Source organism: Vibrio gelatinilyticus (assembly GCF_022836845.1).
In the GTDB taxonomy this organism is placed as follows: Bacteria; Pseudomonadota; Gammaproteobacteria; order Enterobacterales; family Vibrionaceae; genus Vibrio; species Vibrio gelatinilyticus.
Genome location: NZ_JAJNNZ010000004.1, coordinates 1 through 230,686, shown reverse-complemented (window position 1 = coordinate 230,686; position 230,686 = coordinate 1). Strand labels below are relative to the sequence as shown.

The window sequence follows — 230,686 nt, the reverse complement described above, 5'->3', positions numbered from 1 at the left end:
TTCTTTGTCGTATTTCGCTCAATCCGGTCTATTAGCTTATTAATTTAACCATAATCGTTATTTACCATAAAATACCTAATAATCATATTTACTTAATCTGAGATTAAGAAATCCATTATTAGGCTCAAAGTGTGCAATAAGCTAAGTTATAGTTAACAACTACCGTCATTAAATTCGAGATGCCACCTTATGCTCAACAGAGCCAACCAACTTGTCGTGTTTCACTCACTGTGTACTCATGGAAGTTTCAGTGTAGCGGCCAAAAAACTTGGCTGTTCTACATCCCATGTGAGTAAACAACTCAATAAATTGGAAGATGAGCTTGGCCCTCAGCTAGTTCTACGAACCAGTAGACAAATCAAAGTGACTGATGATGGACACACACTTCTTAAACATGCCACTACTATTGTTGAAGCGTTGGAACAAGCCGAGCATGATTTTGAAATGTTATCACAGGAAGTATCTGGAACTGTCCGCATCGCCATTTCTCAATCCTTTGGGACAATGCACATTATCCCTTTGCTTGATAAGCTAAAACTGCAGTTTCCTCTTCTCAATATAGAGGTGTTACTTACCGATTACAAAGTCGATATGGTTAAAGAGAATGTCGATTTATGGATCACTCATTTTGAGCATTTACCCGAAGGTTACATAGCGCAGCGATTAGTCGAGACCAAATTTGTACTTGCTGCCTCACCCTCCTATTTAGCAAATAGTCGCCCCCCTATTAAGCCTGAAGATTTACTCAGTCACAATTGCATTACGTATCGAAATAGGCACAAAGAATACAATTTGTGGTTGTTTAAACAAGGTAAAGAGGAAGTGTCTATACCTGCAAATGGTAATTACAAGGTAGGTCTGGCCGAAGCAGTAAGAGATGCCGTAGTGGCTGATTGGGGTATTGGCTATCTCGCCACCTACCTGATAAGAGATGAGTTTTCTTCTGGCAAACTTATACAATTGTTGCCTGATTGGACGCTGAGTCAACCTATGCCCTTGTTTGTCGTATACCCAAGACGGGAACATCTCCCAAATAAAGTACGAGTCATCGTTGAGCACTTGAGAGACACTTTTTCAGGAATTCCTGTTTGGAATACCAAACTTCGGCGCGCCAACATTAAGCTCTAGGAGCCAATATAATAACCAAATTACAGTTTATGCGAATAGCATGTTTTCCATTTGGAAAACATACCGTGCTAACTTGCTGTTTTAAAAGTATGGGCTTTGTAATCGTCAGTTTTTCTTAACAAAACCACTACACGCATCACTTGTAAGCGAAAGCGACTTGAATACAATACGCGCCTCCTTTAACTAACAACATTCTGTCGACTATGATTTCTCTTTTAGGCATGTGCGTTATTCTTGGCGCCGCATACGCACTTTCAACTAATAGAAAACAAATTCCGTTTAGAACGGTTTCATTAGCTTTACTGCTTCAGGTTTTATTTGCTGTCCTGGTGCTTTACATTCCAGCAGGCAAAGATGCCCTATTTTCCTTTTCATCGCTTATTAGTGGTGTCATTGAATACGGTCAGCAAGGGATACAGTTCCTATTTGGTGATATCGCGACAGGTAGTGTTGGCTTTGTATTTGCTATCAATGTACTCGGTATCATCATTTTCTTTTCCGCACTGATTTCAGCGCTTTATTATCTTGGCGTGATGCCTAAAGTGATCCAGGTGATCGGTGGAACTCTTCAACGATTGCTGGGCACAAAAAAAGCAGAGTCACTGTCAGCAACTGCGAATATTTTTGTTGGTCTAGTTGAGGCCCCTTTGGTTGTTAAGCCATATCTAACAAAAATGGGAGATTCTCAATTCTTTGCTGTTATGACATGTGGTTTGGCTTCCGTAGCCGGTGGAACCCTCGTTGGTTATGCTTCTGTTGGTGTTGATATTAACTACTTAGTCGCAGCCGCCTTTATGTCTGCCCCTGCGGGTTTGCTGATGTCTAAGATCCTCGTTCCACCGTGTGTTGAGGAGTCTGCATCTACTGATCATGAAGATGATATTGTTATCCCAAAAGCCAATAATGTTGTTGAAGCGATTGCTGATGGAGCGTTGTCTGGCGCTCAAATCGCGATTTCAGTGGGTGTTACGCTTCTTGCGTTCGTTGGAATCATTGCGCTTCTAAATGGTCTACTCGGTAATGTCGGCAACGTTATTGGTGTCGAGTTGAGCTTTGAATTGATCCTAGGATACGTTTTTGCGCCTGTTGCCTGGATGATTGGTGTGCCTTGGAATGAGGCTATGACGGCAGGTTCCCTGATTGGAAACAAGATCGTTGTAAACGAGTTCGTAGCGTTTATTCAAATGATGGATGCGCAAGATCAGCTATCGCCCCACTCTCTTGCTATTGTGACTTTTGCGCTTTGTGGTTTCGCAAACATTTCGAGCATGGCCATGCTGATAGGCGGACTTGGAAGCCTTGTACCAGAACGAAAAAAATTCATTTCGACTTACGGTTTTAGAGCGATTGCTGCCGGCGTCCTCGCTAACTTGATGAGTGCATCTATTGTCGGTTTGATACTTTCTCTAGGCTAAATATAAGGCTCTTATTTAGCTTACATGGAAGATAGTGAGTACATGGATGTACGCCCCAAAATGCGATATAGAAGTACTCTTTACTTAAGTACATTCAATCGCACTATTACTCATACACTCCTTTCGCTAACATACCCTAGTTAAGAATAGTTATACTTTAAAACACCATTAATATTCAAAATGAACTGACTAATTCAATCGGTGTAGCTAACTAATTTTTGTTGGTTATCAATATCAGATATAAAAACCACGTTTACCGGTAGAGCGTTAAACTCTATGGTCCATTTTTGGTTATTATTTATTAACACATTGTTAGTAGATGACGGTTGTAATCTGATCCCTTTCACTTTTGGAATGCTAAACGACTTTCCATCGAATTCAGCTCTCACATCAATTTTGTTATCCGATATTGATATGATGCATTGCTCATTAACCTGGCATTCTACTTTTGGTTCCACATTGTGGTTAAAAGTCCGCCAGGTAAACGCTATCACTAATAGCGTTAGCATGGCTAAAATTTGTGCTAAACGCGCTTTTGTTAACCTCTCGGCTGCCATTCTACGTATTCTCCGTGTAACAAACTTCAAAGTTTTGAAATAAATGGTTAAAAACCCAATCACCTGTAAGGTTACTACTCTGTTTTTGATTTGTTAATTGCAGTATCATTGCTTCTTGAAAATGCACCTTTTTTGTTAAAACCTGCAAGAGAAATAACGTATTGATTTAGTCGTTAACTCTAATGTGAGTTTGGGTAGCATTACGACATGTGTCGTGTTGGAAGTAAAGTGTAGTTAATTAGAAATTGGAAGCATGTTAATGAGCCAAGAAAAGCAGCTTGAACAAAACTACAACTATACAGTCGTTCGTCAGTTTACCCTTGTGACCATTCTATGGGGTATTGTTGGCATGGCTGTTGGTGTTTTGATTGCCGCTCAATTAGTTTGGCCACAGCTAAACTTTGATACGCCGTGGTTGACGTACAGTAGATTACGTCCATTGCATACTAATGCGGTAATTTTTGCGTTTGGTACGAGTGCTCTGTTTGCAACATCTTATTATGTTGTACAGCGTACTTGTCAAACCAGACTATTTGGGGGCCCTCTCGTCGCGTTCACGTTCTGGGGATGGCAGGCAATTATTTTAGCAGCAGCAATCACCTTACCTTTGGGTTTCACTTCAGGTAAAGAGTATGCTGAATTAGAATGGCCGATCGATATTGCGATCGCTGTTGTATGGGTGAGTTACGCCGTTGTGTTCTTTGGAACACTAATTAAACGTAACACTTCGCATATTTACGTTGCCAACTGGTTCTTCGGTGCATTTATTATCACCGTTGCCGTTCTTCACATTGTCAATAGTATGGCAATCCCTGTCTCTGCGGGTAAATCGTACTCCGTCTACTCAGGTGCTGTCGATGCGATGGTACAGTGGTGGTATGGACACAACGCTGTAGGTTTCCTACTCACAGCTGGTTTCCTTGGTATGATGTATTACTTTGTACCAAAACAAGCAGAACGCCCGGTATATTCCTATCGTTTGTCAATCGTACACTTTTGGGCACTAGTTTCACTGTATATTTGGGCTGGTCCACACCACCTACATTACACAGCTCTACCTGACTGGACTCAGTCTCTGGGTATGGTAATGTCATTGGTGTTATTCGCTCCTTCTTGGGGTGGTATGATCAACGGTATCATGACCCTGTCTGGTGCGTGGCACAAACTTCGCTATGACCCGATTCTTCGTTTCTTGATTGTATCTCTATCTTTCTATGGTATGTCTACCTTCGAAGGCCCGATGATGTCAATTAAGACGGTTAACGCATTGTCTCACTACACAGACTGGACTATTGGTCACGTTCACTCTGGTGCGTTAGGTTGGGTTGCTATGGTTTCTATTGGTTCGGTTTACCACTTGATCCCTCGCCTATTTAATCAAGAACGTATGTACTCTGTTAGCCTGATCAACGCTCACTTCTGGTTGGCGACAATTGGTACTGTTCTTTATATCGTCGCGATGTGGATTTCTGGTGTGATGCAAGGTCTGATGTGGCGCGCTGTTAATTCAGACGGTACATTGACATACAGCTTTGTTGAGTCAGTACAAGCATCTTACCCGTACTATACCGTTCGTTTCATTGGTGGTTTCATCTTCCTAGCTGGTATGTTCTTAATGGCATACAACGCTTATAAGACAATCACAGCGCCAAAGAATAGCCTCAAAGCTATTTCTCAACCGGCATAAGGGGATTTAAGAATGAGCTCAAATTCGAACAATCGCCACGAAATCGTTGAACGTAATGTTGGCTTACTGGCTATTTTGATTGTTTTCGCAATCAGCTTAGGTGCGTTGGTAGAAATCACGCCACTGATTTTCCAAAAGCAAACGACAGAACCTGTAGAAAACTTACGTGCCTACAGCGCTCTTGAAATGGAAGGTCGTGATATCTACATCCGTGAAGGTTGTAATGTCTGCCACAGTCAGATGATTCGTCCTTTCCGTTCAGAGACTGAGCGTTACGGTCACTACTCTGTTGCTGGTGAACACGTTTGGGAGCACCCATTCTTGTGGGGTTCAAAACGTACAGGTCCTGATCTAGCGCGTGTTGGTGGACGTTATTCTGATGAATGGCATCGTGTACACCTTATCGACCCTCGTGAATTGGTTCCTGAATCAAACATGCCTGGCTTCCCTTGGCTTGAGGAAAATATTCTCGATGGAAAGCTAACGCAGAAAAAACTAGAGATTTTCCGTAATCAATTCGGTGTTCCATACACTGACGAGCAAATCGCGAATGCGTCTAAAGATGTAGAAGGTAAAACAGAGATGGATGCCATCATTGCTTACCTTCAGTCTTTGGGCCACGCGATGAAGTAAGGAGGAATTATGGATATCGGTACGATTCACAGTATTTGGACCATAGTGTTATTCGTTAGCTTCATCGGCGTTGTTTGGTGGGCGTACGGAAAAAACCGTAAAGCTCGCTTCGACGAAGATGCAAATCTAGTATTTGCTGACGAACAAGCACCAACCTCCAAGGAAAAAGGAGTGACTAAGTAATGACTACATTCTGGAGTCTTTGGATTATTGTCATCACTGTCGGTACGCTGGTCGGTTGTGCAGCCATTTTATATTGGTGCATTAGCGACAAAGTGGGCGTAGAAGAAGGTGAGGATATGGGACACGAATACGATGGTATTCGTGAACTCAACAACCCGTTACCAAAATGGTGGAGCTATCTGTTTATCGGCACGTTTATTTTTGCCGCTATTTATTTAACGCTTTACCCTGGCCTAGGTAACTTCAAAGGTGTTCTTGGTTGGCAAAGTTCGGATCAAACCGTTCGTTCTATCGCAGAATCAAAAGCATCGATTGAAGCGTCTCAGCAAAACAAACAACTCGTGCAATATGCAAAAGAGTTAGATGATGCTGATACATACTTCGGCGAAGCTTTCAGAAAGCTTGCTTACAATGATGATGGAAATGGCTTCCGCCCTATTCCTGAAATTGCAGCAGACAATGAAGCACTTAAAGTTGGTCAACGTTTGTATCTACAAAACTGTTCTCAATGTCACGGCTCTGATGCTCGTGGTCAGAAAGGTTTCCCTAACCTAACTGACGATGCATGGCTGTACGGCGGCGAGCCTGAAGCCATCGTCACAACATTGCTGCACGGTCGCGTTGGTCAAATGCCAGCATGGAAAGATGCTTTGGGTGAAGATGGCGTGCGTGAAGTTGTTAGCTACACGCTTAGCCTTTCTGGTCGTAAAGTGAATGCACGTGAGGCGGAAGCGGGTAAATCTCGCTTTGTTGTGTGTGCAGCTTGTCACGGTACAGACGGCAAAGGTAACCCAGCAGTTGGTGCACCAGATCTGACAGACCAAGTTTGGTTGTTCGGCGATTCTCGTGCTGACGTTACTGAAACGGTTATGAATGGCCGTTCTGGTGTCATGCCGGCATGGAAAGACATTTTAGGTGAAGACAAAGTTCAACTTGTTGCCGCTTATGTCTGGAGCCTAAGCAATTCTGAAAAATAAGTAACATTTCAATAACAGCCCCTTGCAAGGGGCTGTCTTTCCTCGATAAATTACATATTCTTAGTCAGTTGTAGAGAACTTTTTTATGGTAAAGCCTTGGTATAAACAATTTTGGCCGTGGTTCCTCATTGCCCTTCCTCTTTCTGTTGTTGTGGGTACGTTGTACACGGTCGCGATTTTTTCGCAAAACTCGGTTAATTTGGTTGCTGAGGATTACTATAAAAAAGGCAAAGGGATTAACATTGATTTGTCGAAAATCACCGTTGCACGTGATCTTGGACTCAATGCCGCTGTCTCATCTCAAGACAATGAAATTGTGATTCGCTTTGTTAAAGGCAGTTTGGTTCATTTCCCTGCGATAACCGCAACGTTTACACATAGAACATTACCGGATAGGGATTTTCAACAGCTTGTGACAGCGGATGCGTCTGGTAACTATCGACTAAACTTAGGTCATGAAGTGCAAGGTCCATGGTTTGTAGAGCTTCAGCCTCATGACGAAGCCTGGCTTGTGCAAGGACGCGTGACTTTCCCATCCACTACAGAAACAATTTTATTAGATTAATACTATGTGTGAATCGTGTTATCACTGCGGTGAAGATGTACCAGTAAACACGGACTTCAACGTTGAAATTCTCGGTGAAATTCGTCAAATGTGCTGCCCTGGTTGTGAAAGTGTGGCACAAACTATCGTAGAGTCGGGTCTTGTCTCTTATTACCAATATCGTACTGCACCTGCAGAAAAAGCAGAACTTGTTCCTGAACAGCTACGTTCACTTATCCATTATGACAACGAAGACGTACAGGCAGAATTTGTTAGAAGCAGCGCTGATTCCAAAGAAGTGACATTGTCACTTGATGGTATTTCTTGTGCGGCATGTGCGTGGCTTATTGAACGAAAGATGTCGAATAAAGACGGGCTGATTTCGATGCGCGTCAATACTACAACAAACCGCGCCTTGATGCGTTGGGATGATAGTAAGGTCAAATTAAGTGATCTACTTTCATCGATCCACGCTCTTGGCTATAAAGCCGCACCCTTTGAAGCAGATAAGCAAGAAGCCAGTTATCACCAGACTATGAAGCAATACCTGTATCGACTTGGTATCGCAGGTCTTGCCACGATGCAAGTGATGATGCTTGCTGTTGCTCTCTACTTGGAAGTCTTTGGAAATCTTGAACCTGAATTTAAAAGCTACTTTCGTTGGGTTAGCTTGATTTTTGCGACACCAGTATTGCTTTACTCAGCACTACCATTTTATATCAATGCATGGAGAAGTCTAAGAGGCAGAACTCTAGGTATGGATGTTCCAGTTTCAATTGCCTTAATTTTTGCTTACATCGCTAGCTTAGTTGCAACAGTTACTGAACAAGGTGAAGTGTTCTTTGAGTCGATTTCCATGTTCACCTTCTTCTTGCTGCTTGGACGGTTCTTGGAAATGAGAGCTCGCCGCAAGGCTGCAGCGGCAAGTGGTAACCTATTAAAGCTAATACCAGCAATTGCAACGAAAGTAGACGGTACTCAGGTCCCTGTTAAAACCCTTAAGCTTGGAGACCGAATCAAGGTATTGCCGGGCGAGCACATACCGGCCGATGGTATGTTACTTTCTGGACGTGTTTATATTGACGAGTCAATGTTAACCGGTGAATCGCTCCCAGTCGTTAAAAAATTATCGGACACCGTATTTGCTGGCACTTTAAATGGTGAAGAGGCGTTTGAACTTGAAGTGGTTTCTAGTAAAGCTGACTCTATGATTTCTAAGATCGTTCGGCTCCAGGACGAAGCTCAGCTAAGTAAACCAAAAATTGCTGAAATTGCTGATATCGTCGCTCGTTACTTTGTTGCTATCATTCTGATTATTGCCGCGGCAACATGGGCTTATTGGCACCAAAGTAAACCCGATGATGCTTTCTGGATCATGCTTTCCGTTCTTGTTGCCACCTGCCCTTGCGCTCTTTCTTTAGCAACACCTACAGCCATAACCTGCTCCAGTTCTCGTATGGGAGGCTTTGGTATACTCTCTCGTCGCGGTCATGTCTTTGAAACTTTGTGCAAAATTAATCACCTAGTAATTGATAAAACGGGTACTTTGACGCACGGTGATATAGAGATAGCCAGTACAGAAACTTACACCAACTATAACGAAACTCAATGCCTTAAAATGGCCGCAGGCCTTGAAGCAAATGCTAACCATCCTATAGCCAAGGCCTTTAGGTCTTATTTTGATCCATCTATGCAAGTATCAGAGGTTCGGAATATTATTGGCTCTGGACTCGAAGGGGTTATTGAAGGAAAGCAAGTCAAAATTGGTAATGCTCGATACGTTTTAGGTAAGTCTGCTCGCCAAAGTAATTGTGTTTATATGGCTATCGACGGAGTGCATGCAGCCAGTTTCTATTATCGTGATCCTATACGAAAAGAAACCGCAGATTTTATTGCGCAAATTAGAGCAGCCAATATCAAAGTGACCCTGCTTACCGGTGACAGTGACATAAATGCCAGCCTTGTCGCCAATGAAGTTGGTATTCAAGACGTTGTTTCGAATGCCTCTCCTGAAGATAAGCTCAATTTCCTTAAAAGCTTAAGTGACAGTGACATAACAATGATGGTCGGTGATGGTATCAATGATGCACCTACCCTAGCCGGGGCACATTTGTCTGTTGCTATGGGGGGTGGCACTGATGTCGCTAAAGCGTCCGCTGATCTCGTATTACTTGGTGACCGTTTAGATAAGTTACTTAAAGCGAGGGAACTTGCAATTAAAACGCGGAAGATCATTCGGGAGAACCTAGCGTGGTCCTTGGGTTACAATGTCTTAATTTTGCCATTGGCTGTTGCAGGACTTGTTGCTCCCTATATTGCAGTTGTTGGTATGTCTGCAAGCTCAATTATTGTAGTATCGAACTCTCTACGTTTGCTCAAAGAGGAAAAGTAATCATATGGAAAGCCTTTATCTCTTAATCCCTATCGCCATTGTGCTTGTCTGTATTGCCGTGGGTATTTTCCTTTGGGCCGTAAAAAACGAGCAATTCGAAGATTTAGAGAGGCAAGGACACAACATCTTGTTCGACGAGGATGTCAACACATCAACCTCTCCTAAAAATGAAAAGGCCGATACACAGTGACCATTGACCTAGTCGGTGCATTTACTATCGGGCTATTAGGCGCAGGTCATTGTATGGGAATGTGTGGTGGTATCGCATCACTATTGACTCTCCCTTCGGCTAAAGCCCAAGCAACGCCACCGGCACTGTTAGTCTCGTTAAATTACAACCTTGGTAGATTAGTTAGCTATAGCCTCATTGGCGCATTGGTCGGTGGCGCTATTGCTTCCATTGTTGCGCTCTCCGAGTTTAACCATGTGTTGGTTGTACTAAGGTTGATTGCGGCACTATTTATGATCCTCCTCGCTTGTTACGTTGGTAAATGGTGGAACGGCCTGCTTATGGTCGAAAAACTGGGAAAAAATGTTTGGCGAGTAGTCTCACCTCTTGGTCAAAAGTGTCTACCTCTAAAAACGCCCGCTCATGCCATTCCTTTTGGTTTCATTTGGGGCTGGCTCCCTTGTGGGTTAGTCTACTCGATACTCACTTGGGCCGCTGTTTCTGGAAGTGCATTAGGTGGCGCATTAACTATGTTATTTTTTGGTTTAGGTACTCTCCCTGCAATGCTTCTAGTTGGAAGTCAGGCTAACAAGTTAAAACAGTTACAAAATTCCCTGATCTTTCGTAACATTGCTGCACTTTCAATACTACTTTTTGGGCTATATACAGGTTATGGTTCGGTAATAATTCTATCATCAAACTAATAGCTGATTGTTTTATCATTGATTTTTTAACTACCCTTTAGAGGTAATGGGTGGTAAAATATTGATGTATATCAAATAGTGAAAGGTTGTTATGATTTCTGAAAAACCTACTACAAAGAGAATCCAATCAGGCGGATGTGCTATCCATTGCCAAGATTGTAGTATTAGTCAGCTTTGTATTCCGTTTACTCTTAATGAGTCGGAACTTGATCAATTAGATCAGATTATCGAACGTAAAAAACCGATCCAAAAAGGACAAGAATTGTTCAAAGCTGGAGACGATCTTAAGTCTCTGTACGCTATTCGATCTGGGACGATCAAGAGCTATACCATTACCGAACAAGGTGACGAACAGATCACAGCTTTTCACCTAGCGGGTGATCTTGTTGGCTTTGACGCAATTACTGATGATAGCCACCCGAGTTTTGCTCAAGCGCTCGAAACCTCTATGGTATGCGAAATACCTTATGAGATTCTCGATGACCTTTCAGGAAAGATGCCTAAACTTCGTCAACAAATCATGCGTTTGATGTCAAATGAGATTAAAGGTGACCAGGAAATGATTCTTTTGCTATCTAAAAAGAACGCAGAGGAAAGACTGGCGGCATTTTTATATAACCTTTCCACACGGTTCTCACAACGTGGCTTTAGTCCGAGAGAATTTCGCCTGACAATGACCCGTGGCGATATCGGTAACTACCTGGGCTTGACCGTTGAAACAATCAGTCGTTTGCTAGGCCGTTTCCAAAAATCTGAGATCTTAGGTGTTAAAGGCAAGTACATAACAATCATCGATCACGATGCTCTTATGGATTTAGCTGGTGTGTCTCGCGATTAACCTGTCACCATAAAGTGGCTCGTTTAATGAGCCACTTCAAACTCCTCCCCTCGAACTTCCCATTTTTCTAATCATATTCATAAAACTGCGCTAAAGTAGAAATAAGGTAACAGCCCGTTAGGTAGGGAGTTTTTATGAGTATTTACAGCAAGATCCTCGTCGTTGCCAACTTGAACAGCGATGAACAGCCAGCACTTGCACGAGCTGTTCAACTTGCGAAAAAAAGTGTATCGAAAAGTCATATTACGTTTTTCTTATCTATTTATGATTTCTCTTACGATATGACCTCTATGCTATCGCATGATGAACGTGATGCGATGCGCAAAGGCGTTATTTCACAGCGCGAAGAGTGGATGCGCAGTATCGCACAGCCCTTTATTGACGATAGCTTTGAATTTGATGTGAAAGTCGTGTGGCACAATCGACCCTATGCTGCGATCGTCGAAGAAGTATTCGGTGGCAGCCACGATATTGTTATCAAGGGAACCAGAAAGCATGACATTCTAGAGTCGGTCATATTTACTCCAACCGATTGGCACCTTCTTCGAAAGTGTCCGGTTCCTGTTTTGTTGGTTAAAAACTCAGATTGGCCAAAAAATGCCAATATTGTGGCATCTGTACATGTTGGATCTGAAAACCCTACCCATATAGATCTTAATGATTGTATGGTAAGACAACTAGATAGTCTGACCGACCGTTTAGGAGCAACGGGTTACCTAGTCAACGCTTATCCAGTGACGCCCGCCAATATCACAATTGAATTGCCTGAGTTTGATCCTGCCACCTATACTGATGCGGTTAGGGGCCATCATCTAACCGCAATGAAAGCGCTCAGACAGAAGCATGGTTATGATGAAGAGCATACTATTGTTGAGCAAGGTCTACCCGAAGACATTATCCCTGAGATCGCCAGTAAACTTGATGTGGCAATGGTTATCTTGGGCACAACCGGACGTACGGGACTCTCTGCTGTGTTCATAGGTAATACTGCTGAAAATGTCATCGATAAAATTAATTGTGATGTTCTCGCTCTTAAACCTCAGGGTTACATTAGCCCATTAGATCCAGAAAATAACTAAGCCAACCGACTCTACCCAATAGCTCCGCATTTCGCGGAGCTAACTTATTGAAAACATCACACGACTTAATTTTATCTAGCATCTTGGCGATTTATACGTATCATACGCAATTCATTTTGATTCGATGCACGAGATAGAGCTAAGCTACGATGACTGAGCAAACTCAAGAGCGCACTAAGGCGCAACAATATAACTTCAACAAGCTACAAAAACGTATCCGTCGTAATACCGGACAAGCGATTGCTGACTTCAATATGATTGAAGACGGCGATAAAATCATGGTTTGTTTATCCGGTGGTAAAGACAGCTTTACGATGTTGGACATATTGATGAGTCTGCAAAAAAGTGCTCCTGTCTCATTTCAACTTGTAGCGGTTAACCTAGACCAAAAACAACCTGGTTTTCCCGAACATATTCTACCAGAGTACCTTAAAAGCCTTGGCGTTGAGTACACCATCATCGAAGAAGATACTTACTCTATTGTTCAGGACAAGATACCAGAAGGCAAAACAACCTGTTCCCTTTGTTCTCGACTTCGTCGCGGTATTCTATATCGTCATGCTAAAGAAATTGGTGCCACTAAGATTGCATTGGGCCACCACCGTGATGACATCATTGAAACTTTGTTCTTAAACATGTTCCACGGTGGTAAGCTCAAAGCAATGCCACCAAAACTGGTTTCAGATAACGGGGAGCATGTTGTAATTCGTCCGTTGGCCTATTGTCGAGAAAAAGACATCATTAAATATGCCGATATGAAAGAGTATCCAATTATTCCTTGTAACCTTTGCGGTTCTCAGCCTAACCTACAAAGACAAAACATTAAGCAAATGCTCAACACTTGGGATAAGCAATTTCCAGGTCGTATCGAATCAATGTTTCGTGCAATGCAGAATGTGGTACCGAGTCACCTTGCTGACTACGAATTGTTTGATTTCAAATCAATCGATAAAGACTCCGGTGTTATTAATGGCGGAGATATCGGCTTTGATAAAGAAGAGTTTGACTCTCAGCCATCGGCAGAGACTGTGATGGAGTTTGACCCAAGCTTGAAACTCGACGTTGCGAATGTCGAATAAACAGCAATTTTTAGAAAAGGGGCTTTAAGCCCCTTTTTTTATTCTGCCGGTATGTACGGTAGTACTCTAGAAGTCTTCCTAGGAAGCGTCATTGAGCCCCCCTCACCGATTTCGCTAAGCAGTACCTGTGCTTTACCGCCATAAATATCAATTACTTTTCCATTTGATAAATTGATCGAACCTTCTTTTAGCCCATCGAACTCCAATGTAAGTCCTTCAACCGTTGGAGTAAACCAAGAGGCAAACATGCCCCCTAGATCCTCAAGCATAACCTGCATTTGAGGAAGTAAGCGTTCAACATCTTCAAAATTAACTTCACCTTGTAGCGGTTTTTTCGTCATAACAACCATAGAGAAATCACATTGCCTATCTTTAGGTGTATGCACAAACACCAATGGATTCGCGCTTTTGAGATTTTTATCCAAAGGGATCAAAAGTTCGTTATATTGTGATGACTTGAGCTTTTCATAGTGCTCTTCTTTCTCCATCCAAGCTTTCTCAATTGGACACAACTGTTGAGAAAGAGCATCAACAAAGAAGAAGCCGACCTTGACTTCTTCATGTCCTTCCTTAGCGTTGTTTTTCATTTGAGAATAGAGTTTTGAATAGGTGAAGCGATATTCCTGGGCATTGACTGCGATACTCGTTGCGGCCAATGATAAACCTAATAAGGCGACTTTAACTGCTTTCATAATTCGAATTGTTGTTTTAATTGTTGTGTGTCCAGAACGCTTGATTATGACGAATCATAGCCTGTAAGTCTTTGACGTATGCCTCACCCCTCTCAGAATACCGTATCAACCCACTAGTCAATAAAGTTGCAGCTTGGGGAGATGTGGCATCAATTTGTTGTTCTGAAAAGGTGTCCCGTATTTGTCTAAGTTCGGCGTACGCTCGATTCCTATTCACATTCATAAAGTAACCATGAATAGAACCTTGAGCAGAAGGAAACGTAGCAACCTCATGAGTCATACCAGGTGTGCGTTTTAGTGGTACGAGTCCACACCCTTCTTTATAACACCATTGGCCAAAATAATTATTTGCTTCAATAGCGAATCTTGATGTTCCCCATGCTGACTCATTCGCGGCTTGCGTTAACACCAATGCCTCTGGTAAAACATTAACGCGACTTAACATAGTATCAAGCCACTCCTGTGTTACCTTGTCACTTAATGGAGCACTGTACAATTTCCCAAGGCGTTTAGCGGTCTGCTGCTGTTCTGCGCTTAGTGAATGCCCTTCTTTGACGACTTCTTTCATTGAAAGAAGTCGTTCACGCTCATTGGTAATTCGTTGATTTTCTAATTCAACACCTGAACGCAACGTATCAAAAAACGCGCGTTTCTTTTCGTTGACATCAACATGAGCGGGCTTTACTTCAACCTTCACAGATGTCGTTGTCTTTTCTACTACTAATTGCTCATCTTTATCATTGGATTTATTAATGAAAAAAAAAGCAGAACCACCAACAGCTGCGACGACCGCTGAGATAGCCATATATCGTTTAAGCATCAAATACCTCAGGGTTCTTATTCTTACCACTTCGATGTTGATCATCATTTGATTGGTCATCTGAATCATCGCTAGAATCGTTATCTGAATCATCACTAGAATCGTCGTGCCCTTCGTGACTACTTTGGTTTGCGACAATTTTCAAACGAATACCAAACATTTCACGGTACACAATACCTTTAACATGAAAGAAGAAAGGCAGAACGAAAATAAGACCAATACCATAAAATAGTGCTGCAATAACAAACATAACCATAACCGCGAGGTAAATACCTGCGAGAACAAATATTTTCTTATTCACTGCACGAAGTGAGAGCAGTAAAGACTTCAAAGGTGGGACCTGCTTTTCGCAGATCAACAGGATCGATTGGCTAAAGGCCAGAGATAGGTATAAGGATAACAACGGTAAGATGGTACCCGCGATACCTTGAAAGACCAAACTAAACAGTGTGGCTATGATGACTGGTATCGTAAATTGCAGACCTTTAGCAATATGTCGCGTTTTGGTTATTAACCCAACTGAATGGCTCATCGCCATTAGACTAATACCCGCAAAAATTGGCGCACTCACCACTTCGTAACTGAAATTTGCAACAAAGATGGCCTGGAAAATTCTAGAATCTAGCAGTTCAGGATTTTGTACAGCTTGGAGGATAACGGAGGGATCACCGAGCTGAAGCTGCAGCGCAATATAAAAAATACCAACCTGAACCGCTATTAGAGCGATGATCGCAGGTGAAAATGAGAGAAAGTGTCTAGTTGTGTGCTTCCATGCTTCTTGAAATACTGCCGAGGCTTTTAATTCGTATTGCCCAGACAAGGCGGTTTCGATGTTTCCGCCTATATTTATGTCTTTTTCGAAATCATTTTTCATAGTATTACCAGTTGGCATCAATGGTATGAATGCCTAATAAACGTAAATTAATGGCTGTTCTAAGTATAACGGCTAAGATTAAACTATATCGAGGCACTTGGCTTGCTTTATTGTCTAATTGGCTGATAATTAACCAATTGATATGTCGCAATTTTCATCAAAGTCGCTCTTCTAACAAGTATGGTAAACAAAGTTTAGTTTCACCTACATTTTTTTCTGTTAGCAGATAAGAAAGTGCTTTGAATTCACTCAATTGGTGATTATGATGCGCGGCTAAATTATGTATCGCAATCGGCCAGTATGTTATTTCTGGTCAAGGTGGAGATAAACAGACGTTGAACGCTAAACAATCAGTAGGAGCGCCAGTCATTCAGCTTTCTGGTGTCAGTAAGAGTTTCGATGGTAAAGAGATCATTGCAAACCTAAATTTAAACGTTAACCATGGTGAATTCCTCACTATTCTTGGCCCTTCAGGTTGTGGTAAAACGACCGTATTGAGGATGATAGCCGGTTTCGAGTCCGTAGATGTAGGTAGAATTACCCTAGATAACCAAGACGTTACTGACGTCCCTGCTGAACAGCGCCATGTAAATACTGTCTTTCAGAGCTATGCGCTATTCCCTCACATGACAGTATTCGAAAATGTCGCATTTGGTCTTCGCATGCAAAAAGTAGATCCGCAACAAATCGAGCCACGTGTTCATGAGGCACTTAAAATGGTTCGGTTAGACAGTATGGCGCAGAGAAAACCACATCAGCTCTCAGGTGGGCAACAACAACGAATTGCGATCGCACGCGCGGTGGTCAACAAGCCAAAAGTTTTGTTACTTGATGAGTCTCTATCCGCTCTGGACTATAAACTTCGTAAGCAGATGCAAATCGAACTTAAACAACTGCAACGTCAACTTGGGATCACGTTTATCTTCGTTACTCATGATCAAGAAGAGGCTTTGTCAATGTCTGATCGCATCATCGTGATGCGTGATGGGGTCGTAGAGCAAGATGGTACTCCCCGAGAAATATACGAAGAACCAAAGAACTTATTTGTTGCTCGCTTTATTGGTGAAATCAACGTGTTCGATGCGATAGCGATCAAGCGCCTCGACGACAAAACCATTCGTGCACACATCGAAGGCAAAGATTCTGTTGTCTATTACGACCAACAATTTGAACCTGGTGAAAGGCTACAAGTGTTACTTCGGCCTGAAGATCTGCGCTTAGAAGAAATCAAGGAAACCGAAAATAGAGGCATCGTTGGCCATATTGTTGAAAGAACCTATAAGGGCATGACTCTTGATTCCGTCGTTGAGTTAGAATCTGGAATGCGCGTCATGGTCAGTGAGTTTTTCAACGAAGACGATCCAGACGTAGATCATTCATTAGGTCAGAAAGTCGCGATAACTTGGGTAGAAAGTTGGGAGGTGGTGTTAAAAGATGAAAACGAAGTTTAACCTCCAAAACGCCATCGTCACACTTATCGTTAGTTGGTTGGTCCTATTTGTATTGATCCCCAACGTGATGATTATAGGCACAAGCTTTCTCACCAGAGACGAAGCAAATCTAATCGAGATGACATTCACTCTCGATAATTATGCTCGCCTTATGGACCCGCTTTATGCAAAGGTCCTATTTCACTCTTTCTATATGGCGATAATTGCGACGGTTATATGCTTAATCATCGGTTATCCATTCGCATACATTGTCGCAAAGATGCCACATAGATGGCGTCCAATCATGTTGTTCTTAGTTATTGTCCCCTTTTGGACCAACTCTTTGATCCGTACTTATGGCTTGAAAATCGTGTTAGGAACGCAAGGCATACTGAACAAGAGTTTAATAGCGCTTGATATTATCGATAAACCGATACGAATTATGTACACCGAGAACGCGGTAATGATTGGTCTGGTGTATATCCTGTTGCCGTTTATGATTTTGCCACTGTATTCAGCCATCGAGAAGCTGGATCATACCTACATAGAAGCGGCACGCGATCTTGGCGCCAACAAGTTGCAAACATTGACTAAGGTAATTTTACCATTAACCATGCCTGGTATTATAGGTGGTTGCTTATTGGTGCTTCTACCAGCATTAGGAATGTTCTACATCGCCGATCTATTAGGTGGTGCAAAAAACCTACTGATCGGCAATGTAATCAAAAGCCAAGTCCTTAATGCCCGCGATTGGCCCTTTGGCGCCGCGACGAGCATAGCGTTGACCCTAGCAATGGCCATTATGCTGTACGCGTATTACCGAGCCGGGAAATTGCTTAACCGTAAAGTGGAGTTGGAATAATGGGACGCGCTTTCAAATTTAGTTTTATTTCGTTGGTGTATGCGTTTTTGTACTTACCCATAATAGTGCTTATTGCTAACTCATTTAATGCGAATAAGTTTGGGATGAAATGGGGTGGTATCACGACCAAGTGGTATGACGCTCTGCTCAATAACGACAGTTTAATGCAAGCAGCATGGCACTCGCTTAATGTAGCGGTATTTTCAGCTACTGCCGCAACCATAATTGGTAGCCTTACAGCTGTGGCGCTTTTTCGCTATCAGTTTAAAGGCAAAGGTGCGGTTAGCGGAATGTTGTTTATTGTGATGATGTCACCAGACATTGTTATGGCCATCTCATTACTAGCGATTTTCTTGGTTATGGGGGCTCAGCTTGGTTTCCTTACCCTTCTTATTGCGCACATTACATTTTGTCTACCCTTTGTGGTTATTACGGTATACAGCCGGTTAAAGGGCTTTGATGTAAAAATGCTTGAAGCTGCTAAAGATTTGGGTGCTGGCGAATGGACTATTCTTAGTAAGATAATTTTCCCTTTGGCAAAGCCAGCGATTGCGGCAGGATGGCTATTGAGTTTCACCCTATCACTAGATGATGTCATTGTAAGCTCATTTGTTACTGGGCCTACCTACGAGATCTTGCCATTAAAAATTTATTCAATGGTAAAGGTCGGTATCTCGCCGGAAGTGAATGCATTGGCTACAATAATGTTAATCATCTCGCTTGCTTTGGTAATTACTTCGCAAATCCTTGCACGCGAAAAGATCAAGTAACAACGCTTTTGTCTAAGAACAGGGCGGCGTTGACCGCCCTGTTCTGGTATCTAACCGCCTAATAGGTGAATTTGGTTTGGAGCTAATGTAATGAAAAAATGGGCTACTTTACTAACTGGTAGTGCATGTGCTTTGTCACTTCTATCAGGAACGACAACGGCAAGTGAGAACAAAACCTTAGTATTTATGAACTGGGGGCCATACATCAACAGTAGCGTTCTCGAGCAATTTACCAACGAAACTGGCATTAAGGTTATCTATTCTACCTACGAGTCGAATGAAACTCTCTATGCGAAGTTAAAGACCCATAATCAAGGCTATGATCTCGTTGTCCCTTCAACCTATTTCGTTGCGAAAATGCGCGATGAAGGAATGTTGCAAAAAATTGACAAGTCAAAACTTAGCAACTTTGACAAGTTAGACACCAATTATCTGGATAAACCATTCGACCCGGGTAATGGCTATTCAATCCCACATGTAGTCGCTATCACTGGATTAGCCGTGAACACTGATATGTACAATGCAGAGGATTTCACTAGTTGGGCCGATCTATGGAAACCTGAACTTGAAGGTCAAATTATGCTAATGGATGACACTCGAGAGGTCTTTCATATAGCTCTGCGTAAATTGGGTTATTCCGGTAATACAACGGATGAAACACAGATTGCACAGGCCTATGCCGAGTTGAAAAAGCTGATGCCTAATGTGCTGGTCTTTAATTCCGATAATCCCGGCGCACCCTATATGTCAGGTGAAGTTGGTGTCGGTATGTTATGGAATGGTTCAGCTGCTGCGACGCAATCAGAAGGCGTCCCACTGAAGCTGGTCTTTCCAAAGGAAGGCGGTATCGGTTGGGTAGATAATTTCGCCATTAGCTCTGGGGCGAAGAACGTAGAAGCCGCTCATAAGATGATAGATTTTCTTTTAAGGCCAGATATAGCAGAGCAGATTTCACGTGATACTGGCTATTTAACTGCTGTTGCCGAATCAAATGAAAAATTTAAAGATATTCCGGCGTTATTTCCATCACAGCAGGATCTTGACCGAGTAGAGTGGCAAGATTCAGTTGGGGATAAAACCGTTATTTATGAAGAGCATTTCATGAAATTGAAAGCTGCCCAGTAAGTTATGATTAAAGGGGGGAGCTAATTGTCCCCCCTATTTTATTGGAATTTAAGCAAAATAAGTAAGCTCTAAAATAGAGAATTAATGAAACAACTGATATAATCGTGTGACGAGCATCAAATAAAGATGTCGTTCAAAGTAATCTTTTTACTGATGCCAAAATATGGATGTGTATCTAGTTTAGATTGTCATGCCTTTGGGCTCTTTGTCATAAATACAAAAACGGAAAAGTAATGAAAAGCAAACTGTATGCCGGTGCTTTGTGCGCTGCAACTCTATTCACTACCTCCGCAACTGCGGCCAACCAAGAACTCTACTTTTACAACTGGTCTGAATATATACCTAACGAAGTTCTGCAGGATTTCACTAAAGAAACCGGTATCAAAGTATTCTATTCAACCTATGAATCTAATGAAAGCATGTATGCGAAGTTAAAAACTCAAGGCTCAGGTTATGACCTTGTTGTTCCTTCGACGTACTTTGTGTCTAAAATGCGCAAAGAAGGTATGCTGCAAGAGATTGATAAAAGTAAATTGGCCCACTTTAGTGACCTAGACCCTAATTATCTCGATAAACCTTTTGACCCTAAGAACAGTTTTTCGATCCCTTATATCTGGGGTGCTACTGGTATTGGTATTAATACCGACATGCTGGATAAATCAGCAGTCACAAAATGGGCTGACTTATGGGATCCGCAATGGGCTGGTCAACTTATGATGATGGATGACTCTCGCGAAGTATTTCACATTGCGCTCACCAAACTTAGATATTCGCCAAATACAACTGACCCAAAAGAGATCGAGGCTGCCTACCTGGAACTCAAAAAGTTAGTTCCTAATGTACTGGTCTTCAATTCTGATTTTCCAGCTAACCCTTACCTTGCTGGTGAAGTGTCTCTTGGTATGCTTTGGAATGGTTCTGCTTATATGGCACGCCAAGAAGGCGCATCTATCGATATCGTATGGCCAGAAAAAGGAGCGGTATTCTGGATGGACAGCCTAGCGATCCCGTCGGGCGCTAAGAACGTTGAAGCTGCGCATAAAATGATCGACTTCTTGTTGCGTCCTGAGAATGCGGCGAAAATTGCTGTAGAAATCGGTTATCCAACGCCAGTAAAAACCGCTTACCCGCTTTTACCAAAAGAATTTGCAGAAGATCCAAATGTATTCCCTCCGCAATCCGTTATGGACTCAGGGGTCTGGCAAGACGAAGTTGGTGAGGCTTCGGCATTATACGATGAGTATTTCCAAAGACTTAAAGTAGACAACTGAGTGTCTCGTACACAGTAATACAAAAGACGGCCACTAATTAGTGGTCGTCTTTTATTTGGATTACGCTAACCGTTCTGCGTCATCTTCCCTGAGAATTTCGTCAACGAGCTTGGGAACTTCTACGCTCGCTTTACCATAGCGTTTTTCTTCAAACTCACTCTCTACAGCACTTGGTTCTAAGTTGATTTCAATGGTGTGGGCGCCATGCATCTTTGCATCGTGAACAAACCCGGCAGCGGGATAAACAACACCAGATGTTCCTATTGATACAAAAAGATCGGCCTCCTCTAATGCTGAATATATATCGCCCATTCTAAGCGGCATTTCACCAAACCATACAATATGAGGACGCATTTGAGAGGGGATCTGGCAACAGTGGCATAAGTCGCCCGTCAATATATCGTTTTTGCTTTCGATTACCTGCCCTGATTCAGAGCAACGTGATTTAAGCAGTTCGCCATGCATATGAATGACGCTTTCACTGCCCCCGCGTTCATGGAGATTGTCAATATTTTGGGTAATCACAGTAACTCGGCCTTTTAGCTCTTTCTCTAATCGACCAAGAGCCGTATGGGCGGCATTTGGGTGAATGGTATCGGACTGAAGCTTTTTACGTCTTTGATTATAAAAGTGTTGAACAAGATCAGGATTACGTTCGAATCCTTCGGGTGTTGCGACGTCCTCGATGCGGTGATTTTCCCAAAGCCCATCTTGAGCTCTAAACGTCTGAATACCCGATTCTGCTGATATCCCTGCTCCTGTAAGAATCACAACATTTCGATACGGAAACTTCATATATTCCCCTTCTACCTTCCATAGCTGTTAATAGTTTTAGCTTAACATGGATGTAAAAACAACAGTAGTTTTGAGGGTTAGACCATAGTCTAATTTTAGTATATTCAGTTAGTTAAAAGGGGCCTATTGGCCCCTGTCTATTTGTTTATGTCGTCTGTCTTTAATCAATCATCACTAACAGCTGAGATTTTATGTATTGCTAAATCAGCACCATTGAACTCATCTTCATCTGACAAGCGTAGTCCCATTGCCTTATGTAAGATACCATAAACAATTCCTGCGCCAGCCAAAGCGACAGCAATACCAGCCACCGTGCCTATCAGTTGAGACGCAAAACTTACACCACCAAGACCACCTAGTGCTTGTTGTCCAAAAATCCCCGCAGCGACACCTCCCCAAGCTCCGCACAAACCGTGCAAAGGCCAGACACCCAGTACATCATCAATTTTGGTTTTGTTTTGTAAAAAAGTAAACGCCCATACAAACATAACTCCAGCTACCGCACCGGTAATAAGTGAGCCAATTGGATGCATTAAATCTGAACCAGCACAGACAGCAACAAGGCCAGCCAAAGGACCATTGTGAATGAAACCAGGGTCATTTTTTCCCGCAACAAGAGAGGCTAAAATCCCACCGACCATCGCCATAAGCGAGTTCATGGCTACCAAACCACTTATGCCATTTATTGCTTGCGCTGACATTACGTTAAAACCAAACCAACCAACACTAAGTATCCACGCTCCTAATGCAAGAAATGGGATGTTAGAAGGCGCGAAGTTAGTATGCTTACCCGCACGGATACGACCACGGCGCATTCCAAGGAAGACAACAGCAACCAATGCTATCCAGCCACCAACACCATGCACGACCACCGAGCCTGCAAAATCATGAAAGCCGTAGCCAAATGTAGATTCTAGCCATGACTGAAAGCCAAAATTGCCATTCCAAATCATACCTTCAAATAGTGGATATACAGCGCCTACGGTGAAAAAAGTGGCAATCAAAATTGGGTAAAAGCGAGCACGTTCAGCAATCCCCCCCGAAACAATTGCTGGGATTGCAGCTGCAAATGTCATTAAAAAGAAAAACTTAACTAATTCATAACCGTTTCCTTGTGACAAAGTCTCGGCATCCGCAAAGAATGTGCCACCATATGCAACCCAGTAACCAATAAAGAAATAGGCGATTGCAGAGACGCCAAAGTCAGCGAGAATTTTCACCAGTGCATTAACTTGGTTTTTTTGCCTAACTGTCCCTACTTCTAGAAAAGCAAAGCCTGCGTGCATGAGGAACACCATAATGGCACCCAAAAGTAAAAAAAGCGTATCAGAGCTTTGTGTTAGTGTTTGTACGGCGCCATGTACTTGCTCTACCGAAGTGGCCATGAATCGATTACTCCTTTAATACAATTGAATTCAATTTAATGGTTTTGCCTTTGCACAAATCCTGTGCTGACTTGGCATGCGCACACCAATATGGGGAGTGCATTAATTCCGAGGTTGCGCTGCAATATATAAGCCAAAAACAAAGAAACCCTCTTCACTAATATAACTATCTGTTTAATATATGAATAATTAACCATCTGTAAGATGTAGCCCTTATTAATGCTATAGAATTGCACCATAATGGGTAGGAAGCACCAGAACCGAGCGCACTATCATGTAGCACGGACACATTGTGCATCGAGCCGGCAAAATACACTTATTGTCCTGTTCTGAAAGTAGCGCGACAGCGTCTTTTAGTCATAGAAAAGGCTCCATATAGGAGCCTTCTAGTTGGTTAGCGCTGTTTTCCGCTTGTTAGGGAAGCGTACTAATTGGTTGAGGTTCGCTGCCGAAGGTCATTGGAATGTTCTGTTTTAGTTTATTCATACCTAAGAACATACGAATAATCCAAACCACAATGGCTACGGCGGCAAACAGCATGCCTATGTACGGAATGATATTGGCAACTTGATCAATCCAACTTGCTTGATACCAGTAGTTTGTCACACCCTTGAGTAAGCCATTCGATGTTGCGACAGTAACAATCAATACAACGAAAAACGTCAGATTAAGAAAGAACGTTCGTATCAAACCATAGTAATGAGAGTTTACGACATCACTGTCTTCACCCTTATCTAACCGATAGCCTGCGTACACAATTGCAACTACGCCCGAAATAAGCAAAGTAAAAGGCGTAAATAGGCTCAATAGATACGTTATCCAGATCCCTTTGTGATGTTGTTGCATAATCTTCATCACTCCTTATTAAGTCAATTTCTGTGACGACTGATCAGGTGAATCACTGGCCTTACTCGTCACGGTGGCTTGATCATTGTCGGGGGTGTTCTTAACTTCTTCGTACCAGAGATCATGATGCTCCTTAGCCCAAGTCTCATCGACATCACCGGTTACCATTCCTTCCAGTGCGCCTTCCATCCCAAACAAGCCAATATAGATATGGAATACAAAACCACAAATAAGTATCAACGCTGAGAACATATGTATAAGGTTTGAAATCTCCATGTCCCTACGCGTTTGTCCAAATATTGGGAAGTCTAATACTAAGCCACTAACCGCTGCGATTGCACCAAAGACGATCAATAACCAGTAAATCATCTTCTCACCACCATTTGAGAAGCCAGCCGATGGGTGGGAACCTTTATGTTTCCCCATCATGCCACCCATTTTCTTAAACCAGGTAACATCGGTTTTATTAAAAATGGATTTTCGCCACCACTTAAGCAGTACAAAGACAAGAAGTATGAAAAACAGCGGCCCCACATAATTATGATACTGCTTAGCGAGTGAAATGGTAAATCCCCATAACTCTAATGGGACATAAGGTTTCATAAAATACTTGCCGTAGACCAACATCAAGCCACTAAAGGCCAACGTCAAAAACGTAAAAGCCATAGACCAATGCAAAGCTCTATCCATTCGAGACCAGCGACGAATTTTTTTACCCGTTCTTGGCGCACTCAAAACGAGTGGGCCTACCAAGATGTACATTAGAACGACAAGCGTTATGCTTCCAAAAATAGCGACAGCTCCTGCGGGAGACATCCATTTTTCTTTCAAGACAAACCACGTCTCACCGGGAGTACTGATCAACACACCATGTTCTGGCGATGCTGACGTTGTTGTGCCTGAAACACCTTCCCTCACCTGTCTCCAGTAGTCGGCGCCTGCCAACTGTGTCATTTCACCTCTTACTACCTGCCCACTCTTACTCTCTTCGGCTCTAACACCGAAAGAAAGCATAAGTAACACTGCTGCCAACACGGACAGCAGTGTAAGAGCTTGAGTTCTAAGCATACCTTGTTGATTAAGCATACATAGCATAAGGCTCTCCGTTAGCTTTTCGTTGCATCGTAAGAAAGGTCATTACCATCTGTCCAACCCGCATTTTTTGCCCCTCGGCTCACTACACGTTGACGGAATATGTCAGAAACTTTTTCTGCATCCCCTGCCAAAAGTGCTTTAGTAGAACAAAGAGAAGCACACATCGGTAACTTACCTTCAGCTATACGGTTAGCGCCGTATTTTGCTCGTTCTTCTTCTGAACCAGCTTCCGTTTCAGGACCTCCAGCGCAGAAAGTACATTTATCCATTTTGCCACGCTCTCCAAAAGCAGACTGCTTAGGAAATTGCGGAGCCCCAAATGGACAAGCGAACAAGCAATAGCCACAACCAATACATAAGTCTTTATTGTGGAGGACAATGCCATCTTCAGTGTGCTCGAAACAATCTGTAGGGCACACCGCCATACAAGGCGCATCTGTACAATGCATACAGGCTACCGAGATGGAGTTTTCTCCAGGTTCACCATCGTTTAGGGTAACAACGCGTCGACGTTGTATGCCCCATTCTAAGGCGTCATCGTTTTCGTTTTTACACGCCGTGACACAACCATTACATTCAATACAACGTTTGGTGTCACAAAGAAATTTCATTCTAGCCATGATATGACTCCTTACGCTTTAGAAATATTACAAAGGGTGACTTTCGTTTCCTGCATCTGGGTCACAGGATCATAGCCATAGGTGGTGGCAGTGTTTGCCGCTTCACCAATGACATATGGGTCACTCCCTTCTGGGTATTTCGAGCGCAAGTCTTCACCTTGGAATTTCCCACCAAAGTGGAAAGGAATAAACGCAAGACCAGGTTTAACCCGCCTAGTCACCATCGCCTTAACCTTAATCCTTCCTTTTTCAGCACCTTCAACCCACACCATATCGCCATCCTTAAAACCGATGTCATTGGCGTCTTTAGGGTTAACCTCCACAAACATCTCTCTTTGTAGTTCAGCAAGCCAAGGGTTTGAACGAGTTTCTTCACCACCACCTTCGTATTCAACCAAACGACCAGACGTCAGTACGATTGGGTATTCACCTGACTTATCTTGATCTTGTATTGACTTATACATTGTGGGAAGACGATAAATAGATTCACTGTCATCCCATGTCGGATAATCGGCAACCAAATCGCGACGAGGTGTGTACAAAGGTTCTCGGTGAAGAGGGACTCGGTCTGGGAAGGTCCATACAACTGCACGCGCTTTAGCATTACCAAATGGCATACAACCATGTTTAACCGCGACTCTTTGAATACCGCCAGATAAATCTGTTTTCCAGTTTTTGCCCTCTGCAGCGGCTTTCTCTTCTGCGGTGAGTTCATCCCACCAACCTAACTGCTTCATAAGTTTATCGGTGAATTCAGGGAAGCCGTCTTCCAAATCACACCCTACTGGGTAGCTGTCTTCCGCTAACAAGTTGGTGCCTTCAAATTCTACGCCAAAACGAGCACGGAAATTACCGCCACCTTGTGCCACAGGTTTAGAAGTGTCGTAGAGAATATGGGTACCCGGGTGTTTCATCTCTGGAGTCCCCCAACAGGGCCATGGTAATCCGTAGGTTTCTCCATTTGCTACGCCACCCTCACCAACCAAAGTGGTTTTATGGAAGATATGCCAGTTTTGTTGGTGGGATTTCAGACGCTCAGGGCTTTGCCCTGTGTAACCAATCGTCCACATCCCCCGATTAAATTCTCGAGTGATGTCTTCGATAGAGGGTTCATTATTTTCAACTTTGATGTTTTTAAATAGTTGCTCTGAAAAACCCAATTTTTTGCTGAGCAGATACATGATTTCATGGTCTGGCTTAGACTCGAATAACGGGTCTATAACCTTATCTCGCCATTGGAGCGAACGGTTTGAAGCGGTTACCGAACCATAAGTTTCAAATTGAGTGGTTGCAGGAAGCAAATAGACACCGTCGGTACGATCATTCATAACCGCAGCGTGAGTCGGATACGGATCAACAATGACCATCATATCGAGCTTTTTCATTGCTTTACGCATTTCTACGCCACGAGTTTGAGAGTTTACCGCATGGCCCCAATAGAACATCGCACGAATGTTGTCGTTTTGCTCGATGTTATCTTTATTTTCCAGTACACCATCTATCCAACGAGATACGGGAATGCCCATGTTATTCATTGGTTTCTTACCACGGTATTCATTGGCATCGAAGCGTTCTTTAATCCACTCAAAATCCAGGTCCCAGACTTTTGCCCAATGTTTCCATGAACCTTCAGCAAGACCGTAGTATCCCGGTAAAGTATGAGACAAGACACCAAGGTCGGTCGCACCTTGAACGTTATCATGACCACGGAATATATTAGCGCCGCCGCCAGAGCGTCCAATATTCCCTAGAGCTAACTCAAGGACACAGTAAGCGCGAGTATTATTGTTGCCTGTTGTATGCTGTGTTCCGCCCATACACCAAACGACACACCCTGGACGGTTCTCAGAGAGCAGCTTTGCTGTATGATACACGTCCTGCTCATTAACACCGGTAACGCGCTCCACTTCTTGTGGATTCCACTTTTTAACTTCTTCTCGAATTTCGTCCATACCAAAGACGCGCTGACGAATAAACTCTTTATCTTCCCATTTATTGGCGAATACGTGCCATAACAGTCCCCAAATAAACGCGACATCGGTACCTGGACGCAGTGACACATAGTGGTCTGATTTTGCTGCAGTACGAGTACGTCGTGGATCGGCTACGACAATCTTGCAATTATTTTTTTCTTTGGCGATCAATATATGTTGCATCGCTACAGGGTGTGCTTCGGCTGGGTTCGAGCCGATAAAGAGTATTGACTTACAATTATGCATATCATTAAACGAATTCGTCATAGCCCCATAGCCCCAGGTGTTGGCAACACCCGCAACTGTTGTTGAATGACAGATCCTCGCTTGGTGATCGACGTTATTTGTTCCCCATAAGCTCGCCATTTTGCGGAACATATAGGCTTGCTCGTTACTATGTTTTGCACTACCTAGCCAATAGACTGAATCTGGTCCCGACTCTTTGCGTATATCGAGTGCTTTATTGCCTATTTCTTCAATAGCTTCATCCCATGACAGCTTTTTCCATTTACCATCTTCTAGCTTCATTGGGTATTTCAAACGACGCTCACCATGGCCATGTTCACGAAGTGCAGCGCCTTTTGCGCAATGGCCACCAGCATTAAATGGGTGATCAAAAGCAGGCTCTTGTCCTGTCCATACACCATTTTGTACTTCGGCGTAGATACCACAACCCACAGAACAGTGAGAACAAATCGTGCGTTTAATTTCGACATCAGCGTCAGCAGCTACTGTTTCAGCTTGAGCTTTTTTTATCATGCTAGGTGCAAATACACAGGCTCCTGCAGCGATACCACCAGCAGCCAATGTTGAATTGCGCATAAAAGCACGTCGACTTACACCCAGTTGGTTTGATTCTTGTTTCACGCTATCGGAGCGTTTGGTCAATTTCATTGTATGTACTCCTACAGTGTGTCGTAATAATCGCGAATATGTTGCGTTTCGCGATATCCTGTTGTTTTCTTATCTTCCGGCTTAATATCTACGACATCTGTTGACGTTGCTTGTGCGGCACCTGACACGACTGCACTCGCTACTGCGGCAGTTGTAATTCCTTTAAGCAATTTACGACGATCTTCATTGATCGATGTATCTTTGCTGCTTGCTATTTGTTTACTCATACATGGCTCCCTGAGTGGATGCTTTTGTACCTTTAACTCATTGATGCTTACTTCGATATACCGCTAGTAAGATTCTTTACATCAATCTTCAGTTTGGTTTGTGTGGAATAAGGATTTTCTGCGTACTTAACCTGTTCCACATCGAAAAATCTTTTCATAAGTGTAGAAACGGGTTTATAAAATTGCGCACTCGACGCATTATTTAGTTGTTCATAAAATCGCTGGTACCAAGGGCTTAAATGCTTATTGAAGAAGCTTTTTGCTTTTAACTCATCACCTTGAGCAATCAGCATCGCAATAACTTCACAAATGGCAGAAACATGATCTTCGGGCTCTTTAACACTGTCTGAACGCTCAAAACCGAGAGTGTTTAGATCTTGACGAATCTCAGCGAGAGGTTTTTCCATCAACGAACCAGTCAAATGCCAGGATGCAAACGGAACCACTTGCCCTTTGCCTATCCCAATAAACAAGTCTTGATACTCTTGCTCTAAAGATTCGACGTTATTAAGGTTTTGTCGCGCCATGGTAGATAACTCTCCCCATGCAATCGCCATATCACTATTACCGGCTTCAGCCTCAAGATTGGCTAGAAACTCCAGAATGCTGGCATCAGGCGCTTGACGACACAGAGCCGCTAACAATAGATAAATGTCACTTCTTAATTGATTTTGTTCTTCAATCACCTAAATCACCTTTTAGTATTTAAGCTGTTGTTGTGGGTCTTCAGCCATGGACTCAAAGACATCAATGACTCGGCAGTCTTCACACATCGCGATACGGTTTATCGCAGCCTCATCATTAAATTGAGAATGCCCTCGGAGTTTGCCTTGTAGCATGTCGATCAATGACTGCGGAGCAAATGCTTTTCCACAGCGAGTACACTCTGCCGCTTTGTCTTCATGAATAACCAAAGAAGCTTGTCTGGTAGACTGATCCCAATTTAGCCGAGGAGTAAGCGAAAGGGCTTTTTCCGGGCAAGCTTTCTCGCACATCCCACATTGGACGCAATCTTGCTCAATAAACTCCAAAGCGGGTTTATGACCATCGTTATAAAGCGCTTTTGTAGGACACACTGCTACACACCCCATGCAAAGGGTACATTTATCCGTTTCGCAATGAACTTGTCCAAAAGGCGCGGTAGATGGCATTTTTTGAATTGATTCTGTCACGTTACATACATTGTTAAGTTCATCTAACGCGCTAAAAAGTCTTTGACGTTTATTACCTGGTAAATCACCTTTTCGCAGTTCAAACGATTGTGTGGTTAGTTCTGGCATCCCTTCTCGAAGCGTTTCCAAATACAAAATGTCAATAGATTCACGTGGCATACCTAGGTTCTCTAAAATAAGCTGCGCCATTGCAACCTCAGAGCTCAGCACGTTGATAATGGTCTTAGGCATGTGCTGACTTGCTGCAAACAAGACTTGATGGGCGCCGTTTACCAGAGCAGCAAACCAGGTATCCATACCTACAGAGGGCAATTCTTCGACCACAATGGGAATGACACTGTCTGGTAAAGCTCGCAATGCCATCACGTTATAGGTTTCATGACGCGAACTGCAAATAAGAATAGTTGCCTGCTCACCACCTGCTTTTAGGTAATTTTCGAGAGTTCTTTCAATGAACTTTTGAGTATCTTGCGGTGATGGCAACGCATAATGAATGGCTTCTGTTGGGCAGGCTGTTGCGCAGGTTCCGACACCTTGGCATAGATAAGGGTTGATCTGGATCTTATGGCCAATCTTATCGTTACCTTCACTCGATAATGCACCTGCAGGGCAAGCATCAACGCAGCGTTCACAACCTTTGATTCCCCTAGAACTATGAGCACATAAATCAGTATTCAATCGAAAGTATTTTGGCTTATCGAACGTTCCCATCAAGGTCGGGATCTCTTCTAAAGCCTCAGTTAAGCTTGGGTAACCCCTACCAACCGGATAATAACCAGGGACAGGAACCTCTTCTGACATACACCCATTAAGGGAATGATCAAGGACGATGTCAAAGCAATCTCGGCTAATGGCAATCTCAGATAGATTTAATGTTTGCATATTGCTTTTCAGCTCGACAGTAAACGTGCCTAGAAAACCTGACACCTCAATACTGTCTGCAAAATATAGATTTGCTTGCGGGGAAGATTCACCATCAGTGGAAAGCAGCGTGATTGACTTCATCGAAGCCAGTTGCTCAGCAATACTAGTAATGATGGATGTTGGACCAATAACTAAGGTATCACCCTGGCTCTCATAACTTACTGTTGGCGGGATCAGGTTAGAAAGTTCGACAGTGTTTTCTATCGCGTAAAGTCGTGCTTTTCCGTTGCTAGAATCAGACTCTTGTAATAATTGCTTTATCATTGCATGTCCTAGTATGAGAATAATAACTTATTCAATCGCCACATCTATGGCTAATGTGTAGGAATAGCAATAATTGTTCCAATTAGAGTATCGAGCTAAACAATTGGAAAATGAGATAAAAAACGTCAACGATGGTTGAAACTAGCCGTGGAAGAAACGGCTATTGAGAATATGCGACAATTTGTCCCACTGCTCGTTATGAGGCTTAGGGACAAAATGTACCTACTTTTTATATGGTATATTTTGTCCCACTGTTGCAGAGCAACCTTTGGTTATTCAGGCCAACCGATTTGAGCTCTCACTATCATCTTCTGTAGATAATGTATCACTAGAGCTTTCTTGTAGGTCGTCTTTTTCATCGACTAACTCGGTTGGTTCATTAACTGCTGCAACACTTGACTCTTCTACCTCGCGACTTTGAACGGTCTCGATCTCATCGCTAGGTTCTGGCTCATCTGTAACATCTTTGACCCAATTACGTAGTGTCGCTGCTACATCACTAGAAAGGCTTTTCACCGACGCATAGTCGTGATCATAATCATTTAGCCCATCCACTACATTGAATTCCGGAGACATGAACAGCTTTCTCAACGCTGCTTTTTTTACACTCTTGTCGGCTTCAGAGACAAGCAATTGTGCGACAGAAAGCTCCTCTTTTTCTTGTTCGTTATTCTGGCAAGTTTCGTTGTCAGTTCCTGTACTAGCTACATTAGTCAAAGCTTCTTCACCTGTATCAGGCGTGCTTGAAGAACTGGCCGCTGTCAATTCCGATAACGTTGATGCTTGTTGGTTTTTCTCAACAATTGAACTGTCTACCGCCGAATCTGCATCAGAGTCTAACTTTCGCTTTGACCAACGATGAATAAAGTTATTTGCCACTCGCTCGCCCCGCTCCTTTACGCTTCTTACGTCGCTGTTCAAGCAATTCACCATTGCGCCCGATAAAAGCTTCCATCCAAGCTTGTACTGGTAAAGGCATAGGCTTAGACAACACGACATAGTCACCATCTAAGTATTGTGCAGCGACACTTTGTGACGCCGTCACTACCAATGGTTGTAAATCGACTTGCTCATTATTCTCAAATACAGCGAATAATTTAGGATCGTGAGAGCTCAGATTAAAGCGATAATCGGTGCGCTCATCACGATGCAATTCCAATATGGCATGAGGCTTGCTGGTATCATCTACTGATAATCGAATGCCTTGTAGCTCTCTTTGTAATAGGCTCCAACGGCCATTCGATTTTTCGACAAGTTTCACATCAAGTTGAATTGGCCATAACGTTTCACTCTTGTGTAGACCGTTCAATTCTTGGTAAACACAGTTAGACTTTGTCATAGATGAAATTATCTCCGTGTGATTAGGTCTCTTTTAATTATTTGCAAAATATGAGTGTTCTGCAAAGTAACTTTGTTGCGGCTTTACTCTCTTTAAGTAACACTTAACAAAGCAAAATTTAAGCCAATAAAGATTTAGCAAAAGGATAGATGCGTGGCAAAACCAACGATCATAAAAACAACTGAGAATCCCTTCCAAACCATCGAGGTCGATGTTTTCGATGAATATGGAGAACGATTGACTAAGCAAATCGCTTGTGAGCGCCCTCTCACTGTCATGCTAAATTGGAAAGAAATCGTTACGCTCATGACATTAGGCTCACGTCCCGACGCTTTAGTACTTGGCTATCTCAAAAACCAAGGTTTTTTGAGTGACCCTGAAGCTGTAGAGTCTTTGATTATAGACTGGGAAACTAACTCTGCAGCGGTGGTCACAAATGAAAACACGGATCATTTAGATGAAGCGCTGAAGAAGAAGACCGTCACGTCTGGCTGCGGCCAGGGCACCATGTATGGCAATGTCATGAAGCAGCTTGAAAACTATCAAGTACCCCAAATCGAGTTAAAGCAATCTCAAGTATACTCTTCCTTGGAAGCCCTTACGCATTTTAACGATACTTATAAGAAAGCCGGAGCCGTGCATGGTTGTGCTATATGCCGCAATAATGAAGTGCTTTCGTTTGTAGAAGACGTTGGTCGCCACAATGCCGTGGACACACTGGCGGGTGAAATGTGGCTCAACGGTGATAGCGGAGCAGACAAAATCTTTTACACCACAGGGCGATTGACCTCGGAAATGGTCATTAAAGTCGCGCAGATGGGGATCCCTGTATTGTTATCGCGCTCTGGTGTGACACAAATGGGGCTCGATCTAGCAAAGCAGTTTGGTATTACCACAGTAGCCCGCGCAAAAGGTTTACGCTTTCAGGTGTTTACTGGCGCTGACAAAATCAACTTTGACGTAAAGGGCTGATAAACCTATCGACCATGTTTGCACTACTAATCTCTTAGTTTACGTAGCCATGGTCTGATTATCTTCAAGCAAACTCTTGTAATGCCGCCATTGCATCCTGAGCTCTATTCACCTGAACAAAGACATGATCATGATAGTAAGCGGCAATGACATTAGCACTAATGCCTTTTAACGCAAGTTTTGACGAGACAGCCGATGTCAGCCCCACAGCATCTAGACTAGAATGGACCGTCAACGTTATCTGGCTAAACTCGCCTTCGTACACAAGACCAGCTCGCTGAGCTTTTTCTTTACTGAGTACTAAGGTTAAGCCTTCTGCCTCCATAAAGGTGGCCACAGGCTCTAATGAGACATATTCCTCTAATGTCCCAGTTACAGTACAAAATACAAAAACATCTTCCATGAGCTTTGGGCTCATGGAGCGAAGTAGCTCATCAAGATCTGAAATACCGGACATTAAACGACCCCTTTAGTTTCAGCATATCGCTGACTCCAACGACTAAGAACCAATTGGCTCATAGCTCACCAGACAATCTTTTCACTTTCTCGTGCTGACTTGGCACCTCAAACCACGACCAAAACATTTCTAACATTTCAGGGGTCATCTCATACGAGTGTCCTTTTAAATTCTTATTACGTTCTAAAGCTCGCTGCTTACATTCATCATAATCAACATCTAGATAATGAAACTCACAATCGAGTTCGTTAGCGTTTGCCCATGACGCGAACGCTTCGCGATCGGCTTTAGTCCAAAAACCAAAATCAAAAATAACCGAAACTCCAATTTTTGCGAGTTGTATTGCGCTGTCTTTGAAGAGTTCTTGTAAGGTCGCAAGCCTTGCATTAAAGACTTCTCGTTCCATATGCTCACCGTACAATGGGATCATCCACTCGTCGATGGAAAAACGAAAAGCCCGTTGTGATTTAGCTAGTTGTGTGGAATATGTTGTTTTACCGGAACCGATAAAACCGCAAATAAAGTAGATTTTGCTCATACCAAGTATTCTATGACCCAAGTTACGTGTTAGTTTGAAGTATTCAACGTAGTGATGTAATTATTGTCTTGTTTTTCTTCCCTAAAATGCCAACTGCATTCACTTTTCAGCATAGTTCATTGGCTAACGACACTTAGTGAGTAAGATTACGGAAACGAAAAACGGGAGCCAATCAGCTCCCGTTTACTAAATCGTTTTTTGAACAATCAATTAGTCGGTATTAACCTTCAATACCACGCGTTTTAAGAAACTCAGCATAGGTACCGCGGAAATCGTGGATCTTATTGTCCTTGATTTCAAGAATGCGTGTAGCTAACGAGTCTACAAATTGTCTGTCGTGAGACACGAAAAACAGTGTCCCTTTGTAGTTCTCTAATGCTAGGTTTAATGACTCTATCGATTCCATGTCCATGTGGTTAGTTGGTTCATCCATAAGTAGCATGTTTGGCTTATGCATCATCAGTTTACCAAGTAACATACGACCCTGCTCACCACCCGACAGTACCTTCACAGACTTTTTGATGTCATCTTGTGAGAACAGCATTCGACCAAGGAAACTACGAACAACTTGCTCGTCTTCACCCTCGTTTCGCCATTGACTCATCCAATCCATTAGGTTCATATCTTCTGCAAATTCATACGCATGATCTTGCGCGTAGTAACCAATATTTGAATTTTCAGACCATTTGAATTCACCTTTTGTTGGCTCTAATGCGCCAGCAAGAACGTTTAACAAAGTGGTTTTACCCGCACCGTTTTCACCGATAATGGCCACACGTTCGCCAACTTCAAAAATTGCATTAAAGTCTGACCAAAGAGTCGCTTCAAAGCCTTTCTCTAAGTTCTCAACGACAAGAGCATTACGGAACAGTTCTTTTTCTTGCTCAAAACGAATAAACGGGTTTTGACGGCTCGACGCTTTTACTTCTTCTAATTGGATTTTATCCATTTGCTTAGCACGAGAAGTCGCTTGCTTAGCTTTAGATGCGTTAGCCGAGAATCGAGAAACAAACGTTTGAAGCTCAGCTATTTGCGCTTTCTTCTTCGCATTATCCGCGAGTAGACGTTCGCGAACTTGAGTCGCCGCAAACATGTATTCATCATAGTTGCCTGGATAAACACGCAGCTCGCCATAATCCAAATCAGCCATGTGAGTACAAACACTATTTAAGAAGTGACGGTCGTGAGAAATGATGATCATTGTGCAGTTACGCTGATTCAGTGTTTCTTCAAGCCAACGAATAGTGTCCATATCCAAGTTGTTCGTAGGTTCATCAAGCAACATAATATGCGGGTCAGCAAATAGAACTTGCGCTAGTAGAACACGAAGTTTCCAACCCGGTGCCACTTCACTCATCAAGCCAAAATGCTGTTCAACAGGGATACCAACCGCAAGCAATAATTCGCCTGCTTTAGATTCGGCCATGTACCCATCCATCTCAGCAAACTGTACTTCAAGGTCCGCTACTTTCATGCCATCGTCTTCGCTCATTTCTGGTAATGAATATATGCGATCGCGCTCTTTTTTAACTTCCCATAGCTCTTTATGCCCCATAATAACGGTGTCTACTACAGTAAATTCTTCGTAAGCAAACTGATCCTGACTAAGCTTAGCGACGCGCTCATTAGGGTCATAAGATACCGTTCCACTTGTTTGCTCAAGTTCGCCACCTAGAATTTTCATAAAAGTTGACTTACCACAACCGTTCGCTCCAATTAAACCATAGCGATTGCCTTCGCCAAATTTAATAGAGATATTTTCGAATAACGGTTTAGCACCAAATTGTTGAGTAATGTTTGCTGTAGAGAGCACTTAGAGCACCTTTATATGGATGATGAAAACGGCGTCACCCTACAGTCTACAAGCCTCAGTTGCAAGCTTTAAAGCCAATCATATGCACATTAATTATCCACTTCTTTGCGGCAAAATTGTGCGCTTAGTAGTTTTGAGAACTTGAAGCTAAAGGGTTTCCTAGCTATCACCATGAAAAATATAAATAAATCTTGCCCTCACGGATACCGACTTCGTTAGCTGACGGTCAATTTATCTGTTATTACGCACTTTATGGAACACACGGCTACACTTACCTCAAGTTATCAATAAGTTAGTTGACTCATATGAGATATTTCTTGTGCTTTCTTGTCGTACTATTTGGGATTTACCCATCATTCGCTGTTGCTGATTGGCAGTATGAGGAAGATTCAGGCCCAAAAGTTGGTGATACGGCAATAAAAATTAGTGATGCGATTGAATCGCTACCCTCTCGACTATTTTTTACAGAGACCGATAGTCGCAAGGTAGAACAACTGCTCAATGCGACTTTGGCTGCTCAAAATCGGGAAATAGACAATTATGGTTTGGCTCTTGAGCGCTACAGAAAGGAGATGACGGATGAACAATGGCACCTTGTGCGTATTGAGTATCTAACGCTAACTAGCCTAAGTCAAAGTAAGCAACGCTTGCTTGAACTGGCGCCTTCGCGCTTTAGGGATGAGCTAACTGGTTTTGGTCCTCGCGGTGTTCAGCAATTTACACAAGAGTGGCGCATTAGCCGTCTGAATGTTGAATATTTTATTTACCTTCAGGTTCGTAGCCTAAAGGCACTCATTACCGATCTGTTTATCTCGCCTATACCTGTCATATGGGCGGGACTAAAGGTATTCGCTATTTATTTGGCTTTGATGTGGTGGTTAGCTAATCACTCACGCCTTTATGATCAATATCGAGAGCTTGTTAAGAATCGCACAACCGCGCCACCACTTTGGATGAAGGTGATATGGTATATCGGCCGTGCCGGTCGTGCCATCGCGTGGTTAATCGCCCTCACCCTGTCTTTGCGAATTTTGGCCGAACTTGATGCCTTGTCGCAACTCATCTTTTTGGAGATCATTACCTGGTGGGTGTTAGGTGGTGCTATTGCTATCAGCTTCATTTTGGAGTTTATTCACCGAAATAGCCGCAGTGTGACCAAACAAATTGTGCAGTTACGCCTATCTACAGTTCGCCGTTATGTATGGAGCTTTATGGTTGCTGGTTTAGTACTACAAATCTCGGCGCAAACGCTCGGTAAAGGCACTATTTATTTTTGGATTTCCAGTTTTGTGACCTTTTGGTTTGCATTGATAACCCTTTCGATACTGCTACTTTGGAAATCTACCGTTTTTGCTTCACTAAGTCGTATTACCGACAAGCCCGTTTATGTCACTTGGGCGGAAGGTAACAAAGACAGTTGGTTACTCGGCATTGTTGCGAGCGCCATCGCTATGCTATGGCTAGTCATCCATCACACCCAACATAGACTTATTGGTTTTCTTTCCGCCATTCCCGCTTTCAATCAAGCACTTACTTACTTATTTAAAATTGAAGTTGCAAAGCAATCGAGCTCTCAAGACGAACAAAAGAACCTTGTCCGGATCAAAGGAAACGAAGCTTTTGATTACATTCTGCCTGGTAATGATTTCAGTCCAATCGTTGATTACGCTAAGGATGAACTAAATCAGTTATGCCACTATTTATTAACCGACAGTCCGGCAATTTGTGTCGTTAGTGGCGAACGCGGTGTTGGTACTACACGTTTACTTAAACAGATCCTCCACAAAGCCAAAAATGCTGAGCCCGTTTACCTCAATTGCCCCTACTCCGGTTACAACGCTCTTCTCGTTCATCTTGCTGTGAGTATAGGTCTTGAAGAAGACACTAGTGATATCAAAATACTAAATCATCTAAGGAAAAGTGAAACGACTTATTTGATTGCTCTGGATAATTGCCAAAGGTTAGTCAAACCCAAAGTGGGAGGGCTGGCAGATTTGATCAAACTAACCAACTTACTGCGCCGCTCCAAGAAAAATCACCGCGCCATACTATCCATAGAAAAATCAAGTTGGCGCTTTGTTGATCGCTCGCGTGGAGAACGACTGCTGTTCGATTGGGTGACTTTCATGCCTCGTTGGAATGAACAACAGATCCGGCAATTATTCGATTCAAGAATAAATCAAAACGTTAAATACCCTGTCAGCTTCGACGGTCTCGTCGTCCCCAAGCAATGGGATAATGATAGCGAAACGGAGGAAGAGCGTGCCAAGCAAGGTTTTTATCGAATCTTATGGCACTACTCAGATGGTAACCCTACTGTCGCGTTACGCTTTTTTAGGCTTTCGATTAGAAAGCACAAAGAAAATGGCAAAGTAGTCGTGCGCCTGTTCAACGCTCCGGTATCTGAAGAGCTGGAAAAAATGCCAAAGCCAATGCTTGCTGTTCTTAGGTCAATCGTGCAATTAGAAATCGCTTCTCCTGAGGATTTGTCAGAATGTACTCAGCTGAGTATTGCCGAGGTCATCGGTGTATTGCGTTACTTTCAAAGCCGGGGGTTTATTGAGTGGGCAGAGGAGAAAGCGCGGATTTCCGACCATTGGTTTAGGCATATTACCAACGTACTCGACCGTCAACATTTACTGGTGAAATAACATGATGATGAAATACACTCTTTACCTATTGGTTGTACTGTTAATACCTCTAAACGTTCACGCAGAAGAAGGATCTTCGACCGTAGAGAATATCACGCAATTTACCAATTTGATTCGTTGGTCAGGCGTATTCTTCAGTGTCTTTATTATGGCCGGAACCTGGTTATTAATAAAATTTATCAGCTCGATGGTTGAAAGTTTTGGTAGCCAATTCGCTCAGTATCGAATGCTAATGCAAAAAATGCAGTCATTCCTTCAGTTTTTCATCTACATGACAGCCGGTCTCATTGTGTTCATGCTGAGCTTTCGAATCAACGACCACATCCTGGCCCTCATTGGGGGCACCCTGGCCGTTTCAGTAGGCTTTGCTCTTAAAGATTTAGCCGCTTCCTTTATCGCTGGTATGACGGTCATGATAGATCGCCCCTTTCAGGTAGGTGACCGCGTCACGTTTGAGGGTAATTACGGCGATATTATTACAATTGGGCTAAGGTCGGTTAGAATGAGGACGCTCTCAGATGACATCATTACTATCCCCAACAATAAGTTTCTCAATGAAGTGACTGTGAGTGGCAATTACGGGGCTCTTGATATGCAGGTCGTGATACCTTTTTACATTGGATTGAATGAGGATATCGTACTGGCTCGAAATCTAATTCAAGAGGCTGCTTCATCAAGTCGTTATATTCACCTGCCTAAACCCGTCGTTGTATTGGTTAAGCAGGTAATCACCGATAATTACCTCGCCATCCAACTTACCTGCAAAGCGTATGTTGTGGATACAGGCTACGAGAAGCTATTTGAAACCGACATTACACTGCGCGTTATGGAGCAGTTCAAAACCAACGGGATCAAACCGCCTCAGATCGCCATATCAAACTCGTAGTGCTATGCCCAAGGCTCGCTAATGGCACATCACTAATGTCTGGTGCTCTGCTTTGTGGGGCAAACGTATGGTGAACTGGCTTCCTTTACCAAGTTCAGATGAAACCGTAATTTCTCCGCCTGTTTGGCTCAGAATACTTTGAGAAACCGAGAGACCTAATCCTGTTCCCTCTCTTCTGGTCGTAAAAAATGGGTCAAAAATACGCTTTAAGTTCTCTGGAGAAATCCCACAACCTTCATCGATAACGTGGATCAGTACCCCGATAGATTCACCCTCTTCTATCCAATCTTCACTCAATACCGTTAGTCGACCTTCACCTTGCATCGCGTGTATTGCGTTCATTTGTAAGTTAACCAGAATTTGCAGTAACTGATTTCGGTTGATTTCTACGGGTGTCGTAGCATGTAGATCAATGACATAGTCTATTTTCTTTTTCTTTGAACCTGTTCTGACAAGTGTGACGCTCTCATCAACGATAGGGTTAACATGTTGCCATGTAACCTGATCTTGAACACCACCATGCCGACTGTATTGCAATAGGCTTCGAGTGATATTTCTGATCCGATCGATTTGTTCCAAAATCGTATCTATTTCTTCTTGAACGCAATCAAGATCGTTATTGAGTTCAAACTTAATCAACTCAACATTACCCAATATTACCGCTGTTGGGTTATTAATTTCATGGGCAATACCTGCGGTTAGCTCACCCAAGGCAGCGAGTTTTTCATGGACGACAAGCTTATCCCTTGTTTGGTTAAGAAGCTTAATGTGGTGTTCTAACTGCGCAGTTTTGTCTTTTAGACTGGCAGTACGCGAACTTACTTTCTCTTCAAGCTCATTTGCAGCTTGTTGGATCTGGTGGTTCCTATACTGTAATTTATTCAGCATATTATCAAACTGCAGCGCCAATTGGCTGAGCTCATGCTTATCATCGAGGCCCAAGTCGCCAATACGCTCGTCGTCTTTTCCAAGTTGAACCATTTTAACCACACGATGGATTCTCTCTATGGGTCTAAATAGATCGCGAGCGCCTCGATAAGCTAATACGCCGGAGATAAACAGCACACCGATAATAATGATGCTTACCTCAACAATGTTAGTTAAGTAGGTTTTTATTAGTGGCCACACCAAATACCCAGTATAAAAAATACCAATGACATTATGATTGAGATCGACAATAGGTTTGTAACCGGCAATGTACCAACTATCGTAAACATAGGCTTTATCGACCCATGTATTTCCTTGTGTTAATACATCGTGTTTGACTTCATCAGAGACCGTCGTACCGAGCGCACGTAACTCAGAATTATTGTTATTAATGGGTACATTCGTCGCAATGCGTAGATCATCTAAGAATATAGTGACAGTACCCTTTAGATGGTTTCCCTGTCCATTTGATGGGTAGATGGTGTCTCGAATGTCATCCACCAGTGTCATGTTATTATTAAGCAAGACACCGCCATCTAAATAACCGACCAAGTGACTATTTTCATCGTAAATGGCAACAACCGAACGACTGATAAAGGCTCGCAGCTCTTTTCGATGAGTTTGTTGGACTGTGACTTCTGCTTGATCCGCTAATACTCTGTCTATGTCACTGACGTCCTTTGGCGATAACACATCAAAAAATGAATGAGTTACTGCCATGTTGCTATAAGTTTCTCTAATCCTTTTAGAACTTGCAGGAATCCACCTTAAATAATCGAGATTATATCGATGACGCTGCGAGGTGACCCAGTCATCGAACTCCTGATCAGATTGAATATACTGGAAGCGAGTCCTAAATTCGTAAGAATCTGAAAATGCTTGAACTTGTCGAAACTGGCTCAACTGGAGTGTATCAATTTTATCGGCAACGATATTAAGGCGGTCGTTCAGATTAACCAATGCACTTTGCCAGGTATAGTGGACAGACCAATACGCTGTGATGCCAAACAGCGCAATGAGCGTCATTAGTATCGGGGCTGAGGTCAGTAACAATAATCGGTAACGCACCATCGATTTTGCTCGATAGTGCCATTTTTGTCGAAATTGGCTATTCATCCAAGATGGTTTCCTCTTGCCACTCTTTGTATTTTCGTTCGAGTGTTTTTCGAGCGACACCTAACTCTCTCGAAGCCGCCGATTTATTCCCATCGTAATAACTCACAACCTGTTGAATGTGATTTTTCTCAACGTCCTTCAATGACCAGGAGTTTGGGTAACCAAACTTTGCTTCTTGAGATGACTCTACCGCTGGCATCGAAGCAATATCATTAACACTTAAGTTTATCGTAGTGTTTCGATGACTACCTGACAACTCGTTGAAATGTCGAGCAAGTGTCGAACCAAGAAGCAAGCAACGTTCAATCATGTTCTTTAGTTCGCGGATGTTTCCTGGCCAGTCATAGTCTTGTACAGCTTGAATATCTTCGTGTGCCCACTTTGGTTCTTCAATCGCCAGGTCTTTGGATAAAATTCGCGTGAAATACGGCAGTAAATCATTAATATCAGCCTTACGTTCTCTAAGTGGAGTAACATCAATCTTTAGTACATTGAGGCGATAGAATAAATCTTGGCGAAAGCACCCTACGTTAACCTCCTCTTGCAGATTTCGGTTTGTTGCAGCGACGACTCTAACGTCGACACTAACCTCCTTCTCGCTACCTACAGGGCGTACAGTACGCTGCTCTAATACGCGTAGTAGAGATGATTGCATAGACATAGGCATTTCGCCGATTTCGTCGAGAAACAAGGTTCCACCACTAGCGACACGAAACAGCCCTTCACGACTTTTCTTTGCGCCAGTAAATGAACCAGCGGCGTGCCCAAATAACTCGCTTTCCAATAACTCTGGAGATAAAGCGGCACAATTGATCGCGACAAAAGGTCCCTCACGTTCGCTGAGCTTATGAATCCCCCTTGCGACTAACTCTTTACCAGTGCCTGATTCACCTTCGATCAAAACAGAGGCTCTTGAGGGGGCAAACTGAGCCATCAGCTGTTTCAATTGCTTCGTCTTTTCTGATGTCCCGATCATCTCTTTATTAATATGTCTGCTAATGTCGTGATTAAGCGCCGTATTTACCCGCTCTGCCACCCGTTTGTCCATACAACGTTTTACTGCGCGGAGCATTTGTTCGAGGTTAAAGGGCTTTAGAATAAAATCGGACGCTCCTAATTTAAGGGCGCTGATCGCAACCTCAAGATCGGCGTAACCGGTCATAAATATGACGTCAACTTTACGCTCTATATCATTAAAGGCTTCTTCCCACTCAATACCAGAACGGCCTGGAAGGTTGATGTCTAAAATAATCAAGTCAAAATGGGTACTTTGTCTCAGCAGCTCAGCTTGCTCGACACTTCCAGCTGTCTCGACATGACCAAAGCTCTTACTCAGCGCTTTTTTTAAAATGGTTTGCATGCCGACTTCGTCATCAACGATCAAAACAGAAAATGCAAGGTAAGCCGAACTCGCCGGGAGTGCTGAAGTGCCGCTTTTAGGATCCATAAACGTCATTCCTTTCTAAGCTTTTGTAATATGGGACAGAGTGTACCAATCTTAATTAAAATATCCTTATTTATAGTGCGACATTTTGTCTCACTTCAACTATTTATACTTTGTTATAGTTAAATAATTGAAGAATTGCTGCTAATTAGGACGTTTTTTAACTAAAAATGTGGCATTGTCTTTGCTTATCTAGTTCCAAGTGTATCGTTACACTGTATAAATAATTAGAAAATACGGATACTTAAGATGAAACTTCCCCAGCTATTACTGTTAACCGCCAGCATTATTACTGCACCTGTCGTGGCTAATGAGCACACCGTAGAACGAGTGCGACTTGCGACTACAACCAGTACTTATCATTCTGGGTTGCTAGATTACCTGTTACCAAGCTTCACTATAGACACTGGCTATCAAATAGACGTTATTGCTGCGGGTACTGGAAAGTCATTAAAAATGGGACAAAATGGCGATGTGGATATCGTTATGACCCATGCTCCAGAAGCTGAAGCTCGCTTTGTGGAAGCGGGTTATGGTATTCAACCACGAAAAGTCATGTACAACGACTTTGTCATCGTCGGCCCCAAAAATGACCCTGCAAACGTAAGTCAGTCGTCATCGATAAAAGATGTGTTTTCTAGAATTGCCAATAAAAACGCGCTTTTTGTATCTCGAGGGGACGACTCTGGAACAAATATTAAAGAATTACAAATCTGGGATCAGACCCAGATAGCGCCTGAATTTCCGGGTTATCGCTCCGTAGGCCAAGGTATGGGCCCAACTCTAAACATGGCCTCTGAAATACAGGGCTATACTATGACAGACCGAGGCACATGGCTCGCCTATCAGGCAAAGTTAGATCTCGCGATTTTATTCGAAGGCGATGAACATCTTTTTAATCCTTATCAAGTAATTTTGGTTAGCCCTAAGCGTTATTCAGATATTAATGTTGAGGGTGCTCAGGCGCTCAGTAATTGGTTGGTCTCAAAAAAGGGGCAGAAGATGATAAATAGCTATCGCAAAATGGATCAGCAACTCTTTGTCGCCAATGCTGAGTGAGCAGGTAAATAAATGAGCATCACTGAGACAACCATAGAGGCATTGAGCCTGCTATTTAGTTTTGACCCCGACCTTTGGAGAATAGTCGCGGTTTCATTTAGTGTTTCTGTTTCTTCGATTTCTATCGTCACGATCCCCGCGGTCATAGCTTCTTTTTTTCTGGCATACACAGACTTCTGGGGCAAGTGGGCGCTACTGTCTTTAGTGAACACTCTACAAGCCATCCCTACCGTTGTTATTGGGCTTTTGCTTTACATGATGCTTTCAAGATCCGGTCCTCTTGGGGATTGGCAGATGCTTTTTACCCAAAAGGCAATGATCATCGGTCAAATGCTGATTTGTTTTCCAGTATTGGTATCGATGATGCACGGGGCATTACAAAGTTCCGATAAAAGAGCACTTGAAACAGCGGTCACTCTTGGCGTCTCGAAAACTCGGGTTTTTTGCACCTTGGTCTGGGAATCGCGATTTCCACTTACAGCAGCAGTGATTGCGGGGTTTTCAAGGATCATTACCGAAGTTGGTTGCTCGATGATGGTTGGCGGAAACATTATGGGGCTAACCCGAAATATCCCGACCGCCATCGCAATGGAAAGCCATAAAGGAGCGTTTTCACAAGGCGTAGCTCTTGGGATTGTTTTATTGGTCCTCGCACTATTTTTAAACTTCACACTGTCTTCGATCCGAGGGAAAGGCGTTTTAAGAAGTTAATGGCTGTTAAGTGACAATAATTCGGTTCCCCAGATAAACATTGCAAACCTGCAAGTCGAGATTTCTCAGATATAATCATTAATTAGAGTTGTGCGTAAGGAAGACCTTCCATCTATGACAATACAACTGCAAGCCAATCAGATTTCAATGCGCTTTCGAGAGAAAGTGCTCTTTCATATCCCTAACCTTTGCATTGGTCCCAATGAAGCTGTGTATCTTAAAGGTGATAACGGTGTTGGTAAAACCACATTACTCAAAATACTCGCCGGCCTTATAATACCCACGTCAGGGGACGTTTCACCTAAACTGCCCAAGCAACGCCTTGGTTGGCTAAAAAACAGCGGTAGAAAAGATGTGATTTATCTGCATCAATCCCCTTACCTATTTGACGCAACCGTATACCAAAACGTGGTCTACGGGATCCGTTTTAATAAGCTTTGTGAACAGAAAAGACGTGCTTCGGTCATAAATTCGCTACGGATGGTTGGCTTAGAAACGTTAGCTCATGAGCACGTATCTGTGTTGTCTGGAGGTGAAAAGCAACGAGTCGCTATGGCAAGAGCATGGATTATGAAACCATCCATTCTTCTGATGGATGAACCTAGTGCATCACTCGATCAAGAATCTATCGATAGATTGGTCGTTTTGGCTCAAAACCTATTGAGTTTGGGATCCAGTATTGTCGTTACAAGTCACCAATCTAATGCCCTGACACAACTTTGCCACAAACAGTGGTGGATCAAAGATTGTACCTTGGTAGAATCAACCCTATTGCAAGTCATTAATAAAAATGAAATAAACCAAGAGAGTACATATGTTGCTTCCTACTCAGACTAGTTGGGTCATTTTAGCTGGAGGGCAAGCCTCCCGCATGGGTGGCAGTGATAAAGGACTAATAGAGCTTAATTCAAAGCCGCTTATTGAGCATGTATTGTCCATAATGAAACCACAGACAGATCGTATTTCTATTAATGCCAATAGAAACTTTGAGCAATATTCCCAGTATGCGCCTGTGATTAAAGATACCTACCCAGATTATGTTGGTCCATTAGGTGGTATGCACGCGGGCCTAATCCACTCACAGACTGATTGGGTTGGGTTTGTCCCTTGCGATTGTCCAAATATAGATCCAGATCTAGTGAGACGCTTTTGCGCACAAATACAAAGTGACAGCGATATTTTGGTTGCACATGATGGTGATTTTCATCAACCAGTATTTACGATGATGCACAAACGGGTATTGCCAAAGCTAGAAGCCTTTCTCGACCGGGGTGATCGGAAAATCATTCTCCTATACAACGAATGCAACACTAAATACGTCGATTTCTCAGATTTTCCACAGTGTTTTCTTAACTTGAATACTCCGGAAGAGCTTCAGTCGTATCAACAAAATCACTCTAACTAGAACTACAAAGAAGACCGTTTATGGCCATCACTAAAGTAAAAAACATTCCTGTCCTGGGGTTTGCTGCGTACAGTGGTACAGGTAAAACTACATTGTTAGAAGCCTTGCTCCCCTTGTTAACCGACACTGGACTGCGAATTGGTGTTCTCAAACATGCTCACCATAATTTCGATGTCGATAAGCCGGGCAAAGACAGCTACCGTTTGCGTAAAGCAGGTGCGAGTCAAATGCTTATCTCCTCTCGATACCGCCATGCTCTAATGACAGAAACACCAGACGAAGAAGCAAACTTTGAATATTTGATTAATCGGTTTGATCATCAACTTCTCGATTTGATTCTCGTCGAAGGATGTAAAAACATCGCCTTTCCAAAAATTGAACTCAATCGCCAACAAGTCGGTAAACCATGGCTGTATCCTAGTGATGACAACATCATTGCAGTCGCTTCTGACAGTGAGCTTGAACTTCAGATTCCTACACTTGAAATTAACGACTTAGACGCTATTTGCCAATTTATTCAACAATATGTTGTCCAGCAACAATCTACGATTGTTAACTCATCTCCTGCGGTCTGTTGCGATACTCTATCGCCCGCTTTTCTTTCCGTAGAGCAAGGGCAACAAAAGATATTGCGAAGTGTTGATGCTCTAACGAGCAGTGAAGAAATCACTCTTGATAACGCTTATGGTCGGGTATTGGCTAAATCAATCCATTCTCCTATCAACGTACCAGCGTACACCAACTCTGCAATGGACGGTTACGCACTGCGTAGCGATGATCTTGACCACGATGATTTCAAACTGGTTGGCTCAGTCATGGCAGGTTACAGTTACCAAGGAGAACTTGGTGCTGGTGAAACAGTGCAGATAATGACTGGCGCGCCAATTCCTTTAGGTGCTGATACGGTTATTATGCGCGAGCAATCTACAGTTAAAGGTGACACTGTCTCTTTTTCGGCCAAAGCGAGCAAAGGACAAAATGTTCGTCAAGCAGGCGAAGATCTTGAAGTTGGGCAAACAGTCTTTGAACAGGGGTGTCTTGTTGAAGCACCTGAGCTAGGAATGATAGCCTCACTCGGCTTTGGCTCTGTTAATGTCAGACGCAAACTCAAAGTCGCTGTATTTTCTACCGGAGACGAAGTACAAGCCCCTGGTAGCGAACTTAAAGCCAATTCAATATTCGATTCTAACCGTTTTACCATTAAAGCCATTTTACAAAAACTCGATTGTGAGATCATCGACTTAGGTATACTGGAAGACGACGAAATGGTTATGGAAAAAGCTATCGAACAGGCTAGCCATGCGGCTGATTTGATTATCACCTCTGGCGGTGTGTCTGTTGGCGATGCTGATTTTATCAAGAATGTGTTAGAGCGCTCTGGGAATGTCAATTTTTGGCGAATCAATATGAGACCGGGTCGACCTCTCGCCTTCGGCAGTATCAACAATAAACCGTTTTTTGGCCTCCCTGGCAATCCTGTCGCCGTGATGGTTTCATTTATCAACTTCGTTGAACCTGCTATTCGAAAAATGCAAGGCGTCACTGACTTTATGCCTTTTAAGGCAACGGCGATAGCAAGTGAAAACCTTCGCTCAAGACAAGGGCGAACTGAATTTAGCCGTGGTGTCTATTCGATGAATAACAACACAGGGCAACTTGAAGTCAGGCTAACGGGCAAACAAGGTTCTGGAATATTACGCTCAATGAGTGAAGCAAATTGCCTTATCGAAATCTCACCCAATATTGATACGGTGAAACAGGGAGAATACGTGACAATCATCCCACTTCAAGGCAGAATCTAGACAAAATTTAAAATAGGTAGATTTAACATGGCTCGCACTATCATTTACACATACAAAGAAGAAGAAAAGACGCTAACTTTTTCCTACCAGCAGCACAGAAATATTCATGAAGCTGTTGCTGAGGCAGAGGGTATCGACTTAACCGAATTCCTTCGTATGGAACAACAGATCGAAGCCATTTCCGATACAAAAGCGGTTAGAAATTATCGCGATAATCACTTTAGAAAGTTAGGGTTTGGAAAAATCACTCTGGCTCAAAAAGAAAATCGAGGCGTCGGCCAAAAAGATCAATGATCACAGAGCAGATACCAAAAGAGCGACGTCTTACGTCGCTCTTTTTTTATATTTAAACTCGACTTAGAACAGCGCTAACGCTTGAGTTCCCAACGCTCTGCAAGTGATACAGGCAAAACAAGCAAACAAAAAATTGCAACCACAGAAACGGCTATGGATCCCAGACCACTAAAAGAAAGCCAAGATTTAATGGCAATATAAAGCGCAGCGACTAGAGCTACAACAACCAACGAGAATACCCTCGCTTTTCCTTGGTTATTAGGTGAATGATTACGCCAAACCACACTATTGACGAGCATTGCTGCGCTTGCAACTAGCCAATACAAGAACGTCGGGAACGGCCAAACGATGAGTAACACTAACGTCACCAAAATAACGCCAAGCCAAACCCTTTTGCGTGAAAAAAGATCTTCGCCACCAACCAGAGGGCTAACATCTAAACGAATAAAGTGCCAAGATACTAATGCCCCTAAAATGGCACCAACAATCAAATCAGTAATAAAAGCTGAGCCGGTAACAAACATAAAAAAGGATAGCAATAAGGCAGCTGTACTACTAATAACAGCAAACCTTATTGAGTGCCTTGGTGATACTGTACGTATAAAAATGCATGAAAAACAGATCCAATTTGCCATGTACAAGTCTGGAAAACTAAATCCTTGTCCATTTGAGAAACTCAACATGGGCATATAAGCATGAGGGACTGGCATCGAAAATCCTTGTTGTGCAACCACAACAAACAAGGACGTAGCATTAACCGCAAAGAACAATTTTAAGGTTACGGCCTTACCAAAGCTCCAATAAATCAAAGAAATACACATTATCAAAAAGATTGGATGACAAATCACCTCAATGACCTTGCCTGTCATCACTAATATGTCATTCAGCCAATTAGGAGAGTTTAATACAACACCTTGTATACTCTGAATCCAATTGAGTTCCAGTTGGCGCAATGGCGGTGCTTGCTCAATAAGCTGATCAACATAGCGCACCGGTTGATCAGTTGCTTGTTCAAACAACTCTTGAATGACTTGCCACTGTGCTGGATAGCGGTAGCTTTCCTTGGAAATATAGTACGGATTGACCAGTGTAGCGCCTCTTACTTCAACACCATAATGAGGAGCAAACCAAATCGGTAAGTCATTACCACGACCATTAGCACTGTTGTTATAGGCAATAATCTCAGAGTCAGAAAAACAGTGATAAATAATGGCACTGTCTGTTCGTCCCAGTTCCTTCCCTACCGAGACGACTAAACCAGCCTCTTCCCAAGTTTCTCTTTGCGCTGCAAGCTGTGGAAATTCTCCAGTAGAAATGGTTCCACCTGGGAGGGATAACTTATTTGTGATAATTTCATCGACAAGCAATAATCGTTGATCAGCTTTTATTAAACATAACGCACCACGCAGAACCTTCTCATCTGGCGACTTAGCCTCAATAACGCTTTCTTGGGCGAAGGAAAGAGATGAAAGAAGAGTTAGCAACCCTAACAATAAAGTGCGCAAATACCTTTGCAAAATATTCTACCTAATTATTTGATGTATTTTTTCGTAAACAATGAATATGAGGCTGAAACCCCATTTTCTTATACAAGCCCCTGGCAGCATGGTTAAAGTCCCAAACTTCGACCATGACCTGTGCAACGCCGTATTCAGTTAATCGTTTTTCCATCTCTTGAAGTAATGCCGTTGCAACTGAACAATGTTGAAACTGTTCGACTACAAATAGCTCATCGATATTTCCCATCAACACGGATTTACTTATCGGTGATACTAATTCGCAAAACTGCCCGGTCACAAAGCCAATGACTTGTCCCTTTAACTCGGCGACAAGAACAAGACAATCTGGTGACTCTAGGTACAGAGCAATACTCTTTTCAACTTGCACTTCTTCCGGTGTTTTGAAGTCTTCTGGAACATGTTGGTAATGAAACTGATGTAAGCAATACATAAAATGATTGAGAGTTTCTAAATCTGCATCAGTAGCTGAACGGATAGTAAAGTTCATCATAAATAATGGCACTATATTATTGATTACAACGACAGTTGGAGTCAGGCATGCTTGGATACACAGTGTGATGGTTTTGTCAGAGAACTGCAAATAAAAGTCCCTGTATACTCACCTAGCAAGCCAAATGTGCCATACAATTTATTCTTAGAGCTATACTTTTTCATATTACTATTAAACATGCGGACTTTTTCACCGACCAAGGACAACGCAAGAGTATGATTTGGCGAATTATCATCATAAGTGTTTTAGCTAGTTACTCAATAGTCGTAAGCGCGACCCCCATGAAGTGCTCACTTTCAGGAAGTGCAGACCACTTCTGGTTCTATCAAGAACAACTTGTTTACGAGAGTAATCAATTTGTTATCTTCCAGAACTTTAAAGGCCGTGTAGTTACTCAGGTTGATCTAATAACCAATCAATTAATTCGTACTACGTATATTGGCGAGCCGTACGACCCCAAATATCAAATTTTGCTTGGGTCTTGTGAGGAAGCCGCTCACGTGCTGGAGTTTTGGACAATGAGCAAAACGCCGTACGACCACTAACATCTAAGATGCTTGCCAGTATGCTCTATCGTTCACCATTTCCGGTCAAGTATCACCATTATCAATACGTCCTATTTTCCTAGCTCCCTTCTTTAACGATATTATAAGCGTGTCCACATAAGGGTTAAGAAATGCTCAACGAAATACAGATACTCGAACAGTGCATTATGGACAAACAGCACTTGATATTGGCGTACTTGATAGGTGGAGTCCTGATAGCGCTAACTTTTGAAATAAGAAGGCTGCGCAAAAATGATGAACGATCTCCTGATAGAAATCGTTAAAATTGAATCGATTGTTTGGTTGTTAGCTTTGCTGCCAATGTGTGCATTGGCTGTTGAAGAAATGATTAACAACTAGTCATTATCCTATGGAAGCAAAAACCAGCAAAGCACCGACTATAGGCTTTGCTGGTTGATTATTATGTTTAATTAGAACCAAGTGCTTTTTCAATTTCCGATAGACTGGTTGGGTCATCTATTGTTGACGGTACCGTATAAGTTTCTCCATCGGCTATTTGACGAATAACGCGACGTAAAATCTTGCCTGAACGCGTTTTTGGTAACCTTTCCACCACCATTGCATGTTTAAAACACGCAACCGCTCCTATTTCATCTCTAACTTTGCCTACGAGCTCGTTTTCGAGATCCAATGAATCAATTTTCACACCATCTTTGAGTACAACAAGTCCAAGTGGTAGCTGACCTTTTAAATCGTCATGCACGCCAACTACCGCACATTCCGCTATGGCTGGATGACCACCGACAATTTCTTCCATTTCACCTGTTGATAGGCGGTGACCAGCAACGTTAATGACATCATCAACCCTACCCATGATAAATAAGTAGCCATCTTCGTCTAAGTATCCACCATCGCCCGAGACGTAATAGCCTTCAAACTGGCTCAAATACCCTGATTCAAACCTATCATGATTACGCCAAACTGTGGGTAGACAGCTTGGTGGCAGGGGGCGTTTCAAAGAAACAAAACCTTGTTGGTTAGCGCCAACAGGCTCCCCAATCTCATTAAGGATCTCCACCTTGAAACCGGGACAAGGCATAGTCGCAGACCCCGCTTTAACCGTCATAGGTTCTATCCCTACAGGGTTACTTGCAATCGCCCATCCTGTTTCTGTTTGCCACCAGTGGTCAATAACAGGCTTTTTCGCATGCTCGGTTACCCAGGTTAAAGTTGGCGGGTCAAGACGCTCACCAGCCATAAAAATCGAAGTCAGGCTTGTTAAGTCATATTTTTGCAATTCGAGACCATTGGGGTCTTCTTTTTTAATCGCACGAAATGCTGTGGGCGCTGAAAACAACACATCAACATGATACTCTTCACATACACGCCAAAATGAACCGGGATCTGGCGTCCTTACAGGCTTACCTTCAAACAATACCGAAGTGCAACCGTGAATGAGAGGCGCATAAACAATATACGAATGCCCCACAACCCAACCTACGTCAGATGCTGCCCAGAAAACCCCATCTTGCGGCATATTGTAAACAGCCTGCATCGAGTATTTCATGGCAACAGCGTGACCACCGTTATCCCGTACTACGCCTTTTGGTTTTCCCGTGGTGCCTGATGTGTAAAGAATATATAGTGGGTCTGTGGCCATGACGGGAACGCAAGGGTGCGGTTTGGCCACTTCACAAGCTGTTCGCCAATCAATATCTCGAGTTTGGTTCAGTGCTGCTTCACATTCGGGCCTTTGATAGAGGAACACTTTTTCAGGTTTCCAACGGCTGTCCATAATCGCTTTGTCGATGAGGGGTTTATAAGGTAGTACTTTGTTCACCTCAATCCCACAAGACGCGGTCATTACAACCTTAGGCTCTGCATCTTCGATACGTACCGCCAACTCATTTGGTGCAAACCCTCCAAACACAACTGAATGGATAGCCCCTATTCGAGCACACGCCAACATTGCCATCGCAGCTTCAGGGATCATCGGCATATAAATGACCACACGATCGCCTTTTCGGACGCCCTCTTGGGCTAACATACCAGCGAGCTTCGCCACTTTATCGCGCAGTTCATTGTACGTATACTGGCGCTTGACTTGGGTCACCGGTGAGTCGTAAATCAGCGCTGTTTTCTCACCTCGACCATGTTCACAATGATAATCAAGCGCAAGCCAACAAGTATTAAGAACTCCATCAGGAAACCAGCGTTCTATTCCGTTTTCATCTTTTGCCAGTATAGTTTTCGGCTCCTCAAACCAATCGAGTTTTTTAGCTTGGGTTTTCCAAAAGTGTTCCGGCTCTTTTTCTGCCAATTGGTATTCGTGTTGATATGCAGACATAACGTATCCTCCAATATACCTGTCATGCTTGAAGCTACAGCTCGGCTTCAACGGCGCGATACTCCATAACGCCATTTCCTCAACTTCAAAAACTCGGTATGCAAGTCATTTTATTTGATAGTATCGAACGGTACGCTGACCGCTCCTTCCATTAAAATCCGTGCACTACGGCTCATCGTAGCTTGCTCAACCGTCCAGCCCTGTTTAGTATTTCTGGCTTTCGCCCCCACTTTGAGTGTTCCCGATGGGTGCCCAAAGGTAATGACATTTCTTTGTCCGCCACCCGCTGCGAGGTTAACCAATGTACCTGGAACGGCCGCAGCTGAGGCAATGGCTACAGCGGCTGTTCCCATCATTGCATGATGCAATTTCCCCATAGACATAGCCCGCACGAGTAAATCCACATTTTCTGCCTCGACAGGCTTACCACTTGATGACAAATAGTGTTTGGGTTTGGAAACAAACGCCACTTTAGGCGTATGCTGGCGAGATTTAGCTTCCGATATATCGTTAATCAGACCCATTTTAAGCGCGCCATAAGCCCTAATTAACTCGAGGCGATGCAAGGCTTCTTCGCTGTTATTAATGTCATCTTGCAGTTCAGCTCCCGAATAACCAAGTGCTTGAGCCTCGATAAAGATGGTGGGTATACCTGCATTGATTAAGGTTGCATTAAAGGAACCCAATTCTGGTACCCATAAATCGTCTATTAAATTACCCGTGGGAAACATCGAGCCATCACCCTCGGCGGGAGCGATAAAATCGACTTCGATTTCGGCGGCGGGAAAAGAGACACCATCAAGTTCAAAGTCCCCAGTTTCCAGTACCTCACCATTGCATATTGGTACGCGAACGACTAAGGTTTTCTTAATATTGGCTTGCCAAATACGCACTGTTACGATATCTGTATTTTCCAGCTTCTGCTGAGAAATATACCCACTATGAATCGCAAAGGCACCGACCGCTGCTGTCAAATTGCCGCAGTTACCACTCCAGTCAACAAACGGTTTATCAATTGCAACCTGCCCAAATAGATAGTCAACGTCATGATCATCACGACTACTTTTAGACACGATGACCGTCTTACTGGTACTTGACGTCGCCCCTCCCATACCGTCAATTTGTTTGCCATAAGGATCCGGGCTGCCTATCACCCTAAGTAGCAACGCGTCTCTTGCTTGGCCTGCTTGTTTGGCGTTCTCTGGTAAATCTTCAAGCCGAAAAAATACACCTTTGCTGGTTCCACCTCGCATATAAGTCGCTGCGACTTTGAGTTGTTTCTGCACATGGCCCTTCATAAGCAGACCTCGCGAATCACCATATTGTTGTTCATTGGTTAATCCTTTAATTAGCAAGGAAATCTTGAGCAAAGCGTTGTAATACACCACCCGCTTTATACACGTGCACTTCATCTGCGGTGTCCAGGCGACAAGTCACTGGAACATCGATTTTTTCACCATTACGACGAGTAATGACCAAAGCCAAATCTACACCAGGCGCGATATCACCCATAACGTCATACAACTCTGAACCATCGAGCTTGAGTGTTTTTCGACTAACACCTTGTTTTAGTTGTAATGGCAGCACGCCCATCCCAACTAAGTTGGTACGGTGTATGCGCTCGAAACCCTCGGCAACGATTGCTTCAACACCAGCAAGCCGGACGCCTTTGGCGGCCCAATCACGAGAAGAACCCTGACCATAATCCGCACCTGCCACAATGATAAGTGGCTGTTTGCGATCCATATACGTTTCAATCGCTTCCCACATACGGACGACTTTACCTTCGGGCTCAAGGCGCGTTAGCGATCCTTGTCGAACTTCTCCGTTTTCGGTCACCATTTCATTGAGTAATTTAGGATTCGCAAATGTGGCTCTTTGAGCAGTCAAATGATCCCCTCTATGAGTTGCGTAAGAATTAAAATCTTCTTCAGGCAAACCCATTTTTGCTAAGTACTCACCTGCTGCACTGCTAGCAAGGATTGCATTCGATGGTGATAAGTGGTCGGTGGTAATGTTGTCACCAAGTACCGCTAACGGTCTCATTCCTGAAAGGCTTCTTTTGCCTGCTAATGCGCCTTCCCAATATGGTGGACGGCGAATATACGTACTCATTTCGCGCCAGTCATACAAAGGAGTTGAGCTTGCTGATTGGTCATGCAACTTAAACATCTCGATGTAGACTTGGTTAAACTGAGACGGTTTAACGTGATGGTTAACGACATCATCTATTTCACTATCGCTTGGCCAGAGGTCATTGAGGTAAATAGGATTTCCACTTGCATCTATACCAAGGGGATCTTTTTCAATATCAAAACGTATGGTTCCGGCCAGCGCATAAGCTACAACTAAAGGAGGTGAAGCCAAAAATGCCTGTTTTGCATAAGGATGGATACGCCCGTCAAAGTTTCGGTTGCCCGACAACACGGCCGTCGAATAAAGGTCACGCTCAATAATTTCTTGTTGAATTGCCGGATCTAACGCGCCGCTCATGCCGTTACAAGTGGTGCATGCATAACCAACGATTCCAAACCCTAGCGATTCAAGCTCGGACAGGAGCCCAGCTTCATCAAGATACAGTTTCGCTACCTTCGACCCTGGTGCGAAAGATGTTTTAACCCAAGGTTTGCGCACCAAGCCTAATTGATTCGCCTTTTTAGCAAGCAGCCCCGCAGCAACAACATTCCGCGGATTACTGGTATTAGTACACGAGGTTATCGCTGCAATGATCACCGCGCCATCGGGTAATTCACCTTCTTTCTGTTCCCATGTGCTCGCAACCCCACGTTGAGCAAGTTCAGCGGTAGGTAATCGACGATGAGGATTAGAAGGGCCTGCAAGGTTCCGCTCTACTGTTGATAAATCAAACTCAAGGACTCGCTCATATTGCGCTGTCTCTAACGCATCTGCCCACAATCCGGTTTGCTTGGCGTACTCTTCAACTAACGCGATCTGCTGCTCATCTCTGCCTGTCAGTCGAAGATAGTTAATGGTTTGTTCATCGATATAGAACAGACCTGCCGTGGCGCCGTATTCTGGTGTCATATTCGAAATGGTTGCACGATCACCAATGGTAAGCGCTTTGACACCTTCTCCAAAAAACTCAAGATAAGAAGAGACCACCCCTTGGTTTCGTAAGAACTCTGTTATCGACAATACAATGTCCGTGGCAGTGATGCCTTCACAACGATTGCCAAGCAATCGCACACCTACAATATCTGGCAAACGCATCATCGAAGGGCGACCAAGCATAACCGTTTCAGCTTCTAAACCACCGACTCCAATTGCAATAACGCCAAGTGCATCAACATGTGGTGTGTGACTGTCCGTCCCGACGCAAGTGTCAGGAAAGGCAACACCATCTTTTAATTGCACCACAGGAGACATTTTCTCCAGGTTGATTTGGTGCATAATACCGTTACCGGCTGGTATCACGTTGACATTTTTGAACGCTGTTTTACACCACTCAATGAAATGAAAACGGTCTTTATTTCTGCGCTCTTCAATAGCGCGATTTTTCTCAAATGCATCTTTATCAAATCCCGGATGCTCTACCGCCAAAGAGTGATCAACAATGAGTTGAGTCTCGACAACAGGATTCACTTTTGCTGGATCGCCACCTTGCTTTGCAATCGCATCTCGTAGTCCAGCCAAATCAACCAAGGCCGTCTGACCCAAAATATCATGGCACACCACTCTGGCTGGATACCATGGAAAATCAAGGTCACGTTTTCTATCAACAATCTGTTTCAAGCAGTTATTAAGCTCATGGGGGGGGCAGCGTCTAACCAGATTTTCTGCGAGAATACGGGAGGTATAAGGTAACGTCCTATAGGCGTCATCGGCGATGTTATTCACAGCAGTTTCTGTGTCATAGTACACAGCCCTGTTACCCGGTAACACCTTGCGGTATTTAGAATTATATTGCTGGTCGCTCATAATCACTATCCAAAAGTCGAGGGGGGAGCCGTGTCAAAGGCACTTTCACACGGCTAACTCATTGAAATAAAGAATAACTAGCCACGCTGCTCAATGGGTAGCCACTGTTGCGCTTCGGGTCCATCATAATCGGCACTCGGTCTAATAATGCGATTGTTGGCTCGTTGTTCAAACACATGCGCAGCCCAACCAGTCAAGCGACTCATAACAAAGATGGGCGTGAAAAGTTTGGTTGGTATGTCCATAAAGTGGTACGCTGATGCATGAAAAAAGTCTGCGTTACAGAAAAGCCCCTTTTCACGCTTCATCACTGATTCAACTCTTTCAGAAACTGCATACAGTTGGGTATCTCCCACATCGGCGGCGAGCTCTTTTGACCAGCGCTTGATTAATGCATTTCTCGGATCAGACTCTCTGTACACCGCATGGCCAAACCCCATGATCTTTTCTTTATTGGCTAACATCGAAAGTATGTGCGACTCGGCTTCGTCAGGTGTCGCCCAATTTTCAATCATCGCCATAGCAGCTTCATTGGCCCCACCGTGCAGTGGCCCACGCAACGTTCCTATAGCGGCAGTGATAGCCGAGTGGAGATCAGATAAGGTCGACGCACAAACTCTCGCAGCAAACGTCGAAGCGTTAAATTCATGTTCGGCATACAGAATGAGTGAACAGTGCATGACTTTCTTATGCAATTCATTAGGCGCTTTGTCAGTCAGCATTTTTAAGAAGTAACCACCAATACACGATTCAGACTGATCTTCGGTATCGATTCGAATACCGTCATGACTAAAGCGATACCAGTAGCAAATAATGGCTGGAAACAATGCTAGCATTCGTTCTGTTGCTTGTTGCTGTTGAGAAAAATCCTCTTCTTGCTCTAGATTTCCTAATACAGAACAACCTGTGCGCATGACATCCATCGGGTGAGCATCTGCCGGAATCAATTCAAGTGCCGCTTTTAAAGCTTTTGGCAAACCTCTTAAGCTTACCAATTTAGTTTTGTACTGATCCAATTCTTGTTGGGTGGGTAAATGGCCAACTAATAACAGGTGTGCGACTTCTTCAAATTCAGCATAATTCGCCAAGTCGGTAATATCGTAGCCACGATATGTTAGACCTGTACCAGTCTGACCTACTGTACATAAAGATGTGGTTCCGGCACTTTGTCCTCGCAGACCCGCACCACCTATTGCTGTGTTTGGCATGTTGAACTCCTTCTCTTCCTTTTTCATTGTCTTTTCGATCTAATTGAAAAAGCGGTTTCACGTTATTGGATTAGCTTTCTTGAGCTTCGATTTTGGTAAAATATAGTATCTCTAAAAAATGGCAGACTAGTCGTCAGACTTCGTTGCAAATAACTGGTCTAGCTTGTCTTCATAGCTGTGGTAATTCAGATGTTGGTATAACTCGGCACGAGTTTGCATCTCAGCAATAAGTGCCTCTTGATTGCCCTGAACTAACAAATGCTGATAAACATTCTCTGCTGCTTTGTTCATCGCTCTAAAGGCGCTCAATGGATACAAAACCATATCCACGCCAGACTGAGCAAGTTCGTTACAGCCAAACAGCGGCGTTTGTCCAAACTCCGTAATGTTCGCCAAAATGGGGACATGCTTTCCCGTTGCTTCTTTTAGGCCACCTGAGAATGCAATGTACTGCTCCAGTGTCGACATAGCTTCTGGAAAAACCATATCTGCTCCAGCATCGATGCAGGCGATAGAACGCTCTAACGCTCTATCGAAACCTTCTACAGCCAAAGCATCTGTTCTTGCCATAATGACAAAATTCGCGTCATTTCGAGCATCGACAGCAGCTTTAATTCTATCTACCATCTCAACTTGACTAACAATGGCTTTGTTGGGTCTGTGACCACATCTTTTTTGCGCGACCTGATCTTCCATGTGTACCGCCGCAGCGCCCGCTTTTTCCATAGAGCGAATCGTTCTAGCAATATTAAATGCACCACCAAAGCCGGTATCGATGTCCACCAACAATGGTAAGTTACACGCGTTGGTAATTCGCTCTACATCTACCAACACATCATTAAGTGTTGTAATGCCAAGGTCGGGAAGCCCATAAGAGGCATTGGCTATGCCACCACCAGATAAGTAAATTGCTTGATGACCGACATTTTTGGCCATCATTGCGCAATAAGGGTTAACCGTGCCGACAATTTGTAGCGGGTCATTATTGGTGACAGCGTCACGAAATAGACTTCCTGGTGACTTAGACATGGTAATCGCTCCTTTTGATTATTCGTCGTCGATTTGTTGCTCTATTAGTATTCGGCTTCGAGAAATATGTCTTCTCATTAGCATTTCAGCCAATTCTTCGTCTCTATTCTTAATGGCTTCAAGGATAAACATATGTTCTTTTAACGCCGCGACAGGCCGTGAGTGTGAACGTGGCGATTGGTACCGATACATCCTCAACTGGTGGTACAATTCATGACAGAGCAGATTGATTAACTTGTTATTTCTACTTGCTTTAATGATTCTATAATGAAAATCAAAATCCCCTTGTTGATGAAAATAGGAAGCACCCTCTACTTTGTTTATATGTTCTGAGTGTTGTGAAAGTAACTGCTCTAAAGCTTCGATCTCATTGTCAGATATTGAACGTGCCGCAAGGCGGGCTGCCATTCCTTCTAAAGATTCACGTACGGCATACAGATCCACTAAACCTTGTTGGGTTAAAGTAATCACTCGAGCCCCAACATGAGGAATTCGCTCTATAAGCCCTAGTCCTTCCAAACGCATTATCGCTTCACGCAACGGCCCTCGACTCACACTGTATTGCTTAGCAAGCTCCGGTTCAGAGATCTTGGAACCCGCCGTAATTTTACCTTCTACGATGGCCTCAACCAGCAGTTCGGTTAGGTTTTCCGATTTAGTTGACTCGCGTGGTAACGCCTCTTCAGAAAGTAATTCGACTTGACTCATCACACCCTCCATTTCTCGTTAACCAAACCCACTATTGTCTACAACTTCTAGTTTATGATGGTAATTTAAACACCATAAAGTCTAAATATCAAACAAATTGTCGACAATATAGACTAATGTCTAAGGAGTTTTCTCGCTCGTGAACTTTATGAACAAAATTACCAATACGCTCTTTATTCTCAATATCGCCACTTTATTGATAATCATGTAACAAGTCATTAACTTTATCTTACCCGTAGAGGTACGAAGTTTTACAAAAACGATACAACATAAGGAACGTGAACATGTTTAAGGCATTCAAACCGACTATTGCAGCATCAATTGTCGCAGCATCACTTTCATTTAGTGCTTATGCCGCTGATTTAGAAAAAATCCATTTCCTCATCCCTGGTGGTGCGGGTGGTGGCTGGGATATGACAGCACGTGGCACTGGTGATGTTTTGGTTAAAGCAGACATTGTCGACAATGTCTCGTTCCAAAACCTCTCTGGTGGTGGAGGCGGGAAAGCAATCGCGCACCTTATCGAAACCGCTAAACGTCAAGAAGATACCCTGATGGTGAACTCCACACCTATTGTTGTTCGTTCACTCACTGGCGTATTCCCTCAATCCTTCCGAGACCTTACTCCCGTCGCAGCCACAATTGCAGATTACGGCGCTATAGTAGCCCCTGCTGATTCGAAATATAACACTTGGGATGATGTCGTTGCGGACTTCAAAGAAAATCCTAAAAAAGTGAAGATCGCTGGTGGTTCAGCAAGAGGTAGTATGGATCATCTTGTGGTCGCAGCGGCGTTTAAAGGTGAAGGATTTGACGCTAAAAAAGTTCGTTACATCGCTTATGATGCCGGTGGTAAAGCAATGGCGGCACTACTTTCAGGGGAAACACAACTGCTTTCAACTGGCCTAGGTGAAGTCCTAGAGATGTCCAAATCTGGCCAAGTTAAAGTGATTGCCGTAACGGCTCCAAAACGCCTTGAGGCTGCACCAAACATTCCAACTCTTGTCGAGTACGGTAACCAAACAGTTTTTGCTAACTGGCGTGGCTTCTTTGCAGCTCCAGGAGTGAGCAAAGAAAAAGTCAAGGAATGGAATGCTGCACTCTCTAAAATGTACACCACAGAAGAATGGGCAACAGTTAGAGACAGAAATGGATGGATTGATAACTATAAGCCTGACCAAGACTTCTACACATTCCTAGAAGATCAGGAGAAACAGATGGGTACATTAATGACCGAACTAGGTTTTTTGAAAAAGTAATTTTAGTTAACAATCAATAAACAGATGAAGGAGGGGCAACCCTCCTCTTAATCTCCACCGCATTCAGTGACTGTCACCTTCTTATTGGTAATAGTATTTGCAACACTCCTTTGTTATTGGGTTGTCTGTGTCCTGAGATTTCCCATTGGTTACTCGCTCGGTAACTGGCTGTTTGCGGATTTTTCTTTTTAGCCTTTCATGGAGCTAGCTATGTCGGATTTCACCTCAAAAATGTTCAGCAAAGAATATTTACTTTGCCGCGATCGCGTAGGTGCAATGATCTTTCTTATTGTGTGTCTCTGTTACGGATACCAAACATCCCTTATTCCTTTGTTTCCAGGGGATGAATACGAACCTTTTACAGCCAGAACATTACCCACTCTTTTAACCTTTATTGGTATCGGCCTTTCCCTGCTCTTGCTAGTCGCGGGGCAGCCAGACAAAAAAAGCGGTGCTGTCATCGATTTCAATTGGAAATTATTGATTGGTTTTGTAGTTCTAATGACAGGCTATGGCATTGGTCTAACGTATATTGGTTTCGTACTGGCCACTGGGTTTTTCCTAATGTTTGGTTTTTATCTATTAGGAGAGAGACGTAAATCAATCCTCTTTGGCGCTTCATTTCCTTTCGTGATCGCTTTTTACCTGATGTTGACTCAAGGGCTGGAAATATATCTTGAGCCTGGTTTAATTTTTACGATTTGGTAGGACACTCATTATGTTAGATGGAATTTTACAAGGGTTATCTACGGCAGTGATGCCAATGAACCTAATGATGGTGATCGTGGGTTGTTTTGTCGGTACCTTTATCGGCATGTTGCCAGGCCTAGGCCCTATATCGGCCATTGCTTTAATGATCCCAATTACCTACGGACTAGAACCCTCTTCAGGTCTTATTCTTATGGCAGGTGTTTATTATGGTGCCGTCTTTGGCGGATCCACTTCCTCCATTTTAATTAACGCCCCAGGTTGTTCATCGACGGTTGTTACAGCCTTCGATGGTTACCCATTAGCGCAAAAAGGCCAGGCCGGTAAAGCGCTTGCGTTAGCAGCCTATTCATCATTTACTGGCGGTACTTTGTCGGCAATTATGTTACTCGTCGCAGCGCCTGCTCTAGCCAGCGTGTCACTGAGTTTCCAGTCGTCTGACTATTTTGCTCTTATGTTGCTAGGATTGTCTGCCGTTGCAGGTTTTGCTGGAAAAGGTCAGGTTATCAAAGCATGGATGATGACAATACTAGGTCTGATGTTATCAACGGTTGGTATCGATAAAGGTGTTGGTGTCGAGCGATTTACATTCGGTCTGACTGATCTAATGGATGGCTTTAGTTTCTTATTGCTCGCTATGGCAACCTTTGCGCTAGGCGAAACCTTGATGGGTATTTTAAAACCAGAAAAAGATACCCGAGGTGAAGAGCAAAGGAAAATGAGTGATATCGGTAGCATGAAAGTAACCAAAGAAGAATTTAAAGAGGTTGCACCCGTGTCAATCCGCTCTTCGATTCTTGGTTTCTTTACAGGCGTCTTACCGGGTGCAGGTGCCACTATTGCAGCATTTCTTTCTTATGGAATGGAGAGAAATCTGGCTCCTAAAGAGAAAAGAGAAGAGTTTGGCAAAGGAAGCATCCGTGGTCTAGTCGCACCGGAATCAGCCAACAATGCTGCTTCTAGTGGGTCATTTGTACCGCTACTTACTTTAGGTATTCCTGGTTCCGGTACTACCGCTATCATGCTCGGCGCGTTGATCGCTTATGGTATTCAACCTGGCCCTAGGCTTTTCGTTGAGCACCCTGATGTTTTCTGGTCCGTAATCATTTCGATGTATTTTGGTAATATTGTACTGGTCATTTTAAACCTACCGTTAATTCCCTATATTGCACGACTACTGGCCGTTCCTCGTACAGTGCTACTACCCATGATCATTTTCTTCTCAATTACCGGAGTCTATTTAGTCTCGTTCAATACTATGGATGTGTTTATCATGATCATGATATCCATGGCAGCTATTGCACTGCGACTCGCCAATTTCCCGCTCGCCCCGCTACTGCTTGGCTTTATCTTAGGCGGGTTAATGGAAGAGAACCTACGACGAGCTTTAATGATCAGTGATGGTGAACTTAGCTTTCTTTGGGAACGTCCAATTACATTAACCTTTACGTCGATTGCTGTACTGGTGCTGGTTGGACCCGCAATATTGTCTATCGTTCGACGTTGGTTTTATAACCCTAAAAAAGCTGAATCTTAATCGAATTTCTCAATAAAAAAGGGGCCTACATGGCCCCTTTGTTTGGTTTATCGATACAAGTAGCTTAACGGTCGACTCGCTTGTAACACCGCTCTGGACGTCCAACACTGCCATAATTCACATCAGCTTGCAGCTCGCCAACACTAATTAAATACTCTAAATATCGCCTTGCTGTCGTGCGACTCGCTCCAATCTGAAGTCCAGCTTCATCAGCAGTGAGCCCTTGAGAGGAGTCCGTAAATAATATTCGTATTTTTTCAAGAGTCACTCCATCAATACCTTTTGGTAAGTGCCCTTCTGTGCTTGTCGATGATCGAGTCGTTTGTAACATATCGTCGACCATACGCTGATCTAACCCACTGGCTTTATCGAGTTGAACCCGGCGGTCACGATATTTTTGCAATGCACTTTCAAGTCGAGGAAACATAACGGGTTTTAACAAGTAGTCAATCACACCACCACGCATCGCCTGCTGCAACGTGTCGACATCTCTTGCTGCCGTAATCAAAATCACATCGCACTGATGGTTTTGGCCCCGTAGAGTATTTAAGATTTCAATCCCCGTACCATCAGGCAAGTAAACATCTAATAACACCAACTCAGGCTTTAAGATGTCGATCTGAACCTGTGCGTCAGCACAACTGGTCGCGATTCCAACAACTTCAAAATCGTTCATTTTTTCAAGGTATCGTCTGTGAAGTTCCGCTATTTTGACATCGTCCTCTACAATCATGACTTGAGTTAGGTTAGTCATAACATCCCATCCTTTGGAATATAGACTGTAACGCGTGTACCAAAATCTGAATTCTCCATCATTTCCAACTGTCCTTGATAACGTTGAGTGAGTTGTTTGACAAGAAACATACCGACTCCCCGGTTATTGGGCGCCTTACTTGATACGCCACGCTCTGTTAACTGTTCAATATCAATGTTTTTGGGCAGACCACACCCCATGTCACTCACTTCTAGTATGATTTCGTTACCAAAATCACTGATAGAAACGTCAATGGTGCGCCTATTTATCGGCAGACCTTTCGTTAATTTCGTCACAGATAAAGTCGCTTCAAACGCATTATCGATTAAGTTACCCAATATCGTTACAATATCGTCTGCGTTGATTGCACTGGGCAAGGGTTGTAACCGTGAATCTTGCTCCACCGACAGTATCAATCCAATTTCTCTGGCTCTTTCCGTTTTCCCGAGTAGCAATCCCGCTACCAGCGGATCTCTAATTGTTTCCCTTAAAAACTCGATAAGCGACTGATAATGTTCTGTTTCCTGACCTATGAGTTTTTGCACTGCGTCCAATTCGCCCATCTGGACCAATCCACTAATCGTATTGAGCTTATTTCTATGCTCGTGTGTTTGTGAACGCAAAAGCTCAGCGTACTCTTTGGTTTGTGAAAGCTGCTTTGTTAATTCACTAATTTCATCTCTGCGTCTAAAACTTGAAACCGCTCCGATAACTTGACCTTCAACTTCAATAGGACTCCGGTTAGCAATCAATCTCTGGTTATTGAGATACAGTTCAATGTCATTGTCTGGCTCCCCTGTTGACAACAATGATGCTAAATCACTATTAGGCAACACTTTGGTGAGCGGTTTGTTCACCACATGGTTCTTATCCAGTGCCAATATCTGGCAAGCACTGGTATTGATTGACCGAAGTATACCTTGGGAGTCGATACTAATGACTCCCTCTTTTATAGTACTCATGGTCACATCAAGTTCACCGTATAATCTGCCCATTTCTTCGGGCTCAAAGCCTAATATCGCGCGTTGAAAACGCCTTGATGCATAGTTTGAAACAACGGCATTGGCTGCAACCACCAAGATAGCCATACCAATAAGAAACATCAAAAAAGGTTCTATTCTGTCCTGAAGTCGTTCGAGTAGATAGCCGACAGAAACGACACCGATGATTTCCCCACGTTCATTAAATACCGCGGCCTTTCCCCGGACTGAACGGCCTAGTGAGCCCGTTGCAAAAGAGACATAAGACTCGCCGTGAACTAACGCTCGGTCATTATCACCACCTTTCATTGGCAACCCGATGCGCTCTTTTACCGGGTGAACGAGGCGGATCCCGTCTTTGTCACCAACCACAATGAACGCAGCACCTATCAGTTCCGTCAAACCTTGATATCGATTTTGCATGTTGGAGGCCGTATCATGTTCGATCATTTCAACCACAGCGCTAGACTGAGCCAGAAAAGATGCAACACCTTGCGCTTTTAAACCCATTTCTTGTTCTTGTTCGTGCTTAATGTAGATGAAGCCAGCGAGCGCTAGCACTAACAATTCGATTAACCCAGATAGGGTCATGATGATCAGCATTCGGTGCCGAAAACTAATTTGAGTCCACTTCATCTCTTTCTCCTCACAATATCAACTGTAACACTGACTTAACATAACAACATCTGACAGTTGCAAGAACTGTGAAGCTATCTGATAACTTCAAAAAATGACCCACATTTGACGCGAATCCAACAAAAGCTGTAACTCATCAACATCATTTGCCAATGAAAATGTAACGAGACATTTATCTGAAAGAACGATATTTGTCACACGACTTTTATATTATTTTTATAACTTTATATGTGCGTGGGCGTATATTTAATAACGCCCCAACCAAGCAGTCGTATTGCTTGAGTGAATTCCTTCTGGAAAGAAAAGAGAACGACCGCAAAATGAACGAATAAACACAATAGAAACAAAAGTAACGGGCCCACCTAAAAACGCTTCTCGTGTAATTTTTAAGGATCGCACCATGGAAAGAGACTGCTTTGGAATTTGCCTCGATAAGGCGCTGCTGCACCAACACAAAAGTACAACCTTTACGCATGTTCGGGCTTACGAAAAGTCCGCAGTACTGAGCGAAGAACGTTTTATTGTATCTTATGCCCACCCCCAGATGACAGGGCAGGATGTTCTCGAGGTTATGACAAACACAGGTAACCTCATATGGCGTGCGGGTTACTATTGCACTTCTTTCGATCCATCACGATGATCTAGTCATCCGATCAGGCCCCTATCACTATATAGAGGGCTTTGCACTAGTTACATTGACTTAACCTTTATCATTTCCTTTTCACGTGACAGACCCAGTCATTTGCCCCATTACTCTAAAATAATTGAAAAAACAAATAACCTGTTTCCCATGACTTAACTAGGCTTAACAGAACGTTATTATATTGCACACCATTTTATTAGAGTTTATACTCTAATAAATTCAAGCTCACTACATGAGAGATGATATGAAACATAAGTCCCTGCATTTAGCACTGGGAGCTTTACTGGGGACAGTCAGTTTCAGTGCCCTAAGCGCTGCTGTGTCGTTTGATGAAGCTTGGCTGTTGTTACAAGAAAACAATAACTCCTTAGCCGCTCAAAGAGCCAACGTTGAGCGATACGGTCATCTACAAAGTGCCACCGGCAATCTCAACCTACCTTCTGTGACACTTGGCGCTAATTACACAAGGTTAGATCAAGACGTGACTCTAAGTGGCGCGCAATTTACTGAAAGCTTAAGCGGAATTCCCCCTGAGCTGGGTGCAATAATTGGCTCTAGCCCAGAGTTAGGTGCAATTGCTAACAGTTTGGGTGGTATTACGTCAACCATCGAGAATAAAGACATTTTCAGCTCGTCTATACGGGCAATTTGGCCTCTTTTTACCGGTGGCCGAATTACTGCAGCTCAGAGTGCTGCAGAAGGAAAAAAAGAAGAAGCCCAGAGCCAGTTGGCTATGGAAATACAAGCTCGATATGAAGATCTCAGCAAGTACTACTTCACCGTCATCTTAGCTAAAGAGGTTGTAAACACGCGTCTTGCCGTTGAAAAGGGGTTAACAAAGCATCGTGACTTTTCCATTAAGTTGGAACAACAAGGACAAATTGCACGTGTCGAACGATTGCAATCTGAAGCATCTCTCGATAAAGCAATGGTAGAAAGGAAAAAAGCCGAACACAATTTAAATATTGCGCAAGCGGCACTAACGCAAGTCCTCGGTCAAGCTGAAACAGTCGAACCAAGAGATCCGCTTTTTATTAACCAAAATCTGCCGCCACTTGATGCTTTCATTGATCAGACTCTTGATACCTATCCTGGATTAGCCATATTAGATGCAAAACAAAAGCAAGCAAGCAGTCTATTGGATTCTGAGAAAGGTAAATATTACCCTGAAGTTTACGCATACGGTGACTACAGTCTTTACCATGGAGAATCGTTAACGAGTCAACTCAAACCGAATTGGCTTGTTGGTATTGGCGTTAGTGTTCCCCTTTTAGAAAACAGTGGTCGCAGTGAGCAAATGAAGGCTGCTAACAGTGCTGTATCACAAGTTCACTTCCTAAAGCGACAAGCTAAACAGGATCTTAGCGTTCTTGTAGAGAAAACTTATTTGGAAGCGCAACAAGCGCTCGACGAAGTACAAGGTCTAAATTCAAGTATTAGCCTTGCGGAAGAGAACTTGAAGCTTAGACAAAAAGCATTCTCACAAGGCCTTGGCCGTTCACTAGATGTGGTTGACGCAGAGTTGTACCTAGCCAATGTAAAAACGCAGCAAGCGGCTGCTACTTTTCACTATCTTGTATCACTCAATAAGCTTCTCGCATTAGCAAGTGAAATGAATAGTTTCCCGCAATATCGCAATAACTCCGTATTACCCAGTGACCTAAGAACTAAGGAAGCATCATGAAGAAAGTCAAACCAACATTGCTAACCGTTGGAGCAGTCGCAGTTATTAGTTGGGTAGGCTTTAAGTTTTTCCAAGCATACCAAACACCTGCTTTTCATATTCAAGGCCAAATTGAATCACAACAGTACAGTATCTCGTCGAAAGTGGCAGGTCGAATTGATCAGGTAATGGTGCGTAAAGGCGATACGGTTAAAGATGGTGAGCTCATTTTCACAATACACAGCCCAGAAATCGAGGCTAAGCTAGAACAAGCTGTAGCCGGGCAAAGAGCGGCTGGCGCAATCGCTAAAGAAGCTGAAATTGGTGCCCGTCAGCAACAAATTCAAGCGGCTGAAGACCAGTGGCGTAAAGCAAAATCGGCTTCTCAGCTTATGGAAAAGACCTACCTGAGAGTCAATAACCTGTACAAAGATGGTGTTGTTGCTGAGCAAAAGCGCGACGAAGCTCTAACTCAATGGCAAGCAGCAAAATATACCGAAAGTGCAGCTTATCAAATGTTTCAAATGGCAAAAGAAGGGGCTCGTACAGAGACTAAAATAGCAGCGGCCGAAAAAGCGCGTATGGCTGAAGGTGCAGTAGCTGAAGTTGAAGCCTACGCTGCAGACACAAAAATTCATTCCTGGTTTAACGGCGAAGTGGCCCAAGTGCTTCTGCACAGTGGTGAGCTCGCGCCGCAAGGATTTCCTGTGGTAACGGTCGTTGACACGCAAGATTCATGGGCCGTATTTAATGTTCGTGAAGACTATTTAAACCAATTTGAAAAAGGTAAAACCTTCTCAGCTTTTGTCCCGGCACTTGGCGAAGATCTTCAATTTAGAGTCACTCACATTTCGGTAATGGGCAATTTTGCTACATGGCGCTCGACCGATGCTTCTCAAGGCTTCGATTTACGTACTTTTGAAGTAGAGGCTCGTCCGGTTCAACAAAACAGCAAGCTTCGCATGGGCATGAGCCTGTCAGTCGCAATGTAGGATACCTTTAATGACCCAGGACTCCTATGCATACACCCGCAAGGTGACGCTCAAGCGTCGCCTTCACAATCAATGGCAGATACTAAGGCACGATAAGTGGCTACTATCTTGCCTTACATGGGTTCCACTGCTTATTTGGATAACTATCTATGCCATTTTTTCTCAAGGCATTGCGAGCAATCTTCCAATCGGTGTAGTTGACTTAAACAAAAGCTATCTATCGCAGAAGCTCATCAATAATTACGATGCAACTTCTATGCTGAGTGTAAGCCATCAATACGATTCGGTAGCACAAGCTAAAGATGCAATGGTGAGCGGCGATATCTATGCCATGCTTGTGATCCCTTACGATTTTGACAAATCTGTTATCAAGTCGTTCCCACCACAGGTGACGCTATTCTATAACAGTCAGTACATTTTGATCGGCCGCTTGATTAACTCTGCAGCACTACAAGCTCAAGGAACTTTTAACGCACAAGCCGATGTCATTAAGAATCTGGCTAAAGGCAGCACAACTACATTGGCAGCAGCAGGAAAAGCGGTTGCTGTTCGTACGCAAATTACGCCTTTATTCAATAAAAACACCAACTACGCTCAGTTTTTAGTGACTGCGATAATTCCTGCCATTTGGCAGATCGGTGTCGTCTCGTTCACTGTGCTTATTTTAAGTGCAAACTATCGAGTCAGTGGGTTGAAAGGCTGGTTTCGCGATCAAGCAATCCTCCCCCACCTTTTTAAGACGCTATTGCCCTATGGGCTGCTATTCCTTGCTCAGGGCTTTATGTTTTTAATTTGGTTCTATGATCTGATCGGCTGGCCAATGGAAGGTAGCTGGACAGTACTCTCGATTGCACTGCTTATAACAACCGTTGCTTGTATGGTTATGGGATGCTTCTTCTTCTTTCTAACTTGTGATGCGGCAAGAGCAATGAGCTTTGCGGGTGCATTTACCGCGCCAAGCTTCGCTTTTATGGGAATCACTTTCCCTGCGACTAATATGAGTGAAGTAGCGTTATTTTGGCGTGAACTACTACCAATAAGCCACTATATAGAAGTTCAGGTTAGTCAGGCAAGCTATGGCGTTAACGCGCTTAGCTCTCTTTTACACCTATTGCCAATGTTTGTGTACGTCATTCCAATGGCACTTACCCTAATGCTAATACAAAAACATATGAGTAAGGAGTTAGACTCGTGACCCTATTTCAGCACGTTAAGCTCGAGTTAAAGGCAATACTGACCAACCCAGTCGTCACTCTGACGGTGTTTGGAGGCGTAGTATTCTATTCATTTTTGTACCCACTTCCTTATACCCAACAAACTCCTACTGAACAACATATCGCGATAGTAAACCTCGACCAAAGTCAAACCAGTTACCAACTCGAGCGTATGGTTGATGCAACCCCCAACGTAAAAGTGATCAAGAGAGAATACAGTATCGAAGCGGCTAAGGAGTCATTCTTAAATGGTCAAATTACCGGCTTTCTTGTTATTCCTGAGCATTTCTACAAAGATCTTATGTTGGGTACCAGTCCGGTGTTGTCCTACGCCGGAGACGCTGCGCTTTTTCTAGTGTATGGAACCGTCGTTGAAGGTTTGGCACAAGCAGGAGGTACATTGGCTGCAAAAACGAAAGTAGCCAAGCTCCTCATCGATGGTGTGCCACTTGAGTTAGCCTCACAGCAGTACACATCTTCGAATTTCAACAGCAAACCCACATTTAACCCAAGAATGGGTTATGTCGATTATGTTGTGCCTGCGGTATTTGTATTGATACTTCAGCAAACTCTGGCAATGGCTGCTGGGCTGATAGGTGGCACTCAAAAGCACGGAAAAGGCTATTGGACGAAGCGATCACCTTTGTCGGTTATCGCCGTACGCACCTTTGTACTGCTCATTATCTATTATGTGTTAAGTATGTTTTACTTTGGCGCTAGTTTTGATATGTACGGTATAACAAAGTTAGCGAACCCATTTTCGTTGCTGACTTTCTTGTTACCGTTCTTCTTAACAACTTGCTTTATCGGCATCTGGTTAGGTGCGATAACGCCAAGGCGCGAGCTCGTTACCGTTATAGTATTGCTTAGTTCGATGCCACTGATTTTCTCGGCAGGTTTTATTTGGCCACTAGAAATGATTCCAACCCCAATTAACTGGGTTGCTGCGACTTTGCCCACTCAGGCTGCGATCAATGGAACTTTAAAGCTCAACCAAATGGGAGCCAGTTGGCAGCAGATAGCTCCGCAGTGGTCTCAGTTATGGATTCAGGCACTGTGTTGGGGAGTCATCGCCTACTTCTCGTTTAAAAAAAGAAGGTGGTCTCCCATCGTATAACCCTAAAAAACAAAAAAGCCAATGACTCAACATCATTGGCTTTTTTATATCAGTGGAATTATGCGCGAGCCAATTCTACCTTTTCTTCTTTTTCACCAGCCGCTGGGTCATTGAATTTTTCGACGTCCAATGCGCCTTCAGACTTAGCGACAATACACGTTACCGCGCTGTCACCTGTAATGTTTACTGCAGTACGAATCATATCAAGTAGGCGGTCAACACCCATGATAAGAGCAATACCTTCTAATGGCAGACCCACTTGGTTTAGAACCATCGCTAGCATGATTAAGCCAACACCCGGTACACCGGCGGTACCAATTGAAGCAATTGTTGCAGTAACGATAACCATTAGGTAGTCACCCATGGTCAGGTCGATATTAAAGGCTTGAGCAATGAACGCTGTCGCGACACCTTGCATAATCGCGGTGCCGTCCATATTGATGGTTGCCCCCAAAGGAATCGTAAATGAAGAGACTTTGTTATCAACACCTAGACGATTTTTCGCTGTTTCCATGGTTACTGGAATTGTTGCGTTAGAAGATGCTGTCGAAAACGCGAACATAATTGCGTCTTCCATCTTCTTAAGGAATGTAATTGGGTTAAGACCTGTAAAGGACTTAAGCATTACACTGTAGGTAACTAAACCGTGGAGCAACAACGCAGCGGACAACACTAGGAAGTACTCTGCCAAATTGACAATAGCGCCTAAGCCCAGCCCAGTAAACAACTTCGCCATTAGGAAGAAAACACCATATGGCGCGATGTTCATTAGCAACGCAACCAGTTTCATTATCACGTCATTTAGATCACGGAAGATGGCAGCAATTCGCTCACCAGGCTTACCGGAAGCACTAATGGCAATACCAAACAGAACGGCAAATACGATTACTTGAAGCGTTTTACCTTCTGCCATTGCACTAATAGGGTTTGTCGGGAACATGTTAATAATAACTTGTCCTAAAGAAGGTGCTTCAGCCGAGGCAAATGAACTCGCTGCAGTTAAATCTGCACCTGCGCCTGGCTGGAATACTGTACCCATTGTTAGTGCGAGCGTAATTGCAATAGCGGTCGTAGCAATGTAGAAAAGAACGGTCTTACCACCTAAACGGCCTAGAGTGGTTACATCCTTAAGAGAACTTGTTCCGCACACTAGTGAAACGAAAACAAGAGGAACAACTAGCATTTTCAAGCTGGCTATAAAGATTTGACCGCCAACCTCAAAAAGGCCATTTACAATGTACGCATCTACAAATCCATTTTCGGCAAAGAGACCTCGAATCGCGAAGCCTGTCAGAATACCTGCAACCATACCGATTAGCACTCTTGCTGTGAGTGACAACGGTTTCTTGGTGTTAGTCATGTTTACTCCTTATTTTTATAATCACTTTCCTGATGTTCTCATCGGAAGCGCGGAGCAGGTTAGCAGTAGGTAGGTCAAAAACAGAAACGAATTTATCTCTTCAAACAGAAAGATGTGACATAGATCACGCAAAATCTAAGAGCTTCTTACAGAAAATATACACAAAAACCAAAAATTAAACATTTATTAGCATAAAATTCAACAATAGTAAGGAATTGCGACATTAGAAACTCTTAATCTTGATATTAGTAAAATTAATAACCAACTCACCACGCATAATTAACAGCTATAATTTCCCACAAATGCGGGCCATTAGACTAACATAAGATGTTTCTACAAAATAAAACACCAACTTCAAGCGCTGGTGTTTGTTGATATTTAGGATTATCAACTAGGGTATTAGAGACTCTTTTATTTTGCACCGATCAAGTGGAGATCAAATATGATGGCAGTTTCTGGTGGTATCGCGCCCGCTTCGTCATCACCCATTGCCAGGTGCGCCGGTACATATAAACGCCAAACTGCACCCGCTGTCATTTGTTTGACCGCGACCAGCCATGACAATGGCATTTGAGAGAGAGTCAAAGACAAAGGTTCTGGCAAATGAGTCGAAGTGTCTATGAGCTTGCCATTAAGTAGCCATGTTTTATGCCTGAGTAAATATTCCGAACCTTGCGGCATCACGCCCTGTTCATCAGCCTGGCTTAATGTCTCGTATTGAATACCAGAACTATGGACGGTTACCTCTTCACGTTGAGCATTTCTTTCAAAGAAAGCTTGCTCGAACTGAAGCTTTTGCTGAGCGACATCAGCTTTGTCTGCTTCGCGCTTAGTTTCCATTTCTTTTTTTAGTGCTTCTGCATCACTAGGATCAAATGGCCACTCTTTTTGCGTAAAGGTATCCATTATGGCTTCTTGAATGATTTTAATATTCATTTTTGGGAACGATTTTTTAGCGAGCTCACTACCTATCTCTCTACCAAAGATGTAGCTTACTTTTTGCTCTAGTGTTTCAAATTCCATCGTAATCTCCGAACCATACAATTTCCTTTAATAATAGTGGCTTCTAGAAGATATATAAGTATGTTACCGATACGTAAGCATTGATACCTAACATTTTTCGACCTTTAAGTATAAGGAAGGGATCGTTTGTTGATTCCATCGGAACCAACAAACCGATCATCACTTGCTATTCTGTTTGTTCCTTATCGCGAGTTTTAGCTGTTTCTTGATCCTCATTAATAGGAAGTGTTTGCAAAACATACTGACCAGGCGCGGGGCCCAAGGTTTGGTAGTCTTGATTCCCCGTAGGGAAAGGCTCTTGTAATTCATCATCACGGAACTGCTCAAGCCACTCATTCCAATGTAACCACCAAGAGCCATTATTGTGCTCTGACGTAGCAAGCCACTCTTCGGCAGACTCTTCAAGTGATGAATTAGTCCAATAACCATATTTTTCTTTGTCTGGATGATTGACGATACCTGCTATATGCCCTGATTCGCCTAGTACAAAGGTTTTGTTTCCTCCCGTTTGCATTGCCCCTCTATAAGTACCTTGCCAAAGTGCAATGTGGTCCTCTTTAGTAGAGATAAAGTAACTCGGTATACGGATTTTATTTAGATCAATCCAAACCCCACCAATCTTCACACCTTTGTCTTTTATCAATTTATTTTCAAGATAAAGTTCGCGAAGCAAAAAATTGTGGGTGGCTGCTGCCACATTGGTACTGTCGCTATTCCAGTACAACAAATCGAAATCAACAGGCGCCTTCCCTTTGAGATAGTTGTCTATATAGTAATTCCAATAAAGACTATTTTCTCGAAGCAAACTAAACGTTACGCTCAAAGAGCGACCATCCATGTACCCTAACGCATTGTTTTGAGTCTCAATCGCCCTGATTATAGTATCGTTGATATAAGCCCCCACCTCACCCGGTTGACTAAAATCAAGCAACGTTGTAAAGAAGCTAGCCGACTTAATACGCTTTTTCATCCTCTTAGCTGCATAGTAAGCGACTGTCGAAGCTAAAACCGTACCTCCTATGCAATAGCCGGCAGCGTTGATTTGGTCTTTTCCTGTAATGGATTCGATCGCGGTAACTGCTTTCACGACACCGCTTGTCACATAGTCACCGAATTCAACATGACTTTGCATCGCACTAGGATTGCGCCACGACATCATAAATACTGTGTGACCTTGCTCCACTAACCACCTTACTAGAGAGTTTTTATCTCGTAGATCAAGAATGTAGTATTTGTTGATAAAAGGAGGAACGATAAGTAAAGGCGTCGATTTCACTTTATCGGTTAGTGGCCGATATTGAATAAGCTCAAACAGTTCATTTTTATACACCACATCGCCAGGTGTATTAGCGATATGGTCTCCTATCTGGAATGCCTCGGTATTGGTCATTCGGATCTTGAGCACATCGGAACTGGCTTCAATATCTTGCTGGAATTGAGTAAGACCTGCGAGTAGGTTTTCACCATTTTGTTCTAGGGTAAGTTTAAGTAGTTCAGGGTTGGTCGCGATGAAATTGCTTGGTGATAATGCATTTAACTTCTGACGCGAAAAAAAACTCAGTCTCTCTTTCGCTTTTGCATCAAGTCCTTCAACATTTTCTATTGTATCTAGGTAAGTCTTACTAAACAGCAAATAAGATTGTTTTATAAAACTATAAAAAGCTTCGTCTTGCCAAGCTTGGTCTTCAAATCGACGATCACCACTCTCTTTGGGAACTACCTGTTCGCGATTATTATGCAAAGCAACACGTTGCCAAATTTCTAACTGCTGCGCCCACCATTTCATTTGTACATCTAGCATGGCTGCGGGTTGTTTTGACGCACTTTCAATTAACTGTGTCGCATCTTCTATTGTTAACTCTTGCATCGCCTCTGACAATGGCGTGCTGATGGTCGCTTTACCCTGTTCAAGATCTTTCCACCATTGCTGGTTGGTTTCTTGTAACTTAATTAAGTAATCGGAAAAGAAATTCTGAAACATTGGAAGCCCTCTTCTTGGAAAAAGGAAAAGGGCCTTGCACCAATATCGGTCCGAAAGCCCTCCGTATGGTAACGTAAAGTCATTAAACTGGTGTCGTCGACTTCAAGTTTTCTGTCGTCAAGGCTTCGATATCGTCTTTGAATTCTTTAGTAATGTTTTGCAACTTGGTACTGTCGTCCATCATTTGTTGAGACAAGCGAGTCAAAGTTTGCAATTGTTGGCTGCTATAAGAAGCTAAAGATGTGACATCTTTGACTTCACTCACGGCTTTCATCTGTGCTAATCCTAACTCACTATAAGAGCGTACTGCATTGAGTTGGAGCTCAGTCAAAACCTCAACGTTTTTCGTCATTAGCTTGTTAAACTTTGCATAGGGTTCAAATGTCTTTTCTGATTGTTCGGTAAATACTTTGAATATATCGGTATACATAGTTACTCTCCAAATTTTATGATTTTCAGTTATCTATTTTGTTTAAGTTGCGCTCTCTATTTCCCTAAGTTTTATTGATACCTCGCAAGACAATAGCTGTTCCCATTCCTCCACCGACGCACAATGAAGCTACACCGTACTTACACTTTTGTTTTTGCATCTCATGAATCAATGTCACTACAATTCGGTTGCCGGAAGCACCGAGGGGGTGTCCCAGAGCGATTGCCCCGCCATTGAGATTCGACTTTTCTTTAATCGAATCAAGCGATACTGAGTGCTTGTCAGCTAAACCTTGCATCACCCCTAATGCTTGTGCAGCAAACGCTTCATTGAGTTCAAAAAGATCAATATCCTGAATTGAAAGTCGAATCTTTTCGAGTGCTTGCGTAACTGACTCTACCGGACCAAGCCCCATAATTTCGGGGGCAAGTCCAGTTTGCGCTGATGACACTAATTCACACATAGGTTCTAAGTTGAGCTGTCTTAAAGCCGTTTCAGAGACAACAACCAGTGCACTGGCACCATCATTAATTCCAGACGCATTCCCGGCTGTAACGGTGCCTTCCTTGTCAAATGCTGGTCGTAACTTAGCTAGCCCATCAAGTGTGGTTGATGCCTTAGGGTATTCGTCATCTGATACGCGTCGAATATTGCGCCTTTCCTGAACATCCACCGGAACAATCTCATTTTCAAACCGCCCTTGTTCAATGGCAGCAACGGCCTTTGTCTGGCTTTCAAAGGCGAAAAGATCTTGTGCTTGACGGGTGATGTTGAATCGCTTGGCAACATTTTCTGCTGTCATTCCCATATGGTATTTGTGGAAAGCATCAGTGAGCCCATCAGAGACCAGCAAGTCTTTAGCGTTAATGTCTCCCATTTTTTGACCTAGCCGATTTTTTCCAGCTATCGCAAATGGAATGGCAGACATAACTTCGACACCAGCCGCAATGACGATGCTCGCCTCTCCTGCTTTTATTCGTGAAGCAGCATCGGTTAGGGACTTCATACCACTTCCACAAACCATATTGACAGAATAAGCAGGCACTGTTTCCGGTATTCCAGCATAAAGAGCTGCTTGCCTGCCGACACCCATACCTTGATCGGCACTAACTACGTTACCTACGATGACCTCATCAACTAATTGACTGTCTAACTGGGCACTTTCTATGGCACCTTTTATCGCTATCCCTGCCAGTTCACCTGCCGATATATTTGAAAAACTTCCGCAAAATGAGCCTATGGGAGTTCTCTTAGCTGCAACTATAAATACTCTTTCCATGATGGTCTCCTTAAGACATGTATAAGCCACCGTTAATTGACAGTGTTTCGCCGGTAATATATGCGGCGTCATCACTGGCAAGATATTTAACTGCTTTCCCTATTTCTTCGGGTGTTGCCAGTCTTTTTAAAGGAATACCACTTCTAATATTATCGAGTATTTCTTCTCTTATTTCGGCCACCATTGGTGTTAAGGTATATCCAGGTGCAATCACGTTGGCGGTAACACCATATTTCGCGCCTTCGAGCGCCAAAGATTTAGTAAATCCAATCATTCCTGCTTTTGCTGCTGCGTAATTGGTTTGACCAAATTGCCCTTTTTGGCCATTTACTGAGGATATATTGATTATTCTACAATTTCCTTTTTCACACATTGCTGAAAACAAAGGCTGAGTAACGTTATAAACACTGTTTAAATTTGTATTTATTACTTCAAACCAGTTTTCGGCAGCCATTTTTTTGAACTGCCCATCTCGTGTTATGCCCGCATTGTTAACTATTAGGTCAATTGTTCCTTCTTCTTCTAGCAGCTTCTCAAGCTTCTCGTTACACTCATGTGTATTAGTAACATCGAGTTCGAACAAACGAACCTGGTCACTTGAAAATCCTTTTTCATCGAACCATTCTTTCGCGCATTCATACTTCCCTGTGTAATATGTTGCAATTAATCTATAGCCTTCTTCGACTAAACATGAAGAAATTGCTGAGCCAATCCCTCCTTTAGAACCTGTTATTAATGCGAGCTTTTTCATTATTAATCCCTTATCCAACACTGACTATTATTAGTAATACGCTTATTTATTAATATTTATTTCTTACAGCTTAACTGTACTCAACATTTATGACATTTTTTCGAACGTAATATAAAGCTAATAATTTTTACGCATTTAGCAAAAGCCATTGGTCATTTAATTTCTCTTTAGTTGAGTTTGAGCACGATTTTAGTGAAACTGTTACATTTAAATATTCCACTTACTAAAACCAATCATTATCAATATAACGTACTGTTTTAAATGAACTTTGCGTTTTAGCTGACAGCCTTTCCATTAGATATCACTAAAGTAGAGCGATTAATGTACGTAAATCGATCATAGTTTTATTAACATAACAAATACATTTATTACATTCAGTTATTACAGTAACCCACCTGTATGAAAAGCGAACAACTTGATTTTAAATATGACCATTAACGTAATGTTAATTATTTGTTACTTTTTAAGGTTCCACATATCAAATGAAAAGCACCAAAAAGAGCCAAAAGAATTTATGTGAGCAAGATCGTATTATGACGTGTCGTTTTTTAGAGCGGGGCTGCCATTATTTGTTACTTTTACAATTCACTATTGACCAGCCCTTATTCACTTGAGCGTCGCCACAGTTGCTTTGCTTGTCTTTGATTTGCTTAAATACCATCATTTATGCGCAGCACACGAGACCTAGTTGAATCACAATATGCTGCGCCCAGCATTATCTAAGCGCCTATTTCACCACCATCGGTTCGCGTTATCATAATGACTGATGATCTTGGAATACTATTACCACCATCTGGGAAATGAGAAGGCGCCAGATCTTCTCCTGGATGCTGCACACCGATGAACATCGTTTTGTGATCTGGTGAGAATGTCAGCCCTGTAATTTCACAAGCAATTGGGCCTGTTAAAAAGCGATGGATCTCACCCGTGCGCGGATCACCACAAAGCATCTGATTATTGCCCATGCCCGCAAACTTTCCTTTATTCGTGTATTTGCCGTCGGTCTGAATCCATAACCTGCCACCTTTATCGAAACCGATACCATCGGGGCTATTGAACATATTGTCTTTGTTTATATTTTCACTGCCGGCCATTAAACCTGATTGATGAACTTCCGGATTGCCCGCCAGAACGTAGATATCCCACTCAAAGGTATCCGCTGTATGGTCATCATTTAGAGGGTTCCAGCGTAAAATGTGTCCATAAGGGTTTTTCTCACGGGGGCTCACAGCATTGACGGGTTGTGTCTCTTTAACGCCACGGTATTTATTGTTAGTAAGCGTGCAATACACCGACTTATTATCTGGATGTATGGCCACCCATTCAGGACGGTCCATTGTTGTTGCTCCTACCTGAGTTGCCGCCATTCTAGCGAAAATCACGACTGAAGCAGGGTCAGGGAAACCATTCTCCGGTGTCAGTCCATTTCTTCCCCATGTCAACTCCAACCAATGACCTTGACCTTTTAGCTCACCTTCAGCGCCATTAAACTTGGCAACGAATAAGGTTCCCTCTTCCAGTAGATCACGATTGGAATCTGCCCCTACTACATATTTATTTTTAGAGACAAATTTGTATAGGTGCTCGCCACGTTCATCATCACCAAGGTAGACGACAACATGGCCATCACTGTTTACCGTTAGAGCGGCATTTTCATGTTTAAAGCGTCCCAGCGCGCTGCGCTTTTTAGGCGTCGAATTCGGATTCATTGGATCAATTTCCACCACCCAACCATGACGGTGTGGTTCATTTGGCTCTGCTGCCATGTCGAAACGCTTGTCATATTTAAACCAGTCATAGCCTCGGTCTTTCGCTCCTAGACCATAGCGTTCATAACTCTCTCCCAATCCTTTATCAGACGAGTTGGCAAAGTAACCATTAAAATTTTCTTCACATGTCAAATAGGTGCCCCATGGAGTGAGTCCATTTGCACAATTATTAAAGGTCCCTAGAATTTGTTTACCCGAAGGATCTGCTGTGGTTTTTAATAACTCGTGGCCTGATGCAACTCCCGTCATCTCCATTTTGGAATATGCGGTAATACGACGATTTAATCGCCCGTCTAAGTTGACTTGCCAATTGCCAGAGATCTTTACTAATTCCACGATAGAGACACCGTGAGCAGCCTGTGACTTTCGAACATCATCGGCATTGATACGCTTGCCCTGATGCACATACAAATACTCATTGTTGGTATATTCATTATTGACAGCAAGAACAGCTCTGGAATCAGATAACTGGAAGAAGGTCATTCCATCATTATTATCACCGAATTGCAGTTCTTGTGCCTTTGAATCGTTTCTTTGATCAAATTTTGGCGCACCTTTAAACAAAGGATCCCCCCAAGAGATAAGTACCTCTGCCTGATATCCTGGTGGTGCCTTAATGGAATCTGTTGTCGACGCTGAGATTGGCTCGAAACCCATTAACGTAGAGTCAGCTGATATCGTTTTGGCTATTGCATCACCAATTGGATTCGCCGCAAAAAAGCCAACTGTACCCGCTGCACTGGTCGTTTTGAGAAAACGTCTACGCGAAATTGCCATATCAATGAGTTGGTTAAACTCTGGCTCTCGTTCAAGCTGTCTTTGATCGCTGTTTTTAGTAAATAGCTTCACAGTAAAATCCTCATATTCGAATTAAGTCTAATTAAATAAGGCAAGCATTTTTGCCAACAGCGACATAATGCGAAATACACATGACAGCATGGTTACAAATAGTTAACACAATTATGAATTGACACCCAACATCACCATAAGGATATTTCTTCGGTTACTGTTTGAAAAATCGTGTTTTTTGTCCGAATATTTACAGATACCCAGACGACTATGAGATAAGTATGAGCACAATGTTTACAGCTGCTACTCTGGCAATAAGAAAAGTGGCACTACCTTCGCTTTTAATCAATGTTCTCTCTCTGGCCGTCCCGCTCACCGTTTTACAGATATACGATCGGATAATTCCCAATCAAAGTTACGGCACCGCCACTTTGCTTCTCTTTGGAGCGACAGTTGCCGTCTTATTAGATTCTTTTTTACGTTATGTTCGCAGTTGGCTACTCGCAGCTAGTTCAAGCCAAATAGAGCAGCAGCGTTATGAACAAATCATTACAACACTAAGTAGTGCACCTTCTCGCCAAATAACTAAGTTACGCGTAGGGGGTGTTCAGTCTGGATTGGACGCGGTGGCTAAGGTGAAAGATATCTATTCCGGCAGTTTAATGTCAGGCCTTATAGATTTCCCTTTTGCACTATTATTTCTTTTTCTTATTTACTACGTAGGTGGTGAGCTGGTCTTTGTGCCGATTGCAGTATGGGTGGTCACAGCGCTAGTTGTCTGGTTTAGTTCGGCCAAAGCGACAGAAAGAACCGAGCAAAGTGCAAAACTTGAAAGCAATAGGATCGGTTTCCTTTTAGGTATGACACGACACCTACTGGGTATTAAGAGGCAAGCCGGTGAATACAAGACATACACTGCGTTTAAAAAGCTAAATCAACAACATCGGCTCAATCTGGCCGACGAGGAGGCAAAGCAGAGTTTTGCACAGGAATGTATTTACCTCGCATCGTTAGGTACTTCTGTCGCTATCGTTATTATTGGTTCTCTGTATGTACTGGACGGCGATTTAACCACAGGTGGATTAGCCGCGTGTTCTATTTTGGCTGGCCGCGCGGTAGCACCACTTAGCGCAATAGTGTCGCTGCGATTAAGATACGGATCTATGCAATCTTCGCTGCATGCAGTTAATCAGTTGCTGGAATTAACACCTGAAAAGCAACCCGATATAAACCAACTGACCCCGCTGACTAGCTTTGAGCTCATCGATGTAGAATTTGAACGATTCGGTAACACTTACCAGGTTAATGGAAGTCTAGCTACACAGTCGCTTAACCTGATAACTGCTGTCCCTAACGAGTCCGCGTGTCATTTCTTAACGATTTTATCGGGACTCGCGCCAACAACCTCAGGAGACATTAAGGTCAATGGCATCACTGTGGATCATAATCAACTTAGAGCTCTTGGCTCCTATACCGCATCTAAAGCGACGATATTGCAAGGCTCTATTCTCGACAACCTATGTGGTTTTCAGCCTTCCATTGCTCAGAATGCTCTAACGTTTGCAAAAAAGTTAGGTCTTTATCAGGTACTGACGCAACTCCCTGATGGCCTCGAGACTAAAATAGGCGATATGCAAGCCATTCCTTTGAGCCAGAGTAGCGTAAGGATGATTACATTGTGTCACGCACTTGCACTAGATAATGACCTATTAGTCATAGATAAGCCTGAGTTAGATTTGGATATAGATTCATGGCCGAAACTTGCTGAGGTACTGATCAATCAAACATGCAATGGAAAAACAGTGGTTATCGTCTCGCATAATCCCGTTTTTGTCGATCTCTGTACCCATCAATTGACGATCGAAAAGGCTGAAGAACATAAGGAACATGCTCATGACTAAGTTAGCGGTCTCAGCACTCGACTCTTTAAGAGCACTAGACGTTAACAGCAATGTTGATATCTTTGCGCATCAATGGGTTAAACAGCATGGTATTGCTGACCTCGATGATTATTTTACCTTGCTCGATAGGCTCAACATTCCTTACCACCTCGAAACCTTACCAGACCAGGTAATCAAAAGCGAACACAGGGTCATTGTCGTTGCTAGCCCCCAAACCATCGCAATTTATCGGCACAATGGACACTATTTTGAGAAATACGAATCAGGTTCTGGATTTGTTCAAAGCGATGAACCCTTCTACATAGATGCCAAATCTGTCGCAATTGTATTAGAAAATGTTCCGGCTGAAAGGCCTGACCCTGACTGGGTTGGTTCTCGATTATTTGCGTTCAAAGCCGTCATCCCAAAACTACTGCTCGCCTCTTTCTTTGCCAATCTATTTGCTCTTTCCATACCGTTCATCACTATGTCGATCTATGATCATGTTATCGGTGGCGACGCCGGTCACGAATTGAACGGCATTGCGATCGGTGCGATATTGCTTTTTACCATGCTTTGGATTTTAAGGGTTGTACGCAATCAAACGCTCACCAGTGTTTCAAGTCGAATCAGCCGCGAAATTTCGAATGCTCTTGTTAAAAAACTACTGACAAACAGTTACCACGTCACTAAAAATACCCCCCGCTCTTTACAGATTAATCAACTCTCTTTTGGCGATCGCATCAGTGGGGTTTTGACTGGGACACTTGGCAATACGCTTTTCGACCTTCCTTTCGTATTGTTGTTTCTTATCGCCATAGGCTTTCTTGGTGGCTGGCTTGTAATAGTGCCGATTATTTCGTTAACACTGTATTATCTAATTGCTAGCCGAAGTATCAAAAAATCGGTCATCCGAGCAAACCAGTCGACAATCGCGGGCACCAACCGCCAAACTATGATTGCAGAATTGTCATCAAATTTGGGCTACTTAAGGACGAGCAAAGCCTATTCAGGTTGGCAAGAACGCTTTAACAAAGCCAATCAACTCGCTACAAAAAATGGGTTCCTTCAAGCGTCACATCAAGCTAAATTCACTTCGGTCTATTATTTGATTGGCGTACTTTCTACCCTAGCTGTCATTGGCTTAGGTATTGAGTTAATTTTCCAAAATGTTATGACCCCTGGTGGCTTAATCGCCACAATGATGCTCATATCCAGAGTCACAGGGCCTGCACAAACGCTCTCAAACAGTGCATTGAGACTACAACAATTAAATCAGACACAATCGCAAATCAACCGAACATTGACTATCAATAGCGAAGAAACGTTCCGCTTTCAGCATCACGATCTGGCTGAGCATGCACCAACCATTGAACTTGACCAAATTACGTTACGTTACCCAAATCAAAGCAAACCGGCCCTAAGTGCCATTAATGCTGTCATCGAGGCTGGAGATATCATAGCGATTACTGGCCCTTCAAATAGCGGTAAGACTAGCCTAATACAAACACTTGCGTGCTTGCAGCCTGTTCAAAATGGTACGGTAAATATCAATGGTATCAACCTTAGCCAGTATGCTCCTGTGCTATTCCGAAATTGGCTGTTTTATCAAGCTGCACACCCAGAAGTATTGCTATTTGATATTCGTAGTTGGTTCTCAGATAACAGTTCCATTTCTGATGCAGAAATTGTCAAAGCTATTGATAAAGTCGGAGGACGTGCATGGTTTGACTCTCTAGAAAATGGGCTGGACTGCAAGCTCAGCGAATTATGGCCTCAAAACAGCTATGATTTATTGTCCAACTATGAGGCGAAAATGCTTATTTCAGCTAAGGCAGTGGCGTGCCAGTACCCTCTCTACCTGTTTGACTGCCCTGTGCACGATTCATCACCAGAATCCATTCAATGGTTTTCTGATTTTTTGCTGTCACGTAAAGGAGCATCGACCATTATATACACCTCTCAAGATCCTAATATTATCAAGCTTGCAAACAAAGTAATGGTGTTAGACCAGGGCAGTGTCGCTTACTTTGGTCCATTCGGTGATGAGCCGCAAGCTGCAAGCAAAGAGTTTCAACAGCAGGAGGTACCTTCTAATGAGTAACACTGTTTATGGGGAAGTCATCGAATCTCAACGTACAAGGCGCCTGTTAAACATAACCACCTGGGTTATTGCGCTCTGTGTTGTCTCTTTTCTTGTTTGGTCTGTTGTAACTAATGTAGACGAAATCGCAAAAACTCAGGGGACTGTGATCCCTGAGGGAGAACGACAAATCATTCAAAGTGATATTGGCGGAAAAATAAAGAGTATTTCAGTTGAAGAAGGTGAACTTGTCGAAGCTGGACAAACTTTGGTTGAGTTTGATGCGACTTTTCAAACCACTGCACTAGATGAGCTCAACGCACAACGCGCATCTCTTGAGCTGAGTATTGAAAGACTCTCATCACTCATCGATGAAAGAGAACCTGACTTTACACAGTATGAGAATGACTACCCCGAACTGGTTTCTCAGCAACGAGCGCAGCGTAGTGCCCAAGTCGCCCTTTACTATCAAAAGCGTATTGTTTTAGAAAAAGAAGCAGAACAGCTTAAAGAGCAACTACGAAGTTTAGACAACTCAATACCCGCTTCCGAAAGACAACTAGCGGCTTCTCGTCAGGAACTGTCTATCCTCCAAAAAGGCCAAAAGACGGGCAATATCTCAAGAATTCGAGTATTAGAGATGCAACAAAAAGTCGCCTCGATTGAACAACAAATCGAAGAGTCCCGTGGTAAACGCGCATTGATTTTGAAACAAGAAGACTCTAACAATGAAAAGATCTCCCAATTGTTGGCTGAATCTAAAGTAGAAGTTGCCGACCAGCGCTCAAAGGCAGCATCAGAATTGTCGGCATTAAAAGCTCGCGTTCGCTCAGGTGAAGCCAAACTATCCAATACAGTTATCACCTCTCCGGTTAAAGGCCTGATCCAGAGCATTCCCAGTACGGTCGCAGGTGCTGTTATTCAACCAGGTGGCACCATTGTTGAGATCGTCCCCATTGGTGGTAAAGCCGATTTTAAAGCAAAACTGTCACCACGTGACATTGGCTTTGTTAACGAAGGTCAATCAGCTCGGGTAAAAATTGATGCGTATGATTACAGTCGTTTCGGCGCTCTAACTGGCAAAGTTGAATCGATTTCTCCAACCACGACCAAGGATGAGAAAGGCAACATATTTTATGAGGTTACGATTTCAGTTGAAAAGCCATACTTTCGTGACAATCCAGAAAAGTTTGCCATTTTGCCCGGTATGACTGGAGAGGCAGATATCACCACAGGTGAGAAAACAGTTTTCCAATACCTTTGGAAACCGATTTTCACCAATATCAGTGTGGCCTTCGGCGAGCGTTAGCGTCATGTTTGTATTGTTTTAGATTCGAATTCAATCAACACAATAAAACGGCCAGTTATCTTCAACTGGCCGTTTTCTCACTATCAATAGTATCTAGGTCTGGGTATCATCTGGTAGCGTTGGATCATCGTTGTGATGATGGCTATCTTCTTTGTCAGTATTGAGTTCATCCTGTTCACTTCCCGTCAGTAAACCATCCCCTTGACTGATGTCACCTCCTGAAGCCAATGCGCTTGCTTCTTCATCACTTTGATTAAACACAACATCGATGTCATCTGGCAGTGCCTCGTTGCTAGAATGAACACCAGATTCTGTTTCGAGTCCGAGTTTATCTAAATAACTGCTAGCGCCTTGATTTTCATGGGACTGAGCATCCACCTGTTGTGAATCTTCTGCAGCAGAAATACCCAGTTCAGCCAAAATAGTTAAAGAATGCTCACCTATATCATGTACGTCGTCATTTAATACGTCATCAGCTTGCGTGACTGGAGGGGGTGGCGGTGGTGATGCAGGATGAGAGGCAATGGGTGTGACGGTCATATCCAACACTTCAGAGCCTAGAGTCAACTTACCACTGTGCCCTGGTCCGTGGCTAAGAATACTGACTCTGACATGCAATAACACATCATCTTGATGTGAACCTTGTAGGGCAATTTCAAAGTGGTCTTCATGCACACCGACATTTTGCGCAGAGCCGTGTGGTCCTGTATGTGTGTCAGCATGCTCTTGATAACTTAGGTGCCCAGTTTGAGGATCTATGGTCAACGTGCCCCATTGACTGGTGTACGAGGTCTGGTAATGACCATTGACATGGATCTTCCAGCCTTGTTGTGCAGCTGGAACTGGTGTTTGCGAAGGCATCATTGTCGGAATACCAAGCGATGCGCTGATGTGATGACTTCCTGAAGGTGCTGTGACAACAATAGGCTCCGGCTTCGCTCCTGCTGCCATGTTCAGGTTAGAATTTACATTGCCGTGTTCATCGGTCATGACCGCTCTGACAATAGTATTGGGGGCAACTTCAAGCTCAATTCCGTGACTAAGCGAGTTAGCATCAAGCACATGATCAACACCATTTATATTTATGTGCTCGCCTACCGTTGCGTCGGCTGCAGCATGAACTGTGGCGGTAATGGTACCGGGAGCACCTCTGGCAATTTCCGCTTTACTGTAAGCATGGTCACTGCCAGCATCTTCAAATGTAATGGTGGGCCTACCTACATGAGTATCAACGCCATAGTGATGAGCGGCAAAGGCTGTCGCTGTGTTGCCCGCGGCATCTGAACTGTGTAATGTAGCCGTTATCGATGAAAAAGACTGTAATTGGCTACCTGGGACATCGATCGAAAAATGCCCATGACTGTCTACTTTACCGCTGTGCTGGCGACCTCCTACTGAAACAGTCACCTCATCACCAACGTGGAAATCTCCCGTTACCGCTCCGGTTACCGCTAGCATGCTTTGTGATTCATGAGCATTAATAACATCGTCTGCTGTAACACTATCAATTGACACGCTGGCAACTGGAGCCTGAGTATCTACAGTAACGGGCAATAGCGCTGACACAACAGGCGCCACATCGGACGGCGCTAATGCCATGGCGGTCAAATTGTGTACGCCGTCAGCAAGTGAACTAACATCAATATGAAATGCTCCTGACGCATCGGAAAAGCCACTACCTATTTTTTGTTTTCCTTCATAAATATCGACTTGGGAGAAGGGAACGACAGTATGTCCGGTGATCGTCGGTGTCTGATCTCTGGTAACGTCATCAGTTTGAGACAACCCAGTATCGCTCGAACTTTGCAAATCGATGGTCACACTGTTTTGTGGTCCACTTGACTGTAATTGAGTAGGTAAAGACGAAGAAACATGAGGCGTTGTATTTACAGTCGTTGCCGCTAAAGGGCTTCCACCATGAGTACTAGGCACTGAGACCTGTCCATCGACTGAGAAAGTAATAAACAGATTCGACTTTGCGCCATGTGCGTCTGTTACCGACACTTCAAATATATCTTTACCTGAATATGAACCGGAACTTGCGTCATACTTCATGCCCTGGATGGAGCCATTCAGAATGTATCGATATGCGCCTGAATCGGGGTCAACCATCAATTGACCAAATTGTCCTCCTGAGATAGTCGCCTGATAGCTATGAGTATCTCCCAAATCTACATCCGTTTCCGACAGTGTCCCTGTGGTGGGTGTAATAGGTGTAACATGGATCTGCGGTGCATCATTAATCGATGTAATGGTCAACTGTGCATGTTGTTCCGCCGAATCACTGTGTCCATCATTGGCAGTATAAGCGAAAGTCGCAGAGCCATTGTAGTTCGCTAGAGGCCTAAAGATAAGGTTACTAATTTCTGTTTTACCTATGACTTGGCCGTCAACAACAACATGACCGTTAAGTATCAGATGGCCATGCTGCGCTTCAGGAGTATGCGTAATGGTAATAGAGTTTAATGGATCCGAATCGGTATCCTGATAGCCGAAGTCAGTTTGGGAAATTACGAGATCTGTATCCTCATCGAAAGTGGCACTTAGTGTATTAACCTGAGGACGGTGGTTGGCATCGACAGTAATCGTCAGCCATTGCTGGGCACTGTGTGCGCGACTGTCAGTGGTATCAATTACACGATAGAGCATCGCTGGAGCTTGACCGGTAAAGCCCGGTACAGGATCAAAACTATAGTCACCATTGGCGCTAATCGATAGCGTACCGACATTTGCGATAGTATGAGATTGACCCGCATTTAGCGTGTGATAACCGCCGCCTTGCTGATATTGAATATCACTGAGAACAAGATGCGCGTTGTCATCGGGATCGCTCGCTCCAACCAACAAATTGCCTGTGACAGGCCCACCGTATTGAACTCCTCTGGGGCTAAAGCTATTTACGCTAGGTTTGTCACTGGTTCCAATAATCTCAATCAATGCATGTTGATTTGAAGTGTGAATATTCGCCCCGCTCCCTTCCTGGAGCTGATATTTCACGTAAATACTTTGCTTCACACCATTGGCTAAATGATTGTAGTTGGGATTGGAAGCATCAACTTGCATGGTATGACCATCGGAAGCTAAAACAAAGCCTGCTGGTAATGTTTGGCTGTAATGAACACCGTCTAATGAATACTGCAAATCATTAATTGCGCTTCCTTGGATACCTGCAAACAGATCAAGATCCTGCTGTCTATCTCCTTCATGAACCGTTAACGTCGCAAGGTCATCGTGACCGTGAACTCTCACCTCAATTGTTTTGGTAGCGGTGCCGTCAGGAGATTGAATCGTAAAACGCTCTGTTACGATTTGCCCTGCTTGCAATGCATTGGTTGAAGCAAGTTGATTGTCCAGTGAATAGGTCCAGTCACCATTCGCATCAAGAGACAAATTCCCATAAGTACCAGACAAAGAACTAAGCGACGTGAAGAGGCTCTCCCCGCTATCAGCATCGCTTAATTGCAAATGACCTGACAACGTCGATTGTACTGCGTCTTCAGTAAGCGTACCTACAATTGAGGACGTTTTTTGTCCATCAATAATTGCGCCGTCATTACTACCGTGAACATCAATAATTACTGTTTGAGACACTGGAGTACCAGAACTGTCTAGCGCTGAAATAACGAAGGTATCTTTTACAACAGCCCCTTGGACAAGGCGGTCAACAACTGGATCGCCATCATTAAGTTGATAAACCCAATGACCGTTTTGATCGACTGTCAAATGCCCATAAGCACCCGTTTGCGAACCAACACGCCAGGTTATGCTGTCACCAACATCAGGATCAATTGTGGCTAAGTCACCTTGTACACTGGCTTGGCCCACGGCGCTTCCATGTGTGTCGATCCCCTGTTCTATCACGTTGCCAGTACTGTCACCATGAATGGTTGGGAGATCGTTGACCGCTTGAAGTGAGACGGAGGCATGTGCTGAAGTGCTCCCGCCATGACGATCAATAACGTCATAGCTAAACTGAACAACGCCGTTGTAATCTTGATTCGGTGTAAAGGTGAACGATCCATCTTGATTGGTGGTCACCGTGCCATGATCGGCGCTCAGGTTCGCAACGCGCAGCCAACCACGGTCGTTGTTGTCAACATGCGTCGCGTTCGCTAACAAGTCAGCTGGTGTTAAACGAATCGGCGTGTCTTCCGTTCCTGCAGTTAATGTGACATCTGCGGTCACTGTAGGGTTGTCATTGTGACCATGCACTACCACCGCCACTCTTTTCGTTACCTGGCTTCCATCGCTGGACACGGCCTCAACATTAAAATATTCCCACTTCTCGTCGCCCGCTCCTAGCTCAGTCGCTTTGCTTTGATCAACGTCATAATGCCATTGCCCAGCCGTATCGACATGGAACGTACCATAACTGCCCGAGACTCCAGATGTCGGTGTTGCGGTCCAATGCACCTGATCGTGAATGTCGGTATCATGAGCATTTAACTGACCACTAACAGTGGCGCTCGTCTTAGCATTTTCAGTCACATGCCCTAGTTCGCTTGTTGAATCAATCACCACGCCATCTTCGGTGCCTTTAACCTCAACATGAATAGGAAATTCTGTGCCATCATTTGCTATCAGCTTAATGGTTTCTTGTAAGGACTCGCCTGCTTTGAGCCCCTGAACATCACTATTTTTGTTATCGCCTATGTAACTCCAAGAATGTTCGCCTTGATGCGGCCCACTGGTAATGGTGTGGAACTGAAATTTGCCATACGGTGTCGTAACATCAAGATCGCTCCCTAAGTTCCAAGTGTACTGATGACCAGAAAATTCAACTGTTAATTGGTTATTAGAACTATCAACATCGGTTATTTGCAGAGCTTGCCAATCAACAGCATCCATTATGTTTACATGCGTAGACATATGTGTGCCGACATCTTCAGTCGCGACACCATGGTTAACACCTGAAATTATCGTGTGATCATCAGTGCCATCAACCCATACTTCCACTCGCTGAGTTGACGTTGAGCCATCGGTCGAGGTCGCCGTGATGTTAAACCCTTCAACGAAACGTTGACCCTGACCAAGTACATTTGCTTTGGCAGGATCAAGGTCATAGTGCCAGTGGCCATCTGCATCGACATGTAAAGACCCGTATTTACCAGCACTGTCTCCAGCAGCAAAGGTGACCGAGTCTTTACTGTCAGCATCATGAGCTAACAACATTCCTGACACCGAATTTTTGACATCTTCGGTTACGCTGCCTAGTGGTGCAGTTTGGGCATTCGGAGTATCGATAATAACCCGGTCATCGGTACCTTGAATGTTTGCGGTCAACGGAAGCTTGGTCCCATCAGCGGTAACTAATATGATGGTATCAGTTAAAGATTCCCCATGACTTAAGCCTTGAATTTCAGACTGTGAATTGTCAGCGGTATAGGCCCATTTAACGTGACCATCGGTACTTTGGGTAAGATGGAACGTACCGTGGCTACTGATTAGGTCCATAGCAAAGTCTGAAGGAACAGTATGAGTGACACCGTTCACCTGAGTTTGTATAACTTTTGCTTCTGCAGCTGAATCGCTATCTTGTATATCTAGGTTGAGCCAGCCCGTCCATAACTCTGAGCTATTGGCAGCTCGAGTATGGTCTTCAGTCACCGAGCCAGTGCTAGGAGAAGTAAGTGTTGCCGCATCGTTAACCGCTGCTAGTGTTGTTGTTGCCCCAGTATGCGTAACACCACCATGTGCATCTTGTACATCATAAGTGAAGTAAACCTGACCGTTGTAATCCGCATCTGGTGTAAAGATGTAGGTGCCGTCATGGTTATCTAGAACAGACCCATGATCGGCATAAAGATTCGTAATCGTCAGTTTGCCTATGTCATTGGTATCTACATCTATTGTGTTTGCCAATAGCTCAGTTGCAGTGATGGTTTGAGCAAGATCTTCTTTACCGCTGTTGAGTTGCACCTCACCAGAACAATACGGGCGGTCGTTATCGCCATGAATGGTGACAACAATATCGTGTGTGGTGCCATCTAGCGATTTAACGGTGACAGTATCGGTCAATGATTCCCCTTTACCTAGGTGATCAATTAGTCTGCCGGTAGGGTCTTGTCCAATGGAAGCAAAGTAACTCCAGTCTCCGTTACTTTGAAGTATGACACGACCATGAGTGCCGTAATAAACGCCGGTTTGGGCATGGCTTTCACCAGTATCAGCATCAACTATCGATAGGTGGCCATCGGTATGGATTTCATCGTTCCACAATTTCCCAATGTTGCCGTGCATATGGTCAGGTGAACGATCATCAACACTGCCAACAGACATACTGCCGTCTGGTGCGGTATAGCCATGTCCTTCATGTACATCGCCAGTATCAACACCTGTTATAACTGCCGCATCTCCAACTGCATCAAAATGAAGTGTATTGATAGCCTCTTGAGAGTCTGTATGTCCATCATTCACAGTAAACTTAAATTGAACATCGCCATTAAAGTCTGGTGCTGGGACAAACTGAAGCTTACTAATGTCTGAGGCTAGAATGCGCTGCCCCGCTGCAATATCGTGTCCATCGAAGACAAACTTCCCTTGTGTTGCTGGTGGTAGGCCTGTGATGGCTATTGAATGCAGTGTGTCGCCAGTGTCGATATCATGGAACCCAAATAGACTGGCTTGCATTTGGTAAAGGGTATCCTCAGTACCGTTGCTCAGTGCTACTTGGGTCACTGTAGGTGTGTCATTGGTACCGATAACGTCAATGTGTAACTCGTGTGCCGTTCCATCATAGCTATGCACACGGTAGACAACGGTTTCAGTTTGCCCCTCGGCAAGGTGTTGCAAATTGGCGTTATTAACGCTGTATCCCCAATTGCCCATGCTATCAATTCGTAGCATACCACCAAACGGGTCGTGAACAGCCGTTTCACCAAACTGGCTGTATTGGAATTTGTCCTCACCACTATCAGGATCCACAACTTGTAGTCTTCCATTTGCGAGTTCAGTTATAACGCCTGCATTGTGTCTACTATGTGACCCATCTTCAGTGACGTGGTCAGTTGTCACTTCTGAAATAATGGCGCCGTCTGGGGTAGCAGTGAGAGTGATAGAAGCTCCGGTATGTGTGCTCCCGCCATGCGCATCTGTGACGTCGTAGTTAAAATGAACTTGCCCGTTGTAGTCTTTTTCTGGTGTAAAAGAAAAGGTGCCATCCGGGTTAATATGGACTGCCCCATGATCTACCGATAAATTTGCAACGCTCAATTGTCCGCTATCGTTGGTATCCACATCCGTTGCATTTGCCAGCAACTGTGCGGTCGTAATCGTCATTCGCGTGTCTTCAACGCCAGGAGCAAGTAACACAGCCTGACTGATCAATGGCGCGTCATTTGTGCCATGAATCGTAACCTCAATGGTATGCTCTGTACCGTCAGTTGAATGAATCACCACACGGTCAACTAAGGTTTCACCGTCGCCCAGAGCTTGGATATTCGGTTTGGTGGTGTCTATGACGTATTCCCACCCACCGCTTTTATCGATACTTAATTTACCACCTAACTGGCTATGGTAAGGTGCCCACTCAGGGTGAGGCGCAACAGAAATAAAGCTTCTGAAACCAAACTGGCCCTCGCCAGCATCTGGATCGGTAATAGTTAATTTCCCGGTGGTATGAATCATATTGGCTAAATATGACACCGGCGAATAAGTATCACGATCCTCTGTCACATCGCCTTTATCTACCCCCGCGATCACCGCTGCATCAGTTGCACCTTGAATAGTGATATCTATCGCCTGCTCCGTGCCATCTGCGCTGTGTACTAGGATCTTTTCATGTAACTCTGCACCTGGAAGCAGCGCCTGCACTGCAGCTTGTTGATTATCTGCGGTATAAGTCCAGTGCCCCTGATTGTTAATACTCAACAACCCATACTGCCCGTGAATATTTTCAGCGCGAAACTGGCTCTCTCCAGTATCAAGATCGTTCACTGTCAGTTGCCCGTCTGCTCGCAATTGGCCCGAGTATAAGTCTTTATCCTCGGTTAACCTGGCGGTTGCAGTGCCTGAAATGATCGCTTTGTCGTCAGTGCCATTAATTGTGACGGAAATTTTCTGCTCGGTACCATCGATACTATGCACCAACATCGTATCGGTCACTGATTCTCCAGATTTCAATCCCTGGATAGTGGGCTGTGCATTATTGGTAATATATGACCAATGGCCATGATCATTAATGGTTAGAACACCATACTGACCTTGAAGTGATTCCGCGTTGAACCGTGCCTGACCACTGTCGGAATCGGAAATACTAAGGGAACCATCAACGCGTAAGTCACCATGTTGTACTTGTGATGGGCTTGGTTGAGCGCTAAAAAACATAAATCGGCTGTGCACGTTATTGTCTTCGGTAAGGCTGGCAGTCGATACACCCGAAATTACAGCCTGATCATCAGTACCATGTATGTCGACTGTGATTGTTTTCTCTGTACCGTCAACACTGTGTACCAACAGAGTTTCAGTCACGGTTTCACCCGATTTTAGCGATTGGATTGCAGCTTGTGAGTTATCTGCGACATAAGTCCAATGGCCTAGATTATTTATCGTTAAGGTGCCAAATTGACCTTGCAGAGATTGTGCATTGAACTGAGACTGCCCACTATCTGCATCGCTAATCGTTAACGCACCATCAACCCGCATCTGTCCTGAGTGAATATTTTTATCTTCCACCAGGCTCGCGGTAGAAGTGCCACCGAATGTTGGCACATCGTTGGTCCCTACTATAGTAATTTGGATTTGATGGGTACTGCCATCGGCCGATTGAACCATGAGTGTTTCATTTGCCGTCGACTTATCCCCAAGAGCCTGCACGGTAGAATTTGCATTATCAAGTTCATAAGCCCAGCGACCATCCTGTTCAATATGCAGCGTGCCAAAAGCCCCAATAATATCGCCACTGAGAAAGTGAGCTTGATTTAAGTCAGCGTCGACTACCGTCAATTGACCTGATGCGACTTTCGAAGCGGGCACATTTTCTATCACTTGGCCTGAATCCACACCAGAAATCATGGCGTTGTCATTATCGCCATTAATAGCAATCACTATCTGTTGTGGCGTATGATCGGCGGTGTGAATGGTAAACGTTTCTGTTAATGACTCCCCAGACAGTAACTGCTGAACAGAAGGGAGCGCGTTATTAACATTAAATTGCCAATGGCCCTGTTCATCTATCGTTAACTGACCAAACTGGCCCTGTAGTGTCTCCGAAATGATGTGAGATTCGCCACTGTCAATGTCAGAAACCTTTACCAGCCCGACAACAGTAAGTAACCCCGAGCTTGCTACGTTTTTGTCTTCCGTCACACTACCAATGACACCCCCTGATACGTTTGGAATATCATTAGTACCTGTAATATCAATACTAAGTTGGCTGTTGATTTGATTGCCTAGCTCATCAGTAACCACAATTGGAATGATGAGCTTTTCGTGTTGCCCTTCTTGTAAATGCTGATAATGCGGGTTTGAAGCGTCAAAGGAATAGTGTCCATCATCATGGAGAATAAAACCTTCAACATTTTTACTAGCTGTATAGTGCAGAGTTTCGTTTACGTTGCGATCTGTCGCATGTAACTGTCCATTTAAAACGCCATCATCCTCAACCGCAGAAATGGTTCTGGCAGCCATTTGAGGTGCGTAATCGACGGGTTGTTTTATTAAAGAATTGGAAATGTCTGCTTTATGTTGAATATCACGAATAGACGCTGATAACTCTTTTGTTGCCACTGAAAATTGAGTGTTATGTTGCTCAGTTTGATCGACCAAATGTGGATTAATATGCGTCGATAACGGGTAATGGTGCAATTCCAATCGATGACTCGGTAGAGCATGATGATGTGGTTCTTGCTGAGCTTTGGATGAGCCTTGTTCATTATTGGCATTCGTCGCACTGACAACTTGTTGAGCTAAAGCCTCTTGCGTCGATTTATCTACGGCATTCACATCATCGTTAACGTTTTTACTTTGACTAATATCCCCCTCATAGGAAGATGTAGCATGGCTTGGCGTAGACAAGCTTGGCAATATCAACATCAGCGAGGCTGGTATACCCACCTCGTACTTGAGGCTTGAATATAGGCGACGGGATTTTCTTTTGTTCTTTTGTTCCTGCTTCTTGCTCGTTGGTTTCGCTGTTTCTTTTACGGCAAACTTTTTGATCTTACCAACTGGCGATTTTTTATCCGTCATCCCATCTACCTTGCTAACCAATTACACTGGTATAAGTTAAGGATATAAATAGGAATTTAGCGAATTTTTAAGGGTAATTTAACCCCAAAATTTTGCACGAATAGGTGGTATTACTTTGTATGTTTTGAGCGCTCTCAAAATACTTATTTCTTTCCCGTCCTCTCTGGGTGAGATAATGGAGGAAAAATGACAACTTGCTCATTTATCGGTAATTAAATCACTATATTGTATCGGTCTATCATCTAGTAATAGTCTGAATAAAGCCTCAGTGGATCGGGTTGCAGCCTAGCCCTTTGCCAATTCGCATCAAAGTTGTACTTTAGAAATACACTAAGAACACTTGGTTTGTACTCGCTTGAAAATTGTTGAGATAGATAACCCACGACAGTCCAGTGTTCATTCAGATTGTATTCTGTGTAAGCTTGTAAACCAGAACTAAAACCTCTGGTTTGTGACGAATTTGCCCCGTTAATCAGATATGGCGCATCAAGTTTTGCGCTTGAAAAGGATAAGGTTCCCCTAACACCAACAGTCCAATCGTAATCCATTCGTTTAAAATACGTTACGGGCGCAGTAATTGAGTAGTAGGACTGTGGGCTATAGTAGTTACCATGGCCAATAACCACTTCGCTCAAATTCTTTTCATATCCCATATAAAACAGCGAACCCCCAACAGAAAAGGATTCATCATTGTTGCTCACAAAATTGTAGTAACTGCCCGTCATAAAGGAGGTTCTTGTATTGTCTTCAACATTAGTACCTTCCAATAGATGATGCTCTAAATACCCCCATACACCGAATGGACGTCCATCGTTCCATGATGCGCTAACTGTACCACCCGTTTTCATCACACCACCAAAGTCTATGCTTTGATCACTCTCAGAATAATGTTCCACCCCGGAATATGACACTAGGCTCGAAGTAAGAGGCCGCTTTGATATATTACCTCGCATGGATATATCACCAAATTCAACGGTTCCCTCTACCCCTCCAACCCAATCAGTATACACAAAGCCTACTGGAGTAGTCCCTAAATCAACTTTCCAATTATAAGCCTCCCAACCTACTGAGAATGCTTGACCAAGTCTGGTCTGAGGTATCTCATCATCAGTTCCATAATACGTTTGATTCCCCCCATCTAAATAAACAGTATCAGCACGAAGTGTTAAATGTCCGTCATAGTCAGGCATTGCTAATTTCAGTTCAACAGGGATGGTAAGGTATTTGGAACCGCCTGGGACATTATTGAACTCCGAACCGACAAGGAAATGCGACTGCTGACGATCTCTTAACGAATCCAACGTTGATACCAAACTATTCGTCATCCAGTGGTCATCGGCATTTCTATAAGCTTGTTGCAGAGACCTCGTCGATGATAAAGCGTTTCGCTCTTTATCATCGAGCAAAAGACTACGCTCTGCGTACTGTTTTACCAATCCAATATCATCGCTCTCTTTTGCCTGATCTTGCAGTAGCCAATAATCAAATGACGTTAAATTTGGTCTCATTAGCAAGTGATTATTATATATATTTATGTACTCTTGCTGTTTAGTATCGATTGCCAATAGCAAAGCACTCACAAATTCCTGGTCACTCGCTTCGTTGATACGAGCTGACATAGTGTCAAGAATTTGAGCCGCATACGCAGGTTCTTTGTCAACCAATTCCAATAGATTGTCATGTGGTACGGTATAGGATCGTGACAACAAGTCTAAATAGATATCTCCGGCAGATCCGATGCGTCCCTCAGCCATATTATTTTCGGCAAGGAAGAGTCGATGCTGACCTTCCATCTCAATGCTTACACTCTGTCTTCTTTGAGCCTCTTCATAAATGCCATGGTGTAAATTAGCTTCATTAAGCTCATAGGCAACAATTGAAAAGGCGCTGAGTTCTGAAGTAGTCAAGAGTCGAGGTTTAACACTTTCGATTAAGGCTTTTGCTTCCTTGGAAAAACCGTATTCTTCCCACAACACTATCGCAACGGCTCTATTTCGGTTTTCTACTTGTGTTATGTATGAGCTAAGCTCGTTTTTCGACATGCTCTTTGAGTCAATGTGCTGCTTGTGATAACCCAACTCCACTCGGCCATAAGTCGCTATTTCTGAACTAGATAGAACGTCATTGCTGTAGGTGTCTGGTAATAACGAATATGCTTCGCTCCATCGTTTCAGTCCTGATAGATATAGAAGATACGCATGCAATGTTTCTCCGGTAGGGTGCTCTTGATAGGATCGAGCCATAATGTCATCGCCTATTAATGGCAAATTGAGACGCTGAAATTGCTCAGCCAGTTCTTTTTTAAGCCAAGGGAAGTCATCATTACTCGCTACAACCACCCTTAAAAGTTGGTTTTTAGAACTATTGTTTTGTAAAGATTGTTCCGACAATCTGCTCTTGCTTGTTAGCGTATCGATCACCACTTGATGACGTAAACGATTTAACTCAACTTTAATTACTTTTTTTTGCTCACTATTGAGTAAGTTCATTGCCGCAAGTAGTGATTGATTACTGACATTTGACGGGTGAGAATCAACCCAAACTAGAATAGCGGAACGATTCAATGGTTCTAATTCTATAGCTTGCTTGGCATAGCGATGAGCAACTGCTTTCAGGCCACGGCTTAATTCATTTTGACCTAAGATGACATAAGAGAGCGCAATCGATGGATCAATGTTTATTGCTGCTTTAGCCGCTGTACTTGCTTGCTTATATTGTTGGTTAGATTGATAAAATCTTGCTTTGTCGAGCAGTTGCCAAAACTCTACTGACCGAATTAACGATGAATAATAAGAATCAAGATCGGGATTATCATCCAATTTCTGAGCTTGATATAGTAGAGCAAGGGATTCGTTGTAATTTTTGTATTGGTACTCATAGCGTGACATTGCCGTTAATATTTCGGGGTCATCTCTCCATTTTTTATTCGCTCGTTTTAGAGTCAAGTAACCCGAATCAGTATATACCCCAGCACGAATACCTTCAAAAACACGTAGTTTTTGGCGATACAAAGGATCTTTTCTAAGAGTCTTCTCTCTCTCCCAATTGCGTTTGGCCGTTTCATATTGCTGCTGAATTCCCAAGTTTTCGGGGTGTTGATCGGCCACGCTTTTAAAAGTAGCGAGCCAATCATCAGACATTGGTGAACTGAAAAGCTCGTTTAGCCACGAAGTACTCGCGTAAACGCCAAAATCTCTATCGTTCGACAGCGATTTGTAAATATCAATAGCTTCCTCGGTATTCCCATATCGACCGAGGTGCTTCGCCAATTCAATTCGTATATATGCGACATTGGGATATTGCCTATCGAGTTGTCGGTACTCATTCAATGTTTCGCTTTGCAACTCACTTATCGCTGATTTGAGTTTCAAATATTCAAGCTGATATTCAATACTAGGTAAAACATTATCAAACAACTTGGAATATAGATTGAGGGCTTTTTGGGATTGCCCTCCCAAGTGCAATAATCGGACCTGATTATATTGCTCAATTTTACTGGTTCGTATGGCTCGATAAAGGGAAAGTTTTTTAGCTTCCCGAGCATTTCCTGAAGCCGTTAACTCTGCAATAATTTCATCGACTTCTTCATTATCGTTATTACGAATAGAAAGGCGCCCAAGCGCTGCTTTTGCATGAGCACTTGTGGGATCGATCGCCAACCATCGCTCGATCGCTGAAAGCACTAATGTTTCGTCTTTTTTCAGCTCGCCAATGACTATTTGAGTGTCAAACCAAGACTCAGCAGACACATAAATGGGTGCATCATCATACGCAATCGATTGAAATGATATTACTAAAATAGAACTCATGACGCTTAGTAATAACGCCCGTTTATTCCACTTTATTACTGGCATTGCTCTTGCTTCCATTTCGGAACAAGTTTTCCATCTGGCGAAAACTTATACCTATCTTCAAACCACCCTTTAGCGAACAACGAAAGAACATTATTATAATAGTGATCTTGTGTGTTGATTCTTAACTCGCTTTGTACATTTTTATACAACGCCTCAGCAAGCTCTCTTTCACCAGAAGCGACAGCTAGTGGAATTAGTGAAGCCGAAAAACCAATAGGACCATTACCTGAATATTCGCCATTACTCGTGTCAACGGTTAATGGTGCAATATTTCTATTGTTTTTAGTTGCCTCAAGCATTGGCTGTAATGATTTAATTAAAATAGAAAAATTGGGGTCTTCTGGGTGAAGCATACCAGCCCAAAGATAGGTACGAATAGCGTTGTAGCTACCTATTGCCGTGACTGTTTTGTCATAGTCTACGGATTCCCCATCGTACTTGACCCAATCTGGACTAAAGCCTTTGTTCTGGGTCATTGATAACAATTCAACAGAACTGTTTTGCAATTCGGTCCAACGAACATCGGTAAATCCGGTGCTGAAACGACGTAAAATGAATAACGGAAGGTAACTCGGATTCAACTTGGACGAACCATCCTCAAACACGAATCCATAAGGTGCAGGGAGTAATTGTCGCTTTCCCTCAGGATAAGAGATCGTTTCTTCTCTCATAATCCGCATCGCAAGAAAATAGCCGACGTTACTGTAATACGTATCGTCCCAAAGACGGCCAGCTTCAATTAATGTATACGCGATCCAAAGATCAGAGTCTGATGCTGAATTATCGTCTAGAACGATTGCTTTCTGATCGTGATTCCCCCACAACCAGGCGGGTAAGTGACCCGTCAGGTCACCTTTTGCCAAATAGCTTTGTGTCCAACCGTAGAGTTCATCAAAACTATTTTTATCATTTGCTATAAGCGCAAAAAACAAAGCATAGGATTGACCTTCTGACGTAGTGATCGATCTTTCATCTGAACCATCAACCACGCGCCCATCATCAATCACATAAGACGATTTAAACTGCTCCCAATCTTCCCACGAGCATGCTTTTTCCTGAGCGTGACTACAAAAAGAAAGCGACGTTAGAAAAAATATCAGAGTTCTCATACTAATTTCCTTGTGAAACGCGTTTCTTCGCATAACGAGATAAGGTTCTCCACGCTATCATCGTCAATACCACCACAATTAGAATCGCGATAGCCACCATTAACATTGGTCGCTCCGCAAAGTGGTACCACACCAATTCATATACGGGTAACTCGCCTAAATAATAGTAATCACCAAATTGATAACTCGTGACTTCTGTTCCAGAAACAATTGCAAGGCTTCCAAAAATAGATTGTGTTCGTTCATTCAATGCATTGAGAAGTAAAGGGACTGAATAGTCATCTCTAGTAGACAAAACGGTCACGGTCCTGTGGCTTGAGACTGGAGATTCAAAGCTAGCAATAAAAGCAAACGGACCTCGGGCGGCGATACTCGTCTCTATACTTGGCCTATTTCCTTTCAACTTTGCGAATCCACTAGTATCCGTTTTAGTAAATGGGTCACCAGCTTCAAGTGTTCTACCATCTTGTGATGAATAGACCGCCCCTAGAGAGGTGTCTTGTTCCCTATATTTATTACCCACTTTATTGCCTAATACGAGGATGTCTTTGTTAGTTAACTCAGTTTCATCCCATGTATCGTGCAAGGTAAATTGATAAGCCGGAAGACCAGTTTTGCGTGAGATAAACCCCACGGTGCTTAAATATAGCTCGATCTCTTTAATCGAAGTGTTTGGATTAACAATTATCGCTGTTTCAGAAAGATCCGCCATTTTGGAAAATGGAAAGCCTGATGTTGCAAATACTTGGTTATTAGGCATTCGTATATAGTGAGGGTAACCCGTAAAATCGATTTGGGAGTTTCCATCGATAACTGCATACTTTTTAATGGGTTGCGTACCACGACACACACCAGTAGACGACTCTGCAACTTGAAATTCAAAACTCAGTTTATTGTCTACCGATGTCTTGAAGCCCGGTATGTCGACCATACCGCTGCGGCCAGATGAGTCTGCCCCCCAAAAAGGAAGTCGCCAGATATCTTGTGTTGAGGCTGCCGTCTCCGAATCAAGGGGAAACGCTCGAATAAACTGGTCATTAATGGATACGTTGAGTCTAGAAGAATTAGTCTCCTCTTCCGGTGGCGAATGGCGGAAATTCAACTTCATAGGAATGCTGTTAGCGTTCCAAGTAAACAAACTTGGTGGTAGTGTAAAATTAACCTCAATCGGTACCAAGCTAACACCCTCAGATTGAAGTTGGTATTGGCCTTCAATCAGTTCCGAAAATCTGACGGCACGATTGGTTGGCAGCCAGTTTGGTGCATCGTACGGTTCTCTTTCGGTAAGACGTTTAACTTGTTTTATGTAGGCAATCTCACCAGACATAAGCTGCGAACCTTCAGCCAACCCAATAGCAGCTTGCTTTAACTGTTCTTCATCCTCGCCCATGATCAACAGCAACTTTTTCGTACTGTCTAGCGGATGACTCACCATTTGCACTGTAGGTTGATCAATATAAGGCAAGTCTTTTAAAAATTGAGGTCTATGCTCATTTGTTGCTAGTACCAGGCTGCTGCTGTTTGGCAATGCATCACGAGATACCTGAAATTCTACCGTTCTCCACTCTGCTCCACTTGAAAAAAATGAGGCGACAGTACCAGCAGCATGCATGCCTTTTAGGGAGAGACCATGCGGAATAACGATAGGTATAGATACATTGCGAAAATCTCGACTATCAAAAAATGGTGAGGGTAATAAGCTCAACTCATTAGCAATTTCCAAAGACTTAACATTCAATATTATTTTGCTAGAAGATCGTAGCTCCCACCAAAGTGCAGGGTCAGAGGCATCGCTGCATTCAGCGTCAATTTTTCCTGCTAACTCAAATCTGAGCTGGTTATAATTTTTAAAAAATCGGCCATCGAGTTTGATATCTTTAGTCTTAACTTCAGAGATTGTATCGCGTTTTAGTGAAACAACGTCCATCAGTTCTTCGTTTAGAAAAACTCGAATATGAGATACGTTATTCACTAGAGATGGTGATGGTAGGTATTCAAGATGCAGAGTACCATCAGTAATCACCTTATCAAGTCTCGAACCAAAACCTATATACGCAGAACTCCCATTACCTTTTATCGCAATGGAACGATCTCCAGACAATTGAGAAAAGTTATATTCGATAATCGATTCTTCTGCCTGTACCGATATTGCCATTGTCACACACGCTAAGCTAACAATGCTAAAAACACAGAGGGATATAAGTTTTCTTACTCGCATAAATATGATTTCCTAACCTATCATCCTTGGACGATACGATACGATTAACCGTAATGAACTCACGAAAGAGTCGAAGAATATTTCGATAGGACGAGGTCCAAATTGGACCAACTTTCGAAATCCTTCAACGCTTACAATAAGCAAATTTTTCAAGCTAGCCAAAGGCTTATCTTCAGCATAACTCTTTTGCCACTTAGACCAAGTATCAGAGCGCGCAAAAGTACATTGTATATACCGTTTTTCTTTTTCTATAGTCATAGGTTCCAACGCCACACCGACCTTCCCATGTGAAGAGAACATCACTGTCGCTTCAAAAGATTCTGCTACACCGTAACGCTCAAGCACGACTCTAATCGTTTCATTATTATTAAGTTCAATATTTGGCGAAATATTCATTCCTAAGCCTGAAAATGAAAAATCTTTTAGTATTGCAGTATAGTGATGCCCATCCCGAGTGGTAAATGAGATGGGGTAATCAACATCAATACGATGCGCAATCCTGACTTGCTTTTCCTCTGCGGCAACAGATAAGGCCACACCCAGTACAATGAGGTTATACATCGTCCAGCCCATATTGACCAATACCGTAGTCGTTTGAGTAAATTCTGTATCAAATAAGCGTTGTATTCCAACCGCGAAGCCTAATAAATTAAGACAAAGTAAAATAATAATAGGCTTACTTATATTCCAATCAAAAAAGTCATTTTGTATGAGCCCACCTTTTTGAGTCACATTAAAATTTCCTTTGTTAGGCGCAAATAATGCGATGGTAGTCGGTACCGCAATATACCAGGCTAAAACCGTCTCATAGATCTCCCCCCAGAAAGAGTGTCGATATTTCCCCTGTATTCTCGAGTTGGCCACATTAGCATGAAAAATATGAGGGAGTACGAACATAAGAATCGCAAGAGCGGGGGCATATATTATGTAGGCATCCAATAGCAAAAAGGCCAAAGGCGCGATCATAAAAATGAGCCTTGGTATACCACTTAGAAAATGCATCATGCCATTCAAATAACAAAGCCTTTGTTGCCATTTTAGCCCCGAACCAAACAGAGGATTATCGACGCGAAATATTTGTGCCATTCCCCTCGCCCAACGAATTCTTTGTCCTATGTGTGCTGACAAACTATCAGTGGCTAGGCCTGCTGAAATAGGCTCCTTTAAGTATGCGCTTCGATATCCTAAGCGATGCATTTTAAGAGCCGTGTGGGCATCTTCGGTGACGGTTTCCACCGCCACCCCGCCTACCTCTTCTAACGGCTGACGACGCAGGATTGCACATGACCCGCAGAAAAAAGTTGCGTCCCACATATCATTACCATCTTGGATCAATCCGTAGAATAGATTTCCTTCATTGGGAAGTTCTCGAAATTTGGACAAATTTCTCTCAAACGGATCTGGCGAGAAAAAATGATGAGGCGTTTGCACCAACGCTAATTTGTCATCTGAAACAAATTCCCCCATAGTGACCTGAAAGAATGCTCTTGTAGGAATATGGTCACAGTCAAATATCGCTACGAACTCACCTGACGTCCTCTCTAATGCGTAATTCAGGTTCCCCGCTTTTGCATGTTCATTAGTAGGGCGTCGAAAATATCCGACTCCTACCTGTTCCGCAAAATGTTTGAAATCGTCACGCTTACCATCGTCGAGAATATAGATATTTAACTTGTCTTGAGGCCAATCAACCGTTTTTGCTGCAAAAACGGTTGCTCTAACAACGTCTAAATCTTCATTATAGGTAGGAATTAGAAGATCAATCTCAGGCCACTTAGAAGTATCTTTAGGCAGCTGTTTTGGTTGTCTATTAAGAGGCCAAATCGTTTGAAAGTAACTGAGTAATAAAACGATCCAAGAATACGTTTCAGCCGTTAGTAATATCAAGCCCAATACGAGGTCGAGATCCTTATCCCAATTGATCGTCGAGCTATAACGCCACCAAATATACCGACAGGACGCTATCAGAGATAAAACGATTAGAAGTAGATTTGGAAGGCGCCCCTTGACGCCATGCAACAACGTCGCAGTAAGAGCAAGCACGGACACAAATACCAATTGTGCAGCGATAGAAAAAGGCACCGTTAAACATAAGATGCATAACGAAAAAAGCACTATGTATAAAACAATGTCAAAGGTGTTTTGAATTAATTTTTCTGAATCGCCTTTTGTTTTGAGGTGATTATCAATTATGTCAGTCGCCAACTGAACAAGTCGACGGCAGCGTAGAAAGACAGACCGAAACAAATCGAACAGCCATCGGCATTGCCGTACCAGGAGCCAGTCACTATATCGAAAAGACTGAACAACAAACATTACCCAAATCAGCTGAATAATAATTTTAAAATTATCAGTAAACCGAAAGTGATTGAAATCAATCTGTGGAAATAGTCTTTCCCAATCTTTTCGTACAAATGGGCGATGAGATAAACACTTTACGCAGAGAAATAGAAAGAAAGGCAAAGCAAAACGCCCAGTAATCGCGAACTCTGGAATTTGAATGCTATTAGAAAAAGAACTAAAAAGCCCTCTTGAAACAATCAAATGAACTATAGCCATTGTTTACCTTTGTCTGCTTCGCTGTTCTATCTGAGATAAGATAACTGCTACCAGTTGAGAGAATTCTCGGTTTACGGCCGACTCAGAGGCTAATAGCAGAGTGTTGCTAAGGTTTGCTTGCGCTTCCTGAACCGCGATATCGAAATACACGTTGCTAGAAAGCAGCCGAGCCTTTAGTACATCTTTCATCACGAGTGAGATATCTCTAGATATGGAAAACTCGGGATGATATTGATTTAGTATTACTCGTGTATTCTCCGGATCAATATTGTCTAATTGTCGAAACAGTAAGGTCATGCAACTTGGCGTTGGCACCGCAACTTTTAGATTTAGATCGGATTTATCGACAATTGAATCGTAGTGACAGTTGGAATCTAGCAAAACGATGATGTGCTCATAACGGTTCATACTCTGGCTAATAATATCGGCAACCGTCTTTTCCACGACTTCAGGTTCAAGAAAGGCTTGTCCAAACGGCAAGAAATGAACTTGTTCAGGGCTTTCAAATAACCCTTCTCTCCAGTCACCAGATTGGCTGAAAGAACTTGCCCACCCTTTAGTATCAGACTCTGATTTACCTAAATAAGAACTTACTAGGTTCTTTGAATCACATTCTATGATTAGGGTGCTTTGTTCTTGTGCAGTGATAGCAACTGCAAGATTGGCAGCAACGGTCGTCGCACCAACTCCAGTGCAAACTCCTTGAACCGTTAGCATGGCCATTGATTAATTGATCTCTTGTAATTCCACTTGGCTTTGAGTGTGAGTTTGATGTGTAACTCTAACAGTTAGCATAGACCAACGTTCATAAGCATCGTTAGTTTCATTTTTCTTTTCTAAATTTTTATACTGCTTTGAAGATATTTTGTAGGACTTATATATAGGATCAATGTCTGATTTGTCTTTTCTCATACTAAATGTGTTTCACATCCTAGTTCAATATAACGTTGTTCGAAATTGTGCGTATAGTATACAATCAAACTTATCAATTATCAACAACACATAGTATTAGGCGTATGATTAGGCAAGTTGTCTTATTATCTGAATGGCGAGTTTTACAAACGGTTCTGGCGAACTCCGTCAAGTTACCTCTATTCGACAAGAGCTTCTCTCGCCTTATGTCAACTGCCCCTAAGGACGACATAGTTAATTTTCTCAATTGCAATTCAGAAACAACTTGCCCAATAAGGTTGAGAATTAACGCGATGTTTTCGGAAATCTATCTGCCGAAGAACAAGCTCGAATTGAGTGAATTTTTAATTGATCTAAAACGGTTGTCAGACAACCCTGACATCCATAATTGTGTAGTCTTAGATATTTCTCTACTACACCATGATTCTCTTGGCCACTTTTTGCAGATTGTCGATCGCTTACGCAGCGATATTTCCTTGGTGTTGATATGCAATGATCATACTGATGAAACTTCCAACTATGTATTAGAGTCGATGACTTCGGTTAGTTATATCGCGTGCCTAACTTTTCTAAATGACGACTTACATTGCCTTCTGCGTTCATATCAAAAAGGTGCGCTTCAGTTACAAAATAAACTATTTAAACTCACACATAATGAACATGCTCAAAAGTATGAAGTACATGTGTTGCCAACCTATATTGATGACGAATCAGCATCACAGGCTTTTGTTGAAGCTCATGCGTACCACCCCATACACAGTCTAAGTAAGCTACTAGATCACTTAGACGCAACGCCCAAAGCTGTTGTGGTATTAACCTGTCATAGCTTTAGTGACATACCGTCCACTTCTAGTGCTGCACTAGATATCAAAAAGCGCTATGGAAAGGATGTAAAAGTGTTGATTAAAGAAAAGGTCCCTTGCATTAGATATAACGACTTTCATATGCTCGTTGCCTGTGGGGTTCAGTGTGTCATCGAAGCAACTCGCACTGAAAGCTACCTAAACGATCAGATAGTGTTGGCTTATAAGACCGAGATACAATCCCCTACGCATACCTTTGAAGCATTACTTGCTCAATATCAAAGTCCTTTACACTTGTGTGGCGAGTTAAACCCAGAGGACTTCAAAAAAAATGTGGTTGAGTGCGTTAAGCATGTTCAGTATTCACAAATCGAATTTGCTCTGGTTGAACTGACACCGTATTCATCTCTCTCGATAATGGAATGCATGAAGTCTTGCCAAGTAAAAAGGACGGGCGATATTGTCTGTCGCGTTGATGGTCGTATACTTATATTTTTCAGTACATTACGAATTTATGAAGTAGAACAAGCATTAAACAACGTTTTCTCTGTTGCTATTGATGAACTGTTTATATCAAAAAAGGTGTTGGTTGAGGGTAGTAATATTTTAAAGTTACTCACCTCCCTTAATTTTCAATTCTCTCTGGAAAAAAGCGTATCTATCAGCAAAGATGAAAAAGTCGCTTTGCCAAAGCCGTTGAGAAAGTATGCAAAACGTATTGAGTGGAGTAAATCGTGAACATTCATGAATTTCTAATAGTAGCAGCGGTTTTTAGTACAGTGGGTGTAGCATGCGCGTTCATTCTTCCTTCTTTTTATCGGATGATTTTAAAGTTGATTCTTCTTCTTAAAAACAGACCTAAATTTTTACACAAGACTCGATTCTAATAATGAAGACAAAAGACACTTCCTCATGGTCTCTAGGGCTCTGGACTATTTATTTTGCACTAAAAGTCATTCTTTTCTGGAATGATACCTTAGGGTTTTCGCCGTTATACAATTTTTCCTTGTTAGCTTTTGTAACTCTACCTATCCGTTGGCGTTTAGCTAACGGGTTGAGGCACTTTTTCGCAGTATTAATCGCCATCTATTTGCTCCATTACGATTCTTACCTTCCCCCTTTGGAGCGCCTCACAAGCCAGTGGGATCTCATAAGCCAGTTTGATACGAGCTATTTAGTCGAGCTGTTGGTCGACTTTGTCTCTCTAGATTTCCTCCTTCTGATTACTACGCTTTGTGTTGGTTACCTTTACCTCAATCAAATATTTAGGCTCTCGACATTCGTTATTTTGGCTATGGTGTTGTCTTCCATCCCTCAAGGCATGCTAAAAAACCTTAGTTCTCCTAATGCGAGTTTCCCTAATGCGATTGCCACGGAAAACATCAATAACAACGCACAAAACGATAGCACTACTGACGATGTAATAGAAACGTCACCTCAAGGCTTGAATCGTTATCTCAATTCCTTTTTCAAAGAACAAGCGACGGTCACCTCTACTCTTAGTACTTTAGATAACATTGAACCTAACTTTGACATACTATTTTTAAACATATGTTCTTTGGCATGGGATGATCTTGAATTCACAGGTCAAACGCAACACCCCCTGTTGGCAGAATTTGACATTCTTTTTCGTCAATTTAATTCTGCGACATCCTACAGCGGACCGGCCGTATTAAGAATACTAAGAGCAAATTGTGGTCAACAGACTCATTCAGAATTGTTTGAGAACTCACTAACGAAAAAATGTTCACTTTTTGATAATTTAGCTGAGTTAGGTTTTGAAAAAGAAGTGCTCATGAATCACGATGGTCGCTTTGATGGCTTCAGTAAACACATTGCCAATAACATTGGACCTTTTACACCAGCTGTCGATATAGAAACCCTTTCTCCCACTCAATATGCTTTTGACGGCACAAAAATTTATCAAGATAGCTCAGTATTGACGACATGGTCTGAACAAACGAAATCAAAACCTACTGTAAGTTTATACAACACCATAAGTATTCATGATGGCAATAGAGTTGTTGGTGAAAAAGGAACTCGACTCGTTACCTATAAGCGCCAGCAGAAAATTTTACTCGATGACCTCAATAGTTTTTTTAAACAATTGAAAAACAGCGAACGAAACATCGTCGTGATTTTCTTACCAGAACATGGGGCTTCGATCCGAGGGGATAGAATGCAAATTTCAGGCATGAGAGAAATCCCGACCAAAGCCATTACTGATATTCCGGTTGGTATTAAGTTCTTCGGTAATGCTCAGGTTTCATCGTCACAGCAGGTACAGATTACCGCACCTTCCAGTTATCTAGCATTGAGCGAACTATTATCAAAAGTACTAGAGAGTGGAATGTACCAAGGGAACAGTGTCGATTTAAACGAACTAGTGAAAGACTTGCCAGAGACCCCGTTTGTTTCACAAAATTCGGGAACAACGATGTTGAGTATAGAGGATCGTCAATTCTACAGCTTTGATGAAAAAAGCTGGACTGAATATAGGCAATGATCTATTCAAAATGGTTTGAGTGAGACTAGCATGTTAACTTCAGTTCTAGCCTCACTCTAAAAGCGCTCAAGATTTTAAATACTGAGCCAAATACAAGAGAATGCACGCTCCTAGCGTCGCGGTAATGATCGAAGCAATAAGGCCGGAAGATGAGAATCCGAGAAGTCCTATCGCAAATCCGCCGATAAAAGACCCAACAACCCCTATCGCCATGTTTCCGAGTAGCCCAAAGCTGGAGCCTTTCATAAATTGTCCAGCCAGCCAACCTGCTAACGCTCCAATAATAAGAAACAGGATCAATGACATCTACCGACTCCCTTTTATACCTCTATGACTAAGTTTACTTTAGTACATAAATTCAAAAACGATACCGACCAATAGCCGGAGTGGCGTTAAATCGACTAAGACGGTTTCTGTTTTCTTTTAAAGGTAATGAACAAGTTCAGAATCACCAGTAGCAAGCAAAGAATAGGGACTCCCCACAATAGTCCGTTCTTGAAACTAAAAGACGGACGATAAAGTACATGCTCTCCATAGCGGTCGACCATATAGTCTTTCACCTGCTGATTAGACTTCCCTTCCCTAATTAACTCAAATACACGCAACCTGAGATCCTTTGCCACTGGAGAATTTGATTCAATCAGGTTTTGGTTTTGACACATTGGGCATCTTAACGTTTTCGCTAACTCAATGGCCTGTTTTTGTTGTTGCAATGATTCAAACTCAAACAACTCAACGGTATCGATTTTCGCCTGTTCAGCGCTGGCAGGTATTGAAAAGGACAATAATGCAAAACTGACTATCGCGGCAGATAGCAGCCTTAATAAGACTTGAACAGGGCAAGCTATCAATCTAATCATGATTTGCCACCTTTTTACTGCCAACAACATGAGAATCCAATGTTCTTCGCTTAGCCTTGTTTCTTATTTCAATGATTCTATGTCGTTGCAATGCTTGCCATAGTAGACCTAATACAGCAAGAACGACCAATGCTGCGCCAGCCCAAATCCACCTGACAAAGGCTTTAAATTGCATCCTCACTGCGTAGTGAGTCGCATCCACTTTCTCACCCAAAGTTATGTACACGTCGCCATTCCAAAATGCGCTCATTGAGGGTTCTGTCATATTCATTACTCGAACTTGGTAATGCCGTTTCTCAGGCAATGCGAGCCTCGACGTTACGCCATTTTCCCCAGCACCAATCAAAATATGGGCTTGCTCAGAAGTGTAATTGTTTGCGATGAGCAATTCGGTTTTCAAATAACTGACCTGATAGCGCCCAAATTCCATCGAAGAATTAGGGCCCAGTTTTCTCGTCAATTCATAAGAATAGTAGCTGTTCATTGAGATACCGAAAGCGGCAACAGCCACACCGACATGAGCGATAGAAACCCACAATTTTCGAAGGTTAAATCGCGCCGTAACTAAGCCGTAGAAGTGGCTCAACAGAACAAAGATAGCAACAAATGTGGTTATTAAAGGCCATAGCTTAAGTTCTGCACCAGCTACATCTTCGAACTTCGAATAAACAAAGATGACAATGCCAGCCAGTATTAGTGAGCATGACAACAACAGCAAAAGTGCTCGTTTGAGATTGGTTGGTTTTAACTGTGTTGTAGATTCCCACTGCAGCAACGGCGCAAAGCCACTCATAAAGAGCGCCAGTACCGCCAAAGGAGCAAACAGCAAATTAAAATAAGGGGCACCAACAGAAATATTACCCAGACCAATCATCTCGTAGACCATGGGGTAGAACGTTCCAAACAGCACGACAACCATAGCCAGTACAAACAAGTTAGCGCAGACAACGACCAGAAAGTTTTTACTCAGCATCCCTTTTACGTTTGTCGAATCAACAGATTCTGCTCTTGCAATCAGCAGCGTAAAAGCACTGACAAAAATCACCGTTAATATTCCCAGTAAGCTAAATCCTTTTCCAGGATCAATGGCAAATGCGTGAACAGAAGTCAGCACACCTGAACGAACAATAAACGTACCCAGAATGCTTAAACAGTAGGTAATAAATGCCAGGGAGTAACACCAGTAACGCATCTGGTTTTGATTCGAGCCCACAACTAAAACGTGTAACAAAGCAGTGGATGTTAACCAGGGCAGTAAAGATGCGTTCTCAACTGGGTCCCAAAACCACCAGCCGCCCCAGCCAAGTTCGTAATAGGCCCACCACGATCCAATGGCGATGCCAACGGTTAAAAAACCCCATGCGACAAGGCAATATACTCTGGCAGCCTTAATCCATTCATCTGTAAGTGTATTAGACAGCAAACAACCTACAGCGAGGGCAAGAACAGAAGCAAAGCCTACATAGCCAAGGTAAAGCATTGGTGGATGAATAATCAATCCGATATCTTGTAACATCGGATTAAGATCGCGCCCCTCTAAAGGCAGAATCTGATTAAACTCAAACGGGTTTGAGGCCAGAAAAGTAAACCATGAAAAAATAGCCACCAAAAGATGCATGATCCACAAAGTGTCGTGTTTAAGCGCTATAGATTGAAAGGATTTTCTGGCGATGACGGCGCCCCAAAGCGCGAGAGTCACAACCCAAAACAGCATGGAACCCTCATGTCCTCCCCACGTCGCCGCTATTTTATAGGGTACATCAAGCAAGCTATTTGAGTTTTGTGAGACATAAGAAAGGGAAAAGTCATCCACTGCAAATGCATACGCTAAAGATGCAATGGAGGCGAAAGAAAATAAAAAAGACACATAGCTTAAGGAGACAGAAGCTTGCAAGAATCTAAACTCGGGTTGTTTGCTAATATGCTGCCCTGTAACAAACTTTAGCCCACCAGAGAGCACCATCAACGAGCTTGAACTAACGACTATCAACAAACACAATAGGCCGAAATATCCGATCATGAAACCTCATTACGTTGGGGCAAATGCCAGACTGTGTTTTCTCATGAAGTGGCTTTTCAGTCTGTGACCCATTTAAAAAAAGAGAAGCACCTCTCTTCGTTTCGAAGAAAAGTGCTTTTTTAACATTACACGATGGTCATTTGTCCCGCATACAACACGAAAGTACGCAGCATTAGAACACCAATCAAACTTAAGCTGGTGACGACAAGTACAAAGCCGTGAGTATGTTTCACCTTAGCAGGGCTAAAGTAATTGAGTGCCAGAGGCACAAGCATCCCCATTAGGATGACACCATACCAGAACCAATCCGACCAAAAACCTCCACCAATTGCATTCCAGGCTGCAACTTCGTTTTGCCCGCCGCTGAAAATCAATCCAGTAAAGAAAGTCACAATGACGAATAATTCAAACATCACGACCGGACGTTCAAAGCTATGCACCCAACTGACGCTTGAACTATGAACATCTTCCTTAAACACTAATATTCCAAAGAGCAAACTTGCTGCAGCGCCCGATGATAAACTAGAGAATAGGAATAAAATCGGAAGCACAGGATTGTTAAGCATTGGATAAGTTTTTAAGGCAGACAATAAGAACCCTGTATAAGCCGCCAATACAATCGCCAAGAATCCAAGGAACAATTCAATACCGTTTTCAAACTTTTCGAATTTAACCAAAATAGTTTCAACGAAATCAAATTTACCCCCTAAGAAGTCCATAATTGGCTTTCTAAAGATAATGCCTATCCAAATAAATAGCACAGCCATATAGACCTGGAACAGTATCACGCCCATAGACATTACCGAAGTAATGTTGAAGTAGATCATAATCTTCCAAAACTCTAATGGTTTAGTAAGGTGGAAGATCAGAATCAACAAGCCAACAATAATGCCAAATGGTGCGAGCCAGGCCATCGCCTTCATTATGCCATTCTTAGCAGGGTCGCCCTCGATAACCTTGCGCTTCAAATACAAGGCAATCATCACAGCACCTGCTGACATACCTGCTAAAAACAGGTAGATAGCAATAATCCAATCCCATACCAGGGAGTCAAAATGAAACGCGGTTTCCCAAGCACTCATGTTACACCTCCCCTTTTTTGAACGGAACTTTGAACAATTTTGGCTTAGTACCTAAATGCGACTTATCGCGGTACACCAGGTTAATTTCAATCGCTTTGTTAATGTCACTTTGAGGATCGTTAAGATCACCGAAGACCAAAGCGCTTGTCGGACAACTTTCGACACAAGCCGGTTGCTTGCCTTCAGCCAGATTGGTATCACGGCAGAAGTTACACTTATCGGCAGAGTTATCTTCGGGGTGGAAGAAGCGCACCTGATACGGACACGCAGCTAAACAATAGCCACACCCAACACACTTCTCTTTATGAACGTCAACAATGCCGGTTTCTTCGTCCTTGTATGCCGCACCCGTTGGGCACACATAGACACACGGTGGATTTTCACAATGCTGGCAAGAATTTCGAGTGAAGTGGTATTCAACATCAGGATACTCGCCAATAGGCCCGGAGCGGTTTATCTCTAAACGCGACACACCTTCTGGTACTTTGTTGACTTCTCGGCACGCCTCAGTACAAGCAGTACAGCCTATACAGGCATTCTCATCGTGTAACATACCGTAGTTTTTTGCAGGGTCTGCTACATCACTGGCATTAGAGTCTCGACTGGTCAAAACTGAGGTGGTCGCAACCCCAGTAGTAAAGATGACTGCCCCTGCTCCAGTTAAGAAATTTCTTCTAGAACAACTCATATCATCTCTCCTGTTCTTCACGCTTATCGTTAAAGTCTTTGTGGCAGTCGACACACATTTTAATTTTTTCTTTGTGATCGAAAGACAACACCTTAGCTTTTTCGGCGTGTACAGAGTGGCAATTTGAACAAGTTAAGTTTTTGGCGTGCACATCGTGGGTCCAACTGTCTTTTCTTAAGTATTGAGGCTGGTGGCATTCAGTACACTGACTGTTCGCCTTCAAAATCGCCTCTTGCGAAAGCAATACTTTGTTGGTTCCAGGTTGAGATTGCGCATCATGGTACTTGATTACCGTTGAGCCTCCGTCACGGTGATCTGGCCCTATGTTGCTATGGCAATTGGTACAGTTAACCTCTTTACCAAGGTTCTCAAATGCATTGTCCCCATGCGAGCCATGCAATGTTTCTTTAGAGTCCTTATGACATTGAACACACTTGTAGTCTTTGTCACGGATAAGTGACACCTTATGCCGTTCAGATTCAACGCTGGTTTCTGACGTTGTTTCATCGGCAAAGGCATTTATTGAAAAACCATAAAGGCATAATAAGAGAAGTGCTTGTAACATCATGCCCATGGTCAATTTTATATTGCCCATTCTTTCCTTTCCTTAAACCAGTACATTAACCTTAGGTTACTCTGGTTGTAATTAATCCTCTCTAATCCAGATACTGGATTAAATAAAATCAATTCTTATTTAGGATGAGCCACAACGCTACACAGAAAATAATATTACCTAAGAGATATCTTTAATAGAATTAATCGCCATTTTAGTGAGCAGTATCACCATAATTCTACTGTGAAAATTTACATAACCAACTGAAATAAAAAACAATAGATGCCATCATCACATCGCACCCCTCTACCCCTTTAGGGTTATAGAGGGGTAATCGTGATACTAATCACGTACATAAATTGATCTAAAACAGTTTCGGTACACCATGTAATAAAATGTGTCTAAATTTGAGCTAATATCAAGTGACTGATTGAATTGATATGGCAAGCACTTAGCATCTCAGTTTAATTAGTAAGAATCTCCAATTTTTGTTTAGGAATACTGCCCCACAACGCAATTCAAAAATTAGAATATGGAGATAACACCGTGAACAAGCACTGGATTATAAGTTCCGTTGCTGCAATGGCGATACTAGGTGCCGCAAGTGCGCCAGCCTTTGCTGCCTCAGAAGACGGATTGATGGACCCTAGAAACCAAGCCTACGAGCAAGATCACCCTGATCAATACAAATCGTGGAAGCAAACCAGCGAAAGCGCAGAGATCGAAGATGCGTTAGAGCATGATCCAAATATGGTCATCATGTGGGCTGGCTATGGTTTTGCCAAAGACTACAATAAAGCTCGTGGTCACTTCTATGCCCTCGATGATGTTCGACAAACACTCCGTACTGGTGGTCCAACTGACGCTAAATCAGGACCTATGCCTATGGCGTGTTGGAGTTGTAAAAGCCCAGATGTCGCGCGTATTATCGACGAACGCGGTGAAGATGGCTATTTTGATGGCAAGTGGGCACGCTTAGGCGCTGAAATTGCCAATCCGATTGGCTGTGCAGACTGTCATGATACTCGTAGTGAAAACTTCAAAAACGGTGAGCCTGCATTAGCGCTTACTCGCCCTTATGTTGAACGCGCTTTCGAAGCCATTGGCAAAAAATTTGAGGACCAGTCACGTTTAGACAAGCAAGCATCTGTCTGTGCACAATGCCACGTTGAATACTACTTCACAGGGCCAACTAAGGCCGTAAAATTCCCATGGGACATGGGCACGCAAGTTGGTGAAATGGAAACCTACTACGATGCTCTTAACTTTAAAGACTGGCAACACGCTGTCTCTAAAGCTCCAATGCTAAAAGCTCAGCACCCTGGTTATGAAACATGGCGCGATGGTATTCACGGCAAAAACGGTGTCGTTTGTGTTGACTGTCACATGCCAAAAGTAACGAAAGAAGACGGTACCGTATACACTGACCACAAGGTTGGCAATCCGCTAGATCGCTTTGAAGATACTTGTGCTAATTGCCACACTCAAAGCAAAGATCAATTACAAGGTATTGTTTCTACGCGTAAAGCTCAGGTACTTAATATGAAGCTTACTGCTGAGAAGCAAATCGTTGCGGCGCACTTTGAAGCAGGAGCTGCATGGGATGCAGGGGCAACAGAAGAAGAAATGAAACCAATCCTTATGGATATTCGTCATGCTCAGTGGCGCTGGGACTACGCAATTGCGTCGCACGGCGTTCATATGCATGCACCTGAAGTTGCATTGGAAGTGCTGGGTACTTCTGTCGACAAAGCGGCAGATGCTCGAACTAAGCTTATTCGTCTCTTGGCTAAAAAAGGCATCACAGAGCCAGTGAAAATTCCAGACATCTCAACCAAAGAGAAAGCACAAGCGGCTCTTGGTATGAACATGGATAAGATGAACGCCGATAAGAAGCACTTCCTTGAAACAGTTGTTCCGGAATGGGAAAAAGAAGCTGACGCGAGGGAAGCTAAGTACTAATCCACTTATGACGCCATCACTTATTCAGACGGCCAATTAATGGTTTTAATAAAGCCCTAGCCTTATGGTTAGGGCTTTTTAATATCAGCTGGTTATGTGATATTTTGTTCGGAACTCCGTACTTGTTGCCCTGTCCTATTCGCTATACTATAAGGAACACAGGTCACCTTTCTGGGTCTTCAAATGAACAAACTCATTATCACTTCCATGCTTATTTCATCAACGGCCTATTGCGGAACTTTCAATACCGTTACCCTGGGTACAACAAGCGAAGGTGGTTTTGGTGTCGCGCTTTATCACGATAGAAATACCCAATATGGTTTTTACTCTAACCTTGCAGGGGGGATGGGGCCCAACAATGACGACTTTGCTTTGAATGTGGGCCTTACAAAGTCATTAAGCAATAACATTGTTGGCTATGCGGGTGCAGGCATTAGCAATAACTCTCGCCTGATACTCTCAGATGGGCCGATTAAAGAGTACGAAACCGAGCTTGGCTTCAACGGAAACCTAGGTCTGCTCTTCAAAACCGACATTACTGGGTTTACCGCGGATGTTGGCTATAACACTGGAATTGAAGCCGCCTACTTTGGTTTAGGATATACCTATTGAACACCTCTCGCCTATCGCCTATCGCCATAAATAACTTTGTCCATAGTTTGAAAGAAATCTTTGTTGAAACGGTCTAATGTTAATAACGTCACTGATACGTTGGCTTAATTAGCATTATTTTAATTCAACAATGAGTACCTTGATGAAACCGTGCTTTGCATCTATCCCTATACAGGCGTCGCTGTCTCAGTCTAACAGCCCTGTAAAATCCTGGCTTGAACTACACAAGCAGTGCCGCTTTACTTTTACAGCCTTGCAGCAAATCGCCTTATCCCGGCTTATTCCCTTACTGATTTGCGGAGAGCAATCTTCGCAGTGGGTCTTTTACAACGAAAAAGAGCGATTTAGACAATCCCCGAGTGCGTCAGAAAACGATATTGTCGATTTGGAGCGCATTGTTTCAGATGAGGTATATCATGAAAAGGCATTACTTTACGTGTTAGAGCAACTCCCCACTCCTGACGATATCAATACCATCCGTCGCCGAAGCCAATTGTTTTTCGCAGGGTTAGGAAAGCAGCTGACGATAGAGCAACATTACGCACAGATTGCATGTCTGGACAGTTGGGTATGTAAACTAATGTTAGCGCTTGAGAAAAGTACTTTGCCTTGCTCCCACCCATTCGTATCACTTTGTCGATGTATCAAGCAAGATGAAGCAAAACATGTTTCAATCGCCAAAAAGCACTCTAAACAATCTGCGCTAACAAAAGAGCAGCGCCTGCGTTTATTTGATCAACTCACTCAAAAGCTTCACAAGCTTTTATCAACAGAGAAAAAGGCTTTTCTAACTATCGGTGTGGATATCGATACTTTGTTTATCACAAGGACGAATTAACAATGAATGCATCCATTTTGGACACTAAGCTAAGCCTTATTTCCGCGGCAAATTGTTATCCGGATCAACACTTAGATAATGATTCTCTATTCACGGCTCTCTCACTATTTAGTGGTCCGAAATATGCCAGAAAAGCCAAGTTTATCGCCAGAAGCCTTGGCGTCCATTCTCGCTTTTTTTCTCGGTCCATCACGTGCAACGCAACCACACCGATCGTCACTAATGCTGAACTCTGTGCCGCTGTGATTGAAGAGTTGCTGAGAACGTCTGACTTGTCCATTGAACAACTGGACTACCTCATTGCTCATACCACTACACCTGATACATTGCTGCCACCAGGTATTGCCTGGGTTGCAGAAAGGCTTAACTATAACGGTCCCTTTATTGAACTCAGGCAAGCTTGTACCGGGTTCGCCAATGCCCTTCAATTCGCGTTACCTCGAATCTCCATGACCAACAAACCCCTAGTGATTTTGGGGAGCGAGACTGGCTCTTTACACTTCAACTTTGACGATATAAAACGCGACAACTCCCAGTTAGTGAACTACATGCAAATGGGAGATGGCGCTGCCGGTGTTCTGTTAGCACCTTGGAATGGAAGTAAGAGAAGAGTCATCAGCGGATGTTATTTCGGCCAGATTGGTACAAACAGCCAACCCGGGCTGACATTGCCCAGCCGGGAGCTCGACGATAGCTTATCTCCCTATTTGTTTCGTCATGACGCTGTGTCTGTCAAACAAAACGGAGCAAAACTAATTCAGGCTTGCGTATCGGCCTTGAACAGTCAAGGGTACGATATTCAAGAGTTTGATTACATCATCCCTCACCAGGCAAGTGGGCTTATCGACCAACAGGTTGCCAAGCTACTGGGAGTGCCGACTTCACGGGTTATTAACGATGCAAAATGGTTAGGTAACCTAGGTTCAGCCGCCATTTGGAGTAGCTTTTCACACCTAATCAATAGTGACAAACTTAAACAAGGGGATACCGTTGCTATTCTCGGCGCTGAAGCAACAAAGTACATGTATGGTGGGTTTGTTTATACTCATTGATTGGCAATACAATTGCCATCGAATGTATTGCCACCAACCTAGAGTCTGGCTTTGGTTTGATTGATTTTATCGATCAAACTCACTCTATCTATGCCTTGTCGATTCGAATCTAACAATTGCATCCATATATCAATGGCTTTTTGGTACTCGGAATTTAAGTGATAGTCAGACGCAAGTAAAAGCAACGCAGTATCATTTAACGGGTCCATAGCAAGTGCACTATCTAAAAGATGACGAACATCTTGCGTTAGATTTTGCTTCTCAAGATAATATTTCGCCGTTGCACGCGCCGCAAACTGTCCAGCGTATGGTGTGTTAGACAAACGAATAGAGTAATCAAAGCAAGTATCTGCTGATGCAAAATCACCAAGCTGCATGTAAAACTGCCCCAGAGTAAACCAATTCTTAGAATCATTGGGATCCTCTTCTAACGCTTGCTGAACTTTGGCCATTAACTCAGAGCCAGAGTGGATATTTTGAGGAGGTTCTGCTTGAGGTAAAGGTTGCTTTGTCGCTTCAAACACTAAAGTCGCAACGGATACAATACAGACACTGATCAATAAAGAAGTTGTAAGGCGAGCTCGGGTATTCAATTTCCGCAAGCTAAATAAAATCACCACAAATACACAACATAAAAAGCTGACGAAAAGAAAAACAGTGGACATATCGATAACAACATTTCACAACATATTGAATTTTGCAGATTATACCCTACTATCTTTGCCGTTAATGTGACCTAACATCACAGGAATGCCCTCTTCTCCAATTCTAATTAAAATAGCCCTCGCAGCACATTATCTATGTGTAATCTCTGGCTTGCACTTAAGTAAGTAAAAGCTTTCATCTAATAACGAGTACAGTGGCATTAATAAGGGAAAATATTTCACTTCTATGACAATGGAGTGCGCCTACCAACAACATGATAAGTGTTACATTTCATAATGTTAAATATTGTAATTTAACAATAAAAGTCTAGTATTAACGTCGATTGGTATTCTCAAGCAATGGAAGGAACCATTAGCATTGACTCGTAAAAATATTTGGATGAAACACATTTGGAGCGCAGTAATTGCTGTCGTGTACTCGTTTTCAATCGAAACAGTACGAGCGCAAGCCGTGCCAGCGTCTTCTCAAACAGCACAATCAAACACCTATTTGGTTTCAGCCAACGAGAGAGATTTTCTCGCTCGTTTTATTTTCTCAACGATTTCTGAACACTCGAATATCAATTTCGAATACGTACACTACCCCGAGTTTGGTGCGAGGCTTAAAGCGGTTCAGACAGGGCAAATCGATTTTGCTGCGAACATAACTTATACCCGAGCTCGTTCGAATCTGTTTATTTTTTCCCAACCCACTAACATCGAGCCAACCTACCTATTTAGCCAAAAAGGCCAATCCTTTGAATCGATGAACACCGTAGGAACAAGCATGTATACGGCGTTCACTGATATCATACAAAAATATTACCCCAACAAACGTGTCATTGATTTCAATAATAATGACGTAGCTTATTACGCCATCAAAAAAGGACACATTGATGGCTATATTGGTACTTTTTTGCAGCTTGAGGAGTTTTTAAACGCCGGTTTCAAGGCCACTCAAATTAACGATCAAGTGTCTATTCCTCCAGTATCTATCATCACTAATAAAGAGGAGAATAGAGCGCTACTTAGACGATTTAATCTCATCATTTCTCAAGAAACGGTGCAAAAACAACTGAGAGAGAAATTAGACGAGTACATCAGCAGTATTGCTGTTAAACACCTACGGCAATTAATGCATGACTCGGATATAGATGGCTCTCTTCCGATCAGAATCCTCCTCACTCAAAGTAAGCCTTATGTTTTTCTAAATGATGCTGGTAACGTTGCTGGTATATCGGTTGATTTTGCTAAGCAAATTTGTGCCCTTAATGCATTAAAATGCCAATTTACTTACCATTCTGTTCAGCCACTCTCAAAACTAACACTGCCAGAAAATGACATTGAGTATGATGTCATTACTCCGGTTTCAAGTTCTTATAAACTGAGCCATTTCAAAAGGGGCTTGCCACCAGTCAATCATAAAACCTACGTAAACTTAGAAGGTGTTATCGCCAAACGGATGGGTTACAAAGATCAAGTCCACAAGCATGTATCAGAGCTGTTCTCTGAAAAGGTTGGTGTTATCGCCAACGGAATTTTCGCTAAGATCGCAGAGCAACTCTTGCCCAATAAAGAATTCATCTATTTTAGTGATTCAGAAAACCTACTAAATGGCCTGCGCAATCGCACTATTGACTATGCGGTGACTGACCGAGTGACACTTAACAAGATTCTTTACGACAAGAAAACCTTCGATATCGTCGAAGATCCTTACTTCAGCGATTTTTATACCCCAGAGCTGCAATTTGGTTTTGCTGATACCCAAAGAGGTCGTGCGTTATCTCAGCTATTTAGCCGTACCCTTGACTTTGTCGACGCAGAATCGATTACCCTGAGCTATCAACCCCCTTCTAATTGGAAAGAAGTGTTCGAACAAAAACAAGAGCAACAACGTTCATTTGTCGTCAATCTATTGTTGGTTCTATTGGCCCTTGTCACCCTTCTCTTTGGATTTGTCACCAATCATCGGGCAAACCATGATGCGTTAACCAAGCTTCGTAATCGGCACTCCCTCAATCGCATCGCAAAACAATCGTTAGGTAAAGGCAACTGCCTAATCTATATCGATCTCAACGAGTTTAAACACGTCAATGATACCTACGGACACAGCGTGGGAGATCAAGTTCTTAAATGCTATGCCAAACTTCTAAATAAAGTCATTGACGGCAATATTTATCGAATTGGTGGCGATGAGTTTGTTGTTATCAGCCCCATCAATGAAGGCAGCTTAAAGTTTATTTTACCGAAGTTAGAGTCTTTTGAATTTGTCGTCCGACAACAGCATGTAACGCTGCAACTCACAGCATCAATGGGCGTTTTCCTGTCTGATGTCAGTGACCTTACTATTAAAGATCTACTGGTATATACAGACCTGGCTATGTATGAAGCAAAAGGTGACGCGGTCACTCGAAGTGTCATTATTGATAAGTACAAACTGGAAACGATTAAGCGAATGCACCACTCAACGTTGCACTCTTTACCGCCTAAACTCGATGCTGTGGTCTAATTTTCTGATACTTCAATAAATTGATAGTTCTATCAGAGCAAGTTTGTTTTAATACCGTCTTTAATCGTATTCAGATCGAGCCGCATTATGGATTGGGCCACACTCACTATTTTTATACCAACTTTCTTTTTCGTGTCGATAACCCCTGGCATGTGCATGACTCTGGCACTCACCATGGGCATGAGCATTGGCTATCGCCGCACATTATGGATGATGATCGGTGAACTCCTAGGTGTTGCCGTCGTGTCACTCGCCGCTTTACTTGGCGTTGCTGCCATCATGCTCAAATACCCTACGATATTCACAGTATTCAAAGCCGCTGGTGCATCTTACCTGTTCTATTTGGGCGTCCAAATGTGGTTATCTCGTGGAAAGCTCGCCATTACTAACGATCTACCTTCAGATTCGCAATCCAACGATTGGGATTTGATCGTACAAGGATTTATTACAGCCATCGCGAACCCCAAAGGTTGGGCGTTTATGATTTCGTTACTCCCTCCTTTCCTCGATCAAGAAAAACCGATGACTTATCAGGTTGCTATGATGCTGGGCATTATATTAATGAGCGAGTTCGTTTGCATGACCATTTATGCTACGGGTGGTAAAGGGCTAAAACGTACATTAGGGCATTCAAAAAACGTTAAGCTAATGAATCGCATTGCAGGTAGCTTAATGTGTGGCGTTGGTGTATGGCTTTTCTTAGGCTAACATCCGTTTTGTAAAGTATGCGGGTAATACTGACCCTGTATTACCCATTTTCTTAAGCCCTACGACGCTCCCATTCAGCTTCCTTCGTTTTGCCTCTTTAAAATCGATTTTCACCCTGACCCACATTCTTAGACAAGAATCGGATCTCATTCTTATATGTAATTTATTTTCACACTTGTAATTTGGTCGGCATCTCTAAAAGACATAGATCGTTACATTTTATTGGTTGAAGCAAGCGTAGCATTCCTAACAAACCATCACTTGACGTATGTACTTGTTTAACAAGTCACCCACACAACCATAAGTACGTTCAATAAGTAACCATTCAATCTACCCCTTTAGGGTAGTTTTATTTCGTAATTGATTTACGTCATGTATTAATTTACCAACAAAAATAACAATGCACGGAGACTTAAAGAAATAACCCTTAGGTATTAATATGAGCCAGATGAAGCTTGTCGTTATCGGAAACGGTATGGTTGGACATCGCTACCTCGAAGACTTAGTCGAGAAAAGTGATGTGACTAACCTAGACATTACCGTTTTCTGTGAAGAACCTCGCGTCGCGTATGACCGTGTTCACCTTTCCTCTTACTTTTCTCATCATACAGCCGATGAACTTTCCTTAGTTAAAGAAGGTTTCTACGAAAAACACGGCATCAATATGTTGATTGGTGAGCGTGCGATTAACGTTAACCGTGAAAAGAAAGTTGTGTATTCAAGTACTGGTCGTGAAATACAGTACGATAAGCTCATTATGGCAACGGGCTCTTACCCCTTTGTTCCACCAATGAAAGGCAACGAAAGCAAAGACTGTTTTGTTTACCGTACTATCGAAGATCTCAAAGCTATCGAAGCAACCGCAAAGAAAAGTAAGCGTGGCGTTGTTGTCGGTGGCGGCCTGTTAGGGTTAGAAGCTGCTGGAGCACTTAAAGCACTAGGCGTAGAAACTCACGTGATTGAGTTTGCTCCAGTGCTCATGGCAGAACAGCTTGATCTACAGGGCGGACTGCAACTACGCAACAAAATCGAGCGTATGGGCGTTCAGGTTCATACCAGCAAGAACACTCTCGAAATCAAACCTGAAGGTAAAGAAGCTCGTAATACTATGGTATTTGCTGATGGCACAGACCTTGAAGTAGATTTCATCGTTTTCTCTGCAGGTATTCGCCCACAAGACAAACTTGCCCGTCAAATGGGTCTTGGTGTTGCGCCTCGTGGTGGTATCGAAATCAACAAATTTGCTCAAACTACCGACCAAGATATTTACGCAATTGGTGAGTGTGCTTCGTGGAATCGTACTTTCTATGGTCTGGTTGCTCCTGGCTATAAGATGGCAACCGTTGCTGTAGATCACCTGGTTGGCAATGACAGCCAGTTTGAAGGCGCAGACATGAGCGCTAAGCTAAAACTGCTTGGTGTTAAAGTAGGCTCAATTGGTGATGCAAATGGCCGTACACCTGGGTGTAAGAGCTACGTCTACCAAAATGAAGAGCAAGAAGTTTACAAGCGTATTATCGTATCAGAAGACGGTAAGAAGTTACTTGGTGCTGTCATGGTTGGCGATACGTCTGACTATGGTGATCTACTTCAGCTTAAACTTAATGACATCGAGCTACCAAAGCACCCTGATACTCTGATTCTTCCAGCACACGCCGGAGCTGAAAAGCCAACACTAGGCGCGGATTCCCTTCCTGAGTCAGCGGTTATCTGTTCTTGTTTTGATGTCACTAAAGGCAAGATTGCTCAAGCTGTTGCTGATGGTCACCACACGATTGGTGATATCAAGGCGGTAACTGGTGCAGGTACGGGTTGTGGTGGTTGTATTCCACTTGTGAGCTCTGTTCTCAACGCAGAACTTGCGAAATCGGGCATCGAAGTAAAAAACGATGTATGTGAACACTTCGCTTACTCTCGCCAGGAGCTATTCCACCTAATTCGCATCGAAGAAATCAAGACATTCGAAGAGCTACTTGAGAAACATGGGAAAGGTTACGGCTGTGAAGTATGTAAACCACTAGCAGGCTCTATCTTAGCCTCTTGTTGGGGCGAGCATATTCTTAAGCCCGAACTTGTGAAACTGCACGACACCAACGACAACTTCCTAGGTAACATTCAAAAAGACGGGACTTACTCTGTCATCCCACGTATGGCGGGTGGCGAAGTAACACCAGAAGCGCTAAAAGTACTGGCTGAAGTTGCTGCAGAATACAACCTGTACACCAAAGTAACAGGCGCACAACGTATCGGTCTATTTGGTGCACAAAAAGATGACCTTCCTGCGATTTGGAAAAAGCTAATTGAAGCAGGTTACGAAACAGGTCAGGCATACGCGAAAGCACTTCGCATGGCAAAGACTTGCGTCGGTTCAACATGGTGTCGCTATGGCGTACAAGATTCTGTTGGCCTAGGTTCACGTATCGAAAACCGTTACAAAGGCATCCGTACTCCTCATAAGATGAAGTTCGGAGTGTCGGGGTGTACTCGTGAGTGTGCAGAAGCTCAAGGTAAAGACTTAGGTATCATCGCCACCGATGCTGGCTGGAACATGTATGTGTGTGGTAACGGCGGTATGAAACCTCGCCACGCAGATCTACTGGCTTCTGACCTGGACGAAGCAACATTAATCCAGTACATCGATCGCTTCATGATGTTCTATATCCGTACTGCTGCGCCACTACAGCGTACTTCGGTTTGGATGGAAAACATGGAAGGTGGTGTGGACTACCTACGTGAAGTCATCGTTGACAATAAACTTGGCATCAACGACCAGCTTGAGGCTGACGTTCAACGCCTGGTTGGTGATTACAGTTGTGAGTGGAAAAACACCATTGAAGATGAATCTCAACTAACGCGTTTCTCTCACTTCATCAACAGTGACCTGCGTGATGACAACGTGGTATTCGTTCAAGAACGAGAGCAGCATCGTCCTGCAACATTCACAGAAAAACACCCTGAAGCGAAAGGCGACATCTTACACGTTGAGCTGGAGAACTAATCATGGCATTTCAAAAAGTATGTGATATCCAAGAGATCACCCCTGGTACCGGGGTATGCGCACTGGTTGATGGTCAGCAGGTTGCTATCTTCCGCCCAACTGCGGCTGAAGACATTATGGCCATCAGCAACATGGATCCGTTCTACCAATCAAACGTACTTTCACGTGGCTTGATTGTTGAGCACCAAGGTGAACTTTGGGTTGCAAGTCCGCTCAAAAAGCAGCGCTTTAGCCTGACAACAGGCGTGTGCATGGAAGATGAGCGCTTTAATGTGAAAGCGTACAAAGCTCGCGTGACTAAAGGTACTGTAGAGATTTCTGCATAAAAGTAATTGCCGTCATCCTCGTGAAAACGAGGATCTCATAAAACAAGTGATTCGCTGTGAGAGATCTCCTTTTTCAAGGAGATGACGAGAATACTTATGAGAATGAATAGCCTATAGGGGTTAGCCACCCTAGCCTCTATCACTATTCAATCTTAACTTTTTAAATACACACTTTTTGGAGAGACACGATGTCTACTGATTTTAAACCGGCTCAATTTGTACAAACCATGGTCGATGTGGGGGAAGCGAAAACGAAAACAAGTACTCGCGATCTACTGCTTCGTGGCACGATGGCTGGTATTATTCTATCTCTTGCTGTTGTCGTTGCTATTACAACGATTGTTCAAACAGGAATGGGCGTGGTAGGTGCACTTGTGTTCCCTGTTGGCTTCGTCATTCTTAGCGTAATGGGCTACGATCTGGTCACTGGTGTATTCGGTCTTGCGCCACTGGCTAAATTTGAAAACCGTCCTGGTATCACCTGGAACCGAATTTTCCGTTGTTGGGGTCTAGTTGGTCTGGGTAACCTTATTGGTTCTTTGCTGGTTGCTTACCTTGTAGCAGTATCGCTAACTGGCAACTTCTCTTTAGAGCTAAACGCGGTTGCTAAGAAGTTCATCGCTGTATCCACTGCTCGTAGCCTTGGTTTCGAAAATATGGGAATGGACGGATGGATCACATGTTTTGTACGCGGTATCTTCTGTAACCTGATGGTATGTTTAGGCGTAATCGGCAATATGACTGCACGCACGGTTGCTGGCCGTGTTGCGATGATGTGGTTCCCTATCTTCATCTTCTTTGCCTTGGTATTTGAGCACACAGTTGTAAACATGTTCCTATTCCCACTAGGTATGATTCTTGGCGCTGATTTTGGTATCGCGACATGGTTGAACTTCAACTTAATTCCTACCATCCTAGGTAACATTGTTGGCGGTCTTGTGATGACCTGCATCCCTCTGTACCTAACTCACGCTAAAACTGCGCCCTCTCTAGATGCAGAAGACGAAGCGGAAGTAGCAGTAAACGCTGAACCTGCATTGAGCAAGTAACACTATCCGGCCTCGCATTAGTTGCGAGGCCACCTTATCCAACCTTTTGGCTATAAACAGTATTAACTTTACCAATAACCGAGTTTTACTCTTTATATCCAAAATTTGACATTGATAGGCATAACTATGACCACTCATCAAACATCTCTAAACACTGGCTTTGTATCCCTAGTCGGTGCAGGGCCGGGAGACCCTGATTTGTTGACAGTGAAAGGATATCGCGTCATTCAATCTGCTGACGTTGTCGTATTTGACCGTTTGGTCTCAAAAGAAATCCTTGCACTTGCCAAACCCGATGCTGAGATGATTTACGTGGGTAAAAAGCTCGATTACCACTGCGTGCCTCAAGAGCAAATCAACCAGATCTTAGTTGAACAAGCACAGCTAGGACGTAAAGTTGTACGGCTAAAAGGCGGTGATTCATTCATCTTTGGCCGTGGCGGAGAAGAATTAGAAACACTTGCAGACAACGGAATCCGTTTTGAGGTTGTTCCGGGGATCACCGCAGCAGCAGGGGCAACCGCATACGCAGGTATTCCTCTAACCCACCGTGACTATGCACAAAGCGTTCAATTTATTACGGGTCACATTCAAAAAGACGGTCGTGAAATAGAATGGGGATCATTAGCCCAAACAAACAACACTCTGGTGTTCTATATGGGTCTGAAGCAAAGTGGTCGTATTACCGATAAGCTCATTAGTCATGGTCTTGATGAAAACACACCCTGCGCCATCATTGAAAATGGAACACGCAGAGAACAACGTGTTTTCCAAGGCGCGTTAAGTGGTCTGCCACAAATGGCCATTGAAGCGAAAAGCCCAGCCCTCATTGTAGTCGGAAGCGTCACGGATCTGCATCAAAAGTTGGATTGGTTTACGCCAAAAAACGTTTAACAATCGATTTCGGTCACGTATTGCGTTAACACTTCTGCACAAATAGTGACCTGAATCTCTCACCCCCAAAAGCTCCTCCTCATATTTTTTAAATGGGGAGGAGCTTTTTATTTCCACACGCTCACATAATAGATTTCGCGGAATGCATAATTAAAAAAAAGGACACTTCTGTGAAACAAGTAGCGAAAACACTCTCCATAGCCTTGGGCTCACTCGCGCTCGCTAGCTGCGCAAGCGAGTCCAACGATGTCGAATCGACTGCTCCAAACTCAGCCTACAGCTGCCAACTATCCAATATAGAAGCCGCTAACGACCTTCGTATATATCAGGTCATGGTGGAAAGTTTTGTTAATGGTAACCCAGACATTGGCCATGGTACGGGGTATGGCACCAGCCATCATATGGGCGATATTCAAGGTATCATCGACTCTCTCGACTACATCGAATCTCTGGGTATGAATGGTATTTGGCTCACTCCTATTTTCTACTCCGCTCCTGTAGATGGGCAATCACACTGGGATGACCGCCTAGATGCAACGGGGTATTTTACTACCGACTATTTCTCGATAGATCCGCGATTTGGAACACTAGAAGATGCCAAACGATTGGTGAATGAAGCCCATAGCCGCGGGCTTTATGTCTTTTTTGATGGCGTATTCGGCCATCACAAAAACAATGTAGTCGCTTCACCAACAGGAAAAATGCCTGTCGGTAGTAGTAACCCTGTCACTTATCCTGAAAGCCTGCCTTTTTATCAAGAGGTCGCTGAGTACTGGATCAAAGAACTCAAAATTGATGGTTGGCGTCTAGATCAGGCTTACCAGGTGCCTACCGAAGCATGGACAGAGATCCGTAAAACGGTTGATAAAGCGTCTCAAAGTGTGACTTATACCGATAAAGATGGCAATCAGGTTAATCCGCTTGGCTATATGGTTGCTGAGATTTGGGCAGGAGAAAATCGAATCATTGAAACCGGTTACGGCTCAAATCAAGCCCCTGCGCTTTGTTCTGCCTTTGACTTCCCAGTTCGCTACCGACTTGTGGAAACATTCGCCGTCAATGAATCTGGCGTGGGCGGTAAAGGCAGCGAATGGCTCGCCGAAGGCATGGATTTGCATCGCCTCTATCCTGACAACGTAAAACCAAATCTCATGTTGGGTAACCACGATCTTGTCCGGTTTGGCGACTTGTTACAGCGCGGTTCTATCGCTGAACCGTCTGACAACGAGTACTGGCAAAGATATCAGGCAGTACTCTCGTTTCAAGCGGCATATAGCGGCCCGATAACCCTTTATTATGGCGATGAAATTGGAGATGAACTCGAAGGATTTGCTGATAAAGTCAGCAGTGACTGCGCAGTAAATGGTTTGTGCGATGACCATGTCGCCCGAACCAGTGCAAAAATTGAAGGTGTTAATACAACTCTTAATGAAAAGCAGAGTTCACTCAAGAATTATGTTTCGCAGCTAATGGAACTTCGCGCAACGAATCCCGCACTCTCTCAAGGAACGAGAACCAATGTGCTGGCCAATCAAGCGGCCTATGCCGATCTGAAACAGACCAACGAACAGTCTATCCTGTACATTGTCAATGTAACGGGCCAACCAGAAAGCATTGCTATATCCGCTGAAACCATCGCATCTTCGCAGACTCTGACAGACCTACTTAGTGGTGAGGTTCTTGCGCTTAAATCCGGCTATTACTCCATTGAGTTAGGGCCTTTTGAAGGTCGATTTTTAAATGTGGACTCTCCGGCTAATAGTGCCCCTATCGCTGCAAGCGCAGGCGCTGCAATGGCGATAGCTCACGGTGTAACGGGTTCTTGTAACGTGCCAACGGTTAATGAGTCAGGGCCAATTAGTGAGACGCTTTACGTTGTGGGTGATTTTAGCGATTCGGGCTGGAAACATGTCTCTGAGCGCGCATTTGAATACAAAGGTGACGGTCTCTACCAAGTAGTAACGTCTGAAAAGCCAGGAAGCTATAGAATGCAATACGCTTCAACAACCTGGTCTCCTCAATATACCGCTGAGGGATTAAGTCTAAAGCCTGGAATGGAAAATGCGTTAACCAAAGGTGGCTATGGTCAAGACACCACTATCACGCTTTTGGAGTCTGGAAAGTATGTTTGGAGCCTTAAATTTGACAGCGATGCCAGCCCGGTCAGTGTAACCGCCAGTGCCTGTAATGATTAAGCCGAGAGATTAGTTTATTTCAGTGAACTACCTAGCGACAGCAGAGCTGAACATTGGGTTTTCTCGCCAACGTTCTATAAAAAACGGCTCCTAATCAGAGCCGTTTTACTATTTGAACTAATCCAAAATATCGGGTTAGAGCGCCGGATACGTTTCGTATTTCACGCCCATCATCTGTTCCATACAATGAACAACCTGGCAGCTATAACCAAATTCATTGTCATACCAAATGTACAAAACACAGCGATTCCCTTCTGCAATTGTTGCCTGACCATCAACCACACCAGGGTGACGAGCACCAACCAGATCAGTTGATACCACTTCTGTTGAATCGGTATAGTCGATCTGAGCAGAAAGCTCTGAGCTCAATGAAACTTCACGCAAATAGGTATTGAGTGACTCTTTGTCCGTTTCCGTTTCCAGGTTTAAATTTGCAACGGCCATAGAGACGTTCGGGGTAGGAACTCGGATGGCATTACCACTGAGTTTCCCTTCGAGCTCAGGCAATGCTTTTGACACGGCTTTCGCTGCCCCGGTCGATGTTAATACCATATTTAATGAAGCAGAACGTCCGCGACGATCGCCAGAGTGGTAATTATCAATGAGGTTTTGATCATTGGTATATGAATGAACCGTTTCAATATGACCAGATATGATGCCATATTTGTCGTTGATCGCTTTAAGCGTTGGTGTAATTGCATTTGTTGTGCAGCTTGCTGCCGATACAATTGAATCTGACTCTTCGATTGTCGAATGATTGACACCAAATACGATATTCTTGATTTCACCTTTACCAGGCGCTGTAAGCAGAACTTTCGACGCCCCATTACAGCCTAAGTGCTGCCCTAGACCTTCAGCATCACGCCACACGCCAGTGTTGTCGACGACCAGAGCGTTTTCGATTCCGTACTGGCTATAGTCCACTTCACTTGGACCATTTGCGTAGATAATCTGGATATAATTACCGTTGACAATCAGTGCTTTAGACTCTTCATCAACAAGGATGCTGCCATTAAACTGGCCATGAACTGAATCACGGCGAAGTAGACTCGCACGTTTTTGTAAGTCGCCCTCGCGACCACCGCGCACGACAATCGCACGTAAGCGCAATGGATAACCGGAACCACTCTTTTCAACCAAGATACGCGTTAGCAAACGTCCGATTCGGCCAAATCCATAAAGAACGACATCTCTAGGTTCTACAGATTGGTTACTTTCAATACTTTGACATAATGCCGTCATCAAAAAATCAGCAAGATTGTCAGTATTCGTATTTGATGCCCAATACTGTGCCGCAAGTTGGCCGACGTCGATACAACAAGGCGAAAGATTTAGGCTAGCAAGGGTTTCGATAATTGGGGCAGTTTGGTTCAAGTGGATTGAAAGGTCAGTGTAGTGGCGAGAGAGTCTGTGAGTTTTGATGATATCAATAATTGATGCGTTCACCAGAGTCTTGCCGAAAAGTAGTACTTCAACCCCTTTGTCTCTGTAAAGTCGACCTAGTATCGGGGAGATAGTTTCAGCGGTCGTTTGATTTTCTTGCCATTGTTTCTGATGTTTTTCAGAATGCGAGATGTCAATTGTGCTCATGATCGGTTAGGGACCTCTAATAAGTTGAGCGCTCGCCATTCCAGCATGTAGGGTACTAGAGATAGGAGCAGTTTCTGGGGATGTAATCTTATTGTTACTTTTTATGATGGCGAGTGTAACAAAGAGAGACTTATTCTCCTAGTAAAAATAAACACACCAAAATAGTCACAAAACCCCCATCCTCCAGCATAAATAACTGTTGAATATTTCGACCAAAGTCGCAAATTTATAAACCATGCAATCTACTTAATTCTTTTCGATAATTAAGTATTCACACTGAAAATAACCATAAAAAAAGAGTGCGTAAGCGCACTCTTCCAGTTTACATCGCCAGTAATCTACTGACAGTAAGGGCTGATTTTTGCGCCTTCTTGCAGTGCAAGGTCCCATGCGAACTCGTTGTTATCACTAACATAGTAGTAAATCACATCGTTTGGCAGCATAACAAACTGTATGCCCCCATAACCTGACATATAAGGGACGTGTTGCTCACAACCACCCGGTAAAGTTTTCAGCTTAGACCAAACACTATTACTGTAGTATTTGCTATCTGATCTAACGTCCAACGGAGGTGATGTCGGATCAGCAAATAGAGCGATTTCCAATTCAGCGGCATCAAGCATCTGTTGGCCGTTTATTTGACCTCGATCGATACTGGTAAACTTGGTGATTTTAATGATGTCATCACGAAGGTAAGTCAATCCGTAGCCACCAAAAGGCATTGCCACAGAGTCATAGGTTCTGCGTGTATCTTGTGTCCCAAGATCAACATTGAGTGGCTTCCAAATATCGTTAACGATAATGTCAGCGAAAACATCTGCAGACTGCCCTCGCTCAGCTTTTACAAAGTTCTGCGCGGCAACCGTAGCGATATAGGTATCGGTTGTATGGTAATTAAAGAAAGTCCCTGGTTGCGCCTTTCTAGGATAACGACTGACTGAGTAGTCAAGTTTACCATTGTGATCAAGTACCAAAAAGAAACCTGTGTCATTGGCTGTCGAATACTCGTCACTTAAATAGCCTGACGATAATCTGTAGTTACCCGTGGCCATATCGATCGCATTATCAGGAGTGACGTCTAACCAGTCTCCCTCAGGATCAGCCGCTGCTTCTGGAATTAAGTCAGTTAAGTCACTTTGCATATAACCTGGATAAAGCAGCTCCAGCCTCATCGAAGCCGTGCCAGCAAGCGCTGTTTTAGCCGTTGAATAAGAAGGCACTCTTAAGCGTTCACAATAAGGGTGAAGCCCTTGCCTGGTTCCGCAGCCACCAACATAATGGACATCGTCTACAAAGACTCCATAGAGTGTCATATGTTCTGGAGAGACTTCAGAAGAATGACCAAAGTTCGCCACATCGATATTTGATGAAGGAAAATCTGATACCAGCTCTTCAATGGGTTTTGTTTGAATTTTACTCGCTTCATAGGCTTGATGCGCTTGCTTGATGTCTAAACTATTTGTGACCGATTGTGGCTGATAAGTCGCAGCTACACTTCCCCACATATCGAACTTGTAGTACAAGCATGTTTCTGAAGCAATTTGATAAGCGACATCACTCATTGACGAGTTATCAAAGGTGAAAGTCATAAGCCCATTATGAACACAGTTAGAGTTTTTCTGCATTAGCGAGAATGGAATTGAGGCTCTTGATTTACCATTATCACTCGTTTCTTTCCAAACTCGGCCAGGTTCCAAAATGTACTCCCAATACTCATGGGAGTTCAACTGAATACCACGTTGTACCGGAATAAGGTGCGTGCCCGTTTGCACGAAGTCATACGAAAATGGAGGGATATGTTTACGCGGGTCATCGGCATTTGATGTATATCTATAAGTATCTTCATGCTCTGTAAACTGCCCGACTCCTGCACTTTCAGGATTATTTAAGGTTATGCGCCCCTCGAATTGATGTTCAGGCTGAGCGGCTTGTTCCGGCAAAGCAAATGCCTGGTTGGACACCAACTGAGTGACATTCCCGCCATTCAACTGCTGATAAGTCAACTCGCTTCTCGATACTACACCACTGCCAGAAAGCGGTTGATAGTTTTCGATGTAACCTTGGCTTTGATCCTGGCTGCCATAGCCTGAAATAGCGACCGTGGCAGTCGGATTCGCCGGGTCGTTAGAGTTTACATCAAGAGAAGTGCTTTGAGTGCCAAGGCTTTGTGGATTGAATGCCAGTTCGATATTACAAGCGCTCGATGCTGCTACGTTGGTATTAGAGCATTGGTCATTAAGAACAGCAAAGTCGCCGCTCAAATTTGAGATAGAAGAGATAAAAAGGGGTTGCTGACCAGCGTTAGCGACAACCAGCGTCTTATTAGCCTGGTTACCAATGGTGATACTACCAAATGACAAAGAGTCCTCCACGTCAATGACTGGCTGCTCTACAACCTGCCCCATGTCGCCTTGAAGCACAACATCATCGATATAACAGTGATCCGCCGTACCTGCGCTGGCTCTGAATCGAATAGTCACGCTATCAGCCGAATCACTGATTGCTTGCACACTAGGATAAAACGTCGCGTTATCCTGCCCATTACCAAGGGAGGCAATAATGCTATACGTCGCCCCACCATTTGTTGAGTATTCGGCATAGCAATAGTCACTATCTTCCAATAGCCTTGATGCCATCGCAAATGAAAGAGACACATTATTAGCACTGGAAATATCAACGGTTCTCGATATCTGTCCAGTTTCCTTTAAATAAGCAGAAAGCCCTGCTTGACTGTAACTAGAATCTGTTTGTACATTTCCAGAGCTATCCCAATTAGATACCCCGGAATCAAAGTTATCTTCAAATATTACGTCTGCATATACAGAGGCAGACATGGCGCTACCAATAATTATTGGCACGAGCGTTGACAGCTTCATTTTATTCTCCATTTAGATATATATGTGTAGATATCCTGAGAACTCAGTTAACCAACAGCTCTTTGGGTTAGCACTTCAGGTGATTCGTTTGATAAGCCTCCTATAAGCCATCAAAAAGGCCCCTAATAAGCTAGAGGCCAAATAAAAGGTATTAATTCATTACTTTGTTAGGCAACCATAAAACAAGCTCTGGAAATACCATACAGATAATTAGTACAGCAAGTTGAACGACAATAAAAGGGGTGACCGAACGATAGATATCCATCATTGTGACGCCTTTTGGCGCTATGCCCTTTAGATAAAACAGTGCAAAGCCGTAGGGAGGTGTTTGTACCGCGATAACAATATTTAATATCATCAAAACACCAAACCAAATTGGATCATAGCCAAGGGTGACCGCAACCGGAGTGAATATAGGTGCACACATCAATACAATAATAAACTCATCAATGATAAAACCAAGGAAAAGCATTATTAATTGAAACATAATAATGATCATTATTGGTGGTAAGTCGATACTGGTGGCAAAATTAGACACCATGTTTTGCACCCCCATTAATAAATGGAAGTTACTAAAAATGGAAGCACCTAAAATAATCCACATCGCCACACTGACTAATAGTGCAGTTTGTACTCCAGCTTTATGCATCATTTGTGGTTTGAATCGCTTAAACAATATTGCCAAAATAATGGCACCAACCACACCAATTGCCCCAGATTCAGTAGGGGTTGCTATCCCCATGATAATGCTACCAAGAACCGCAACAATAAGTACCAGCGAAGATAAACCGTCTCTTATGGTTTTAAACAACTCAAAACCTTTAGGGACTTCAATGTCATTTTCTTCATCTAAAGGAGCGCGTTTGGGATTGAGTTTGCAGCTGATCACGACATATGCAATCAAAAGCGTCACAGTAATTAGTGCCGGTATCATCGCCGCTAGAAACATTCTACCGACAGAGTTTTGTGTTGCAGACGCAAACATAATCATTGGAATACTTGGTGGTATGAGAATGCCTAGCGATCCACCAGCCATAATCACGCCTAATGCGAGCTTTTTATCATAGCCACGATCAAGCATTGGCTTGAGAGCAATGCTACTCGACGTCATGATGCCAGCTCCGATGATACCTACCATCGCACCAATCATAGAACATACGCCAATCACACTAATCGCAAGAGAGCCTCTTACCCGCCCAATCATTAATTGGCTAGCGTTAAACATGGCATCACCGATGCCCGAACGTGTAAGCAATTGGCCCATATAGATATAAAGTGGTATCGCAAGCAGAATAAAACTAAAGAAGGTAGCTTCTACTGTCGTAGGGATAATGTTGAAGAGCGCTTCTCCCCATGTCATGTACCCAACTCCCATCGCGATTCCCGCTAAAGCCAGGCCAACTTGCGCACCCAATGCGAACATGACCAATATGCAGCCAAGTAAAACCAGAGTTAGTACTTCAATTCCCACGTGAACCCCCTACTACTATATTATCTGTGGCAACAGCGTGTTTGGCCGTTAATGCTTCTTCATTGTCGCTCTTATTGGCTTGCTTAGTATCTGCATTGTCTGGTTGATGCTGCGCTGCATGTTCATGCTCTTTGTATGCGCCGGGAATCAACTCTCTTTTTGTGATCAAGGCAAATACATGACCAATAAACTGAACAGAGTATTCAGCGATAAAGATTAAAGACGCTACGGCCATCATCAACCAAAAATGGTCAACTCTAGGAGCCCATTCTGATTGGCGTCTAAAACCGTATTCATAGGTTTCTAGGAATTTTTCAAAACACAATTTGGTCATAACAATTAAAAATCCCACCGCTAATACGATGGTCAATATGCTGAAACAACGACGAATTACGATAGGGACTTTTAGATAAAGAATGTCGACGTTAATGTGGGATTGCTTTTGCTGGGCATAGGCGCCGCCCAAAGCCGATATATAACCAAAAATAAATAATGACGTGTCATACGCCCAAATTGTTGGGGTATTCATTACGTATCGAGCAAATACTTCGAACGCAACCACACTCGCGAGTAACGGCATTAACAAGGAGACAGAGCGTCCAATCCCCCAAACCACATAACGAACGCTGCGGCAATAAACTACTAAGGTTCTTTCCAACATCACTGCCTCCTGGAAAAAAGAAAAAGGTGAACCCTGGGTTCACCTTTTAAAGCGCCTAAGTTATAGGCTTTCTAGTTGTTCGATTAACTGTTTAGAGTATTTGTCTTGATCTGCATATTCTTTCGCAAGAGATTTTCCTGCATTTTTCCATGCTGTGAAGTCAGCTGCCGACGGTTGTGGGCTCCACTGAAGACCTTTCTCTTCCATTTGTGCAACTGCTTGAGACTCCCACAAGATTGATTTAGTCATTTGCTCTTGTGCATGAATCGTCGTTGCTGCTTTCACGATAGCTTGAAGATCGTCAGGTAGCTTGTTGTACTCTTTTGTATTTACAACAATTGGCAACACTTGCGCACCTGCCAATGGCAGTGGGTACATGAACTTAGCAACTTCTACATGGTTACCATCACGATGGTCAATCATATTAGAACCGATTGACGCATCAATCACGCCCGTTGCTAACGAAGTATAGATTTCGCTCCAAGATAGTGTCACTGGTGATGCGCCTAGATTACGCAAGAACTTACCGTAAGCGCCTGGAGCACGGATTTTCATACCTTTGAAGTCTTCAATAGAGGTGATCTCTTTTTTCGAGATGATATAAACCGCAGGCTGAATATAAGGGTCAAGCCAGGTCATCCCTTGAGAGCCGTAAGCCGCTTTTAGTGTCTCAGACCAGCCTTTTTCATGGAACAATGTGCTTAGTTTGCCTACGTCTGCCGTGCCGCCAGGAAGGCCGATCTCTACAACACCTGCCGGTAATTCACCCGCATGCATTGATTGGAATGGAGCCCCCATCGTTACCAGGCCTGATTTAACGGAAGATAAAATGCCACTAGTGCCAACACCTTCGCCAGAATACAGAACTTGAACTTCGATGCGACCGTTAGACATTTTCTCAATATTGTTTGCTAAATTTTCATAGACCTCACCGTAGGCGGTACCACGCCCATAAAGATTAGCGAAACGCCAGTTGTACTCTGCCGCGTAACTTGCTGCTGAAGCCGCTAAAGAGGTCACACCAATCGCTGCTGCAAGCAAACTACTTAATAGTTTCTTTCCTTTATTATTCGACATTTTTCTTCCCCGTTGCATGTACTTGAGTGTATTTACGCCCACTTGAAATGTTGCATAAATGTTTCATCACTCAATATAGGAGGTTGAAAATTTTCGTGTTAGAACCAGATTGCAACTTCGTGTGGTACCAGCATGAAACCGTTGGTACCATAGGAAACTCGCATCTGGCTCTAAAATATTTAACAATCTATTTCTATTATCTTTACATGCAAATGGATACATGGAGCCAATCAATGAAGCATATTGTTAACAAATCGTTAATCTCAATTTGCTGTGAGCCAAGCGATCACGCAATACCTGTTTATAACCCAGCAAATCAAGAACTACTGACTCATATTCCATCTATATCGTCTGACGAACTATTGGATATCATTGAACGTTCCAAACAAGCGCAAAAAGAATGGGCCGCTCAAACGGCCTCAAATCGAAGCAGCATTTTGAAGCGTTGGTATGACCTAATCATCGAAAACAGTGATGACTTGGCGAGAATTATGACTCTTGAACAAGGAAAGCCGCTAGCAGAAGCAAAAGGTGAAGTGATGTATGGGGCTTCATTTGTTCAATGGTTTGCCGAAGAAGCAAAGCGCACCTATGGTGATACCACGCCAACGCCAGCTGCCAATAAACGAATTATGACAATCAAACAGCCTGTCGGTGTGGCTGCTGCGATCACTCCTTGGAACTTTCCCATAGCGATGATCACCAGAAAAGCTGCCCCTGCATTGGCGGCTGGCTGCAGCTTTATTACCAAACCAGCTAACCAAACGCCGTTGTCAGCATACGCAGTTGCCGAACTAGCCCATCAGGCGGGTTTACCTAAAGATCTATTGGTTGTCGTTAATAATCACTCTTCAGTAATGATTGGCGATATTCTTTGTAGCCATAATGACATCAAGAAATTGTCGTTTACTGGGTCAACTGAAGTTGGCCGTCACCTGATCAAACATACCGCTGAAACAGTCAAACGCACCTCTATGGAACTGGGTGGTAACGCGCCATTCATTGTTTTTGACGATGCTGATCTCGATGCAGCGGTTCAGGGAGCGCTCGCGTCTAAATTTAGAAATGCTGGCCAAACTTGTGTGTGTGCGAATCGACTCTATGTTCAGCGGGGGATCCACAAACAGTTTGTCGAAAAATTCACTGATGCTGTTCGCGGGTTAAAAGTAGGAAATGGCCTGGAATCAGGCATAACCATTGGCCCGCTGATTGATCAAAATGCCAAACAAAGTGTGCTTAAAATGATTGAAACCGCAGTCAATCAAGGAGCCAGTTTGGCCTATGGTGGACGTGCTTTAGAAGGTCAGTTTCTAGAGCCAACCATTTTGACTGGGGTTACTGCACAAATGGATATCGTGCAGCAAGAAATTTTTGGTCCCGTAGCCCCAATAATCACTTTCGATAGTGAAGATGATCTCATTGTTCAAGCCAATGACACTATTTACGGACTTGCCAGCTATTTCTATACACAAAACCTGAGTCGGGCGTTCCGAGTAGCCGAAGCTTTAGAGTATGGGATGGTTGGTATTAACGAAGGGATCATATCAACGGAAGTTGCGCCTTTTGGTGGCATAAAACAATCTGGTTTTGGTCGTGAAGGTGCCAAGCAGGGAATCGATGAGTATATGAACGTCAAGTATATTTGCTTGGGCGGTCTATAGGAAAGCAAGGGAATCAACATGACAAATCAACAATGGCAACAAAGAAAAGACGCAGTCATCGCAAAGGGAATGGGAAACCTCGCTCCTATCTACGTTGAGTCTGCTGAAAATGCAACGGTCACAGATATCGAAGGAAACCGTTACATAGACTTTGCGTCTGGAATCGCTGTAACAAACACAGGCCATAGCCACCCAAAAATCAAACAAGCCGTGCAAAAACAGCTCGAGCAGTTTAGTCACACCTGTGCCATGGTTACGCCCTACTCTAGTTTTGTTGAACTAGCGGAAAAAATCACTCAAAAAGCGCCAATATCCTCAGAAACGAAAGCTGTCTTTCTTACAACGGGCGCCGAAGCTGTCGAAAACGCAGTGAAAATCGCCAGAGCTCATACTGGCAGACCAGGGGTAATTGCCTTTCGTGGTGGGTTTCACGGCAGAACCAATCTTTGTATGGGGCTGACAGGTAAAGTTACGCCCTACAAAGCGGGCTTTGGTCCCTTCCCGGCTGACATATTTCATGCACCGTTTCCTAATGGCTATCATGGTATTAGTGAACAGCAAAGCCTACAGGCGCTAAACGACATCTTCTCATGCGACATTGAACCTGAAAGAGTCGCCGCGATTATCTTCGAACCTATTCAAGGCGAAGGTGGCTTTTACGCAGCACCACCAGCATGGGCAAAAGCCATACGCGATATTTGCGACCAGCATGGCATCGTTCTAATTTGTGACGAAATTCAGACTGGCTTTGCCAGAACTGGAAAACTCTTTGCCACAGAGTATCTCGACATTGAACCCGATCTTATGACGATGGCAAAAGGCATTGCTGGCGGCTTCCCGATTTCGGCGGTAGTTGGTAAAGCCGACATCATGGACGCACCGCTTCCCGGAGGTCTAGGAGGCACATACGCGGGCTCTCCTTTAGCCTGCGCGGCAGGTCTTGCTGTACTGGATGTTATCGAAAAAGAACAGCTTTGCGCTCGCGCAGAAGAAGTGGGTAGTTTTTTTAGAAACAGACTTTATGACATTCAAAATCAATGCCCGAAAATTGGTGATATCCGACAAGTTGGAGCAATGATAGCGATAGAGCTCAACGATCCTAAATCTGGACTGCCTTTGCCTGAACTGACTAAGTCTTTAGTACAGCAATGCACCGCTAACGGCGTCATCATTCTCTCTTGTGGGGTGAAAGGGAATGTTATTCGCTTCTTGCCACCGTTAACAATTGAGTTCCCACAAATAGAACAAGGGCTAGCGATACTAAAGGATTGCTTGCTAGCTGATAAATAGTAGCTTTGATGTAACCATACAGCGTTTGGTTACGTCACCTTCCAGAGAGTACCTATCCTATTGTTTTATATGGTATTTGAGAGCAACCTCTCAGCTATTAATCTTAATGTGGACAATAATGCAAATAACATTTACCAAATAAATGGTGCAACAAAAAATGCTAGAGCAATATATTCATCTTGATGCAAGCAACGGCTTAACGCTGCAAGATCAAATCAAAGCGGGCATAACGCAGGCCATTGCGAATGGGTTTATCTCGCAGTCAATACCTGTTACTTCGTCAAGAAAACTTGCTCAAGATCTTAAAGTGTCTAGGAACACGGTGTTGCGCGTTTATGACCAATTAAGTGAAGAAGGCTTCTTTATATCGAAAGAACGCAAAGGCTATTTTGTAAATCCCGATATTAAATTCCATCAAGTCCCACTGAAAAGCGTCGCGACGAAAAACCTAAACTGGAGCAATTACATTCAACCCAAGCCGTCGTGGCATCAAGAACCGCCTAAAGAACTCAAAAATTACCCTTATCTGTTTGTCCATGGAATGGTTGATGACAATCTATTTCCAGTCAATGAGTGGCGAAAATGCAGTATTCAGTCCTTAAATAAAGCCAACAGTAAACAGTGGACTTCAACAGATAATGATTACGAAGATCTCATAGAGCAGATTCGAACGCGAGTATTACCACGTCGTGGCATTTTTGCCCAGTCCAACGAAATCATGATTACGATGGGAAGTCAGCAAAGCCTGAACTTAATTGCACGCTTACTCACCAATAAAGAATCAACAGTGGGCGTCGAAAACCCGGGTTATCCTGAAGCCTGGGCTCAATTCGAGTCTCGCAAAGCAAAACTCAAGGCGCTCAGTATCGATGAGAATGGATTAATCATCAACGAAGACCTGCATGGTTGCAACCTAGTGTATACAACACCGAGTAACCAGTTCCCGACGACAGTGCGCATGCCAAAGGAAAGACGACAAGCACTACTTGAGTGCGCCGAAAAAAACGATTTTTTGATTGTCGAAGATGACTTTGAGCACGAAGTAAACTTTATTGATGAAAATACATTCGCTTTAAAGGGCGAGTTTCGAAATGATCGAATTATCTACTTATCAAGTTTTTCCTCAACCATTGCTCCTGGTCTAAGAATTGGCTTTATCGTTGCGGCTCCTGAATTTATTGAAAAAGCACGGCACCTACAGCGTCTAAGTCACACATCCCCACCCAAAAATAATTGTCAAACTCTCGCATTGTTTATTAGTTTGGGTTATTACGATGCACTAATGCAGCGACTTCTCAAAAAGTTAACCAGTAAATGGCTCACCATGGAAAAAGCGCTCAATTACTATTTCCCTCAATCTGGTGTCGTTCCTTCACTCGCTGGCACATCTTTTTGGATTAACTATGATGTCAACTTCGATGCCAAGGCACTTTATCGGCAGGCAGAAAAAATCGGGATTTTAATAAACCCAGGAGAACAATACTATTTGGGAGGGACAAAAAATAACGGTTTTAGATTGAGCTTTAGCTCGATTGAGGAAGCAAACATCCGAGAAGGGATTAAACGACTATCTGAAGTAGCCCGCAAGATCCTGCCATTAGAGCATATCTCACAGGCTAAAGGGAAAAAGCTGAGTGGCAGCGAAATTCGTACTCTATTTGATCACCATACCGTTATGACAAGCGACTGCTTTAATATACCTTACCGTATAGAGTTTCAACCTGATGGCCGTATGCATGGGCTCTCAGACAGACCTCACGACGAAGACGAAGGATACTGGTGGGTCGAAGGGGACAAAATGTTCTATCAATGGAAGAGCTGGCAATTTGCCGATATCCGAGAAGTGAGTTTGGTGCTCGAAAACAATGTGCTTAAACGATACGATACTCAGGGATACTGTGTAAATCGCGGACGCGTTGTCCCTTCTCACACCAATTGAACGATTCATTTCATCCTAGGATGCTTCCTTTAGCATCTTTGCCAGACCGTGTAGACAACAACGTCTATAAACACCCAACAAGCTTACCTACCACCACAATCTGAACTTTTCAACATATTTACGTTAAAAGTTTGACTCACATCCAGTCTGCTTCTATGTTTTTTGAACGGCCCACAAAACGGACAGGATAATGAAACGCGTAAACAAAAACTACCGAATGCAACTGATAAAAGAAGTGGCATCGCGTAAAGAGAGAGAACGTATCAACGATCCCATGGCTAAGTACATACACACGTTACTAGAAGAAAAGCCAGAGCTCGATAATATTGTTGAATTTAAACAAGAATTTAGTGGTAATTTCTTTGATGAATCTGCAGGAGGTTGGGTTAGTAAGACTTGGCAGAGTAAGTAGTACCACATCTATATTTTATTCGATCTTAACTCGAAGTTATTGGGGAATTTAGAGCAACGTTATTTAATACATGCTAGGCGTCGAATAGGCGCCCCCTTCAATGACAAATTACCTCGATATTTCACCGCAACACAACCGCAAAAAGGTCAGCAATGACTGGGCCACTGCCAACCTTCGTTTTAGTCATTCTTCGGCGATTAAAACTAGCCAATAAACGCCGGTAACATATTGAACATTGACATAACGTGGAACGTCGCAGTAAGAACACCAAAAGCAATTACCAATATCACCATATTGCTACCTCCAGGAGCCATAAATCCTTCGTAGCCAGTTTCAAGAGTACGAGATTTACGTGCTAACAATGCAGGAATAATACACGCCCACACCGTTGCTGCGGCACCGGCATAGCCTATAGCGATAACAAAGCCGAAAGGAAACATCAGTGACAGGATTAACGGCGGAACAAAAGTCACTAGCCAGGTTTTTGCACGCCCTTGCCTGGTGTCTTCAAATTTAAATAGATCCGCTAGGAAATCAAACACACCAAGTCCCACACCTATAAAGGAAGATAAGATCGCCGCCATAGAAAATGTGTTAATGGCATTGGCCACTTTTTCAGACTCAATAACAGAACCTAGCGCGGTAAGCAAAGCGTCTACATTACCGCCCTGCTCGATGACGGGACCAAAGTTGCTTCTTGGTAAATTGCCAAAAATGCTAAATAGCCATAAAAAGTAGAGGCCGAGTGCAATCGCTGTACCGCCTAAAATAGCGTACTTCGCTTTATGCTCATCACCGTAATAAGCTCTCATCGAAGACACAGAGTGGTGATAACCAAAAGAGGTTAAAGCGACAGGAAGCATAGCCATCGCGTAAGGAGCATAACTTGCTTCTTCGCTGATTGTGTCAAATAAAACGCCCATATCAACGTTGATAGCAAGCCCAGAGACCCCAAACACAAAGCTTAAGATCATGAAAGCAATCAACACAACTGATATCCTATCTACCGCACGGGTCGAGTGCCATACAAACGCAGAAAATACCAATACAAAAAGCACGGAAGCTATATTACTACTCACACCAATGACATCCTGAAGAATTAAACCTGATGACGTAATATAGGCATAGAGTAATATGCCACCAACAAAATAGACGGTTATATTGTTAAATACATTTACTTTATCTCCTAACATGTCTTTTGTTACTGTATTAAATGACACCTTTAAGTCGTAATGCTTAAATGCTTCTAATAACATCCAACCAGATATTGTCATTACAATCATTGTGATAGCTATTGCGATGATAGACCAGGTTGTCCATGCACCTGCGCCTGCACTTGGTAGTCCGAGCATTCCAGCACCCACACAGACACTGGCAATAATGCAAGAACCACCGACGAGAGACGGATTCTTTTTCATCATATTATTACTCTTATTTCACGATATTGGACTAAGGATCAGAATATCCTCAGATTATTATTTATTGTATTAATTATTTTATTTGGGAAAAAATAAGGCGCAGATTACTGCGCCTAAATAAATGTTATGCTTCTTCCAAAACTTTATTTGGAGTGTCGAGCTTTACCGGAGATTCTACCTCTTTCAGACGAGCGGTAAAGTGACGCAATACAGCAGGCTCATAGGTAAAATCGAGCCCTTTTACTTTGTGTGCGTTCTGTTTTACTTTTTCAAACGCTTCAATAATGAAATCCATGTGCGTTTGAGTATAAGTAGCACGAGGGATAGTCAGTCTTAGAAGCTCTGCTGGACATGGGTGTTGCTTTCCTGTCGCTGGATCTCTTCCTAATAGTAGTGAACCGATCTCTACCGCGCGAATTCCTGCAACCTTGTACAGCTCACAGGCAAGTGCGTGCGCAGGGAATTGTTCTGCTGGAATATGTGGCAATAGCTTACCAGCGTCCACAAATGCTGCATGGCCACCCGCCTGCTGGCAAACAATGCCAATCGACTCCAATCCATCAACCAGGTATTGCACCTGACCAATACGATAAGCGAGCCAATCTTGACGCATTCCATCGTATAGACCAACGGCAAGACGTTCCATTGCCCCGCCTTCTAAACCACCGTATGTTGGGAAACCTTCTTGTACAACGCACAAGGTTCGACATTCAGTGTAAGCATCCATCATTGACTCGTCTTTGAAGCACAATAAGCCACCCATCAGCACCATGGCATCTTTCTTAGCTGACATTGCCAAACCGTCGGCGTATTTGTAACTCTCACGAGTGATCTCTTCGATCGTCCAATCTTGGTACCCTTCTTCGCGCTGCTGAATAAAATACGCATTCTCAGCATAACGGGCAGAATCCATAATGACTGGAATATCGTATTTTTGAGCAATCTCATACACAGCTTTCAAGTTGGCAATTGAAACGGGTTGCCCCCCAGCTGAGTTACAGGTAATCGTGCTAACAATATAAGGTACGTTCGCTGCCCCTGCCTCTAAAATGGCGGCCTCTAGTTTTGCAAGATCAAAGTTACCTTTAAAATCAGCATTAACGGACGTATCGAAAGCTTCATCAACGTAGACATTTTTGGCTACGCAGCAATTCACTTGAGTATGCCCCTGAGTGGTATCGAAGAAGTAATTAGACAGCGCCACCATTTTGCTGCGATCCAAGCCTTTTTCCTGCTCTCTTTTCTTAATGAGAACCGGAATATATATTTGCTCTGCACCACGCCCCTGGTGGGTCGGTATCGTTAACTCATAACCAAAAATGTCTTTCACGGCGTTGGCCAGCGCATAGTAGCTTCGGCTTCCACTATAAGCTTCATCCCCTCGTAACATGGCCGCTTGCATTTCTTGAGTAATCGCGCCTGTGCCACTATCAGTTAGTAGATCAATAAAGACATCTTCACTGTCTAACAGAAATGGATTCATGCCTGATTTGACGATCGCCTCTTCACGATATTCTCTCGTGGTACGCTTTACAGGCTCAATGACACGAATACGAAATGGTTCTGGTAAATGCTTGAAGTTTTCCATAATTTTCTTCCTATTCATTGAAAATATTCAACTTTGTTATTTGTTAAATATTATTCAATAGAGTTTCCTCTTGAATAATAGAGGGAACAATATTCTTTGATTTATGCACAGCAAAATATAATTTATATAAATATTATATAAATTCAATACTGCAAATATTTTTTGATGGCGCACAGATATATGTGCAAAAAAGGAGGAACTATTTTGAAGGGAAGAAAAAAGCGATTTTATAGTCTTGAGTAAACCAATAACAACTCATATTTAATTTATCCATTTTGCTACCTATTTGAAACTATCTATTCCAAACTCACTGAGCCAATTATCTATAGTATTATCTGCATAGTCACCATTATAGGAGATAAATTGAGAAGCCGATAACAAAAAAACAGATTTTGATACTATTAAAAAGGATTGAATAAAATTAAATATGATACCCGTCACCATCACGTACTAGTCGACTAAAACAAAATGCCATGACGGTCAGTATTTAATCTTATAAATCAGCATCTGTTTTTTGCATAAATTCTAAAACTCGGGTCATTGTTGGTTCAAAGTAAGGATTCCAGCTGAGGCGAGCCATAATGGCGTCCTTCTCAAAAAGCCCCCATGCCGTGTACGACAAAGTAGGCAGTCGTGGACAATCGATAACGTAAATTTCCCCTTCATTACTACCACCACATTGACGCATGATCCCCCTTCGACCGTATAAGTCGTTTTCGGGGCTAAATAGTACAGAAATGTGGGAACCGTTTTGAATGTAAAGATCGGGTATCGTCATTGGGTACTTAACCACGCGTGAATCATCAATCGTGGTATCACCAAACCACATGAGTTCACTTCTTGGATGATGGAATAGCGTGGCAAATGTCTGATAAATATCAAGAGTATCGATTAGCTCGTCTTGCTCTGTGACCAGTAAAAGTGCTGGAATAGGGAGTGTGTTGTCTTGAAGAGCTTGATTAACAGAAACCGTTGTTTTGTAGTAGAGCGCAGCGCCGCTCATGGATAATGAATCGTACCGGGTATAATTTTCTTCTTTCTCTAGTGAAACCCAGTCAACAAAACGACTCGCAAAGGACGAGTATTTCACTAACGGATCTTTCGAAGTAAATGCCGGAGAAAATAGCACCAACCCCGTAATGCCCGATGATTCAGCCGCGTATTTCGTCACTAGATTTGTACCCGTTGAAAAGCCACCCAACCAAAGGTTATCGACCTCCCCCTCTAACAACGAAACTTGGTGGGCAACGCTTTCATACCAATCTTCAACATCAGGGTTTTCTAAATCCGCCGGGCGTGAGCCATGGCCTGGCAACAGCATGACTCGTACTAAATACCCATGATCAGCCAGTACTGGTGCAATATCGATAAACGAATACGGAGAGTCACCCAAACCATGTACCAATAAAATACCATGACCATTAGGATTTGATGGGATGATTTGGTAAGGCGCAACCGCATCAAGCTCTTTCCCCTCACCAGCTCCGTGAAATACTCGGTTTTGATTTAACCAAACGGTCGTTTCAGAGACATATTCCTCGAAAGTTTCTTGAGAGTACGGTGCGATACTTCCAGAATTGCTATACATCTCTGGATTTTCCGCAACGATGGGGTGAGTACAACCCGCTAAGCTCATCAATAAAGCTAAGAACAAAAACTTAAAAAACGACAACGATAGATCTCCTCACTTGCCACCCATTAATTCTGAGGATGGTTTTCCCGATAATAGTCCCATGCATTGACCACGCTACCATCAGGTAATTTGCATTCACTGTTTTCGAGCATGTACTCACCACCGCTCTCAACACAATAGACGGCGGCTGGATTTGCCTGACTGGTTGATTGCGGTTTTGCCTGCTGCGTTGAGCAGCCAAGAAGAAGTACATTTATCGATAAAGCAACTACGTATTTCATAAACACACCTAACATTCAAAGTAACACTTTCAAGCTTAGAGAGTTTACAATACTTTTCAATTTGCCGTACGAAAGTGCTCTCTCCCTGATTTTATGTCTGTCCGGCAATGCCTAGTAAGCCCTCTACACTCTGATAGGCAAAATCAGCATATCCACCATAATGCATTGATTTTAAATGAAATAGTTTCCTCGCCCTCTCTTCGCTAAAGATTTTTCATGTTCTGCGGTAATACCATTATATGCCTCCTTGAACACCACAATTCGAAAACTGCACCCTATATTCGTTCATATTACGGAAAGTAAATTCTCCATAATAAATCAAGGCTCAGTTGAGGCTACTTCAAAAAATAGAGGAATGTAAATTTGAAAACACTACAAAAAACCGCGCTAATCATCTCTGCGATAACGACCGTGCCTGCGATGGCTCAAGGAGTCTATCTTGGTAGCGCTATTGGTACTAGCACTCAGGAAAATGAATTTGTTAGAACAGACACGCATGGCGGATACCTAAAAGTAGGTTATCGCTTGAATGACTTTATTGCCGCTGAATACCGTTTTGGTGTTGTCGATAAAAACACAAGTGATTTGGATCTTAGCTCGTATAACAGTTTATACCTTCGAGGAAGTTATCCACTAGACGAAAACTTTGAACTATACGGAATGGTTGGTCAGACGATCAGCAAAATTGGTGGCGATACTGTCTCAGGTGATGACTCAACATTAAACGTTACCAGCCCTAGTTTTGGCATCGGTGCTCGTTACTCTGCAACAGACAATATCGGTATCAGTGCAGAATACAATGCGATCTCGACTAAACGCGACTACGACCTTTCAGGTGTATTCTTGAGCGTTGATTATCAGTTTTAACGCTAGTCTTCCAGTGCAGGGATTGCACTTTTTCCTCACCCAATAAATGAATTCCTAATGTTCCCCTCTCTCCTCACTATTTAAATCTAGTCAGCTTATTTGTACACCGTTTTTGAAAACACTACGATTAAAATGTTGCAGTGATGGAATGGAGTAACGGGTATAGATTATCAGGTCAGACGCACTACCGACGGGCACACCTACCCAATGGAAAACGACTTTCTGATATCCCGTTCATTGATTAAAATTACTTATTTTCTACAAATTACCCTTCACTTGTTGCAATCTCCGTACAGCATTCTAATATTTAGCTATAAGACAATGAGTTACCTCACTTAGAGGCAACAAACTAAACGCAGAGTCCTAGGATGATTCATGATGGTAGACAGATTTAACACTACCCAAAAGTCTTTTTCTCGCTTGAGATTTTTAATCGTCGACGACTCCAAAACGGCTGCAACATTGATTAAGCATCAATTGATTGCTCTTGGCGCGCCTCATGAACGTGTCGACACTGTTAATTCATTTCAAGATGCCATCAAGAAAGTCGAAGTTTGTTTCTATGATGTGTTACTTATTGACTATCATCTAGAGCAAAGAATTAACGGCAATGAATTGGCTATTTTGTTGATGCGCAGAAAGCTCCTTACATCAAAGTCCAGTGTCATTCTTGTATCAAGTGATTCAAGCCAGCAAACTGTTCTGACCGTTATCTCTGGCGAGGTTCAACACTTCATCAAAAAGCCAATCAAAACCGAAGATCTAGGAAAAAAAATACTTAATGTTCAGAAAGATAACTGGTGTACTCGACAGATCGAAACATTGATAACTAAGCGAGCGCTAGCAACAGAAAGTGAAATGAACCAATTGCTCAGCTTCACTCAGCAAGCGACATCTAAAAATCTGGTTGAGAATACACTCTTTAACATACTTGAGCAGCACAAACTCTGGCCTCAACTGCATTACGCCGTCAACCGTTCACAGACCCCACCCCATATGGGGAAAGTGTGCGCTCAAGCCACTTGCGACTTCGTTCAGGGCAACAAGCAAAAAGCGATAGACACCCTTGAAGAGTACTTAGCCGAACACCCTTTGGCTCCTAAGATAATGGATAGATTAACCAGCTTTTTGGTTAAAGAGTCAAAATTTCACGACGCGCTTATCCTAGCAGTCCGTGTTGCAGATCTTACCCCCAGTATTGGATATCGGGAAATCACCGCGGCTCAACTCGCAGCAAAACTGGGTAAAGTCGCCACACTGACTAAAATCGGTCACTCACTCGCCTCTAACTTGTCTGTTATCGATGTATCCTGGATCACAAATGTTATTCAGTACTGCCACTGCGTTCAGGAGTGTTATAGCAAACTCACCGATGATGAAAATAAAAACAAGCTGGTCTCGAACACCGCGAATTTTTTCCAACTGGTGAGTGATCATATAACACCCGCTCGCCAACCATTTCTCTTAAGCTACCAACATCTATACAGCGCTCAGTTTCTACTTGCTGACAAAAAAGAAAGTGAGGCTAAAAAGCACTTATACGAAGCTGTTGTTCCCTTCCAAGACAAACTAGATACACTCCCTAGCTCCCTTGTTATCGAGATAATTTCTCTTGGGGACTATTTTGGAGAAACCTGGCTATCTAACGACCTAATCAAGATTTTGGCGCTTCGCGATCGATTTGATACAGAAATTAAAAAAGCCGTTGAATCTGTTCAAAGTGACACGACGCGCAAAGAAGTCATATCACGACTGTCCGAGCAACTCTACGAAGCAAAAATCATCAGTGAACAGGATACAACCAAAGCAGAACAGCAATTCAAAGCTATTTTGGAGCACTTCCCAAACTGTACTGAAGCTCAATTAGGCTTATTTCAGGTATTATCAATTCAAGGTAAACAGCACGACGCGCTGTACCAAACGCTAAAAGAAGATTTAAAAACATTAAAACTGCCGAGCAACTGGCAGTCGTGGTTTGAGGTTCAGTCACCAGATTTACAGTATGATACTCTTCCTGATCCCGTCGATACACAGGGGTAAAGTTATCACCAAGGCAGTGTATCTTGATTATAGGCAATGAAGCGACCATTATCGTTTGGCGATAACCGATGCAGCAGCGTACCGATTACCTTAGCCACATATTCAGGTTCAAACAACTTTTCCGGGGCAACTCTCGCTTGAAAAGGCGCTGACAATGACGTGTTTGTTGTGCCCGGATGAAAGGCCACTACGGCCACGTTTGGCATGATTCTCTGCCATTCAATACTCAGATTTTTTACGGCCATATTTAGAGCCGCTTTCGAGCACCGATAGCTGTACCATCCACCAAGACGATTATCTGAAATACTTCCAACCTTCGCTGAAATCGCGACGAAGCGTGGTTCTAGCGATCGGCGTATCAATGGTTGCAAGTATTTTGCTAGCAACAATGTTGCCAATGCATTGACAGACATAATCTTGAGAAAACCTTCACCATTGATATTCATAACATTTTTTTCGGGGCTAAAGCCTTCACCATGTAATACACCAACGCAATTAACTACCCAGTCTAACGTGTTGTTATGTGACGCTATCGACATCGATAGCTCATGAAACTCAGACTCTTTGGTGCAGTCTAGTCGGTACCAAGTCAGTTTTTCATGTTGTAACTTGGGAGGCGCATTGTGATACGTCGCGTAAACCTTATCAACTTTGGGGTCCTCTAACATTCTAATTACCACTTCCCTTCCTATTCCACCAGCGCCACCAACGATGAGTACATTTTTGCTGTGTTGCATCAATTCTCCTTATCCACCACTACAGTGATAACCTCTGTCACCAACAACTAGTACGTAAGGCTAGCGTTAATAGTACAAAGCTCTCATTATGACGATCCGAGCACCCCAGTATTCACCATTGTCAACGTTTTGAACCCGCAACCGATGAGTCCCAAAAACTGAGCTGAATCAAAGCTACACTCACACGTCTTAGTTAATCAACTTATTGTCCTATCAAGCGCACACTTCCATTTCAAGGGATAAACGCCACGAATAATAAACCGAGTGCATATTGATAACTTGGAGACATACCAAAGAGGCTTGTCAGTATTGATGAACGCTTTTTGAAAATAGTAAATGTTTGAAATGACTTTTTACAATCGCTTCCTTACGTGACGAATGAATTAAAAAGAACTTAAATACAATGATTTAACTTATCAAACACCTCATTTATCCAGTAAGGTAATTCGTTCACGAAGGTCCATGTTTTTATTGTATTTGAAGCATAAGTCGACGATCTATAGAATGTCTTTTGCGGTACGGAAAACCCACTGAAACTGTGAAAAATAATGCGGGAGAGCTCAATTGGGTATCTCACCGACTAACGGTTTTTTGTTCAGCTCTCGGGCTTGTTGCAAAGCAAGCTAAGGCTTAAACGAGAAGATAAAAAAAAACTTGGCTAGAGTATTAACCATGTCACAAGAACAAACCTTCTTACTTTTAAAGAACACTCTTGAAGGGAAAGTAAAAAATCTAGATCGGATCCCCTATTGCAGCAAAGAATCAATGCTCGATGCATTGAAAACCGCTTCATCCTGGGAAGATCTAATCGGAATTAACTCCGCGCTAAAACGGCTCATTAGCAAAGGTTAATCCGACTCTACTGCCGCATTCTAAAGCACATGATATCTGCTTTAGAATGCGGCTTTTTTAATGGTGAACATATCGCTCAAAAAGCCTTCCAACATCTACCTGTGCTTTAAGCCTTGCTGCTAACAGGTACATCCCTCCGATTTTACGATGCAGAAATAACGCATCCGCAGGAGGCGTGTGCCAATACCCTTTGTCCATACTGAGTATTGTTCCCGCCTCACTGAGTCGCTGCGATAGATTGCTCTGGCCGAAATCATAGCGCCCTTTATGAAGTAAGGGTTCACATGCCAACGTCACCAAATCAAAGATGGCTTGCTTTTGTTCGGCAATGATCGCCTCACTAAAAAATCCGATTTGTTCAAGCCCCTCATTTAGCTGGCAATTATCTGATTTCAGTACAGCACGAAATGCTTGTCGATAACCTTCACTAATCCTCTTGCTGTATGAGCGTGTGGCTCCAAAATCCAGCAATACTATATTCCCTAGTGACTCATCATAGAGATAGTTGGCGAAGTTTGGATCCGTTTGAACCAGTCTGAATTCAAATATCTCTTTGAAAAGCAGCTCAAGTAGTAATGACATGGCGCGGTTACGAGTATTTTGATCGGCACTGATGAGTGATTCAATTGCAACACCAGACACGTAGGTCATTGCCAAGACACTGTCGGTAGTTATCTCATGTCGCACCTCAGGAATGATAAAACGCGAATCATCTGATAGAAGACGACGATAGCGAGTCAACAAATCGGCTTCATGGATGTAATTAGCTTCATCGTGCAGTTGGCGCTTGGCTTCGTCTAGTAAACCTCGATAATCAACCACTTTGGGAATGAGGCCTATGACGTTCAACAAGGTACCAACATTATCAACGTCGCTATCGATGCTATTCTTGATCCCTGGGTACTGCACCTTTATTGCTAGCTTAGTACCATCATCAGCATGAGCCTGATGCACCTGCCCTATCGACGCACTGGCGATTGGCTTGAAGTTAAATTCGACAAAATTCTGTTTCCAGTCTGAACCTAGCTCTTTAACCAATACTCCCGCTAACTGTTTTGCAGGCATGGGTGACGCGTCTGAACGAAGACGTGCGAGAATGTCAGCGAGCTCAGGGCTGATCATATCACCGGCATCCATAGATAACAGTTGCCCCATTTTCATCGCGGCTCCGCGAAGATGAGCAAGCTGATCGGCTAATCGCTTGGCGTTAGCAGGTGTAAGTAACAGATCTCGCGTACGAGGTCTTTTACCCTTTACGATTTGCTTGGCTCCTTCAGTAACCATTGCCCCTGTGACTCTCGTCGCCAAAGACGCCATTTTTCCAAAACGGCTTAACCTGTGGGTGGGTACTTTCTTTCCATCATTTACCATAAATAGTCTACCTAAGATAACTACTCCTTATACCGACTATACCATTAGGCAGATCAATTATGGCATGAGCTGTAACTACAGAACTAAGCCTCCATCAACAGCAATGACCTTACCGTTATAAAACTCATTCTCGATAATAAATTGTGCTGTTTGCGCGATCTCGTAGTCTTGGCCCAGACGTCTTACTGGCGCCATTTGTTCCAGTCTTTCGAGAGCCTCCGGTTTCATTGACGCCGTCATCGCGCTATAGCAAGCACCCGGAGCGATCGCTGCTGCCCTGATATTGTAGCGAGCCAACTCTTTCGCCCAGACCATAGCAAGAGACGCTACACCGGCTTTAGCAGCACTGTAATTACTTTGCCCCATGTTGCCATCTTTAGCCACAGAAGAAATATTGATGATCACGCCTTTCTGCTTAGACGTAATCATCGCTTTGGCCGCTTCTTTACCACACACGAACGTACCAGATAGATTTACATTGATAACAGCGTTAAATTGTTCCAATGACATCTCATCAAGGATTTCACCATCTTTCGCTTTCACCATTAGACCATCACGCAAAATACCTGCATTATTGACCAGAACATTTACTTTACCAAAATCACCTAGAATACCCTTGAAAACGGTTTTTACAGCCGCTTCATCGGTAATATTCGCATGGTATCCACACACCTTTCCTTCACTTTGCCTGAGTTCATTTACCGCCGTATCGAGTTGGTCCTGATTCGCATCAATCAAGGCAATATCAGCACCTTGTTCGGAAAACCGCTTCGCCATCGCAAATCCAAGCCCACGAGCTCCACCGGTGATAACGACTACACTGCCTTTAATATCCATATCTATAATCCTTACATGATTTCTATGTGAGACAAAACGAAAATCATTTCGTCAAATAATTTCAATTATTTGTATTTAGTGGCTGTACCGTTTTGTTTGAATTGCTCAGCCGCTAAAGCACATTATTGTTGTATTAGAGTGACATTTGCTAAGCCCTATTGCTTAGAGCTAACCGCAAACGTTAATTAAGTGTATGCACAGATACCATTACAAATACAACAACTTAACTTTCACTTTTTCCGTTTCATCATATAAGACGCCTCTTGAGAAGTTGGCGGAACTCACAATTTTAAACTGGTCTTATCAGTTGGCTAAGTAACGTCAATTCGGCTGATGTAGGCTTTAAAATATCGATTTTGACCTTAAGTTTTGTAGGGTTTTTAAGCGGGTTAGATAAGGGACAAGCGCCTGAAAAATGATAGGAGGAGTTGTATATTTCCTATCACATAGTGTTTAAAACAGTGATACACAGTTAATCGTTGATAATGAACTTTTGCTCACTTTGACATACAAAAACGCCTTTCAAATGAAAGGCGTTTTTTTCGTCAAGTTAAGCCTACGCAGCAGAGGTTAAAGTCGACTTTTCACTCGTTTCTGTTAGCGTCGTCTTCATATCGTGACTGAAATGGTCAACTTGAATTGCGCGGTAACGCTGCGCATCAGCGGCTTCAACTTCCGCTACCTCTTCTTTCGTCAACACACCTGCTTCTAACGCTTGTGCAAGTCGCTCAGAGAGAAGACCTTTTCTCGCCACCTTGCCAGCCTTGACACCTTTTTGCAGCTTTTTCTCAAGGTCTTTAATCCCATGCATAGCAATAAAAGCGCGCTCCATAATACCAATGGCATCGTTTTCGTCTTCTCCCACATGACATAGATGCGTTAAACGGTCTCTCGCTTCTCCTGGTACCATTAGCTTATTAGCAATACGCATCGTGACCTTGTCATCAGGCAATTTAAAGTGGTTACCCAGTGGGAACAACAATACCTTCAGTGTTTTTCCAGCAATGCCACTTGGGAAATTACGATATGCTTCATTAAGCGACTTAGCCGCATGGTGGAAACAGTAATCTACCGCATAATGCACATGATCCAGATCGGCTTCTAAACACCCTTCATCCTGATACTTTTTAAGAACAGCTGATGCCATATAAAGATAAGACAACCCGTCACCCAGTCGAGCCGAAATCAACTCTTTGCGCTTTAGCTCACCACCTAGGGTTAGCATGGCAAAGTCTGCACTCACAGCCAAAGCACGACTCAGACGCTTCAAGTTTTTGTAGTGGCGCTTGGTTGGCCCGCTAACTGGAGAGCTGGTAAACGTTGAGCCGGTTAGCGCAGCAAACAGACCACTAATAGAGTTAGCCGTTGCATGACCTATATGTTTAAACAGTAGGTTGTCAAATGCTTTTGCACCTTCTGCCTGATCTGGATTCGCTGCTGCTTCCATTTCCTGGAATACATATGGGTGGCATCGCGTTGCGCCTTGGCCGAAGATCATTAAGTTACGCGTCAAGATATTCGCACCTTCTACCGTAATCGCCACTGGCACACCTAAATACGATGAAGACAAATAGTTCATTGGGCCACATTGAATGGCACGACCGCCATGAACATCAAATGAATCATTGATGAGTGTGCGTGCAATTTCAGTCATGTGATACTTAGCAATCGCAGTCACAATACCTGGCTTCTGACCCTGATCAAGTGCAGTGGTTGTCAGCGTACGTGTCGCTTCAAGCAAATAATTTAGACCTCCGATACGGCCCAATGCTTCTGCCACACCTTCAAACTTACCAATAGACATACCAAATTGCTTGCGCACATAAGCGTAAGCGCCAGTGGTTCTAGCCGTTAAGTGGCCAATCGCGGTGCCCAAAGCGGGGAGTGATATTCCACGGCCAGCCGACAGACATTCAACCAGCATTCTCCAGCCTTTACCCGCATAGTCAGCGCCGCCAATTAGCCAATCCATTGGGATAAACACTTCTTCGCCTTGAATGATGCCGTTCATAAAGGCTAGGTGCAGTGGGTCATGTCGTTCGCCAATGACCACGCCTGGGTGATCCGTTGGGATTAACGCACAAGTGATACCGACGTTCTTCTTATCCCCTAACAAACCATCTGGATCTTGTAACTTGAATGCCAGTCCCATAACGGTCGCGATAGGTGCAAGAGTGATATAGCGCTTGTTCCAACTAACGCGGATACCAAGCACTTCTTTACCTTCATGTTCTCCATAACAAACGACACCAGTGTCCGGAATACCGCCAGCATCAGAACCGGCTTCAGGGCCAGTCAAAGCAAAACACGGCGTATCTGTACCGTTTGCGAGTCTAGGTAACCAGTAATCACGCTGTTCTTGTGTACCATAATGGGAAAGCAGTTCACCCGGGCCCAAGGAGTTTGGAACCATGACCGTTATAGCCGCACTCATACTGCGCGTTGCGATTTTCGCTACGATGGTTGAGTTAGCGTGTGATGAGAATTCTCGTCCACCATACTCTTTAGAAATAATCAGCGAGAAAAAACGCTCTTTTCGTAAGTAGTCCCAGACTTCTGGTGAAAGATCGCGATACTCTTTCACAAATTTATGCTCATCCAACATTGAAAGTAGAGTCTCAAGTTGGTTGTCGATAAACGATTGCTCTTCCTCTGTTAACGTTGGCTTTGGGTATTGATGAAGCTTTTCAAAATCCGGACGACCGGAAAACAATTCGCCATCCCACCACACGCCACCGGCTTCCATCGCTTCTCTTTCGGTAATTGACAATGGCGGCAGTACTTTTTTGAATACTTTAAACGCTGGTTCACTGATTATCTTTCTACTCACGAAACTCATGTCCACGATTCCTTTTGTTTGGTACGTTATTCTATTTTTCGGCCTGAATGGCAGCCTCTAAATAAGGGATTAATTGCTCGACAATTCCCGCCGAGTCGACTTTTTTATTTAAATTATTCAATGACAAGCTAGACAGTGCTTCCTTTGAACTCACGGCAAACACAAATGCGCCTAACGAAAAGTGAAGCTGCCAAAAGAGTGTTTCTTTGTTTACCTTGGGATTTGCCCTAGAGATAGAATCCATAAACAAAGCCAGTGTTTCTTGATAGTGTTTGACGATAAAGCGCTTCAAGTGCCCTTGGACATCTTTGTAGCCACTAGCAATTAACGAAAGAAATCGAAACGTGCCGTTTTCTCTCACGTTTTCTAATTCAAAAAGCGGCTGTTGAACAGCAATCAATACTTCTCTTACGCTAATGGATTCCTGTTTATTTAATACGAGTAATTGTTTGCTAATCAAAGGCATTAATTGAGAAAGGTACTTGTCCAACACTTGTTCTATAAGTGTTTTCTTATCACCAAAATGATAATTCACCGCAGCAAGATTCACATTAGCCTTACTGGTGATTTTTCTTAAGGACGTATTTTTATAACCATTAGAGATAAAAAGAAGCTCAGCTATATCCAGCACTTTTTCTTTCGTATTGGCTTTGCTCATAAAAGTTTCAAACAACCGTATTAAACAATGGTTTCAATATATCCATAGACCATACTTACAACAAGTGATTAACATCAAAGTTTTAATATTAACAATTTATTGATTTCAATGAAATAATTTAACTCTTTGTTTTTAAAGGGTATTAATCCAATCTCACTATTCAGCTAGTAAAACTCAATGTATCGAAAGCATTAATAGATGAGGGGATTTACTTTAAACAATCAAATAGATCGGTGGAATAATAAAAATATCCTTTTAGATTAAGCCTGTGTTTAATAATCGAATTCATACAAAAAGGAGCTTATTTACCATAAACCATCGACAAAAATTATTGCTGACGAAATTTTCAAATAGACCACTAGCCATAGAACATGATAGAGACAGAAAAACTGCAGTTATTGATTTGCTTTAAAAATCGCATTTAATATTCTTCTTTTCCCCTTACTGACAAAAGCTGTTTTTATCTACTTTAAGGGGTGGTAACTTTTTTGATTAGCACTAGAACGAATACCACCGTCATAAAAGGTAGTTTGAAAACAGCAATAAAAAAATCCAGCCAAAGGCTGGATTTTTAAGTCGTGTAATAGCTTACTTGGGGAGGATTCTACTCGGCACTGTAGCGCTCAAATAAGGCCGCAATCCCCTGTCCACCACCAATACACATGGTTACAACCGCATAACGACCACCAGTACGCTGCAGTTCATACAATGCCTTCACTGAAATGAGAGCACCGGTTGCACCGATAGGGTGTCCCAAGCTGATTCCTGAGCCGTTTGGATTGACTTTCTCAGGGTCGAGCTCCAACTCTTTAGTCACTGACAAAGCCTGAGCTGCAAACGCTTCGTTCGCTTCCCAGATATCAATATCTTCTTTGGCAACGCCTGTTTTGTCGAGAAGCTGTCGCACCGCTGGTGCCGGACCAATCCCCATAATAGCAGGGTCAACCGCCGCGACTGCATAACCCAACATTTTAGCCATCGGCTTTAAGCCTTTCGCTAAGGCAGCTTCTTTTTCCATGAGGACTAAAGCTGCAGCACCATCGTTAATACCCGACGCGTTACCAGCCGTTACCGTACCTTCCTTTTTGAATGCTGGCCTTAACTTAGCCATATCTTCACTTGTACAATCAAATCTAACGTGTTCGTCGGTATCAAATACCTTAATACCACGTCGAGTTTTCAATTCTATAGGCAGTATTTGTCCTTCAAAACGATTCTCTTGCAGCGCACACTGGGCTCTGCGATGGCTTTCTGCTGCTAGCTCGTCTTGTTGCTCTCGGGTGATATCGTATTGTTCAGCTAGATTTTCTGCAGTGATCCCCATGTGGGTATCGTTAATTGGGCAAGTCAGAGCGCCAACCATAGGGTCGATCAATTGGCTGTCCCCCATTTTTGCTCCAAACCTTGTGCCTGGTGACCAATATGGAACACGAGTCATCGACTCTGCTCCACCCGCGACCGCCGCGTCACAATCACCAAGTAGAATCATTTGAGCTGCTGAAACTACCGCTTGAAGGCCTGATCCACATAAACGATTTACTGTTAAAGCTGGAGTTTCAATTGGCAGTCCACCTTTCAACGCTGCCACGCGGCTAATATACATATCCTTGCGATCGCTGTGCGTCACGGATCCAATCACGCAGTGACCAATATCTTCAGGTTTTGCTCCGGAGCGCTTTACCGCTTCAGCTACCACTTTTCCAGCCAGTTCTGTTGGTGCCATATCTTTAAGCGCACCGCCAAAATCTGCAATAGCGGTTCGCACACCACTCAATACGACGACTTCACGTTGTTTCATCTAAAACTCCATTTCTCAAACACGTTTGGGATTAAAGAACACTGCTTTGCCTATGGCAGTGAAAGCAAATTTAGTTATATTTATAGCTTCATTTTTTTCTAACAAATTTGCAACGTAAATTTACATTTTGGACTCTCGACCAATTCGAAAAGCGAAGAGTAAGGCGTGACAACATCTTAATTAACAGATAAGTCAGGCTTGCTCGTTTGTATTGTAAATTTCCTTCATCGCGGCAAAGTATAAGTTGATTGCAAATTATACCAAGCTTGATTAAAAAATAGCTTTATTCCTATGGGGTTCCAATAACTAGTAACACAGTTACCCACAGAGCTACAACTTCGTTCACAATTTTAACTCATTGTTTTAGCGCACCACATACTGGATTAAATATGTTAACAAGGTCACGCTGTGTATTTTATGCACAATTTTTGTGGATAGAATTCGCACAGCATTGACACAACTGGACTGAGCGAGTGTCAACGGATTTATTTTACTAAATTTTGCCCGTTGTATTTGACACAATTTAGACGGTAACAAACGTAAATTTTCGCTGACAGAGCGTTTGGGAGATTTTTTATTGGTTGTTTAAACAATCAAAAAATTCGATAGTTCATCGTGGTGAGCGATTGCATTACGCTCCTTATCATGACATTGAAAATGTGTAGGTAATACAACTTATTTAACCCAGAAATTGAATCGCTATGATTGTGCGTCTAATTGATTTTCTGGAGCTGCCGCAATAAAATCTGGGTGTTTAATTAACGAGGAATATAAACGAGTAATAGTCGGAAATGGTGACATTGTCACTCCAAATCGAAGCGCATTGTATACCTGTGGGATAAGACATGCATCAACCAAAGTGACATCATCCCCCACACAACAAGCCCCTGCCGTATTCTTCAACTTCATTTCTAATGCAGTGAACCCTAATGTAATCCAATGGCGAATCCAATCTGTGTTTTGCATTTGATCAGTCCCTATGGTGGACGTTAGATACTGCATCACACGCAAATTGTTTATTGGATGAATATCAATCGCAATATCTTGAGCCAACGATTTCACTTGATAGCGAAGATGCCTATCTGTAGGTGTTAATAATACTTCAGGGGATATCTCGTCTAAGTAGTCAATAATGGCGAGAGATTGGTTGATAGCAATTTCACCATCCACTAGCACAGGAACAAGCTCGCTCGCATTAATGCTAGCAAACTCTAAAGTGTGCTGCTGTCCCCCCTCTTTTACAAGGTGAACAGGTATCGTTTTATACGCGAGCTTTTTTAAGCTAAGTGCGATACGCACACGGTAGGCCGCCGAAGATCGCCAATAACTATAGAGAATGAGCTCTTTCATTGAAGTGGTTACCCTTTCAATACTGAACGATTTTCTGTTCGATAGAGCCAAAAATGCTGTTGCCCCGCCCATCAAGCATGTCCATTTTAATCGTATCGTTAAAACTCATGAATTGAGTATGCGGCTGACCATCACGAATTGTTTCAATCATACGCACTTCAGCGATACAGGAATAGCCTACACCGCCCTCTGAAATAGCCGTTCCGTATTCAGTTCCTTGCTTGTTCGATACAGTACCAGAACCTATGATTGCACCAGCCGATAAGGGTCTGGTTTTGGCCGCATGTGCAATCAACTGGGAGAAATCAAACGTCATATCGACGCCTGCATTAGGGCAGCCAAATGCCCTGCCGTTATACGTTGTAAGTAAAGGCAAATTCACTTTGTTGTTGTGCCATGCATCACCGAGTTCGTCAGGTGTTACCGCAACCGGTGAGAAAGCCGACGAGGGCTTAGATTGAAAAAAACCAAACCCTTTTGCCAGTTCACCAGGGATCAATCCACGTAGAGAAACGTCATTAACGAGCATCAATAGCTTAATACTTTGCGCTGCTTGCGACGCAGAGCACCCCATTGCCACATCACCGGTCACAACCGCCACTTCTCCTTCGAAGTCTATCCCCCAATCTTCACTGGCTAACGGGATGTCATCACACGGCCCAATAAACGAATCCGAACCTCCCTGGTACATCAAAGGTTCGCTCCAAAAACTGTCTGGCATTTCAGCGCCACGAGCCTTACGAACTAATTCAACATGATTTACATACGCAGAACCATCAGCCCATTGATAGGCTCTGGGTAAAGGCGACTCGCACTGAATAGGGTTAAAGGGCACGGCTTGTAATAAGATGCCTTCATTCAAGCCAAGATACACTTCGTCGAGTAGAGGGGAAACGTGCTCCCATTGATCTAACGCTTGTTGCATCGTTGCTGCAATGTCATCCACAGCCACACATTTCGATAAGTCCCGACTAACCACAACCAATAAGCCGTCTCTTGTTGAATTCTTTAATGTCGCTAATTTCATGTTCTATCCCTATCAGCTATTGGTTGAGGCTTGTCGTCATCGCTTTTCAGGATTTGCTTCCAGCTATAAACATACTTCTGGTTTTCAACCTGCTCAGCGTGTCTGCTAAATGTCAGTGCGTGGCGAGTATCTATCATCACGGCTACTTCATCAGTAAATTTCTTCTTATGCTCTCTGCCTGCCAAAAAGGCGTTCGGATGGGGGCCGTGAGTAAAGCCCGCCGGATGAAAAGTCACCATACCGGCTTCGATGTTGTCACGACTAAAGAAGTCACCTGCGTGATAAAACAACACTTCATCATAGTCATCATTATTATGGTAGAAAGGGACTTTTAATGCGCCGGGATCACTTTCAATCGGTCTTGGTACAAATGTACAAACCACAAATCCGCCACCAACAAAAGTGGTATGAGCTGAAGGTGGTAAATGGTAACGATGTGACATCAGTGGCCTTATGTCACGCCAGTTAACCCTCACAACAGCAAGGTCACCGTGCCACCCTATGGCATCAAGGGGATTGAATGGGTAGCTGATCACATTGACTGTATCATGGCGCTTCATATGAACTTGCGTTGCTTGTTCTGAGTATTGTGAAACGAATAACTCATCTATGGTAGGAACATCCAAAACAGCAGGGTCGAATATTGCATGCTGTCCAACAAGTCCTTTTTCTGGCAGTGAGTACGCTGAATCTGTATTTTCAATCATCAGAATAGATAGAGGTTCAACGGGCTCAAGACGCCAATTTGTCGAGCGAGGGATCATGACATAGTCCCCTTCCATGATCTCTAAGTGGCCATAGTCACAAAACAGGTGCGCTTTTCCCTGATGTACAAACAGCAACTCATCGCCATCAGCGTTGCGTACCAGAAAGTCCATTTTGTCATCTACTCGCCACATGCGAATTTTCACATCAGCGTTGTGTAATAATTTGGGGACTGACCATGGCGACTGTTGCTGCGCTGCCTCAACCAAATTAAAGTCAAACGCTCTGGGTCGCAGTTCGCCCTGCCAGTCAGACCAACCTGTAGGAGCATGTTGATGATGAAAGTGTGCTGCAGGGCCGAAGAAGCCCTCGCGCCCCGCTTCTCTTTCGTAGATCGCTTCTTCGGGTAGATCTGCGTGTGCTTGTTTAGAGCATGTGCCTTCCCGGTGGGGAAAGTTCAGCCATTTATTCATCACTCAGCACTCCTCTTCGGATCTGATCTTCTTCGATAGATTCAAACAAAGCTTTGAAATTTCCTTCACCAAAACCCTCGTTGCCCTTTCTTTGAATGATTTCAAAAAACACTGGGCCAATCACTGTTTGTGTGAATATCTGCAATAAAATTCCGTCTTTGAGCGGCGCACCATCTATGAGCACTCTTAACTCTTTAAGCTTAGCAACATCCTCACCATGACCTTTGACACGCTGGTCCACTTTTTCATAATAGGTATCTGGGGTAGGCATAAAGTCCATGCCACGTGATCGCAAGGTTTTCACCGTCTCGTAGATATCATCAGTCGTCAAAGCAATATGTTGAATGCCTTCACCGTTGTATTCTCGGATAAACTCTTCAATTTGCGATTTATCATCAGATGACTCATTGATTGGGATGCGAATCTTTCCACACGGGGCCGTCATTGCTCGGCTCACTAACCCTGTCAATTTGCCTTCGATATCAAAATAACGAATTTCTCTGAAATTGCCGATTCTCTCGTAAAATCCAGACCAAACGTCCATATGCCCCTGCTTTACATTGTGAGTAAGGTGATCAATCTCATAAAGACCCACTTGTTTTTCGGTTAATCGCTGCTCGGCATCTGGGTAGAAATTAAAATCCACATCATAAATACTGGCACTGCCATAACGATCCACGAAATACAGCAAGCTTTCACCAATACCATAGATAGCGGGAATGCTGAGTTCCATAGGGCCTATCTCTGTTTTGTACTCTTGCGCGCCATTTTCGAGTGCGTGCTTCATGGCAATCGCCGCATCATGAACCCGAAAGGCCATTCCGCAAACAGAAGGACCGTGCATTTTCGCAAACTCTTCAGCCTGACTATGAGGTTGCCCATTGATGATAAAGCTTATATCCCCCTGACGGTACAACCACGCTTCCTTGGAACGGTGCTTTGCTACCTCGGCAAATCCCAATGAGCCAAACAAGTTCTTTAGATCGTTAACGCCCTGCTCACTTGCCGCTGTATATTCAACAAATTCGAATCCGTCCGTGCCTAGTGGATTGTACAATGTAGTCATGCGCTGTTCCTTTCATGGTCAATCAGGATGTCTTTCATTGCTTAAATTTGAAAGATCGAATAGGAAAAAGAAACCTGTTGACCAACATTTACCAACCCACGCCAACCCTACAAACATGTAACAATTTAGTTACATTAATTTATTCTCCGCTTCTAATTCCTGAAAAATTGATGTAACCCATTGATAGTGTGCGTAATCGGTTTATAAACCTGTTCGAAGCATCCTTAATGTTGATGTGTACAGGTGTTTTATTAAAGTACTGATATATTTACACTCGCGTGTAAGGGGAGTTGAAAAGGGAAATGCAAAGCTTAAAGAATTGTACAATGTGAATTTATGACATACGGGCGTATCTAATGACCGCTTTTTAAACGTAACTCACACAAGTCATGTGGATACATCTAAGCATCTCAATTCCAGCCCACAATTTGCATTAATTGATAATATAGTCTATAAATTATAAGTTTTTAATAATTCTATTAAACGCGATAATATTATCGTTTAATAATCATCATCACAAGAGCTTAGTAATGGATTACACTGTTAGACTGTTTGTGCTATCAATTAGCCTTTTTTTCAATGCTATATCTTACGCCGCAGAATTAAAGGTGCTTGCTTGGCCTGGGTATTGTAATGATGAAGCAATAAGTACTTTCGAAAACAATTATAATGCTAGCGTCAGCATTACCTATGTAAATAATGACGATCAACTCTATAACCACCTAAATAGTAAGGCCAAATATGATGTAGTGGCCATGAACACGGCTGAACTAAATAAGCTTGTTATAAAAGGTCGACTACAACCGATTGATCTAAAATTAATACCTAACTCAACGAAGTTACAAAAGCGATTCTCCACTCAAGAAAGCGATTCTCCTTTATCTGAGCATTATAATTTTGGTATTCCTTTTGCCTATTCTTCTATGGGGATAATCTACAAACCCCAGCCCTATAATCCTCCGCCAACCAGTTGGTCTGTTTTTTGGGAAAAACAAAACTTAAATAGTACGTTAATCTACGATGGTAGTTCTCATAACATTAGTTTAGCAACACTTTACGCAAATTCAGCACCAACACTTAAGCTCACACACACCAACTACAAAGATGTTATCAAGCATCTTGTCAATCTTCGCATGAACTCTTATTCTGTTTATCAAAGCATTGAAGAAGCGAGTGAGCTTTTTTTAAACAAAGATATAAACTATATGTTTGCCAATTTTGGAACACAACAATTACACGATATCAAAAAACTTGGCGTGAATGTTAGTTATGCTATCCCTAAAGAAGGCGCTCTTGCTTGGCTAGATTCATGGGCAATACCATCAGATGCTTCGCAAGTTGTTTTAGCTCACCAGTGGATAAATACACTTTTAGAGCCCGAGACCGCTGAATATTTGGAAGACACTGAAGGCTTAGGGGTTACAACAATTTTTGCTAAGCACAAATTAAGACAAGACGAAAAACTGCATTGGGTATCCACACCGGATAAACCCGAGCTACGAGCTAAAATCTGGAACTTAGTTTATCAAGGTTATAGCGCCGATACAATCATAGAGTTAATCGAGTTTGAGTAATTGTGAGAATAAAATCAAAGCTCCAACTCATTGTCATTACTGTATCGCTAGCGAGTTGTATCGTCTTTGCAACTATCCTCTATTACTTAACGTTGTCGATGGTAGAACAGACACAGCGAAATGAAATAGAGAGCCTTAATCAACTCATTGTTGAGCGTCTAGAATTTCGACTGAACGAAATTTCGAGAATTAATAACGCCTCTGCAAAGCAAATTGAACACTGGATTAATAGTTCCATTAGTGATGATTACATTGAGGATGCCCTACTTTCCTTAATTAAGTTAGACCATAGTTACCTCAATATTTCATTGATATCACTTGACAATAAACTCTCAGAAATAGCCCGTGTAGAAAGAAAAGGAGATGGTCTTGTCGTTATTGAGCGGTCTCAACTACGTTCCCTTGGGCATATTAAGGCGCTTAAGCAACTCGATTTAAACAGTCCATTCCCACGGTTATCTGAAATAAGCAGCAATTTTATCAGAACGTTAGGTAATGGCATGCCAACCCCCGTTATCTATTCTGTTATTCCCATTTCCAGTCAAAATAAAGATAGAATGGGATTGCTAACTGTGGTTCAAATCGACAAAATAATGAAAACATTACAAGAAAGTTTAGACCCTTCATTGTCTGTAATTGCTGCCAATTCGAAAGGGTTCTACCTGATTCACCCTCTAACGGAATACATGTTTTCATTTACTCGAAACGCGGGTCATAACATAGTCGATGACTTCCCTGGTGTAACGTCGCTTCTCAATTCTGATCTTCATCACTATTCAATACAGTCATCATTACCCTGGAGTAAAGAGAACAACCTGACCTACATATCAAAAGCAATTTTTCATTTTCATGAACAAGAGCACAGCTACTTTATTGCCACCAGTAAACCCTCAGTTCTTCTCAATTCTTTGGCTTCTATATTCACGTACACATTTTCTATTGCCGTGGGTGTGACCTTCATTGCCCTATTATGGTGTTCTGGTTACATATCACAATGGATCATCTCACCGATAATTGAGCTGTCCAAAATTAGCAACAATATTGATAAACATCCCACCATACCCAATAAATACCTTATCAGGAAAGATGAAATTGGTACCCTCGCAAATGCCATTCTATTCGCTTCACACAATATCAAACATAATATTGATAAATTAAAATCATCTCGAGATGACTTTAAGGAAATGGCCATTTTAGACCCTCTGACGAAAGTCCCCAATCGAACTTGCTTCGATATTAAGTTTCCAGAAGTGATTCATAACCACTATAAAGAAAAGCAAAACTTCGCCTTACTGTTTGTCGATGTCGATTGCTTTAAGAGTGTGAATGATACCTATGGTCACGTCGTAGGTGACACTGTTCTTTCAATCATCAGTTCCGCATTACAAGAGGTCATTGGTAATAGAGGAGAAGTATTTAGAGTCGGTGGTGATGAATTTGCAATCATACTCACCAATATATCTAATGAAATGGATAGGGAAAAACTCACCCAAGAGATCCGGGAGCGTAACAAGCTTCGCTTGCAAGAAGAGGAATACGACCTCGAATTTTTAGATATGAGTATAGGCATAGCCATTTTCCCTAAAGACGGTAAAGATAAGGAAGCTTTGATGACTCACGCTGATCACAACATGTATCAAAGGAAACGCATTCAAAAATTCAGCTGATAGCCAATCAACATGAACAATACCAATGACTACACAGATGCGGTTTTGTTAACAACCTTTGTTACTACCGCGCAAGTATATGATGTGATAGACCAAACCAACAAAGACACTTCCACCCACCAGATTGCCTAAAATTACCGGAAACAAATTTCCAGCGAAACCAATAATACTCACACCGCCTGCCGCTTCAACCGTTCCAGAAGCCTCTAGCATCATGGCTAATGGTATAAAGTACATATTGGCAATGCTGTGCTCAAAGCCCGCAGCGACAAACGCTGAAATAGGGAAGATTATCGCTACCGCTTTATCTACAACACTGCGGCCTGCTAACGCCATCCACACCGCCATACACACCAATATATTGCACAGTACACCACGAAAAAACGCGTTCCAAAATGACATCTCACATTTTGCCGCTGCAATCTTAGCGTATGTCTCAGCTATCGCTCCCTGATTCATATCTGCATGGCCAGATAAATAAACAAGTGCAGCTACCCCTATAGCACCAACAAAATTGGCAGCGCATACAACGACCCAATTTCGAACCAGTTCGATTGTGGTGATTTTTCCGTCAGCCCAAGCCATTGCGAGTAGATTATTGCCAGTAAAGAGCTCTGCACCGGCAACAATGACCAGAATCAAACCTAACGAAAAAGTCAAACCTCCAAGCACTTGTTGTGCAGCAAAACCAAGAGAAGCATCTGATTTAACTATGGTGAAATACAAGCCGCCTAAGCCAATAAACGCTCCCGCCAATATTCCGAGCATGATCATAGACAGTAAAGGCAGTCGTGCCTTGGTAACGCCTATCGTATCGACCTTCTCTGCTATTTGCCTTGGCGAGAACGCGTCAAAACCATAAAGATCAGCCACAATGTGTCTCCTGATTTTCAGTTGCCATTTACCCTTAAGCTAGTTCATATCTTATAATTAGCAATGAAGAAGGATGCTATTAAGTGCCTATTCAAAGGAGGCTTCCAAATGGAAGAACACAAACACCTTTGGCACCATAAATCGACCGAAGAAACGTTTAACCTACTCTCAACACAGCCAGAAGGGTTAGCCTCACAAGAAGCCTTTCAGCGACTCTCTGAATATGGTAAAAACAAGCTCCCTACTTCACCTGGGCGCTCGGTAGTTCAGCGCTTGATCAGTCAATTTCATAACGTACTTATTTATGTGTTACTGATAGTCATACTGGTCACTGTGACTCTGGGGCATTGGATGGATGCTGCTGTTGTTGGTGGCGTTGTAATGATCAACGCCATGATCGGCTTCATCCAGGAAGGGCGTGCTGAAAATGCACTTAATGCCATCAAAGCCATGCTAGCTCCCAGCGCTCTTGTCTTGCGTGAAGGGCATCAGGTCAATATCAACGCCGAGCAGTTAGTCATAGGTGATATCGTCATTCTTCAATCCGGAGACAAAGTTCCCGCTGACCTACGCTTGTTTCGAGCCAAAAATTTCCACATAGCTGAAGCCGCACTCACTGGCGAATCTCTGGCGATAGAAAAGAAAATCACAGCAGTATCCGCTGACAGCGAATTAGCGGATCGTTACTGCATGGCGTACTCAGGTACTATGATTACCCAAGGCCAGGGAACGGGCATCGTCGTTGCGACAGGGCTTGACACTGAGCTCGGCAAAATAAGCTCTTTGGTGTCTAAAATAGAGCCCGCCACTACACCATTACTCAAACAGGTAGCTCAATTTAGTCGCTGGTTAACGGCTTCGATCCTCATCATTGCCATTATAACCTTTGTATTCGGCTTATTCGTTCGTGACTATCCAATCACCGATATGTTCCTCGCGGCGGTAAGTTTAGCTGTAGCCGCTATTCCTGAAGGTCTACCCGCTATTATGACGATTACACTCGCCATTGGCGTAGAGCGAATGGCGAAACGCAATACCATCATTCGCAAGCTCCCTGCAGTGGAAACCCTAGGCGCGGTTACCGTGATCTGCACAGATAAGACCGGAACACTCACACGTAACGAAATGACCGTGAGAAACACCGTCACTGCAGACTGCCAATTTGAATTTGGGGGCACGGGTTACGATCCTCATGGAGTGCTAAGTACTGGTCAACATGCCACCTACCCCGAGCAACAGCCTCTACTAAGTCAGACTATTCGCGCTGCCGTATTGTGTAATGATGCTGTACTCAAGCAACAAGATAACCAATGGCAAGTACTGGGCGACCCCATGGAAGGAGCGTTGCTTGTGGCCGGTATAAAAGCTGGTTTTGATGCTGACACAGAAAACAAGCGCTTTCCTCCAACCGACCTCATTCCTTTTGAGTCAGAGCATCGCTTTATGGCAACACTTCATCATAGCCATGAAGGTAAAGCTTTCATCTTTGTAAAAGGTGCGCCAGAGCAACTGCTTAGTATGTGTAACCAACAGCAGAACTCACACGAAGCGACGGATGCAGTCAATCAAGAGTATTGGCAACAACAAGTAGAGTTAATGGCGCAGCGAGGTATGAGAGTATTGGCTATCGCTTATCGCCCTACCGCATATGAACATATAGAACTTGCCTTTGATGATGTTCATGACAACCTGATCATGCTTGGGCTTTTTGGTTTCATCGATCCGCCAAGAATAGAGGCTATCCAGGCGGTCACAGAATGCAATTCTGCCGGTATTCGAGTCAAAATGATGACCGGTGATCACGTATCAACAGCAAAAGCGATTGCTAACCAACTCGGACTCATCAACGACCATGACACGCTCACTGGTCATCAAATTGATACACTAAGTGACGAAGAGCTGTTTACTCTTGCAAAACATATTGATGTTTATGCCCGCGTCAGCCCTGAGCACAAAATGCGATTAGTCGACACATTACAAAAGCACAATCAAATCGTGGCAATGACAGGGGACGGCGTAAATGATGCCCCTGCATTAAAGCGCTCTGACATTGGCACGGCTATGGGTATAAATGGCACGGCCTCGGCAAAAGAGGCTGCCGAAATGGTACTTACCGACGATAACTTTGCTTCTATCACTGCTGCTGTGGAAGAAGGGCGAGCTGTCTACGACAATCTTAAAAAAGCCATTCTTTTTATCTTGCCGACAAACGGAAGAGAAGCATTGATTATCTTAGCGGCTGTCATCTTCGGTTTTAGAGAGCTGCCGCTGACACCTATCCAGATATTATGGGTTAATATGATCACCGCTGTAACGCTGGCATTATCACTGGCTTTTGAACCTAAAGAACCTGATATTATGCAGCGTGCGCCCCGCGCTCCAGGCTCTCCTTTATTAACTCGCCACCTTATCTGGCGTATCCTATTTGTGTCACTGATTCTTATGGGAGGCACACTTGGCATGTTTATTTGGGAGTTAGGACAGCACGACGATATCATCATGGCAAGAACGATTGCGGTTAACACATTGGTGATGTTTGAAATTTTTTACCTATTTAATTCTCGGTATATTGTGAGTTCTGTATTTTGTTGGCAAGGGTTGTTTGGCAATGTCTATGTCATTGTTGCCATCGGCGTACTGATCGTTTTTCAGGCTTGCTTCACCTACCTGCCCATTATGCAAACATTGTTTGGCACGACGGCCCTTGATGCCGATGTATGGTTTCGTATCTTTCTTGTTTCTTCCAGCGTTTTGTTACTGGTCGAAATTGAAAAATTCTTTTTGCGTAGCGTTAATGTTTAGATGAGTATCAACTCGCCCCAAACAACCAAATCCCAAAAGATCAGGCTGTGAACTACTCAGCAACAGCAGAGCTGAACACTGGGTTTTCTCGCCCACATACTATAAAAAGCCCCACTTCACACCGTGGGGCTATAACTATTCATTTTACCGCGCGACATTGGCGCCTGCGCTGCACAGACTAAAAGGCGAAACAGAACCCTAAGTTGTAATCTTCACCATTTTTCGCTGTAAACTCTTTGTCTTCGTTGCTTGCTGTTGGGCGACATTTTTCATCCCCCTTCACCAAACTTACCCAATGACGAAGTCCTGTTGCCTGACCCTCTTGTCCTTGTCCAAATGTAGTGCAAGTTTCCAGTTGAATATCTTCGATCTCAACCAATTCAAGAGCGCCAGTTCCTTTACGGCGGCCCATTGTCACCTCAACGTGCGTACCGCTTTCATCTCTAAACAGGATAGAGTCAGGAGAGCTCTTATCACCAAGGTACGCAATAAAGTGTCTAGCGTGCTTCAGACCACAGTGCTGACCATTTTTAAAGTAGGCTTGTACGTGTCTGTAATCAATCTCGTAACTAACAACATCTTCGTGAGAGCCATTTTCTAGTGGAAATAATGTATCCAGTAGTTGTTTTGCCATTTTCTGTTTTTGCATCTGCTCGTCAGCGTTGACCATTTCCACGGCAAACACAGCTTCGGCGATAAAATTTGATGGATTGTTTTGTTCTGTTTTATCGAATGTTTGCATGTTCATAGTCTTTTCCTCAACGGCTATTTAATAAAAGCTTTAAGCAAATACCCTAAACGGTCATGTTGTTTGGTGTTCCTTATTGCTTGTAAAGTAGAATAGCGCGTTTTTAGTAACAATTTCACAACGAAATTTTCACAGTGTCAATTTTACAAAATAGTTGGGTAAAAATCGGTGTATCTACATTTAATAAAACCAAAAATATTAGATATTTATCATGATGTTACAACCAAAATCCAAACCAAAAACAACAAAGCTCGCTTCAAGCGAGTTTTGTGTAATTTTGTCAAAAGCGAGAAAAACGGCTTTATTTTTTACAAACCTCGCTGCCATTCCTGACGCAAGGGGATCGCTCCTGGCTGCTCAATAGCAAGCTCGACCTGTTGCAATAATTTGTCTTTGTCTCGGCCAAGGATGCCTTTTAATACCAGATAATTCGACGCATGATCAGAGCGGAAAATCGTCTTTTCTAGATCTAGATGCTGAATCAGACACTGAATTTCCTTAAACAACTCTGGCTGAGTTAGTTGACGAAAATCACCGTTAAAGCCTGCTGCCAATCGCTCTTCACCCAGTGGAAACGAGACAACCAGTGTGGAAAGGTAATCAGGTTGAGCCGCATTCATCAGCTTTGCTGAGTTCAACGCATGCTGTTTACTGTAAACAGGCCCCCCGAGACCATTTAAGATCATCACTGAGCTTTTCATTCCGGCGGCTTTTATCTTGTTTAATGCAGTGAGCGATGAATCGAAGGTTTCGCCCTTCTCGACTTTGGCCAACACTTCATCATCACCGCTTTCACAACCGATATACATTAAGCTCAAACCTAACTGTTTTAGCTCTGTTAGTTGCTCTGTGGTTTTATTCGTTAAATTGCGCGGCAAACAGTAACTGGAAATACGCTGTACTTGAGGCAGGTATTTATTGATGAGTTCACATATCTCCTGTAGGCGACGAAAAGGCAATGTCATCGCATCACCATCAGCAAGAAACACACGGTGCACTGGCGCACCTGATTGCGCGATAATTTGAAGTTCACGCTCTATTTCTTCGATTTTTTTAGGTCGGAATTTTTTCTGTGGTTGAGTATACATGTCACAGAAAGTACAACGATTGTGACTGCAGCCGTTGGTCACTTGTAGGATCAGTGATTTCCATTCTGAAGGAGGACGAAAGACGGGTTCGATGTAGTTAAGCATGGTTAGTTCTTATGGTTACTTGCGTTAAACACATCCTATAGCAGTTTTTGAATGCCGAAAACTGTGCATTTCAAGTAATAAGAGATACTGTCACGAAATAAGCTAGGCCTCCTAAGAGTTAAGCATAGTATACGTTTTTACTGTTTGGTCGCTGACCTCTTTGTTCTAGTAAACTTCGGAGTACTTTACTAAAGGTTATAGCATTCTGTTTTGTTTACCCAATTGCCTGTTACAGGTTTTCCATACAGTCACTTAATCGTCACTGCTCACATAGATAAAGTAGTGACTAGCTCATTATCGAACTCTTGTTTTTGGATTTTGGTTAAGATCACATCTATCGGTCGTAGCGTGATCATCATCGTTGATGACAGTCAATTATATTCATTGGTATTAGGGAAGGTTTTGGAGCTATGTTCATTCAGACATAGCGAGATATGAAATCTTTAAATGTAATGGGCTTAGAGTGAAAATAGCCCTGTGAATAATCACAGAAAATGGAAGCTAGCCAATTGAACTGTTCTTCAGATTCAACTCCCTCGGCTACACATCGATAACCTAAACTTTTTGCCATGCTTAATATGGCTAAGCAAATTTTTTTGTCCGACTCATCGGATCCTAGCTTCGAGATAAAACTTTTATCTATTTTAAGTTCATCAATTGGAAGCTCAGAAAGCTGAGAAAGCGAGGAGTAACCAGTGCCAAAATCATCAATCGAAATGGAAACACCTAGTAATTTTAATTGGTTGAGGCGATCAACAATCAATGTATAACTATCAGAGAAAACACTTTCAGTTAACTCAAAAGTTAACTGCTTCGCGATCTTTTTATCTTTATCCAATCGTGCTTTCATTATTTCAAAAAAGTGAGTATTCAATATATCTAACTTTGATATATTGATTGAAATATACACTTTTTTTGGAGAAAACTTATTTAAAGCTTTAATTTTATTAATCGCATCTTCTATCACAAATTCAGTAATGGTGTGGATGAGTTCGCTGCGCTCTGCCACTGGAATAAAATCATTTGGTGGCACTAACCCAATAACTTCATTATTCCATCGCAACAACAATTCTACATTTTGACATGTGGAATCACTACACCTTATCTGAGGCATCAATTCTGTTGAAAACTCATTTTTAGCCATAGCTTTTCTGAGATTTTCTTCTAATTCAAAGTTCTTTTTTATCTGCAGTAGCATTGTCTCTGAAAAGAAACGAAAACGCTTTCTTCCATTTTTTTTTGCCTTGTACAAAGCAGTATCCGCTTTTTTGTAGAGTGAGATAAAATCAATGCCATCTTCTGGAAAACGTGAGATACCGATAGAGGCCGAACTTACCAGTTCCTTCTCGTCTATAATGAATGGGGTAGAAAGTATTTCGATAATTCGATATGCACGGTCACTACTCATTTCAGTTGGTAACTGATGAAATAGAATTAAAAACTCATCACCGCCAACCCTAAATAATTCATCAAACGGTCTGATAGCTTTCTTCAAACGAGACGCTACTTGAACCAACATTTCATCACCAACGTTATGGCCATAAATGTCATTAATGTCTTTAAAGTGGTCTAAATCCACAAAGAACATTGTAAAAGATGGATTGTCAACTTGGCTGATTAGTTTACTAACTCTCAACCTTAGTAACCTTCTATTCCCGCAATTGGTGAGGTGGTCATAATAAGCCAAATTGGAAATTTCTTTTTCTTGCTTAATAGATTCCGTATGGTTTGATATTATACAGCCAGTGCCAACTATAATACCACTTTCTTCAACCGGAAAGAGTTGAATTCTTAACCATAGTGGATGCCTAACATTTTTAACTATAACTTCAATGGTTTTCTCATGTCTTACATTGAGTTTTACTTTGTGCTCTATATAATTATCTATTTCTTTTTTGATGGGTAATGGAAGCGATTCTATTATATTTTCATTATTGGTTTCTACTGTGTATTGACAGAGATTCCTTGAATATTCTTTAACCGCTCCTTTCATGTCAAGCGAAATAATGGAATCTGAAGAGCTATTTAATACACTCAGAAAAATTGCATTTTTTTCTTTAAGCTTCTGTTCTATTGTTGTATCTTTAAAGACAATTAAAAACTTACCCTCATCTTCACAATCATTAAGTTTAGTTAAAACCAAATCATAAAAAATCTGAACATCCTGATTATTCCCTTGCACTTCAAGATATATAGGGTAAGTATTACTTCTTATCGAATTGTATAACAACTGAATGCTATCTCGACTTAAACTTTTCATCAGAGAATTCGTTATTCCAAGAGATATATTTTCACTTCTAAATGTGTTTTTTGCCGCTTGATTGGAATCAACAACATGTAACCGTTCATCAACATATACTGCCGGAAGAGGAAGAAGGTTAAATAGCGTATAGTAGTATTCTCTGAGTATATCGCTTTCTTGCTGGTGTCGCTCAAGTTCTATGTTCTGAAGTGTCAGCTCTTCTTGGTAGACTTGTAACGAATGCACTAATTTCTTAATGCTACGGACACCACCTTCACTAATATTTTCCTCGAGTATTTTTTCGACACGTTTTACTTCAATATCGAGAGCATCCTGGCTAAGCCGATTTTCATCTAGTTTATGTCTCATCTATTGGCGCTCTTTGAAATCAGTAATGTTCGTATGGGATATCACAGCGCTATAGCCATCATGGTCTAATGCTTGTACTTCCATGACGAACCATCTTTTTTCATTCGAACTGTGGCAAGGGTATACCTTTTTAAGCCTAGCACACTTCCCATTTAGTACGCTGTTAATGTCAAGGCTTAGTTCATGATCACAGTAATCAGTATAGCGTTCACCCAGCCAGGAGTTTCGTTGGATTGCGTCATGTTGGTTTGTTCTTACGAATTTCTTCCACGCCTCATTCACCATCTGTATGTCACCTTGTTTATCTAAAACTACGATATGGTGCGGTAAAGCATCAATGATTTTCTGGTTGGTTCTATATCCATATGACTCAATAAGCGAAATCGCTACTCCAAGTTTCTCTGAAGATGGTATACGGTACTTGACTATTCTCATCAAATACCCTTGGCCTACATTGTTAATAACTTCAACCTCTTTAGTTGTTTCTGAAGTCAATGTTTCATTGATGTCTTCAAAAAAAGAGTCGTAGTTAAGCGTATTAACGATTTCATCTAATGGACGACCTAAGTCTTGGTCTCTTACTTTAAATATTAAGCTCGCGTCAGGAGTAAAACGAGTTAGTCGCAGGGCGTCATCAACGAAAATGGTTGCTATACCTGTAGACAAAGACATCGCATCAAGATCAGCGTTTATCCTGTTCAAGATACTCACTTTCTCATGGTACTCGGCATTTACAGCATTGAGGTCTTCATTAACAGACTGAAGCTCTTCGTTGGAACCTTGAAGTTCTTCGTTAGACGCCATAAGCTCTTCGTTTGTAGCTTGTAGCTCTTCGTTTGTTGTTTCAAACTCTTCGATTGTTGATTGTAAACTTTCTCGGGTAGCTGTAAGTTCGAGCTGAAGTTGAGTGATTTTATCTAAAGCCGATTGATTTAATTCAGAATGACTGGTTTCACTCTTTGCGTCAGAAGGCTGCGCTATTTTAACAATTGCGAGCACATAGTGTGACGGCATATCTCCGTGATGAATCATCCAACCCTTTATTTGAATATCGTGTAACTGGGTATTTTCATCTTTCCATTTGACGGTATCAGACGTAATGACACCACCTTTTTTATTCAATCTATACAACAATGCGACAGCAACTGAAGCTATTTTACCTGGCAAGAGATTTGCCAGCTGATAGTTAACGCTGCCTGGCTTCAACTCTAACAAGCTTGTATCTTCACCATATATGTGGATAACTTCTTGAGAATGATCTACGAGCAAGGTAAGAGGAATAAAGCATTTTTTAATTTGGGCGTCAGCTATCAATTCGATTTCGGAGTTTTGCTTGGTAGCTATACTATAATCAGCCGAGGTGGTCACATTGTTTTTATGGTGCTGGATGTAGCCAGAGCTTAACGACGCAGGCGCCCTTTTGGTACATTTGAAGATCTTATGTTTCCTGTCCGTCACTTCAAAGTAATCATCATAAGCAATGAGAGACTCACTTTTACCCAAGACCAAAAAACCATTGGGTTGCACTGAAAAAGCAAGCTTTTTCAGTGCTTCTTTTTGTGCATCATTTTTGAAATAGATGAGCGTATTGCGACAACTAACGAGGTTCATTTTAGTAAAGGGAGCATCTGTTAGTAAATTATGGACCGCGAATACAACACGTTGACGAATATTTTGATTTACTTTCAGCTGACCATCATGCGCTACAAAATACAGTTCAGCAATGTCCTTATGGACTTCTCGCTTAATGCTCTCAGGGTAGATCCCCTTAGACGCGATATCGATGATGGAAGGGTTAACGTCCGTAGCAAATACTTTGAAATTCAATTGCGACTTTCGCTTTCTAAGCGCAGACTCAAGAAGCATGGCATAGGAGTACGCCTCCTCTCCTGTAGCACAACCTGCGACCCAAACCCGAATGTCTCCAGATCCGCAATGTGAATCAATTAGATTTTCGATGACTTGAGATTTTATAGTATTGAAAATCTCTGGGTCACGGAAGAAGTTTGTCACAGGGATTAGGAGTTCTTTTCTTAAAGATAAAGCTTCTGTTGGGTCCTTTTCGATAACCTCGGCATATTTTTTGTAATCCGTTATGTGTTTAACCTGCATACGACGTTCAATTCTTCTTATTACAGTGGCGTCCTTGTAGAGAGCAAAATTAATCCCAAACTCCACATACAGTTTGTCGATGATCCTTGCGTAGTGCTCTTGAGGGTTTCCGACTGCCAGTTCGGGGAAGAAGCTCTCTTTCGAAGAAGAGCGAATGAAATCTGCGCTTAAGTACTTTTTGATTTGCAATGGAATGGCTTCAGCACCTAGAACACTATCGACTACACCAGTACTGATTGCACTCTTTGGCATACCATCAAACCCTGATTGTGCGGGTGATTGAACAATGACGAAGCCCCCAACCGCGTTTAGTGCTACAACTCCTCGAGAACCGTCACACCCAGTACCCGACAATATTACAGCTGTCGATTGCCCTCTTTTGTCATCCGCTAATGATTGTAAAAAGATATCTATAGGTAGAGTAAGCTCACCCTCTATTTTTTTGTCGACATGAAAAGCACCGTTGATAAGTCGAATTACGGTACCCGCTTCTATGAGGTAGATTTGATTTTTAAGCGGAATATCCCCGGTTTTAATAATCTTCACTTTCATATTAGAGTAACGATTGATGAGGTCATCCATCATACTTTTGTAATGCGAAGACAAATGCTGGATGACTACGTAACTCGCGCCCAAATCGTTGGGGCAACTTTGGAAAAATCGCTCTATAGCCTCTAACCCCCCTGCAGAAGCACCGACACAAACAATTGGAGGGGGTAATTGGTGCTGATTTTTAGAGGAGCCCATTGAAATATTTGCCTTTATACTATTTTTATTAAGTATTACCTTTAGGAGTATTTTTATCAACAAAAGTATCGGCTAAGTTTATAGGTAGACTGGATATTTAAAGAGGCGATAAAAACGTAATTCCCAATTTCTAACATTGGCACTACACCAGCATGAAGTACCATTTTATTCATCCTTCTGAACATAGGTTGAGAACGTTTAGCACAAAGTTACGATGAACGATTAGCTGTACTTTGCTTATGAAGCAATCAACCCATCCTGCACGAAGACTATAAATCCACGGCTTGCGCGTCACGAATGAGTACAAGGCAATACTCAACTTCGCCCTCACCTCCTCAGAACTATTAACTAGTAAGCTATAACAACATAAGTACAATAAGCTGATGAAATATAAATAGAACCTTGTCGCTAAGACAATCATTCTCTATTTTACAACATGATTTATTTGATTCTTCTTGATCGTATAGCGAAAATGACCGTAAATTAACCTAGGCGCACCAGTTGATGTACGAGGATCAGGATGAGACACATTATCGAAATGCAAACTGTAAACCTGTCGTCCTGCGAGCTCATTTATTCTTTTTGGTCAGACGGCATCGTTGAAAAAGCCATTACTAGAAATAAGCGTGTTGTCTTTTATGACGCAAGACGACACGCTCTAAAGCAAGATGAAGAAACTGAAGACGCCTGATTTTCGAAACACAACTGAATTCGGTGAGTGACTTTTATTGCAACATTGACGGAGTTAGAAGAATTAGAAAGTGGTACATTACCAAATGACGTGGAGCTTGAAATTCGGAAAACTGGAAAACCCCAGATACAACAAAGCCCGCTAAAAAGCGGGCTTTATCGAAAATTTGGTGGGTCCGGGCGAACTCGAATCGCCGACCCCCGCCATGTCAAGGCGGTACTCTAACCAACTGAGCTACGGACCCAAATTTTTGTTCCAATGAATATTTATTCAAGTGACGATGGTGGGTCCGGGCGAACTCGAATCGCCGACCCCCGCCATGTCAAGGCGGTACTCTAACCAACTGAGCTACGGACCCATCGTCTTGGAACGAGAGGGATATTAACGAGAGTTAGTACACGGTGCAAGTAGAAATTTATGCTTTTGATATCGTTTGCTCTATATCTCGACAATTTGACGTTTTTTTATTCTTAAAGAAGCTATCAATTTGAAGCAACTCACATTTCCATTCCTCGCATAGTTCAATACAAATTTGGCCGTCGGCTAGTTAACGGAAACTTTGACCATTTTTGCGTTCCACTACAAAGATTATCCTGCCTATGTGGATTGATGTATGCACCCAAAAGAATAACAATAAATTGTTTATAAAATAAAGGTGGCTCCTTATTAGCATCGATATCCGCGCATTTGACTGTTCCATGAGAATTAAAACTCGTCTACTCGCTGGGCTAACCATGCCACTAGGGATGATTTCTCTTACGCTTGCGCTCTACAGTATACACATACAACATGCCTACACCTTAGCGACGCTTGAGGTCGCTTACAGTGCTTATTCGTTTTACCTCTACAGACGCGCCTCTCGTTACCAACAAACGAATATACAGACCCTAAGTTATGTGTATTTTTTGATTTTCATTGTTGCCTATAGTACTCGCACCAATCCCATTTATGACGGTATCCTCTTCTGGTCATTCCTATTGCCTATCATTTTTTATCTGTTAGTCGGTACAAAACAAGGATCGATAGCGACCGGCATTACCTTTCTGTTGCAGTTGACGGCTATTTTCTCTGTCGAAGAAAAATATTCTGAATTTCTCGAGCCTCTGACCATCAACTTCATCGCGTGCTTTATAAGTGTGTGGATCGCTTCGCACCTGTATGAGTTCCACCGAGAAAATACTGAGAACTCTCTGCAAATTCTCGCTTCCAAAGACACGCTGACTAACTGCTACAACCGTTTGGCGTTGATTCGCAGCTTTAACCAACACAATTCTACCCCTACTCACTATACCTCGAGCCTTATGCTGTTGGATTTGGACTTTTTTAAGCACATCAACGATGAATTTGGTCATTCGATTGGCGATGCACTGCTTGTTGAAGTCGCCAAGTTGCTTCAGTCTGAGGTTGGTGAAGACAACGTCTTTCGAGTTGGCGGTGAAGAGTTTTGTGTGGTGTTGTTTGGCACGCAATTGTTTCGAGCCGTCGACATTGCAGAAAATATTCGTCTAAAGATCGAAAAGCTCTCTTTCTTAGAAATGGGGGAAGAGGTAAAAATCACTGCCAGTATCGGTGCCTGCAGTTTTCATTGCGACACCTCATTAAACGACATTCTTAAATGCGCGGACGCGCAACTTTATCAAGCTAAAGACAGGGGTAGAAACAACATCAAAAGCACATTGGGTTACCCGAAGGCTATATAGCGCGGTGGCTTTCTTGCTCTTCCTCATCAAATACCACGTTGTAGTTTTCGGTATATTGACATGCAGGTAAACGACTGCAGGTGAAGAAACGTACACCTTTAAACTCACCTTGATTAGCGACTTTAATGATCATGGGGCTTCCGCATTTTTTACAAAAACGCACTTCTTTTGCCGGCTCAATAAGATCAATGTGTGTGGCAAGAAGACGGCGCAACTTACCAACTTGGTAGCTCATTTTTACTGACGCGCCAATAAGAGGAAGTCCGGCTGATTTGCACACTTGCATGATGAGTTTTTGACGCTCTACTTTTCCTTTGTGCAATGGCTTTCCGTCGTCGTACTCAATCACAACGCGAGGCTGAAGCGTACGAGGATCACACACAACAAAGTCGAAATAGCTTTTCGCTATTAGGTTATTGGCGATAAACCGTTGCTTCTTATTGGTGATTTTCTCAGGAGTAATCACGCTCGACATATTCACACGACACAGAATAATGCCCTGATCGGACACCGCTTCCTTTAAAGCATTAAAAAAAGCGGTTTGAGGAGAATTAAGTATCGGGCCTTTGATCTTAAACTCATAATTTCTCGTATTTTCTTGTGTAAACAAGTACCTTTGAGAAACGTAGAACAAACCAATCAACGCGATAACGATAATGAAGATTTCGATCATATTAAGCTGCGAGTATTTATACTAATTATCAAAAGCTTATTCCTTAAATCGTGATGACGCAAGAAGTACAGTCAATGGTTGCCAAGCTTATCTCTCATTAAAGCTACGCTTTAGCGAAAAGAAAGCTTCCCAATAAAAAGGATACACAATGAAGAAGCTCGCCTACCTACTCTGTTTACCACTGATATTGATTGGCTGCACTGGCATACCAGACGGTGTCAAACCAATAAATAATTTTGCCTTAGATCGCTATCTTGGCACCTGGTACGAAATCGCGCGGCTAGACCATAGCTTTGAACGTGGTCTTGTGCAGGTGTCAGCACAATATTCGATGAATGACGATGGAAGCGTCAAAGTGATAAATCGAGGCAGGGATCAAGACACACAACAATGGCAAGAAGCAATAGGCAAAGCCAAATTTGTCGGCGAACCGAGTACAGCGCACTTGAAAGTGTCTTTTTTTGGTCCCTTTTACGGCAGCTACATTGTTTTCTACCTAGAAGATGACTATTCATCGGCATTGGTGAGTGGCCCGAACAAGGAGTACTTTTGGATCTTGTCACGCAGCAAAAGCATCCCCACGCAACAACTAAACGAGTACATTGCCATCGCTAACGATGCGGGTTTCAACACCAGTAAACTGATATTTCCGACACAGTAGCGAAGTCAATGACGCAAAAATATTGAGCGTGTGAGTTTCTTAAGTTTGATTTTAACAACACGCCAGTGAGTCACGGGCCTTCTTGGTGCCGTATTGAGCAAGTGGGTTTTCGCTTCATAAGTGAAGTTCGCCTGCCCTTTGTGAGCGAGCAGCAACGTATCCACATTCAAATCATAAATCCGTTCCACTGATTTCCTGTATTGATTGGGATAAAACACCGGGAAAGGCGCGACAAGGCGCTTTTTTACTTCAACCATTAAGTCCGCCACATACACAATAGATTCTTTGGCGTTGTAAACTGAAATGTCTCTGTCTGTGTGGCCAGGTGTTTCTATTACGCGCCAATCATCAAAATTTGGAATCGTTTGCTCATCCGTCAACATGAGATCTGGCTTGAGAACCTTGCTGTACCAGAGGTTTTTCTTCGCTTTTCCCATACGCATTGCCATCCATAATGCAAGCATCACATCGGCTAGATGCATTAAAAGCCCGTCCAATCCCGAATACCAAGCTGTATCACTGTGAGAAGCCACGACATTGCAGCCTGTGATACTTCTCAGTCGATGGGCAGCCCCCGCATGATCAGGGTGCATGTGCGTCACTACAACCGTTTTGAGGTCAGTAATAGGACGCCCAAGCTCGTTACGGATGAATCGCAGAATCACTCCTACATCGGCGCGGCTTGCGCCATCTAACAAAAGTAATTTGTCGCTATATTCGACAAGATATATTTGTTGTATATATCCTTGTATATTATGAAGTTTCATTTCACTGGTCAGACGTGTATTTGGTACTAACATAGCGACACGTTAACAAAATTGCAACACTGTTATTAACTCATTTAATGGTGAAAAGTTTGATGAATTTACAAATTGTCGGCCACAGAGGCGTCGCGGGCCATTGCCCAGAAAACACCATGAGCAGCTTTCTTAAAGCAAAGGACATTGGTTTGAAATGGGTTGAGTTAGACGTACAACCCACTAAAGATGGTGTCTTGGTCGTTTGCCACGATCACACTGTTGAGCGCTGTAGTAATGGCAAAGGACGAGTCGATCAGCTCACCCTGTCTGAGTTAAAGCTACTTGATTTTGGTCGCTGGAAAGGCATTGAGTTCAAAGGGGAGCGTATTATTACCCTAACGGACTTGCTAGACTTCGCGCTAATCGCTGATCTTTCTCTTAATATTGAGGTCAAGATCGACAAGTACCATAACGCCGATTTTGTCGCCGATTTATTGGCAGACGCACTACGCCAACACCCGATCAACAAACAGAAGATTATCTTATCCAGTTTCAGCCAGGAAATGACGCTAGCATTATCAAAAAAGAGCCTTGATACAAAGCTTGGTGTGCTCACCTCTCGGGTAACAAGAAAAACACTGCGTACAATCGACAAGGTCAACGCATTTAGCTGCCACGCAAACTTTCGCTGGCTAAGCGCAAGAACCATCAAAGCACTACGAGAAAAAGGTGTTCAGATTTGGTGCTTTACCGTTAACAACCCAAAATCATTTAAGTATCTCAAAGACGTTGATGGAATATTTACCGACTACCCAGAGAAATTCACTGCTCGCTAAAGGCCTTCACCATATAGTCGATGAATACTCGCCTGCGCGCAGGCATGTATTTTGTCTGAGGGAATTGCATAACCACCTCACCTTGATAGGCCGCTTTCAGTTGCCACTCTGGCAATACCTCTATCACTTCGGCATTCAACAGAGCGTCTTTTGCGACAAAATCAGGAAATACTCCGATACCCATCCCTTGTTTAACCGCATCGAGGCGCATTTCCGAATGATTGACGCTGTAACGCCCGTCAACCCTAACTTTCACTACGGTATTCGCTTTCATGAAAGTCCACAAATTATCGTCGACATGCTCACCTAGATAAAGACATTGATGTTCAGACAGTTCACTGGGAGAAAAAGGAATACCGTGACTTCGTAAATAGTCTTTACTCGCACACAACACAGATTGAATAGGACCGAGTTTTTTTGCTACCAAGTTGTCGCGAGGTGAATGAGTCAGCTCAAAAAAAACATCAATTTCATCTCTAATTGGATCAACGTAGCTGTCTGTCACCATAACTTTCAGCTTGGTTTTAGGAAATTGCTTGAGAAATGGGACAAACAAAGGCTCGAGGACTTGCTTGCTAAACGCTTTTGGTGCTGCCACGCGGATTTCACCAATTGCCTCAGCTTTTTCTAGATCAGTAATACTGGCAATTTCATGGGCCGATGCCATCATTTTTACGCTTAGTTCGTAAACGGCCTTGCCCACTTCAGTCATGACTTGTCGCCGAGTGGTCCTCTCTAGCAAGTCTACGTTCAAGGCAGCTTCAAGTCTGCTCACTTGTCGACTGACTCCTGAAGGCGTAATCCCCATTGTTTGGGCCGCGACCGTAAAGCTACCCGATTCAACTACCGTTACAAACGCAGCAATATCAGGCAGTAAAGCAACCAGCCTATTTGTGTCCATGAGTCACAATTCCTATGATATTTGGGGTGATTATCACCTTGTTTATATAAGTTAACATACCACTCATCACATATACTCATAAAATTATTAACTATGAAAGATACCTTAAATATATGCTATGGCACGCACAAAAAGATCGCGATCATCTTGCTCGTACTGGTTGCCATCTTATGGGGGAGCAGCTATTCCACAGCCAAATTTGTGCTCTCTGCAATACCGGTTGATATTTTTCTCACCATCCGTTTTGTTCTCGCCACCGTGTTTTTTCTTCTTTTTATGGCGGTTCGTACCGACGCAGCCAATGCGCTTAGAAGTCTATTTTACGCTACGTCAAAAGGTTATCTTACTGGCATAATTTTGACCGTTATTTTCGTATTCGAAACATTAGGAATCTACTACTCTCAGGCAAGTGAAGCCGCAGTACTGATTAGCATGTGTATCGTGTTTACCCCGATCATTGAGTTTTTCGTCTTAAAAACGAAACAATCACCAAGATTCGTTATCTATTTATTATTGTCTTTAACTGGGGTGGTGTTCGTCTGTGAAAGCAAAATACTTCATTTTGAAATGAGTATAGGTGCCTTCTTTATTCTGATTGCGGCACTGGCGCGGGCTTGTATGATGGTGGTTTGTCGCAAAGTATTACTTGATGAATCGGTCAACGTAACATCACTTACCATCGTTCAATTATTTACCGTTGGCCTCGCCTCGGTAATCTGGTGTCTATTCAACTACTCAGTGAACGACATAATGCCAACGGTCTTGCTTCTACAACCGTTTCACTGGCTAAGCATTATCTACCTCGTCGTTTTTTGTACCTTAGTCGCCTTTTTTGCTCAAAACTACGCAGTTCAGTCGATCAGTGCAACGCAGTCAACCGCCATACTAGGTAGCGAACCAATATTTGGGATCTTATTTTCAGTGTGGCTTCTCAATGAAACTCTCACGCCCTGGCAAGTGCTGGGCGCAACTCTTATTTTGATCGCAACCTACAAGATTATGCAGCCCACAGAGCCTATTAGTCAGCAAGCAACAGGCTAATAATCGCCCAAACTACATCAATAGGTGTCGAATTTTTGTCAAATCACCAGCAAAGCCGACACTTTTATTGATTTACCTCAGGTCTAGCACGTGAACGACGAGTGTAGAGTGTCCGCATCCTGTTACACAACGTGAAGCACTCCTATGACACATGTAAATACTGACCGTTTGATCAACCACTTTTTTGACCTTGTAAAAATTGACAGTGAATCTGGCAACGAAAAGGCGATTGCAGAAGCTATCGCAGAACAGCTTGGTGAACTTGGCTTTGCCGTCAGAAAATTGCCTGTCCCTGAACAATACACCAATGGCTTTAACGTCTACGGCCGCCTTGAAGGTTCTTTAGAAGGTAGTATTGTGTTCAGTGCACACATGGATACCGTCACACCAGGGATCGGCATCGAACCGATTATTGAAGATGGCATCATTCGCTCAAAAGGCGACACTATTTTAGGTGGTGACGACAAATCGGGTATTGCGGCTGTAATGGAAGCAGTACGTTGCCTAAAAGATCACAACATGGCTCACAAGAGCATTGAAGTGGCTTTTACAGTGCACGAAGAAGGCGGTTTGTTTGGTTCTGAATATTTTGACATGTCTTTTATTCAATCCGAAAAAGCGATTGTTTTAGACACGGGCGGCCCAATCGGTACTATCGTCACTGGAGCTCCTGGCCAACAAAAAATTGTTGCCAAGATCACCGGAAAACCAGCGCACGCAGGTGTGGCTCCAGAAGAAGGCATCAGTGCAGCAAGTGTTGCAGCCGACGCCATCGCCAACATGAATCTATTACGTATCGACGAAGAAACCACCGCTAACATTGGTATGATGAACGGTGGCCAGGCAACGAATATCGTGATGCCTGAATTGACCGTAGTAGCAGAGGCTCGCTCACTCAATAGTGAAAAACTGACCGCGCAGGTTAACCACATGATCGAAACTTTCGAAGCCTCAGCCACTAAGTTTGGTGCCCGAGTCGAGATTGAATCAACACGTGCCTACGATGCCTTCGTTATTGCCGAAGACGATATTCATGTTGTTGAAGTAAAACAGGCATTCTCCACACTAGGCATCAATGCGACAACCCAACACACTGGTGGTGGTAGTGATGCGAATAACTTCAACAAAAATGGTTTAACGACTGTCAACCTATCGACGGGTATGGCTAAAGTTCATACAACAGAAGAGTTCATTGCTGTTGATGACATGGTCAAAATCACAGAATTCGTAATTACCTACCTTAGCGAATAAGATCTCACTAGCGTATTTTAATTCACATATTACTAATATTAAAAATGCCATTGCACTGCAATGGCATTTTTCTTTTTATATTAGGCGGTTACTTTACTGGATCGCCAACGTTCTATAAACCTTCAAACTCATCAATGGCCTTACGCGCCTCGACCATAGTACAGCCCGACTCTTGAATTAGTTGCGTCAGAGTGATCTCTGGATAGCGCTCTAGAAGCTCCTGAATCGGTGATTTATATCCACTCAACGCTTTATCTACCGCCACTGAGATCCAACCGACATTAGCGCTAAACGCGAAGTGTTCTAACTGCTTTTTAGTGCCACTTAACAACCAATTACGTGATCGCCGAATGCGTTTTAGCTGGCAGCCACTATCGAATGCCATTTGCAGCACCATAGATTTGTCTTCTATTCGATGCACAAAGCTATTTAGACGTATAGAAATTAAAAACCGCGACGTTTCCAAAACTGCCCTTCATCCCTTGCAACGACTTTGAATGTTTTCTCAGCAATCACTTTTCCCTGTAATTCAATGAACATGCGCCAATCCCCCATATTACTGTCTAATCCATTAGTCGGGCAAAGCAGTTGAATCGTATCACCTAAGTAAAAGTCCCAATCATTACTACCAACATGTTCTTCACCTTCAAACGGTGCAAGGGGTTGGCCTTTTTTACTCAACACTCCGGGATGCTCTATACAGTAGCGGATCGTCTCACCTTTTGCCTTTTTAATATTGACGATAAACCCAAACTCAATATCAATGTCGGCAGGGACTTGAGTGGTGAAGTCCTGTATCTTGGGTAAATCTTTTGAGCGAGAGTCCCACGTGGTGTAGATACCATAAGAGCTCATTTCGACGATGGGAGAACGTTTTGCCATATTACTATCTGTCGTTAATCAAACTGTTTTAAGTATACCCTATTCCTGCCACCTCCGGCGCATTCTCGCAATAACTTCTGGGCTAACACCATGAATATTTTGATATTCCCCTTTACACGTTATCACTTTTAGCTCTGCACCAAAGCGCTGGGCAATCCTTTGATAGGCTTTCATTTCCCAACGTCGCACAAAGGTATTGGCGACAACGACATCTTCGCCCAAAGAAAGCCATTGTTCGGTACGCTGCTGGCACCAGCGGTGCGCCTGTTCTAATTGAGAAACATCAAAGATATAGTCACCATTTTCATGGACAAAATACATATCAGCTTCAACGTGGTGAGCTGACAATGTTTTGGCAAGAGTCGACTTTCCCGATCCCGGCAGTCCGCGTATAAGCGTTAACTTCAATTGATTGGTTCCTTCACTTTCTCTGTAAGCGCATTATACCTTAAGCTTCACGGCGTATTCATTCATCTATGCAATAATTACATTTAGCCACTTAATTATCCTCAATACGACTCGATGACTTTTGGCGGTTAAATAAAGAAACAGCGCCGACCAAGTCATTTGACTATCGACAAACGAAGCTGATTCAGTTAAGTTTGGATGTATAGACGTCCAGATGACGAGTTTGAATACGCTTAGGGAGTAAGCCGTGCCAATCAAAATCCCAGATCAATTACCTGCATCCGATGTATTGAGAGAAGAAAACATTTTCGTGATGCCTGAATCTCGTGCGTCCACTCAGGAGATCAGACCGCTCAAGGTTCTTATTCTTAATCTGATGCCTAAAAAAATTGAAACTGAAACGCAGTTTCTCAGGCTCCTGTCCAACAGCCCCCTGCAGATCGACGTAGAACTACTGCGTATTGATGATCGACCGAGTAAAAACACGCCAACAGAGCATTTGGATAATTTTTATCGCCAATTTGATATGGTGAAAAAGCGCAATTTTGATGGGCTCATCATCACAGGCGCTCCGCTTGGCCTAGTTCAATTTGAAGACGTGATTTATTGGGATCACCTACAAACCATTATGAACTGGGCAAGTAAACACGTCACCTCTACTCTGTATGTGTGCTGGGCAGCACAAGCTGGATTGAAATTACTGTTTGATTTGCCTAAGCGTACTCGAAAAGAAAAGCTATCCGGTGTCTATCAACACTCGATTCACCAACCATATCACCCTATTTTACGTGGGTTTGACGACTCTTTTTGGGCGCCTCATTCTCGCTATGCTGATTTTTCACCAGAGTTTTTACAAGAGCACACAGATCTCGATATTCTTGCAACATCGGACATGGCAGGCGTTTATCTGGCAAGCACCAAAGACAAGCGAAATGTTTTTGTCACGGGTCATCCAGAGTACGATGCACTAACGCTTCATAGTGAATACGTAAGAGATCTAGGAGAAGGCATGGAGCCAGCAATCCCGATTAATTACTACCCTAACGACAACCCGGACAATCAACCTGTTGCAAGCTGGAGAAGCCATGGCCACCTCCTTTTCTCAAACTGGCTGAACTACTGTGTTTATCAACAAACGCCGTACGATTTGGAACACTTCAGCGAAGAAAACTTCACTAAAGACGACTAAACGAATTAGAACAATTCGAACTCAAGTGCCCTATTTAATAGGGCGCTTTGCAACTGGAAACCACCCTTCCACTATCAACTTCTCGCCGCTCCAGGAAGCTATCTCGCTAACACGCGATTTTCTGACTGGTTATTTCGCTAAGAAAGCGACTTTTTTCAGAAAGCTGTCTCTTAGGTGCTCTTGGTCATACTCTAAATGGTAAGTATTATGGAACCCCACTTTGAGCTCTACACCATTACCTCTCATGTAGACGTTGTAGCCATCATAATCAGAGAAAGCCTCAACCCCCTCATAGATTTTGCCATGCTCTGTTGGTGTACCGTGCGCCATAATGTTGTCGTATGCCTGCAGTACTTTGCCAGGGTCTAGTTCATTTTTCATAACAGCGACTCCTTTATAATTAGGTAAATAAAAGCCACACATAGAGTGTGGCTTAGAGTTTCCAAAACCGCCAAGTTATGGCTTAAATATCGTGACGCTACGAAGGTTCTTGCTCACGCAAAGCTCGACGCAAAATTTTCCCTACATTGGTTTTAGGCAGCTCATCCCTAAACTCAATGACGGTTGGCACTTTATACCCTGTTAAATGATGACGGCAGTGCTTCTTGACCTCGGCAGAACTTAGCGGCTCTTTTGCAACAACCACCAGCTTAACTCTTTCGCCTGCAACGTCGTCTGGTACACCGATGGCCGCTGCCTCTACAATTTTAGGATGAAGTGTCGCCACTTCTTCGATTTCCGTAGGGAACACGTTAAAGCCCGAAACCAAAATCATGTCTTTCTTGCGGTCTTCGATTTTGAAGACGCCATGCTCATCCATTCGGCCGATATCGCCAGAGTGTAGCCAGCCATCCTGGGTGAGAATCGCACGGCTTTCCGCATCTTGTTTCCAGTAGCCTTTCATTACCTGATCGCCACGAATTTGAATTTCACCGATTTCACCCACACCCAGTGGTTCACCATTTTCATCGACGATTCGAAGCTCTGTACTAGGAAGTGGTACACCAATAGACGACACATAAGATTGCTGCGTATGGATACCACCAGCCACTACTGGCGAGCACTCTGTTAACCCATAGCCTTCAATAATAGGCATGCCGGTAATCTCTTGCCATTGGTCTGCAATGTGCTTTTGTGTGGCCATGCCACCCGCGATGGTAAACTCGGCATGAGAAAAATCGAGCTCTCTAAACTTGGCGTTGTTATTCAGGGCCGCAAACAAGGTATTGAGACCAAACATCATGGTAAATGGGTACTTGCTCAGGTCATTAACAAAGGTATCCAGATCCCTTGGGTTAGTGATCAACAAGTTGGTGCCGCCGGTGTACATGATCAACATCATGCTCACTGAATTGGCAAAAATATGGTACAGCGGTAATGGCGTCACTGCGTATTCTTTGTCTTTCAACATTCGAGGACCGAAATGCCCAAACACTTGAAGAACATTGGCAATAATATTTCGATGAGTCAGCATCGCTCCCTTCGCCAACCCAGTTGTTCCACCAGTGTATTGCAGGTACGCAATGTCTTCGCGCTCAATCACAGGCGGCGACAAGGTCATGCGCTTGCCATCAGTCAACGCTCTGCGCAGCGAAATAGCCCCAGGCAAGTGATACTTAGGCACCATCTTTTTGACGTACTTTACGACAAAGTTAACCAAAGTACGTTTGTGCGCCGCTAACTCATCGCCAATACTGGTTAATATAACGTGCTGCAAGCTTGTTTTGTCGATCACCTGCTGGAGGTTGTTACCAAAGTTAGTCACCGCGACGATGATAGTCGCGCCAGAATCGCGCAATTGATGCTGAAGTTCACGTGGCGTGTAAAGCGGGTTCACGTTCACCACAACTAAGCCCGCTTTAAGCGCACCAAGAATGGTAATGGGATATTGCAGTAAGTTTGGCATCATCAAGGCAATGCGATCGCCCTTTTTAGCCTTCAGCTCGCACTGCAAATAAGCCGCAAACGCGTCGCTTTTCTCTTTTAGCTCGGCAAAAGATAAAGAGTGCCCCATGTTTACGAAAGCCGTTTTGTCAGCGTACTTTTCAAATGTGTCACGAAACATCTCATTGATGTTTTGGTATTGGTCCACATCCACAAATTCCGGTACATCTTCTGGGTAGGTATTTAGCCAGGGTTTAGTTGTATTTTTGATGTTTTCTTGCATGTTCTTCAGCAGTTGTTAACGAATCCTCATCTACTTTATCGCATAGGAGAACAGTTATATAGATTTGAGTCATTGTTCTAATTTAAATGCGTGAACTATAACCAGCAATATTCAACAAAAGGAATCAACCGCTCATTTTTAACGCCATTCCCACACGCCTTTTATGAGCGTTGACTCGCATCACTTAACGCATTGGCTACCATCGTTCCCAGACAAAATTATCATAACGTCATGCACGGATTTTAGGATGAGATACATGAGAATAGTGAAGGCATTGTTTTGGATCGCGTTATTACCCGCCTGTACTAGCGTATATCAACCAGATAAAAGCCTTAGCAAAGACCCAGTCACCATGGCGGAAGCGAGAATCAAGCTTGGGGTTGGTTACTTACAGCAGCAACAGTTTATCAAAGCCCGTCAAAACTTTGAAAAAGCCCTGATACATGCGCCCGATTATTACCGTTCACAACTCTCTATGGCTTATTACTATGAGAAAGTGGGCGACAGCTCAAAAGCCGCTAATCATTACGATAAAGCACTTCGCGACAACCCAAAAAACGGAAATGTCTTGAATAACTACGGCACCTTTCTGTGCAAACAGGGAGACTACGAAAAAGCAGAACAGTTGTTTACCCTAGCCATAAATCAACCTTACTACTACCTTGTGTCTGCCAGTTACGAAAACGCTGGATTCTGCGCACTTAAAAACAAAAACATCGACAAGGCGCAACACTACTTTGAAAAGGCCATAGCGCACCAACCAATGAGGCCAAAATCTACATTGCAGTTAGCTGCTATAGAAATTCAGCAACAACACTACACACAAGCAAGAGTCCGCTTAATGCAATTTCACCAGCGCTACGGCTACACCTATTCGAGCTTGGTGCTAGCCGTTGATATAGAGAAAAAAACAGGAAACCAAACTCTAGAAAAGAAATATCGCGACTTACTTAAGAAAACACCGCGACCTTCTTAGCCAACTCACAACGCGCAAGCTTATCGTGAAAGGACCAAGCAACGAAACGGCTCTTTTTTTGACCTTGCGCCATCTCTTGAATGACGATGTCAACCGCGCCTATTTTTTCAAGTCGCTTTCTTAACGGTCGAATATTCTCTTTTTTAGAAATCAGCGTACTAAACCAAACCACATTGCTTGCCAGCCCCTGACTTTCATTGGCCATGTTTAACACAAAGGCTTCTTCGCCACCAGGACACCACAACTCGGCCTTCTGACCACCAAAATTCAGCCCTTTGGCGCCAATTGCCAGTTTCACACCTCGCTTGGAGCGATTGATGTTTAAGTTTTTCTGTTTTCGCTGTGTACCTTGCTGTGCATCTGCAAGCGATTTGTGAAATGGAGGGTTGCAGGTCGTAACGGTAAAGACCTCATCATCACCGATTATGCCTTTGAAGATTTGATTCGCATTGCCCTGCAAACGCAATTCAATCTTATCTTTTAGGCGTGCGTTGTTATCAGCAATCCACTGAGCAGCCTTAATTGAAATCGGGTCAACATCACTGCCAACGCAGCTCCAATCGTACTCAGTAGCGCCGATAATGGGATAAATGCAGTTCGCCCCCACACCAATATCGAGTGCTCTGACACTCTGATCGACTTTAAGCTCGAGATCGCGACTCACTAGATCGGCAATTCGGTGTATATAGTCAGCACGCCCCGGGATCGGTGGGCATAAAAAGCCCTCCGGGATCTGCCAATTTTCAATGCCATAATGGGCTTTTAGCAGAGCCTGGTTTAGCAAAGTCACCGCCTTGGGGTTGTCGAACGAAATCGTCTTATCGCCACGTGGGTTTTTAGTGACATATTGGGATAATTCTGGCAGCGCTACTACCAACTTATCAAAGTCATACTGGCCTTTGTGCTTGTTGCGCTTATGAAGCCCTTCTGCCGAGCGTTTTACGACCTGACTATTAGACTTTGCCGCAGGCTTCGAGCTGGCACGTTTCTGCGCCGAAGCCTGACGTAATTTCCCGTTGTTGGTGTTTGCTCTATTGGCCATGGTTTAACTCTTTGTAAATCATAAATAATCGAGCATCAAACTCAAGTTGGTGATAGTCAGGCTCCATATGGCAACACAGTTGATAAAAAGCCTTATCGTGCTCTTTTTCTTTAATATGCGCCAATTCGTGTACAACCAGCATTCTTAGCAAAGGTTCTGGAGCGTCTTTAAAGGTGCTTGCAATGCGTATTTCATTCTTAGATTTTAGCTTGCCACCGTGCACTCTAGAAACATAAGTGTGCAAACCCAATGCATTATTGATGAGGTGGATTTTACTGTCCCACAACACTTTAGAAATCGGCGCAGTTTTCTTCATGTAACGGTTTTTGATCGCTATCGTATATTCAAATAACGCCTTCTCGCTCTTGATTTGGTGGCGTTCACTATAGCGCTTGTCAAACCAGGGCTTAAAACGATCTTTTTCAATAAGCTCAGCAACTTGTTGGACAAGATTATTAGGATAGCCATTGATATAGCGAAGCACATCTTGGGGAGAATTCATTGTTGTTAACCGCACTGTGACAAAAACGAAAGGCGCAAAGTCTAGCGGAAATTACCCACTAAGTCTCGAATTTTACCTTGTCTGTTACCAATTGTGCTCGCCAAAAAGGGCTGCTATTTGCTAGTATCTGAGCCCCAGAAAATTGGTCAATAGTTAGGGTTACTCAAAATGAAACGTGTTGTGCTGTATGTAAAAGATAAATGCCCGCACTGTAAGGATGCTCAACGCTTCCTTGAAGAGAAAAAAATCCCATATCGTCTGTGCAACGCGAAAATGCAACGTGGCCGCAAAGAGCTTGATGCACTAGGCGCACGCAGCGTGCCTGTACTGAAAATTGGCGATCGAGTGATGATTGGCTGGAACCCGAAAAATTTCGAGAAAATCTACAAAGCCTAATGTCGTTCTAATTTTCCCTTGCTGAATACTGCTTTACGAAGTCGATAAACGTTTTGTCGGCTTGCGACAGGTACCCATCCTTGCGCCATGCCAAAGCCAAGTCGACGTAGACGGGTGGTTCAAACGGAACTCCGACCAAATCCGATTCATTATCGTTAACCAATTCAAGCAATGCGGTAATTGCAAATTCACGCTTTACAATGCTCAGTATCATGGGCAACAAATTGGTTTCAAAAGAAAATGAAGCTTGGTAACCACCCACCTTGCATACCTCATCGATAAAATCTCGGTGAAAGTAACCTGGCTTAAACATCACCAGTTCTTGCGAAAAGAAATCGTCAAAGCTCAACGCTTTTTTACTGGCATAGTCGTGCTGAGCGCCAACCACCGCGACCATTTGCGAGCGTAAAAGAGGGTCAACTTCGAGCTCCTTCGGCACATCGGTATTGCGAATCACGCCAAGGTCTATCTCGCCCGCCATTATCATAGCGCGGATATCTTGAGTGCCCGCCTCGACAACGGTCATTTTAAGATTGGGAAAACAAGACTTAAACGCCATCACGATTTCCGGAAAATAATACGATCCCATCATGCTGGGTGTTCCTAGCCGCACTTCGCCTTTCATTAAGCCTTTTAACTCATTCATCGCGAGTTTGGCATCATCCACTTGCCTCAGTATTTTCTGAGCATGAGGCAGTAAAGTTTTTCCTTCCTGGGTAAGCATCATTTGCCGATCTATTCGTTGGAACAGCGCTAAACCCAGCTGTTCTTCAAACTTTCGAATTGAAATACTCAGTGCTGGCTGAGCGATATTAAGACGCTTTGCCGCTTGCGTGACACTTTTCTCTTCGACGACGGCAACAAAATGATTAAGCTGGCGAATATTCATATATAAAAATTATATGGGGATGATTGATTTAATATATTTTATTAATTCACGACTTGCTGATAATTTGATCACATCACCAGGAGAAAACGCCATGATTGAATTTAATAGCATTCAGTACCAAAAAGTGACGTGGTCACTGGCCTTGGGGTCTTTTCTGGTCTTTTGCAATCTCTATGTTTTCCAACCCATTCTGCCGCAGATGGCCAATCACTTCTCGGTATCGGAAACCCAAATTAATTGGCTATTCGCTATTTCGACCTTGGCGCTTTCTGTCTTTCTGGTGCCATGGGCAATCACCTCTGAAACATTAGGGCGTCGCACGGTAATACTCATTGGTTTGTGGGCAATGCCGATCATTGGCACCGTGATGTTGGTTAGCGATGAGTTATGGACGCTCATCTTACTAAGGGGTCTAATGGGCATCGCACTAGCGGCGTTTGCAGCGGTTGCTGTCGCTTACATGGTAGAAGAATTAAGCCAAAAAGCATTTATGCAGGCCATTGGCGGGTATATCGCGGCAAATTCTTTGGGTGGCATCACTGGCCGTGTGCTGGGTGGGGTTATCAGCGATTTTTACAGCTGGCAAACCGCCGTTGCCGTCATTGCTGTGCTGACCTTCGCTGGCTGTATTTTTGTCACTTTACTGTTGCCCAAACAACGCCACTTCGTCCCAACATCTGGATTATTTTTCCATCATAATCGCGCGCTCATTCACCATCTCAATAATCCGATAGTGTGGTGTGCGATGTTGATTGGTGGGGTGAATTTCGCGCTGTTTGTTAATCTATACTCGGTGATGGGATTTAGACTGGTTTCACAGCCTCACTATCTGCCGGTATCACTGAGTGCGCTTATCTTTTTGTGCTACCTTGCTGGCACCGTTAGTTCAAAGTTTAGTGGGACTTGGAATAAACACTACTCCCCTATCGCAGGCATGATTACAGGTATTACGATCAGCTTTTTAGGGATGTTGATTTCTGCCATCGAATCCATCCCTGCAATGATATTCGGACTTTTGCTGATCAGTGCTGGTGCGTTCTTCGCTCACACTCTTGCTTATGCCTGGGTCAGTCAAAAAGTGACTCATGCAAAAGCAACGGCGACAGCATTGTATCTGGTTCATTACTACGTTGGCGGAAGCTTAGGCGGATTCTTTTTGCTGTATTGTTGGCAGTTGGGTCGATGGCCTTATGTTGTGTATGGCGCTAGCCTTCTCTATGCACTTCTGTATTTTCTATGTTGGAAACTTAATCGCTACCAGTCGCATCAAAGGTGTGCAGTACAAGCAAAGATGATTTAAAATGGGATAACTATCTCTTTTTTTCCTTTATTAGAAGTTGTTATTGGATGTCATCTCGTCAAGAAACTCAGAAAATCGAACAAACGGTACGCCAGTGGCTTAAAGATGTCGTCATTGGACTGAACCTGTGCCCCTTTGCAGCCAAGCCTGAACGTAATAACCAAATCAAAGTATTTGTCAGCCTAGCGAACAAAGAAGAAGGGCTTTTAGAAGACATTTTGGGCGAGTTGATGCTGCTTGATCAAACAGATGCCGCTGATCTTGAAACCACCTTGGTTGCCGTGCCTAATATGTTGCACGACTTTATGGACTACAACTTTTTTATCGATTGGGTTGAAGCCCTGATCAAGCAAAACAATTGGGATGGGGTCTATCAAGTTGCCACATTCCACCCCAATTACTGTTTTGGTGGAGCAGAGCCAGAAGATGATGAAAATCTAACAAACCGCTCACCCTATCCTGTGTTTCACTTGATCCGTGAAGCTAGCATGGAAAAAGTACTCAAGCACTACCCAAACCCTGAAGACATTCCAGACATTAATATAGAACGCGTTAGTGCCTTATCTGAAGATGAACGAAAGCAGCTATTCCCCTATCTCTTTATTTAAATAAGTCTGGCTTGCTGTTTAAGTGACTCTGGTTATAAGAGGGAAGTTGATTATCGACAGGGCAATGGCTCTCTATCGGGTCACAAGCAGGAAAAAAGGCCACCATTAAAAAATGGTGGCCTTTTTAGACGACGACTCGGGACCCTAATTCCGAAACGTCGTTTTCACAAAGCAGTAAACTGCTCTACGAAACCTTTTGGTCGCGACAATGGCTGTTGCTCAGCCTATCACCGTACAACCTAATCTCTCTTATATCATATGCATTTATTTTAAGCCCTTGAGCAGCTTAACTTTAAGCAATGTGCAACCGATAGCAAACACAGTTTAACGGAATCACATTCTTAATAGCAAGCCCCAATCAGCTTTCAATTCATTTGCTTTTATCTTGCTAAAATGAACATGAGAAACCCAGCTTCTTCTAGCTATACCCTCTTTCGTTTGATAGGATCCTTAACACCAAAAAATTGTGAAAGCTTGATATGAAACTCACTAAACTAGACCAAAATATTTTTGACCATCTGTACCGCGACATTACCGAATTCAGAACGACTTTCGATCTGCCTGTTGCGGCTCCTGAGACACTGGACGATAAAGCAGATACTCTGCACAGTTCTCTGGCTATTGAAGAGCTGACCGAACTGGCAGAAGCCGATTGCAAAGCAGAGCAAGCAGACGCGATCATCGATTCGGTTTATGTCCTGATGGGACGTTTGGTTCACTTAGGACATAGCAAGCTAGAAGACAATATCGCAATCAGCTATTTGATTGATTTGCTATTGCACGTTGCTGAAAACCGTCAAATCGATTTCATTCGTTGCTGGGATGAGATCCACTCTAGCAACATGAGCAAAGTATGCCGTAACGAGCAAGAATACGCAGACACAGAAGCATTCTACGCTAAGCAGGGCATCGAGCTAATGGCGGTACAAAAAGGCGAATACATTATTGCTAAGTGTGCAAAAGACTTCGTTTCTGAGGCAAAAACTATCCGTCAGGGTAAAGTTCTTAAATCTGTATACTATCGACCTGCGGATCTTGCTCCATTGGTTTAAGCCTTTATTAGCAAACATAAGCTTTGCCAACATAAGATGTGCTAACAAATAGAAAGCGCTCACCCTTAGCGCTAGCTCGATAGAAACTGGCTGGGAAGTCAGCCAGTTTTTTGTTATTAATTACCCTATCGAAATGCATGCGTATCGTACTTTTGAGCTGACTCCGTTTTACAGCCCACAATCGCGGGCGCCTTACCAACCAGCGCGTCGTTTTCGATTGCAGAGATCATAAATAACGCAAAATCCGTTCTGCGGGTTAGGTTACTTTCTAATACCTTGTCGCCCACATGATCACTACGCACCGGAAGTCCCTGACTCTCCCCTTCTTCCAAATCGCTACCACGAACCACAGTCCAGCGTCGAGTCGATGCAAATATCGTATTACATGCTCGAACTTGATCGTCTATATCTGCAATCCTTAAAGTTCGCAATACCACGCTAAGCAGCTTCACCATCACTTTAAATCGGCGACTAAACCTATCTTTACCGTCCAACGAAATATGCCAGCCACAAGAGAAAATGAGTCGCGCCTTGTCATCAGCATGATCCAACACCGCCTTTGCCGTATTGGTTGAATAATGCTTCACGCCCCAGGGCGCCAATACAACCAATACTGCCTCACAGCATCGTACGGCGTTTTTTATCACCTCAGTGTCGTCAGTATGCCCTGGGAATATCTGGATTTCTCTTTCAAAGGCGCGCAGCTTATGAACACTCTTGGCTCGGCAAACCGCATTAACCTGATAGCCACGATCAAGGGCATGTTGAACCATATATCGCCCTAGTTTCCCTGATGCTCCTACAATGCATATTTTTTTCATCCCTCATCCCTTATCGATATATAAATTGTGATTACATCTTAACCATGCAATAGTGAACTGTAATCAGTGATAAAGTGACTATTGATATGCGTAAATGCATGGTTAAAGGTGAGAGACTGGCATGAACTTTGATTGGAATAACGCCAAAGCGTTTCTAGCCACTGCGCAGCAAGGATCGTTTTCAGCGGCAGCAAAAACATTAGAGTTAACTCAGCCGACAGTCGGCCGGCAAGTCTCGGCGCTCGAAAAAGAGCTCAATGTCGCTTTGTTTGAACGAATTGGAAAAAAACTGCACCTCACCAAAGCGGGACAAGAGTTGTTAAAGCGCCTTGCGCCGATGAATGAAGCGGCGATTCAAGCCTCGCTAACGGCTCTTGGGCATTCAGAGGTCATTGAGGGCCGAGTAACGATCGCAGCCAGCCAAATTGATGCACTCTATCGCCTTCCTGCGATCATTGCCTTACTAAGACAGCAAGCGCCCAAAATCCAAATCGATGTTGTTGTGTCTAATGAAGTCAGTGACTTACAAAGGGGTGAAGCCGACATCGCCATTCGAAGCTTTCGCCCTACTCAGCCAGAACTCATTGCTAAAAAAATCAGGGATATTCCCGTTTGGCTGTATGGTAGTCGCCGTTATCTATCTGCCAGTAAGCAGTACTCGCTTTCTGCGCCGCCCGACTTCATCGGTTTTGATCGCTCCTCTATGGTCAGTAAACAACTTTCGCCCATTGGTTGGGATTTGCAACCCGAACATTTTCCAATCGCAACCATGTTTCAGCCTTTGCACATAGAATTGGCTAAGCACCACCTTGGCATTATCTTCTTGCCAGAAGACGTCGGCGAGCAACACGCCGATCTCATCAAAGCCTTTGAACTGATGGGAACCCCACTGACGCTTGAAATGTGGTTGGTTTGCCATCAAGAATTGCGCACCAATAAAAGAGTGAAAACGGTGTTTGAATGCCTAGCGCGTCACTTATAAGCCCAAAAGCCCAAGCTCTCAAATGGGAGGCGTCTCACGGGCAACACGCGGGTTTGAGTTAACGATTAAGAACGTCACTGAGCACCAACAGAATGTGATTAAATCAACATGCCATAACCCAAGTTATTGACTAGGGTGTGCCGTTGAACAATAACATTGGCTTGCCTTTAACTTCGGTCAATTCAACCTCGGCATCGTAGATGGTGCTTAGCACACCGGGAAGTAGCACCGCTGTTGGGGTTCCAGATGCGATGGCAACGCCTTTGTTTAATAAGATCACCTGATCAGCTTGATTTAACGTAACATTGAGATTGTGGTTGGCAACAACAACCGTCAACCCTTGTTTTGCTAATTGCGTAATCATTTGCTGAAGATATCGCTCCTGGCCAATATCGAGCGGTGCCGATGGTTCATCCAAAATGAGCAAACGTGAATACGGATTAAGCGCAGGCCAAACTTGCAAACACATGGCGGCGAGCCTTACCCGCTGCCATTCTCCACCCGATAGTTGATGGACCGTGCGATGCAAAAGCGTACTCACATTTAGCAATTGAGTCACCTCGCTTAATGTCGCATCGACTTGTTTGGCGTCTATATCGGGTAGATTTGGCACAGACATCGACAGAAAATGAAAGACCATCATATTGAATGCTGGGCGCTCACTCTGGCTCATATAGGCGCGCACCAGTGCCAGATCTGAGAGTGCCATATTACTCATAAGTTGATCGCCGAATAAGACATCACCTTTCGCAGACAACACCCCAGCCAGGGCTGACAGCAACGTACTTTTCCCGCTGCCATTAGGGCCAATGATATGAACGACTTGCCCTTTATCGCATTGAAAAGACATTGGCAACAGTCGATTTTCAACGCTCAGATCTTTAACGTGTATCATGACTTTTTACCAACATCCAAATAAACACAGGCGCGCCGATTGTTGTGGTCATCACCCCTAACGGAAGCTCCGCAGAATCAATCAAAGTGCGTGCAAATATATCGGCGAACACCAACAGTGTCGCTCCCGAAATCACTGACAGCGGCAACAAATAACGATTTTCACTGCCAAATGCCATCCGTAACAAATGCGGCACCACTAGACCAACAAAGCTAATCACTCCCCCAAGCGCCACAGAGCAACCTACCAACATTGAAATGGACAGAATAAGCTGCCAACGCAGCTTCTCAACATCAACACCCAATTGAAGGGCATGGATCTCGCCAACCATCAGTCGATCAAGTATTTTGCCTTGCAAGCACAGCCACACCAATACTGGCACCATAAACACGACCAACACATGTTGATACCAACTTACCCCACCAATGCTGCCCATTAACCAGTACATTAACTGTCGAATACTAAGATCATCGCTAAAGTAAAAAGCCCATGTCACTGCGGCGCTCGACAAAATACCAAGAGCAACCCCGACCAATAAAAGCCGAGTCGTCGTTAAACGCATTGCTTTGGCCATGCCAACAAGCAGTAAAGTAAACAATAGTGAGCCAGCTATCCCTGCTCCCATAAAGACCATAGGCGTGGCCGCGACAGGAAATAGGAATAAGACCGCAACCATTCCCAAACTGGCCCCGCCAGAAATCCCAAGCACACCGGGTTCGGCCAGCACATTCCCAAGCAATACTTGCAGCGCCGCTCCAGACAATGCGAGCGAGGCTCCAATCGCAATCGCAGCCAACAGGCGTGGCATACGCAGTTCAAAAAGCAGCTGAGACTCAAGGGCGTTCTTTGGTGAAAAAGGGTTGATAGTGATTTCACCGATAGACAGGTGAATCAGTGACAGCGTCAGCAATGCTAACGACATAGTGATAAGTACACGTCGCCAACGACGTGACTTTTGGGTAAGTAATTGATTAAATTCCATGGAAGAAAGGATAACAGTAACGAAATCAATCGCTACTGTTTTTTATGGTCAATCGACGATTTATCGCTTAAGAAGTTGGAGGTCAAGTGCGCCCTCTCGCGCACTTATTGAAATTCCTTGCCCTGATTGTCGATTTTTTTACTGCTACATTGGCGGCAGGTTAAAACGAGATCTTGTTCGTCGAGCTTTTTCAAAGCCATATCGGTGCTGCCACCAACAATCAAGGTTTCCCAAACAAACTTCCTAACACCACCCCAAAATGTATTGGGGTATTTGTCTTTTGCTTCTTGAAAATGTTTAGAATGGTCTGTGATATAACCACATGTATTGCAATGACTTTTCATCAAAACTCAGCCTCTATTGATGTGCGAAAAGCAAGACTATCGCAATCAAAGTGGTGTGAAAACACTCAATAAATATCTTGCACTTCTTGAGGTGAAAACCCAAAAGTTGACAAGTTATCTATCTGCCAGACGGTGCCCCAACGTTTGAATATCGCTGTGTGACATTAGCTTGTTTTCTTGCGAGGGCATAAATACAGACGGCTTTAACGGATAACTATCGCATAAATGGGGTAAACCAGCGTCTAACACCCTGATCCCAACCGTTCGGAAAACGTATGAATGTAGACTGGTTACTGTTGGAGAGAAGGAAATGCGTACCGTTTTAATGTCTACTGTTGTTATTTTTTCGGCAACCTTATTTTCTGGAAACGCTACAGCTTCTGGAGCCCCTAGCCTGCCCTGTTACGTTGATGGTAAACCCATTGGAACGGTTATTGTGACTGATTGCAAAAGGCAAGGTGGAACTGTTTCCAAAGATCGCGCTAAAAGATGATCGCTAACAAGAGTGTCGTCACACTTGAATCCGTTGAGTGACTGATTTCTTGTAGCGAGCTCATATTAGACACTAGTAGTAAAGGGAAATTCGGCTACCATCAATATTACGAACCATAAACGGGATTTCGTAGATCTCACTAAGCACTTCTTCTTGAATAACGTCATCAACATCGCCGCTCTTAATCACTTCACCCCGCTTCATCGCGACAATATTGTCCGAGTAACATGACGCAAAATTGATATCATGAATCACGATCACAACCGCTTTGTTGTGCTTATCCGCCAACTTTTTCAACGTACTCATAATATCGACCGAATGTTTAATATCGAGATTATTCAGTGGCTCATCGAGGAAAATGTAATCCGTATCCTGAGCAACAATCATAGCAATAAAGGCCATCTGGCGCTGCCCACCAGATAGTTGGTCAATGAAGCGATCTTGCAGTTTGGCGATATTTAAATGATACAGCGCCCGGTCAATTATTTGATTATCTTCATCGGTTAAACGGCCCTGTGAATATGGAAACCGACCAAACGCTACTAGCTCACGTACCGTAAAGCGCATATTGATATTGTTTGATTGGCGAAGAACAGATAAACGCTTTGCAAGATCAGCACTCTCCCACTGTTCCAGGGGCCTATCACCAATCACAACCGCACCAGCATCACTGTTGGTTAATCGGCTCGCCATTGACAACAGTGTACTCTTGCCCGCTCCATTCGGGCCAATAATGCTCGTTACCTGACCTAGTGGAAAAAGCGCGTCTGCATTTTTCACCACGTATTTATCGTCATATCGTTTGGTTAAACCACTAATTTTGATCACGCGTACAGACCTTTAATCGATTTTATGTTTCATTAACAGATACAGAAAGTAACCACCACCAAGGAAGTTGATAATCACGCTAATGGTGGTATCAAAATCAAATAGATTCTCAACAATCCACTGGCCACCAGCCAACACCACTACAGCAAGCACAGCACTAGCCATGATTAGAAATCGATGTTGGTACCCAATAAACAGTTGGCGAGTCAAAGCGACGACTATCAAGCCAAAGAAGAGCACGGGGCCAATCAAAGCCGTAGAGATAGAAACCATCAGCGTAATAATAAACATTACCTGCATCGTCAATTTGTGTGTATCGACACCAAGGCTATTGGCATTGTCAGCGCCTAGCCACATCACATCGAGCTTATCGGATAACCTAAAAAGCGCCACGCAACAAAAAAGCATTGGCAATATGCACCAATACACCAGCTCGGAACTAATATTGTTAAAGCTTGCGAACATCGACCCTTGAATCTGGGCAAACTCGTCTGGGTCTAGCACCATAGTAAAGAAGCCAGTCACACTGCTAAATAAGCTACTTAGCACAACACCAATGAGTAAAAGAGTGAAAATATTACGTTGCCTATTTTTAAAGTAAAAGTGGAACAACGTCATAGCACCAATGACCATTATTCCAGTCGCGATAACGAAATTGACTTTGGTATTAATCACAACGGTGCTAAAGCCACCAAACCCCGCAACCAACAAAACCTGAATCATTACATACAAGGAATCAAAACCAAGAATCGATGGCGTTAAGATCCGATTGATCGTAATGGTTTGAAAGATAAGTGACGAAGAACCAATGGCAATGGCGGCCAACACCAATGCCAATACTTTAGGAATACGGCGCGATAAAAAGAACTGATAGTTGTCAACCGTTAGCCCCTTACCAATGAACAGTGCACAAATAGCAAGAGCTATCACACCCAGCGCTGTCAGTAATATGCCATTTTTGCTCAATCGCAGCCTACTTTTCTGACACGAATTAGTAGACCTGTATTTATGAGTTAAACTAGGCATTCAATTTGTCTCGCAAAATTAAATATACAAAAAAAGTACCACCTAAAATGCTGATTATCATAGAGATTGGAATTTCGTAAGGGAAAATAATCAAACGACCTAGAATGTCGCACACGAGAACAAGAATAACCCCAGCGAAGGCAACCCAGGGCAGATTTCGTCGCATATTGTCGCCTATAAATAGCGATACAATATTAGGGACAATCAAGCCTAGGAATGGAATCAAACCAACGATCATCACCACAGATGATGACAATACTGCAACCAGAATCACACCAAACATCACAACACGTTGATAATTAAGGCCGATATTTTTAGCAAAGGTTTCTCCTACACTCGCTGCACTAAACTTGTTTGCATAGGCATAAGCTAAAATACACACCGGGAATGCAATGTACAGAAACTCATAATTTCCGCGTAATACGGAGGCAAAATTAGCAACCGTCCACGAGCCAAGGGCCTGTACCAAATCATACTTATAAGCGATAAACGTTGTCAGCGCAGATACCACGTTGCCATACATGATACCGAACAATGGTACCATCACCGTGCTCTTGAACTTCAGCGTCTGCAAAAATAGAACAAACACAAGCGTGCCAATAACCGAAAAAGCAAAGATAACCACCAAATGAACCCAACTGCTCCTATCAGAAAATAGAATCAATGACATCATGTAGCCGAGCATGGCCCAGTCGATCGTACCTGTCGTCGAAGGTGCTGCGAAGCGGTTCTGAACAATCTGCTGCATAATCAGACCTGCAATACTCAACCCTGCACCCGCTAAGATGATAGCTAACAATCGCGGTATTCGGCTGCCAACGAGAATATTGATTGCATGACTCTCCCCAGAAAGCAGATCAGCAAATGAAAAATTGGCCACACCAACAGAGAGTGAAGCAACGGCTAGCAGTAGCAACACCACCAATGCAATAATATGAGTCAATTTCATAACGTAAAACGAACAAGGTTGTTATAAAGGACTGAGACATCAAAGCTCAAAAGGTAAAGAGCCAGATAACTCGCTAAAAGTAACCTGACCAGTTTTATTTCAAAACGCTTACTGGATTGCACGATTGAGGTTTTCAATCATCATTTTCGTTGAGTAGTAGCCACCCGCAGACAAGTACCACGCCGCAGGATCGAGATAAATCAAATGTTCGTTCTTAGAGGCTGGCGTAGATTCCACTAAGTCATTAGCAAAAAGCTGATTGGCTTTACCACTTGCTTTGCCGATAGCCTGATCACGGTCAAGGATCAAAAGGACATCTGGTTTTGCATCCGCAATGTATTCAAATGAAATCAAATCACCGTGTGTGCGTGATTCGGCAGGAACATTGACCGATTCAGTCGTTGTGAAACCGGCTTCTTGATAGACAAAAGAGAAACGGCTTACTGCACCAAATGAGGTAATATTGCTGCCGCTACTCATTACTGTTAGCGCTTTTCTGGGCTGTTCAATATTCTTAGAATGTAGCGCGTCGATTCGAGATTTAACCTCTGCAACTAGCTCATCGCCTTTCGCTTTCTTACCAAAAATCTCACTTAGGTTGTTCCAATGCTGCTGAGTCGTTTCCCAATAATTGGCGCTATCGATGCGGTACATATAAACAGGCGCGATATCTTTTAGGTCTTGGTAATGTTTAACCATTCGGCCTTCAGCAATGATTAAGTCTGGTTTAAGTGTAAACAATGTTTCGTAGTTAACTTCTTGCAAGCTACCCGTATTGGTGAACTCGTCAGATTTGTATTGCTGAAGATTCTCTGGCAGCAGGCTCTTTGGCATACCGATTGGCGTTACACCCAGTGCATCAAGATAGTCCAAACTACCAAAACCCAGTACAACCACACGCTGCGGCACTTCGCTGATTTCAAGTGAACCTAAACTGTGTTGGTAGGTTTTAGCGAAAACCGGAGCAGAGCTAAAAGCTATTAGCGCTGCGCCAGCGAGAAGATTTTTGATATTTTTGCAAAACATGACTATATCCGTATGAGAATGACTTACTTTAAATAAGAATGATTATTAATTGCATTGAGGTTATCATAAGCGCAATATGCAGCAATAACATTTTTGATATAGTGAGTATTCACCTAATGAATCTAGGTCAAATTGATTTAAACCTTCTGGTCATCCTCAAACACCTTCTAGAAGAGAAACACGTTTCAAACACCGCTTTGGCACTCGATATGAGTCAGCCAAGTGTCAGCCGTTCATTACAAAAGCTCCGCAGCGTATTTAGCGATGAACTATTAGTGAGAAGCGCATACGGTTATGAATTAACGCCCAAAGCAGAATCGATCAAACAAGACTTAAATTCGCTACTCTCGCGCCTAGAGAAACTAGTACACGGTGATACCTTTAACCCAGCAGACAGTGAAAGTACCGTACGATTTTATGGATTGGTGCCACAAATGGCTCAGCTAATGCCAAAAGTGATGGAGGGCATTCGTCGAGAGGCACCGAGCATGGTGGTGGATATAGACTCAATTCCAAAGCGCCCTTTTGAGCCACTGCTGTCGGGTGATGTTCATTTCGTGCTAGCCACCCATGAACCTACGGCATCTGAACAAAATCTCTATCGCATGTTTATCACCAGCAGAGATTACCGCCTGCTAATGCATCAAGAACATCCTCTCGCCAGCAAAGAAATCACTGTTGAGGATATGCTTAATGCAAATTTTGGTCAGATTTCTATTCAGGGTGATAAAAAATTGTCTATTGAGTCCCGCTTCAAAGAACTCGGCTTAATAAACAAAGAACGCAAGTTGAGTGTTCCAGTACAACTGACAAACTTTAACGTTGCACCAGATATTGCAGAAACGACGGATCTCATTTTCCACCTACCTACTCCGTTTGCAAAGAAAGCCTGCCAACACCGTAATCTTGTGTGTAAGCGAGTTCCCGAGCCGCTCCGCCATCCAGAGAAAGATGTTTATCTCTACTGGCATAAACGCTTTCATAATGATCCCATGTGTCGTTGGATCAGAGAGATCTTTAAAAAAGCGTACCCTCAGCCCTAGGTGGCTATCGCATGCTTCACCACACAATGAGTGTGAGAAAAGAATAAGAAATAGATAACGTATTCACAAAGCGGATACCGATAATGTTAAATCAGAATGGAACTCATCTTGAAATACTGGGCGATTAGACATCTAATGCAAACAATTCTCATTACCATGAAAACAAAAATACCACTATGTCAGAGTTCCCATGCTTTACCCGTCAACCACTTACAACAGCAGTCACTCTCATTTGCTCATCAATCGCTGTCAGTGCGCAAGCAGCAGCCACCTCACCGAAAACCGATGAGCAAATGGTCGTGACGGCAACACGAACTGAAACGCCATTAACAACAGCCCCCGCTTCTATGTCAGTGATTACTGCTGAAGATATCGAAAACAACCCAGGCATCACTCTTGGAGATATCGTAGCAGAAGCAACCAGCATTGAAGTGGATTTAGACAGTACGCGTGCTGGCAGGCAAACCATTTCTATTCGTGGCATGGAAGCCAAATACACATTAATCATGGTTAACGGCCGTCGTATGAGTTCGGCAAGTGCGATTATTCGTGGTAACGATTTTGACTTAGCCACCATTCCGACAGATTCAATTGAGCGCGTTGAAATCATCCGCGGTCCGATGTCTGCCCTGTACGGTTCGGATGGTATGGGTGGTACGATCAACATTATCACCAAAACACCAACTAACGAGTGGCGAACTTCAATAAGCACTGACATCTCTACACCCAATGATGGCAATGGTGGTGAGCAGCATTCTGTTGGATTTACAACGTCCGGAGGCTTAATTGAGGATAAGTTATTTGCGCGCGTCTCTGCAAATCAAACAGGCCGAGATGCATGGCAGCCATACACAGGCATCCACCCATCTGGGCATAACCGTGACGATGTAACAGCTTTAGAGGGGCGCGACACTTTAAGTCTATTCGGTACTCTTAGTTGGCACCCTGCCCAAGACCAAATCATTGACCTTGACCTTGGTTACAGCGATGACAAACGTGATACAGCAGGAGAGCATGCGACAGGAGTGAATTACTCGAACTCGAATATTACACGCAACAGTCAGGCACTGACATACAGTGGGTTTTGGGGATGGGGTGACACGCAAGTTCGTTACTCACGCGAAAACGTACTTGATAAACATGCAGCAGATGTAGACAATTCCACTCGCGATGTTGAAGAGCTCACGCAGATATTTGAAGCTTCGGCTACGACTCACTTCGGTAATAACCATACACTCACCTTTGGCGTGGATTTTCAATTCAGTGAACTTACCAACGAACAATACGTTCAAGGTGGCAAAGCCAAAGCGTATCAAGGCGCATTGTTCGTTCAAGATCAATGGGCAATGACAGATCAACTCACCGCTACTTTAGGTGGTCGTTTAGACAAACACGAACAGTACGGTCAAGAGTTTTCTCCGCGTATATACCTTGTCCACCAATCAACTGAAAACCTGGTCATTAAAGGAGGTGTAGGTAAAGCATTTAAAGCCCCGACTCTGACACAAAACCACCCCGGTTACATGGTATCAAGCTGTAAAGGTGGTTGTGACCTATATGGCAATGCAAACCTAAAGCCAGAAACAAGTTGGAACTATGAGTTAGCGGCTATTTACAGCGAGCCAACCTGGCAAATTGAGGGGGCATTGTTTCGCAATGAAATTCAGGACATGATTGACCGTGGTGAAATTATCTGCGAAAACGACGATAAATACGATAGCAGTAAACGTGGATGTGTAGAGTCAGGCACTAGCAATATTTACACGGCATACCGAACTTACAACAACATCTCTGAAGCTATCGTACAGGGTTTAGAGCTTGCCGGTCGCCTGAAAATTTCTGAGCAATGGAGCATCAACAGCAACTACACATACCTAGATACCGAAGACAAATCTACCGGCGAAGAACTACTCGAACGCTACAAGCATTCAGGGTTAGTGAAATTAAATTGGAATCCTGTTTACGACCTTACAACATTCGTCAGTGCTAAGTACCGCGGCAAGCGCACTATCGACAAAGATATCACGCAAAACGCTTACACCACGCTAGACCTAGGAACCGTTTATCACATCAATGACGATGTTCGCTTTCGCGCCGGAATCACCAACTTGACGAATAAATCAATTTCTAAAGAACTAGAATACGAAGGCTATGTGATGGCTCCACGTACCTACTACTTGGGTATGACAGCGGATTTTTAATTCACTCATTTATAGACGCCCACTCAGTAAATCGTAACGTGGGCTTTTAACATCAACTCTAAAACACTTTGACTACACTCATAAAGTGGAAGTCACAAAACAGCCAACAACTTGAGCCCATAACAAAAAAGAAGAACACTATGCAAAAAGATATGCAAAAGAAAAAGAAGAAGCCATCTCCAAAGCTAATGACTGTTATTGCTACAACGCAAGTTACTCCTAACATGCAACGTATTACTCTTCAGGGGGAAGCGCTGGCTAAATTCCCACAAGATTGCGAAGGCAGCTACATCAAACTCATCTTCAACGCTGAAGGTAGTACTGACATAGACTTGGCAACCATGGGGGAAGGCCAACGTCCTTCGATGCGCACCTACACGATCCGTAGCATCTCCCATGAAAAACAGACGATTGACGTCGACTTTGTTCGTCATATTACTCACGACCTCCAATGTGGTTTTGCTGGCCGATGGGCGGCGAACGCTCAAGTTGGTGACAAAATTTATATTGCAGGGCCTGGCGCAATTCAGGATATAAATACCGACGTAGATTGGTTCTTCATGGCTGCTGACATGACCGCCTTACCCGCACTTTCTGCAAAAGCCCGCCTTCTGCCAGACAATGCAAAAGGTTACGCTGTGATTAAGGTACTCGAACAAGTTGACGTCCAAGAACTCAATGTACCTGATAACCTAGAAGTCATTTGGATCACCGACCAATCACTAGAAGAGAAAGTGCGAGAGCTGGCCTGGTTACAGGGTGAAGTATTTGTATGGGTTGCTTGTGAATTCGACTCAATGCGCGCACTACGCACCTACTTCCGCAACGAAAAAGATGTCGATCGCGAGAACATCTACATCAGCAGTTATTGGAAAAATGGTGTCACGGAAGATGGCCATAAAGCGGTCAAACAGCAAGATGCGCAAGATTATCAACAGTAATAAGGCCAACTGTGGTGCTTATCGATTAGCTAAGCACCCTTTTCACCAACAACCGGCATAGTCCTTTAATTTTAAAAACAACGATACGTTGGAAAAGCTTTGCGTTGATTGTTAGCTTAAATTAATTGTAGAAGCGTGGCCTGTTTTACCCGGTTTTATCAAGATCTTGTGTATATAAAGAAATAGCTCGCTCGTATTCTTTAATCGCTTCACTGTTGGTCGTTGATACCAAAAGCTCGAGTAGTAAAGACGTTGCTTCTTTATGACGCCCTAGATTATAGAGACACATCGCATAGAAAGGTTGAACTTCGATCGCGGTTGGGAATTCACTCATCGTTTGCTCAAAATAGCGTAACGCGTCAGAATATTGGCCAAGGCTTCGATACGTACTCGCCAGGCCAAATAGAACATCGAACCTCTCTACTGTAGAAAGTATGCCCGACAAAGAAGACAAATAATGCCCAACGGCTTGTTGCTCTTTTCCTTCATTGTCGTATGACCAAGCTATATGTAAGTGGGCTTTTGCCGCATAATGTTCATCATTTAACAATGTTGCCAACAAGATCCTCGACTCTTGATATTTGGCCTCTTTTCTCAATGCAATTGCTTGTTTGATGACCGCTTCCATTAATCGCTCCGAACGTATTACGCCTAAATCAGCCGCAGCTAACCATAGTAAGCACCTCCACCACCCTACCTAAACCATTGCGCCGTAAACACAAAGCCAACGATGGAAAAAAATACCAAGCGTTGGGTCCGTCTTGAACAGTTGTTATGTTTGTTTCCATATGATTGGATAACCATGGTCTACGCAAGATACGCAAATCCAGTTATTAACTTTCGGCTGTTGCTTAAAGCTCAACGTAGAATCACCCACATAGAATCCAAACTCATCTGAATCTCGATATTTCAATTTGAACGTTTCTGTTGAATTAGATTTAGTTATCGATGCGCTATCTCCACTAACACTCAAAAGGTATTCAACATTGTTAACTTCTGTGCTCAAGGTGATTGAGTCGTACTCTCTATTACAGCCAACCAGCATCGTTAAAGTGACTAAAAGAATTCCAATCTTTTTCATTTTCAATTCCACAAAAAAACATAGCTCCAAGCCAAGTAGCTCCATGCCAAGTAGCACCAAGCCATGGCATATACTTTGCGAAGCAAAAATGCCACGCGTTTAGTGTCGACTTAAGCGCCTTATTATAACCCTGCCAACGATGTACGCAGAACTTCTATATTCTGAACACCAATATTACTACTAACCCACCCAAATCTATCATCATCAAACCTTGGAACAATATGAAGATGATAATGGTCAAGCTCATTACATTTCCCGTTATTCTGGATAAATGAGATTCCATCAGGCTTATATTTAGTGACCAGCCTCGCGTATAAATCCTTTGCTACTTGCTGAATTTCAGCGTGTACAAGCTCTGGTAAATCAATAAGCGATTCATAAGGCAAAATAGGACAAATTAGAAGATGCCCGAAATTTATTGGATCATGGTCTGCGAAAGCAATAACATTCGGCGACTCGTAAATAATTACTGCCTCAATCTCACGCGATACTATTTGTTCGACTATTGTTGCCATTTTTCACCTTTGCTCATAGACATCCCGCCCCCACGAGGTGCTAGCCTCCAATATCGTGAGTTAGCTTAAAGCCAGATCCATAATTAGTGTGTTCAAACAACTAAATTTGGAGGCTAGCATGAACAACGATAGCATAATTTTCATTGGCTTAGATACGCACAAATCCTTTATTCAAGTCGAAGTTTTGCAAGGTTACCAGCGTGAGTAAAGAATGGTTGTTATCGCATGGGATGAAGCATCGGGTGTGGCACAACCATCGACTGCGTTAGGACGGCAATAGAGTGCAGCTTTATTGAACCACGAGTATAAGCTGAAGACAGGTGCCACGACGGAATAAGTAAGGTAGGCGCTGCTCACCACATAGTGAGTCATCCACGAATATCAGCATGAGAACCGACGAACTTACTTGCTTCATCTATGCGTTAACACTATCTCAAAACAAAAGTAAGGCTCTTTAAATGCAGGAGAAGAAACTGCTACGTTTTAATTGACAGTGGGGGTCATATCAACGCCGCGTTAAGTAGCAGCTAACGACCACTACACACAAACAAAGCCACCGTAATCACTAAACCCAACCAAACCAAGATCGCCAAACGTTAGCTGTCTGCTTGAACAATTTGTCAGTTGTCCACCTCAAAGACTAGTGCTAACATTTGTACACACACCAACAAAGGAATACATCATGGACACTAGAATTCAATTTCGTGTTGATGAAGAAACAAAACGCCTAGCTCAACAAATGGCTGAGAGCCAAGGTCGCACTCTGAGTGACGCTTGCCGTGAACTGACTGAGCAACTCGCTGAACAACAAAGAAAAACATTATCTCACGATGCATGGCTAACTGAACAAGTAAACCTAGCATTTGAGAAGTTTGACTCAGGAAAATCCGTTTTCGTTGAGCACCAAACTGCTAAATCTCGAATGGAAGAGCGCAAAGCCAGAATCCGTAATCGAGGTAAGCAATGATTTTATGGGAAGAAGAGTCACTTAATGATCGTGAAAAGATCTTTGAGTTTCTCTATGACTTCAACCCTGATGCGGCAGAGAAAACTGACAACCTCATTGAAGCAAAAATAGAAAACTTGCTAGAGCAGCCACTGGGTGTGCAGCGAGACGATATTCGTGGGCGATTACTTATAATTCCTGAGATTTCAATGATCGTCTCCTATTGGATCGAAGGCGACATTATCCGAATCCTGCGCGTGCTCCACCAGAAACAAAAATTTCCTATAGGTTGATTGCTTCCTCTAGGGAACTAACGCCAAATTAAGTAGTGAGCAACGGCCACCATCCTACCTAACTAATTGTTATATAAACACTTAACCCAAAGTAAGCTGAAAATACCGAGCGTTGGGAATCCGTCTTAAACGCTTATTAACTGCGTTTCAAAACTGGTAGTACTTCAGCGGTTTCAGTATCTAGCATTTCTAAAACACTTTCAAAACCATGTATAGGCGACCAACCTAATTTCTCACGTGCGGACGACGAATCATATACACGATCTAAGCTTTGAGGTAATTGCCAACTTCTTTGTTGAAATGCTAGCGCGATTTCTGGGCACTTACGTTTGATAACAGCCCCAGCTTCAGTATATAGAGCTTCACAATCAGAAAAATGAAAAGGTGTTGCACCTGAGATTATAAAACGATGAAAACCGCTTAAGCGTTTTTCCACAGCACATAAGTGAGCATTTGCTACATCGCGAGCATCAATACCACGAGTCAGGCGAAATACAGCCATTAAATTCGCAGGCTCAGGAAAGCATCTCGACATTTGCAGCACAGTCACTGGAAGCTGAAACAGATTTGAAATTTCTTCTAGCTTAGTTTCAGCCGCAATTTTACTTTTATGATAAATCGACTTGGGTTGAGGGGTAACTTCCTCATCAATCCAACCTGCAATACTTTTAGGTGTCGAGGCATAACCGTACAACGCAGTTGTACTGGTAAAAATGAAGTGCTTAACACCTGCTTTTACTCCAGCCAAAGCCAATTTCTCAGTTGCATCTACGTTAATAGATGTAAACTCTGAATCAGGCACTAAACCAACATGAGGAGCATGAAGAGCCGCTGTATGAACGATGACATCAATATTTTCAAGAACCCCATCAATCAGAGCGCTATCACGGATATCACCAATGTAATCGGCTGTTGAGCAAGGTATTTTATCAATACCGACTACGTCATGTGTTCGCATTAATTTAATATAGATAGCACGCCCGACCCTACCCGCAGAGCCTGTTACCAAAATTCTCATTACGACACCTTACTAATGATTAACCACAAAGCAGCTAACGCCAAATTAAGTAGTGAGCAACGCTGCCACCTACCTAAAGCATTGTGCTGTAAACACTAAAGCCGATTCAAACCGAAAGTGCCAAGCGTTTCGAATTTGCTTACATTTCTTGTTAGCCGCTCATTCCCAAAGGTTATTGCTTACTCAACAAGAACTTACGCAAATCTCTCTCTACACGCATAACAAACAGAATAAACACTTTGTCACCATCTTGTTTATAGAAAACACGACATGGATTAACGACAACTTCACGATAACTTAAATGTTCTAGTTCGGGTGGAATACGACCAGACTCCGGGAAGGTTTGTAGGCGTTCGACTTTGGAGAAGATCGTACGTACTAACTGCTTTGCCGCAACAGTATTTTCAAGAGCGATGTATTCAGCGATATCATTGAGGTCAGATAACACTGGTTCAGTCCAGATTACTTCAGCCATTTTGACATTTTGTCCTTGGCTTCATCATGACTTACCACTTTACCGTCAGATAGTGCACGCTCACCTCGTGCAATACCCTCAAGAATAGCTAAACGATTTTGCATAAATTCGTAGTCATCAACATCAACTAAATACGCAGATGGCTTACCATGCTCAGTAATTAACACTGGTTCTTTGGTGTCGTGGAGATCGGCGAGGATCTTAGTGGCTTGACGTTTAAGTGATGTAACTAGTTCTACTTTCATGAAAGCTGCTCCAAAGGAATACTAAAGTGATACTATTCTATCACTTTGAGCATAGCAAGCTCCATGACGGCTAACGCCTTGCTAAGTGGCGCTGACGACTAACTTTACCAAGTTTACGTAACTTCAAACCAAAACCGCCGAACGTTAGCTGTCTGCTTGAACAAATTGTTAGCCCTATTTTGACGCTAAGTACGCAATACCAGCAGCTAAACAAGCAGCTACAGCTGCATTTTTAACCGGACTCTGCTCTGTTGGTGTTAGCATAGAAGCTAACGCAGCTGCGCCTCCAGCCGCTTGCACTACAGCACTATCAGACTTGAGCAACGCTCCTACGCCAACCGCTGAAATTAAGTATTTCTGTACTTGAGTGCTCTCTTTTACTAGTCCACATGCAGTTCGAACAAAGTGCTCGCAATTTTCAGAAAACAAACTGTAAGGAATACCTAAGTATTTTCGTGCCGTTTGCACAGCTAAAACTGGGTTTTCTGACTTAATTGAACTTTTCTGTAGGGTTCTGTTGTCTGCAAAAACATCTAAATCAATCTCTTCGACGCGATGATACTTTTTAGAGTTATGGATAACCGTATTGTTGCCAACATAAATCCCGTAGTGTTTAAAACCTGTGTATTGGACTTTCAATACTTGCCCTAGCTCATACATTCTTATTTCCTTTCATCACTGACTCTTTATATGAACATGCGGATACATCAATGAAAATTCAAGGTTAACTGTGATGCTTTAGGGCTAACGCCACGTTAAGTGGCGCTAACGATTAACTTACCAAACACACTTAACTTCAAACCAAAACCGCCAAGCTTATGGCGTCCACTTGAGTAGTTTGTTAGGTGCGTTGCCTAGTCTTCCACTACCTTTACCCACTGGCTTCGCCATTGTTGCGCTTCCATTGGGTCTGGCCAAAACTCTTTTTGCTTAATGATTAGTCCGTCTTCAACGGTATGGAAAGTGATAGCACGCGCTTTTTGGACACTATCTGTAATTGAAACATCAGTCACAACTGTTGCACCATCGCAAACTACCGAGTGTACTTCAAACTCCCAAATACCGTTTGCAGGGTAAAAAGAGTTGATAGAAGTAAAGTTACATCTGCCAGTGATGAGTTCACCTGATTGAGGCCAGAAACCTTCATAATTGGGGCTTAGCCATTCACTTGCTTTGGCAAAATCATTAGTTTTCATTGCATCCCAAAAAGATAGGACAACTTCCTTTGAATTCATTATTTCCTCTGAGCACCTAACGCCTTGCTAAGCTGCCGAAAACCTTGGCATATACTTTGCGAAGCAAAAGTGCCACGCGTTTTAGGTCGGCTTGAGCAGTTTGTTAGCATGCTATTCAAGGTGTGCACGAACCATAACCGCGACACCTTGAGAATTTGAATCATCCATTGCAATCAAACTATCAAATACACCTTGCTTGTTTACCGATGGCTGATTTTGACTCAGTTTCCACTGCCCAACTATTGATGTAACTTCAATTTCTACTCCCACAACCGCTGGTAGCATTTTTTCAATGAATTTGGCGGGTGCATCTTCTATCGACCAGGGAGTATCTGAGCCAGCTTCATGAATTGTCGTTAAGTTATCAATAACCTTATATATCCACTCAGGGTCATGTGAGTAAGACACCTTCCCTTGCACATGAACAACTACATAATTCCATGTTGGAACTGCCTTACCATTTTGAGCTTTAGTCGGATAGTGGTTGGGGGAAATATAACAATTGGGACAATTAAATATAACCAAGACATCAGCACCCGAGTTCACCTTTTTCCAAAGTGGGTTTGCTTTGGCAATATGACCTTTTAAAACTAACTCATCACCTACGCGGTCTAGTAAAAAAGGGAGATGCATTGCGTCCAATCCGTCTACTGAGTTTGACACCAAGGTCGCAAAAGGATACTGCTGAATTACTGATATTAACTCTTCAACGTCATCTTGTTTGAATTTTGCAGGAATATGCAATTGAACCTCCTTGTATGCTAACGCCTTGCTAAGTTGCAGCTAACGAACACAACACCCAAGCAAAGCCACGTAATCACTAAACTCAACCAAACCAAAATCACCAAACGTTAGCGGTCTGCCTGAACAAATTGTTAGGCTACTTCTCGTAAAATTTCAGTAGCCATAGGTACAACTGACAATGCTAATAAGGCAGCCATACCCATATTGAACCACTTTCTACTCTTTGTTGAGCTAAGTAGTTTTTTAAGTAACACACCAAATAAAAGCCAAATAGCTACACTTGGAAAAGAGACTAAGAAAAAAATAGTTGTCAAAACCAAAATTTGAACAAAAAATTCTTCTGCTCCATTTGTAAATGCCGCAACAGCACCAGTCGCTACAACCCAAGCCTTAACATTGACCCACTGAAAAAGGGCACCTTGTACAAAAGTTAATGGCTTATTTTGATTATTATCTTTAACTGAATCGTTCGAGCTTGCTATTAAGTAAGCCAAATACAGTAAGTACAGCACACCCACGCACTTTATAAAAAAATGCAGCTCGGGATAAATGGAGAATATCGAAGAAAACCCTACACCTACGAGGAATACCATTGCCGTAAACCCTATGCAAATGCCTCCCATCAGAGGGATAGTTTTTCGAGCACCGAAATTTAGTCCCGATGACATGACCATTACGGTGTTTGGCCCAGGGGTAATAGATGCTGACAATGCAAAAAGGACCACTGCGTAAATATATTCCATAAATTACTCTCACTACCCGTTCCACTAGGGCCGGTGTTTCGTTTAGTAGCCTAACGCCCTGCCAAGCTGCCGAAAACCGTGGCATAAACTTTGCGAAGCAAAAGTGCCGCACGTTACGCGTCCGTCTTAAGCGTTTGTATGGATAATAACTCATGAAATCGGGTAACGTGAGACCCTAGCTTTAGCCGCAACTAAAGCTCTTTATACAGTAGATCGTTTAAACGCTGGCTCCTCCATTGAGAGACCGATAACAAACATGATCGCTGTCTAAAGCTCCAAGCACTAACCTCGAATACTCGACTGGGACTTGAGCCCGTATTACGCAAGCATGAGTTAGCTTATTATGAATCCTACTGCACTTCAAAACATAAATATCGGCGTTGATGTTGGTAAGTCACAATTAGACATTCACATCCGCCCATTAGACCTATTTTTTACTGTCGAAAACAATGATAAAGGAATAAAAGAGGCAATTAAAACTATTGCGAAGCACCAGCCAAAACGCATCGTTGTTGAAGCAACAGGTCGTCTTGAAATGCCATTTATCATGGCATGCTCTGAGGCGAATCTTCCTTTTGTTATAGCCAATCCTTTACACATAAAACGCTTTGCTGGTGCCATTGGCAGGCGCGCTAAAAATGACAGACTGGACTCAGAGCTAATCGCTCATTATGCCGAAGCTATACAACCAAAACTAACGGAGCTAAAAGCAGAAAACATCCGACTTATGAGTGACTTAGTCATCAGAAGAAACCAACTTCTCTCAATGCAAACGATGGAAAAAAATCGTATCCAAATCCTACCTAAAGAGATGCATTCCACCATCAAACCTATCTTAACCGCAATGAAAAACCAGATTGATAAGATAGAAAAGAAGCTCATTAAATTAATCGATACTTGCCCTGAATACCATGCCAAGAACACCCTACTTCAAAGTGTTCCAGGAATAGGAAATATCGCAGCAGCCTCTATTATTAGTAACGTTCCAGAGCTTGGTTATATCACGAACAAACAAGCCGCTGCTCTAGTCGGTGTCGCACCAATCACCAAGGAAAGTGGCCGCCATAAAGGCAAAAGAGTTATTCAAGGTGGTCGCGCTCAAGTACGCACTGTATTGTACATGGCAATGATGTCCGCTATGCAATGTAACCCTGTTTTTAAAGCAACATATAAACGTTTATTGGATGCAGGAAAGCCCAAGAAAGTCGCTATCATTGCTTGTGTTAGGAAGATGGTTGTAACTCTAAATTCGATGTTAAGAGATGGAACGATGTGGGATGAAAACAGCGCCAAAATTTAGTTATTGACGCCATACTCGTTTGTTATATGTAGAACTCAAAGCTAAAAATATGCTGGTATTGCTCCATTAAAAGCCACTGGTTCCTTTGTGTAGATCATGCAATCAGAGCCCTGAATACTGACAAAACCAAGCTTCATGTAAAACTGCTGATCAATATCACTGTGTAGGTATATAGCCTTGCAATGGTTCCTATCAAATAACTCAGATTTGACTAGGTTAACCAACTTTGACGCATAGCCTTGATGCCGTAGTTCTTGAGGTGTAGCGACAGAGCCAATACCAAAAGCGCTTTCTTTGAGATCGAACATGCCGCTATAAACAATAAGAGATGATACAACTTGACCCTTTTCAACCAATACGTACCAAGTACCAGATAAGTATTTTTCACTATTGCGACAACCTATTAAGTACTCCTCAGAAGAAAGACCGTCGCCCCATACATCGAAGCCCATTAAATAGATGAAATCTAACTCATGAGCCTCTGCTTTTCTTAGCTTCAGCATTATAAAAATCCTAAATTGACCAAAACATATAACGCCTTGCTAAGTTGCAGCTAACTACCACGACACGCAAGCAAAGCCACCTTAATCACTGAACTAAACCGAACCAAAATCGCCAAACGTTAGCTGTCGACTTGAGCAATTTGTTATAGCCACATATTCTCTCGGACTTCATAGTGCTTTACATGTCGCTCTGGGTTTAGTTTATATTTCTCATCTTCAGGGTATAGTCTTGCAATACTAATATTTTCTCCAGAGAAGGCTTTAATACACTCAATATCTTCCCAAAAAGTAAGCAAAGTAATTTCCGTACTATTGCCCAAATCTCGCTTTAAAATTTGTGCACCTACAAAACCCTTTGTGTCTGAAGTATCTTTGATTCCAGTTTCGTAAAGGTACCCTATGAATCCGTCCTCATGCTCTTTAGGACAAGTTGCTTTCCATTCTCTCGCTATCACAAATACTCCATTTTTTGCTGTGGTTATAACGCCTTGCTAAGTTGCAGCTAACGACCACAACACTCAAGCAAAGCCACCGTAATCACTAAACTCAACCAAACCAAAATCGCCAAACGTTAGCTGTCTGCTTGAGCAATTTGTTAGCTTTTTCCGTGCGATGAAGCCGACGTTTGGCACCAAGATCTTAAAGAAACACTCCAAAACTGACGCCGCTGACGCACCTAATGCAGAAGCATTGAACTGTCCACCAACTTGCTGCCAAAGATGGCGATAGTTAAAGGCGACTCACGGCTCTTGCGCTAAAGCTGACTGCCAAGTGCACCATAATCGAAGTCGATTTACGCCCTTTCCAAGCAAAAGAAACAGCACGCGCGGTTTTGCGATTTGGCACTGACGAGCAGGTGTAAAGCTAGAGCGACAAACCCCTACTCCAATGAACTTAACCGAGAAAGCTAACGCCCGCTTAAGTTGTGAGTGACGCACCACCGAAGCTGAAATTACCACCGTAAACACTAAAACTAGAATTGACGCCAAAAGTGCCGAGCGTTACGAGTCCACTTGAAGCGTTTGTTATGTGTCTGACATCACTGTTTAAACCAGTCTTTCTTTCTAACACAAAAGAGCATAGTAATGGTGAAATAAGCACATGAAACACCTAGTATCGTTACTTTGAATAAATAGGTAAAAGGGAAGTCGTCGGCAGACACGCTGGAGCCCCCTTTAATAGCAACAGTGCCTGAGTCAATGTTATAGTAACAAAGCCACCCAGATGCTATCGCCAAAAATAGCAGCAATAGCCTTAGAAAGTTCGGCTCTGGGGTATAAACCAACATACGATGAATGATTTTCACACTAAAACTCTCTTTTATCTTCACCTCAAAACTATAGCCAACTTCGAAATGTGCAGCAAAAGGCACATAACGCCTTGTTAAGTAGCAGCTAACCACCACTACACTCAAGTAAAACCACCGTAATCACTAAACTCAATTCAAACCAAAATCGCCAAACGTTAGCTGTCTGCTTGAACAATTTGTTATAAGCGTGTTTCGTTTTACCACTTTCTATCTAAATCTTCTGCGTATAAAGAGATAGCTGGCTGATACTCTTTAATCGCATCACTGTTCGTGGTTGATACTAAAAGTTCGAGTAGTAATGATGTTGCTTCTTTATGGCGTCCCAAGTTGTAGAGACACATGGCGTAGAAAGGCTGAACTTCAATGGAACTAGGGTACTCTCTTAAAGTTTGTTCAAAGTAGCTTAAAGCTTCCGAATACATACCAAGACTTCGATAGGTACTCGCTAGCCCGAACAAAGCATCAAACCTTTCTATCGACGATAACAGACCTGAAAGAGATGACAAGTAATGAGCAATCGCTTCCTGCTCTTTACCCTCATTGTCATATGACCAAGCGATTTGCAAGTGAGCCTTAGCAGAATAAGTTTCATCGTTTAGCAGCGTTTTTAACAAAGCTCTCGACTCTTGATACTTATTCTCTTTCCGCAATTTAATTGCTTGTTCGATGATACTTTCCATATTTTTCCTCAAAGCTTATAACGCCTTGTTAAGTAGCAGCTAACTGCTAACGCACTTAAACAAAGCCACCGTAATCACTAAACTCAATCAAACCAAAATCGCCAAACGTTAGCTGTCTGCTTGAACAATTTGTTAAATAGCAATTTTTCGACAAGTCTTAGCAAGATCCACACTACCAAGAATTTGAGGGGTGATTGGTTGTCGATATTTGGGAGCCCAGATAGCACGGACTTCTTTTTGCTTGGAAAACTCTGGCTCTTTTAGCAAGGTGGGATCCGCCCCCCATGATGTACCATTCCACTCTTCGATACGCTCTTTGTACGTCACACGATGAACACCTAAGAAAACGACAGGTGTAATTGAATTCAAAAGTATCGTGAGTTCTTTATAGAATGACAATGGATCCGTGATTTGCACACATGTATCTGCCCCTTCAAACTGGCTCATAACTGATTTTGACTTTTCATAAGATGAACAAAGAATAAAAAAATCTGGAGAGTTGAAGGTCTTGGAAAAAGTTACATTTTCAAAAGTTGCAGTTCCAGAACCACCAATGATATTAAACTCTTTTGCTGCTCTAGCTGTTTTAGAGCTGCGATCACCGATAGTAATAGTTTCCTTATCGATGCAGTGTTGAACTGTTTTTTTGCCTTCTTGAGGATCTGCTATCCCCCTTTTGTGCTCACTCTTTCGAAAATCGTGAAGCGTGCCAACTCGAATGCCCCCAAATACTGTTAACAAACTTGAAAACTGATTAATTGAATATCTGTACATAACTCTCCTTGCGATTTAACGCCACGTTAAGTAGTGAGCAACGCTACCACCAAACTCAACATTACCACCTTAAACACAAAACCCAACCATTAACACCGAAAATGCCATGCGTTGGGAATCTGTCTTAAACGTTTGTTAGTTTCATTGTTCAAGCATAAGGCTTTGATATTGCGCTATTTTGGAAAACTCGTCTGTGTGCTGAGGAAATTCTGCCTGCAACAAACACAAAGCATCAGCCAATGTTATTTGATGTAAGTTGGAAGTGTAACCAAAAATTAAACGATTCACCTGTGATTCAAAATATTCTAACCCTGACTCTGTCTTGCATTGTTCCCAAATGGCTAAATCAATATTGTCGTCTGGGTCTTCTACTGGGCTATTAGCTTGCACATATAGATTTGATAGCATGGCTTCATATTGTAATGGTGAAAGCTGATCTTTACATCGTAATAGCCAAGCTAAAGTGATGAGATTGTGCCCAAAGAAATCAAACTGTTTGATACAAGACGATAGGACATCAGCAATATTTACTTTTACTGACCCTAGTTTTTCATTGCCCACATTTGGAAATGTCGACGTAACAAACTCTGTGAATCGGTTAAGGAAAGTTGGAATTTGCTGTTCATTTAATTGTTCGTAAACACTGTTCATCGCAAGTAAGATTGTTACATTGTGCGACAAAGATTCCTTAACTGAAGCTGCTTTCGTAGCGTAATGATTAAAAACATCTTGGAAGCCTTTCTTTTTATGCCACTGCAAAGTGGCTTGATAGGCGGCAGGATAAACGCCACTATTAAGAATCCTATGAATGCGGAATTCTTGAAATTTTGGTGCTTGAATTGACTCTGCATAGGTTGGTGGAGCCACAACTGAGTCATTAGCCATCAACATGGATGTATGAGAGAAAACTTTACAACTTTCACCAAAGCGCTCTGCAAGATAGTTTGCGGATAAGACTGCTTTCAATGCATGTGGTTGATGAATTATTGCTCCACTATGCAGTGCTTGTTCTAATAGTTCTGAATTTTCCATATTTCCTCCATGAAACTAACGCCTTGCTAAGTTGCAGATAACGAACACTACACTCAAGCAAAGCCACGTAATCACTGAACTCAACCAAACCAAAATCGCCGAGCGTTAGCTGTCTGCTTGAGCAATTTGTTAGCATTACAGTTCCCACCCAGACTTATATGTTCTAGCACTCAATAAACTACAGAGCTCATCCATTACTTTCATAGATTTTTCAAGTCTGGGTAGTCTTTCATCCAAAAGGGTATCGTTGACCCAGTGACGATTATGAACATACACGTTGTAAGGATTAATAATACACTTGAAATCAATGATTAGTGACGTCGAGAGCGCAGAATCAGCCATGTAACTATGAGGTAGCCCCGCTGAGGTTACAAGCGTCACCACTTTATCGAAGAGTGCGCTAGTTAAGCTACCATCAGGAGGTGTAGACCCAACATATTCAATGTATTTCTTTAACTCAGAACAACATCCCCAGTTGTAAATAGGGCTGCATAAAACAATACCATTCGCCTCAGACGTTAACTTATGTAACGCCTTATATTGTTCCGTATGATATATTTTATCGTTATCAAAACTTGGTACATTAAGTTCCGCCAAATCAACAAATTTAACTTGTCTATCCAACGATTGTAGTTCGTCAATACATAGCTTAGCGATTTGACGGCTTCGACTATTTGGATCCAAGCTCGAACTTACTACCAAAATGTACATGTTATCTCCTGCCGAATGCTAACGCCCGTCTTAAGTTGCAACCAACGCAATGCAAAAGCCTAAGCAGAACACCTTAAACACTAAACTTATTTAGAACTGAAATTGCCACGTGTTGGTTGTCGGCTTGAAGCGCTTGTTAAAAATGGACATGCGGTGAAGTGATTAATTCAAGCGCACACCCAACGTATTTGCGTATAACCCTAGAATCCGCGCGCATAGGTGCGACCCGAAGAACTTACCAGAGCTAGACGTTCAGAGTATCTAAACCAGAACCTGGCAAACGCACTTACCACACCCAAAAACATGACAATTCCTAAAGCGGACGCTTATTAAAGGGATGCTTGGCATCTCAGCTAGTAACAAACCCTACTTCTAATATTACGGAAGTTGATTCGCAGCTTTTTAACGCCCTGCTAAGTGGCGCTGACGATTAACTTACCAAGCGCACTTAACTTCAAACCAAAACCGCCAAGCTTATGGCGTCCACTTGAGTAGTTTGTTATGTGGCTAACGACTTGCCCAAACAAACAGACTTGCTTGCATGGACGTATTTTCCATAAGCGCTAACTTTTGAGTAACCATGTCGCTCGTAGAAACACACTGCATTATCATTAACCTTGCGTGTTGAAAGTACTGAGCGCTTGTAACCTTTAATCACTGCACAACTCTCAAGCTGGGTGATTAGATAACTACCCGCTCCTCGGTACTTTGAGTACATTCGCTTCAACTCACAAGTTTCACTGTCGTGCTTGCGAAATGAACCGCATGCAACGGCTTTCTCACTTTGATAGATGACTAAACAAATATCAGTACCCAAACTAAAAGAATCCGCATGGAATGAACTCTCGCCAGAGTCTGAAGTAAGAGCTCTAAGTTCTGAACTCAACTCTGCGACTAGATTTGAAAAATCCTTATCGCTTGGTGTTGTTTCCCTAAATGTGAACTGCACGTAGCCTCCTGCCACATAACGCCCTGCTAAGTTGCCGAAAACCGTGGCATATACTTTGCGAAGCAAAAGTGCCACGCGTTTGAGGTCGGCTTGAGCAGTTTGTTAGGTGAACATTATCACCGTACATCTTCGCAAAACCTGAAAAGGTAACCGTCCGGGCTTTGTACGATAAACTGTACCTGTGTAGCCAACTCATCGTTGACTCGATAAGATTTTGTTTCAATTGGCAGAAAAATCGATTCCGGTGATTTGGACTTAACCGTGGAATAGAGCGCATCAATATCGGAAACATCCCATTGAAAATTCACACCTCTACCAAATGGATATGTGAGATGTCCGGCCAACCACTTCCGTGAACTACTCTCAACACCTTCGAGCATTAGATCTAGCCCTTCACGAGATAAGTAGACAAACTGCTCCTCTTCACGGCGATATTTAATAACAAAGCCTAAGATATCGACGAAGAACTCGACGTTGTCGGATATATTTTGCACATATAATTCTGGGACTATTTTCAATTTGATGACTTCCTTGTTCACCTAACGTCCCGCTTAAGCTGCAACCAACGCAATGCGGAGCCAAAGCAGAACACCTTAATCACTAAACTTACTGAAACCAAAAATGCCACGCGTTGGTTGTCGGCTTGAAGCGTTTGTTAGGTTTTAACACAGCCACCGAACTTACTTGGCAAAGAACTGATTGATTTGGCTGGTTTTATGAAATACATCACACCGCAGAGACTCAACTGACCACCAAATGCGTGGAACACAAAGCCAATGATGAATAGCGCTGACAATTGAGCTTAAAGCAGCTTTACACCGACAAGCCACATCACGTGCCAGACCAACATTCAAATGAAGCAACCCAAAAATGTTAAGTGAGTGATGAAGCCAAATTGCTGAACCTGCGCGAGGCGAATACTTGAGGCAACAAAGAATACCGTTAGCATTATGTGCACTGTTCTCAAGTAAAACCTAACGCCCTGCTAAGCTGCCGAAAACCGTGGCATAGACTTTGCGAAGCAAAAATGCCACGCGTTTGAGGTCGGCTTAAGCAGTTTGTTAGTTGCCGATTTTATTTGACCGACAAGCTATATGAGTAGTATTTAGTATCTTTAACGAAACCAATTTTTTCATATAATGCCTGCGCTAACCTATTATCTTTCGCTGTGCCCAATTCTACGCAGACAGCTCCTGTACTTTTAGCTAGACTTACCGAGCAATCAATCAGCGCACTAGCAACACCCTTACCTCTACAATTAGGAACTACAAATAGATCATTTAATACAATGACTTTCCCTAGTGATAGTGAAGAAAATGAATGGTAGTTTAGGATAAATCCTACAGGTTTATCCTCATTTTCATATGCGATATAAACTGTCGCATCCTGATTGTTTAACCGTTCAATTAAATATTCACGAAACCCTTTTGGATTCAAAGGTTGTTTGTAAAATTCCATATATTGACCGAAGAGAAAAGCCAGGTCGTCTATTTCGGTTATTGAAGCGCACTTAAATTCCATATATCTCCCTTATATGTGCGATTTTTACGTTGTGCATTAGGCAACTAACGCCTTGCTAAGTTGCAGCTAACAACCACGACACTCAAGCAAAGCCACCGTAATCCCTAAACTCAACCAAACCAAAATCGCCGACTGTTAGCTGTCTGCTTGAGCAATTTGTTAGCTTTTTCCGTGCGATGAAGACAACGTTTGGCACCAAGATCTTAAAGAAACGCTCCAATACCAACGCCGCCGACGTACCCAATGCAGAAGCATTGAACTCTCCAACAACTTGCTGCCAAAGATGGCGATACTCAAAGGCAACTCACGGCTTTTGCGCTGAAGCTGACTGCCAAGTGCACCATACTCCAAGTTGACTAACGCCCTTTCCGAGCAAAAGAAACAGCACGTGCCGGTCTGTAATTTGGCACTGACGAGCAGGTGTAAAGCTAGAACGATGAACACCTACTCCAATGAACTTAACCGAGAAAGCTAACGCCCTGCTAAGTGGCGCTAACGACCAACTTGCCAAGCTCACTAAACTTCAAACCGAAACCGCCAAGCTTATAGCGTCCACTTGAGTAGTTTGTTATGAGGCGACCTTCCACACCAAAGAAACAAAACTGTCATCGGTATCTACTACTTCGTATCCGAGACTCTCATAGAAAGATATTGCCCTCAGGTTACGTTTAAAGCTTGAGAGTGTTACTTGCTGCTTAATCTCTGTAATTGCTTGATCATGAACCATTGTCATAACGGTAGCGCCAATTTGCCTACCTTGATAAGAAGCCTCAATGACAAGAAAGTGCACATGGAGCGCGTTGCCATAAGGTTTAAAGCACAACAAACCAGCACGTTTATTATCAACGTAGAGCCAGTGAAACCAATCAGTTTGATATTGTGTTTTTAGTCGGTGCCGTTGAAATTGGTCATCCCAACCAAAGACTGCGTCAACGTGATCAAACAAGCCTCTCTTTACCGCAGCAAAAACTTCTTCGAAATCACTCAGCAATACAGGTTCTATTTTTATTTCCATAAGCCTCATAACGCCTTGCTAAGTTGCAGCTAACGACCACGACTCTCAAGCAAAGCCACCTTAATCACTGAACTCAACCAAACCAAAATCGCCAAACGTTAGCTGTCTGCTTGAGCAATTTGTTAGCTTTTTACGTGCGATGCAGCCTACGTTTGGCACCAGGATCTTAAAGAAACGCTCCAAAGCCTACACTGCCGATGAACCCAATGCAGAAGCATTGAACTTTCCACCAACTCGCAGCCTAAGATGGCGATACTAAAAGGCAACTCACGGCTCTTGCACTGAAGCTGACTGCCAAGTGCACCCCTGCTACAAGTTGATTAACGCCCTTTCCGAACAAAAGAAATAGCACGTGCTGGTTTGCAATTTGGCACCGACGAGCAGGTGTAAAGCTAGAACGATGAACCCCTACTCCTATGAACTTAACCGAGAAAGC

The 230,686-nt window shown here is 43.1% G+C and carries 195 protein-coding genes and 2 tRNA genes; 81 read left to right on the top strand and 116 right to left on the bottom strand.

Annotated elements, in window-relative coordinates; all coding sequences use genetic code 11:
* The first annotated feature begins 189 nt into the window (after positions 1-189).
* Together LNL84_RS07105 and LNL84_RS07100 are read left to right on the top strand one after the other, a co-directional pair.
* The gene (locus LNL84_RS07105; protein WP_244356300.1) at positions 190-1,128 is read left to right on the top strand and encodes a LysR family transcriptional regulator; all 939 of its coding nucleotides are present in this window, start codon (positions 190-192) and stop codon (positions 1,126-1,128) included.
* 203 nt (positions 1,129-1,331) lie between these two features.
* Positions 1,332-2,543 (top strand): NupC/NupG family nucleoside CNT transporter, encoded by a 1,212-nt coding sequence (locus LNL84_RS07100; protein ID WP_244356295.1) that lies wholly within the window; start codon positions 1,332-1,334, stop codon positions 2,541-2,543.
* Between the two features lie 194 nt (positions 2,544-2,737).
* Here the strand turns inward: LNL84_RS07100 and LNL84_RS07095 are convergent, their stop codons facing one another.
* On the bottom strand, positions 2,738-3,100 hold the full coding sequence (locus LNL84_RS07095; protein WP_244356291.1) for a hypothetical protein: 363 nt from the start codon (positions 3,098-3,100) through the stop codon (positions 2,738-2,740).
* 259 nt (positions 3,101-3,359) lie between these two features.
* On the opposite strand from LNL84_RS07095, the gene ccoN reads away from it, so the two are divergent.
* From ccoN to ttcA, 11 genes are all read left to right on the top strand, one after another.
* Positions 3,360-4,787 (top strand): cytochrome-c oxidase, cbb3-type subunit I, encoded by a 1,428-nt coding sequence (gene ccoN, locus LNL84_RS07090; RefSeq protein WP_244356288.1) that lies wholly within the window; start codon positions 3,360-3,362, stop codon positions 4,785-4,787.
* Between the two features lie 12 nt (positions 4,788-4,799).
* Positions 4,800-5,420: a cytochrome-c oxidase, cbb3-type subunit II gene (gene ccoO / locus LNL84_RS07085; protein WP_244356286.1), complete on the top strand. Its 621-nt coding sequence runs from the start codon at positions 4,800-4,802 to the stop codon at positions 5,418-5,420.
* A gap of 9 nt (positions 5,421-5,429) precedes the next feature.
* Positions 5,430-5,603 carry a cbb3-type cytochrome oxidase subunit 3 gene (locus LNL84_RS07080; protein ID WP_244356284.1) on the top strand — a complete coding sequence of 58 codons (174 nt, stop codon included), beginning with the start codon at positions 5,430-5,432 and terminating at the stop codon, positions 5,601-5,603.
* Entirely contained in the window at positions 5,603-6,580 is a 978-nt protein-coding gene (gene ccoP / locus LNL84_RS07075) for a cytochrome-c oxidase, cbb3-type subunit III (RefSeq protein WP_244356282.1), read from the top strand. Before LNL84_RS07080 ends, ccoP begins: the two co-directional genes overlap by 1 nt.
* Before the next feature lie 85 nt (positions 6,581-6,665).
* Positions 6,666-7,145 carry a FixH family protein gene (locus LNL84_RS07070; protein WP_244356280.1) on the top strand — a complete coding sequence of 160 codons (480 nt, stop codon included), beginning with the start codon at positions 6,666-6,668 and terminating at the stop codon, positions 7,143-7,145.
* Between the two features lie 4 nt (positions 7,146-7,149).
* Positions 7,150-9,516 carry a heavy metal translocating P-type ATPase gene (locus tag LNL84_RS07065; RefSeq protein WP_244356278.1) on the top strand — a complete coding sequence of 789 codons (2,367 nt, stop codon included), beginning with the start codon at positions 7,150-7,152 and terminating at the stop codon, positions 9,514-9,516.
* A 4-nt stretch (positions 9,517-9,520) separates the two neighbouring features.
* Positions 9,521-9,706 (top strand): cbb3-type cytochrome oxidase assembly protein CcoS, encoded by a 186-nt coding sequence (gene ccoS, locus LNL84_RS07060; protein WP_341829451.1) that lies wholly within the window; start codon positions 9,521-9,523, stop codon positions 9,704-9,706.
* Positions 9,703-10,389, top strand: coding sequence for a sulfite exporter TauE/SafE family protein (locus LNL84_RS07055; protein WP_244356276.1), 687 nt, complete (start codon positions 9,703-9,705; stop codon positions 10,387-10,389). The genes ccoS and LNL84_RS07055 overlap by 4 nt, the downstream gene beginning before the upstream one ends.
* Positions 10,390-10,480: 91 nt before the next feature.
* Complete coding sequence (locus LNL84_RS07050; protein ID WP_244356274.1) at positions 10,481-11,227, top strand: FNR family transcription factor; 747 nt, start codon at positions 10,481-10,483, stop codon at positions 11,225-11,227.
* A gap of 134 nt (positions 11,228-11,361) precedes the next feature.
* Entirely contained in the window at positions 11,362-12,306 is a 945-nt protein-coding gene (uspE, locus tag LNL84_RS07045; protein ID WP_244356272.1) for a universal stress protein UspE, read from the top strand.
* A gap of 149 nt (positions 12,307-12,455) precedes the next feature.
* Positions 12,456-13,385, top strand: a complete 930-nt coding sequence (gene ttcA / locus LNL84_RS07040) for a tRNA 2-thiocytidine(32) synthetase TtcA (protein ID WP_244356270.1) — start codon at positions 12,456-12,458, stop codon at positions 13,383-13,385.
* Positions 13,386-13,423: 38 nt separating this feature from the next.
* Here ttcA and LNL84_RS07035 read toward each other — a convergent pair whose 3' ends face one another.
* The 3 genes from LNL84_RS07035 to LNL84_RS07025 are packed head-to-tail and all read right to left on the bottom strand — an operon-like array spanning position 13,424 to position 15,771.
* Positions 13,424-14,077 carry a DUF2987 domain-containing protein gene (locus LNL84_RS07035; protein WP_244356268.1) on the bottom strand — a complete coding sequence of 218 codons (654 nt, stop codon included), beginning with the start codon at positions 14,075-14,077 and terminating at the stop codon, positions 13,424-13,426.
* Positions 14,078-14,093: 16 nt separating this feature from the next.
* Positions 14,094-14,897 carry a glucosaminidase domain-containing protein gene (locus tag LNL84_RS07030; protein ID WP_244356266.1) on the bottom strand — a complete coding sequence of 268 codons (804 nt, stop codon included), beginning with the start codon at positions 14,895-14,897 and terminating at the stop codon, positions 14,094-14,096.
* Entirely contained in the window at positions 14,890-15,771 is an 882-nt protein-coding gene (locus LNL84_RS07025) for a hypothetical protein (protein WP_244356264.1), read from the bottom strand. Before LNL84_RS07025 ends, LNL84_RS07030 begins: the two co-directional genes overlap by 8 nt.
* A gap of 305 nt (positions 15,772-16,076) precedes the next feature.
* Here LNL84_RS07025 and potA point away from each other — a divergent pair, with 305 nt between their 5' ends.
* From potA to LNL84_RS07000, 5 genes are all read left to right on the top strand, one after another.
* Positions 16,077-17,222 carry a spermidine/putrescine ABC transporter ATP-binding protein PotA gene (gene potA / locus LNL84_RS07020; protein WP_244356628.1) on the top strand — a complete coding sequence of 382 codons (1,146 nt, stop codon included), beginning with the start codon at positions 16,077-16,079 and terminating at the stop codon, positions 17,220-17,222.
* A complete protein-coding gene (gene potB, locus LNL84_RS07015) occupies positions 17,206-18,063 on the top strand; it encodes a spermidine/putrescine ABC transporter permease PotB (protein WP_244356262.1) in 858 nt (285 codons plus the stop codon). The genes potA and potB overlap by 17 nt, the downstream gene beginning before the upstream one ends.
* The gene (potC, locus tag LNL84_RS07010) at positions 18,063-18,833 is read left to right on the top strand and encodes a spermidine/putrescine ABC transporter permease PotC (protein ID WP_244356257.1); all 771 of its coding nucleotides are present in this window, start codon (positions 18,063-18,065) and stop codon (positions 18,831-18,833) included. Before potB ends, potC begins: the two co-directional genes overlap by 1 nt.
* 90 nt (positions 18,834-18,923) lie before the next feature.
* Positions 18,924-19,958, top strand: coding sequence for an extracellular solute-binding protein (locus LNL84_RS07005; protein WP_244356253.1), 1,035 nt, complete (start codon positions 18,924-18,926; stop codon positions 19,956-19,958).
* A gap of 233 nt (positions 19,959-20,191) precedes the next feature.
* Positions 20,192-21,229 (top strand): extracellular solute-binding protein, encoded by a 1,038-nt coding sequence (locus LNL84_RS07000; RefSeq protein ID WP_244356251.1) that lies wholly within the window; start codon positions 20,192-20,194, stop codon positions 21,227-21,229.
* A 60-nt stretch (positions 21,230-21,289) separates the two neighbouring features.
* Here the strand turns inward: LNL84_RS07000 and cobB are convergent, their stop codons facing one another.
* The 11 genes from cobB to LNL84_RS06945 all read right to left on the bottom strand — a co-directional run bounded on the left by cobB (position 21,290) and on the right by LNL84_RS06945 (position 32,763).
* Positions 21,290-22,024 carry a Sir2 family NAD+-dependent deacetylase gene (cobB, locus tag LNL84_RS06995; protein WP_244356249.1) on the bottom strand — a complete coding sequence of 245 codons (735 nt, stop codon included), beginning with the start codon at positions 22,022-22,024 and terminating at the stop codon, positions 21,290-21,292.
* A gap of 164 nt (positions 22,025-22,188) precedes the next feature.
* Positions 22,189-23,409: an ammonium transporter gene (locus tag LNL84_RS06990; protein ID WP_244356247.1), complete on the bottom strand. Its 1,221-nt coding sequence runs from the start codon at positions 23,407-23,409 to the stop codon at positions 22,189-22,191.
* A gap of 414 nt (positions 23,410-23,823) precedes the next feature.
* The gene (locus tag LNL84_RS06985) at positions 23,824-24,255 is read right to left on the bottom strand and encodes a hypothetical protein (RefSeq protein WP_244356245.1); all 432 of its coding nucleotides are present in this window, start codon (positions 24,253-24,255) and stop codon (positions 23,824-23,826) included.
* Between the two features lie 18 nt (positions 24,256-24,273).
* Positions 24,274-25,323 carry a formate dehydrogenase subunit gamma gene (locus LNL84_RS06980; protein ID WP_425244292.1) on the bottom strand — a complete coding sequence of 350 codons (1,050 nt, stop codon included), beginning with the start codon at positions 25,321-25,323 and terminating at the stop codon, positions 24,274-24,276.
* A 38-nt stretch (positions 25,324-25,361) separates the two neighbouring features.
* Complete coding sequence (gene fdh3B, locus LNL84_RS06975; RefSeq protein WP_244356243.1) at positions 25,362-25,970, bottom strand: formate dehydrogenase FDH3 subunit beta; 609 nt, start codon at positions 25,968-25,970, stop codon at positions 25,362-25,364.
* A gap of 11 nt (positions 25,971-25,981) precedes the next feature.
* Positions 25,982-28,837, bottom strand: a complete 2,856-nt coding sequence (locus LNL84_RS06970; protein ID WP_244356241.1) for a formate dehydrogenase subunit alpha — start codon at positions 28,835-28,837, stop codon at positions 25,982-25,984.
* Between the two features lie 11 nt (positions 28,838-28,848).
* Positions 28,849-29,064 (bottom strand): transcriptional initiation protein Tat, encoded by a 216-nt coding sequence (locus LNL84_RS06965; RefSeq protein ID WP_244356239.1) that lies wholly within the window; start codon positions 29,062-29,064, stop codon positions 28,849-28,851.
* 47 nt (positions 29,065-29,111) lie between these two features.
* A complete protein-coding gene (locus LNL84_RS06960; protein WP_244356237.1) occupies positions 29,112-29,750 on the bottom strand; it encodes a TorD/DmsD family molecular chaperone in 639 nt (212 codons plus the stop codon).
* Positions 29,751-29,762: 12 nt separating this feature from the next.
* Entirely contained in the window at positions 29,763-31,424 is a 1,662-nt protein-coding gene (locus LNL84_RS06955; protein WP_244356235.1) for a 4Fe-4S binding protein, read from the bottom strand.
* A gap of 276 nt (positions 31,425-31,700) precedes the next feature.
* On the bottom strand, positions 31,701-32,303 hold the full coding sequence (locus LNL84_RS06950; protein ID WP_244356233.1) for a DUF3306 domain-containing protein: 603 nt from the start codon (positions 32,301-32,303) through the stop codon (positions 31,701-31,703).
* Positions 32,293-32,763 carry a DUF3305 domain-containing protein gene (locus LNL84_RS06945; protein WP_244356231.1) on the bottom strand — a complete coding sequence of 157 codons (471 nt, stop codon included), beginning with the start codon at positions 32,761-32,763 and terminating at the stop codon, positions 32,293-32,295. Before LNL84_RS06945 ends, LNL84_RS06950 begins: the two co-directional genes overlap by 11 nt.
* 153 nt (positions 32,764-32,916) lie before the next feature.
* On the opposite strand from LNL84_RS06945, the gene fdhD reads away from it, so the two are divergent.
* Positions 32,917-33,735 (top strand): formate dehydrogenase accessory sulfurtransferase FdhD, encoded by an 819-nt coding sequence (gene fdhD / locus LNL84_RS06940; protein WP_244356229.1) that lies wholly within the window; start codon positions 32,917-32,919, stop codon positions 33,733-33,735.
* A 64-nt stretch (positions 33,736-33,799) separates the two neighbouring features.
* Here the strand turns inward: fdhD and LNL84_RS06935 are convergent, their stop codons facing one another.
* The 3 genes from LNL84_RS06935 to LNL84_RS06925 form a co-directional block, all read right to left on the bottom strand.
* Positions 33,800-34,192: an ACT domain-containing protein gene (locus LNL84_RS06935; protein WP_244356227.1), complete on the bottom strand. Its 393-nt coding sequence runs from the start codon at positions 34,190-34,192 to the stop codon at positions 33,800-33,802.
* Between the two features lie 58 nt (positions 34,193-34,250).
* Positions 34,251-34,730, bottom strand: coding sequence for a P-loop nucleotide/nucleoside kinase family protein (locus LNL84_RS06930; RefSeq protein ID WP_244356225.1), 480 nt, complete (start codon positions 34,728-34,730; stop codon positions 34,251-34,253).
* A gap of 220 nt (positions 34,731-34,950) precedes the next feature.
* Positions 34,951-36,543: an ABC-F family ATPase gene (locus tag LNL84_RS06925; RefSeq protein ID WP_244356223.1), complete on the bottom strand. Its 1,593-nt coding sequence runs from the start codon at positions 36,541-36,543 to the stop codon at positions 34,951-34,953.
* A gap of 305 nt (positions 36,544-36,848) precedes the next feature.
* Here LNL84_RS06925 and LNL84_RS06920 point away from each other — a divergent pair, with 305 nt between their 5' ends.
* The gene (locus LNL84_RS06920) at positions 36,849-39,194 is read left to right on the top strand and encodes an AAA family ATPase (protein WP_244356221.1); all 2,346 of its coding nucleotides are present in this window, start codon (positions 36,849-36,851) and stop codon (positions 39,192-39,194) included.
* A gap of 7 nt (positions 39,195-39,201) precedes the next feature.
* Positions 39,202-40,080, top strand: a complete 879-nt coding sequence (locus LNL84_RS06915; RefSeq protein WP_244356619.1) for a mechanosensitive ion channel family protein — start codon at positions 39,202-39,204, stop codon at positions 40,078-40,080.
* Positions 40,081-40,098: 18 nt separating this feature from the next.
* Here the strand turns inward: LNL84_RS06915 and LNL84_RS06910 are convergent, their stop codons facing one another.
* On the bottom strand, positions 40,099-42,123 hold the full coding sequence (locus LNL84_RS06910; protein ID WP_244356219.1) for a sensor histidine kinase: 2,025 nt from the start codon (positions 42,121-42,123) through the stop codon (positions 40,099-40,101).
* On the bottom strand, positions 42,116-43,570 hold the full coding sequence (locus LNL84_RS06905) for a sigma-54-dependent transcriptional regulator (RefSeq protein ID WP_244356217.1): 1,455 nt from the start codon (positions 43,568-43,570) through the stop codon (positions 42,116-42,118). The genes LNL84_RS06910 and LNL84_RS06905 overlap by 8 nt, the downstream gene beginning before the upstream one ends.
* A 246-nt stretch (positions 43,571-43,816) precedes the next feature.
* Here LNL84_RS06905 and LNL84_RS06900 point away from each other — a divergent pair, with 246 nt between their 5' ends.
* The 6 genes from LNL84_RS06900 to LNL84_RS06875 all read left to right on the top strand — a co-directional run bounded on the left by LNL84_RS06900 (position 43,817) and on the right by LNL84_RS06875 (position 48,838).
* Entirely contained in the window at positions 43,817-44,626 is an 810-nt protein-coding gene (locus LNL84_RS06900; protein WP_244356215.1) for an ABC transporter substrate-binding protein, read from the top strand.
* A 12-nt stretch (positions 44,627-44,638) separates the two neighbouring features.
* Positions 44,639-45,337 carry an ABC transporter permease gene (locus LNL84_RS06895; protein WP_244356213.1) on the top strand — a complete coding sequence of 233 codons (699 nt, stop codon included), beginning with the start codon at positions 44,639-44,641 and terminating at the stop codon, positions 45,335-45,337.
* 114 nt (positions 45,338-45,451) lie between these two features.
* Positions 45,452-46,174, top strand: coding sequence for an energy-coupling factor ABC transporter ATP-binding protein (locus tag LNL84_RS06890; protein ID WP_244356211.1), 723 nt, complete (start codon positions 45,452-45,454; stop codon positions 46,172-46,174).
* On the top strand, positions 46,152-46,742 hold the full coding sequence (mobA, locus tag LNL84_RS06885) for a molybdenum cofactor guanylyltransferase MobA (RefSeq protein ID WP_244356209.1): 591 nt from the start codon (positions 46,152-46,154) through the stop codon (positions 46,740-46,742). Before LNL84_RS06890 ends, mobA begins: the two co-directional genes overlap by 23 nt.
* A gap of 26 nt (positions 46,743-46,768) precedes the next feature.
* Complete coding sequence (locus LNL84_RS06880) at positions 46,769-48,544, top strand: bifunctional molybdopterin-guanine dinucleotide biosynthesis adaptor protein MobB/molybdopterin molybdotransferase MoeA (protein WP_425244291.1); 1,776 nt, start codon at positions 46,769-46,771, stop codon at positions 48,542-48,544.
* Between the two features lie 27 nt (positions 48,545-48,571).
* Positions 48,572-48,838: a DUF2960 domain-containing protein gene (locus tag LNL84_RS06875; RefSeq protein WP_244356205.1), complete on the top strand. Its 267-nt coding sequence runs from the start codon at positions 48,572-48,574 to the stop codon at positions 48,836-48,838.
* A gap of 74 nt (positions 48,839-48,912) precedes the next feature.
* Here LNL84_RS06875 and LNL84_RS06870 read toward each other — a convergent pair whose 3' ends face one another.
* Both LNL84_RS06870 and LNL84_RS06865 read right to left on the bottom strand, forming a co-directional pair.
* Entirely contained in the window at positions 48,913-50,355 is a 1,443-nt protein-coding gene (locus tag LNL84_RS06870; RefSeq protein WP_244356203.1) for an NUDIX hydrolase, read from the bottom strand.
* A 10-nt stretch (positions 50,356-50,365) separates the two neighbouring features.
* On the bottom strand, positions 50,366-50,845 hold the full coding sequence (locus LNL84_RS06865) for a GNAT family N-acetyltransferase (protein WP_244356617.1): 480 nt from the start codon (positions 50,843-50,845) through the stop codon (positions 50,366-50,368).
* Positions 50,846-51,063: 218 nt separating this feature from the next.
* Here LNL84_RS06865 and LNL84_RS06860 point away from each other — a divergent pair, with 218 nt between their 5' ends.
* Positions 51,064-51,393, top strand: a complete 330-nt coding sequence (locus LNL84_RS06860) for a hypothetical protein (protein ID WP_244356201.1) — start codon at positions 51,064-51,066, stop codon at positions 51,391-51,393.
* Positions 51,394-51,820: 427 nt separating this feature from the next.
* Here the strand turns inward: LNL84_RS06860 and LNL84_RS06855 are convergent, their stop codons facing one another.
* From LNL84_RS06855 to LNL84_RS06830, 6 genes are all read right to left on the bottom strand, one after another.
* Positions 51,821-53,701 carry a propionyl-CoA synthetase gene (locus tag LNL84_RS06855; protein WP_244356199.1) on the bottom strand — a complete coding sequence of 627 codons (1,881 nt, stop codon included), beginning with the start codon at positions 53,699-53,701 and terminating at the stop codon, positions 51,821-51,823.
* A 110-nt stretch (positions 53,702-53,811) separates the two neighbouring features.
* A complete protein-coding gene (prpF, locus tag LNL84_RS06850; protein WP_244356197.1) occupies positions 53,812-54,999 on the bottom strand; it encodes a 2-methylaconitate cis-trans isomerase PrpF in 1,188 nt (395 codons plus the stop codon).
* 46 nt (positions 55,000-55,045) lie between these two features.
* Positions 55,046-57,640: a Fe/S-dependent 2-methylisocitrate dehydratase AcnD gene (gene acnD, locus LNL84_RS06845; protein WP_244356193.1), complete on the bottom strand. Its 2,595-nt coding sequence runs from the start codon at positions 57,638-57,640 to the stop codon at positions 55,046-55,048.
* A 77-nt stretch (positions 57,641-57,717) separates the two neighbouring features.
* On the bottom strand, positions 57,718-58,848 hold the full coding sequence (gene prpC, locus LNL84_RS06840; protein WP_244356191.1) for a bifunctional 2-methylcitrate synthase/citrate synthase: 1,131 nt from the start codon (positions 58,846-58,848) through the stop codon (positions 57,718-57,720).
* A gap of 126 nt (positions 58,849-58,974) precedes the next feature.
* A complete protein-coding gene (gene prpB, locus LNL84_RS06835) occupies positions 58,975-59,877 on the bottom strand; it encodes a methylisocitrate lyase (protein ID WP_244356189.1) in 903 nt (300 codons plus the stop codon).
* Between the two features lie 18 nt (positions 59,878-59,895).
* Entirely contained in the window at positions 59,896-60,585 is a 690-nt protein-coding gene (locus LNL84_RS06830; protein WP_244356187.1) for a GntR family transcriptional regulator, read from the bottom strand.
* A 284-nt stretch (positions 60,586-60,869) separates the two neighbouring features.
* Here LNL84_RS06830 and LNL84_RS06825 point away from each other — a divergent pair, with 284 nt between their 5' ends.
* From LNL84_RS06825 to LNL84_RS06815, 3 genes are all read left to right on the top strand, one after another.
* Positions 60,870-61,844 (top strand): tripartite tricarboxylate transporter substrate binding protein, encoded by a 975-nt coding sequence (locus tag LNL84_RS06825; protein WP_244356185.1) that lies wholly within the window; start codon positions 60,870-60,872, stop codon positions 61,842-61,844.
* Positions 61,845-62,054: 210 nt separating this feature from the next.
* Complete coding sequence (locus LNL84_RS06820; RefSeq protein WP_244356183.1) at positions 62,055-62,552, top strand: tripartite tricarboxylate transporter TctB family protein; 498 nt, start codon at positions 62,055-62,057, stop codon at positions 62,550-62,552.
* 10 nt (positions 62,553-62,562) lie between these two features.
* Entirely contained in the window at positions 62,563-64,089 is a 1,527-nt protein-coding gene (locus tag LNL84_RS06815; protein WP_244356181.1) for a tripartite tricarboxylate transporter permease, read from the top strand.
* A gap of 64 nt (positions 64,090-64,153) precedes the next feature.
* Here the strand turns inward: LNL84_RS06815 and LNL84_RS06810 are convergent, their stop codons facing one another.
* Positions 64,154-64,843: a response regulator gene (locus tag LNL84_RS06810; RefSeq protein ID WP_244356179.1), complete on the bottom strand. Its 690-nt coding sequence runs from the start codon at positions 64,841-64,843 to the stop codon at positions 64,154-64,156.
* Positions 64,840-66,459 (bottom strand): ATP-binding protein, encoded by a 1,620-nt coding sequence (locus LNL84_RS06805; RefSeq protein ID WP_244356177.1) that lies wholly within the window; start codon positions 66,457-66,459, stop codon positions 64,840-64,842. Before LNL84_RS06805 ends, LNL84_RS06810 begins: the two co-directional genes overlap by 4 nt.
* A gap of 400 nt (positions 66,460-66,859) precedes the next feature.
* Between LNL84_RS06805 and LNL84_RS06800 the strand changes: the two genes are divergently transcribed.
* From LNL84_RS06800 to LNL84_RS06780, 5 genes are all read left to right on the top strand, one after another.
* On the top strand, positions 66,860-67,099 hold the full coding sequence (locus LNL84_RS06800) for a cation transporter (protein WP_244356173.1): 240 nt from the start codon (positions 66,860-66,862) through the stop codon (positions 67,097-67,099).
* 247 nt (positions 67,100-67,346) lie between these two features.
* Complete coding sequence (locus tag LNL84_RS06795) at positions 67,347-68,786, top strand: TolC family protein (protein WP_244356171.1); 1,440 nt, start codon at positions 67,347-67,349, stop codon at positions 68,784-68,786.
* Positions 68,783-69,757: an HlyD family secretion protein gene (locus LNL84_RS06790; RefSeq protein WP_244356169.1), complete on the top strand. Its 975-nt coding sequence runs from the start codon at positions 68,783-68,785 to the stop codon at positions 69,755-69,757. Before LNL84_RS06795 ends, LNL84_RS06790 begins: the two co-directional genes overlap by 4 nt.
* Before the next feature lie 10 nt (positions 69,758-69,767).
* The gene (locus LNL84_RS06785) at positions 69,768-70,952 is read left to right on the top strand and encodes an ABC transporter permease (RefSeq protein WP_244356167.1); all 1,185 of its coding nucleotides are present in this window, start codon (positions 69,768-69,770) and stop codon (positions 70,950-70,952) included.
* Entirely contained in the window at positions 70,949-72,088 is a 1,140-nt protein-coding gene (locus LNL84_RS06780) for an ABC transporter permease (RefSeq protein WP_244356165.1), read from the top strand. Before LNL84_RS06785 ends, LNL84_RS06780 begins: the two co-directional genes overlap by 4 nt.
* Positions 72,089-72,146: 58 nt before the next feature.
* On the opposite strand, the gene LNL84_RS06775 is transcribed toward LNL84_RS06780, so the two are convergent.
* The 7 genes from LNL84_RS06775 to LNL84_RS06745 all read right to left on the bottom strand — a co-directional run bounded on the left by LNL84_RS06775 (position 72,147) and on the right by LNL84_RS06745 (position 81,458).
* Positions 72,147-73,448: a dicarboxylate/amino acid:cation symporter gene (locus LNL84_RS06775; protein WP_244356161.1), complete on the bottom strand. Its 1,302-nt coding sequence runs from the start codon at positions 73,446-73,448 to the stop codon at positions 72,147-72,149.
* Between the two features lie 411 nt (positions 73,449-73,859).
* Complete coding sequence (locus tag LNL84_RS06770) at positions 73,860-74,471, bottom strand: FKBP-type peptidyl-prolyl cis-trans isomerase N-terminal domain-containing protein (protein ID WP_244356159.1); 612 nt, start codon at positions 74,469-74,471, stop codon at positions 73,860-73,862.
* A gap of 166 nt (positions 74,472-74,637) precedes the next feature.
* Positions 74,638-76,452 (bottom strand): class I poly(R)-hydroxyalkanoic acid synthase, encoded by a 1,815-nt coding sequence (phaC, locus tag LNL84_RS06765; RefSeq protein ID WP_244356157.1) that lies wholly within the window; start codon positions 76,450-76,452, stop codon positions 74,638-74,640.
* Between the two features lie 82 nt (positions 76,453-76,534).
* A complete protein-coding gene (locus LNL84_RS06760; RefSeq protein ID WP_244356155.1) occupies positions 76,535-76,882 on the bottom strand; it encodes a phasin family protein in 348 nt (115 codons plus the stop codon).
* Positions 76,883-76,946: 64 nt separating this feature from the next.
* Positions 76,947-78,161 (bottom strand): acetyl-CoA C-acetyltransferase, encoded by a 1,215-nt coding sequence (locus LNL84_RS06755; protein WP_244356153.1) that lies wholly within the window; start codon positions 78,159-78,161, stop codon positions 76,947-76,949.
* Between the two features lie 10 nt (positions 78,162-78,171).
* Positions 78,172-78,912: an SDR family oxidoreductase gene (locus LNL84_RS06750; RefSeq protein WP_244356151.1), complete on the bottom strand. Its 741-nt coding sequence runs from the start codon at positions 78,910-78,912 to the stop codon at positions 78,172-78,174.
* A gap of 719 nt (positions 78,913-79,631) precedes the next feature.
* Positions 79,632-81,458: a PhoX family protein gene (locus tag LNL84_RS06745; protein ID WP_244356615.1), complete on the bottom strand. Its 1,827-nt coding sequence runs from the start codon at positions 81,456-81,458 to the stop codon at positions 79,632-79,634.
* Positions 81,459-81,751: 293 nt separating this feature from the next.
* On the opposite strand from LNL84_RS06745, the gene LNL84_RS06740 reads away from it, so the two are divergent.
* Genes LNL84_RS06740 through LNL84_RS06730 form a run of 3 tightly spaced genes read left to right on the top strand, consistent with a single transcriptional unit; the run spans position 81,752 to position 86,742 of the window.
* Complete coding sequence (locus LNL84_RS06740; RefSeq protein ID WP_244356149.1) at positions 81,752-83,371, top strand: ABC transporter transmembrane domain-containing protein; 1,620 nt, start codon at positions 81,752-81,754, stop codon at positions 83,369-83,371.
* The gene (locus LNL84_RS06735) at positions 83,364-85,454 is read left to right on the top strand and encodes an ABC transporter transmembrane domain-containing protein (RefSeq protein ID WP_244356147.1); all 2,091 of its coding nucleotides are present in this window, start codon (positions 83,364-83,366) and stop codon (positions 85,452-85,454) included. The genes LNL84_RS06740 and LNL84_RS06735 overlap by 8 nt, the downstream gene beginning before the upstream one ends.
* Positions 85,447-86,742: an HlyD family type I secretion periplasmic adaptor subunit gene (locus LNL84_RS06730; RefSeq protein ID WP_244356144.1), complete on the top strand. Its 1,296-nt coding sequence runs from the start codon at positions 85,447-85,449 to the stop codon at positions 86,740-86,742. Before LNL84_RS06735 ends, LNL84_RS06730 begins: the two co-directional genes overlap by 8 nt.
* A 93-nt stretch (positions 86,743-86,835) precedes the next feature.
* Here the strand turns inward: LNL84_RS06730 and LNL84_RS06725 are convergent, their stop codons facing one another.
* From LNL84_RS06725 to LNL84_RS06700, 6 genes are all read right to left on the bottom strand, one after another.
* Positions 86,836-96,930 (bottom strand): VCBS domain-containing protein, encoded by a 10,095-nt coding sequence (locus LNL84_RS06725; RefSeq protein WP_244356142.1) that lies wholly within the window; start codon positions 96,928-96,930, stop codon positions 86,836-86,838.
* A 242-nt stretch (positions 96,931-97,172) separates the two neighbouring features.
* Positions 97,173-100,784 (bottom strand): cellulose synthase subunit BcsC-related outer membrane protein, encoded by a 3,612-nt coding sequence (locus LNL84_RS06720; RefSeq protein WP_244356140.1) that lies wholly within the window; start codon positions 100,782-100,784, stop codon positions 97,173-97,175.
* Positions 100,775-101,893 carry a cellulose synthase complex periplasmic endoglucanase BcsZ gene (gene bcsZ / locus LNL84_RS06715; protein ID WP_244356137.1) on the bottom strand — a complete coding sequence of 373 codons (1,119 nt, stop codon included), beginning with the start codon at positions 101,891-101,893 and terminating at the stop codon, positions 100,775-100,777. The genes LNL84_RS06720 and bcsZ overlap by 10 nt, the downstream gene beginning before the upstream one ends.
* A 1-nt stretch (position 101,894) precedes the next feature.
* Positions 101,895-104,048, bottom strand: a complete 2,154-nt coding sequence (gene bcsB, locus LNL84_RS06710) for a cellulose biosynthesis cyclic di-GMP-binding regulatory protein BcsB (RefSeq protein ID WP_244356135.1) — start codon at positions 104,046-104,048, stop codon at positions 101,895-101,897.
* A gap of 75 nt (positions 104,049-104,123) precedes the next feature.
* Positions 104,124-106,670, bottom strand: a complete 2,547-nt coding sequence (gene bcsA / locus LNL84_RS06705) for a UDP-forming cellulose synthase catalytic subunit (RefSeq protein ID WP_244356133.1) — start codon at positions 106,668-106,670, stop codon at positions 104,124-104,126.
* Between the two features lie 3 nt (positions 106,671-106,673).
* Positions 106,674-107,393 (bottom strand): cellulose synthase operon protein YhjQ/BcsQ, encoded by a 720-nt coding sequence (locus LNL84_RS06700; RefSeq protein ID WP_244356131.1) that lies wholly within the window; start codon positions 107,391-107,393, stop codon positions 106,674-106,676.
* Positions 107,394-107,875: 482 nt separating this feature from the next.
* Between LNL84_RS06700 and LNL84_RS06695 the strand changes: the two genes are divergently transcribed.
* Both LNL84_RS06695 and bcsG read left to right on the top strand, forming a co-directional pair.
* The gene (locus LNL84_RS06695; RefSeq protein WP_244356129.1) at positions 107,876-109,123 is read left to right on the top strand and encodes a BcsE family c-di-GMP-binding protein; all 1,248 of its coding nucleotides are present in this window, start codon (positions 107,876-107,878) and stop codon (positions 109,121-109,123) included.
* 151 nt (positions 109,124-109,274) lie between these two features.
* Positions 109,275-110,891: a cellulose biosynthesis protein BcsG gene (gene bcsG / locus LNL84_RS06690; RefSeq protein ID WP_244356127.1), complete on the top strand. Its 1,617-nt coding sequence runs from the start codon at positions 109,275-109,277 to the stop codon at positions 110,889-110,891.
* 66 nt (positions 110,892-110,957) lie between these two features.
* Here the strand turns inward: bcsG and LNL84_RS06685 are convergent, their stop codons facing one another.
* The 6 genes from LNL84_RS06685 to nrfB all read right to left on the bottom strand — a co-directional run bounded on the left by LNL84_RS06685 (position 110,958) and on the right by nrfB (position 116,136).
* Positions 110,958-111,197, bottom strand: a complete 240-nt coding sequence (locus LNL84_RS06685) for a GlsB/YeaQ/YmgE family stress response membrane protein (RefSeq protein ID WP_244356125.1) — start codon at positions 111,195-111,197, stop codon at positions 110,958-110,960.
* 95 nt (positions 111,198-111,292) lie between these two features.
* Entirely contained in the window at positions 111,293-111,751 is a 459-nt protein-coding gene (locus LNL84_RS06680; protein ID WP_244356123.1) for a cytochrome c-type biogenesis protein, read from the bottom strand.
* Entirely contained in the window at positions 111,744-113,771 is a 2,028-nt protein-coding gene (locus LNL84_RS06675; RefSeq protein WP_244356121.1) for a heme lyase CcmF/NrfE family subunit, read from the bottom strand. Before LNL84_RS06675 ends, LNL84_RS06680 begins: the two co-directional genes overlap by 8 nt.
* A gap of 125 nt (positions 113,772-113,896) precedes the next feature.
* The gene (nrfD, locus tag LNL84_RS06670) at positions 113,897-114,853 is read right to left on the bottom strand and encodes a cytochrome c nitrite reductase subunit NrfD (protein WP_244356119.1); all 957 of its coding nucleotides are present in this window, start codon (positions 114,851-114,853) and stop codon (positions 113,897-113,899) included.
* A gap of 1 nt (position 114,854) precedes the next feature.
* A complete protein-coding gene (nrfC, locus tag LNL84_RS06665; RefSeq protein WP_244356115.1) occupies positions 114,855-115,541 on the bottom strand; it encodes a cytochrome c nitrite reductase Fe-S protein in 687 nt (228 codons plus the stop codon).
* A gap of 1 nt (position 115,542) precedes the next feature.
* On the bottom strand, positions 115,543-116,136 hold the full coding sequence (gene nrfB / locus LNL84_RS06660; RefSeq protein ID WP_244356113.1) for a cytochrome c nitrite reductase pentaheme subunit: 594 nt from the start codon (positions 116,134-116,136) through the stop codon (positions 115,543-115,545).
* 504 nt (positions 116,137-116,640) lie between these two features.
* Between nrfB and nrfA the strand changes: the two genes are divergently transcribed.
* From nrfA to LNL84_RS06640, 4 genes are all read left to right on the top strand, one after another.
* Positions 116,641-118,056: an ammonia-forming nitrite reductase cytochrome c552 subunit gene (nrfA, locus tag LNL84_RS06655; RefSeq protein ID WP_244356109.1), complete on the top strand. Its 1,416-nt coding sequence runs from the start codon at positions 116,641-116,643 to the stop codon at positions 118,054-118,056.
* Between the two features lie 183 nt (positions 118,057-118,239).
* Positions 118,240-118,668 carry a hypothetical protein gene (locus tag LNL84_RS06650; RefSeq protein ID WP_244356107.1) on the top strand — a complete coding sequence of 143 codons (429 nt, stop codon included), beginning with the start codon at positions 118,240-118,242 and terminating at the stop codon, positions 118,666-118,668.
* 142 nt (positions 118,669-118,810) lie between these two features.
* Positions 118,811-119,506: a hypothetical protein gene (locus tag LNL84_RS06645; RefSeq protein WP_244356105.1), complete on the top strand. Its 696-nt coding sequence runs from the start codon at positions 118,811-118,813 to the stop codon at positions 119,504-119,506.
* Positions 119,507-119,508: 2 nt separating this feature from the next.
* The gene (locus tag LNL84_RS06640) at positions 119,509-120,558 is read left to right on the top strand and encodes a 3-oxoacyl-ACP synthase III family protein (RefSeq protein ID WP_244356103.1); all 1,050 of its coding nucleotides are present in this window, start codon (positions 119,509-119,511) and stop codon (positions 120,556-120,558) included.
* Between the two features lie 38 nt (positions 120,559-120,596).
* On the opposite strand, the gene LNL84_RS06635 is transcribed toward LNL84_RS06640, so the two are convergent.
* Entirely contained in the window at positions 120,597-121,160 is a 564-nt protein-coding gene (locus tag LNL84_RS06635; RefSeq protein WP_244356100.1) for a TPR domain-containing protein, read from the bottom strand.
* Positions 121,161-121,581: 421 nt separating this feature from the next.
* Between LNL84_RS06635 and LNL84_RS06630 the strand changes: the two genes are divergently transcribed.
* From LNL84_RS06630 to LNL84_RS06600, 7 genes are all read left to right on the top strand, one after another.
* Positions 121,582-123,711, top strand: a complete 2,130-nt coding sequence (locus LNL84_RS06630) for a GGDEF domain-containing protein (RefSeq protein ID WP_244356098.1) — start codon at positions 121,582-121,584, stop codon at positions 123,709-123,711.
* Positions 123,712-123,798: 87 nt separating this feature from the next.
* A complete protein-coding gene (locus LNL84_RS06625) occupies positions 123,799-124,419 on the top strand; it encodes a LysE family translocator (RefSeq protein WP_244356096.1) in 621 nt (206 codons plus the stop codon).
* 439 nt (positions 124,420-124,858) lie between these two features.
* A complete protein-coding gene (gene nirB / locus LNL84_RS06620; protein ID WP_244356094.1) occupies positions 124,859-127,417 on the top strand; it encodes a nitrite reductase large subunit NirB in 2,559 nt (852 codons plus the stop codon).
* Between the two features lie 2 nt (positions 127,418-127,419).
* The gene (nirD, locus tag LNL84_RS06615; RefSeq protein WP_244356092.1) at positions 127,420-127,743 is read left to right on the top strand and encodes a nitrite reductase small subunit NirD; all 324 of its coding nucleotides are present in this window, start codon (positions 127,420-127,422) and stop codon (positions 127,741-127,743) included.
* Positions 127,744-127,931: 188 nt separating this feature from the next.
* Positions 127,932-128,792 (top strand): formate/nitrite transporter family protein, encoded by an 861-nt coding sequence (locus LNL84_RS06610; RefSeq protein ID WP_244356087.1) that lies wholly within the window; start codon positions 127,932-127,934, stop codon positions 128,790-128,792.
* A gap of 126 nt (positions 128,793-128,918) precedes the next feature.
* Positions 128,919-129,686, top strand: coding sequence for a uroporphyrinogen-III C-methyltransferase (cobA, locus tag LNL84_RS06605; protein WP_244356085.1), 768 nt, complete (start codon positions 128,919-128,921; stop codon positions 129,684-129,686).
* A gap of 170 nt (positions 129,687-129,856) precedes the next feature.
* Positions 129,857-131,881, top strand: a complete 2,025-nt coding sequence (locus LNL84_RS06600) for an alpha-amylase family glycosyl hydrolase (protein ID WP_244356083.1) — start codon at positions 129,857-129,859, stop codon at positions 131,879-131,881.
* Between the two features lie 135 nt (positions 131,882-132,016).
* Here the strand turns inward: LNL84_RS06600 and LNL84_RS06595 are convergent, their stop codons facing one another.
* The 5 genes from LNL84_RS06595 to LNL84_RS06575 all read right to left on the bottom strand — a co-directional run bounded on the left by LNL84_RS06595 (position 132,017) and on the right by LNL84_RS06575 (position 139,556).
* Positions 132,017-133,471: a glyceraldehyde-3-phosphate dehydrogenase gene (locus LNL84_RS06595; RefSeq protein WP_244356080.1), complete on the bottom strand. Its 1,455-nt coding sequence runs from the start codon at positions 133,469-133,471 to the stop codon at positions 132,017-132,019.
* A 338-nt stretch (positions 133,472-133,809) separates the two neighbouring features.
* Positions 133,810-136,347, bottom strand: a complete 2,538-nt coding sequence (locus tag LNL84_RS06590; RefSeq protein WP_244356078.1) for a choice-of-anchor D domain-containing protein — start codon at positions 136,345-136,347, stop codon at positions 133,810-133,812.
* Positions 136,348-136,498: 151 nt separating this feature from the next.
* Positions 136,499-137,818: a TRAP transporter large permease gene (locus tag LNL84_RS06585; protein WP_244356076.1), complete on the bottom strand. Its 1,320-nt coding sequence runs from the start codon at positions 137,816-137,818 to the stop codon at positions 136,499-136,501.
* On the bottom strand, positions 137,808-138,479 hold the full coding sequence (locus LNL84_RS06580) for a TRAP transporter small permease subunit (protein ID WP_244356073.1): 672 nt from the start codon (positions 138,477-138,479) through the stop codon (positions 137,808-137,810). The genes LNL84_RS06585 and LNL84_RS06580 overlap by 11 nt, the downstream gene beginning before the upstream one ends.
* Positions 138,480-138,539: 60 nt before the next feature.
* Positions 138,540-139,556 carry a TRAP transporter substrate-binding protein gene (locus tag LNL84_RS06575; RefSeq protein ID WP_244356070.1) on the bottom strand — a complete coding sequence of 339 codons (1,017 nt, stop codon included), beginning with the start codon at positions 139,554-139,556 and terminating at the stop codon, positions 138,540-138,542.
* Positions 139,557-139,789: 233 nt separating this feature from the next.
* Between LNL84_RS06575 and LNL84_RS06570 the strand changes: the two genes are divergently transcribed.
* The 4 genes from LNL84_RS06570 (at position 139,790) to LNL84_RS06555 (ending at position 144,858) form a co-directional block, all read left to right on the top strand.
* Entirely contained in the window at positions 139,790-141,217 is a 1,428-nt protein-coding gene (locus tag LNL84_RS06570) for an NAD-dependent succinate-semialdehyde dehydrogenase (protein WP_244356068.1), read from the top strand.
* 18 nt (positions 141,218-141,235) lie between these two features.
* The gene (gabT, locus tag LNL84_RS06565; RefSeq protein WP_244356066.1) at positions 141,236-142,507 is read left to right on the top strand and encodes a 4-aminobutyrate--2-oxoglutarate transaminase; all 1,272 of its coding nucleotides are present in this window, start codon (positions 141,236-141,238) and stop codon (positions 142,505-142,507) included.
* A gap of 157 nt (positions 142,508-142,664) precedes the next feature.
* Complete coding sequence (gene pdxR / locus LNL84_RS06560) at positions 142,665-144,446, top strand: MocR-like pyridoxine biosynthesis transcription factor PdxR (protein WP_244356064.1); 1,782 nt, start codon at positions 142,665-142,667, stop codon at positions 144,444-144,446.
* 190 nt (positions 144,447-144,636) lie between these two features.
* A complete protein-coding gene (locus tag LNL84_RS06555) occupies positions 144,637-144,858 on the top strand; it encodes a hypothetical protein (protein ID WP_244356062.1) in 222 nt (73 codons plus the stop codon).
* 203 nt (positions 144,859-145,061) lie between these two features.
* On the opposite strand, the gene LNL84_RS06550 is transcribed toward LNL84_RS06555, so the two are convergent.
* The 5 genes from LNL84_RS06550 to LNL84_RS06535 all read right to left on the bottom strand — a co-directional run bounded on the left by LNL84_RS06550 (position 145,062) and on the right by LNL84_RS06535 (position 149,778).
* Entirely contained in the window at positions 145,062-146,276 is a 1,215-nt protein-coding gene (locus LNL84_RS06550; RefSeq protein ID WP_244356613.1) for an aromatic amino acid transporter, read from the bottom strand.
* Positions 146,277-146,400: 124 nt separating this feature from the next.
* On the bottom strand, positions 146,401-147,864 hold the full coding sequence (gene tnaA, locus LNL84_RS06545; RefSeq protein ID WP_244356058.1) for a tryptophanase: 1,464 nt from the start codon (positions 147,862-147,864) through the stop codon (positions 146,401-146,403).
* Between the two features lie 199 nt (positions 147,865-148,063).
* Complete coding sequence (tnaC, locus tag LNL84_RS19805) at positions 148,064-148,123, bottom strand: tryptophanase leader peptide (RefSeq protein ID WP_425244290.1); 60 nt, start codon at positions 148,121-148,123, stop codon at positions 148,064-148,066.
* 234 nt (positions 148,124-148,357) lie between these two features.
* Positions 148,358-149,536, bottom strand: a complete 1,179-nt coding sequence (locus LNL84_RS06540) for an alpha/beta hydrolase (RefSeq protein ID WP_244356056.1) — start codon at positions 149,534-149,536, stop codon at positions 148,358-148,360.
* Between the two features lie 26 nt (positions 149,537-149,562).
* On the bottom strand, positions 149,563-149,778 hold the full coding sequence (locus tag LNL84_RS06535) for a putative hemolysin (RefSeq protein ID WP_244356054.1): 216 nt from the start codon (positions 149,776-149,778) through the stop codon (positions 149,563-149,565).
* Positions 149,779-150,141: 363 nt separating this feature from the next.
* On the opposite strand from LNL84_RS06535, the gene LNL84_RS06530 reads away from it, so the two are divergent.
* Together LNL84_RS06530 and LNL84_RS06525 are read left to right on the top strand one after the other, a co-directional pair.
* Positions 150,142-150,645 (top strand): porin family protein, encoded by a 504-nt coding sequence (locus LNL84_RS06530; protein WP_244356052.1) that lies wholly within the window; start codon positions 150,142-150,144, stop codon positions 150,643-150,645.
* A 375-nt stretch (positions 150,646-151,020) separates the two neighbouring features.
* On the top strand, positions 151,021-152,685 hold the full coding sequence (locus LNL84_RS06525; protein WP_244356050.1) for a response regulator: 1,665 nt from the start codon (positions 151,021-151,023) through the stop codon (positions 152,683-152,685).
* 5 nt (positions 152,686-152,690) lie between these two features.
* Here the strand turns inward: LNL84_RS06525 and LNL84_RS06520 are convergent, their stop codons facing one another.
* Positions 152,691-153,422, bottom strand: coding sequence for an SDR family NAD(P)-dependent oxidoreductase (locus LNL84_RS06520; RefSeq protein ID WP_244356049.1), 732 nt, complete (start codon positions 153,420-153,422; stop codon positions 152,691-152,693).
* A 672-nt stretch (positions 153,423-154,094) separates the two neighbouring features.
* On the opposite strand from LNL84_RS06520, the gene LNL84_RS06515 reads away from it, so the two are divergent.
* Positions 154,095-154,274, top strand: coding sequence for a hypothetical protein (locus tag LNL84_RS06515; protein ID WP_244356047.1), 180 nt, complete (start codon positions 154,095-154,097; stop codon positions 154,272-154,274).
* A gap of 57 nt (positions 154,275-154,331) precedes the next feature.
* Here LNL84_RS06515 and LNL84_RS06510 read toward each other — a convergent pair whose 3' ends face one another.
* From LNL84_RS06510 to hppD, 9 genes are all read right to left on the bottom strand, one after another.
* Entirely contained in the window at positions 154,332-155,645 is a 1,314-nt protein-coding gene (locus tag LNL84_RS06510; RefSeq protein WP_244356045.1) for an ABC1 kinase family protein, read from the bottom strand.
* Between the two features lie 75 nt (positions 155,646-155,720).
* Positions 155,721-156,482: an SDR family oxidoreductase gene (locus LNL84_RS06505; RefSeq protein ID WP_244356043.1), complete on the bottom strand. Its 762-nt coding sequence runs from the start codon at positions 156,480-156,482 to the stop codon at positions 155,721-155,723.
* 556 nt (positions 156,483-157,038) lie between these two features.
* A complete protein-coding gene (locus LNL84_RS06500; protein ID WP_244356041.1) occupies positions 157,039-159,321 on the bottom strand; it encodes an acyl-CoA dehydrogenase in 2,283 nt (760 codons plus the stop codon).
* A 31-nt stretch (positions 159,322-159,352) separates the two neighbouring features.
* Positions 159,353-159,994, bottom strand: a complete 642-nt coding sequence (locus tag LNL84_RS06495) for a TetR/AcrR family transcriptional regulator (protein WP_341829450.1) — start codon at positions 159,992-159,994, stop codon at positions 159,353-159,355.
* Positions 159,995-160,583: 589 nt separating this feature from the next.
* Positions 160,584-161,777: an acetyl-CoA C-acyltransferase family protein gene (locus tag LNL84_RS06490; RefSeq protein WP_244356039.1), complete on the bottom strand. Its 1,194-nt coding sequence runs from the start codon at positions 161,775-161,777 to the stop codon at positions 160,584-160,586.
* A 699-nt stretch (positions 161,778-162,476) separates the two neighbouring features.
* Positions 162,477-163,127: a maleylacetoacetate isomerase gene (gene maiA, locus LNL84_RS06485; RefSeq protein WP_244356037.1), complete on the bottom strand. Its 651-nt coding sequence runs from the start codon at positions 163,125-163,127 to the stop codon at positions 162,477-162,479.
* Between the two features lie 16 nt (positions 163,128-163,143).
* Positions 163,144-164,154, bottom strand: a complete 1,011-nt coding sequence (locus LNL84_RS06480) for a fumarylacetoacetate hydrolase family protein (RefSeq protein WP_244356035.1) — start codon at positions 164,152-164,154, stop codon at positions 163,144-163,146.
* On the bottom strand, positions 164,151-165,332 hold the full coding sequence (locus LNL84_RS06475; protein WP_244356033.1) for a homogentisate 1,2-dioxygenase: 1,182 nt from the start codon (positions 165,330-165,332) through the stop codon (positions 164,151-164,153). The genes LNL84_RS06480 and LNL84_RS06475 overlap by 4 nt, the downstream gene beginning before the upstream one ends.
* A complete protein-coding gene (gene hppD, locus LNL84_RS06470) occupies positions 165,325-166,398 on the bottom strand; it encodes a 4-hydroxyphenylpyruvate dioxygenase (RefSeq protein ID WP_244356031.1) in 1,074 nt (357 codons plus the stop codon). Before hppD ends, LNL84_RS06475 begins: the two co-directional genes overlap by 8 nt.
* Positions 166,399-166,928: 530 nt before the next feature.
* Between hppD and LNL84_RS06465 the strand changes: the two genes are divergently transcribed.
* Together LNL84_RS06465 and LNL84_RS19770 are read left to right on the top strand one after the other, a co-directional pair.
* Positions 166,929-167,972, top strand: a complete 1,044-nt coding sequence (locus LNL84_RS06465; RefSeq protein ID WP_244356028.1) for an extracellular solute-binding protein — start codon at positions 166,929-166,931, stop codon at positions 167,970-167,972.
* 2 nt (positions 167,973-167,974) lie between these two features.
* Positions 167,975-169,639 carry a GGDEF domain-containing protein gene (locus LNL84_RS19770; RefSeq protein ID WP_244356026.1) on the top strand — a complete coding sequence of 555 codons (1,665 nt, stop codon included), beginning with the start codon at positions 167,975-167,977 and terminating at the stop codon, positions 169,637-169,639.
* 48 nt (positions 169,640-169,687) lie between these two features.
* On the opposite strand, the gene LNL84_RS06455 is transcribed toward LNL84_RS19770, so the two are convergent.
* Positions 169,688-170,512 (bottom strand): formate/nitrite transporter family protein, encoded by an 825-nt coding sequence (locus LNL84_RS06455; RefSeq protein ID WP_244356024.1) that lies wholly within the window; start codon positions 170,510-170,512, stop codon positions 169,688-169,690.
* Between the two features lie 108 nt (positions 170,513-170,620).
* Between LNL84_RS06455 and LNL84_RS06450 the strand changes: the two genes are divergently transcribed.
* Positions 170,621-173,314, top strand: coding sequence for a cation-transporting P-type ATPase (locus LNL84_RS06450; protein WP_244356022.1), 2,694 nt, complete (start codon positions 170,621-170,623; stop codon positions 173,312-173,314).
* Positions 173,315-173,492: 178 nt separating this feature from the next.
* On the opposite strand, the gene LNL84_RS06445 is transcribed toward LNL84_RS06450, so the two are convergent.
* From LNL84_RS06445 to LNL84_RS06430, 4 genes are all read right to left on the bottom strand, one after another.
* Positions 173,493-174,062 carry an aldolase/citrate lyase/malate synthase family protein gene (locus tag LNL84_RS06445; RefSeq protein ID WP_244356020.1) on the bottom strand — a complete coding sequence of 190 codons (570 nt, stop codon included), beginning with the start codon at positions 174,060-174,062 and terminating at the stop codon, positions 173,493-173,495.
* 308 nt (positions 174,063-174,370) lie between these two features.
* The gene (locus tag LNL84_RS06440; RefSeq protein WP_244356019.1) at positions 174,371-175,255 is read right to left on the bottom strand and encodes a radical SAM protein; all 885 of its coding nucleotides are present in this window, start codon (positions 175,253-175,255) and stop codon (positions 174,371-174,373) included.
* A 418-nt stretch (positions 175,256-175,673) separates the two neighbouring features.
* Entirely contained in the window at positions 175,674-177,866 is a 2,193-nt protein-coding gene (locus LNL84_RS06435) for a sensor domain-containing protein (protein WP_244356017.1), read from the bottom strand.
* Entirely contained in the window at positions 177,867-180,725 is a 2,859-nt protein-coding gene (locus LNL84_RS06430; RefSeq protein WP_244356016.1) for a CheR family methyltransferase, read from the bottom strand.
* A gap of 520 nt (positions 180,726-181,245) precedes the next feature.
* Here LNL84_RS06430 and LNL84_RS06425 point away from each other — a divergent pair.
* On the top strand, positions 181,246-181,416 hold the full coding sequence (locus tag LNL84_RS06425; protein WP_244356015.1) for a hypothetical protein: 171 nt from the start codon (positions 181,246-181,248) through the stop codon (positions 181,414-181,416).
* 167 nt (positions 181,417-181,583) lie between these two features.
* Here the strand turns inward: LNL84_RS06425 and LNL84_RS06420 are convergent.
* A tRNA-Val gene (locus LNL84_RS06420) sits at positions 181,584-181,660 on the bottom strand.
* 37 nt (positions 181,661-181,697) lie between these two features.
* A tRNA-Val gene (locus LNL84_RS06415) sits at positions 181,698-181,774 on the bottom strand.
* A 340-nt stretch (positions 181,775-182,114) separates the two neighbouring features.
* Between LNL84_RS06415 and LNL84_RS06410 the strand changes: the two genes are divergently transcribed.
* Positions 182,115-183,116 (top strand): GGDEF domain-containing protein, encoded by a 1,002-nt coding sequence (locus tag LNL84_RS06410; protein WP_244356013.1) that lies wholly within the window; start codon positions 182,115-182,117, stop codon positions 183,114-183,116.
* Here the strand turns inward: LNL84_RS06410 and LNL84_RS06405 are convergent.
* On the bottom strand, positions 183,109-183,789 hold the full coding sequence (locus tag LNL84_RS06405) for a DUF2726 domain-containing protein (protein ID WP_244356011.1): 681 nt from the start codon (positions 183,787-183,789) through the stop codon (positions 183,109-183,111). The two genes, LNL84_RS06410 and LNL84_RS06405, sit on opposite strands and share 8 nt — an antisense overlap.
* A gap of 148 nt (positions 183,790-183,937) precedes the next feature.
* Between LNL84_RS06405 and LNL84_RS06400 the strand changes: the two genes are divergently transcribed.
* Positions 183,938-184,450, top strand: a complete 513-nt coding sequence (locus LNL84_RS06400) for a lipocalin family protein (RefSeq protein ID WP_244356009.1) — start codon at positions 183,938-183,940, stop codon at positions 184,448-184,450.
* A gap of 5 nt (positions 184,451-184,455) precedes the next feature.
* Here LNL84_RS06400 and LNL84_RS06395 read toward each other — a convergent pair whose 3' ends face one another.
* On the bottom strand, positions 184,456-185,217 hold the full coding sequence (locus LNL84_RS06395) for an MBL fold metallo-hydrolase (protein ID WP_244356609.1): 762 nt from the start codon (positions 185,215-185,217) through the stop codon (positions 184,456-184,458).
* A 92-nt stretch (positions 185,218-185,309) separates the two neighbouring features.
* Here LNL84_RS06395 and LNL84_RS06390 point away from each other — a divergent pair, with 92 nt between their 5' ends.
* Positions 185,310-186,026 carry a glycerophosphodiester phosphodiesterase family protein gene (locus LNL84_RS06390; RefSeq protein ID WP_244356006.1) on the top strand — a complete coding sequence of 239 codons (717 nt, stop codon included), beginning with the start codon at positions 185,310-185,312 and terminating at the stop codon, positions 186,024-186,026.
* On the opposite strand, the gene LNL84_RS06385 is transcribed toward LNL84_RS06390, so the two are convergent.
* Positions 186,013-186,927 carry a LysR family transcriptional regulator gene (locus tag LNL84_RS06385; protein WP_244356003.1) on the bottom strand — a complete coding sequence of 305 codons (915 nt, stop codon included), beginning with the start codon at positions 186,925-186,927 and terminating at the stop codon, positions 186,013-186,015. The two genes, LNL84_RS06390 and LNL84_RS06385, sit on opposite strands and share 14 nt — an antisense overlap.
* Positions 186,928-187,020: 93 nt before the next feature.
* Between LNL84_RS06385 and LNL84_RS06380 the strand changes: the two genes are divergently transcribed.
* Positions 187,021-187,968: a DMT family transporter gene (locus LNL84_RS06380; RefSeq protein WP_244356000.1), complete on the top strand. Its 948-nt coding sequence runs from the start codon at positions 187,021-187,023 to the stop codon at positions 187,966-187,968.
* Positions 187,969-188,112: 144 nt separating this feature from the next.
* Positions 188,113-189,219 (top strand): M20/M25/M40 family metallo-hydrolase, encoded by a 1,107-nt coding sequence (locus LNL84_RS06375; RefSeq protein WP_244355997.1) that lies wholly within the window; start codon positions 188,113-188,115, stop codon positions 189,217-189,219.
* A 112-nt stretch (positions 189,220-189,331) separates the two neighbouring features.
* Here LNL84_RS06375 and LNL84_RS06370 read toward each other — a convergent pair whose 3' ends face one another.
* From LNL84_RS06370 to LNL84_RS06360, 3 genes are read right to left on the bottom strand one after another with little or no spacing between them, the layout of a single operon-like run.
* Positions 189,332-189,664 carry a ribosome recycling factor family protein gene (locus LNL84_RS06370; protein WP_341829452.1) on the bottom strand — a complete coding sequence of 111 codons (333 nt, stop codon included), beginning with the start codon at positions 189,662-189,664 and terminating at the stop codon, positions 189,332-189,334.
* The gene (locus LNL84_RS06365; protein ID WP_244355995.1) at positions 189,664-190,101 is read right to left on the bottom strand and encodes a DUF3859 domain-containing protein; all 438 of its coding nucleotides are present in this window, start codon (positions 190,099-190,101) and stop codon (positions 189,664-189,666) included. The genes LNL84_RS06370 and LNL84_RS06365 overlap by 1 nt, the downstream gene beginning before the upstream one ends.
* Positions 190,102-190,140: 39 nt before the next feature.
* The gene (locus LNL84_RS06360) at positions 190,141-190,509 is read right to left on the bottom strand and encodes an AAA family ATPase (RefSeq protein WP_244355993.1); all 369 of its coding nucleotides are present in this window, start codon (positions 190,507-190,509) and stop codon (positions 190,141-190,143) included.
* A 247-nt stretch (positions 190,510-190,756) separates the two neighbouring features.
* Here LNL84_RS06360 and metA point away from each other — a divergent pair, with 247 nt between their 5' ends.
* Positions 190,757-191,698, top strand: coding sequence for a homoserine O-acetyltransferase MetA (metA, locus tag LNL84_RS06355; RefSeq protein ID WP_244355991.1), 942 nt, complete (start codon positions 190,757-190,759; stop codon positions 191,696-191,698).
* 129 nt (positions 191,699-191,827) lie between these two features.
* On the opposite strand, the gene LNL84_RS06350 is transcribed toward metA, so the two are convergent.
* Both LNL84_RS06350 and LNL84_RS06345 read right to left on the bottom strand, forming a co-directional pair.
* Positions 191,828-192,079 (bottom strand): DUF3081 domain-containing protein, encoded by a 252-nt coding sequence (locus LNL84_RS06350; protein ID WP_244355989.1) that lies wholly within the window; start codon positions 192,077-192,079, stop codon positions 191,828-191,830.
* Positions 192,080-192,176: 97 nt separating this feature from the next.
* The gene (locus LNL84_RS06345; RefSeq protein WP_244355987.1) at positions 192,177-193,865 is read right to left on the bottom strand and encodes an AMP-binding protein; all 1,689 of its coding nucleotides are present in this window, start codon (positions 193,863-193,865) and stop codon (positions 192,177-192,179) included.
* A gap of 256 nt (positions 193,866-194,121) precedes the next feature.
* Between LNL84_RS06345 and pilW the strand changes: the two genes are divergently transcribed.
* The gene (gene pilW / locus LNL84_RS06340) at positions 194,122-194,841 is read left to right on the top strand and encodes a type IV pilus biogenesis/stability protein PilW (RefSeq protein ID WP_244355985.1); all 720 of its coding nucleotides are present in this window, start codon (positions 194,122-194,124) and stop codon (positions 194,839-194,841) included.
* Here the strand turns inward: pilW and rlmF are convergent.
* Both rlmF and LNL84_RS06330 read right to left on the bottom strand, forming a co-directional pair.
* On the bottom strand, positions 194,816-195,883 hold the full coding sequence (rlmF, locus tag LNL84_RS06335) for a 23S rRNA (adenine(1618)-N(6))-methyltransferase RlmF (RefSeq protein WP_244355983.1): 1,068 nt from the start codon (positions 195,881-195,883) through the stop codon (positions 194,816-194,818). The genes pilW and rlmF overlap by 26 nt on opposite strands.
* Entirely contained in the window at positions 195,873-196,385 is a 513-nt protein-coding gene (locus LNL84_RS06330) for a M48 metallopeptidase family protein (RefSeq protein WP_244355981.1), read from the bottom strand. Before LNL84_RS06330 ends, rlmF begins: the two co-directional genes overlap by 11 nt.
* 168 nt (positions 196,386-196,553) lie before the next feature.
* On the opposite strand from LNL84_RS06330, the gene LNL84_RS06325 reads away from it, so the two are divergent.
* Positions 196,554-196,781 (top strand): glutaredoxin family protein, encoded by a 228-nt coding sequence (locus tag LNL84_RS06325; protein WP_244355979.1) that lies wholly within the window; start codon positions 196,554-196,556, stop codon positions 196,779-196,781.
* A gap of 7 nt (positions 196,782-196,788) precedes the next feature.
* Here the strand turns inward: LNL84_RS06325 and LNL84_RS06320 are convergent, their stop codons facing one another.
* Positions 196,789-197,670, bottom strand: coding sequence for a LysR family transcriptional regulator (locus LNL84_RS06320; protein WP_244355977.1), 882 nt, complete (start codon positions 197,668-197,670; stop codon positions 196,789-196,791).
* A 91-nt stretch (positions 197,671-197,761) separates the two neighbouring features.
* Between LNL84_RS06320 and LNL84_RS06315 the strand changes: the two genes are divergently transcribed.
* The 3 genes from LNL84_RS06315 to LNL84_RS06305 all read left to right on the top strand — a co-directional run bounded on the left by LNL84_RS06315 (position 197,762) and on the right by LNL84_RS06305 (position 200,630).
* A complete protein-coding gene (locus LNL84_RS06315; RefSeq protein WP_244355975.1) occupies positions 197,762-198,970 on the top strand; it encodes an MFS transporter in 1,209 nt (402 codons plus the stop codon).
* 47 nt (positions 198,971-199,017) lie between these two features.
* Positions 199,018-199,578 carry a DUF1415 domain-containing protein gene (locus tag LNL84_RS06310; RefSeq protein WP_244355973.1) on the top strand — a complete coding sequence of 187 codons (561 nt, stop codon included), beginning with the start codon at positions 199,018-199,020 and terminating at the stop codon, positions 199,576-199,578.
* A 479-nt stretch (positions 199,579-200,057) separates the two neighbouring features.
* Entirely contained in the window at positions 200,058-200,630 is a 573-nt protein-coding gene (locus LNL84_RS06305) for a nucleoside triphosphate pyrophosphohydrolase family protein (RefSeq protein WP_244355971.1), read from the top strand.
* Between the two features lie 125 nt (positions 200,631-200,755).
* Here the strand turns inward: LNL84_RS06305 and LNL84_RS06300 are convergent, their stop codons facing one another.
* Positions 200,756-201,451, bottom strand: a complete 696-nt coding sequence (locus LNL84_RS06300) for an NAD(P)-dependent oxidoreductase (protein WP_244355969.1) — start codon at positions 201,449-201,451, stop codon at positions 200,756-200,758.
* A gap of 121 nt (positions 201,452-201,572) precedes the next feature.
* On the opposite strand from LNL84_RS06300, the gene LNL84_RS06295 reads away from it, so the two are divergent.
* The gene (locus tag LNL84_RS06295; protein WP_244355967.1) at positions 201,573-202,433 is read left to right on the top strand and encodes a LysR family transcriptional regulator; all 861 of its coding nucleotides are present in this window, start codon (positions 201,573-201,575) and stop codon (positions 202,431-202,433) included.
* 130 nt (positions 202,434-202,563) lie between these two features.
* Here the strand turns inward: LNL84_RS06295 and btuD are convergent, their stop codons facing one another.
* From btuD to LNL84_RS06260, 7 genes are all read right to left on the bottom strand, one after another.
* Entirely contained in the window at positions 202,564-203,328 is a 765-nt protein-coding gene (gene btuD, locus LNL84_RS06290) for a vitamin B12 ABC transporter ATP-binding protein BtuD (RefSeq protein ID WP_244355965.1), read from the bottom strand.
* Positions 203,315-204,310 carry a vitamin B12 ABC transporter permease BtuC gene (btuC, locus tag LNL84_RS06285; protein WP_244355963.1) on the bottom strand — a complete coding sequence of 332 codons (996 nt, stop codon included), beginning with the start codon at positions 204,308-204,310 and terminating at the stop codon, positions 203,315-203,317. The genes btuD and btuC overlap by 14 nt, the downstream gene beginning before the upstream one ends.
* Positions 204,311-204,414: 104 nt before the next feature.
* Entirely contained in the window at positions 204,415-204,654 is a 240-nt protein-coding gene (locus tag LNL84_RS06280) for a hypothetical protein (protein ID WP_244355961.1), read from the bottom strand.
* A gap of 565 nt (positions 204,655-205,219) precedes the next feature.
* Positions 205,220-205,975, bottom strand: a complete 756-nt coding sequence (locus LNL84_RS06275) for an iron ABC transporter ATP-binding protein (protein WP_244355959.1) — start codon at positions 205,973-205,975, stop codon at positions 205,220-205,222.
* Between the two features lie 12 nt (positions 205,976-205,987).
* Entirely contained in the window at positions 205,988-206,941 is a 954-nt protein-coding gene (locus tag LNL84_RS06270; RefSeq protein ID WP_279610959.1) for an iron chelate uptake ABC transporter family permease subunit, read from the bottom strand.
* A 52-nt stretch (positions 206,942-206,993) separates the two neighbouring features.
* On the bottom strand, positions 206,994-207,950 hold the full coding sequence (locus LNL84_RS06265) for an ABC transporter permease (protein WP_244355956.1): 957 nt from the start codon (positions 207,948-207,950) through the stop codon (positions 206,994-206,996).
* A 108-nt stretch (positions 207,951-208,058) separates the two neighbouring features.
* Positions 208,059-208,976 carry a siderophore ABC transporter substrate-binding protein gene (locus LNL84_RS06260; RefSeq protein ID WP_244355954.1) on the bottom strand — a complete coding sequence of 306 codons (918 nt, stop codon included), beginning with the start codon at positions 208,974-208,976 and terminating at the stop codon, positions 208,059-208,061.
* 116 nt (positions 208,977-209,092) lie between these two features.
* Between LNL84_RS06260 and LNL84_RS06255 the strand changes: the two genes are divergently transcribed.
* The 3 genes from LNL84_RS06255 (at position 209,093) to LNL84_RS06245 (ending at position 213,161) form a co-directional block, all read left to right on the top strand.
* Entirely contained in the window at positions 209,093-210,019 is a 927-nt protein-coding gene (locus LNL84_RS06255; RefSeq protein WP_244355951.1) for a LysR family transcriptional regulator, read from the top strand.
* A gap of 176 nt (positions 210,020-210,195) precedes the next feature.
* A complete protein-coding gene (locus LNL84_RS06250; RefSeq protein WP_244355947.1) occupies positions 210,196-212,220 on the top strand; it encodes a TonB-dependent receptor domain-containing protein in 2,025 nt (674 codons plus the stop codon).
* Positions 212,221-212,360: 140 nt separating this feature from the next.
* Positions 212,361-213,161 (top strand): siderophore-interacting protein, encoded by an 801-nt coding sequence (locus LNL84_RS06245; protein ID WP_244355943.1) that lies wholly within the window; start codon positions 212,361-212,363, stop codon positions 213,159-213,161.
* Between the two features lie 145 nt (positions 213,162-213,306).
* On the opposite strand, the gene LNL84_RS06240 is transcribed toward LNL84_RS06245, so the two are convergent.
* The 3 genes from LNL84_RS06240 to LNL84_RS06230 form a co-directional block, all read right to left on the bottom strand.
* Entirely contained in the window at positions 213,307-213,789 is a 483-nt protein-coding gene (locus LNL84_RS06240; protein ID WP_244355941.1) for a tetratricopeptide repeat protein, read from the bottom strand.
* A 144-nt stretch (positions 213,790-213,933) separates the two neighbouring features.
* Positions 213,934-214,242, bottom strand: coding sequence for a hypothetical protein (locus tag LNL84_RS06235; protein WP_244355939.1), 309 nt, complete (start codon positions 214,240-214,242; stop codon positions 213,934-213,936).
* Positions 214,243-214,364: 122 nt separating this feature from the next.
* Positions 214,365-214,757, bottom strand: coding sequence for an HIT family protein (locus LNL84_RS06230; RefSeq protein WP_244355937.1), 393 nt, complete (start codon positions 214,755-214,757; stop codon positions 214,365-214,367).
* Between the two features lie 682 nt (positions 214,758-215,439).
* On the opposite strand from LNL84_RS06230, the gene LNL84_RS06225 reads away from it, so the two are divergent.
* Together LNL84_RS06225 and LNL84_RS06220 are read left to right on the top strand one after the other, a co-directional pair.
* On the top strand, positions 215,440-215,724 hold the full coding sequence (locus LNL84_RS06225; protein ID WP_005398409.1) for a type II toxin-antitoxin system TacA family antitoxin: 285 nt from the start codon (positions 215,440-215,442) through the stop codon (positions 215,722-215,724).
* Positions 215,721-215,996, top strand: coding sequence for a type II toxin-antitoxin system RelE/ParE family toxin (locus tag LNL84_RS06220; protein ID WP_244355935.1), 276 nt, complete (start codon positions 215,721-215,723; stop codon positions 215,994-215,996). The genes LNL84_RS06225 and LNL84_RS06220 overlap by 4 nt, the downstream gene beginning before the upstream one ends.
* A gap of 136 nt (positions 215,997-216,132) precedes the next feature.
* Here LNL84_RS06220 and LNL84_RS06215 read toward each other — a convergent pair whose 3' ends face one another.
* The 7 genes from LNL84_RS06215 to LNL84_RS06185 all read right to left on the bottom strand — a co-directional run bounded on the left by LNL84_RS06215 (position 216,133) and on the right by LNL84_RS06185 (position 220,456).
* The gene (locus LNL84_RS06215) at positions 216,133-217,014 is read right to left on the bottom strand and encodes an NAD-dependent epimerase/dehydratase family protein (RefSeq protein WP_244355933.1); all 882 of its coding nucleotides are present in this window, start codon (positions 217,012-217,014) and stop codon (positions 216,133-216,135) included.
* A 172-nt stretch (positions 217,015-217,186) separates the two neighbouring features.
* Positions 217,187-217,489, bottom strand: a complete 303-nt coding sequence (locus tag LNL84_RS06210) for a type II toxin-antitoxin system RelE/ParE family toxin (RefSeq protein WP_244355930.1) — start codon at positions 217,487-217,489, stop codon at positions 217,187-217,189.
* Entirely contained in the window at positions 217,477-217,734 is a 258-nt protein-coding gene (locus LNL84_RS06205; protein ID WP_244355927.1) for a type II toxin-antitoxin system Phd/YefM family antitoxin, read from the bottom strand. Before LNL84_RS06205 ends, LNL84_RS06210 begins: the two co-directional genes overlap by 13 nt.
* 174 nt (positions 217,735-217,908) lie before the next feature.
* Positions 217,909-218,394: a lecithin retinol acyltransferase family protein gene (locus tag LNL84_RS06200; RefSeq protein WP_244355924.1), complete on the bottom strand. Its 486-nt coding sequence runs from the start codon at positions 218,392-218,394 to the stop codon at positions 217,909-217,911.
* 194 nt (positions 218,395-218,588) lie between these two features.
* On the bottom strand, positions 218,589-218,969 hold the full coding sequence (locus tag LNL84_RS06195) for a nuclear transport factor 2 family protein (protein ID WP_244355921.1): 381 nt from the start codon (positions 218,967-218,969) through the stop codon (positions 218,589-218,591).
* 111 nt (positions 218,970-219,080) lie between these two features.
* Entirely contained in the window at positions 219,081-219,713 is a 633-nt protein-coding gene (locus LNL84_RS06190) for an FMN-binding negative transcriptional regulator (RefSeq protein WP_244355919.1), read from the bottom strand.
* A gap of 131 nt (positions 219,714-219,844) precedes the next feature.
* The gene (locus LNL84_RS06185) at positions 219,845-220,456 is read right to left on the bottom strand and encodes a LysE family translocator (protein ID WP_244355917.1); all 612 of its coding nucleotides are present in this window, start codon (positions 220,454-220,456) and stop codon (positions 219,845-219,847) included.
* Between the two features lie 343 nt (positions 220,457-220,799).
* On the opposite strand from LNL84_RS06185, the gene LNL84_RS06180 reads away from it, so the two are divergent.
* Positions 220,800-221,756 carry an IS110 family RNA-guided transposase gene (locus tag LNL84_RS06180; protein WP_244355915.1) on the top strand — a complete coding sequence of 319 codons (957 nt, stop codon included), beginning with the start codon at positions 220,800-220,802 and terminating at the stop codon, positions 221,754-221,756.
* 41 nt (positions 221,757-221,797) lie between these two features.
* On the opposite strand, the gene LNL84_RS06175 is transcribed toward LNL84_RS06180, so the two are convergent.
* From LNL84_RS06175 to LNL84_RS06130, 10 genes are all read right to left on the bottom strand, one after another.
* Entirely contained in the window at positions 221,798-222,259 is a 462-nt protein-coding gene (locus tag LNL84_RS06175) for a GNAT family N-acetyltransferase (RefSeq protein ID WP_244355913.1), read from the bottom strand.
* A 143-nt stretch (positions 222,260-222,402) separates the two neighbouring features.
* Positions 222,403-222,714, bottom strand: coding sequence for an antibiotic biosynthesis monooxygenase (locus LNL84_RS06170; protein WP_244355911.1), 312 nt, complete (start codon positions 222,712-222,714; stop codon positions 222,403-222,405).
* Positions 222,715-223,765: 1,051 nt separating this feature from the next.
* Positions 223,766-224,248 (bottom strand): tetratricopeptide repeat protein, encoded by a 483-nt coding sequence (locus tag LNL84_RS06165; protein WP_244355909.1) that lies wholly within the window; start codon positions 224,246-224,248, stop codon positions 223,766-223,768.
* Positions 224,249-224,380: 132 nt separating this feature from the next.
* Entirely contained in the window at positions 224,381-225,022 is a 642-nt protein-coding gene (locus LNL84_RS06160) for a hypothetical protein (RefSeq protein WP_244355907.1), read from the bottom strand.
* 141 nt (positions 225,023-225,163) lie between these two features.
* On the bottom strand, positions 225,164-226,054 hold the full coding sequence (locus tag LNL84_RS06155; protein WP_244355905.1) for a hypothetical protein: 891 nt from the start codon (positions 226,052-226,054) through the stop codon (positions 225,164-225,166).
* A gap of 135 nt (positions 226,055-226,189) precedes the next feature.
* A complete protein-coding gene (locus LNL84_RS06150) occupies positions 226,190-226,765 on the bottom strand; it encodes an NADPH-dependent FMN reductase (RefSeq protein ID WP_244355903.1) in 576 nt (191 codons plus the stop codon).
* Positions 226,766-227,264: 499 nt separating this feature from the next.
* The gene (locus LNL84_RS06145) at positions 227,265-227,780 is read right to left on the bottom strand and encodes a GNAT family N-acetyltransferase (protein WP_244355901.1); all 516 of its coding nucleotides are present in this window, start codon (positions 227,778-227,780) and stop codon (positions 227,265-227,267) included.
* Between the two features lie 50 nt (positions 227,781-227,830).
* Positions 227,831-228,238, bottom strand: coding sequence for a bleomycin resistance protein (locus LNL84_RS06140; RefSeq protein WP_244356602.1), 408 nt, complete (start codon positions 228,236-228,238; stop codon positions 227,831-227,833).
* 550 nt (positions 228,239-228,788) lie between these two features.
* The gene (locus LNL84_RS06135) at positions 228,789-229,235 is read right to left on the bottom strand and encodes a GNAT family N-acetyltransferase (protein WP_244355899.1); all 447 of its coding nucleotides are present in this window, start codon (positions 229,233-229,235) and stop codon (positions 228,789-228,791) included.
* A 568-nt stretch (positions 229,236-229,803) separates the two neighbouring features.
* Positions 229,804-230,250: a GNAT family N-acetyltransferase gene (locus tag LNL84_RS06130; protein WP_244355897.1), complete on the bottom strand. Its 447-nt coding sequence runs from the start codon at positions 230,248-230,250 to the stop codon at positions 229,804-229,806.
* Positions 230,251-230,686: the final 436 nt, after the last annotated feature.

Excerpts from the sequence above, each read along its gene's own strand:
- LNL84_RS07105 (WP_244356300.1), top strand. The coding sequence starts at position 190 with ATGCTCAACAGAGCCAACCAACTTGTCGTGTTTCACTCACTGTGTACT.
- LNL84_RS07100 (WP_244356295.1), top strand. The coding sequence starts at position 1,332 with ATGATTTCTCTTTTAGGCATGTGCGTTATTCTTGGCGCCGCATACGCA.
- LNL84_RS07095 (WP_244356291.1), bottom strand. The coding sequence starts at position 3,100 with ATGGCAGCCGAGAGGTTAACAAAAGCGCGTTTAGCACAAATTTTAGCC.
- ccoN (WP_244356288.1), top strand. The coding sequence starts at position 3,360 with ATGAGCCAAGAAAAGCAGCTTGAACAAAACTACAACTATACAGTCGTT.
- ccoO (WP_244356286.1), top strand. The coding sequence starts at position 4,800 with ATGAGCTCAAATTCGAACAATCGCCACGAAATCGTTGAACGTAATGTT.
- LNL84_RS07080 (WP_244356284.1), top strand. The coding sequence starts at position 5,430 with ATGGATATCGGTACGATTCACAGTATTTGGACCATAGTGTTATTCGTT.
- ccoP (WP_244356282.1), top strand. The coding sequence starts at position 5,603 with ATGACTACATTCTGGAGTCTTTGGATTATTGTCATCACTGTCGGTACG.
- LNL84_RS07070 (WP_244356280.1), top strand. The coding sequence starts at position 6,666 with ATGGTAAAGCCTTGGTATAAACAATTTTGGCCGTGGTTCCTCATTGCC.
- LNL84_RS07065 (WP_244356278.1), top strand. The coding sequence starts at position 7,150 with ATGTGTGAATCGTGTTATCACTGCGGTGAAGATGTACCAGTAAACACG.
- ccoS (WP_341829451.1), top strand. The coding sequence starts at position 9,521 with ATGGAAAGCCTTTATCTCTTAATCCCTATCGCCATTGTGCTTGTCTGT.
- LNL84_RS07050 (WP_244356274.1), top strand. The coding sequence starts at position 10,481 with ATGATTTCTGAAAAACCTACTACAAAGAGAATCCAATCAGGCGGATGT.
- uspE (WP_244356272.1), top strand. The coding sequence starts at position 11,362 with ATGAGTATTTACAGCAAGATCCTCGTCGTTGCCAACTTGAACAGCGAT.
- ttcA (WP_244356270.1), top strand. The coding sequence starts at position 12,456 with ATGACTGAGCAAACTCAAGAGCGCACTAAGGCGCAACAATATAACTTC.
- LNL84_RS07035 (WP_244356268.1), bottom strand. The coding sequence starts at position 14,077 with ATGAAAGCAGTTAAAGTCGCCTTATTAGGTTTATCATTGGCCGCAACG.
- LNL84_RS07030 (WP_244356266.1), bottom strand. The coding sequence starts at position 14,897 with ATGCTTAAACGATATATGGCTATCTCAGCGGTCGTCGCAGCTGTTGGT.
- LNL84_RS07025 (WP_244356264.1), bottom strand. The coding sequence starts at position 15,771 with ATGAAAAATGATTTCGAAAAAGACATAAATATAGGCGGAAACATCGAA.
- potB (WP_244356262.1), top strand. The coding sequence starts at position 17,206 with ATGAAAACGAAGTTTAACCTCCAAAACGCCATCGTCACACTTATCGTT.
- potC (WP_244356257.1), top strand. The coding sequence starts at position 18,063 with ATGGGACGCGCTTTCAAATTTAGTTTTATTTCGTTGGTGTATGCGTTT.
- LNL84_RS07005 (WP_244356253.1), top strand. The coding sequence starts at position 18,924 with ATGAAAAAATGGGCTACTTTACTAACTGGTAGTGCATGTGCTTTGTCA.
- LNL84_RS07000 (WP_244356251.1), top strand. The coding sequence starts at position 20,192 with ATGAAAAGCAAACTGTATGCCGGTGCTTTGTGCGCTGCAACTCTATTC.
- cobB (WP_244356249.1), bottom strand. The coding sequence starts at position 22,024 with ATGAAGTTTCCGTATCGAAATGTTGTGATTCTTACAGGAGCAGGGATA.
- LNL84_RS06990 (WP_244356247.1), bottom strand. The coding sequence starts at position 23,409 with ATGGCCACTTCGGTAGAGCAAGTACATGGCGCCGTACAAACACTAACA.
- LNL84_RS06985 (WP_244356245.1), bottom strand. The coding sequence starts at position 24,255 with ATGCAACAACATCACAAAGGGATCTGGATAACGTATCTATTGAGCCTA.
- LNL84_RS06980 (WP_425244292.1), bottom strand. The coding sequence starts at position 25,323 with ATGCTTAGAACTCAAGCTCTTACACTGCTGTCCGTGTTGGCAGCAGTG.
- fdh3B (WP_244356243.1), bottom strand. The coding sequence starts at position 25,970 with ATGGCTAGAATGAAATTTCTTTGTGACACCAAACGTTGTATTGAATGT.
- LNL84_RS06970 (WP_244356241.1), bottom strand. The coding sequence starts at position 28,837 with ATGAAATTGACCAAACGCTCCGATAGCGTGAAACAAGAATCAAACCAA.
- LNL84_RS06965 (WP_244356239.1), bottom strand. The coding sequence starts at position 29,064 with ATGAGTAAACAAATAGCAAGCAGCAAAGATACATCGATCAATGAAGAT.
- LNL84_RS06955 (WP_244356235.1), bottom strand. The coding sequence starts at position 31,424 with ATGATAAAGCAATTATTACAAGAGTCTGATTCTAGCAACGGAAAAGCA.
- LNL84_RS06945 (WP_244356231.1), bottom strand. The coding sequence starts at position 32,763 with ATGACAAAGTCTAACTGTGTTTACCAAGAATTGAACGGTCTACACAAG.
- LNL84_RS06935 (WP_244356227.1), bottom strand. The coding sequence starts at position 34,192 with ATGTCCGGTATTTCAGATCTTGATGAGCTACTTCGCTCCATGAGCCCA.
- LNL84_RS06930 (WP_244356225.1), bottom strand. The coding sequence starts at position 34,730 with ATGAGCAAAATCTACTTTATTTGCGGTTTTATCGGTTCCGGTAAAACA.
- LNL84_RS06920 (WP_244356221.1), top strand. The coding sequence starts at position 36,849 with ATGAGATATTTCTTGTGCTTTCTTGTCGTACTATTTGGGATTTACCCA.
- LNL84_RS06915 (WP_244356619.1), top strand. The coding sequence starts at position 39,202 with ATGAAATACACTCTTTACCTATTGGTTGTACTGTTAATACCTCTAAAC.
- LNL84_RS06910 (WP_244356219.1), bottom strand. The coding sequence starts at position 42,123 with ATGAATAGCCAATTTCGACAAAAATGGCACTATCGAGCAAAATCGATG.
- LNL84_RS06905 (WP_244356217.1), bottom strand. The coding sequence starts at position 43,570 with ATGGATCCTAAAAGCGGCACTTCAGCACTCCCGGCGAGTTCGGCTTAC.
- LNL84_RS06900 (WP_244356215.1), top strand. The coding sequence starts at position 43,817 with ATGAAACTTCCCCAGCTATTACTGTTAACCGCCAGCATTATTACTGCA.
- LNL84_RS06895 (WP_244356213.1), top strand. The coding sequence starts at position 44,639 with ATGAGCATCACTGAGACAACCATAGAGGCATTGAGCCTGCTATTTAGT.
- LNL84_RS06890 (WP_244356211.1), top strand. The coding sequence starts at position 45,452 with ATGACAATACAACTGCAAGCCAATCAGATTTCAATGCGCTTTCGAGAG.
- mobA (WP_244356209.1), top strand. The coding sequence starts at position 46,152 with ATGTTGCTTCCTACTCAGACTAGTTGGGTCATTTTAGCTGGAGGGCAA.
- LNL84_RS06875 (WP_244356205.1), top strand. The coding sequence starts at position 48,572 with ATGGCTCGCACTATCATTTACACATACAAAGAAGAAGAAAAGACGCTA.
- LNL84_RS06865 (WP_244356617.1), bottom strand. The coding sequence starts at position 50,845 with ATGAACTTTACTATCCGTTCAGCTACTGATGCAGATTTAGAAACTCTC.
- LNL84_RS06860 (WP_244356201.1), top strand. The coding sequence starts at position 51,064 with ATGATTTGGCGAATTATCATCATAAGTGTTTTAGCTAGTTACTCAATA.
- LNL84_RS06855 (WP_244356199.1), bottom strand. The coding sequence starts at position 53,701 with ATGTCTGCATATCAACACGAATACCAATTGGCAGAAAAAGAGCCGGAA.
- prpF (WP_244356197.1), bottom strand. The coding sequence starts at position 54,999 with ATGAAGGGCCATGTGCAGAAACAACTCAAAGTCGCAGCGACTTATATG.
- acnD (WP_244356193.1), bottom strand. The coding sequence starts at position 57,640 with ATGAGCGACCAGCAATATAATTCTAAATACCGCAAGGTGTTACCGGGT.
- prpC (WP_244356191.1), bottom strand. The coding sequence starts at position 58,848 with ATGCCAAACACAGCAATAGGTGGTGCGGGTCTGCGAGGACAAAGTGCC.
- prpB (WP_244356189.1), bottom strand. The coding sequence starts at position 59,877 with ATGTCTAAGTCACCAGGAAGTCTATTTCGTGACGCTGTCACCAATAAT.
- LNL84_RS06830 (WP_244356187.1), bottom strand. The coding sequence starts at position 60,585 with ATGAGTCAAGTCGAATTACTTTCTGAAGAGGCGTTACCACGCGAGTCA.
- LNL84_RS06825 (WP_244356185.1), top strand. The coding sequence starts at position 60,870 with ATGTTTAAGGCATTCAAACCGACTATTGCAGCATCAATTGTCGCAGCA.
- LNL84_RS06820 (WP_244356183.1), top strand. The coding sequence starts at position 62,055 with ATGTCGGATTTCACCTCAAAAATGTTCAGCAAAGAATATTTACTTTGC.
- LNL84_RS06815 (WP_244356181.1), top strand. The coding sequence starts at position 62,563 with ATGTTAGATGGAATTTTACAAGGGTTATCTACGGCAGTGATGCCAATG.
- LNL84_RS06810 (WP_244356179.1), bottom strand. The coding sequence starts at position 64,843 with ATGACTAACCTAACTCAAGTCATGATTGTAGAGGACGATGTCAAAATA.
- LNL84_RS06805 (WP_244356177.1), bottom strand. The coding sequence starts at position 66,459 with ATGAAGTGGACTCAAATTAGTTTTCGGCACCGAATGCTGATCATCATG.
- LNL84_RS06800 (WP_244356173.1), top strand. The coding sequence starts at position 66,860 with ATGGAAAGAGACTGCTTTGGAATTTGCCTCGATAAGGCGCTGCTGCAC.
- LNL84_RS06795 (WP_244356171.1), top strand. The coding sequence starts at position 67,347 with ATGAAACATAAGTCCCTGCATTTAGCACTGGGAGCTTTACTGGGGACA.
- LNL84_RS06790 (WP_244356169.1), top strand. The coding sequence starts at position 68,783 with ATGAAGAAAGTCAAACCAACATTGCTAACCGTTGGAGCAGTCGCAGTT.
- LNL84_RS06785 (WP_244356167.1), top strand. The coding sequence starts at position 69,768 with ATGACCCAGGACTCCTATGCATACACCCGCAAGGTGACGCTCAAGCGT.
- LNL84_RS06775 (WP_244356161.1), bottom strand. The coding sequence starts at position 73,448 with ATGACTAACACCAAGAAACCGTTGTCACTCACAGCAAGAGTGCTAATC.
- LNL84_RS06770 (WP_244356159.1), bottom strand. The coding sequence starts at position 74,471 with ATGGAATTTGAAACACTAGAGCAAAAAGTAAGCTACATCTTTGGTAGA.
- phaC (WP_244356157.1), bottom strand. The coding sequence starts at position 76,452 with ATGTTTCAGAATTTCTTTTCCGATTACTTAATTAAGTTACAAGAAACC.
- LNL84_RS06760 (WP_244356155.1), bottom strand. The coding sequence starts at position 76,882 with ATGTATACCGATATATTCAAAGTATTTACCGAACAATCAGAAAAGACA.
- LNL84_RS06755 (WP_244356153.1), bottom strand. The coding sequence starts at position 78,161 with ATGGAAAGAGTATTTATAGTTGCAGCTAAGAGAACTCCCATAGGCTCA.
- LNL84_RS06750 (WP_244356151.1), bottom strand. The coding sequence starts at position 78,912 with ATGAAAAAGCTCGCATTAATAACAGGTTCTAAAGGAGGGATTGGCTCA.
- LNL84_RS06745 (WP_244356615.1), bottom strand. The coding sequence starts at position 81,458 with ATGGCAATTTCGCGTAGACGTTTTCTCAAAACGACCAGTGCAGCGGGT.
- LNL84_RS06740 (WP_244356149.1), top strand. The coding sequence starts at position 81,752 with ATGAGCACAATGTTTACAGCTGCTACTCTGGCAATAAGAAAAGTGGCA.
- LNL84_RS06735 (WP_244356147.1), top strand. The coding sequence starts at position 83,364 with ATGACTAAGTTAGCGGTCTCAGCACTCGACTCTTTAAGAGCACTAGAC.
- LNL84_RS06730 (WP_244356144.1), top strand. The coding sequence starts at position 85,447 with ATGAGTAACACTGTTTATGGGGAAGTCATCGAATCTCAACGTACAAGG.
- LNL84_RS06725 (WP_244356142.1), bottom strand. The coding sequence starts at position 96,930 with ATGACGGATAAAAAATCGCCAGTTGGTAAGATCAAAAAGTTTGCCGTA.
- LNL84_RS06720 (WP_244356140.1), bottom strand. The coding sequence starts at position 100,784 with ATGCCAGTAATAAAGTGGAATAAACGGGCGTTATTACTAAGCGTCATG.
- bcsZ (WP_244356137.1), bottom strand. The coding sequence starts at position 101,893 with ATGAGAACTCTGATATTTTTTCTAACGTCGCTTTCTTTTTGTAGTCAC.
- bcsB (WP_244356135.1), bottom strand. The coding sequence starts at position 104,048 with ATGGCAATATCGGTACAGGCAGAAGAATCGATTATCGAATATAACTTT.
- bcsA (WP_244356133.1), bottom strand. The coding sequence starts at position 106,670 with ATGGCTATAGTTCATTTGATTGTTTCAAGAGGGCTTTTTAGTTCTTTT.
- LNL84_RS06700 (WP_244356131.1), bottom strand. The coding sequence starts at position 107,393 with ATGGCCATGCTAACGGTTCAAGGAGTTTGCACTGGAGTTGGTGCGACG.
- LNL84_RS06695 (WP_244356129.1), top strand. The coding sequence starts at position 107,876 with ATGTTTTCGGAAATCTATCTGCCGAAGAACAAGCTCGAATTGAGTGAA.
- bcsG (WP_244356127.1), top strand. The coding sequence starts at position 109,275 with ATGAAGACAAAAGACACTTCCTCATGGTCTCTAGGGCTCTGGACTATT.
- LNL84_RS06685 (WP_244356125.1), bottom strand. The coding sequence starts at position 111,197 with ATGTCATTGATCCTGTTTCTTATTATTGGAGCGTTAGCAGGTTGGCTG.
- LNL84_RS06680 (WP_244356123.1), bottom strand. The coding sequence starts at position 111,751 with ATGATTAGATTGATAGCTTGCCCTGTTCAAGTCTTATTAAGGCTGCTA.
- LNL84_RS06675 (WP_244356121.1), bottom strand. The coding sequence starts at position 113,771 with ATGATCGGATATTTCGGCCTATTGTGTTTGTTGATAGTCGTTAGTTCA.
- nrfD (WP_244356119.1), bottom strand. The coding sequence starts at position 114,853 with ATGAGTGCTTGGGAAACCGCGTTTCATTTTGACTCCCTGGTATGGGAT.
- nrfC (WP_244356115.1), bottom strand. The coding sequence starts at position 115,541 with ATGAGTTGTTCTAGAAGAAATTTCTTAACTGGAGCAGGGGCAGTCATC.
- nrfB (WP_244356113.1), bottom strand. The coding sequence starts at position 116,136 with ATGGGCAATATAAAATTGACCATGGGCATGATGTTACAAGCACTTCTC.
- LNL84_RS06650 (WP_244356107.1), top strand. The coding sequence starts at position 118,240 with ATGAACAAACTCATTATCACTTCCATGCTTATTTCATCAACGGCCTAT.
- LNL84_RS06645 (WP_244356105.1), top strand. The coding sequence starts at position 118,811 with ATGAAACCGTGCTTTGCATCTATCCCTATACAGGCGTCGCTGTCTCAG.
- LNL84_RS06640 (WP_244356103.1), top strand. The coding sequence starts at position 119,509 with ATGAATGCATCCATTTTGGACACTAAGCTAAGCCTTATTTCCGCGGCA.
- LNL84_RS06625 (WP_244356096.1), top strand. The coding sequence starts at position 123,799 with ATGGATTGGGCCACACTCACTATTTTTATACCAACTTTCTTTTTCGTG.
- nirB (WP_244356094.1), top strand. The coding sequence starts at position 124,859 with ATGAGCCAGATGAAGCTTGTCGTTATCGGAAACGGTATGGTTGGACAT.
- nirD (WP_244356092.1), top strand. The coding sequence starts at position 127,420 with ATGGCATTTCAAAAAGTATGTGATATCCAAGAGATCACCCCTGGTACC.
- LNL84_RS06610 (WP_244356087.1), top strand. The coding sequence starts at position 127,932 with ATGTCTACTGATTTTAAACCGGCTCAATTTGTACAAACCATGGTCGAT.
- cobA (WP_244356085.1), top strand. The coding sequence starts at position 128,919 with ATGACCACTCATCAAACATCTCTAAACACTGGCTTTGTATCCCTAGTC.
- LNL84_RS06595 (WP_244356080.1), bottom strand. The coding sequence starts at position 133,471 with ATGAGCACAATTGACATCTCGCATTCTGAAAAACATCAGAAACAATGG.
- LNL84_RS06590 (WP_244356078.1), bottom strand. The coding sequence starts at position 136,347 with ATGAAGCTGTCAACGCTCGTGCCAATAATTATTGGTAGCGCCATGTCT.
- LNL84_RS06580 (WP_244356073.1), bottom strand. The coding sequence starts at position 138,479 with ATGTTGGAAAGAACCTTAGTAGTTTATTGCCGCAGCGTTCGTTATGTG.
- LNL84_RS06575 (WP_244356070.1), bottom strand. The coding sequence starts at position 139,556 with ATGTCGAATAATAAAGGAAAGAAACTATTAAGTAGTTTGCTTGCAGCA.
- LNL84_RS06570 (WP_244356068.1), top strand. The coding sequence starts at position 139,790 with ATGAAGCATATTGTTAACAAATCGTTAATCTCAATTTGCTGTGAGCCA.
- gabT (WP_244356066.1), top strand. The coding sequence starts at position 141,236 with ATGACAAATCAACAATGGCAACAAAGAAAAGACGCAGTCATCGCAAAG.
- pdxR (WP_244356064.1), top strand. The coding sequence starts at position 142,665 with ATGCTAGAGCAATATATTCATCTTGATGCAAGCAACGGCTTAACGCTG.
- LNL84_RS06555 (WP_244356062.1), top strand. The coding sequence starts at position 144,637 with ATGAAACGCGTAAACAAAAACTACCGAATGCAACTGATAAAAGAAGTG.
- LNL84_RS06550 (WP_244356613.1), bottom strand. The coding sequence starts at position 146,276 with ATGAAAAAGAATCCGTCTCTCGTCGGTGGTTCTTGCATTATTGCCAGT.
- tnaA (WP_244356058.1), bottom strand. The coding sequence starts at position 147,864 with ATGGAAAACTTCAAGCATTTACCAGAACCATTTCGTATTCGTGTCATT.
- LNL84_RS06535 (WP_244356054.1), bottom strand. The coding sequence starts at position 149,778 with ATGAAATACGTAGTTGCTTTATCGATAAATGTACTTCTTCTTGGCTGC.
- LNL84_RS06525 (WP_244356050.1), top strand. The coding sequence starts at position 151,021 with ATGATGGTAGACAGATTTAACACTACCCAAAAGTCTTTTTCTCGCTTG.
- LNL84_RS06520 (WP_244356049.1), bottom strand. The coding sequence starts at position 153,422 with ATGCAACACAGCAAAAATGTACTCATCGTTGGTGGCGCTGGTGGAATA.
- LNL84_RS06515 (WP_244356047.1), top strand. The coding sequence starts at position 154,095 with ATGTCACAAGAACAAACCTTCTTACTTTTAAAGAACACTCTTGAAGGG.
- LNL84_RS06510 (WP_244356045.1), bottom strand. The coding sequence starts at position 155,645 with ATGGTAAATGATGGAAAGAAAGTACCCACCCACAGGTTAAGCCGTTTT.
- LNL84_RS06505 (WP_244356043.1), bottom strand. The coding sequence starts at position 156,482 with ATGGATATTAAAGGCAGTGTAGTCGTTATCACCGGTGGAGCTCGTGGG.
- LNL84_RS06500 (WP_244356041.1), bottom strand. The coding sequence starts at position 159,321 with ATGAGTTTCGTGAGTAGAAAGATAATCAGTGAACCAGCGTTTAAAGTA.
- LNL84_RS06490 (WP_244356039.1), bottom strand. The coding sequence starts at position 161,777 with ATGAAACAACGTGAAGTCGTCGTATTGAGTGGTGTGCGAACCGCTATT.
- maiA (WP_244356037.1), bottom strand. The coding sequence starts at position 163,127 with ATGAAAGAGCTCATTCTCTATAGTTATTGGCGATCTTCGGCGGCCTAC.
- LNL84_RS06480 (WP_244356035.1), bottom strand. The coding sequence starts at position 164,154 with ATGAAATTAGCGACATTAAAGAATTCAACAAGAGACGGCTTATTGGTT.
- LNL84_RS06475 (WP_244356033.1), bottom strand. The coding sequence starts at position 165,332 with ATGAATAAATGGCTGAACTTTCCCCACCGGGAAGGCACATGCTCTAAA.
- hppD (WP_244356031.1), bottom strand. The coding sequence starts at position 166,398 with ATGACTACATTGTACAATCCACTAGGCACGGACGGATTCGAATTTGTT.
- LNL84_RS06465 (WP_244356028.1), top strand. The coding sequence starts at position 166,929 with ATGGATTACACTGTTAGACTGTTTGTGCTATCAATTAGCCTTTTTTTC.
- LNL84_RS06450 (WP_244356022.1), top strand. The coding sequence starts at position 170,621 with ATGGAAGAACACAAACACCTTTGGCACCATAAATCGACCGAAGAAACG.
- LNL84_RS06445 (WP_244356020.1), bottom strand. The coding sequence starts at position 174,062 with ATGAACATGCAAACATTCGATAAAACAGAACAAAACAATCCATCAAAT.
- LNL84_RS06440 (WP_244356019.1), bottom strand. The coding sequence starts at position 175,255 with ATGCTTAACTACATCGAACCCGTCTTTCGTCCTCCTTCAGAATGGAAA.
- LNL84_RS06435 (WP_244356017.1), bottom strand. The coding sequence starts at position 177,866 with ATGAGACATAAACTAGATGAAAATCGGCTTAGCCAGGATGCTCTCGAT.
- LNL84_RS06430 (WP_244356016.1), bottom strand. The coding sequence starts at position 180,725 with ATGGGCTCCTCTAAAAATCAGCACCAATTACCCCCTCCAATTGTTTGT.
- LNL84_RS06425 (WP_244356015.1), top strand. The coding sequence starts at position 181,246 with ATGAGACACATTATCGAAATGCAAACTGTAAACCTGTCGTCCTGCGAG.
- LNL84_RS06410 (WP_244356013.1), top strand. The coding sequence starts at position 182,115 with ATGAGAATTAAAACTCGTCTACTCGCTGGGCTAACCATGCCACTAGGG.
- LNL84_RS06405 (WP_244356011.1), bottom strand. The coding sequence starts at position 183,789 with ATGATCGAAATCTTCATTATCGTTATCGCGTTGATTGGTTTGTTCTAC.
- LNL84_RS06400 (WP_244356009.1), top strand. The coding sequence starts at position 183,938 with ATGAAGAAGCTCGCCTACCTACTCTGTTTACCACTGATATTGATTGGC.
- LNL84_RS06395 (WP_244356609.1), bottom strand. The coding sequence starts at position 185,217 with ATGAAACTTCATAATATACAAGGATATATACAACAAATATATCTTGTC.
- LNL84_RS06390 (WP_244356006.1), top strand. The coding sequence starts at position 185,310 with ATGAATTTACAAATTGTCGGCCACAGAGGCGTCGCGGGCCATTGCCCA.
- LNL84_RS06385 (WP_244356003.1), bottom strand. The coding sequence starts at position 186,927 with ATGGACACAAATAGGCTGGTTGCTTTACTGCCTGATATTGCTGCGTTT.
- LNL84_RS06380 (WP_244356000.1), top strand. The coding sequence starts at position 187,021 with ATGAAAGATACCTTAAATATATGCTATGGCACGCACAAAAAGATCGCG.
- LNL84_RS06375 (WP_244355997.1), top strand. The coding sequence starts at position 188,113 with ATGACACATGTAAATACTGACCGTTTGATCAACCACTTTTTTGACCTT.
- LNL84_RS06365 (WP_244355995.1), bottom strand. The coding sequence starts at position 190,101 with ATGGCAAAACGTTCTCCCATCGTCGAAATGAGCTCTTATGGTATCTAC.
- LNL84_RS06350 (WP_244355989.1), bottom strand. The coding sequence starts at position 192,079 with ATGAAAAATGAACTAGACCCTGGCAAAGTACTGCAGGCATACGACAAC.
- LNL84_RS06345 (WP_244355987.1), bottom strand. The coding sequence starts at position 193,865 with ATGCAAGAAAACATCAAAAATACAACTAAACCCTGGCTAAATACCTAC.
- pilW (WP_244355985.1), top strand. The coding sequence starts at position 194,122 with ATGAGAATAGTGAAGGCATTGTTTTGGATCGCGTTATTACCCGCCTGT.
- rlmF (WP_244355983.1), bottom strand. The coding sequence starts at position 195,883 with ATGGCCAATAGAGCAAACACCAACAACGGGAAATTACGTCAGGCTTCG.
- LNL84_RS06330 (WP_244355981.1), bottom strand. The coding sequence starts at position 196,385 with ATGAATTCTCCCCAAGATGTGCTTCGCTATATCAATGGCTATCCTAAT.
- LNL84_RS06325 (WP_244355979.1), top strand. The coding sequence starts at position 196,554 with ATGAAACGTGTTGTGCTGTATGTAAAAGATAAATGCCCGCACTGTAAG.
- LNL84_RS06320 (WP_244355977.1), bottom strand. The coding sequence starts at position 197,670 with ATGAATATTCGCCAGCTTAATCATTTTGTTGCCGTCGTCGAAGAGAAA.
- LNL84_RS06315 (WP_244355975.1), top strand. The coding sequence starts at position 197,762 with ATGATTGAATTTAATAGCATTCAGTACCAAAAAGTGACGTGGTCACTG.
- LNL84_RS06310 (WP_244355973.1), top strand. The coding sequence starts at position 199,018 with ATGTCATCTCGTCAAGAAACTCAGAAAATCGAACAAACGGTACGCCAG.
- LNL84_RS06305 (WP_244355971.1), top strand. The coding sequence starts at position 200,058 with ATGAAACTCACTAAACTAGACCAAAATATTTTTGACCATCTGTACCGC.
- LNL84_RS06300 (WP_244355969.1), bottom strand. The coding sequence starts at position 201,451 with ATGAAAAAAATATGCATTGTAGGAGCATCAGGGAAACTAGGGCGATAT.
- LNL84_RS06295 (WP_244355967.1), top strand. The coding sequence starts at position 201,573 with ATGAACTTTGATTGGAATAACGCCAAAGCGTTTCTAGCCACTGCGCAG.
- btuD (WP_244355965.1), bottom strand. The coding sequence starts at position 203,328 with ATGATACACGTTAAAGATCTGAGCGTTGAAAATCGACTGTTGCCAATG.
- btuC (WP_244355963.1), bottom strand. The coding sequence starts at position 204,310 with ATGGAATTTAATCAATTACTTACCCAAAAGTCACGTCGTTGGCGACGT.
- LNL84_RS06280 (WP_244355961.1), bottom strand. The coding sequence starts at position 204,654 with ATGAAAAGTCATTGCAATACATGTGGTTATATCACAGACCATTCTAAA.
- LNL84_RS06265 (WP_244355956.1), bottom strand. The coding sequence starts at position 207,950 with ATGAAATTGACTCATATTATTGCATTGGTGGTGTTGCTACTGCTAGCC.
- LNL84_RS06260 (WP_244355954.1), bottom strand. The coding sequence starts at position 208,976 with ATGTTTTGCAAAAATATCAAAAATCTTCTCGCTGGCGCAGCGCTAATA.
- LNL84_RS06255 (WP_244355951.1), top strand. The coding sequence starts at position 209,093 with ATGAATCTAGGTCAAATTGATTTAAACCTTCTGGTCATCCTCAAACAC.
- LNL84_RS06250 (WP_244355947.1), top strand. The coding sequence starts at position 210,196 with ATGTCAGAGTTCCCATGCTTTACCCGTCAACCACTTACAACAGCAGTC.
- LNL84_RS06245 (WP_244355943.1), top strand. The coding sequence starts at position 212,361 with ATGCAAAAAGATATGCAAAAGAAAAAGAAGAAGCCATCTCCAAAGCTA.
- LNL84_RS06240 (WP_244355941.1), bottom strand. The coding sequence starts at position 213,789 with ATGGAAGCGGTCATCAAACAAGCAATTGCATTGAGAAAAGAGGCCAAA.
- LNL84_RS06235 (WP_244355939.1), bottom strand. The coding sequence starts at position 214,242 with ATGAAAAAGATTGGAATTCTTTTAGTCACTTTAACGATGCTGGTTGGC.
- LNL84_RS06230 (WP_244355937.1), bottom strand. The coding sequence starts at position 214,757 with ATGGCAACAATAGTCGAACAAATAGTATCGCGTGAGATTGAGGCAGTA.
- LNL84_RS06225 (WP_005398409.1), top strand. The coding sequence starts at position 215,440 with ATGGACACTAGAATTCAATTTCGTGTTGATGAAGAAACAAAACGCCTA.
- LNL84_RS06220 (WP_244355935.1), top strand. The coding sequence starts at position 215,721 with ATGATTTTATGGGAAGAAGAGTCACTTAATGATCGTGAAAAGATCTTT.
- LNL84_RS06215 (WP_244355933.1), bottom strand. The coding sequence starts at position 217,014 with ATGAGAATTTTGGTAACAGGCTCTGCGGGTAGGGTCGGGCGTGCTATC.
- LNL84_RS06210 (WP_244355930.1), bottom strand. The coding sequence starts at position 217,489 with ATGGCTGAAGTAATCTGGACTGAACCAGTGTTATCTGACCTCAATGAT.
- LNL84_RS06205 (WP_244355927.1), bottom strand. The coding sequence starts at position 217,734 with ATGAAAGTAGAACTAGTTACATCACTTAAACGTCAAGCCACTAAGATC.
- LNL84_RS06200 (WP_244355924.1), bottom strand. The coding sequence starts at position 218,394 with ATGTATGAGCTAGGGCAAGTATTGAAAGTCCAATACACAGGTTTTAAA.
- LNL84_RS06195 (WP_244355921.1), bottom strand. The coding sequence starts at position 218,969 with ATGAATTCAAAGGAAGTTGTCCTATCTTTTTGGGATGCAATGAAAACT.
- LNL84_RS06185 (WP_244355917.1), bottom strand. The coding sequence starts at position 220,456 with ATGGAATATATTTACGCAGTGGTCCTTTTTGCATTGTCAGCATCTATT.
- LNL84_RS06180 (WP_244355915.1), top strand. The coding sequence starts at position 220,800 with ATGAATCCTACTGCACTTCAAAACATAAATATCGGCGTTGATGTTGGT.
- LNL84_RS06175 (WP_244355913.1), bottom strand. The coding sequence starts at position 222,259 with ATGCTGAAGCTAAGAAAAGCAGAGGCTCATGAGTTAGATTTCATCTAT.
- LNL84_RS06165 (WP_244355909.1), bottom strand. The coding sequence starts at position 224,248 with ATGGAAAGTATCATCGAACAAGCAATTAAATTGCGGAAAGAGAATAAG.
- LNL84_RS06160 (WP_244355907.1), bottom strand. The coding sequence starts at position 225,022 with ATGTACAGATATTCAATTAATCAGTTTTCAAGTTTGTTAACAGTATTT.
- LNL84_RS06155 (WP_244355905.1), bottom strand. The coding sequence starts at position 226,054 with ATGGAAAATTCAGAACTATTAGAACAAGCACTGCATAGTGGAGCAATA.
- LNL84_RS06150 (WP_244355903.1), bottom strand. The coding sequence starts at position 226,765 with ATGTACATTTTGGTAGTAAGTTCGAGCTTGGATCCAAATAGTCGAAGC.
- LNL84_RS06135 (WP_244355899.1), bottom strand. The coding sequence starts at position 229,235 with ATGGAATTTAAGTGCGCTTCAATAACCGAAATAGACGACCTGGCTTTT.
- LNL84_RS06130 (WP_244355897.1), bottom strand. The coding sequence starts at position 230,250 with ATGGAAATAAAAATAGAACCTGTATTGCTGAGTGATTTCGAAGAAGTT.